The 221,904-nt window shown below is 60.9% G+C and carries 225 protein-coding genes, 1 tRNA gene, 1 other RNA gene and 1 pseudogene (1 of these 228 only partly in view); 125 read left to right on the forward strand and 103 right to left on the reverse strand.

The window, feature by feature from the left end:
* The coding region (locus ACSQ3I_RS16625) for a hypothetical protein (RefSeq protein ID WP_436000729.1) at positions 1-1,334 on the forward strand (1,334 nt) is incomplete at its 5' end.
* Positions 1,335-1,437: 103 nt separating this feature from the next.
* Here the strand turns inward: ACSQ3I_RS16625 and ACSQ3I_RS16630 are convergent.
* The 7 genes from ACSQ3I_RS16630 to iolG form a co-directional block, all read right to left on the reverse strand.
* On the reverse strand, positions 1,438-2,322 hold the full coding sequence (locus tag ACSQ3I_RS16630; RefSeq protein WP_436000731.1) for a MurR/RpiR family transcriptional regulator: 885 nt from the start codon (positions 2,320-2,322) through the stop codon (positions 1,438-1,440).
* A gap of 48 nt (positions 2,323-2,370) precedes the next feature.
* On the reverse strand, positions 2,371-5,805 hold the full coding sequence (locus ACSQ3I_RS16635) for a pyruvate carboxylase (protein WP_436000733.1): 3,435 nt from the start codon (positions 5,803-5,805) through the stop codon (positions 2,371-2,373).
* 102 nt (positions 5,806-5,907) lie between these two features.
* Complete coding sequence (locus tag ACSQ3I_RS16640; protein WP_436000735.1) at positions 5,908-7,032, reverse strand: Gfo/Idh/MocA family protein; 1,125 nt, start codon at positions 7,030-7,032, stop codon at positions 5,908-5,910.
* Positions 7,025-7,993, reverse strand: a complete 969-nt coding sequence (locus ACSQ3I_RS16645; RefSeq protein WP_436000737.1) for a hydroxyacid dehydrogenase — start codon at positions 7,991-7,993, stop codon at positions 7,025-7,027. Before ACSQ3I_RS16645 ends, ACSQ3I_RS16640 begins: the two co-directional genes overlap by 8 nt.
* Complete coding sequence (locus tag ACSQ3I_RS16650) at positions 7,993-8,805, reverse strand: HpcH/HpaI aldolase family protein (RefSeq protein ID WP_436000739.1); 813 nt, start codon at positions 8,803-8,805, stop codon at positions 7,993-7,995. The genes ACSQ3I_RS16645 and ACSQ3I_RS16650 overlap by 1 nt, the downstream gene beginning before the upstream one ends.
* Positions 8,806-8,814: 9 nt before the next feature.
* Complete coding sequence (locus tag ACSQ3I_RS16655; protein WP_436000741.1) at positions 8,815-10,245, reverse strand: NAD-dependent succinate-semialdehyde dehydrogenase; 1,431 nt, start codon at positions 10,243-10,245, stop codon at positions 8,815-8,817.
* A gap of 3 nt (positions 10,246-10,248) precedes the next feature.
* A complete protein-coding gene (gene iolG / locus ACSQ3I_RS16660; protein ID WP_436001160.1) occupies positions 10,249-11,259 on the reverse strand; it encodes an inositol 2-dehydrogenase in 1,011 nt (336 codons plus the stop codon).
* 103 nt (positions 11,260-11,362) lie between these two features.
* On the opposite strand from iolG, the gene iolD reads away from it, so the two are divergent.
* The 7 genes from iolD to ACSQ3I_RS16695 all read left to right on the forward strand — a co-directional run bounded on the left by iolD (position 11,363) and on the right by ACSQ3I_RS16695 (position 21,644).
* Positions 11,363-13,234, forward strand: coding sequence for a 3D-(3,5/4)-trihydroxycyclohexane-1,2-dione acylhydrolase (decyclizing) (gene iolD / locus ACSQ3I_RS16665; protein ID WP_436000742.1), 1,872 nt, complete (start codon positions 11,363-11,365; stop codon positions 13,232-13,234).
* A 1-nt stretch (position 13,235) separates the two neighbouring features.
* Positions 13,236-14,129 carry a myo-inosose-2 dehydratase gene (gene iolE, locus ACSQ3I_RS16670; protein WP_436000744.1) on the forward strand — a complete coding sequence of 298 codons (894 nt, stop codon included), beginning with the start codon at positions 13,236-13,238 and terminating at the stop codon, positions 14,127-14,129.
* On the forward strand, positions 14,126-14,938 hold the full coding sequence (locus tag ACSQ3I_RS16675) for an SDR family oxidoreductase (RefSeq protein WP_436000745.1): 813 nt from the start codon (positions 14,126-14,128) through the stop codon (positions 14,936-14,938). Before iolE ends, ACSQ3I_RS16675 begins: the two co-directional genes overlap by 4 nt.
* Before the next feature lies 1 nt (position 14,939).
* On the forward strand, positions 14,940-15,998 hold the full coding sequence (locus ACSQ3I_RS16680) for a sugar phosphate isomerase/epimerase family protein (protein ID WP_436000747.1): 1,059 nt from the start codon (positions 14,940-14,942) through the stop codon (positions 15,996-15,998).
* Between the two features lie 26 nt (positions 15,999-16,024).
* Positions 16,025-17,158: a Gfo/Idh/MocA family protein gene (locus tag ACSQ3I_RS16685; RefSeq protein WP_436001162.1), complete on the forward strand. Its 1,134-nt coding sequence runs from the start codon at positions 16,025-16,027 to the stop codon at positions 17,156-17,158.
* 351 nt (positions 17,159-17,509) lie between these two features.
* Positions 17,510-21,091, forward strand: a complete 3,582-nt coding sequence (locus ACSQ3I_RS16690; protein ID WP_436001164.1) for a class I SAM-dependent DNA methyltransferase — start codon at positions 17,510-17,512, stop codon at positions 21,089-21,091.
* Positions 21,092-21,353: 262 nt separating this feature from the next.
* Entirely contained in the window at positions 21,354-21,644 is a 291-nt protein-coding gene (locus tag ACSQ3I_RS16695) for a hypothetical protein (protein ID WP_436000749.1), read from the forward strand.
* Between the two features lie 71 nt (positions 21,645-21,715).
* On the opposite strand, the gene ACSQ3I_RS16700 is transcribed toward ACSQ3I_RS16695, so the two are convergent.
* The 3 genes from ACSQ3I_RS16700 to ACSQ3I_RS16710 all read right to left on the reverse strand — a co-directional run bounded on the left by ACSQ3I_RS16700 (position 21,716) and on the right by ACSQ3I_RS16710 (position 24,536).
* On the reverse strand, positions 21,716-22,126 hold the full coding sequence (locus ACSQ3I_RS16700) for a metallophosphoesterase family protein (RefSeq protein ID WP_436000751.1): 411 nt from the start codon (positions 22,124-22,126) through the stop codon (positions 21,716-21,718).
* 86 nt (positions 22,127-22,212) lie between these two features.
* A complete protein-coding gene (locus tag ACSQ3I_RS16705) occupies positions 22,213-24,216 on the reverse strand; it encodes an AAA family ATPase (RefSeq protein WP_436000753.1) in 2,004 nt (667 codons plus the stop codon).
* Positions 24,213-24,536 carry a hypothetical protein gene (locus tag ACSQ3I_RS16710; RefSeq protein ID WP_436000755.1) on the reverse strand — a complete coding sequence of 108 codons (324 nt, stop codon included), beginning with the start codon at positions 24,534-24,536 and terminating at the stop codon, positions 24,213-24,215. The genes ACSQ3I_RS16705 and ACSQ3I_RS16710 overlap by 4 nt, the downstream gene beginning before the upstream one ends.
* A 230-nt stretch (positions 24,537-24,766) precedes the next feature.
* On the opposite strand from ACSQ3I_RS16710, the gene ACSQ3I_RS16715 reads away from it, so the two are divergent.
* The 4 genes from ACSQ3I_RS16715 (at position 24,767) to ACSQ3I_RS16730 (ending at position 29,517) form a co-directional block, all read left to right on the forward strand.
* On the forward strand, positions 24,767-25,303 hold the full coding sequence (locus tag ACSQ3I_RS16715) for a helix-turn-helix domain-containing protein (RefSeq protein ID WP_436000757.1): 537 nt from the start codon (positions 24,767-24,769) through the stop codon (positions 25,301-25,303).
* An 84-nt stretch (positions 25,304-25,387) separates the two neighbouring features.
* Complete coding sequence (locus ACSQ3I_RS16720) at positions 25,388-27,379, forward strand: ATP-binding protein (protein ID WP_436000759.1); 1,992 nt, start codon at positions 25,388-25,390, stop codon at positions 27,377-27,379.
* 396 nt (positions 27,380-27,775) lie between these two features.
* Entirely contained in the window at positions 27,776-28,828 is a 1,053-nt protein-coding gene (locus ACSQ3I_RS16725) for an AAA family ATPase (RefSeq protein ID WP_436000761.1), read from the forward strand.
* Complete coding sequence (locus tag ACSQ3I_RS16730) at positions 28,825-29,517, forward strand: hypothetical protein (protein WP_436000763.1); 693 nt, start codon at positions 28,825-28,827, stop codon at positions 29,515-29,517. The genes ACSQ3I_RS16725 and ACSQ3I_RS16730 overlap by 4 nt, the downstream gene beginning before the upstream one ends.
* 69 nt (positions 29,518-29,586) lie before the next feature.
* Here ACSQ3I_RS16730 and ACSQ3I_RS16735 read toward each other — a convergent pair whose 3' ends face one another.
* The 4 genes and pseudogenes from ACSQ3I_RS16735 to ACSQ3I_RS16750 form a co-directional block, all read right to left on the reverse strand.
* Positions 29,587-29,838, reverse strand: coding sequence for a DUF2312 domain-containing protein (locus tag ACSQ3I_RS16735; protein ID WP_436000765.1), 252 nt, complete (start codon positions 29,836-29,838; stop codon positions 29,587-29,589).
* Positions 29,839-30,006: 168 nt separating this feature from the next.
* Positions 30,007-30,108, reverse strand: a pseudogene (locus ACSQ3I_RS16740) (GapR family DNA-binding domain-containing protein); the annotation flags it as partial.
* An 80-nt stretch (positions 30,109-30,188) separates the two neighbouring features.
* Complete coding sequence (locus tag ACSQ3I_RS16745) at positions 30,189-30,494, reverse strand: DUF1244 domain-containing protein (RefSeq protein WP_436000766.1); 306 nt, start codon at positions 30,492-30,494, stop codon at positions 30,189-30,191.
* Positions 30,491-31,303 (reverse strand): N-formylglutamate amidohydrolase, encoded by an 813-nt coding sequence (locus ACSQ3I_RS16750; RefSeq protein ID WP_436000767.1) that lies wholly within the window; start codon positions 31,301-31,303, stop codon positions 30,491-30,493. Before ACSQ3I_RS16750 ends, ACSQ3I_RS16745 begins: the two co-directional genes overlap by 4 nt.
* A gap of 293 nt (positions 31,304-31,596) precedes the next feature.
* Between ACSQ3I_RS16750 and ACSQ3I_RS16755 the strand changes: the two genes are divergently transcribed.
* Both ACSQ3I_RS16755 and pyk read left to right on the forward strand, forming a co-directional pair.
* Positions 31,597-31,986 carry a DUF1036 domain-containing protein gene (locus tag ACSQ3I_RS16755; protein ID WP_436001166.1) on the forward strand — a complete coding sequence of 130 codons (390 nt, stop codon included), beginning with the start codon at positions 31,597-31,599 and terminating at the stop codon, positions 31,984-31,986.
* A complete protein-coding gene (pyk, locus tag ACSQ3I_RS16760) occupies positions 31,986-33,425 on the forward strand; it encodes a pyruvate kinase (protein ID WP_436000768.1) in 1,440 nt (479 codons plus the stop codon). The genes ACSQ3I_RS16755 and pyk overlap by 1 nt, the downstream gene beginning before the upstream one ends.
* A 139-nt stretch (positions 33,426-33,564) precedes the next feature.
* Here pyk and ACSQ3I_RS16765 read toward each other — a convergent pair whose 3' ends face one another.
* From ACSQ3I_RS16765 to ykgO, 4 genes are all read right to left on the reverse strand, one after another.
* Entirely contained in the window at positions 33,565-34,260 is a 696-nt protein-coding gene (locus ACSQ3I_RS16765; protein WP_436000770.1) for a hypothetical protein, read from the reverse strand.
* A 75-nt stretch (positions 34,261-34,335) separates the two neighbouring features.
* Entirely contained in the window at positions 34,336-35,337 is a 1,002-nt protein-coding gene (locus ACSQ3I_RS16770; protein WP_436000772.1) for an alpha/beta fold hydrolase, read from the reverse strand.
* 48 nt (positions 35,338-35,385) lie between these two features.
* Positions 35,386-36,003: a tetratricopeptide repeat protein gene (locus tag ACSQ3I_RS16775; RefSeq protein WP_436000773.1), complete on the reverse strand. Its 618-nt coding sequence runs from the start codon at positions 36,001-36,003 to the stop codon at positions 35,386-35,388.
* Between the two features lie 103 nt (positions 36,004-36,106).
* Complete coding sequence (gene ykgO, locus ACSQ3I_RS16780) at positions 36,107-36,232, reverse strand: type B 50S ribosomal protein L36 (protein WP_109457334.1); 126 nt, start codon at positions 36,230-36,232, stop codon at positions 36,107-36,109.
* Between ykgO and ACSQ3I_RS16785 the strand changes: the two genes are divergently transcribed.
* Positions 36,222-36,425, forward strand: coding sequence for a hypothetical protein (locus ACSQ3I_RS16785; protein ID WP_436000775.1), 204 nt, complete (start codon positions 36,222-36,224; stop codon positions 36,423-36,425). The genes ykgO and ACSQ3I_RS16785 overlap by 11 nt on opposite strands.
* Positions 36,426-36,446: 21 nt before the next feature.
* Here ACSQ3I_RS16785 and ACSQ3I_RS16790 read toward each other — a convergent pair whose 3' ends face one another.
* The 3 genes from ACSQ3I_RS16790 to ACSQ3I_RS16800 are packed head-to-tail and all read right to left on the reverse strand — an operon-like array spanning position 36,447 to position 38,234.
* Entirely contained in the window at positions 36,447-37,511 is a 1,065-nt protein-coding gene (locus ACSQ3I_RS16790; protein WP_436000776.1) for a 5-(carboxyamino)imidazole ribonucleotide synthase, read from the reverse strand.
* Complete coding sequence (gene purE / locus ACSQ3I_RS16795; protein WP_436001168.1) at positions 37,511-37,975, reverse strand: 5-(carboxyamino)imidazole ribonucleotide mutase; 465 nt, start codon at positions 37,973-37,975, stop codon at positions 37,511-37,513. The genes ACSQ3I_RS16790 and purE overlap by 1 nt, the downstream gene beginning before the upstream one ends.
* 55 nt (positions 37,976-38,030) lie before the next feature.
* On the reverse strand, positions 38,031-38,234 hold the full coding sequence (locus ACSQ3I_RS16800; RefSeq protein ID WP_436000778.1) for a YdcH family protein: 204 nt from the start codon (positions 38,232-38,234) through the stop codon (positions 38,031-38,033).
* Between the two features lie 231 nt (positions 38,235-38,465).
* Here ACSQ3I_RS16800 and ACSQ3I_RS16805 point away from each other — a divergent pair, with 231 nt between their 5' ends.
* A complete protein-coding gene (locus tag ACSQ3I_RS16805) occupies positions 38,466-38,639 on the forward strand; it encodes a YdcH family protein (protein WP_436000780.1) in 174 nt (57 codons plus the stop codon).
* A 182-nt stretch (positions 38,640-38,821) separates the two neighbouring features.
* Here ACSQ3I_RS16805 and ACSQ3I_RS16810 read toward each other — a convergent pair whose 3' ends face one another.
* Complete coding sequence (locus ACSQ3I_RS16810; RefSeq protein WP_436000782.1) at positions 38,822-39,082, reverse strand: ArsR/SmtB family transcription factor; 261 nt, start codon at positions 39,080-39,082, stop codon at positions 38,822-38,824.
* Positions 39,083-39,156: 74 nt separating this feature from the next.
* Positions 39,157-39,927, reverse strand: coding sequence for a sulfite exporter TauE/SafE family protein (locus ACSQ3I_RS16815; protein ID WP_436000784.1), 771 nt, complete (start codon positions 39,925-39,927; stop codon positions 39,157-39,159).
* 262 nt (positions 39,928-40,189) lie between these two features.
* Between ACSQ3I_RS16815 and ACSQ3I_RS16820 the strand changes: the two genes are divergently transcribed.
* The 7 genes from ACSQ3I_RS16820 (at position 40,190) to ACSQ3I_RS16850 (ending at position 46,012) form a co-directional block, all read left to right on the forward strand.
* On the forward strand, positions 40,190-40,327 hold the full coding sequence (locus ACSQ3I_RS16820) for a DUF1127 domain-containing protein (RefSeq protein ID WP_109457328.1): 138 nt from the start codon (positions 40,190-40,192) through the stop codon (positions 40,325-40,327).
* A 221-nt stretch (positions 40,328-40,548) separates the two neighbouring features.
* Positions 40,549-41,205: a thiamine phosphate synthase gene (locus ACSQ3I_RS16825; protein ID WP_436000786.1), complete on the forward strand. Its 657-nt coding sequence runs from the start codon at positions 40,549-40,551 to the stop codon at positions 41,203-41,205.
* 7 nt (positions 41,206-41,212) lie between these two features.
* Positions 41,213-42,343 (forward strand): tetratricopeptide repeat protein, encoded by a 1,131-nt coding sequence (locus ACSQ3I_RS16830; protein ID WP_436001170.1) that lies wholly within the window; start codon positions 41,213-41,215, stop codon positions 42,341-42,343.
* A gap of 135 nt (positions 42,344-42,478) precedes the next feature.
* A complete protein-coding gene (locus ACSQ3I_RS16835; RefSeq protein ID WP_436000788.1) occupies positions 42,479-42,784 on the forward strand; it encodes a YkgJ family cysteine cluster protein in 306 nt (101 codons plus the stop codon).
* 213 nt (positions 42,785-42,997) lie between these two features.
* The gene (locus ACSQ3I_RS16840) at positions 42,998-43,798 is read left to right on the forward strand and encodes an inositol monophosphatase family protein (protein ID WP_436000790.1); all 801 of its coding nucleotides are present in this window, start codon (positions 42,998-43,000) and stop codon (positions 43,796-43,798) included.
* A gap of 132 nt (positions 43,799-43,930) precedes the next feature.
* Positions 43,931-44,977, forward strand: a complete 1,047-nt coding sequence (locus ACSQ3I_RS16845; protein ID WP_436001172.1) for a flagellar motor protein MotA — start codon at positions 43,931-43,933, stop codon at positions 44,975-44,977.
* A 3-nt stretch (positions 44,978-44,980) separates the two neighbouring features.
* The gene (locus ACSQ3I_RS16850; RefSeq protein WP_436000791.1) at positions 44,981-46,012 is read left to right on the forward strand and encodes a peptidoglycan -binding protein; all 1,032 of its coding nucleotides are present in this window, start codon (positions 44,981-44,983) and stop codon (positions 46,010-46,012) included.
* 7 nt (positions 46,013-46,019) lie between these two features.
* Here the strand turns inward: ACSQ3I_RS16850 and ACSQ3I_RS16855 are convergent, their stop codons facing one another.
* Together ACSQ3I_RS16855 and ACSQ3I_RS16860 are read right to left on the reverse strand one after the other, a co-directional pair.
* Positions 46,020-46,616, reverse strand: a complete 597-nt coding sequence (locus tag ACSQ3I_RS16855; RefSeq protein ID WP_436000793.1) for a hypothetical protein — start codon at positions 46,614-46,616, stop codon at positions 46,020-46,022.
* Between the two features lie 24 nt (positions 46,617-46,640).
* Positions 46,641-48,446 (reverse strand): ABC transporter transmembrane domain-containing protein, encoded by a 1,806-nt coding sequence (locus ACSQ3I_RS16860; protein WP_436000794.1) that lies wholly within the window; start codon positions 48,444-48,446, stop codon positions 46,641-46,643.
* A gap of 191 nt (positions 48,447-48,637) precedes the next feature.
* Here ACSQ3I_RS16860 and rpmE point away from each other — a divergent pair, with 191 nt between their 5' ends.
* Positions 48,638-48,859 (forward strand): 50S ribosomal protein L31, encoded by a 222-nt coding sequence (gene rpmE / locus ACSQ3I_RS16865; RefSeq protein ID WP_109457319.1) that lies wholly within the window; start codon positions 48,638-48,640, stop codon positions 48,857-48,859.
* A 183-nt stretch (positions 48,860-49,042) separates the two neighbouring features.
* On the opposite strand, the gene rcdA is transcribed toward rpmE, so the two are convergent.
* The 3 genes from rcdA to ACSQ3I_RS16880 all read right to left on the reverse strand — a co-directional run bounded on the left by rcdA (position 49,043) and on the right by ACSQ3I_RS16880 (position 51,410).
* Positions 49,043-49,558 carry a protease adaptor protein RcdA gene (gene rcdA, locus ACSQ3I_RS16870; protein WP_436000797.1) on the reverse strand — a complete coding sequence of 172 codons (516 nt, stop codon included), beginning with the start codon at positions 49,556-49,558 and terminating at the stop codon, positions 49,043-49,045.
* A 377-nt stretch (positions 49,559-49,935) separates the two neighbouring features.
* Positions 49,936-50,127, reverse strand: coding sequence for a DUF1192 domain-containing protein (locus ACSQ3I_RS16875; protein ID WP_436000799.1), 192 nt, complete (start codon positions 50,125-50,127; stop codon positions 49,936-49,938).
* Positions 50,124-51,410, reverse strand: a complete 1,287-nt coding sequence (locus ACSQ3I_RS16880; protein WP_436000801.1) for an MFS transporter — start codon at positions 51,408-51,410, stop codon at positions 50,124-50,126. Before ACSQ3I_RS16880 ends, ACSQ3I_RS16875 begins: the two co-directional genes overlap by 4 nt.
* A gap of 169 nt (positions 51,411-51,579) precedes the next feature.
* Between ACSQ3I_RS16880 and ACSQ3I_RS16885 the strand changes: the two genes are divergently transcribed.
* Positions 51,580-51,741 carry a hypothetical protein gene (locus ACSQ3I_RS16885; protein WP_436001206.1) on the forward strand — a complete coding sequence of 54 codons (162 nt, stop codon included), beginning with the start codon at positions 51,580-51,582 and terminating at the stop codon, positions 51,739-51,741.
* A gap of 66 nt (positions 51,742-51,807) precedes the next feature.
* Here the strand turns inward: ACSQ3I_RS16885 and ACSQ3I_RS16890 are convergent, their stop codons facing one another.
* The 4 genes from ACSQ3I_RS16890 to ACSQ3I_RS16905 form a co-directional block, all read right to left on the reverse strand.
* A complete protein-coding gene (locus ACSQ3I_RS16890) occupies positions 51,808-52,725 on the reverse strand; it encodes a PhzF family phenazine biosynthesis protein (RefSeq protein ID WP_436000803.1) in 918 nt (305 codons plus the stop codon).
* Positions 52,726-52,886: 161 nt separating this feature from the next.
* Positions 52,887-53,912: a class I fructose-bisphosphate aldolase gene (locus ACSQ3I_RS16895; protein WP_436000804.1), complete on the reverse strand. Its 1,026-nt coding sequence runs from the start codon at positions 53,910-53,912 to the stop codon at positions 52,887-52,889.
* A 110-nt stretch (positions 53,913-54,022) separates the two neighbouring features.
* Positions 54,023-55,225: a phosphoglycerate kinase gene (locus ACSQ3I_RS16900; protein ID WP_436000806.1), complete on the reverse strand. Its 1,203-nt coding sequence runs from the start codon at positions 55,223-55,225 to the stop codon at positions 54,023-54,025.
* Between the two features lie 72 nt (positions 55,226-55,297).
* Positions 55,298-57,169: a potassium/proton antiporter gene (locus tag ACSQ3I_RS16905; protein ID WP_436000808.1), complete on the reverse strand. Its 1,872-nt coding sequence runs from the start codon at positions 57,167-57,169 to the stop codon at positions 55,298-55,300.
* A 395-nt stretch (positions 57,170-57,564) separates the two neighbouring features.
* Between ACSQ3I_RS16905 and ACSQ3I_RS16910 the strand changes: the two genes are divergently transcribed.
* A complete protein-coding gene (locus ACSQ3I_RS16910; protein ID WP_436000810.1) occupies positions 57,565-58,566 on the forward strand; it encodes an LLM class flavin-dependent oxidoreductase in 1,002 nt (333 codons plus the stop codon).
* 70 nt (positions 58,567-58,636) lie between these two features.
* Here the strand turns inward: ACSQ3I_RS16910 and ACSQ3I_RS16915 are convergent, their stop codons facing one another.
* Positions 58,637-59,383 (reverse strand): YebC/PmpR family DNA-binding transcriptional regulator, encoded by a 747-nt coding sequence (locus tag ACSQ3I_RS16915; RefSeq protein ID WP_436000811.1) that lies wholly within the window; start codon positions 59,381-59,383, stop codon positions 58,637-58,639.
* A gap of 160 nt (positions 59,384-59,543) precedes the next feature.
* Between ACSQ3I_RS16915 and ACSQ3I_RS16920 the strand changes: the two genes are divergently transcribed.
* A complete protein-coding gene (locus ACSQ3I_RS16920; RefSeq protein WP_436000813.1) occupies positions 59,544-60,047 on the forward strand; it encodes a pyridoxamine 5'-phosphate oxidase family protein in 504 nt (167 codons plus the stop codon).
* A gap of 62 nt (positions 60,048-60,109) precedes the next feature.
* Here ACSQ3I_RS16920 and ACSQ3I_RS16925 read toward each other — a convergent pair whose 3' ends face one another.
* The 3 genes from ACSQ3I_RS16925 to ACSQ3I_RS16935 all read right to left on the reverse strand — a co-directional run bounded on the left by ACSQ3I_RS16925 (position 60,110) and on the right by ACSQ3I_RS16935 (position 62,466).
* Entirely contained in the window at positions 60,110-60,928 is an 819-nt protein-coding gene (locus ACSQ3I_RS16925) for an MBL fold metallo-hydrolase (protein ID WP_436000815.1), read from the reverse strand.
* Between the two features lie 122 nt (positions 60,929-61,050).
* On the reverse strand, positions 61,051-61,875 hold the full coding sequence (locus tag ACSQ3I_RS16930) for a TIGR00282 family metallophosphoesterase (RefSeq protein WP_436000817.1): 825 nt from the start codon (positions 61,873-61,875) through the stop codon (positions 61,051-61,053).
* Between the two features lie 3 nt (positions 61,876-61,878).
* Positions 61,879-62,466 carry a 5-formyltetrahydrofolate cyclo-ligase gene (locus ACSQ3I_RS16935; RefSeq protein WP_436000819.1) on the reverse strand — a complete coding sequence of 196 codons (588 nt, stop codon included), beginning with the start codon at positions 62,464-62,466 and terminating at the stop codon, positions 61,879-61,881.
* A gap of 245 nt (positions 62,467-62,711) precedes the next feature.
* Between ACSQ3I_RS16935 and ACSQ3I_RS16940 the strand changes: the two genes are divergently transcribed.
* Positions 62,712-64,844 (forward strand): methyl-accepting chemotaxis protein, encoded by a 2,133-nt coding sequence (locus ACSQ3I_RS16940; protein ID WP_436000820.1) that lies wholly within the window; start codon positions 62,712-62,714, stop codon positions 64,842-64,844.
* A 77-nt stretch (positions 64,845-64,921) separates the two neighbouring features.
* On the opposite strand, the gene ACSQ3I_RS16945 is transcribed toward ACSQ3I_RS16940, so the two are convergent.
* The 4 genes from ACSQ3I_RS16945 to ACSQ3I_RS16960 all read right to left on the reverse strand — a co-directional run bounded on the left by ACSQ3I_RS16945 (position 64,922) and on the right by ACSQ3I_RS16960 (position 66,422).
* Positions 64,922-65,476 carry an NUDIX hydrolase gene (locus tag ACSQ3I_RS16945; RefSeq protein ID WP_436000822.1) on the reverse strand — a complete coding sequence of 185 codons (555 nt, stop codon included), beginning with the start codon at positions 65,474-65,476 and terminating at the stop codon, positions 64,922-64,924.
* A gap of 51 nt (positions 65,477-65,527) precedes the next feature.
* Positions 65,528-65,686: non-coding RNA, 6S RNA (ssrS, locus tag ACSQ3I_RS16950), on the reverse strand.
* Positions 65,687-65,734: 48 nt separating this feature from the next.
* A complete protein-coding gene (locus ACSQ3I_RS16955; protein ID WP_436000824.1) occupies positions 65,735-66,112 on the reverse strand; it encodes a cell division protein ZapA in 378 nt (125 codons plus the stop codon).
* A gap of 37 nt (positions 66,113-66,149) precedes the next feature.
* Positions 66,150-66,422, reverse strand: a complete 273-nt coding sequence (locus ACSQ3I_RS16960) for a DUF4164 domain-containing protein (protein WP_436000826.1) — start codon at positions 66,420-66,422, stop codon at positions 66,150-66,152.
* A 318-nt stretch (positions 66,423-66,740) separates the two neighbouring features.
* Between ACSQ3I_RS16960 and tkt the strand changes: the two genes are divergently transcribed.
* Entirely contained in the window at positions 66,741-68,723 is a 1,983-nt protein-coding gene (tkt, locus tag ACSQ3I_RS16965; RefSeq protein WP_436000828.1) for a transketolase, read from the forward strand.
* 64 nt (positions 68,724-68,787) lie between these two features.
* Entirely contained in the window at positions 68,788-69,798 is a 1,011-nt protein-coding gene (gene gap, locus ACSQ3I_RS16970; protein WP_436000830.1) for a type I glyceraldehyde-3-phosphate dehydrogenase, read from the forward strand.
* Positions 69,799-69,897: 99 nt separating this feature from the next.
* On the opposite strand, the gene ACSQ3I_RS16975 is transcribed toward gap, so the two are convergent.
* The gene (locus tag ACSQ3I_RS16975) at positions 69,898-72,210 is read right to left on the reverse strand and encodes a methyl-accepting chemotaxis protein (RefSeq protein WP_436000832.1); all 2,313 of its coding nucleotides are present in this window, start codon (positions 72,208-72,210) and stop codon (positions 69,898-69,900) included.
* A 196-nt stretch (positions 72,211-72,406) separates the two neighbouring features.
* Between ACSQ3I_RS16975 and ruvC the strand changes: the two genes are divergently transcribed.
* The 10 genes from ruvC to ACSQ3I_RS17025 all read left to right on the forward strand — a co-directional run bounded on the left by ruvC (position 72,407) and on the right by ACSQ3I_RS17025 (position 77,487).
* Positions 72,407-72,916 carry a crossover junction endodeoxyribonuclease RuvC gene (ruvC, locus tag ACSQ3I_RS16980; protein ID WP_436000833.1) on the forward strand — a complete coding sequence of 170 codons (510 nt, stop codon included), beginning with the start codon at positions 72,407-72,409 and terminating at the stop codon, positions 72,914-72,916.
* Positions 72,917-72,974: 58 nt separating this feature from the next.
* Positions 72,975-73,226, forward strand: coding sequence for an AbrB/MazE/SpoVT family DNA-binding domain-containing protein (locus ACSQ3I_RS16985; RefSeq protein WP_436001174.1), 252 nt, complete (start codon positions 72,975-72,977; stop codon positions 73,224-73,226).
* Positions 73,227-73,230: 4 nt separating this feature from the next.
* On the forward strand, positions 73,231-73,644 hold the full coding sequence (locus ACSQ3I_RS16990) for a type II toxin-antitoxin system VapC family toxin (RefSeq protein ID WP_436000835.1): 414 nt from the start codon (positions 73,231-73,233) through the stop codon (positions 73,642-73,644).
* A gap of 13 nt (positions 73,645-73,657) precedes the next feature.
* Positions 73,658-74,275, forward strand: a complete 618-nt coding sequence (ruvA, locus tag ACSQ3I_RS16995) for a Holliday junction branch migration protein RuvA (protein ID WP_436000837.1) — start codon at positions 73,658-73,660, stop codon at positions 74,273-74,275.
* 61 nt (positions 74,276-74,336) lie between these two features.
* Entirely contained in the window at positions 74,337-74,621 is a 285-nt protein-coding gene (locus ACSQ3I_RS17000; RefSeq protein ID WP_436000840.1) for an AbrB/MazE/SpoVT family DNA-binding domain-containing protein, read from the forward strand.
* A complete protein-coding gene (locus ACSQ3I_RS17005; protein WP_436000842.1) occupies positions 74,618-75,013 on the forward strand; it encodes a PIN domain-containing protein in 396 nt (131 codons plus the stop codon). The genes ACSQ3I_RS17000 and ACSQ3I_RS17005 overlap by 4 nt, the downstream gene beginning before the upstream one ends.
* A complete protein-coding gene (gene ruvB, locus ACSQ3I_RS17010; RefSeq protein WP_436000844.1) occupies positions 75,010-76,053 on the forward strand; it encodes a Holliday junction branch migration DNA helicase RuvB in 1,044 nt (347 codons plus the stop codon). The genes ACSQ3I_RS17005 and ruvB overlap by 4 nt, the downstream gene beginning before the upstream one ends.
* A gap of 7 nt (positions 76,054-76,060) precedes the next feature.
* Positions 76,061-76,561 carry an NUDIX hydrolase gene (locus ACSQ3I_RS17015; RefSeq protein WP_436000845.1) on the forward strand — a complete coding sequence of 167 codons (501 nt, stop codon included), beginning with the start codon at positions 76,061-76,063 and terminating at the stop codon, positions 76,559-76,561.
* Positions 76,562-76,627: 66 nt separating this feature from the next.
* Positions 76,628-76,852: a DUF2945 domain-containing protein gene (locus ACSQ3I_RS17020; RefSeq protein ID WP_436000847.1), complete on the forward strand. Its 225-nt coding sequence runs from the start codon at positions 76,628-76,630 to the stop codon at positions 76,850-76,852.
* Between the two features lie 68 nt (positions 76,853-76,920).
* Entirely contained in the window at positions 76,921-77,487 is a 567-nt protein-coding gene (locus ACSQ3I_RS17025; protein WP_436000849.1) for a DinB family protein, read from the forward strand.
* Positions 77,488-77,546: 59 nt separating this feature from the next.
* On the opposite strand, the gene ACSQ3I_RS17030 is transcribed toward ACSQ3I_RS17025, so the two are convergent.
* The 3 genes from ACSQ3I_RS17030 to ACSQ3I_RS17040 are packed head-to-tail and all read right to left on the reverse strand — an operon-like array spanning position 77,547 to position 80,514.
* A complete protein-coding gene (locus ACSQ3I_RS17030) occupies positions 77,547-78,437 on the reverse strand; it encodes an NAD-dependent epimerase/dehydratase family protein (RefSeq protein ID WP_436000850.1) in 891 nt (296 codons plus the stop codon).
* Positions 78,434-79,279 carry a glycosyltransferase gene (locus tag ACSQ3I_RS17035; RefSeq protein ID WP_436000852.1) on the reverse strand — a complete coding sequence of 282 codons (846 nt, stop codon included), beginning with the start codon at positions 79,277-79,279 and terminating at the stop codon, positions 78,434-78,436. The genes ACSQ3I_RS17030 and ACSQ3I_RS17035 overlap by 4 nt, the downstream gene beginning before the upstream one ends.
* Before the next feature lie 14 nt (positions 79,280-79,293).
* Positions 79,294-80,514: an NAD-dependent epimerase/dehydratase family protein gene (locus tag ACSQ3I_RS17040; RefSeq protein WP_436000854.1), complete on the reverse strand. Its 1,221-nt coding sequence runs from the start codon at positions 80,512-80,514 to the stop codon at positions 79,294-79,296.
* Positions 80,515-80,640: 126 nt separating this feature from the next.
* Between ACSQ3I_RS17040 and ybgC the strand changes: the two genes are divergently transcribed.
* From ybgC to ACSQ3I_RS17120, 16 genes are all read left to right on the forward strand, one after another.
* Complete coding sequence (gene ybgC, locus ACSQ3I_RS17045) at positions 80,641-81,096, forward strand: tol-pal system-associated acyl-CoA thioesterase (protein ID WP_436000856.1); 456 nt, start codon at positions 80,641-80,643, stop codon at positions 81,094-81,096.
* A gap of 390 nt (positions 81,097-81,486) precedes the next feature.
* Entirely contained in the window at positions 81,487-82,206 is a 720-nt protein-coding gene (tolQ, locus tag ACSQ3I_RS17050; RefSeq protein ID WP_436000858.1) for a protein TolQ, read from the forward strand.
* A 22-nt stretch (positions 82,207-82,228) separates the two neighbouring features.
* Complete coding sequence (tolR, locus tag ACSQ3I_RS17055) at positions 82,229-82,684, forward strand: protein TolR (protein ID WP_436000860.1); 456 nt, start codon at positions 82,229-82,231, stop codon at positions 82,682-82,684.
* A 10-nt stretch (positions 82,685-82,694) separates the two neighbouring features.
* Positions 82,695-83,858 (forward strand): hypothetical protein, encoded by a 1,164-nt coding sequence (locus ACSQ3I_RS17060; RefSeq protein ID WP_436000862.1) that lies wholly within the window; start codon positions 82,695-82,697, stop codon positions 83,856-83,858.
* Positions 83,859-83,875: 17 nt separating this feature from the next.
* Positions 83,876-85,183 carry a Tol-Pal system beta propeller repeat protein TolB gene (gene tolB / locus ACSQ3I_RS17065; protein WP_436000863.1) on the forward strand — a complete coding sequence of 436 codons (1,308 nt, stop codon included), beginning with the start codon at positions 83,876-83,878 and terminating at the stop codon, positions 85,181-85,183.
* A gap of 206 nt (positions 85,184-85,389) precedes the next feature.
* The gene (pal, locus tag ACSQ3I_RS17070) at positions 85,390-85,932 is read left to right on the forward strand and encodes a peptidoglycan-associated lipoprotein Pal (protein ID WP_436000865.1); all 543 of its coding nucleotides are present in this window, start codon (positions 85,390-85,392) and stop codon (positions 85,930-85,932) included.
* A 234-nt stretch (positions 85,933-86,166) separates the two neighbouring features.
* Positions 86,167-87,123 (forward strand): tol-pal system protein YbgF, encoded by a 957-nt coding sequence (ybgF, locus tag ACSQ3I_RS17075; RefSeq protein ID WP_436000867.1) that lies wholly within the window; start codon positions 86,167-86,169, stop codon positions 87,121-87,123.
* 16 nt (positions 87,124-87,139) lie between these two features.
* Positions 87,140-88,486: a tRNA lysidine(34) synthetase TilS gene (tilS, locus tag ACSQ3I_RS17080; protein ID WP_436000869.1), complete on the forward strand. Its 1,347-nt coding sequence runs from the start codon at positions 87,140-87,142 to the stop codon at positions 88,484-88,486.
* A 98-nt stretch (positions 88,487-88,584) separates the two neighbouring features.
* Positions 88,585-90,525, forward strand: a complete 1,941-nt coding sequence (gene ftsH / locus ACSQ3I_RS17085; RefSeq protein ID WP_436000870.1) for an ATP-dependent zinc metalloprotease FtsH — start codon at positions 88,585-88,587, stop codon at positions 90,523-90,525.
* Between the two features lie 317 nt (positions 90,526-90,842).
* On the forward strand, positions 90,843-92,195 hold the full coding sequence (glmM, locus tag ACSQ3I_RS17090) for a phosphoglucosamine mutase (RefSeq protein WP_436000872.1): 1,353 nt from the start codon (positions 90,843-90,845) through the stop codon (positions 92,193-92,195).
* Between the two features lie 352 nt (positions 92,196-92,547).
* A complete protein-coding gene (locus tag ACSQ3I_RS17095; protein WP_436000873.1) occupies positions 92,548-93,399 on the forward strand; it encodes an outer membrane beta-barrel protein in 852 nt (283 codons plus the stop codon).
* Positions 93,400-93,563: 164 nt separating this feature from the next.
* A complete protein-coding gene (locus ACSQ3I_RS17100; protein WP_436000875.1) occupies positions 93,564-94,379 on the forward strand; it encodes an outer membrane protein in 816 nt (271 codons plus the stop codon).
* Positions 94,380-94,637: 258 nt separating this feature from the next.
* Positions 94,638-94,871 (forward strand): hypothetical protein, encoded by a 234-nt coding sequence (locus ACSQ3I_RS17105; RefSeq protein WP_436000877.1) that lies wholly within the window; start codon positions 94,638-94,640, stop codon positions 94,869-94,871.
* 153 nt (positions 94,872-95,024) lie between these two features.
* Positions 95,025-96,203 carry a phosphoserine transaminase gene (locus ACSQ3I_RS17110; RefSeq protein WP_436000879.1) on the forward strand — a complete coding sequence of 393 codons (1,179 nt, stop codon included), beginning with the start codon at positions 95,025-95,027 and terminating at the stop codon, positions 96,201-96,203.
* 71 nt (positions 96,204-96,274) lie between these two features.
* Positions 96,275-97,870 (forward strand): phosphoglycerate dehydrogenase, encoded by a 1,596-nt coding sequence (gene serA, locus ACSQ3I_RS17115; RefSeq protein WP_436000881.1) that lies wholly within the window; start codon positions 96,275-96,277, stop codon positions 97,868-97,870.
* A gap of 156 nt (positions 97,871-98,026) precedes the next feature.
* Positions 98,027-98,746: a gamma-glutamylcyclotransferase gene (locus ACSQ3I_RS17120; protein ID WP_436000882.1), complete on the forward strand. Its 720-nt coding sequence runs from the start codon at positions 98,027-98,029 to the stop codon at positions 98,744-98,746.
* Position 98,747: 1 nt separating this feature from the next.
* Here ACSQ3I_RS17120 and ACSQ3I_RS17125 read toward each other — a convergent pair whose 3' ends face one another.
* Positions 98,748-99,356 (reverse strand): LysE family translocator, encoded by a 609-nt coding sequence (locus tag ACSQ3I_RS17125; protein ID WP_436000884.1) that lies wholly within the window; start codon positions 99,354-99,356, stop codon positions 98,748-98,750.
* Positions 99,357-99,434: 78 nt separating this feature from the next.
* Positions 99,435-100,187: an AraC family transcriptional regulator gene (locus ACSQ3I_RS17130; RefSeq protein ID WP_436001176.1), complete on the reverse strand. Its 753-nt coding sequence runs from the start codon at positions 100,185-100,187 to the stop codon at positions 99,435-99,437.
* A gap of 473 nt (positions 100,188-100,660) precedes the next feature.
* Between ACSQ3I_RS17130 and mnmA the strand changes: the two genes are divergently transcribed.
* From mnmA to ACSQ3I_RS17145, 3 genes are all read left to right on the forward strand, one after another.
* Positions 100,661-101,857 carry a tRNA 2-thiouridine(34) synthase MnmA gene (mnmA, locus tag ACSQ3I_RS17135; RefSeq protein WP_436000885.1) on the forward strand — a complete coding sequence of 399 codons (1,197 nt, stop codon included), beginning with the start codon at positions 100,661-100,663 and terminating at the stop codon, positions 101,855-101,857.
* A gap of 123 nt (positions 101,858-101,980) precedes the next feature.
* Positions 101,981-102,057, forward strand: a tRNA-Met gene (locus ACSQ3I_RS17140).
* Between the two features lie 358 nt (positions 102,058-102,415).
* Positions 102,416-103,378 carry a flagellin gene (locus ACSQ3I_RS17145; RefSeq protein ID WP_436000887.1) on the forward strand — a complete coding sequence of 321 codons (963 nt, stop codon included), beginning with the start codon at positions 102,416-102,418 and terminating at the stop codon, positions 103,376-103,378.
* A gap of 86 nt (positions 103,379-103,464) precedes the next feature.
* On the opposite strand, the gene ACSQ3I_RS17150 is transcribed toward ACSQ3I_RS17145, so the two are convergent.
* On the reverse strand, positions 103,465-104,457 hold the full coding sequence (locus tag ACSQ3I_RS17150) for a DUF4214 domain-containing protein (RefSeq protein WP_436000889.1): 993 nt from the start codon (positions 104,455-104,457) through the stop codon (positions 103,465-103,467).
* Positions 104,458-104,909: 452 nt separating this feature from the next.
* On the opposite strand from ACSQ3I_RS17150, the gene ACSQ3I_RS17155 reads away from it, so the two are divergent.
* Positions 104,910-105,203, forward strand: a complete 294-nt coding sequence (locus tag ACSQ3I_RS17155) for a hypothetical protein (RefSeq protein WP_436000891.1) — start codon at positions 104,910-104,912, stop codon at positions 105,201-105,203.
* A 226-nt stretch (positions 105,204-105,429) separates the two neighbouring features.
* Positions 105,430-105,732 (forward strand): hypothetical protein, encoded by a 303-nt coding sequence (locus ACSQ3I_RS17160; RefSeq protein WP_436000893.1) that lies wholly within the window; start codon positions 105,430-105,432, stop codon positions 105,730-105,732.
* A 114-nt stretch (positions 105,733-105,846) separates the two neighbouring features.
* On the opposite strand, the gene ACSQ3I_RS17165 is transcribed toward ACSQ3I_RS17160, so the two are convergent.
* The 5 genes from ACSQ3I_RS17165 to ACSQ3I_RS17185 form a co-directional block, all read right to left on the reverse strand.
* Positions 105,847-106,251, reverse strand: coding sequence for a hypothetical protein (locus ACSQ3I_RS17165; protein ID WP_436000894.1), 405 nt, complete (start codon positions 106,249-106,251; stop codon positions 105,847-105,849).
* A 108-nt stretch (positions 106,252-106,359) separates the two neighbouring features.
* Positions 106,360-108,405 carry an NAD(+) synthase gene (locus ACSQ3I_RS17170; RefSeq protein WP_436000895.1) on the reverse strand — a complete coding sequence of 682 codons (2,046 nt, stop codon included), beginning with the start codon at positions 108,403-108,405 and terminating at the stop codon, positions 106,360-106,362.
* Between the two features lie 173 nt (positions 108,406-108,578).
* Entirely contained in the window at positions 108,579-109,580 is a 1,002-nt protein-coding gene (gnd, locus tag ACSQ3I_RS17175) for a phosphogluconate dehydrogenase (NAD(+)-dependent, decarboxylating) (protein WP_436001178.1), read from the reverse strand.
* Positions 109,581-109,669: 89 nt separating this feature from the next.
* Positions 109,670-110,140 (reverse strand): cupin domain-containing protein, encoded by a 471-nt coding sequence (locus ACSQ3I_RS17180; protein WP_436000897.1) that lies wholly within the window; start codon positions 110,138-110,140, stop codon positions 109,670-109,672.
* Positions 110,141-110,247: 107 nt separating this feature from the next.
* Entirely contained in the window at positions 110,248-111,042 is a 795-nt protein-coding gene (locus tag ACSQ3I_RS17185) for an inositol monophosphatase family protein (RefSeq protein ID WP_436000899.1), read from the reverse strand.
* Between the two features lie 373 nt (positions 111,043-111,415).
* Between ACSQ3I_RS17185 and ACSQ3I_RS17190 the strand changes: the two genes are divergently transcribed.
* Together ACSQ3I_RS17190 and ACSQ3I_RS17195 are read left to right on the forward strand one after the other, a co-directional pair.
* The gene (locus ACSQ3I_RS17190; RefSeq protein WP_436000901.1) at positions 111,416-112,021 is read left to right on the forward strand and encodes an NUDIX hydrolase; all 606 of its coding nucleotides are present in this window, start codon (positions 111,416-111,418) and stop codon (positions 112,019-112,021) included.
* A gap of 80 nt (positions 112,022-112,101) precedes the next feature.
* Entirely contained in the window at positions 112,102-112,458 is a 357-nt protein-coding gene (locus ACSQ3I_RS17195; RefSeq protein WP_436000903.1) for a VanZ family protein, read from the forward strand.
* A gap of 45 nt (positions 112,459-112,503) precedes the next feature.
* Here the strand turns inward: ACSQ3I_RS17195 and ACSQ3I_RS17200 are convergent, their stop codons facing one another.
* The 4 genes from ACSQ3I_RS17200 to ACSQ3I_RS17215 form a co-directional block, all read right to left on the reverse strand.
* Positions 112,504-112,887: a hypothetical protein gene (locus tag ACSQ3I_RS17200; RefSeq protein ID WP_436000905.1), complete on the reverse strand. Its 384-nt coding sequence runs from the start codon at positions 112,885-112,887 to the stop codon at positions 112,504-112,506.
* A gap of 132 nt (positions 112,888-113,019) precedes the next feature.
* Complete coding sequence (locus ACSQ3I_RS17205; RefSeq protein ID WP_436000907.1) at positions 113,020-113,463, reverse strand: hypothetical protein; 444 nt, start codon at positions 113,461-113,463, stop codon at positions 113,020-113,022.
* A 191-nt stretch (positions 113,464-113,654) separates the two neighbouring features.
* On the reverse strand, positions 113,655-114,575 hold the full coding sequence (gene ppk2, locus ACSQ3I_RS17210; protein WP_436000908.1) for a polyphosphate kinase 2: 921 nt from the start codon (positions 114,573-114,575) through the stop codon (positions 113,655-113,657).
* Between the two features lie 170 nt (positions 114,576-114,745).
* A complete protein-coding gene (locus ACSQ3I_RS17215; protein ID WP_436000910.1) occupies positions 114,746-116,305 on the reverse strand; it encodes a putative bifunctional diguanylate cyclase/phosphodiesterase in 1,560 nt (519 codons plus the stop codon).
* Positions 116,306-116,623: 318 nt separating this feature from the next.
* On the opposite strand from ACSQ3I_RS17215, the gene ACSQ3I_RS17220 reads away from it, so the two are divergent.
* From ACSQ3I_RS17220 to ACSQ3I_RS17240, 5 genes are all read left to right on the forward strand, one after another.
* Complete coding sequence (locus tag ACSQ3I_RS17220) at positions 116,624-117,886, forward strand: hemolysin family protein (protein WP_436001180.1); 1,263 nt, start codon at positions 116,624-116,626, stop codon at positions 117,884-117,886.
* Positions 117,887-118,028: 142 nt separating this feature from the next.
* The gene (locus ACSQ3I_RS17225) at positions 118,029-118,484 is read left to right on the forward strand and encodes a PTS sugar transporter subunit IIA (protein ID WP_436000912.1); all 456 of its coding nucleotides are present in this window, start codon (positions 118,029-118,031) and stop codon (positions 118,482-118,484) included.
* A gap of 161 nt (positions 118,485-118,645) precedes the next feature.
* Positions 118,646-119,965: a UDP-glucose dehydrogenase family protein gene (locus ACSQ3I_RS17230; RefSeq protein ID WP_436000914.1), complete on the forward strand. Its 1,320-nt coding sequence runs from the start codon at positions 118,646-118,648 to the stop codon at positions 119,963-119,965.
* Entirely contained in the window at positions 119,966-120,985 is a 1,020-nt protein-coding gene (locus ACSQ3I_RS17235; protein WP_436000916.1) for an NAD-dependent epimerase/dehydratase family protein, read from the forward strand.
* A gap of 107 nt (positions 120,986-121,092) precedes the next feature.
* Positions 121,093-121,872 (forward strand): metallophosphoesterase family protein, encoded by a 780-nt coding sequence (locus ACSQ3I_RS17240; protein ID WP_436000918.1) that lies wholly within the window; start codon positions 121,093-121,095, stop codon positions 121,870-121,872.
* A 163-nt stretch (positions 121,873-122,035) separates the two neighbouring features.
* Here the strand turns inward: ACSQ3I_RS17240 and ACSQ3I_RS17245 are convergent, their stop codons facing one another.
* Positions 122,036-122,965 (reverse strand): DUF4214 domain-containing protein, encoded by a 930-nt coding sequence (locus ACSQ3I_RS17245; protein WP_436000919.1) that lies wholly within the window; start codon positions 122,963-122,965, stop codon positions 122,036-122,038.
* A gap of 180 nt (positions 122,966-123,145) precedes the next feature.
* A complete protein-coding gene (locus tag ACSQ3I_RS17250; RefSeq protein WP_436000921.1) occupies positions 123,146-123,454 on the reverse strand; it encodes a hypothetical protein in 309 nt (102 codons plus the stop codon).
* A gap of 128 nt (positions 123,455-123,582) precedes the next feature.
* Here ACSQ3I_RS17250 and ACSQ3I_RS17255 point away from each other — a divergent pair, with 128 nt between their 5' ends.
* From ACSQ3I_RS17255 to ACSQ3I_RS17280, 6 genes are all read left to right on the forward strand, one after another.
* A complete protein-coding gene (locus ACSQ3I_RS17255) occupies positions 123,583-124,596 on the forward strand; it encodes a BMP family protein (RefSeq protein ID WP_436000923.1) in 1,014 nt (337 codons plus the stop codon).
* Positions 124,597-124,668: 72 nt separating this feature from the next.
* The gene (locus tag ACSQ3I_RS17260; protein ID WP_436000925.1) at positions 124,669-126,213 is read left to right on the forward strand and encodes an ABC transporter ATP-binding protein; all 1,545 of its coding nucleotides are present in this window, start codon (positions 124,669-124,671) and stop codon (positions 126,211-126,213) included.
* Positions 126,213-127,289, forward strand: coding sequence for an ABC transporter permease (locus tag ACSQ3I_RS17265; protein ID WP_436000926.1), 1,077 nt, complete (start codon positions 126,213-126,215; stop codon positions 127,287-127,289). The genes ACSQ3I_RS17260 and ACSQ3I_RS17265 overlap by 1 nt, the downstream gene beginning before the upstream one ends.
* Positions 127,289-128,233 carry an ABC transporter permease gene (locus ACSQ3I_RS17270; protein WP_436000928.1) on the forward strand — a complete coding sequence of 315 codons (945 nt, stop codon included), beginning with the start codon at positions 127,289-127,291 and terminating at the stop codon, positions 128,231-128,233. Before ACSQ3I_RS17265 ends, ACSQ3I_RS17270 begins: the two co-directional genes overlap by 1 nt.
* A 15-nt stretch (positions 128,234-128,248) precedes the next feature.
* Positions 128,249-129,544, forward strand: coding sequence for an amidohydrolase family protein (locus ACSQ3I_RS17275; RefSeq protein ID WP_436000930.1), 1,296 nt, complete (start codon positions 128,249-128,251; stop codon positions 129,542-129,544).
* A gap of 116 nt (positions 129,545-129,660) precedes the next feature.
* Positions 129,661-130,395: a YopT-type cysteine protease domain-containing protein gene (locus ACSQ3I_RS17280; protein WP_436000932.1), complete on the forward strand. Its 735-nt coding sequence runs from the start codon at positions 129,661-129,663 to the stop codon at positions 130,393-130,395.
* A gap of 4 nt (positions 130,396-130,399) precedes the next feature.
* Here ACSQ3I_RS17280 and ACSQ3I_RS17285 read toward each other — a convergent pair whose 3' ends face one another.
* A complete protein-coding gene (locus ACSQ3I_RS17285; RefSeq protein ID WP_436000934.1) occupies positions 130,400-131,290 on the reverse strand; it encodes a DMT family transporter in 891 nt (296 codons plus the stop codon).
* Between the two features lie 217 nt (positions 131,291-131,507).
* On the opposite strand from ACSQ3I_RS17285, the gene ACSQ3I_RS17290 reads away from it, so the two are divergent.
* Both ACSQ3I_RS17290 and ACSQ3I_RS17295 read left to right on the forward strand, forming a co-directional pair.
* Positions 131,508-132,803, forward strand: a complete 1,296-nt coding sequence (locus ACSQ3I_RS17290; RefSeq protein ID WP_436000936.1) for an adenylosuccinate synthase — start codon at positions 131,508-131,510, stop codon at positions 132,801-132,803.
* Positions 132,804-132,866: 63 nt separating this feature from the next.
* Positions 132,867-135,863, forward strand: a complete 2,997-nt coding sequence (locus tag ACSQ3I_RS17295) for a hypothetical protein (RefSeq protein ID WP_436000938.1) — start codon at positions 132,867-132,869, stop codon at positions 135,861-135,863.
* Positions 135,864-136,101: 238 nt separating this feature from the next.
* On the opposite strand, the gene rpoH is transcribed toward ACSQ3I_RS17295, so the two are convergent.
* Together rpoH and ACSQ3I_RS17305 are read right to left on the reverse strand one after the other, a co-directional pair.
* Positions 136,102-137,010 (reverse strand): RNA polymerase sigma factor RpoH, encoded by a 909-nt coding sequence (gene rpoH, locus ACSQ3I_RS17300; RefSeq protein ID WP_436000940.1) that lies wholly within the window; start codon positions 137,008-137,010, stop codon positions 136,102-136,104.
* Positions 137,011-137,183: 173 nt separating this feature from the next.
* Complete coding sequence (locus ACSQ3I_RS17305; protein WP_436000942.1) at positions 137,184-137,927, reverse strand: helix-turn-helix transcriptional regulator; 744 nt, start codon at positions 137,925-137,927, stop codon at positions 137,184-137,186.
* Between the two features lie 109 nt (positions 137,928-138,036).
* Here ACSQ3I_RS17305 and ACSQ3I_RS17310 point away from each other — a divergent pair, with 109 nt between their 5' ends.
* Entirely contained in the window at positions 138,037-138,912 is an 876-nt protein-coding gene (locus ACSQ3I_RS17310) for a DMT family transporter (RefSeq protein ID WP_436000944.1), read from the forward strand.
* A 50-nt stretch (positions 138,913-138,962) separates the two neighbouring features.
* Here ACSQ3I_RS17310 and ACSQ3I_RS17315 read toward each other — a convergent pair whose 3' ends face one another.
* Positions 138,963-139,985 carry an RluA family pseudouridine synthase gene (locus ACSQ3I_RS17315; protein ID WP_436000945.1) on the reverse strand — a complete coding sequence of 341 codons (1,023 nt, stop codon included), beginning with the start codon at positions 139,983-139,985 and terminating at the stop codon, positions 138,963-138,965.
* A gap of 170 nt (positions 139,986-140,155) precedes the next feature.
* On the opposite strand from ACSQ3I_RS17315, the gene ACSQ3I_RS17320 reads away from it, so the two are divergent.
* Together ACSQ3I_RS17320 and ACSQ3I_RS17325 are read left to right on the forward strand one after the other, a co-directional pair.
* Positions 140,156-140,539: a hypothetical protein gene (locus ACSQ3I_RS17320; protein WP_436000947.1), complete on the forward strand. Its 384-nt coding sequence runs from the start codon at positions 140,156-140,158 to the stop codon at positions 140,537-140,539.
* Between the two features lie 8 nt (positions 140,540-140,547).
* Entirely contained in the window at positions 140,548-141,372 is an 825-nt protein-coding gene (locus ACSQ3I_RS17325) for a TrmH family RNA methyltransferase (protein ID WP_436000949.1), read from the forward strand.
* A 181-nt stretch (positions 141,373-141,553) separates the two neighbouring features.
* Here ACSQ3I_RS17325 and ACSQ3I_RS17330 read toward each other — a convergent pair whose 3' ends face one another.
* Positions 141,554-142,708 (reverse strand): hypothetical protein, encoded by a 1,155-nt coding sequence (locus ACSQ3I_RS17330; protein WP_436000951.1) that lies wholly within the window; start codon positions 142,706-142,708, stop codon positions 141,554-141,556.
* A 202-nt stretch (positions 142,709-142,910) separates the two neighbouring features.
* A complete protein-coding gene (locus ACSQ3I_RS17335) occupies positions 142,911-143,501 on the reverse strand; it encodes a DUF1134 domain-containing protein (protein ID WP_436000952.1) in 591 nt (196 codons plus the stop codon).
* 292 nt (positions 143,502-143,793) lie between these two features.
* Between ACSQ3I_RS17335 and chpT the strand changes: the two genes are divergently transcribed.
* Positions 143,794-144,435: a histidine phosphotransferase ChpT gene (gene chpT, locus ACSQ3I_RS17340; protein WP_436000954.1), complete on the forward strand. Its 642-nt coding sequence runs from the start codon at positions 143,794-143,796 to the stop codon at positions 144,433-144,435.
* A gap of 115 nt (positions 144,436-144,550) precedes the next feature.
* Positions 144,551-144,913 (forward strand): response regulator, encoded by a 363-nt coding sequence (locus ACSQ3I_RS17345; RefSeq protein WP_436000956.1) that lies wholly within the window; start codon positions 144,551-144,553, stop codon positions 144,911-144,913.
* 166 nt (positions 144,914-145,079) lie between these two features.
* Here the strand turns inward: ACSQ3I_RS17345 and ctrA are convergent, their stop codons facing one another.
* Positions 145,080-145,781: a response regulator transcription factor CtrA gene (ctrA, locus tag ACSQ3I_RS17350; RefSeq protein WP_109457174.1), complete on the reverse strand. Its 702-nt coding sequence runs from the start codon at positions 145,779-145,781 to the stop codon at positions 145,080-145,082.
* Between the two features lie 441 nt (positions 145,782-146,222).
* On the opposite strand from ctrA, the gene ACSQ3I_RS17355 reads away from it, so the two are divergent.
* Complete coding sequence (locus ACSQ3I_RS17355; RefSeq protein WP_436000958.1) at positions 146,223-146,573, forward strand: flagellar export protein FliJ; 351 nt, start codon at positions 146,223-146,225, stop codon at positions 146,571-146,573.
* Between the two features lie 107 nt (positions 146,574-146,680).
* Here ACSQ3I_RS17355 and ACSQ3I_RS17360 read toward each other — a convergent pair whose 3' ends face one another.
* Complete coding sequence (locus ACSQ3I_RS17360; protein WP_436000960.1) at positions 146,681-146,962, reverse strand: GNAT family N-acetyltransferase; 282 nt, start codon at positions 146,960-146,962, stop codon at positions 146,681-146,683.
* Between the two features lie 161 nt (positions 146,963-147,123).
* Between ACSQ3I_RS17360 and ACSQ3I_RS17365 the strand changes: the two genes are divergently transcribed.
* Positions 147,124-147,576 (forward strand): paraquat-inducible protein A, encoded by a 453-nt coding sequence (locus ACSQ3I_RS17365; protein ID WP_436000962.1) that lies wholly within the window; start codon positions 147,124-147,126, stop codon positions 147,574-147,576.
* A gap of 59 nt (positions 147,577-147,635) precedes the next feature.
* Here ACSQ3I_RS17365 and sciP read toward each other — a convergent pair whose 3' ends face one another.
* Positions 147,636-147,911, reverse strand: a complete 276-nt coding sequence (sciP, locus tag ACSQ3I_RS17370; RefSeq protein ID WP_018327815.1) for a CtrA inhibitor SciP — start codon at positions 147,909-147,911, stop codon at positions 147,636-147,638.
* Between the two features lie 416 nt (positions 147,912-148,327).
* Between sciP and ACSQ3I_RS17375 the strand changes: the two genes are divergently transcribed.
* Positions 148,328-149,074: a LuxR C-terminal-related transcriptional regulator gene (locus ACSQ3I_RS17375; protein ID WP_436000965.1), complete on the forward strand. Its 747-nt coding sequence runs from the start codon at positions 148,328-148,330 to the stop codon at positions 149,072-149,074.
* A 21-nt stretch (positions 149,075-149,095) separates the two neighbouring features.
* Here ACSQ3I_RS17375 and ACSQ3I_RS17380 read toward each other — a convergent pair whose 3' ends face one another.
* Positions 149,096-150,136, reverse strand: coding sequence for a DUF2793 domain-containing protein (locus tag ACSQ3I_RS17380; protein ID WP_436000967.1), 1,041 nt, complete (start codon positions 150,134-150,136; stop codon positions 149,096-149,098).
* An 87-nt stretch (positions 150,137-150,223) separates the two neighbouring features.
* Entirely contained in the window at positions 150,224-151,042 is an 819-nt protein-coding gene (gene cysQ, locus ACSQ3I_RS17385) for a 3'(2'),5'-bisphosphate nucleotidase CysQ (protein ID WP_436001182.1), read from the reverse strand.
* Between the two features lie 319 nt (positions 151,043-151,361).
* Here cysQ and ACSQ3I_RS17390 point away from each other — a divergent pair, with 319 nt between their 5' ends.
* The 11 genes from ACSQ3I_RS17390 (at position 151,362) to ACSQ3I_RS17440 (ending at position 165,248) form a co-directional block, all read left to right on the forward strand.
* Positions 151,362-152,612: a sarcosine oxidase subunit beta family protein gene (locus tag ACSQ3I_RS17390; RefSeq protein WP_436000968.1), complete on the forward strand. Its 1,251-nt coding sequence runs from the start codon at positions 151,362-151,364 to the stop codon at positions 152,610-152,612.
* Between the two features lie 8 nt (positions 152,613-152,620).
* A complete protein-coding gene (locus ACSQ3I_RS17395; protein WP_436000970.1) occupies positions 152,621-152,899 on the forward strand; it encodes a sarcosine oxidase subunit delta in 279 nt (92 codons plus the stop codon).
* Positions 152,896-155,853 carry a sarcosine oxidase subunit alpha family protein gene (locus ACSQ3I_RS17400; protein ID WP_436000972.1) on the forward strand — a complete coding sequence of 986 codons (2,958 nt, stop codon included), beginning with the start codon at positions 152,896-152,898 and terminating at the stop codon, positions 155,851-155,853. The genes ACSQ3I_RS17395 and ACSQ3I_RS17400 overlap by 4 nt, the downstream gene beginning before the upstream one ends.
* A gap of 10 nt (positions 155,854-155,863) precedes the next feature.
* Positions 155,864-156,415, forward strand: coding sequence for a sarcosine oxidase subunit gamma (locus ACSQ3I_RS17405; protein ID WP_436000974.1), 552 nt, complete (start codon positions 155,864-155,866; stop codon positions 156,413-156,415).
* Positions 156,416-156,831: 416 nt separating this feature from the next.
* Positions 156,832-159,258, forward strand: coding sequence for a GcvT family protein (locus tag ACSQ3I_RS17410; RefSeq protein ID WP_436000976.1), 2,427 nt, complete (start codon positions 156,832-156,834; stop codon positions 159,256-159,258).
* Between the two features lie 313 nt (positions 159,259-159,571).
* Positions 159,572-160,474 (forward strand): branched-chain amino acid ABC transporter permease, encoded by a 903-nt coding sequence (locus ACSQ3I_RS17415; RefSeq protein ID WP_436000977.1) that lies wholly within the window; start codon positions 159,572-159,574, stop codon positions 160,472-160,474.
* Between the two features lie 4 nt (positions 160,475-160,478).
* A complete protein-coding gene (livM, locus tag ACSQ3I_RS17420; RefSeq protein WP_436000979.1) occupies positions 160,479-162,035 on the forward strand; it encodes a high-affinity branched-chain amino acid ABC transporter permease LivM in 1,557 nt (518 codons plus the stop codon).
* Complete coding sequence (locus ACSQ3I_RS17425) at positions 162,035-162,907, forward strand: ABC transporter ATP-binding protein (protein ID WP_436000981.1); 873 nt, start codon at positions 162,035-162,037, stop codon at positions 162,905-162,907. Before livM ends, ACSQ3I_RS17425 begins: the two co-directional genes overlap by 1 nt.
* Positions 162,907-163,635, forward strand: a complete 729-nt coding sequence (locus ACSQ3I_RS17430; RefSeq protein ID WP_436000983.1) for an ABC transporter ATP-binding protein — start codon at positions 162,907-162,909, stop codon at positions 163,633-163,635. The genes ACSQ3I_RS17425 and ACSQ3I_RS17430 overlap by 1 nt, the downstream gene beginning before the upstream one ends.
* 24 nt (positions 163,636-163,659) lie before the next feature.
* Entirely contained in the window at positions 163,660-164,004 is a 345-nt protein-coding gene (locus ACSQ3I_RS17435) for a DUF6867 family protein (RefSeq protein ID WP_436000985.1), read from the forward strand.
* Positions 164,005-164,123: 119 nt separating this feature from the next.
* Positions 164,124-165,248, forward strand: coding sequence for a branched-chain amino acid ABC transporter substrate-binding protein (locus ACSQ3I_RS17440; protein WP_436000987.1), 1,125 nt, complete (start codon positions 164,124-164,126; stop codon positions 165,246-165,248).
* A 113-nt stretch (positions 165,249-165,361) separates the two neighbouring features.
* Here ACSQ3I_RS17440 and ACSQ3I_RS17445 read toward each other — a convergent pair whose 3' ends face one another.
* Both ACSQ3I_RS17445 and ACSQ3I_RS17450 read right to left on the reverse strand, forming a co-directional pair.
* Positions 165,362-166,288: a response regulator gene (locus ACSQ3I_RS17445; RefSeq protein WP_436000989.1), complete on the reverse strand. Its 927-nt coding sequence runs from the start codon at positions 166,286-166,288 to the stop codon at positions 165,362-165,364.
* Complete coding sequence (locus ACSQ3I_RS17450) at positions 166,278-169,670, reverse strand: hybrid sensor histidine kinase/response regulator (protein ID WP_436000991.1); 3,393 nt, start codon at positions 169,668-169,670, stop codon at positions 166,278-166,280. Before ACSQ3I_RS17450 ends, ACSQ3I_RS17445 begins: the two co-directional genes overlap by 11 nt.
* Before the next feature lie 393 nt (positions 169,671-170,063).
* On the opposite strand from ACSQ3I_RS17450, the gene urtA reads away from it, so the two are divergent.
* From urtA to urtD, 4 genes are all read left to right on the forward strand, one after another.
* On the forward strand, positions 170,064-171,353 hold the full coding sequence (urtA, locus tag ACSQ3I_RS17455; protein ID WP_436000993.1) for an urea ABC transporter substrate-binding protein: 1,290 nt from the start codon (positions 170,064-170,066) through the stop codon (positions 171,351-171,353).
* Positions 171,354-171,556: 203 nt separating this feature from the next.
* Positions 171,557-173,161, forward strand: coding sequence for an urea ABC transporter permease subunit UrtB (gene urtB / locus ACSQ3I_RS17460; RefSeq protein WP_436000995.1), 1,605 nt, complete (start codon positions 171,557-171,559; stop codon positions 173,159-173,161).
* Positions 173,158-174,339, forward strand: coding sequence for an urea ABC transporter permease subunit UrtC (urtC, locus tag ACSQ3I_RS17465; protein WP_436000997.1), 1,182 nt, complete (start codon positions 173,158-173,160; stop codon positions 174,337-174,339). Before urtB ends, urtC begins: the two co-directional genes overlap by 4 nt.
* Before the next feature lie 5 nt (positions 174,340-174,344).
* Positions 174,345-175,097 (forward strand): urea ABC transporter ATP-binding protein UrtD, encoded by a 753-nt coding sequence (gene urtD, locus ACSQ3I_RS17470; protein ID WP_436000998.1) that lies wholly within the window; start codon positions 174,345-174,347, stop codon positions 175,095-175,097.
* A gap of 104 nt (positions 175,098-175,201) precedes the next feature.
* Here urtD and ACSQ3I_RS17475 read toward each other — a convergent pair whose 3' ends face one another.
* Entirely contained in the window at positions 175,202-175,486 is a 285-nt protein-coding gene (locus ACSQ3I_RS17475; RefSeq protein ID WP_436001184.1) for a GIY-YIG nuclease family protein, read from the reverse strand.
* 122 nt (positions 175,487-175,608) lie between these two features.
* Here ACSQ3I_RS17475 and urtE point away from each other — a divergent pair, with 122 nt between their 5' ends.
* The 11 genes from urtE to ureG all read left to right on the forward strand — a co-directional run bounded on the left by urtE (position 175,609) and on the right by ureG (position 182,932).
* The gene (urtE, locus tag ACSQ3I_RS17480) at positions 175,609-176,304 is read left to right on the forward strand and encodes an urea ABC transporter ATP-binding subunit UrtE (RefSeq protein WP_436001000.1); all 696 of its coding nucleotides are present in this window, start codon (positions 175,609-175,611) and stop codon (positions 176,302-176,304) included.
* A 208-nt stretch (positions 176,305-176,512) separates the two neighbouring features.
* Positions 176,513-177,331, forward strand: a complete 819-nt coding sequence (locus tag ACSQ3I_RS17485; RefSeq protein ID WP_436001002.1) for an urease accessory protein UreD — start codon at positions 176,513-176,515, stop codon at positions 177,329-177,331.
* A gap of 70 nt (positions 177,332-177,401) precedes the next feature.
* Positions 177,402-177,704 (forward strand): urease subunit gamma, encoded by a 303-nt coding sequence (locus ACSQ3I_RS17490; RefSeq protein ID WP_436001004.1) that lies wholly within the window; start codon positions 177,402-177,404, stop codon positions 177,702-177,704.
* Positions 177,705-177,716: 12 nt separating this feature from the next.
* Positions 177,717-177,971, forward strand: a complete 255-nt coding sequence (locus ACSQ3I_RS17495; RefSeq protein WP_436001005.1) for a DUF1272 domain-containing protein — start codon at positions 177,717-177,719, stop codon at positions 177,969-177,971.
* A 10-nt stretch (positions 177,972-177,981) separates the two neighbouring features.
* Positions 177,982-178,287, forward strand: a complete 306-nt coding sequence (locus ACSQ3I_RS17500; RefSeq protein ID WP_436001007.1) for an urease subunit beta — start codon at positions 177,982-177,984, stop codon at positions 178,285-178,287.
* A gap of 3 nt (positions 178,288-178,290) precedes the next feature.
* Positions 178,291-178,713: a lysozyme inhibitor LprI family protein gene (locus ACSQ3I_RS17505; protein WP_436001009.1), complete on the forward strand. Its 423-nt coding sequence runs from the start codon at positions 178,291-178,293 to the stop codon at positions 178,711-178,713.
* A 17-nt stretch (positions 178,714-178,730) separates the two neighbouring features.
* Positions 178,731-179,381 carry a Urease operon accessory protein gene (locus tag ACSQ3I_RS17510; protein ID WP_436001186.1) on the forward strand — a complete coding sequence of 217 codons (651 nt, stop codon included), beginning with the start codon at positions 178,731-178,733 and terminating at the stop codon, positions 179,379-179,381.
* Between the two features lie 7 nt (positions 179,382-179,388).
* Positions 179,389-181,101, forward strand: coding sequence for an urease subunit alpha (ureC, locus tag ACSQ3I_RS17515; RefSeq protein WP_436001011.1), 1,713 nt, complete (start codon positions 179,389-179,391; stop codon positions 181,099-181,101).
* A gap of 9 nt (positions 181,102-181,110) precedes the next feature.
* Positions 181,111-181,587: an urease accessory protein UreE gene (gene ureE / locus ACSQ3I_RS17520; RefSeq protein ID WP_436001013.1), complete on the forward strand. Its 477-nt coding sequence runs from the start codon at positions 181,111-181,113 to the stop codon at positions 181,585-181,587.
* A gap of 6 nt (positions 181,588-181,593) precedes the next feature.
* Entirely contained in the window at positions 181,594-182,265 is a 672-nt protein-coding gene (locus tag ACSQ3I_RS17525) for an urease accessory protein UreF (RefSeq protein ID WP_436001015.1), read from the forward strand.
* 55 nt (positions 182,266-182,320) lie between these two features.
* On the forward strand, positions 182,321-182,932 hold the full coding sequence (gene ureG / locus ACSQ3I_RS17530; RefSeq protein WP_109457144.1) for an urease accessory protein UreG: 612 nt from the start codon (positions 182,321-182,323) through the stop codon (positions 182,930-182,932).
* 18 nt (positions 182,933-182,950) lie between these two features.
* Here ureG and ACSQ3I_RS17535 read toward each other — a convergent pair whose 3' ends face one another.
* From ACSQ3I_RS17535 to ACSQ3I_RS17570, 8 genes are all read right to left on the reverse strand, one after another.
* A complete protein-coding gene (locus ACSQ3I_RS17535) occupies positions 182,951-183,634 on the reverse strand; it encodes a Crp/Fnr family transcriptional regulator (protein ID WP_436001017.1) in 684 nt (227 codons plus the stop codon).
* A 144-nt stretch (positions 183,635-183,778) separates the two neighbouring features.
* A complete protein-coding gene (locus ACSQ3I_RS17540) occupies positions 183,779-187,111 on the reverse strand; it encodes an efflux RND transporter permease subunit (RefSeq protein WP_436001018.1) in 3,333 nt (1,110 codons plus the stop codon).
* 15 nt (positions 187,112-187,126) lie between these two features.
* Positions 187,127-188,326, reverse strand: a complete 1,200-nt coding sequence (locus ACSQ3I_RS17545; RefSeq protein WP_436001020.1) for an efflux RND transporter periplasmic adaptor subunit — start codon at positions 188,324-188,326, stop codon at positions 187,127-187,129.
* 379 nt (positions 188,327-188,705) lie between these two features.
* The gene (locus tag ACSQ3I_RS17550; protein WP_436001188.1) at positions 188,706-189,698 is read right to left on the reverse strand and encodes an ABC transporter substrate-binding protein; all 993 of its coding nucleotides are present in this window, start codon (positions 189,696-189,698) and stop codon (positions 188,706-188,708) included.
* 16 nt (positions 189,699-189,714) lie between these two features.
* Positions 189,715-190,581 carry an ABC transporter permease gene (locus tag ACSQ3I_RS17555; RefSeq protein ID WP_436001022.1) on the reverse strand — a complete coding sequence of 289 codons (867 nt, stop codon included), beginning with the start codon at positions 190,579-190,581 and terminating at the stop codon, positions 189,715-189,717.
* Complete coding sequence (locus ACSQ3I_RS17560; RefSeq protein ID WP_436001024.1) at positions 190,578-191,462, reverse strand: ABC transporter permease; 885 nt, start codon at positions 191,460-191,462, stop codon at positions 190,578-190,580. The genes ACSQ3I_RS17555 and ACSQ3I_RS17560 overlap by 4 nt, the downstream gene beginning before the upstream one ends.
* Before the next feature lie 2 nt (positions 191,463-191,464).
* Complete coding sequence (locus ACSQ3I_RS17565; RefSeq protein ID WP_436001025.1) at positions 191,465-191,800, reverse strand: hypothetical protein; 336 nt, start codon at positions 191,798-191,800, stop codon at positions 191,465-191,467.
* Positions 191,801-191,836: 36 nt separating this feature from the next.
* Positions 191,837-192,628: an ABC transporter ATP-binding protein gene (locus tag ACSQ3I_RS17570; RefSeq protein ID WP_436001190.1), complete on the reverse strand. Its 792-nt coding sequence runs from the start codon at positions 192,626-192,628 to the stop codon at positions 191,837-191,839.
* A gap of 131 nt (positions 192,629-192,759) precedes the next feature.
* Between ACSQ3I_RS17570 and ACSQ3I_RS17575 the strand changes: the two genes are divergently transcribed.
* Positions 192,760-193,173 (forward strand): cupin domain-containing protein, encoded by a 414-nt coding sequence (locus tag ACSQ3I_RS17575; RefSeq protein ID WP_436001027.1) that lies wholly within the window; start codon positions 192,760-192,762, stop codon positions 193,171-193,173.
* 5 nt (positions 193,174-193,178) lie between these two features.
* Here ACSQ3I_RS17575 and ACSQ3I_RS17580 read toward each other — a convergent pair whose 3' ends face one another.
* From ACSQ3I_RS17580 to ACSQ3I_RS17610, 7 genes are all read right to left on the reverse strand, one after another.
* Positions 193,179-193,553, reverse strand: a complete 375-nt coding sequence (locus ACSQ3I_RS17580) for a hypothetical protein (RefSeq protein WP_436001029.1) — start codon at positions 193,551-193,553, stop codon at positions 193,179-193,181.
* A 62-nt stretch (positions 193,554-193,615) separates the two neighbouring features.
* Positions 193,616-193,996: a hypothetical protein gene (locus tag ACSQ3I_RS17585; protein WP_436001031.1), complete on the reverse strand. Its 381-nt coding sequence runs from the start codon at positions 193,994-193,996 to the stop codon at positions 193,616-193,618.
* Complete coding sequence (gene hydA / locus ACSQ3I_RS17590; protein ID WP_436001033.1) at positions 193,993-195,450, reverse strand: dihydropyrimidinase; 1,458 nt, start codon at positions 195,448-195,450, stop codon at positions 193,993-193,995. The genes ACSQ3I_RS17585 and hydA overlap by 4 nt, the downstream gene beginning before the upstream one ends.
* A 53-nt stretch (positions 195,451-195,503) precedes the next feature.
* The gene (locus ACSQ3I_RS17595; RefSeq protein ID WP_436001035.1) at positions 195,504-196,013 is read right to left on the reverse strand and encodes a hypothetical protein; all 510 of its coding nucleotides are present in this window, start codon (positions 196,011-196,013) and stop codon (positions 195,504-195,506) included.
* Positions 196,007-196,450 (reverse strand): endonuclease domain-containing protein, encoded by a 444-nt coding sequence (locus ACSQ3I_RS17600; RefSeq protein WP_436001037.1) that lies wholly within the window; start codon positions 196,448-196,450, stop codon positions 196,007-196,009. Before ACSQ3I_RS17600 ends, ACSQ3I_RS17595 begins: the two co-directional genes overlap by 7 nt.
* Before the next feature lie 285 nt (positions 196,451-196,735).
* Entirely contained in the window at positions 196,736-197,497 is a 762-nt protein-coding gene (locus tag ACSQ3I_RS17605) for a class II aldolase/adducin family protein (protein ID WP_436001039.1), read from the reverse strand.
* Positions 197,498-197,501: 4 nt separating this feature from the next.
* Positions 197,502-198,755: a Zn-dependent hydrolase gene (locus tag ACSQ3I_RS17610; RefSeq protein ID WP_436001041.1), complete on the reverse strand. Its 1,254-nt coding sequence runs from the start codon at positions 198,753-198,755 to the stop codon at positions 197,502-197,504.
* A gap of 276 nt (positions 198,756-199,031) precedes the next feature.
* Here ACSQ3I_RS17610 and rutR point away from each other — a divergent pair, with 276 nt between their 5' ends.
* Positions 199,032-199,730: an HTH-type transcriptional regulator RutR gene (gene rutR / locus ACSQ3I_RS17615; RefSeq protein WP_436001043.1), complete on the forward strand. Its 699-nt coding sequence runs from the start codon at positions 199,032-199,034 to the stop codon at positions 199,728-199,730.
* Between the two features lie 117 nt (positions 199,731-199,847).
* Here the strand turns inward: rutR and ACSQ3I_RS17620 are convergent, their stop codons facing one another.
* Positions 199,848-200,888 carry a glutamine synthetase beta-grasp domain-containing protein gene (locus ACSQ3I_RS17620; RefSeq protein WP_436001045.1) on the reverse strand — a complete coding sequence of 347 codons (1,041 nt, stop codon included), beginning with the start codon at positions 200,886-200,888 and terminating at the stop codon, positions 199,848-199,850.
* A gap of 237 nt (positions 200,889-201,125) precedes the next feature.
* Between ACSQ3I_RS17620 and ACSQ3I_RS17625 the strand changes: the two genes are divergently transcribed.
* Together ACSQ3I_RS17625 and ACSQ3I_RS17630 are read left to right on the forward strand one after the other, a co-directional pair.
* Positions 201,126-201,293, forward strand: coding sequence for a hypothetical protein (locus tag ACSQ3I_RS17625; RefSeq protein WP_436001047.1), 168 nt, complete (start codon positions 201,126-201,128; stop codon positions 201,291-201,293).
* A gap of 58 nt (positions 201,294-201,351) precedes the next feature.
* Positions 201,352-201,543, forward strand: a complete 192-nt coding sequence (locus ACSQ3I_RS17630; RefSeq protein WP_436001049.1) for a DUF2735 domain-containing protein — start codon at positions 201,352-201,354, stop codon at positions 201,541-201,543.
* 276 nt (positions 201,544-201,819) lie between these two features.
* Here ACSQ3I_RS17630 and preA read toward each other — a convergent pair whose 3' ends face one another.
* From preA to ACSQ3I_RS17650, 4 genes are all read right to left on the reverse strand, one after another.
* Positions 201,820-203,133 (reverse strand): NAD-dependent dihydropyrimidine dehydrogenase subunit PreA, encoded by a 1,314-nt coding sequence (preA, locus tag ACSQ3I_RS17635; protein ID WP_436001050.1) that lies wholly within the window; start codon positions 203,131-203,133, stop codon positions 201,820-201,822.
* 15 nt (positions 203,134-203,148) lie between these two features.
* Entirely contained in the window at positions 203,149-204,510 is a 1,362-nt protein-coding gene (locus tag ACSQ3I_RS17640; RefSeq protein WP_436001052.1) for an NAD(P)-dependent oxidoreductase, read from the reverse strand.
* A gap of 534 nt (positions 204,511-205,044) precedes the next feature.
* A complete protein-coding gene (locus ACSQ3I_RS17645) occupies positions 205,045-206,046 on the reverse strand; it encodes a sensor histidine kinase (protein ID WP_436001192.1) in 1,002 nt (333 codons plus the stop codon).
* A 179-nt stretch (positions 206,047-206,225) separates the two neighbouring features.
* On the reverse strand, positions 206,226-207,020 hold the full coding sequence (locus ACSQ3I_RS17650; RefSeq protein WP_436001054.1) for a response regulator: 795 nt from the start codon (positions 207,018-207,020) through the stop codon (positions 206,226-206,228).
* Positions 207,021-207,302: 282 nt separating this feature from the next.
* Here ACSQ3I_RS17650 and ACSQ3I_RS17655 point away from each other — a divergent pair, with 282 nt between their 5' ends.
* Both ACSQ3I_RS17655 and ACSQ3I_RS17660 read left to right on the forward strand, forming a co-directional pair.
* The gene (locus ACSQ3I_RS17655) at positions 207,303-207,509 is read left to right on the forward strand and encodes a NepR family anti-sigma factor (protein WP_436001194.1); all 207 of its coding nucleotides are present in this window, start codon (positions 207,303-207,305) and stop codon (positions 207,507-207,509) included.
* 8 nt (positions 207,510-207,517) lie between these two features.
* A complete protein-coding gene (locus tag ACSQ3I_RS17660; RefSeq protein ID WP_436001056.1) occupies positions 207,518-208,072 on the forward strand; it encodes an RNA polymerase sigma factor in 555 nt (184 codons plus the stop codon).
* 191 nt (positions 208,073-208,263) lie between these two features.
* Here the strand turns inward: ACSQ3I_RS17660 and ACSQ3I_RS17665 are convergent, their stop codons facing one another.
* The 7 genes from ACSQ3I_RS17665 to hemP all read right to left on the reverse strand — a co-directional run bounded on the left by ACSQ3I_RS17665 (position 208,264) and on the right by hemP (position 213,294).
* On the reverse strand, positions 208,264-208,671 hold the full coding sequence (locus ACSQ3I_RS17665; protein ID WP_436001058.1) for a hypothetical protein: 408 nt from the start codon (positions 208,669-208,671) through the stop codon (positions 208,264-208,266).
* A gap of 1 nt (position 208,672) precedes the next feature.
* Positions 208,673-209,020, reverse strand: a complete 348-nt coding sequence (locus ACSQ3I_RS17670) for a DUF883 family protein (RefSeq protein ID WP_436001060.1) — start codon at positions 209,018-209,020, stop codon at positions 208,673-208,675.
* A 191-nt stretch (positions 209,021-209,211) separates the two neighbouring features.
* Entirely contained in the window at positions 209,212-210,000 is a 789-nt protein-coding gene (locus ACSQ3I_RS17675; RefSeq protein WP_436001061.1) for a heme ABC transporter ATP-binding protein, read from the reverse strand.
* Positions 210,001-210,010: 10 nt separating this feature from the next.
* Positions 210,011-211,135 (reverse strand): FecCD family ABC transporter permease, encoded by a 1,125-nt coding sequence (locus ACSQ3I_RS17680; protein ID WP_436001063.1) that lies wholly within the window; start codon positions 211,133-211,135, stop codon positions 210,011-210,013.
* Between the two features lies 1 nt (position 211,136).
* Positions 211,137-212,036, reverse strand: a complete 900-nt coding sequence (locus ACSQ3I_RS17685) for a heme/hemin ABC transporter substrate-binding protein (RefSeq protein WP_436001065.1) — start codon at positions 212,034-212,036, stop codon at positions 211,137-211,139.
* 10 nt (positions 212,037-212,046) lie between these two features.
* Complete coding sequence (locus ACSQ3I_RS17690; RefSeq protein ID WP_436001067.1) at positions 212,047-213,102, reverse strand: hemin-degrading factor; 1,056 nt, start codon at positions 213,100-213,102, stop codon at positions 212,047-212,049.
* Between the two features lie 9 nt (positions 213,103-213,111).
* Positions 213,112-213,294 carry a hemin uptake protein HemP gene (gene hemP, locus ACSQ3I_RS17695; protein WP_436001069.1) on the reverse strand — a complete coding sequence of 61 codons (183 nt, stop codon included), beginning with the start codon at positions 213,292-213,294 and terminating at the stop codon, positions 213,112-213,114.
* Positions 213,295-213,532: 238 nt separating this feature from the next.
* Here hemP and ACSQ3I_RS17700 point away from each other — a divergent pair, with 238 nt between their 5' ends.
* The 5 genes from ACSQ3I_RS17700 to ACSQ3I_RS17720 all read left to right on the forward strand — a co-directional run bounded on the left by ACSQ3I_RS17700 (position 213,533) and on the right by ACSQ3I_RS17720 (position 216,690).
* The gene (locus ACSQ3I_RS17700; protein ID WP_436001196.1) at positions 213,533-213,925 is read left to right on the forward strand and encodes a hypothetical protein; all 393 of its coding nucleotides are present in this window, start codon (positions 213,533-213,535) and stop codon (positions 213,923-213,925) included.
* Positions 213,926-214,043: 118 nt separating this feature from the next.
* Positions 214,044-215,501 (forward strand): TonB family protein, encoded by a 1,458-nt coding sequence (locus ACSQ3I_RS17705; protein ID WP_436001071.1) that lies wholly within the window; start codon positions 214,044-214,046, stop codon positions 215,499-215,501.
* A gap of 183 nt (positions 215,502-215,684) precedes the next feature.
* Positions 215,685-216,089 carry a DUF2325 domain-containing protein gene (locus tag ACSQ3I_RS17710; protein ID WP_436001073.1) on the forward strand — a complete coding sequence of 135 codons (405 nt, stop codon included), beginning with the start codon at positions 215,685-215,687 and terminating at the stop codon, positions 216,087-216,089.
* Entirely contained in the window at positions 216,086-216,364 is a 279-nt protein-coding gene (locus tag ACSQ3I_RS17715; protein WP_436001074.1) for a hypothetical protein, read from the forward strand. The genes ACSQ3I_RS17710 and ACSQ3I_RS17715 overlap by 4 nt, the downstream gene beginning before the upstream one ends.
* 11 nt (positions 216,365-216,375) lie before the next feature.
* The gene (locus ACSQ3I_RS17720; RefSeq protein WP_109457109.1) at positions 216,376-216,690 is read left to right on the forward strand and encodes an antibiotic biosynthesis monooxygenase family protein; all 315 of its coding nucleotides are present in this window, start codon (positions 216,376-216,378) and stop codon (positions 216,688-216,690) included.
* A gap of 63 nt (positions 216,691-216,753) precedes the next feature.
* Here the strand turns inward: ACSQ3I_RS17720 and ACSQ3I_RS17725 are convergent, their stop codons facing one another.
* A complete protein-coding gene (locus tag ACSQ3I_RS17725) occupies positions 216,754-217,125 on the reverse strand; it encodes a DUF423 domain-containing protein (protein ID WP_436001198.1) in 372 nt (123 codons plus the stop codon).
* Between the two features lie 103 nt (positions 217,126-217,228).
* Positions 217,229-217,618, reverse strand: a complete 390-nt coding sequence (locus ACSQ3I_RS17730; RefSeq protein WP_436001077.1) for a group II truncated hemoglobin — start codon at positions 217,616-217,618, stop codon at positions 217,229-217,231.
* A gap of 151 nt (positions 217,619-217,769) precedes the next feature.
* On the opposite strand from ACSQ3I_RS17730, the gene ACSQ3I_RS17735 reads away from it, so the two are divergent.
* The 4 genes from ACSQ3I_RS17735 to ACSQ3I_RS17750 all read left to right on the forward strand — a co-directional run bounded on the left by ACSQ3I_RS17735 (position 217,770) and on the right by ACSQ3I_RS17750 (position 220,777).
* On the forward strand, positions 217,770-218,333 hold the full coding sequence (locus ACSQ3I_RS17735) for a TetR/AcrR family transcriptional regulator (protein ID WP_436001079.1): 564 nt from the start codon (positions 217,770-217,772) through the stop codon (positions 218,331-218,333).
* A gap of 23 nt (positions 218,334-218,356) precedes the next feature.
* Positions 218,357-218,698, forward strand: coding sequence for a DMT family transporter (locus tag ACSQ3I_RS17740; RefSeq protein ID WP_436001080.1), 342 nt, complete (start codon positions 218,357-218,359; stop codon positions 218,696-218,698).
* 158 nt (positions 218,699-218,856) lie between these two features.
* Positions 218,857-219,642, forward strand: a complete 786-nt coding sequence (locus ACSQ3I_RS17745; RefSeq protein WP_436001082.1) for a ThuA domain-containing protein — start codon at positions 218,857-218,859, stop codon at positions 219,640-219,642.
* Positions 219,643-219,730: 88 nt separating this feature from the next.
* Complete coding sequence (locus tag ACSQ3I_RS17750) at positions 219,731-220,777, forward strand: Gfo/Idh/MocA family protein (RefSeq protein WP_436001084.1); 1,047 nt, start codon at positions 219,731-219,733, stop codon at positions 220,775-220,777.
* Between the two features lie 4 nt (positions 220,778-220,781).
* On the opposite strand, the gene ACSQ3I_RS17755 is transcribed toward ACSQ3I_RS17750, so the two are convergent.
* Both ACSQ3I_RS17755 and ACSQ3I_RS17760 read right to left on the reverse strand, forming a co-directional pair.
* Positions 220,782-221,711, reverse strand: a complete 930-nt coding sequence (locus tag ACSQ3I_RS17755) for a phosphatidate cytidylyltransferase (RefSeq protein WP_436001200.1) — start codon at positions 221,709-221,711, stop codon at positions 220,782-220,784.
* On the reverse strand, positions 221,711-221,904 hold the 3' end of the coding sequence (locus tag ACSQ3I_RS17760) for a lysophospholipid acyltransferase family protein (protein WP_436001086.1). 466 nt of this gene lie beyond the right edge of the window; 194 of the gene's 660 nt are visible here — the last part of the coding sequence; its start codon lies beyond the right edge, outside the window; the stop codon is at positions 221,711-221,713. Before ACSQ3I_RS17760 ends, ACSQ3I_RS17755 begins: the two co-directional genes overlap by 1 nt.

Consider the following 221,904-nt stretch of genomic DNA (forward strand, 5'->3'; position numbering starts at 1 on the left):
GATCAACCTGTCGAAACTCGTTAGACATAAGCCTATCCTCAAGCCTGTGCTTGAGCCTTCCTGCTTATGCTGAGTGTCCGGTCGAAAGTGGGGGCAGTTCAGGTATAGATCGCTCGGTTCTGGCATCTGACAACCAGATTCAGAATGCGTGGCAGAACCTCCCGCAGCTGCTGAGCAATATTCCGCCGAACCTACGTACGGAAGGCATCATGCGGATGTGTGTTGCAGTTGCTACTGGCCTATTCGATTCCGCGATAAACTACGCGTGGAACGCAGCGATCCTTGAGCTGCGTGATAAAGTTCGTCGCTTCGGCATCCACATCATTCCGCAGATAATCGACAAGGACTTCGATGAGAAGAAATTGCTGGATATGCAGGATGCAGAGCTGCTGACCTTATGTTTGAAACTCAACCTCATATCCGAAACGGGCTACTTTATGCTCGATCAATGCCGAGACATCCGAAACAATTTCTCGGCAGCCCATCCAGTAATCGGCAACATTGATGAATACGAGTTCATTAGCTTTCTGAATCGATGCAGCCGACATGCTCTAAGCGATGAGCAGAATACGGCTGGCGTCGATATCAAAGAATTTATGAAAGCTCTCAATGCGTCAGGTTTTTCACCGGAGCAGATGCAAATATGGTGTCACCGCATTACGCAGACCTTCAATGCCCAGCGCGATGCAATATTTGGTATGCTCCATGGCATCTATTGTGATCCATCAAAGGAAGAGCATTCGAGGGTCACGGCTATTAGCGTTTGTAGCCACTTTGCGTCATCCTTCTCGCCCAGCTCCATTTCACTACTAATCAACCAGCACCAGAGATATCAGGCAAAAGGGGAACAGGATCGCTTCAAGGCCTCACAAGCATTTTTCGAGCACCTTAAAATTATCGGCCTTCTCTCTGAAACCGAGCGCCACGCCCTGATCTCGAAGGCTTGCAAGAACCTTATTTCGATCCACCAAGGTATTAACAACTTCTACAACGAAGGGCCTTTCGCCGAACGTCTTTCAAAACTTTCCGAAGGACATCAGATACCGGAGACGGTACGCCGCGAGTTTGTGGAAACTGTCATTACGTGCTCCGTCGGAAATCCATATGGTACTGCTAATAGTGCTGACATCTACTACATGCAGATGATAAAGGGCTTCTCGCCGCGAGAAATACAAATGATGTTTGAGCTTGTATCATCAACTACCGTTCTGGCAGGTAGAATAACTTCTCATGCTCGTTGCAGGAACAAATTCAAGGAAATTGTCAATTCATTGCAGCCAAGCAGCGTGCCGACCAGTTCGAAGTCCATTTACGAAAAATGGATACTCTCCTAAAGGTGCGATTGAGGCGAGTTTTATGACCTGAATTCTTTAGGCATTCCCTGATCAGGCAAGATTCGTCTAGTATAGCTTGCTCGCGTTTTACGGGGGACGCAGTTTAAAGACCTGTCACGGTCGGAATTCTTGGTGTCGTCGAGTCCTTCTGAACTCGCGCAGCGACTGCGACCGTCAAAGCCTGGGCAAGACACATCGGGGCCGCCAAGGACCGCGAGAAGGTGTAATCGTGCTCTGGTACGGCGAAGAGCACCTTGGCTGATTTTGCGAGCGGTGAGAGGGTGCTGTCCGAGATAGCGACCACTGGAACGCCGATTTTCTGTGCTTCTTCCACGATGTTCACGACCTCGTTGGCGTAGAAGCGGAATGACACTGCAATTAAGGCGTCTGTCGTTCTCATTGTTCGCGCCATGTGGGTCGCAAGCCCACCGCCTGGATCGAGAAGGACGCAGCGCTTACCCAGCATCGTCAAGATGTAGCGAAGCAATTCGACAACCGGCGCTGAACGCAGCTGGCCGACTAAATAAATGGTGTCCGCTGCATCAATCGTATCGGCTGCAACTGCCAGGTCTTCGGCACTCGTGCGCTCCAAGACATCCTGAAGAGACGCGATATCGCGAACGACCAGATCGTGCAGAAAGCCATATTCCGAGCGGTCCTCACGATTTTGCAACTCAGTATCGAGAGCTTTGACACGCGCCTCAAACCCGGGCGCTGCTGTCGCCAACCTCTTTTGAAACAGGAGCTGTAGCTCCTTGAAACCCTTGTATCCGAGCGCTTGGGCAAAACGTACAAAGCTGGATGCGTGCATTTCGCAGCGTTCAGCGATTGTGTTGACCGATTGGACAGCGACCTCGTTTGGATTTTGGGTCAGGTAGACCGAAATCTTTTGATAGGTCTTGCTCATCTGATCATGACGTTCATGGATCAGACGAATGAGTTCTTCGTAGTCCTTGGGCGGCTCAACAGGGGGCGGTAATTGCTTCATGGCAATACTCTGCAATAAACGTTGCGAAATTCCAAGGGGGTGGCATAGCTATTCTATTTCCACCAGAAGATCGTTCGCTTCAACCGAAGCGCCAGCGGTCACATGGACAGCTTTAACGACGCCAGCACGGTCTGCGCTCAAGGCGGTCTCCATCTTCATTGCCTCAATGGAAAGGAGACTGTCTCCAACCGTCACTTTCTGGCCAACCATAACAGATATCGAGGCTATTACCCCCGGCATCGGCGCTCCGATCTGGCCAGCGACTGATTGATCAGCTTTGGGACGAGCAGTCTTCGTCGACTTCTGCGCTCTGTCAGGAACCGTTGTTGAACGAGGCTGACCATTGATCTCGAAATAGACTTTTACATCCCCATCGTCGTTAGGCTCGCCCTTGGTCAGATAGCGAATTTCCAGCGTCTTGCCGGGCGCAAGCTCGACGGATGAATCATTACCTTCCTTCATTCCGTAGAAGAACACCGATGTCGGCAGTGCATGCACCGGGCCGTATTGGCGGCGGCGTCCCATGTAATCGAGGAATACCTTGGGATACATGAGATACGCAGCCAAATCCTCGTCAGAAACTTCGAATCCGTCCAGTTCAGTGACCAGCTTTGCGCGGACCGCTTCCAGGTCGACCGAGGGCAGGTGTTTGCCGGGGCGGTCTGTGGACGGGAGCTTTCCTTTCAAAACCTTTTTGGCAATGTCCGAGGGCCAGCCTCCTGGTGGTTGGCCGAGATTGCCTGAGAGCATATCGACCACGGAGTCAGGAAAAGCGACGTCACGCGCCGGATCGACGACGGCTTCCTTCGAGATGTTTTGCGCGACCATCATCAACGCCATATCGCCGACGACCTTCGACGAAGGCGTCACTTTTACGATATCGCCGAATATCTGGTTCGCATCAGCGTACGCGTGAGCCACCTCGTGCCAACGCTCTTCGAGGCCGAGGCTTCTTGCCTGGGCCTGCAGATTCGTGAACTGGCCGCCTGGCATTTCGTGAAGGTAGACCTCGGAGGCAGGTGCCTCCAAGCCACTTTCAAATGCTGCATATTGGTGGCGGACACGTTCCCAGTAATTGGAGATCGATCTGATGGTTTCCGGCTCAAGGCCCGTATCCCTGTCGGAACGAGCTAAAGCCTCGACAATCGAACCCATGCAGGGCTGCGAGGTGCCTCCGGAAAATGCATCCATGGCAGCGTCAACAGCGTCTACACCTGCATCAGCCGCAGCCAGGATAGATGCTGCTGCAATCCCGCTGGTGTCGTGGGTGTGGAAGTGAATTGGGAGACCTGTTTCTTCCTTCAGAGCTTTCACCAGGACACGGGCAGCTGCTGGCTTCAGCAGTCCGGCCATATCCTTCAGGCCAAGAATATGGGCACCGGCAGCTTCAAGCTCCTTCGCCATGTTTACGTAGTACCGTAGGTCGTACTTGGCACGCTGAGGATTGAGAATATCGCCGGTGTAGCAAATGGTGCCTTCACAGATTTTTCCGGTCTCAATTACAGCGTCCATAGCGACACGCATGTTCTCGACCCAGTTCAGGCTGTCAAACACACGGAATACGTCCACACCCGACTTGGCGGCTCTATCTACGAAGAACCGCACCACATTGTCGGGATAGTTGGTGTAGCCAACGCCATTCGAGGCGCGCAGCAACATCTGTGTCAGGACGTTGGGCAGTCGCTCGCGGATCGCATGAAGGCGCTGCCATGGGCACTCTTGAAGGAAGCGGTACGCCACGTCGAATGTTGCGCCACCCCAGCATTCAACCGAGAAGAGGTCGCCCAGACCCGCCGCGTAGGCTGGCGCGATCTTGACCATGTCATCTGTGCGCATTCTGGTCGCAAGCAACGATTGGTGACCGTCTCGCATTGTCGTGTCGGTGATCAGCAGCTTGCTCTGCGATTTCATCCATTCGGCGACCGCAGATGCTCCGCGCTCTTCAAGAAGTTGGCGCGTGCCGGGCTTCCAATCCGGCTTTAACACCGGAACACGTGGTGGCTTGGCTTCTGCGGGCGGTTTGGCGCGTCCGGCAGTTTCGGGATGCCCGTTCACGGTAATATCGGCAATATACCGGAGGAGCTTAGTGCCACGGTCCGCGCGCTTACTGAATGAAAACAAGTCGGGCGTCGTATCAATGAACTTGGTCGTGTAGCTCATGTCCTGGAAGGTCGGATGCTTGAGCAAGTTCACGACAAACTCGATATTCGTATTCACCCCTCTGATGCGAAACTCACGGAGCGCTCGGTCCATTCGGCGGATAGCCTGATCCGGTGTCTGTGCGAGAGCGGTGACCTTAACCAGGAGGGAGTCGTAGTGACGGGTTACGACACTTCCCACATATGCGGTACCGCCATCCAATCGAATGCCCATGCCGGTGGCGGTTCTATAAGCAGCGATACGACCGTAATCAGGAATAAAGTTGTTTTGAGGGTCTTCGGTGGTAACTCGACATTGAACGGCGTGTCCGCTCAGTTTGACTGCTTCCTGGTTGTCTGCGCCCGTTGCCTCCGCCAAGGTCGCACCTTCTGCGATCCTAATCTGGGCTTGAACTATGTCGATGCCTGTCACTTGCTCGGTAACGGTGTGCTCAACCTGAACCCGAGGATTGACCTCGATGAAGTAGAACTCTTGAGAGTCCATATCCATCAAGAACTCTACGGTCCCCGCGTTCTGATAACCGACGGAGTTTCCGATTTTCAACGCAAGAGCACATACCTCTTCCCGTTGTGCCGCAGTAAGGTATGGAGCCGGGGCACGTTCCACGACCTTCTGATTTCGCCTTTGAACGGTACAGTCACGTTCATAAAGGTGGAAGAGACCGCCATGCTTGTCCCCGAGAAGCTGAACTTCAACGTGACGTGCTCTCAGGATCATCTTTTCGAGATAGCCTTCGCCATTCCCGAATGCCGCCTCGGCTTCGCGGCGACCTTCCCGGACTTTTGCCTCCAGTTCCTCTTCCGCCAGGATCGGCCGCATACCACGACCGCCTCCTCCCCAACTTGCCTTCAGCATCAGGGGGTAGCCGACAGCAGATGCCTGTTTCCGTATGGCGTCAAAATCGTTGTCCAGAACGTCGGTAGCCGGAATTACCGGTACTCCAGCGGATTGAGCGACTCTTCTGGCCGACGCTTTGTCGCCCAATGCACGCATGGTCTCCGCTAGAGGTCCGATGAAAGCGATGCCTGCCTCAACACAGGCTTCGACGAAATCCGGATTTTCAGAAAGAAGCCCATAACCTGGGTGAATTGCATCCGCCCCCGACTGTCTTGCAACACGGATGATCTCCGGGATGCTCAGGTAAGCTCCAACCGGTGAGAGACCTTCGCCAATGCAGTACGCCTCATCGGCCTTAAACCGGTGGAGGCTGAGCTTGTCTTCTTGCGCGTATACCGCAACAGTCTTTTTCCCCAGCTCGTTGGCTGCGCGCATGACTCGAATTGCGATTTCGCCACGATTGGCGATCAGGATTTTCTTGAACATGGGACCCTCGGGGGAAAAGGGACGTCCGGGTGGAGACCGGACGTCCTTGAGAAGGGGTTTGAACCCCATAAACCGTCGGGGGAAGAGACGACGGCTATTCGATCAGTTCGCCACGCTTATCCATTGGCGTGACGATGAGGATTGTTGGATGGTCTCAACTAAATGCTGAATGCGCAAACCGGCGGCAAAGCCAAACGGCTCTTCAATTTCACCGGCAATCGCCTGGATGTATCCGGCAATCTCGATGGCTTTCAGATCGTTGAAACCAAGCTGATGACCGGGGGCAACACAGAACCGCCCATAGGGTTCGTGATCCGGCGACGCTTCGATCTTCCGGAAACCACGGCGACCGACGGGATCGTCATTGGTATAGAAGTGAAGCTCGTTGAAGCGCTCCTGGCTGAAATGCAGCGAGCCCTTCGTGCCGTAGACCTCGAAATCGTGCTGCATCTTCCTGCCTGTGGCAATCCAGTTGCCCTCAATCGAGCCTTGTGCACCATTGGCAAACCGCAGGAAGGCACGACCGACATCGTCAACCTCAACGCGCCGCGTGCCACCTTTTCCGTCCGGTCGCTCGCCAATCATGGTGATGCAATCTCCCATGACATCGGTAATCGGTCCGAGAAGAAACTCGGCGGTGGCAAGGGCATGCGAACCGATGTCTGCCAGAGCGCCGCCGCCCTCAGGAGCGTGTCTGAACGTGAATGCACCCGACGCGTCGACCATGTAGTCTTCAGCGTGAAGGCCACGATAGCCCCGGACCTGGCCCAGCTCACCGTCGGCGATCATCTTCCTTGCCAATCGGATCATCGGGTTGCAGAGATAGTTGAAGCCCACCTGGGTCTTGACGCCTTTTGCTGCGGCAGCTTCTGACATTTCACGGGCGTCGGATGCCAACGGTGCCAAGGGCTTTTCACAATAGACGTGCTTCCTTGCCGCAATGGCGGCCAAAGCCATTTCCTTGTGAAGTGCATTCGGAGCAGTGATGTCGACGACATCGATATCTGGATTGGAAATCAGGCTGCGCCAGTCTGTGGTTGAGTTGGCAAACCCGAATTCGTTGGCAGCTTTATTGGCGGCCTCATCTGTAACGTCGGCAACCGTGTGCAGCTCAATGTCGAACGGCAGATCGAAAACCTTCTGCGCGGACGCGAACCCGAAGACATGGGCTTTGCCCATGAATCCAGTTCCAATGAGTCCGACACGGAGAACGGGTTTGTTACGCATAGGCAAATTCCGGATTTACAACGAGGGTAGGATCGACGCTGCCGTTCAAATAATTCACGGCGTTTTGGATGGACGCGATTGCCATTCGCTCTCCGCATTCTGCGGTAAGACCGGCAATGTGGGGGGACAGAACCGCGTTCGGATGGCTGAGAAGTGGAGCGTCGATGGCAGGCGGTTCTTCGTCAAAGACGTCCAAGCCGACGGCTCCGACGTGACCACTAAGCAACGCATCATGGAGTGCCTGCTCGCAGATCACTCCGCCGCGAGCCGTGTTGGAAATCACGACACCGCGTTTCATCATAGCGATCTCGGCAGCGCCGATGGCCGGTGTGGATGCCTTCGGAATGTGAACCGAAACATAGTCTGCCCAAGGCAGGCCTTCCTCCAGTGATGTTGGAGTTACAGGGCCCTCTGGCCAGCCCGTCTTCAGAAGGTATGGATCGTAAGCACGGATGTTCATCTCGAAACCCGAGGCCATCCTGGCCAGATGTCGTCCAATTCGCCCGTAACCTAGGATAAGAAGGTTCTTGCCGGAAATTTCCTGCTGTTCGAGCTTGTTGCGCCAGCCCCATTGAGCGGGATCACGAACTGCCCGATCTGCCAGAATGGCTCGCTTGGCTCCGGCGAGAAGTTGCATCATCGCGTGTTCTGCGACTGAGACTGAATTCACGTCACCAACAATCGTGAGCGCGATATTGCGCCGATTAAGCTCAGCAAGGTCGACCGAATCGTAACCGACCCCATGCCGCGACACGACTTTAAGCTGCTTAGCTCTAGCTATTGTCGCCGCCGACAGTGGCTGCGTGCGAATGACGAGCGCGTCTGCATAATCAATGAACGGTGCGTAGGACGACTCGGACACCTCTTCAATGTACTTGACGTTGAAGCCGCTGGCGGGCAACGCCTTCAACATGGCCTCACCAGAAGGGTGAAGTTTACCTGCGATGAGAAGTTTGTGCATCAGTAGCCTCCCGCTTTGGGGGCTTCGGTTGTGGCTTTCTGTGTAAGCTTTCGCCATGTGCCGACAGACTCAGCGGCCGCCGCCGCGATAAGGCGAGAATCGCCTGACACGGTTGTCATGTCGAAACCCCACTCGATGGCGCGTGCGGCATACTCCGCTGTTCCGCAATGAAGAGCGGCCTTGATACCGTTGCGGTGGCAAGTGTCCTTGATGCGCTTGATAGCTTCGATGACCTCCGGTTCTTCGCGGTCGAAAGCGGGCATCAATTTGCCCTTCGACAGAGAGAAGCTGAGGTCAGCGGGGCCAACATAGATGCCATTGAGGCCCGGAGTGGAAGCGATCTCCTCAAGGTTCTCCATGGCTTCTGCTGTTTCGATCATTGCAAAAGCCAATATCTCATCATTCGCTTCGGCGGGGTAATTGGCACCTGCCGCATAAACAGCGCGAGTCGGTCCGAAGCTGCGTTCTCCAAGCGGAGGATATCGCATGTACCGAACGAACTGCTCGGCCTGAGCGCGGGTGTTGATCATCGGGCAGATGATCCCATATGCCCCGGCGTCGAGGACCTTGGAAATCCAGGAAGGATCGAGCCAGGGAACACGTGCCATCAGGACTTTGTCCGAGGCACGCATTGCCTGGAACATCGCCAACACATCCTTATAATCGACAGCCCCGTGCTGGATGTCGATGGAGATTGCATCGTAGTCCTGCGCTGCCATGATTTCTGCCACAAATGGGCTGGCGATTGAGAGCCATCCATGCAGGACTGGGCGGCCTTCCGACCATATCTGCTTCAGCTTGTTCTTCTTCATTGTGTCACCTCAGAAAACGAGCTGTGCGAGCTTGGTATCGAGGTAATCGTCGATGCCTTCGATGCCACCTTCTCGACCCATGCCGGAGTGGTTCGTGCCGCCGAAGGGAGCTTCGGAAGCTGCAAGTGCAAAGGAATTGATGCCGACCATCCCAGACTTCAAAGTCGCAACCGTGCGACGTGCGCGATCAGGCGAGCGAGTGAAGGCGTATGCCGACAAGCCCATATCGGATGCATTGGCTCGGGCGAGAACTTCCTCTTCTGATCTGAAGCTGGTGATCGCGGCGATAGGACCGAAATTCTCTTCGGCAAAGACCTTCATGTCGTCGGTGACGCCAGTCAGCACGGTCGGTTCGAAGAAATACCCGTGGTTCAGCTGCTGTGGCCGCTTGCCTCCGTGGGCAACGGTTGCGCCCGCACGCACGGCATCAGCAACAATGCCCTCGATCTCCTTAAGCCGCGCGGCATTGATAAGTGGACCCATGCCGGTGTCCGACTCAAGGCCGTCCCCGAGTTTGATCTTGGACGCCCGCTCGACAAAGCCCTCGACGAACTGATCGTGAAGGCTGTCGTGAACGAAAATACGATCTGGGGTAACGCACACCTGGCCGCAATTTGCGAACTTGGTCGGTACCGTAAGGTCGAGAGCGTTCTTTAGATCGGCATCGTCGTAGATGATGAGAGGGGCGTTGCCACCCAACTCCATCGATACCTTCTTCACGGTAGCGGCAGCATCCCGGATCATCTGCTGACCAACACGTGTCGATCCCGTCAATGACACCTTGCGAACGCGGGTATCCGCCATAATGGGTGAATAGGTGTTCTCGGTGCTGCCGACGACGAGATTGACCGCGCCGTCCGGAAGTCCTGCGGCTCGCAAGCAATCGACCATGACCATCGCAACGCCAGGGGTTTGTGATGACGGACGAAGAACTACCGAGCAGCCCGCAGCCAATGCCGGTGCGAGTTTCCGAGCAGGCAAAGCTGCGGGGAAATTCCAAGCCGTAAATGCGCCCACTATCCCGACGGCTTCGCGCGTAACCTCGAAACGACCACCCGGTACGCGGCTATCGACAATGCGGCCGTAAATCCGGCGAGCTTCTTCCGCAAACCAGCGAAACTGATCGCATGCGAGGGTCCATTCACGCCCCGCTTGAGCAAGCGGCTTGCCCGTTTCAGTCGAGATCATTTGAGCAGCGTCTTCAGCGCGACGAAGCATTTCATCGGCGGCACGATGAAGGGCGTCGGCCCGACCGAAACCACCCAACTCCCGCAACTTTGGGAGGGCGTTCGCTGCTGCATCAATGGCCGAGCGGGTCTCTGCGGCGGTGGCGAGGGGAACGGTTCCCAAGGCCTTTTCGGTGACCGGAGAGACAACCTCTCCCGTTACGGTACCGGGAACCCAGCTACCGTTTATAAAAAGTCCAAATTTCGCGTACATGGCTTACCTGATTTCGTTCGTGTTGATCGAGCGGCCTTCGGCAACGGAGCGGATTGCGGCCTCGGCAAGAATGAGTGCTTGGCGGCCATCCTCGAAGCCGACTGAAGGGGGTGTGCCAGTTTCGACTGCATCGACGAATGCACTGATTTCGGCCGCGAAAGCGTCGGCGTACCGGTCAATGAAGAAATTGAGCAACGGTGCAGCCTGGTCAGTGGACGTTTCTGAATAGAGGCGGAGGTGATTGATGGGACGGTTCTCGGAGATGGCCATTCCAGCACTTCCGAGTGCCTCAACTCGCTGGTCGTACCCGTAGACCGCGCGACGAGAGTTGTTGATGATGCACTGCTTTCCGGACGCGGTCTTCAGGATCACCGATACCGTGTCGTAGTCATCGCATTTGTTCATGAGGTCTGCATCGACCAAGCGCGATCCCGTCGCGGTAACCTCAACAACTTCCTCGCCAAGAATGAAGCGCGCCATATCGAAATCGTGGATCGTCATGTCCCGGAAGATACCGCCGGAAACTTCGATATAGGCAGCAGGAGCCATGCCGGGATCGCGTGACGTTATCACGACCTGATGCAGGTCTCCGATTTTACCAGCCTCGATGGCCTTGCGCACTGCACTGTGACCACTGTCGAAGCGACGGACAAAACCGAGCATGATCGGAACCTTGGTGCCGCTAATCTTCGCGGCGCATGCATTTACGCGCTCCAGTGACAGATCGATTGGCTTTTCGCAAAGTACCGGCTTTCCGGCTGCAACCGCCTTTTCCAGGAGGTCGGCATGCGTTGGCGTCGACGTGGCGATCAAGACGGCATCAACGTCGGATGAAGAGAAAACGTCTTCTACCGAACCAAACTGTTTGACACCCAGTTTCTGCGATACATCTTTTGCTGATGGTTCATGCACATCGAACACTCCTGCGAGCGTTGCACGGGGATGTGCAGCAATGTTTTCAGCGTGCATACGGCCAATGCGGCCCACACCGAGAACGGCGATTTTTGGCATCAGAAATTCCTCCCGAGATATTTTCGCAATAATCATTGCAAAGTGTTCCATTTGTCAATATGTATTCCAACACAAACCGAAATTCCCATCCGCAGGAGGAGGCGAGATGTCCGCTAAGACCCTACGCTTGACCATGGCTCAGGCGCTCGTACGCTATTTGTGCAACCAGTTTACTGACGTCGAAGGGGAGCGAATCCCGCTCTTCGCAGGCGTCTTCGCCATCTTCGGCCACGGCAATGTGACCTGCCTATCTGAGGCTTTGGAGACTGTTCAGGACCAGCTGCCGACTTGGCGCGGCCAGAATGAGCAGTCCATGGCTCTGGCTGCAATCGGCTTCGCAAAGGCGAAGCGCCGTCGCCAGCTGATGGTCGCGGCAACCTCGATTGGGCCCGGTGCTCTGAACATGGTCACAGCGGCGGGTGTGGCAATGGCAAATCGCCTGCCGGTATTGCTGATCGCGGGTGATACCTTCGCGTCCCGTCTACCTGACCCGGTACTGCAGCAGGTCGAACACTTTGGCGACCCAACGATCACGGCGAACGACGCGTTCAAGTCCGTGGTTCGTTACTGGGACCGTATCGTTCTTCCCGAGCAATTGCTCCAGTCGCTTCCCCAGGCTGTCGCGACGATGCTTGACCCAGCTGATTGCGGCCCTGCATTCATCGGGCTCGCACAGGATTCCCAAGAGATCGCTTTCGATTACCCCGAAGTATTTTTCGAGCCCAAGGTCTGGAAAATCCCACGCCCTCGTCCTGACCGCGACGCTATTGCTGAAGCCGCAAAGGTTCTATCGGAAGCGAAGCGCCCGCTGATTATCTCAGGGGGTGGGGTGCGTTATTCTCTCGCGGAAGAAAAGCTCGCTGAATTCGCCGCTAAGCGCGGCATTCCGGTTGTTGAAACGATTGCCGGTAAAGGCGCTCTCACACATGAGCATCCGGTTCACGCTGGCCCTATCGGCATTGTCGGTTCCACTTCCGCGAATGCATTGGCGAAGGACGCCGACGTTATCCTCGCCATCGGAACGCGACTACAGGATTTTACGACCGGCTCTTGGACGGCTTTCGCCCAGGATGCGCAGTTCATCTCCATCAATGCCGCACGATTTGATGCCATCAAGCATCGCGCTCTTTCAGTGGTTGGCGACGCGCTTGAGTCAATCATCGAGCTTAACGCGGCGCTAGGTTCATACAAGGCGGAAGCTGGTCTGATGTCGCGTGCGAAATCTCTGTTCGCAGAATGGAACAAGCTCCTCGACGAACATCAGATGCCGACGAACGCACCTGTGCCTTCCTATGCCCAGGTCGTTGGTATCTTGAACAAGGTCGCACGTCCTGAAGATACGCTCATTGCCGCAGCTGGCGGTACCCCTGGTGAAGTGACAAAGGGTTGGCGCGTCAAGAATCCCAATACCTTTGACTGCGAATTCGGCTTCTCCTGCATGGGGTACGAGATCGCAGCTGGTTGGGGGTGCTCCATGGCACAGGAGGGGCCCGGCTCCGCAGGTGGCACGCCCATCGTCATGCTGGGTGATGGCACCTATATGATGATGAACTCTGACATCTATTCGGCAGCACTCACTGGCCACAGAATGATCGTCGTGGTCTGCGATAATGGCGGATATGCAGTCATCAACCGCCTTCAGCAGGCAAAGGGCGTCCCAGGTTTCAACAATCTTCTTGCGGACTGCAGAATTCAGAACCGTGAGAATCCGTTGCATGTCGATTTCGTCAAGCATGCGGAGGCGATGGGTGCCCACGCTCGGAAGGTCGAAAGCCTGGCTGATCTCGAAGATGCCATGAAATGGGCGCAGGGCAACGACGGCGTAACCCTTATCTCCATCGTTTCGGACGCATGGAAGTGGGTGCCAGGTGACGCTGACTGGGATGTCGGCGTCCCGACAATCTCCACATTTGAGAGTGTTCGGGCGGCTCGTGCTTCCCAGGAAAAAATCCGTGAAGCGCAGCGAGTAGGTATTTGAGATGAAGGCGAGACTTGGGATTGCCCCCATCGCTTGGTGGAACGACGATCTGGCTGAATTGTCTGATGATGTCAGCTTGGAAGAATGCCTGAGGCAGGCGTCCGAGGCTGGCTTCACAGGAATGGAAACAGGCCGCCGCTTTCCTATGGATATGACGGAGCTTGGACCAATCCTTGCCCGATATGGCATTTCGGTATCGGGAGGCTGGTTCTCCGGCCTCCTGCTTGATGGCGATATCGAGGTCGAGAAGGATCGCATCGCTCAGCAGATGGAATTCTTCATCGCCGCGCAGGCTCCATGCATCGTTTATGGCGAAACTGCTCGTTCCATTCAGGGTGTTAGAACTGCGCCGCTTGCCACCAAACCAAAGCTATCTGAGGCTGAGATGGCATCATATGGCCGCAACGTGTCTGATTTCGCTGATTGGTGCGCTAAACAGGGAATGCCGATCTCGTATCACCACCACATGGCGGCAGCCGTGGAAACCGAGAGCGAGCTGGACCTGCTGATGAAGCATTCATCGGTTCCGTTGCTGTTTGATGCAGGCCACATGGCGTTCGCTGGTGGAGACGTCTTGCGCGTGGTTGAAAACCATCATTCGCGCATCACGCATGTACATACGAAGGACATTCGCCGCGACGTCGTTGATGGCCTTGACCGTACGACAGAGAGCTTCCTGGATGCCGTTATCAAAGGAGCCTTCACCGTTCCCGGAGACGGCAGTCTCGACTTCGAGGAAATCGTCAAAGCCTTGGCTGCAAAGGGATACGAGGGTTGGTTTGTCGTCGAGGCCGAGCAGGACCCCGTCGAAAATCCACCTTTGGAAATGGCCCGCAAGGGACACAAAGAGCTTCTGCGTGTGATGGACGCCGCAGGTTATGAGGTCATGAGATGAGCAAGATTGAAGGAAAGATCGCGGTTGTCACGGGCGGCACCCAAGGTCTAGGCGCGGCCATCGCCGAGCTTTTTGCCGAAGCTGGCGCAGCTGGCGTTGCCATCGTAGGCCGGGGAGTCGAAAAGGGTCAGGCCGTCGCAAAGCGCATCACAGAAAAAACCGGTGTACCTGTCGAGCTGATCGCCGCCGACCTCGGCGAGATCAAAGATGTTCAAGCAATCATTCCTGCTGCCGACAAACGGTTTGGCCGAGTTGATGTTCTCGTCAATGCAGCCGGGCTCACGGATCGCGGAAACATGCTCAACACGACGCCGGAGCTATTCGACCGGATGTTCGCCGTCAACACCCGGGCACCGTTCTTTCTGATCCAGGATGCTGCGAAGGTAATGATCCGCGAAGGCCTCGAAGGCAGAGTAGTCAACATCGGTTCGATGTCAGGTCTCGCGGGTCAGCCGTTTCTGGCACCTTACTCCGCATCCAAGGGTGCGCTTGCAACGGTGACGCGTCACGCTGGCTTTTCGCTCATGCGCCACCGCATTCACGTAAATCAGCTCGATATCGGTTGGATGAATTCTGATCACGAGCGCAAACTCGTCCTATCCGAGACGGGTGATCCTGATTTCATTGACCGCGCAGCTGCGGCGAAGCCATTTGGTCGAATTCTTGATCCGAAAGAAGTCGCGCGAGCGGTACTTTGGATGGCGTCCGACGACAGCGGCATGATGACGGGCGCTGTTATCCCATTCGATCAATCCGTCTATGGGGGGTACGATGACGCCCCCGTTCCAGCAAACAAGTTAGAGGCTTAAAATGCGCACTATCAAGGGACCAGGCGTATTCCTGGCGCAGTTCGCAGCTGATGATGCGCCCTACAATTCTCTTCCATCGCTTGCTCGGTGGGCGAAAGGCAAAGGCTTCAAGGGTGTCCAGATACCGACCTGGGACACGCGCCTTATCGATATGAAACAGGCTGCCGAAAGCCAGACCTATTGCGATGATTTGAAAGGGATGCTGGCCGAATATGGGCTGGAGATCACTGAACTGGCATCGCATATCACGGGTCAGTTGGTAGCAGTCCATCCCGCCCACGACCGGATTATGGATAGTTTTGCTCCGGAGCATGTTCGCGGTAATCCGTCAGCGCGTCGCGCTTGGGCGGAAGAGCAGCTTCGCTTCGCAGCGCGTGCATCGAAACGATTTGGCATCGACCGTCATGTGACGTTTCCGGGCGCTTTGCTTTGGCCGTATCTCTATCCGTACCCGCAGTGGCCTGGAGGTCTCGTCGAGGAAGGTTTTGACGAACTGGCGCGCCGTTGGACGCCGATTCTCAACGACTTCGATGAGCACGGTGTAGACGTTTGCTACGAAATCCATCCGAGCGAAGACCTTCACGATGGCCACAGCTGGGAAATGTTCCTGGATAAGGTCAAGGAGCATCCGCGCGCAAACCTGATGTACGACCCTTCGCACTTGGTTCTCCAGGGGATGGACTACCTGGCCTTCATCGATCACTACCACGAGCGGATCAAAACCTTCCATGTGAAGGACGCCGAGTTCCGCCCCGATGGCAAGTCTGGCTCTTATGGCGGGTACCAGCCGTGGTCAAAACGTGCAGGTCGGTTCCGGAGCCCGGGAGATGGCCAGGTCGATTTCGGTGCAATCTTCACCAAACTGACGACCTATGGCTTTGACGGCTGGGCGGTACTCGAATGGGAATGCTTCGTGAAGAATCCCGAGGACGGGGCGGCAGAAGGCGCACGCTTCATCGAAGACCACATCATCCGTGTATCGGATCGGGCTTTTGACGACTTTGTAAAATCAGGCGCAAATCGAAGCGCCAACCGGGCAATGCTCGGGCTGGAGGACTAATGAGCAAGAAACCACTTCGCCTTGGCATGGTCGGTGGCGGCCAGGGCGCTTACATCGGCAACATTCATCGGCTGGCATCGCGCCTGGATGGTAACTGGCTATTGGTCGCCGGTGCTTTCGATGTCGATCCCGACAAAGGCCGCGAGTTTGCCATCAATGAAGGGCTCGATCCCGCCCGCAGCTATGGCACGTATCAAGACCTGATTGCTGGTGAAAGCGCGCGTGAAGATCGCGTTGATGCGGTTGCGATCTGCACGCCGAACTTCACCCATTATCCAATTGCCAAGGCGCTGATCGAAGCTGGCTTCGATGTGATCTGCGAAAAGCCGCTGACGGCAACTCTTGAAGATGCTCTCGCTTTAGAGAAGCTATCTAAGGAATCTGATCGGTTTGTCGGCGTGACCTACACTTACTCAGGTTACCCGATGATTCACGAAGCACGGGTACGCGTGGCTGCTGGGGAGATCGGCGACATCCGGACAGTTCAGGTAGAATATCCCCTAGAATGGATGGCAACAGCCATCGAGCAGAAGGGCAACGCACAAGCAGCGTGGCGAACCGATCCCAAAAAGAATGGACGCGGCGGTTCAATCGGCGACATTGGTACGCACGCATATCACCTTGCAGGGTTCGTTACCGGCCTTAAGCTTGAAAAGCTAACGGCCGACTTGGCGACCTTCGTGGCTGGCCGCGCCCTCGACGACAACGCTCACGTAATGATGCGATATGAGGGTGGCGCGCGCGGGCTCCTCTGGTCGTCCCAGGTCGCGCTCGGCAACTCCAATGGTGTCAGGCTCCGCGTATTCGGGTCGACGGGTTCGTTTCAGTGGTTCCAGGAACAGCCCAATGAATTGATCTACACACCCCTGGATGGTCGAGTGCAGACGATCAAGCGTGGGGCTGATGATCTTTCGGAAGATGCGAAGGTTCGTACTCGCACGCCTCCAGGCCATCCTGAAGGATACCTGGAAGCCTTCGCTAATCTCTATTGTGGCTTCGCTGAGGCGATCCGGGCACGTCGTGAAGGGCGTGATCCCTCCGCCATCGGCCGCAATATTCCATTGACGTATGATGGCCTGAAAGGCGTCGCCTTCGTGGAAGCTGTCGTTGACAGTTCTGAGAGTGTCGAGCCCCGGTGGATTACCCCGGTAGCGGTCTGACTGACGAAAGAAAGGTTGCTGGTGCCCTGCGCGGGGTCACAGCAACCGCTTTTATCGGATTGACCGGCTTTCATCGCGGCTGCGACGTAAGACCCGTTACCGGCCTGCCACGCATCGCTGTCGGGAAGCCATAAAACAGCGAGATTTTTCTAGCGCCGATACGGATGAGATCGGTTGCACCGCGCTCTAAAAAGGTTTTGCCTGTCGACCGATAATAACCCATTGAAACTTCTTCATAAATCAGTGATTGCTGTCCGGAGAGAGGACAAGCCGTAACTTTATATGGCATTTTTTGTTAACCACGTTCGCGCATTGTCAGCACAAACAATACTGCTGGGTGTGTGACACGTGATGGATGGTGATGGAGAGAAAATAAGCAAAATTGAGGAGTTGATCGAAGCGGGCATTCGGTCTGGCGGGTCAGAACTCGCAAACTATCAGCTCTTCATTATCGGTCTTTGCGACGCTCTCGGCGTACCACGGCCCGATATGGCCCAGGAGCGCACCGAACTGAACGATTACGTGTTCGAGCGACGTGTCGACTTTAAGCATCTGGATGGCACCCGGACTGCTGGTCGCATCGATTGCTACAAGCGCGGATGCTTCATCTTAGAAGCGAAGCAGTCCCGAAAAAGAGTGTTGTTACACGCATCTGCTGGGAGGACGCAGGCAACATCATCTTTTCAGTCCAAGCGAGATATCCATGCCGCCCATAGAGTGCGAGGATGGGATCAGGTCATGCTCGCCGCTCGTAAGCAAGCCGAGGATTATGCCAGGGCTTTGCCCGTCGACCATGGATATCCACCGTTCCTCATTGTCGCAGATGTAGGGAATGTGATCGAGGTGTTCGCAGACTTTTCGGGCCAGGGCAAGAATTACGCCCACTTTCCTGATCGCCAATCATTTAGAATTCGAATGGATGACCTTCGTGATCCAGATATACAGCAGCGTCTCCGCTCAATTTGGACGAATCCAACCGCTCTTGATCCGACACGTCTATCGGCAGAGGTGACCCGAGACATCGCGGAGCGACTAGCACGAATCGCGAAGCGGCTTGAAGTCCGACATGACCCGAAAGACGTCGCCGAGTTCCTGATGCGATGTCTATTCACCATGTTCGCCGAGGACGTAAATCTTATCCCGGAAAAAGGCTTTTACACGCTTCTTGGTCAGATGAGGGAAACACCGGAAAATTTCGTCGCCGCGCTGGAAACGCTTTGGGCTGTGATGGATGCAGGTGGATACGCCCCTCATTTGAACGCTACCCTCAAAAAGTTCAACGGCTATCTCTTTAAGAAGCAGGCTGCTCTTCCGTTGGAGCAGGAAGACATCCATGAGCTTTGGGTCGCTGCCGGGAAAAACTGGTCCAATGTCGAACCGGCCATTTTCGGCACGCTCCTTGAACGTGCTCTCAATCCTCGTGAGCGTTCTAAACTTGGGGCGCATTATACGCCTCGCGTGTATGTCGAGAGGCTGGTGGTGCCGACAATCATCGAGCCGCTGCGTGCCGACTGGGACTTGATTAAGGGCCAGGTGAAGGAATTCCGCGACAAGGGAAACGGTGCTGGAGCAATCGCGGTTGTAAAAGGCTTTCATCATAAGCTATGCACCACGCGGGTCCTCGATCCAGCGTGCGGTACTGGAAATTTTCTTTACGTCAGTTTGGAACTGATGAAGCGCCTTGAGGGCGAAGTGTTCGAGGCGCTTGATGATCTGGGTGATGATCAACGTCGCTTAGCAATGGACGGAGAAACGGTAAGTCCGCGACAGTTCTACGGTCTGGAATTAAACCCACGCGCGGTCCCGATTGCTGACCTTGTTCTTTGGATCGGCTATCTGAAGTGGCAGCTCAAGACGGCCGGTTTATCGTCCATTACTGAACCCGTTCTTCACGCCTATGGAACAATTCGACGCAACGACGCGATCCTCTCATACGATATGGAAAAGGCGGTCCTCGACGGGTCTGGGAAAGCGCTGTCACGTTGGGATGGGGTGACGACTAAACTCCATCCTATCACCGGTGAACCCGTTCCAGACCTCGATGCTCAAGTTCCGATATCGACCTACGTCAATCCACAGGCAGCTTCATGGCCGGAAGTTGAATTTATAGTCGGGAACCCTCCATTTATCTCGGGCAGAGAACTTCGTTCAGAGCTTGGTGACGGCTATGTGGATGCTTTGGGCCGTGCATATCCACGAGTCCCGAAGAATGTCGACTTCGTCATGTACTTTTGGCATCAGGCTCTGAAAAGTGGTTCTCGTTCAATCGGTTTCGTGTCTACTTCTCGATTAAGGCTGCAACAGAACAATAAGGTGTTCGCAAAGGCCTTGGAAGACGGTGGTCAGCACCTGTATTTCGCCGTGCCCGACCACAGATGGCCCGATGACACAGGCTCTGCCTCTGTTCGGATATGCATGGCCTCTGCAGGACGCGATGAAAATACTCCACGTCGTGTTGTCTGGACGCCAGATGCTGATCAAACAGCCTCCGTCCGTTATGAGGAAGATCAATACAGCAGTTTGCTACGAACCGAGCGAGTTCGCTTCATCCCGCCAAACTTAAACCCGGCCATCAGCCAAGAGCAGCCCCAATCGCTCCTCGCAAACGCTGGGCTCGGAAGCGCAGGAGTGAAGCCGTATGCCAGAGGATTTATAGTCGGAGACAGTTCCCGTCTTGACCACCCGACCAGGCCGTTTGCTAACGGTGCAACGATAGGCCAAGGGCGTGAGTTTATGCGTATCCTCGATGTCAATCATCTGAGCTTGGATGATCTGCGCTCGGGATATCCGGTGACGTACCAATATTTGCTTGAGACGGTCTATCCTCACAGAGCGGAGGAGCGAAATCCGCGCCTGAGGAGCGAGTGGTGGCGTTACGAGGCAAACCGAAATGATCTTCGCGAAGCGCTGACCGGTAGCGAAGTTTACTTTGCCACCTTGGAAAATTCGCCTCGCAGATACTTCTCGGCGTTGGATGAGGAAGTTCTGCCTGATCAGAAGCTCAGGGTGGTCGCGTCAAACGACTTTGCCCTCTTCGCGATCCTCAACTCCCGTTTGCATGAATTGTTTTCCGTGAAGATGGGGGGACGGACAGGAAAGGCTAATACGCCGGTCTACAACAGTAGGTGCTTCGATGAATTCCCATTCCCCCTGGCGATTAGCGCCAGGGCGTCATCTACTGATCCCAGGTACGGACTGCAAGAGCGGCTGAGAGAGCTGGGAAAAAGGCTCGACACGTTCAGGAAAGCGCGACTTCAGCAACACAGCTTCCTTTCGATGACCGGTCTATACAACGCCCTTGAGCGGCTACGCGAAGCTCAGGGTGGCTTCAAATCAGCTCCATTCTCCGAGATGGAGACAGACATCCATCAGGCGGGACTAATTTCCGTACTAAGTGAAATTCATGACGATATGGACAGAGCAACGTTCACCGCCTACGGCTGGGAGGACCTCATTCCTGATGTCATCGGCAAGCCAGGCGCTACCGCCGCGATGCACGCGAAAAACCCGACGCTTTTAAAAGCTGAGGAAGAAATGCTTCGCCGACTTATTCGGTTAAATCATGAAAGGGCTGAGGGGGAGAAGCGAGGCGTGGTTCACTGGACCCGCGCAGAGTATCAGTCGAATCGCTTTCGCGGAAAAGTCCCTGCCTTGGATGAGACGCATGTGGGAATACTTGATGTCGATATCCCGGATGGCATCAGTCGCCCGAAATGGCCAGACGATGGTCTGGAACAGATTAGGTTGGTGCGCGACCTTCTGGCGAATGCATCATCACCGACGCCATCAGGCGTGCTCACTTCAGTTTTCGAAGGGAGGAACACCTCAAAGCGCCGGGGCCGCGTGGCCGAGGTTTTGGAAACATTGGTCGCAACCGGTGTGGCCAGGTCCGGAGAAGTGGACGGCCAGATGCGCTACTTCTTGCCAAGGTAATTCACTGCCTTTGGTGAGAAGCCGTCACGTCTAGACTTTGTGACGGTAGCTCGCGACGTATAAGGCAAGACAACATTCCCTCGTACCTATTCACCAATCGATGTCGAGATTCGAAACGAACGGACAGCGTATACACGGAGCTGGAAAATGGATTGGACGACGCCGGAGCGATAGCACGTGTCCTTCGAGACTATTACTTGAGCACCATTTTTCCTGGTGGACGCGATCAGATTTCGACGGCAAGTCCAGAGATAAATCCGGTTTGAGCGCGTTCTCGTTCGTATCCTCGCGGATTGCAAATAACCCGGGTGGTGCCTTCTCGATAATCGCGAAAATGATGGATGTGACCGTGCACCCAAAGGTCGGGTTTCCCTTGCGCGATCATCGCAGACAGGTCCGAAGCGAAGGCGGCATTGCTTGGGTGACCTCTGAAAGCGTGGTGGAGAGATCGAGCCAGTGGCGCGTGATGGGACAGGACAACAGTGCGGCCATCGAATTGGTCTTCCAACTCGGTCGCTATGAAGTCGCGGCTCTCCATGTGTCGTTCGATTAGTTCCTTTGCGGTTAAGAGGCCAGGCATTCCTGTCTCTGGCCAATCCGAGCGATAAATCGCGTGGAAGTCCATCATGTAACGTTTGCAAATGTTGATCGCGTAGGATTTCCGTTCAGGAAGCGGCAGCTCAGTTTTGATGCCGTGCTCGATTTCAAAGTCAGTCCACAACGTCGCGCCAATGATACGGATTTACCAAGCACGATTACTTCATTTTCCAGGACAGTAACGTTTGAGCGCTTTGCCATTCGCTTTGCGGTTTTGATGCTCGCCCGGATGGTCGCTCCATAGTATTCGTGATTTCCGAGTACCATTACGACCGGCATTCGTGGGCTAATATGGCGGAGCACGAATTGCATCGACATCTCGACAATACCCGACACATCACCCGCGCAGATGCAGATATCTGCGTCAGGAATTTCAAGGTCGGTCCGAGAAAGCTCGGAATTTTTGACATGAAGATCGCTGACGATCCAAGCTTTCATGGGTTCGCCTATCGGTGAAAGAGGGGTGTGGAAGGGGCGGCGGGAACCCGGTCAACATTGACAGGTCCCCGATCAATCACGCAGCGTCAGCCGGTAAATTCCAGCCGCTGCGTTGAGACGTCGGCAACGCAGAGACCTTGTAGAAGGGTTTTCAGCCGTTCACCCTCCAATCTCTTTTCTTGTTGCAGCGCTCGGGCTATTGCGGTCATGGCGTCGACGTTAGCCTCAAGCAGGCTTCTTGCGCGGGAATATTCTGCCCGCAGGATGTCGTCGACGTCGCTTCGAAGTCCGGGTGAGGTTTCGAGAAGCTTTTGAACGGGACGATCAACGTCGTCGGGAAAAACCGAGAGCCGTTTTCCGAGACCAAATCGAGTAATCATGAGTACAGCCGACTCGGTCGCGCTGGTCAGGTCGCTTCCGCGTGAGCCTCCAGCGGTCGTCGAGCGATTTTTAAAGACAAGCTCTTCGGCCGCCATCCCGGCTAGGCTAATCGCGATGTCCTGCCGAAAAAATTCCTCAGTCCTCAGCGGAGGAGTTGGACAATTTGATGAAGTTCGACCAAGCGCATCGTGTGCATCAACATTGTCGTGGTAATCGTCAAACAGTTCGACGGAGGACACACTTCCTGGATTCGACAGTTCGGTTAGGACCGCATGCGCGGCTTCGTGAATGCAGATACGCCATCGGTCGTCGTCGCTGAGCGGCATCTGCTTTGGGACGACAGCCCATACGTCGTCGATCATCACACTGCGGTTCTGAATGCGAGCAACTTGCTTTGCTTTACGAGCCAAGCGCTCAAGGTCGGACCCGGTCTTGCCATTCAAATGCCGCGCGATGTCACGAAATTCCTTCGAGGCGTCAAGCGCAGGGAGGTAAAATTGAAGGATTTCCGCCCGCTCAATTGCACTTGGCCGCTTCATCTCGATATGCGTTTCCAACCGCCCCGACCGTAAAATAGCGGGATCAATGGCTTCGGGAAAATTCGTACAGCCAACAACTACCACGCCCTCGCGACCGGCGACGCCATCCAAGGCCTCCAAAAGTCCATTGACCACCTCGGTACAATAGTGCCGGTTGTCGCCAGAAAACGCCCGGCGATCTCCAACACTGTCGATTTCATCAATGAGCAGTATCGACGGGGCTCTGTCGCGCGCCTCGGCAAAATCCTGTCTCATCGCTTTAAGCAGGTCCCCCAAATGGCCGGTGGCCTGCCACTTGGCAAGCGACGTCGGAACCAGATGCGCACCACATTCATTTGCCAGGGAGGCGGCAAAGGATGTCTTGCCGACGCCAGGGGGGCCGTACAGAAGGATGCCTCTATCCATATCAGACCAATACATCCGACCGGATCGCCACAGCCCAAGATCGTGTTTGAACTTCTCACCCCATGCTCCGGCCTCACCGTATGCAGCCAGAGGAACCAATCTTGGACCTTTCGCCGGTTTCGTCTGAAGCCTTTCGAGCTTGGTCAGGGCAGCGGCGGCCGACCGACCTTTTCGAAAAATGGAATTGATAAAGGCAGGGTCCTGCTGCCTGAGGCGATCCTTTTCCTCATCCGAAAGCGGCCCCGTTTCCAGCTGGCGCGTTAGACTGTCGAGATGCCGATCATCAAGGATTTCCAGATCAACGACCGCGTCAGCGCTGACCTCGAATTCTGGATGCAGTTCCGCACCTCGCGGGACAAAAACAATGACTTTCTGAGCGTCGAGGAAGTTGCCTGGCGTGAAATCCCACGCACCGCGCTTCGTGCGAGGTGGGTGGCAAAAGGTTTTCAGTTTCGAGAGGCCTCGGTCGCCCGATTTTAAGCACACATCGGCGACATAGTCGAAGTCGTCGATGGGCCAGGTGCGGGGCACGTTGACTACTAGAACCGATGTCGCTTCGGCAAAAAAATCCTTCTGCTGTCGCATCAATCTCACGAAGGCGCAGAAAGCTAGAAATTTCCTTGGACTCGCCGCCAAAGCAGTTGGGGCCGACCGACGATTGAGCCTCCCCGGGCTTCGGGAAATTACGGCGCGCAGGTTCGATGTCGCGTTAATTAAATGCTCGATAGCTTCGTCGAGCAACTCTTGATCCGGATCAGACTTCACTGGTTGCCGCCTCCAATCAGCGGTCGGCCGAGCCGATACCAACGTGTCAGCGTACGCGCGAGTTGCCAGTGTTCATCCCAATACACAATTTCAGTGGTTGCCGCTGGTCGCCCATCTCTTACGGTTGGATGCCCAAGGACTGTACCCAGAAGAATTGGGACGGCGCGCTTGGCAATCATCCAATCTGAAATCGAGACTTCGGGTGCGATGGATTCGGGTCCATCCCGGCCGACCCGTTCAAGGTCATCCGCGAGACGCCGGTAAGTAGTGATCAGCTCCGCTGGCGAAGAGACCTCGAAGTCGGTTTCAGAACTTGCCATGAGAAATACCCTTCCAGCTTTGCTGTTGCACATTCGCTCACGAACCAGTGGCGACGCTGACTGCGCCGATTAAAGAGTGACCGCCTATTCTGGCGAGGTGATCACAGTGGACTGCTCGCCTAGGTGTCTCGTCGCTGATTCGATGGAACTCCTTTAACGCGACGGTTCGATTCGCGCAACAAAACTAGAATAAATGCTACAATTTTCTACTAAGCGCGATGAAACTAGAAATGTTGACATTTTTTTTGTTTCATCATTTTTCGCCTTTTATGACGGGATATCCAACACATCGGCAATTGCGAGCGGCGCGGTCGATGCTCGGCAAAACTCAGGCATGGTTGGCAAAAGAGGCCAACATCACGCCAGCGGTTTTGCTCGGTCTGGAATCCTCCAAACGAAAGCTCCCCGACAATCACGCACTTTCGCGGGTTCACGCTGTACTGAAAGCCGAAGGGCTCGAACTTTTGGAATCGTCTCACTCACAGGGCGAAGGTGTTCAGTGGCAGCATCCGACTGGCCTGACATGGGTTTCAGGTCTTCGCCACGCCCGTGCGATGCTGAACCTCTCCCTGGATGAAATGGCTGATCTCTCGGAAGTTGGCCGAGACGCGATAGCTCGCATTGAACGCGGGGGACTTAAGCGAATTCCGGAACAATCAGCGACGAAACTGAGGGCCGTTTTGCTCAGAAAAGGAGTGGTAATTGTTCCGGAAGATCGAAATCACGGCCTCGGCGTTCGTGCGTTATCGTCGCCTCTATCGTCCTAAATGTTGCTCTAGGCCGTCGAAAAACCAGTTGAACTTAAACTTATAATTGTCTTAGTTCTTCACCGGGGACTACCGGAGGGGACAATGAAATTCGACATCAATGGTCGCATTGACAATCTGCGCGTGCCGTCAAACCGTACGGCACTTTCGTACTCAATTTATGAAGCCGTGAGCAACGCAGTCCACGCGGTTGAAGAACGCTTTGGCGTGTCAGACTTCGCAAAGCGGGGTGTGATTACGGTCAGCATTGATTTCGACAAAAACAAGAACCTGAAGCATGTTGCCGTGTCCGACAATGGCGTGGGATTGAACGAGAAGCATCTGAAGTCGTTTGAAACCTGTGACACCCGCGAGAAAGAAAGTATTGGAGGACGTGGCGTTGGGCGTCTTATTTGGGCTAAGGTTTTTCGGGAAATAATCGTCAGAAGCACCTATGAGATTGGTCTCGACGGTTGCGAAGAGGTGCGTTTCTCGTTTGATCCACGTAGAGACGAATCCCTAGTTGATATTGAACGCCTACCTGGAAAAGTCGACGACGTTGGAACTCAGATTATCCTGGGGGCAATCCGACCTGACCAAAACGCAGCCATTGGGAAAGGTCCGCTGACGCGCCAGCTTTGCCACCACTTCTTCCCGATGTTCATTGCTGGGGGCATGCCGAAACTGATCGCTGCTATTGGTCCTTCACCGCGTGACATAGGTGGCTATCTCGCCGAGCGTGTTGAAAAGCAGCAAGAGCAAAAAGAAGTCCTTGAGTTTAACGGAATTGGCGAACTGCATATCACGCACGTTTATGTAGAGAAGAACATCTCGCAGGGTTTTTCGAATGCCATTCTCTTGGCCGCTCAAGGACGCGTCGTCGAGACGATTGAAATCGGCCAGAAATTCGCACTGACTGGCCTTGAGAACGGCAAAGCTTACGTTTGTGTTGTACGAGGCAATTTCCTTGATACCAACGTTGATCAGGAGCGAACTTCATTTAAAGCGTCCCAAGCGGAGCTTTCAGCAATCCACGAAAAGGCATTGGAGGCAGCTGAGACATTTTTAGAGCCTCACATTAAGACTTTGCGGAAGGGGCAGAAGCGTATTGTCGTCGACCTCCTTCAGGAGCATCCGCAGCTGGCGGTGTCGGTGGATGACATAGACGGCTACGTTCAGAAGTTAACTCCAGGAATGTCGGATGAGGACATCGGAAAGAGCCTTTTCACCGTGCTTTATCGCCACGAAAAAAAGGTAAAGGCCGACATCAGTTCTATTTCGGCAGATGCCAATGCCAGCGAGAACAGGCAGGACCAAATCGACAAGCTGGTACAGAGAGTAAGTGAAGACGCGAAACGACGCCTCGCCGAGTACACCATCAAACGGCATCAAATAATCCAGCTCGCAAGATCATTGCTGAGATACTCAGATGACGAAAAGAAATCTTATCATTGGGAAAAGACTCTGCACGAGATCATTTGTCCAATGGGCAAGATGTTGAGTACCAAAGACTACGATGATCATAATTTGTGGCTCGTGGATGACCTCCTATCCTACTACAGCTTCTTTGCATCAGACAAAGCTATGTCGGCACTCGGCATCGATGGAGAGAGGAAGGAGCCTGACCTTATTTTTCTTAACCCCTATGGGTTTCGCCGGGAGGGAACGAACGATCCAGTCGTCGTAGTAGAATTCAAGAGGCCGGGCGATGAACAATTGTCAAGCGACCCGGTGGACCAGGTTCTCGAATATGTCGAGAAGCTTCGCAGCAAGACGGTAAGGGACCAAAACGGCGAAGTGGTTTCCGAAATTGGCGAAGAGACGCCATTCGAATGCATAATATTGTGTGACCTCACGGAGGGGGCGAGGAAGCGGTTCAAACGGAGTCTAGCCCAACATCCGACGCCAGACGGCCTTGGCTATTATGGGTTCTCTCCAAACCACAAAGCCTCTCTGAGAGTGCTCAGCTATAAGAAGGTGTTCAGAGATGCCGAACTGCGAAACCAGAGCTTTTTCCAAAAACTTGGTCTTTTGCCTGAAGAAGTTCGGGCCGCACTAGCAGCTGCGACCCAGGTGGTAACGGAGGCGGCGGAATGACAGCGCAAAGTGCTCTCATTCCTTAACGGTCGTTTGTTGCCTTTGCTGCAATGTATTCTTTGGTGGGAAAGCCTCATCATGATAGACCGCCACCGAGAATATGGGTGGAGTCGTAAGATGGGGTTGACCGAGTGGAAGGGTGGAGCTGAATTGTATGCGGTACGCACGCGTAGTGCTGGGCTATAAGCTCGATGACCTCTCAGAAAGGCCCGGCGCTCGTCCATACGCCATCGCTCTCCTAGAAAGTGCTGAGTGGGGCGGAAGAACCACTTCGGTTCGGGCTGGAACCGTCAACACAAGCCTGTTCGCCGCTCGCGTCCTGAACTGGCAGAGGAGAATACCTGTACTTGCGCGTTTCAAGGCGGATGAGCATTCCAAAATCCAAGGGCATAGTGATTGAAAACGCAGGTTCTTCCACGTCCCGTCCCGGGCAGAGTTCACATCCTAACTGGCGTCAACGGCTCCGGTAAAACACGCTATATATCCGCGCTCGCTGATCAGACAATTGATGAACTGAAAGCGGGCGACAGCGAATTCTCGCACGTTGTCTGTCTCTCTGGTCCTGTGATCGATAAATATTCACAGCGGGTCTATCGGCAAACCCTTGATTCCGAGCACTTCACATATCTTGGCTATCGCCGGAACAACAATCTGTTTTCTGAAACCGCTCCTTTTCGTGAACTTTTTAAGGTTGTGCTGGACCGGGAGCTAACGGAGCAGTCTTTGGAGCTGGCGGGTTTCTGCCTCCGGCAGCTCAATCTTGAACCTGTTGTAGTGTTAATGCTGCCGAGCGAGGGAGGTCGACGCCGCGACACCGAATATACTCTCCACTTCGATAATTGGATAAGACCCGCAATTCCTACTCATCGATCAACTGCCAGAGCGCAGTTTGCGTTCTACAGGAATGAACGTCGGCTTTTTCTGCAAGAGTTGAGTGCGGGGGAGAGGTCATTTCTCCTTCTCATGCTCGCGTTCTGCTTCTGCCTCCCTACGAACTGCCTCATTGTTGTCGACGAGCCCGAAACGTCTCTCCATCCAGAGTGGCAGTTGACGGTAATGAGCAGGCTACTTGATATCGTGGCGCAGCTCAAAATTAATGCAACGGTGGTGGTTACCACCCATTCCCCGCTGGTGGTCGCCAGCATTTCAAACGAAACGTCACTAACGTGCGATTTTCCTAGCGGGACCGAGTGGAAAAAAGAGACCCTTTTTGGACAAACTTCGGACACGGTGCTCTTAGAACACTTCGGCGTCGCTTCTCCCCGATCACCTAGAGTAATTGACGCGATACAGCGTTGCCTAACTCTTATTTCCCAGGGAAAAGCCAAAAGCTCCGATTTCAAAGCCGCCGTGGCTGACCTAGAGAATTTTCAATTAGTTCTTGCTGAGTCTGATCCTTTATTTAATCCGCTTCAAACCATCCGTAAGTTTGCACGGGGAACAGAATGAATCTCGGACCCGGTCGGATGAGCCCAACTCATCGAAGCGCATTAAGGAGAAAACGATGTCAAAAAGCCATCCGGGCATATCGTCACGGGAAAATCCAGTGGGCCGACAAGCAACTGGCTGGCGTTCGCATGGACCTCAGAAAGTCACTTCGGGCACAACAAGTTGGACGATGCTACTTCTGCCGCCAGTTGGTTGATCAGGAACGGCGCAACGCTTGCGAAGATATCGAACACTATCTCGACAAGTCGAAGCCACACTACAGGAAGTGGGCGTTTTCGCCTGTGAATCTCACGATGGCATGCCACCCTTGCAACATGCAGAAAGGTAATCGCGATCTCGGCGATCAAGCGATGCGTGAATCTCAGTCGCTACGGCCAGGCAGCGGGTCGTTCAAATGGCTGCATCCGTACTTCGACGATTTTCACCTCAACATCGAGATTCATCCTGGCTGGGTTTATGCTGTAAAACCGAACGCGCCGAGAGCTGCCGAAGCGACAGCGATGTTGTGTGATTTGGAGCTTGACCAAATCAAGCGTATTCAAAAAACTGCCCAGCGATATCACGATCTAATAGCGCGTGCTGTCGTCTTGATGAACAAGCTTATTCAAAGAAACGAGATCGACAGACCTAGGATGAAATGGGTTACGGCATTCATTGCCAGCATCAACGAAGAACTACGGTGGATGTGAATGCCCGCCGCTCAGCGGGGAAACCTAGTGGTCAGAGCGCGGACGGTTAACCCGCCCGCATCTCAGAACTTATTCCATGCCGAGAGCAGCCATATAGGTCTGCAAGATGGATTCTTCTTCCATCCGCTCATTTGCGTCCTTTTTGCGGAGGCGAAGAATGGTCTTGATGGCCTTGGTGTCAAAGCCTCGTCCCTTGGCCTCACCCAGAACGTCTTTAATGTCTGAGGCTATCGCGGCCTTCTCTTCTTCCAGCCTTTCAATTCGCTCAATGATCGAGCGCAATTCTGATGCTGTGACATTTTCTATCGAAGTTTCTTCCATTCACTTTCTCCTAAATGGGTTGCTGATTGGGCCACAATCGTCGGCTTGGAACCGAGGTTGGTTGGCACCACTTTGTTGGTGAATACCGGTAATTGCTCTGTCCATTGAAGGCCAGCTAAGTTATTGATTCCACTACGCAGATGCGCCGTTCGGTAAGAAGACCGATGTTTGAAAATCGTCGGCAATGGTCTTCTTTTCTTCTTCCAGACGTTCGATGCGCTCGATAAAGGCGCGGAGTTGGTCGCGGGCGACGCCCTGGACATCAGACATCGGTCTCTCCTAATATTTCGGGATTGGCATTTTCGAAGGTGAGGTGCCGCGAACCGGACGCAAGGTCAAGCCCGTAGCGCTCATTCCTTCGGCTTGTTCAGTTCAAATGCGGCTTTTTGCGCATCGCTGGCTTCGTTCTGGTGGAGTTTTTTCCACTCCTCATAAGGCATGCCGTAGACATGCTCTCGGGATTCATCCCGGCTGATATCGACGCCGGCTTCGATTGCGGCATCGCGATACCAGTTCGACAGGCAGTTGCGGCAGAAGCCGGCGAGGTTCATCATGTCGATGTTCTGCACGTCGCTGCGGCTCTGCAGGTGCGATACCAGCCGGCGGAAGACGGCGGCTTCGAATTCGATCTGCTGCTCCCGGCTGATGTCGGTCATGTCTGGTCTCCATAAGAAATGTCGTAGGCGCCTGTGCGGGAGGCAAAGACCCGGTATTCATGCAGCGCCGGATCGTCGTTCATGGCGGAAAAGATCGGGGCCAGCCGGGCGGCCCAGGCCGCTATGCCCTTTTCGTCGGCGATCAGGTCCTGCCGGACCTCGAGCAGCGCGTGCGGGATGCCCTTCATCATGCAGTGACGGTACATGCTATCGCCTTTCAACGCGCCATCATAGGGCTCGTTGTCGCCGACGACGATATCGCCGGCAGCGGCCAGATGCCGGATGAGCGGCACGACGGCGCGGTTGTCGCTATCCCAGAGGATGCCTGCATGCCAGGGGCGCGGCACGCCCTTCCAGGCGGGCGTGAAGGAATGCAGCGACAGCACCAGCGGTGCCCGGCCGGTCTTTTCAGCAACCGAAGCGATCGTCCGCGCCACGGCGTGGTGATAGGGGCGGTGATATCGCACGAGGCGGCCGTTCCACTCGGCCTCGTCGATCGGATGATTGCCGGGGATGATCGCACCGTCGGAGATCTTCATGATCAGCGTCGGGTCGTCTTCGCCGCGGTTCGGGTCGATCAGCAACCGGGAAAAGCAGCTCATCACGGCCGGCACGTCGAGCATCAGCGACAGCGCTCGCGTCAATCCCTCGATGCCGATGTCATAGGCGATATGCCGTTCGAAGGCGCTCTCCGGCAGGCCGAGCCGGCCGTAAGCGGGCGGCAGGCGGTTCATGGCGTGATCAGCGACGATCACCATGCCTTTGTCATGATTGCCGGATAGGGTTTCGTAGGCTGGAGAGTCTGGCATGCGCGGGGACCGATGGCCGGTTTCGTGTTCGCCGTTTGATCGCATGCGCAAGGGGGATGTGCAAGCCGATATCGCCGGCCTTGATTTTGCCAAGGCGTCCGTTTTGACTTTTATCGCGAATATAACCGATTAGAGTTGCGTTGACATTCGGCGACTGGCATCGCAAGAAAGCACTGACGACAAATCATGGAGTCCCATCGGAAGCCGTGCCCCATACATTTCTGAATCTCTCCGGTTCGTGGCGTCTTTTCCTGGCGAAGTTCTTCCTCTTCGCGACAATCGCCGCAACCCCCATGGCATTTGCCGGATCGGCACATGCCGATTTCCGCGTTTGCAACGGAACGCAAAACCTCGTCGGTGTGGCGATCGGTTATCGGTCCAAGGAGGGCTGGATTTCGGAAGGGTGGTGGCAAGTGCCGGCAACCACATGCGCGACGCTGATCGAAGGCGAGTTGCAGTCGCGTTATTATTATCTCTACGCCGAGGACGCCGCCCGTGGCGGGCGCTGGACCGGCGACGTGAACATGTGCGTGGCCGAAAACGAGTTCAAGATCGTCGGCGTCAATGACTGCTTCGCACGGGGCCACCAGCAGATGGGCTTCAAGGAATATGACACGGGTCGTCAGGGAAGCTGGATGGTTCAGCTTTCCGACACTCCAGGGACGCAAGAAAGCCAGAACTGATGAACCGCAATCGCAAAGTGAAGATCCTCGCCACCCTCGGCCCAGCCTCCTCCGAGGAAGCGATGATCCAGAAACTGCACGAGGCAGGTGCCGATCTTTTCCGCATCAACATGAGCCATGCGAGCCATGATCTGATGCGCACCCTCATCCAGCGCATCCGCAGCGTCGAAAGCCGCTGTGGCCGGCCGATCGGCATCCTTGCCGACCTGCAGGGACCGAAGCTGCGTGTCGGCAAGTTCGCCGACACCAAGGTCGAGCTGAAGCCGGGCCAGACCTTCACGCTGGATAACAACGATGCGCCGGGCGATGCGACCCGCGTCTACCTGCCGCATCCGGAAATCCTCGAAGCCGTCAAGCCGGGCGACCGGCTTTTGATCGACGACGGCAAGCTGGCGCTGCGCGCCGTCAAGTGCGACGGCAAGAGCATCGTCACCACGGTGGTCTCGGGAACCAAGATCTCCGACAAGAAGGGCGTCAGCCTGCCCGATACCCTGCTCGGCGTCGGCGCGCTGACCGAAAAGGACCGTATCGACCTCGACGCCGTTCTGGCGACGAATGATGTCGACTGGGTGGCGCTGTCCTTCGTGCAGCGCCCGGATGACCTCGCGGAAGTGCGCAAGATCGCCCGTGGCCGCGTCGGCATCATGTCGAAGATCGAAAAGCCGCAGGCGCTGGAACGCATCGACGAAATCATCGAGCTGTCCGATGCCCTGATGGTCGCCCGCGGCGACCTCGGCGTCGAGATGCCGCTGGAATCGGTTCCCGGCATCCAGAAGCAGCTGATCCGCGCCTGCCGCCGTGCCGGCAAGCCGGTGGTCGTCGCCACGCAGATGTTGGAATCGATGATCTCTGCACCCGTCCCGACGCGCGCCGAAGTGTCGGACGTGTCGATTGCCGTCTTCGAAGGCGCCGATGCCATCATGCTTTCGGCCGAATCCGCCTCCGGCGATTATCCGGTCGAGGCCGTGTCGATGATGGCCTCCGTCGCCAGCACCGTCGAGCGCGACGTCAATTATCCCGGCATCATCTATGCCCAGCGCGCCCAGCCGGAAGCGACCGGCGCCGACGCCATTTCGCTGGCGGCCCGCCAGATCGCCGAAACGCTGAAGCTCTCGGCCGTCGTCTGCTACACCTCGTCGGGCACGACCGGCCTGCGCGCCTCGCGCGAACGGCCGCAGGTGCCGATCATTGCGCTGTCGCCGATCATCCAGACCGCCCGCCGCCTGTCGGTCGTCTGGGGCCTGCACTGCGTGGTCACCAACGATGCCAGCGATCTCGGCGACATGGTCGACCGCGCCTGCCGCATCGTCGTCTCCGAAGGTTTTGGCAAGCCGGGCGACCGCATCATCATCTCCGCAGGCTTCCCGCTGGGCACGCCCGGCGCGACGAACATGCTGCGCATCGCCTACATCGGCTCGGACGGCCTGAGCGGCATCTGAGGCAGTTTATACGGCTCTGGCACTCTGCCGGAATGCAAAGACTTGAAGAGCGTCGCGATCCCGGGATCACGACGCTCTTTTTGTTGTTGCAGTCGATGCCGGCCGTACCCTCAGCTCTTCATCCGGACGATGGAGGGTGTCAGAGCGTGATCGTTCTTGGCATCGTGGCGCCGGCGGTTTCGGCCGTGCCGAGAATGGCCGTCAACCTGCCGATCTGATCTCCAAGGGTGGCGATGGCATCGGATGCGTCGGCCCGCTCGGCGTTCTGCTCCTGCTGCATCTTGCGGAGGGCTTCCTGGAGCAGCCTCCTGATCTCTTCGGCGAGAGCCTTGAATTCTTCGAGGATTTCGCTCTCTTCGGAGGATGGCGTGGAGCGCTCCATGCCGTCCCGCATCGTTTCGTCATAGGCCTGTTGCGCGATTGAATAGCCGGTATCATCTTCCGGGGCATCCGCGGAAACCGGCGTCGGAGCGTTTGTGTCGGCCGTCGTTGCCACAGCAGTGGTGCCGGCGGCCACGAGGTCACCGGAGGCGGCAAAATCATTGGCGGCTGCCGCAACCTGTTGGCCGAGCGCCGCGGCCTGCCGGGCGACCACTTCCGGGCTGAAACTCCAGCGACGCAGGAATTCGAGCTGCGCCTTGGCGTCTTCCAGCTTCTGCTTTGCCCGCGCAATGCGCGCCGCATCCTCGATCTCATCGGATGTCTTGATATAGGCAAGGGCCTGTTTGAGCGAACTCGCCTGGGTGTCCAAGGGGGTGCGTGTCACGCCGGCGGCGGTGGCGTCCGTCGTCGGTGGTTTTGTAAATGCGGTATTGGCCAGACTGCTGATTTGCATGGATGTTGCCTCTTCTTCTGGCTCCATCCTTTCTTCTGCGGCTTGTGCCGGGCTTGGGCGCGCTGGCGGCGACCGCTATTTCCCCTGTGCGGCAATCCGCGCTTCGGCAATCGCCACGACCTCATCCAGGTCACCCGGCTTGCCGGCCAGTTTTTCCAGGGCCGCAATCGCCACGTCCGTGGCGACGTAATCCGGCTTGTGTCCCGCGCCGCTGACAATCACCAGTTCGGCGCCCGGTATGGTCTGCACGAGGCTGCGGGAGTGGATCTCCGCCGCAACAACCTTGTCGCGGTCGCCGGTGATGATGATCGTCGGCGCTGTGATCTCGCTGTAGCGCGGCGAGACGCGGCTGACGTAGCCGTGAAGGTTGGCGATGTCGACGGCATTGTGGACGAAGGTTTGCGGCCGCAGGACCAGCGCCGGGCCGGTGCGTTCGATATAGTCGTCCGGTCGGACGTTGGGGTGGAAGACCGAATGGGTGCCGGCATCGACGCGGGAAAGCCCGAGCGGAAGCGTCAGCGTGCGGGTGAACAGGCGGCCGAGCAGCGGCGTCGAGGCGAGCGAATAATACCAGTCGATGCCGCCGGGCCAGGGATGGGTGGCGGGTGCGAGCAGCAGCAGGCCGGCAGTCTTCTCCGGATAGCTCAAGGCGAAGCTGGCGGCGATGGCGCCGCCGAAGGAATGGCCGACAATGATCGCCCGATCGATGCCACGCTTCTGCATCAGGGTGGCGATGGCATCGGCCTGGCCGTCAGGAAAGGCATTGCGCGGCCCGCCGCGCTCCGAATAGCCGTGGCCTGGCCGGTCGACGAACAGCATTTCCGCACGGCCGCCCAATGGGCCGGCGAAGGCATGATACTGGTCGCGCAGGTTGCCGCTGGCGCCATGGATAAAGACGATCGGCGGCAGGTCGGGGCTGGGCGGTTTCGGGATATGGAGGGAGTTGAGCGCGTAGCCGCCGACATCGATGCGCTCGCCGGCATTGGGGTGCTCCGCCTCGATCTGCTGGCTACGGGCATGGGAGAAGCCGATGGCTGCGCAGAGCGCCGCTACGATGGTCAGAATGGCAACCAGCATCGCTTTTTAGTATCCCTGCGGCGTCGCTGGCTGCATCCGGTCAAAAAATCAGGAACGGCTGCCGGCAAGCTTTTCGGAGATCGTGTTCATCTGCTCCTGGGCGTTCCGGTCGGCCGGATAGATTTCCAGATACCGCTCCCATGCTTTCAGGGCCAGCGCCTCGTGCTCCGATTCGGACATGATCGCCGCCATGCCGGCGAGCGCGCCGAAATGGCGCGGTTCCAGCGCCAGCACGCGGTTGATGTCCGACATCGATTTACGGGTGTTGCCGAGGGCATAATGCAGCGTGGCGCGGCGATTCCAGCCCTCGACGTAATCGGGCTTGAGCAGGGTTACCTGGTCGAGGAAATCGAAGGCGGCGGCATTGCGTTTTTCGCCGATCGCCGTCTCCGCCCATTGCATCAGCAGATTGACGGTGGCGCTGCCCGAATCGTTCCATTCCATGGCGATCTGGTTGGCGATGCCCTTGGCGGTGTCGGGATCGCGCTGGCGCTTGAGCTGCGCGAAAAGATTGTCGATACGCTGTTTGATGGTTTCGCTTGCCTGCGGCTGCTCGGTGATAACCTGCGTGGCATTGTCCGCCGCAAACGAGGGCAGGGGCAAAACGAGGAGGAGAACCAGCGCCAGAATCGCGCGCGGAGTCGTAAAAATGCTCATGGCGGACATGGTAGCCCGCCATCGCAGAAGATCAAACGGAAATCTCGTCACGCTCTTAAAAGTGATCGGGCGGCCAGAGGCCGCCCAAGATCGAAAGCGTGTACGCGCGTTATCAGCCCTGACGAGCCTTGAAACGCGGGTTCTGCTTGTTGATGATGTAAATACGGCCCTTACGGCGAACCAGGCGGTTGTCGCGATGACGTGCCTTGAGCGACTTGAGCGAATTCTTGATCTTCATTTTTCTGATCCGCAGTGGTTTGGGGGAATTCACATTCGCCCGTGTCTTCTACATTCAAAAGCGTGCCGGACAGCGCGCTCTTAGGTTGGCGCTGCAGATAACCCGGCCCTATGTCCGTGTCAACCATCTGAAGGCTTTTTTCGCCGCTTTTACCAACGTTCACAGCCTTTGGCGGCAAGCGAAAGAAGCCTGAAAAGGCCCGGCAAAGGTGGATTCAGGCCTTGCGATGCAGCGTAGTGACATGGCCCATCTTGCGGCCGGGGCGTGATTCCGTCTTGCCGTAGAGGTGGACGAGCGTATCGGCGCGCCGCAGCCAGTCCGGCAGGTCGAGGATGTCGTCGCCGATCAGGTTCTGCATCACGCAGTCGGAATGCCGGTCGGCATTGCCGAGCGGCAGGCTGGCCACGGCACGGATATGCTGCTCGAACTGCGACACGACGCAGGCCGCCTCCGTCCAGTGGCCGGAATTGTGGACGCGCGGCGCCATCTCGTTGGCGATCAGGCCGCCATCGGCAAGCACGAAGAATTCGATGCCGACGACGCCGACGTAGTTCAGCGTCGACAGGATCTTTCCGGCGGCATCGCGGGCAGCGTCGGCTGTCGCGGCGGAGATCGACGCGGGGATCGTCGAGGTGTGCAGGATGCCGTTGCGGTGGACATTTTCCGCCGGGTCGAAACAGACGACCGTACCATCGATGGCGCGGGCGGCAATGATCGACACCTCGCGCTCGAAGGCGACGAAACTTTCGAGAATCAGCGGCACGCCGCCAAGGGCGGCAAAGGCACCCTCAGCGCTGTCTTCAGCCGAGCGGAAAACCTTCTGACCCTTGCCATCATAACCGAGGCGCCGCGTCTTCAGCACGCCCTGTCCGCCGAAATCGGCAAGCGCCCGTTCCAGGTCTTCCTGGCTGTCGATGGCGTGGAAGCGGGCGGTGGGGATGCCGCAGCCGTTGATGAAGCGTTTTTCCACCAGACGGTCCTGCGCCGCTTCCAGCGCCTGCGGCGGCGGGTAGACGGCGACCGAGGAGGCAAGCGTCTCCGCGGCCTTTACCGGTACGTTTTCGAACTCATAGGTGACGACGTCGCAAGTCGCAGCGAGTTCCGCCAGGGCGGCGGCGTCGTCATAAGCCGCGACAATCTGCCGGTTGGCCAGCTGGGCGGCCGGGCAGTCCGCTTGCGGCTCCAGGATGACGGTGCGGAAATTCAGCCGCGCAGCGGCCATCGCCAGCATGCGGCCGAGCTGGCCGCCGCCTATGATGCCAATCGTTCTTGCTGTCATCAGCTTTCGTCCATCGGGTATTCGGCGACTGACTCGCTCTGGCGCTCGCGCCATTCGTCGAGGCGTGCGGCGAGATCTTCGTCCATGAGGGCGAGCACGGCGGCGGCGAGCAGGGCGGCATTGACGGCACCGGCCTTGCCGATCGCCAGCGTTCCGACGGGAATGCCGGCCGGCATCTGCACGATCGACAACAGGCTGTCCTTGCCGGACAGCGTGCGCGACTGAACGGGAACACCGAACACCGGCAGCGGTGTCATCGCCGCCGTCATGCCCGGAAGATGGGCGGCACCGCCGGCACCGGCAATGATGACCTTAAAACCTTCGTCGCGGGCGCCCTTGGAAAAGCGCACCAGCCGGTCGGGCGTGCGGTGGGCGGAGATGATCCGCGCTTCATAGCTGATATCGAGCGCTTCGAGCGTGTCGGCGGCGTTCTTCATGGTTTCCCAGTCGGACTGGCTGCCCATGATGATGGCGACGGGCGGTGTATCTGCTGCTGTCACGGTCCGGGTCTTCCTGTGGTCAGGCGATGATATCGGGAATGATCTGGTCTTCGAGCTTGCTCAGCTTGTCCTTGATCCCCAGCTTCTTCTTTTTCATGCGCTGGATCCGCAGGGCCTCGCAGCCAACCTCGATCATGGCGTTGATCGCGGCGTCATAATCTTCGTGCTCCTGGCGTAGCCGCGCAACCATGAGCCTTATGTCCGCCTGTTCCTGATCGGCCATGCCAAGATCCCCACTTTTACTTTCGGACGATTGCCGCCCGATCTGCTCCTGATTTCCGCAAGCTCCTATCATCAAATGCCGGTAACGGGAAGTTATCCCTCTTCACGAATTTGCCGCGGAGAGGCCATGATTTCGCCTTCGACAATCGCCGAACTTCGTGTCACACTCCTGTCGTTAACTCGAACCCCGGCGCTTGAGGGCCGGGGTTGGACAGAAGGAAGGACGTGACGAATGACCATTCAGGCTCATCTTGAATCACTCGAAAAAAAGCACGGTGTCCTGGAGGAGCAACTGCACCATGCTTTGACTTCTCCCTCCATGGACGACTCGCTGATCGCAGATATCAAACGTCGCAAACTACGCCTCAAAGATGAGATGGAGCGCCTGAGAGCCACCACACACTAACCCCTCCCTCGAAAATTTCCTGACGTATACAAGGCCATCGGACGGACGGACGGTCCGATTTCAGAAAAAAGCGGATGCGGTATTGCTGTCTTCCGGTGGCCGGCGCCAAAGCGCAAAGACAGACCGGAGATGTAGTGCCGGTTATCGAGATTGGTTCTGGTCGTGGCGTCGGGATCTGCCCGTTACGACCAGAACTGATCCAGCCAAAGGTTCAGCCTGTCGAAGCCGGGCTTGTTGACCGAATAGATCCGCTTCGTTCCCTCTGATGTCACAGAAACGAGATTGCAGTCGAGCAGCGCCTTGAGATGCTGCGACACGGCCGGCCGGCTGATCGGCAGGCCGCTGGCAAGGTCGTTGACCGTCTTCGGCGCGCGCCGCAATTCCTCCAGCAGATAACGCCGGTTCGGATCAGCAATGGCGGAAAAGGGATCGGTTGATGACATGGCCGAAAAGCTACGTCAAAGGCGCAAGGCAGGCAAGCGAAATTGTGCAGTGCAGCGCATTCTGTACGAAGTGGTTACCAGACCACGCCGAGGCCATCGACGAACAGCTTTATCGCAGCCAGAAGCGCCATCAGGTACATGAACGGATAAAAGACATCCGGCTTCATGCGCCGGATGATCCAGGCGCCCGCGACCGTTGCCAGCGGGGCAAACGGCAGGAGGCTGGCGGAAATCGCCAGGTTGGTGCTGTCGAGCTGTCCGAGCGCAAAATAGGGCAGCAGTTTCACGAAATTGAGGACGGCGAAGAAACGCACGCTGGTGCCGGTATAGGTTTTCGGATCGAGTTTCAGTGGCAGGCCGTAGATCTGGAAAGGCGGGCCGCCGGCATGCGCCACGAAGCTGCCGTAGCCGGAGAGCGTCGACCAGAATGTTGCTGCTACCGGCCGCTGCCCTTTCGCCTCCACGGGAGCGCCTGCCAAAGGCCCGAAACGATTGTAGAAATAGCGCAGGGTGAACCAGATCGTCACGCCGCCGATGACGAGCCGCATGACCTCGGCAGGCACCGCGGCCGAAGTCGCCCAGCCCAGCGCGATGCCGATCAAGGCTCCCGGCAACATCAGCAGCAGAGTTCGCCTGTCGTAAAAATGCCGCCACATCCACAGCGAAACCCAATCCATGACGATCAGGATCGGCAGCATGATCGCCGCCGCCTGGACGGGCGAGACCGCCATGGCGAGGATCGGCACGCCCATCAGCCCCAATGCCTCGCCCATGCCACCCTTCGTAAGGCCGACAAGAATGACGGCGGGAATGGCGAGCGCGTAAAACGAGGCGTCTGGGAGCATGGCTCTGGTTCCGGCGAAAGGGATGTGGGGAATGGTTTCGGAATCGGCGGGACGGTCACGATAGTGCATTCCGGCGCTGACATCCATGCATTGCATCGCCGGGTGGCTCTCGCCCTGTTTTGCGAGGAAATTTTGTGCATTGCAGCATATGCGCATGTTTTTTGAGCGAGCTGCGTCTTTGGCGCATGCCTACATTGCAGGCTTATGCCTTCAAAATATGCAGGCAGAGGCATATATCAGCCTCGTGAAAAGGAGAAAGACGATGAACATCCGCCAGAAGATCAAGGAATATGCAGCTGCTCGCAAGGCTATGCGCGAACTGCAGGCGCTTGACGATCACACGCTTGCCGACCTCGGCATTTCGCGTTCGCAGATCCGCGCCGCTGTCCTCGGTCAGTAAACTGATCCGACCTCGGTCAGTCCGCTGATCCGATCTCGGTCAGCATCTGATCCGAACCCTGCGTCTTGCAGGACCGTTAAACCCCGCTATCTGGCGGGGTTTCGTGTTTTTAGGCCTGCCGCACGCCTCTTCCGCCCCTGCGTGAAGAAGAGCGCGGTTGATCCGGATGCCGTACCGGTCTATCGGAATGTGATGACCAAGCCGTGGAGACGGAAACCTGCATGACCACCGGACCTGAAGATCGCTGCCGCCTTGTCCTGATTGTCCCTGATATCGCCGATATCGAGGAGCGACGGACGATTTTGGCCGACGCCTTGCGCGGCGGCGACGTTGCTTCGGTGATCGTGCCGCAATACGGGCTCGACGATACGCTGTTCCAGAAACATGCCGAGCGCCTTGTGCCGGTCATCCAGGACGCAGGTGCTGCGGCTTTGATCGCCGGCGATAGCCGCGTGGCCGGCCGTGCCAAGGCAGATGGCCTGCACATCACCGGCGGCGTCGCCGAGCTTGCCGAAGCCATCGAAAAACATACGCCGAAACTGATCGTTGGCGGCGGCAATGCCGGCGACCGCCACAATGCGCTCGAAGTCGGCGAAGCGCGACCGGACTATATCTTCTTCGGCAAGCTCGACGGCGACATCAAGCCGGAAGCGCATCCGAAAAATATCGCGCTTGGGGAATGGTGGTCAGCGATGATTGAAATTCCCTGCATCGTCATGGGCGGCACCGATCCGGCCTCGGCGCTGGCCGTGGCCGAGAGCGGCGCCGAGTTCGTTGCCCTGCGGCAGGCGGTGTTCGGCGACGCTGCGTCCGCTGCCCGCATCGTTGCTGAGGTGAACGCCCTTCTTGACGAAAAAGCGCCACGGTTTGACGATTGATAGCGTCATGCTGTTTTCGCGCCGCCTCGCCCTGCGTTCTTCCGTTCTTGCCGCTGCCCTGGCAGTGAGCATCCTGTCGGCCATGGCGCAGGAGGCCGACAACGTCCTCACGCGGCCGGTGCAGAACGAAGCCGAACCTTTGAAAAAGGGCCGCATCGTCGGCCCCGATACCCAGGCGGGCAATGACGAGGCCAAGGGCAAGGATGGACAGCCGGCGGATGGTAAGGCCGAGGCGGGTGGTATCGGCGTGTTCGACCGTATGGGTGCAGACCTGCCGGCGTTGCCGCCGGAAAAGGAATATAAGGGGCCGGTGGACGAGGCTTACGGCGCCTTCCAGCGCGGTTATTACCTGACGGCAATGGACAAGGCGCTGCCGCGTGCCCAGCTTGGCGATCCGGCGGCGCAGACGCTGATCGCCGAAATGATGTCGCAGGGCCTCGGCGTAAAGAAGGATATGAAGGCGGCGTCCTTCTGGTATGGACAGGCGGCGCAGAACGGCGATCCCGCCGGCATGTTCAAATATGCGTTGATGCTGATGGAAGGACGTCAGGTACCCCGCGACCGGCCGAAATCCGACGAGCTCATGAAAAAGGCCGCCGATGCCGGCAATCCGTCGGCGCAATTCAACCATGCGCAGGTGCTGGTGGCCGACAATCCCGGCGATCGCGGCCTGCATCTCGCCTTGCCCTATTACGAAAAATCCGCCGAGCAGGGCATCGCTGATGCACAATATGCCGTGGCGCAGCTGTATATGACGCTGACCGATGTCGGCGCCGAAAAGCGCGGCCGGGCGCGGGAATGGATGGTGCGGGCGGCGCGCGCTGGTTTTGATACCGCGCAGCTCGACATGGGCGTCTGGCTGATCAATGGTGTCGGCGGCGACCGTGATTTCGATGCCGGCTTCAACTGGCTGCGCGTGGCGGCAAACCGTGGCAACATCGTCGCGCAGAACAAGCTGTCGCATCTCTTCATCAATGCGATCGGCACCAAGCCGGATGCCATCGAGGCAGCGAAATGGTATGTTCTCTCCCGTCGCGCCGGCCTCAAGGATCCGAAGCTCGAGGATTTTTATCTTGGCCTCACGGATGAGCAGCAAAAGCAGGCAATCGATGCTGCCAACAAGTTCAAGCGTCACTAGAGCGTTTCCGCCTTTCTCCGAAACGCGAAAACGCTCTGTTCTTTTGTTTCTACGCAATTCCGGACGCAAAACCGCTCCGCACTTTTGCTGGCATTGCTCTAATTCTGCCTGTTGTACGGCGCGAGGGATCTAAGCATGGCCGTCAGCGCCGAGATTTTCGATTGTCAGTCCTGTGGTGCCTGTTGCGCCTATTCGGCCGACTGGCCACGGTTTTCGATCGAGGAGGATGAGCAGCTCGAAAAGATCCCCGAGGCTTTTGTTTCCGCCGATCTGAGCGGCATGCGTTGCGACGGCACGCGTTGCCTGGCGCTTGCCGGCGAGATCGGCAAGCACGTCGCCTGCACCATCTACGACATCCGTCCGGAAGTCTGTCGCGAATGCATGCCGGGAGATCCCGAATGCCTGATGGCCCGCGCCGAGCGCGGCATGGCAGCAATTTAACCATATCGCGCAAAAATGGGCGGCGGTTTTGACAAAACGACATGCAAAAGCAGAGAGCTATTCTGAAAGATCGCGGCACGCTTTCGGCCGCTCCCCTTGAATTTCACCGGAATTTGTGGTCTTGAGGCCGCACTCTATCAATGATGACGCATAATCGCCGCCACGCAGGCCGTTGGAGCCGTGGCGAGACGCCAGTTTCAAGGAAATCGCCATATGGCCCGTTCAGCCCTCCTCAATGTCATGGTCCAGGCCGCCCTCAAGGCCGGCAAGTCGCTCTCGCGTGATTTCGGGGAAGTGCAGAACCTGCAGGTGTCGGTCAAGGGACCGGCGGATTTCGTCAGCCAGGCTGACCGCCGTGCCGAAAGGGTCATCCGCGAGGAGCTTCTGAAGGCGCGTCCGACCTATGGTTTCCTCGGCGAGGAAAGCGACGAGATCAAAGGCACCGACGGCGCCCATCGCTGGATCGTCGATCCGCTCGATGGTACCACCAACTTCCTGCACGGCATTCCGCTGTTTGCCGTTTCCATCGCGCTGGAGCGCAACGGCGAAATCGTCGCCGGCGTAGTCTTCAATCCCGCGACGGATGAACTGTATACCGCCGAGAAGGGCTCCGGCGCCTTCCTCAACGACCGCCGTCTGCGCGTCGCCGCCCGCAAGGTGCTGTCGGATGCCGTCGTCGGCTGCGGTGTGCCGCATCTCGGCCGTCGCAACCACGGCGCCTTCCTCATCGAGCTGCGCCATGTGATGGGTGAAGTCGCCGGCGTCCGCCGTCTCGGCAGCGCCGCCCTCGATCTCGCTTATGTCGCCGCCGGCCGTTTCGACGGTTTCTGGGAAAACCACCTGAATGCCTGGGATATCGCTGCCGGCCTGCTGCTGATTCGCGAAGCCGGCGGTTATGCCACCGACTGGGATGGTGGTGCTACCAGCATCGAAAGCGGCGCAGTTGTGGCCGGCAACGAATATATCCACAAGGCGTTGACGGAAGTCATCAAGCGCCCGGTGCCGACGAAATAAGGCGCATTAGCATCGCCTTGGAAACAGGCGGCTTTCGTCGCCGTTTTGCGCTGCTTGTCCCTTCAATTTGCTGCAATTCTCCACTAGTCTCCGGCAGCGGTTTTCCGGAGGCTTTGGAACAGAATGGCACATATGAACCTGTCGGATGTGGATGAGGTGGAGGGCGAGGCCCGCGACTTCGGGTACGGCGGCAAGCTTTCAAGCCCCATGACATTTTTCTGGACGATGGTTATCTTCCTGATTATCGTCGGGTTCATTGCCGCCATCCTCTACCGGCAGGCGCATGCCGCCTTCGTCACCAATCCCGGCCTCAACGGCCTGATCCTCGGCGTGCTCCTGATCGGCGTCATCCTGGTGTTCAACCACGTGCTGGCGCTGCGTCCGGAAGTGCGCTGGTTCAATTCCTTCCGTGCCGCCGGCAGCGCCGAGCGCGTCGGCCGCGATCCGCGCCTGCTGGCGCCGATGCGGTCGCTGATCGGCAACCGCCACTCGCTGGCGCTGTCGACAACGGCGCTGCGCTCGATCCTCGATTCCATCGCCACCCGTCTCGACGAGTCCCGCGATACCTCGCGTTATCTCATCGGTCTGCTGGTCTTCCTCGGCCTGCTCGGCACCTTCTGGGGTCTGCTGGGTACCATCGGTTCGATCAACGCCGTCATCCAGTCGCTCGATCCGGGGTCGGGTGCCAGCGCCGATATCCTGCAGTCGCTAAAGGACGGCCTTTCCGCGCCGCTGGCGGGCATGGGCACGGCGTTCTCCTCGTCGCTGCTCGGTCTCTCCGGCTCGCTGATCCTCGGTTTCCTCGACCTGCAGGCCGGCCGGGCGCAGAACCGTTTCTACATGGAACTGGAAAACTGGCTGTCCTCGGTAACCGACGTCAATTCGGATATTGCGCCCGTGATGGAAGCGGTTGCCGCCGGCGGTTCCTCGGAGGAGATCCGGGCGCTGACCGAACACCTGATGCGGGTTTCCGAAGAGGGCGGCAGCGGCGGCGGGCAGCGCTCGGTGCAGGCCATGGCAAACCTTGCCGAAGGCATCCAGGGCCTGGTCAAGAACATGCGCAACGAACAGCAGATGCTGCGCGACTGGATCGAGGCGCAACAGGAAGAGGCAAAGGCGATGCGCAAGACGCTCGACCGCCTCTCCGAAAGGCTGTCCGACAAGGCGGGGAGCAAATAAGCCATGGCGCTGGCGAAGAACAGCCGCCGCGACCGGCGGGTCGATTACTGGCCGGGTTTCGTCGATGCCCTGTCGACCCTGCTTCTGGCGATCATGTTCCTGCTGACGGTGTTCGTGCTGGCGCAGTTCATCCTCAGCCGCGAAATCTCCGGCAAGGACGAGGTGTTGAACCGGCTGAACAGCCAGATCAACGAATTGACGCAGCTTCTGGCGCTGGAGCAAAGCGGCAAGCAGGATCTCGAAGATACGCTCGCCAACCTGCAATCCTCTCTGGCTTCGTCGGAGAGCGAACGCTCCCGGCTGCAGCAGCTTCTCAATTCGGGTGCAGGCACCGCCGATGTCGCCCAGCAGCGGATCGGCACGTTGACCGGCGAGCTGGATGCGGAAAAGCAGATCAGCGCCCGGGCGCTCAGCCAGGTCGACCTGCTCAACCAGCAGATCGCCGCCTTGCGCAGCCAGATCGCCGCCGTCGAACAGGCGCTGCAGGCGTCGGAGGCGCGTGACCAGAATTCCCAGGCGAAGATCGCCGATCTCGGGCGCCGCCTCAACGTCGCGCTGGCGCAGCGCGTGCAGGAACTGAACCGTTATCGTTCCGACTTCTTCGGCCGCCTCAGGGAAATCCTCTCCGACCGCGAAAACATCCGCATCGTCGGCGATCGTTTCGTCTTCCAGTCGGAAGTGTTGTTTCCGTCGGGCGGCAATGAGCTCAATCCGGCCGGCCAGGTGGAAATGGACAAGCTGGCGACGGCGCTGCTCGATCTCGCCAAGGAAATCCCGCCGGAGATCAACTGGGTGCTGCGTGTCGACGGTCATACCGACAACGTGCCGCTCTCCGGTTCCGGTCGTTATGCCGACAACTGGGAGCTTTCTTCGGCGCGCGCGACGTCGGTTGTGAAATTCCTGATCTCCAAGGGCGTGCCGGCCAACCGGCTGGTGGCGGCCGGTTTCGGCGAGTTCCAGCCGATCGCCGAAGGCGATAGCCCGGAGGCGCGCGCCACCAATCGCCGGATCGAATTGAAGCTGACGGAACGGTAAGGCCGTATCAGGTTTCCGCGACCAGGGCGGTGTTGCCCATGACGCTGATACCGTAGAGGCAATAGTCGATCCTGAAGGACGGGTTGTAGCTTGCCTTTGCGGTTTTCAGCAGGAAGTCGAGCTTGATGGTGGCGATATCCGTCTCACACGACAGGCAGATCCATTTGTCGTAGTCACGTCCGCTCATCTGGAAGTGCTGGATGGAGCCGATTGCCCCGATGACGCCCTGGATCGTCGCGATGGCAGAGAGAGACTTGCCGTTGAGCGCGGTATCGAGTTCTCCGGGCTGAAGCGCAATGTCCGGCTGAGGGACACCGTGTTCGGCTGTGAACGCCGCCAGCACGTCAGCCGTCAGGTCATCGCCGGGACGATAGCCGTAGTTGATGCCATGTAGAACGCCATCCGCCGTAAACTGGAAATACAGGTCGCCGATTTCGCATCCCGGCGGTAAATCCATCGCCTGCGACTTCATTTTCATCTTTTGGCGGCGCAGGCGAAGCAGTTGTGCGACATCGTCGATGTCGGAACGGCCGATGATCAGGGTGGCTTCCGTGCCATGCGCAAAATTCCAGAAGTCGAAGCGTGGTGTCTGTCTTTTTGGCACGTCACGCTCCGTCTCTGTTTTGCCTCACTGGGTGACGAGTGCCGCCGCCTCTTCGCTGCCCGCCTCGAACTGCAGCCGGGCAAACCTAGCATACAACCCGCCTGAATGAATGAGGCTCTGGTGTGTGCCTTCCTCGACGATCAAACCCTTTTCCATCACGAGGATACGGTCGGCCTTCAGCACGGTCGCCAGGCGGTGGGCGATGACCAGAGTCGTGCGGTTCTGCATCAGGCCATCGAGCGCCTTCTGTACCAGCGTCTCGCTTTCGGCGTCGAGCGCCGAGGTCGCTTCGTCGAGCAGCAGGATCGGCGCGTTCTTGAGGATGGCGCGGGCAATGGCGATGCGCTGGCGCTGGCCGCCGGATAGCGTGATGCCGCGTTCGCCGACGGCGGTGTCATAGCCGTTTTCGAGGCGCTGGATGAATTCGTCCGCCTGCGCGGCGATGGCGGCTGCCTGCACCGCCGCACGGCTGGCGCCAGGGGCGCCGAAGACGATATTGTCGTGGATGCTGGAGGCAAAGATCGTCACGTCCTGCGGCACGATGGCGATGCGGGCGCGCAGCGCGTCGGGATCGACGGCGCGGGCATCGATGCCATCGATGGCCACACTGCCCTTCGTCGGATCGTAGAAACGCAGGAGCAGCGAAAATACCGTGCTCTTGCCGGCGCCCGAAGGGCCGACGATCGCCACGGTCTCGCCCGGCCGTATGTTGAAATCGATACCGGCCAGCATCTCCTTTTCCGGTCGCGACGGATAAGCGAAGTGGACGCCGGAAAACGCCACGCTGCCAAGCGGCGGCTGCGGCAAGGGCAGGGGATTGGCCGGCGGGCGCACGGCCGAAATTTCGGCCAGCAGTTCCGTCAGGCGCTCGGTGGCGCCGGCCGCCTGCGAGAGTTCGCCCCAGACCTCCGACAGCGCGCCGAGCGAGCCGGCAGCGATGACCGAATAGAGCAGGAACTGGCCCAGCGTCCCGGCCGACAGCGTGCCTGCCAATACGCTCTGGGCGCCGTACCAGAGCACGCCGACGACGCTGCCGAAGATCAGCGAGATGGCGACACCGGTCAGCAGCGCTCGCGATTTGATGGCAGCGCGGGCGGCGTCATAGGCGCTCTCCACGGCGGTGCCATAACGCTGGTTGGCGGCGGCCTCGCCATTGAAGGCCTGGACGGTGCGGGAGGCGCCGATGGCCTCGCCGGCAAAGGCAGATGCGGTCGCCAGCGTATCCTGGGCGGCGCGGGAGCGGCTGCGCACCGAGCGGCCGAAGGCGACCAGCGGGAAGACGATCAGCGGGATGGCGCCGAGCGCCAGGCTGGAGAGCCTCGGGCTGGTGACGATCATCATGCCGATGGCGCCAAGACAGAGGATCAGGTTGCGCAATGCCACGGAGGCGGTGGCGCCGACGGCGGATTTGATCTGCGTGGTATCGGCCGTCAGCCGCGAAACGATCTCTCCGGACTGGTTGACGTCGAAGAAGGCAGGGGAGAGCGCCGTGACGTGATTGAACACCTCGCGGCGCAGGTCGGCGACGATCCGTTCGCCGATGGTGATGACGTAGTAGTAGCGCATGGCGCTGGCGACGGCGAGCACGACAGCCATGATCACCAGCATGCCGAAATAGCTGTTGATGAAATTCGTGTCGGTGTGATTAAAACCCTGGTCGATCATCCGGCGCACGGCGAGCGGCAAGACCAACGTTGTTGCCGCCGCCAGCGTCAGGAAAAACAACGCGCCCGCCACCATGCCCCGGTACCGCTTCATATAGGGCAAAAGCCTGAAAAGCGGCGAGATGGATTTACGCTGTTTGCTGCCTGGCTGCTCGACTACCGCCACCTGAACTCCGATCTCCGCAAGCCCCTTATGTTTGGCCGGCGGGCACTTGTTATCCTTGCGGCCTTCATGTATAGGCACGGCATCGAATTGGGAAGCCGTAGCCTCAACGGACTGCGGCTTTGTTTATTCAATCGGTTCGGTTGCCGCAACGGATTGCGACAAATGGACCCTGTCATCTCAGGAAGATTGTTATGAAGGCGAATATCCATCCCGACTACCACACCATCAAGGTGGTCATGACTGACGGCACCGAATACGAAACCCGCTCCACCTGGGGCACGGAAGGCGCCGTAATGAACCTCGAAATCGACTCCAAGTCCCATCCGGCTTGGACGGGCGGCAACCAGCAGCTCATGGACCGCGGCGGCCGCGTTTCCAAGTTCAACAAGCGTTTCGGTGGCCTCGGCCTCTAATCGCTTGCGATCGACCCGTCCGCTTGCGGATGGGGCACAATTTCAAGAAGCCCGGCTCGTCCGGGCTTTTTGCGTTTTCGGCTAATGCTTTGAAGACAAGCTGCGCACAAGGCTGAGATGACAAAAAAGCCCCTGTGGAAACCACAGGGGCTGAAAAATCGGTGCTGCGCTGTATCAGGTGGCTCAGTTCGTATTGAAGGCTGTCTTCAGCAGGTTGAGCTGGGCCTGGACGCTGTTTTCGTTGTCGTGCGGCATCGGGTCTTCCGACGGGCGATAGATTTCGCGGTCGAGCAGGGCGACGCGGTTCTGCAGGCGAAGCGAACGCTCGACCAGGTCACGGAACGATTCCGGCAGGTCCAGCCAGCCCGGAGCGTGGCGGTCGACGTTGAAGCTGTCGAGGCGAACCTTGCTCTTTTCCGAAAGTACCTGATCGCGGGTCATCTCGCCATTGTTGACGGCGCGCTGAAGCAGCAGCCAGGATGCCATCTGCATCAGGCGGGTGGTCAGGCGCATCGACTCGGCTGCATAAAGAACCGAAGCCATGCGCGGCAGCACCTTCGAGGCTGCGCGGCCCTGGCCGTCGAGATAGCTGGCCGTTTCTTCGACCAGCGCCATACCTTCCGCATACAGTGTCTTGAACTGCGCGGAGGAGGCTGCCCGGCCGGCAAAGCTGATCGTGTTCAATCCAAGCTCTGACATTATTGTAATTCCCTGTTCAACGCATCACTTCGGTTACGTAATGCCGTAAGCAGCTAAAAGTTTCACTGCCTGCGCTTTCTATGGCTATAAGATGGTATCAATAGCTGAAATGCGCAAGTCGTTTCTTAAGAAAGGGTTAATTCCCACAACTTTAGCAGTTTCGATGAAACAAAAAAAGAGCCGCGGGAAGCGGCTCTCAAGGTAAAACAGGGAGAAAATCAGACCAATTCGCCAAGCGGTGAAACTGTCTGAATCCAGAAGCTCTGGATGTCTCCAATAATCTCCGATGAAGCTTAATGTATGGTTAATTTCCGTCTATCTTTAATACAAAGAGCCGATAGACATTGCCACAATGTCGCTACGACAGTCTTATTTCACTATTTTCTAAAAAGATCCTCCGCCGCGCGCCGACCGGCGGATTTACGGCCGATCTCTTCCTGAAGGCGGTTGATCTCGGCATTCAGCAGGTCAATGCGCGCTTTCAGCTCATCGGCGGAGAGCAGCGAAATGTCGCAGCCGATTTCGTGCGTTAAAGGCTTTTTCGGCTTCTCGTCGTCGAAGAGACTCATATGGCGGCTCCGGGATAACGGTCTTCGGCAGATTCGCCCTCTTCCGGGAGCGGCGCCGCGCGTGGGCTGAGCGCCAGGCTTTCCGGCGTTGTGAGCGGGCTGGTCGAGACGGTGGTAAAGGTTTCGCGGTCGCCTGCAGGCACGGCCGCGCGCATCCGGCTGCGCAGGATGGCATAGGCGCTGATCAACACATGCGCCACCGCCGTTACGCCGAACAGGGCATAAGGACCGAAGGCCGACATGATCGGGCCGCCGAGCGTCGGGCCGATGATCGTGCCGATGCCGTAGAGCAGCAGCAGCCCGCCGGAGACTTTAACGAAGTCCTCGGGGGCGGCGAAGTCGTTGGCATGGGCGACGGCAATCGGATACAGCGCATTGGCCGTGGCGCCGTAGACGCCCACGAGGATCATCAGCCACATGACGTCGGCGGGTGCAGCAACGACGAAGAGCAGGCCGGAGACGGCGGCGACGGCGGCAAGGGCCGCCAGCACGTAGCGGCGGTCGACGCGGTCGGAGGCGCGACCTGCCGGCAGCTGCATCAGCGCGCCGGCGAAGATCGCCACGCTCATCATCAGCGCGATCGTGCTCTGCGAAAAGCCAGCTGCCGCGCCGAAGACGGCGCCGAGCGTGCCGAAGGCGCCATTGGCGATGCCGACCAGCAGGATGCCGACGAAAGAAACCGGCGAGTTGCGGAACAGTCCGCGAAGGTCGAGGCGCACCGCCGTCAGCGGTTGCGGCGAGGCGGCGGTCGACAACGTCGTCGGCAGCATCGCCACGCAATAGAAGATGCCGCAGACCATGAACAGGATCGGGGTCATGACATCCGCCAGCGGAATGGTCATCTGGCCGCCGACCGAGCCGATCAGGGTGATGCCGATATAGAGCGAAAAGATCATGCCGCGCGACTTGTTGGTGGCGCGCTCGTTCAGCCAGCTCTCGATGATCATCGAGGTGCCGGCAGTGGAAAAGCCGGTGACGGCGCGCAGCGCGATCCACCAGATGTCGTCGACGATGATCCCGGTCACCAGGGCATTGATCGCCAGGATCGAAATGAAGCTGGAAAAGGCACGCACATGGCCGACCCGGCGCACCACATTCGGCGCCAAAAGACAGCCGAGCACGAAGCCGGTGGCCCACGACGTGCCGAGCAGGCCGAGCACCGTCGTCGAATACCCTTCGCTGGCGCCGCGCACGGGCAGAAGCAGGCTGTGCAGGCCGTTTCCGAGGAAGAGAAACAGGGTGCCGAACAGCAGCGCGAGGACGGGGAGAAGGTTGCGAGTCATGTTCACAATGTCCGTTATCTCTGCTTAAGAAAGCAATAAGATTCGCGCGCGCCAAGCGGTCCCGCCGCTGTTGCCAGGGGAGGATTTTGCCGGTAACGGCTGATCAATGCGCGATGTGGCCGGGAATAGTGACGCCGGTATGGCACCCGCTCACCACAAGGGGAAAACCGTGTCGAAAATCATCACCGTTCTTCTGGTTCTCGCCATGGTGCTGCATCTCTTCAAGCCCCTCGGATTGCCGGGCCTGAGGCGGCGGCGGGACTTCTGGAAGATCGCGATCATCGCTTTTGCGGTATGGACGGTGGCCTTGCTGCTGCGCGAGGCGGGTTGAACCCGGCCGGCAGCGGGCAGGGCGACCCAAGGTCAATTCCTGCCCATGTTCGAAAGGTTTCGCCGATCAGCCGGCGATGGTGCCGCGCATGACTTCGACGCAGCGGCCGCTGATGCGGACATCGGTGACCGTGCCGGCCTGCTTGGTGACCGCCAGCCCGATCAGGCTGCGCCGGCCCATTTCGACACCCTGTTCGATGGTGATGGCGATCTCGACATCGTCGCCGGGGGCAAGCGTGGCGAGATAGGCGCCGAGGGCGGCCGAAGCGCTGCCTGTTGCCGGGTCCTCCATGACGGTGTCGAGCGGCGCAAACATGCGTGCCCGGATGTGCCAGGGATTGTCCGGCATGCGGGTATAAAGGAAAAGAGAGAAGTCGGTTTCCGTCTGCCGGTGGCGCTCGGCTGCTGCATGGAAGGCCGACACGTTGGGTTTGGCGGCGCCGAGCGCTTGCAGCCCGTCAAGCTCCGCCACGACGAAGGGCAGGCCGACGGACGCGAAAACCGGCGCGTGAGCGGCGGTGGCGATGCTGCCGGCGTCGATGGAGGCGCAGTGCGCCACCAGTTCCGGTGCCACGGTCTCGCCGATCGTCAGCGGTCGCGGGGCGCGGATCTCGGCGCCGATGACGATGCCCTGTTCGCGCAGCAATTTGACGGTGACAAGCCCGGCCTTTTCCTCGAAACGCAACGTATCGTCGAGCGGCTGGCCGAACAGTTCGTTCAGGCGGCCGAGGACGAAGGCGGTGCCGACATTGGGGTGGCCGGCAAAGGGGATTTCCGTCGTCGGCGTGAAGATGCGTACCCTTGCGGTGTTTGCCGGATCGACGGGCGGCAGCACGAAGGTGATTTCCGAATAGTTGAATTCCCGGGCGATCTGCTGCATCGCCTCGTCGCTGATGCCGCGCGCATCAGCAAATACCGCAAGCGGGTTGCCGGCAAAACGGGTTTCGGTGAAGACGTCGAGGGTGACGAAATCCGCAGTGGTCATCGATGGCTCCGGAAAGAGGTGGGCGGCACCGATGTCTAGCCGCCCGCCCGCAGTTCCGGAATCCGAAACTTGTGCCGGTGACAAGATGGTCGGGAGACGGATGCCGGCATTAAGGGGAACGGTTTCATCAACCGTCCCGAACCTGCATGTGGTGGCGTATGTTACGCTGTCCGTTCCTGCTCGGCGGTCCATAGGCCGCGTGCGGCCAGGCTGTTCATCCTGGCCCGGTGGGCAAAAGCGCGCTGTCCGGCCTCGACATTGCCGCTCTCGCCTTTCCAGGCCTTCAATGCGTCGTCCTGGAGGGCGCGGCCGTAGGAGAAGGTCAACGCCCAAGGCAGGCTGTTGCCGGCGTTCATGGCGGAGAGATGGGCGGTCGCTTCTTCGGCGGATTGGCCGCCGGACAGGAAGGCAATGCCGGCGACCGAGGCGGGCACGGTGTTCTTCAGCACGCGCACGGTGCGTTCCGCCACCTCCGCCACAGATGCCTTGCGTTGTTTCTTGCCGTCGATCACCATGCTCGGCTTGAGGATCATGCCCTCGAGCTTGATGCCGGCATCGGCGAGTTCGTTGAAGACGACGCGCAAGGTCTGCTCGGTCACCGCTTCGCTACGATCTATGTCATGGGTGCCGGGTTCGCCATCCATCAGCACTTCCGGTTCGACGATCGGCACGATGCCGGCCTGCTGGCAAAGCGCGGCGTAGCGCGCCAGCGCATGGGCATTGGCCTTGACGGCATTGGCGGTGGGCAGCCTGTCGGAAATTGCGATGACGCCGCGCCACTTGGCGAAGCGGGCGCCGGCCGCGTAGTAGCGCGCCAGACGTTCGGCCAGGCCGTCGAGGCCTTCGGTGACGGTTTCGCCCGATGCGAGTGCCAGCGGCTTGGCGCCGGTATCGACCTTGATGCCGGGAATGGCGCCAGCAGCGCGGATGACCTCGGCAAGCGGCGTGCCGTCGGCGGCGTTCTGGAACAGGGTTTCTTCGTAGAGGATGACGCCGGAGATGCAGTTTTTCATCGCCGCCTCGCTGCGCAGCAGCATTTCGCGGTAGTCGCGCCGGCTGGTCTCGGTCGATTCCAGGTCGATGGCCTCGAAACGTTTCTTGATCGTTGCCGTGGATTCATCCGCAGCCAGCAGGCCCTTGCCCTCGGCGACCATCGCTTTTGCGATGTCTTCAATACGTTCGCTCATCCTGCTCTCCCGAAACCAGCTATACTGTTGCCAAAAACGTCCTGTCTTTCCATCGTCGAACTGAAAAGGCCGGCGGAACGCTGGTTCCGCCGGCCTTGGATCTGCATGCGTCAGGCGGTCTTTTCGAGAACCGCCACGCCCGGCAATTCCTTGCCTTCCATCCATTCGAGGAAGGCGCCGCCGGCCGTCGAGATATAGGTGAAGTCGTCGGCAACGCCGGCATGGTTGAGCGCCGAAACCGTATCGCCGCCACCGGCGACGGAGATCAGCTTGCCTTCCTCGGTGCGCTCGGCGGCATGCTTGGCCGCTGCGACCGTCGCCGTGTCGAAGGGTTCGATTTCGAAGGCGCCGAGGGGGCCGTTCCAGACCAGCGTCTGGGCCTTGGAAATCCAGTCGTTGACGGCTTCCACCGACTTCGGACCGACGTCGAGGACCATGGCGTCGGCGGGAATGGCGTTGATGTCCACCACTTCGTTGGCCGCACCCGCCTTGAACTCGCGGGCGACGACGCCGTCGTCCGGCAGCACGATGGCGCAGCCGGCCGAGGCCGCTTCGATCATGATCTGCTTGGCGGTGGCGGCAAGGTCATGTTCGCACAGCGACTTGCCGACATTGGTGCCGCGGGCGGCGATGAAGGTGTTGGCCATGCCGCCGCCGATCACCAGCGCGTCGACCCTCTTCACCAGGTTCATCAACAGGTCGATCTTGGTGGAAACCTTGGCGCCGCCGACGATGGCGACCACCGGACGAGCCGGCTTGCCGAGGCCCTTTTCCAGTGCTTCCAGTTCCGCCTGCATGGTGCGGCCGGCATAGGCGGGCAGCAGATGGGCAAGGCCTTCGGTCGAGGCATGGGCGCGGTGCGCGGCGGAGAAGGCGTCGTTGACGTAGATGTCGCCGTTTTCAGCCAGCGCCTTGGTGAAGGCCGGGTCGTTCTTTTCCTCGCCCTTGTGGAAGCGGGTGTTTTCCAGAAGCAGGATGTCGCCGTCCTTCATCTTGCCTACGGCTTCCGCTGCTGCCGGGCCGATGCAATCGCTGGCGCTTGCAACCTTGTGGCCCAGCACCTGCTCAACGGCGGGTGCAATCAGCGACAGCGACAGGTCGGGCGAGGGGCCGTCCTTCGGGCGGCCGAAATGGGCGAGCAATATCACCTTGGCGCCTTTTTTCGACAGTTCGAGAATGGTCGGCGCGACACGTTCGATGCGGGTCGCATCGGTGACCTTGCCGTCGGAAACGGGGACATTGAGGTCGACGCGCACGAGCACGCGCTTGCCCGAAATATCGGAAAGATCATCAAGAGTTTTGAAAGCCGGCATGTCGAAAGTCCATCTCTGGTTCGGGTGTTTGCGACCGGACCATACACCCGCTGAAGTCAGACGCAAGGCGCATCAGCGGTCATTTTCCCCGTTCGCCGGCGCCTGTTTCGAGGGTGTGCCGTTGGTCGGATGGATGGCCTCGCGGACCTTGCGGCGCTTCTTGCGCAGATAGTCGCGGAAACGGTGGGCGATCTCGCGAAGGTTGATGAAGATCGGCAGGTTGGTCGCCGGTTCCAGCGGCTCCAGCGAGATGCCGACCGACTTGATGTGCTCCTGCTCGTCGAAATCGCGGACGATGAGGATGATCGAGCCGAGGCGGACACGGTCGGCATATTCCGGCCGTGTGCCGAGCCGCATGCCGATCAGTTCGGCGATGGTCACGTCCTTTTCGCTGTCGTAGAGCAGGCCGGGACCGTAGGCGGAATCGAGTTCCCGTGCCGGGCGGCTGGCGGAGATCGAGAAGGCGCCGAAAAACTCCGCATCGTCGGCGTCCACCGGGGCGCGGCTGGCGAACAGCCGGTCGAGCAGGTGGATGTAGGTCGGCGCCACGAACATGTAGACCTGATCGTTTTCGCGCAGCCTTCCGGCATATTGGTAACGCATCGACCGTCCGTCGCGGATGACCAGCGACGGCACCGCCCAGCGCGGAATGCGTTCGCCGCGCATCACCGGGCTGTCCTTGATGACGCGGTAGGACAGCAGTTCGTGGTTGGCGGCGCCGGGCAGGTCGAGTTCCAGCTTGTCGATGGCGCCCATGCGCGGCGGGATGATCAGGCCGAGCTTGCGCGCCACCGGCTTGATCGTCCACCCCTGCAGCAGAAGCGAGACGAGCACGATGATGAAGACGGTGTTGAAGTAGATCTGGCCGTTCTCCAGCCCGCCGAGGATCGGCAGGATGGCGAGCAGGATCGAGACGGCACCGCGCAGGCCGACCCAGGCAATGAAGGAGTTTTCCTGCTGGGTGAAATCGAAGGGCAAGAGGCAGAGCCAGACGGCGAGCGGTCTTGCGACGAAGATCAGGAAGAAGGCGAGCGCCAGGGCCGGCAGGATGATCGCCGGAAATTGCGACGGCGTGGCGAGCAGGCCGAGCACCAGGAACATGATGATCTGCGCCAGCCAGGTCAGGCCGTCCTGGAAGCGGCGGATGCTCGCCGCCGACTGGATGCGCTTGTTGCCGGCGAAGATGCCGGCGACGTAGACGGCGAGGAAGCCGCTGCCGCCCACGGCGCCGGTGAAGGAAAAGACCAGCAGCGCCAGCGCCAGCACGAAGATCGGCGCCAGGCCGCGATCCTTGGTGAAGCGGTTGATGACGGTGACGATCATCATGCCGCCGGCGAGCCCGAGCGCCAGGCCGATGCCCATTTCCTCGATGAACAGGAGGATCATGGACAGGCCGATATCCTCGCTGCTGCTGGCGGAAAGAACGCTCACCATGGCCATGGTCAGGAAGATCGCCATGGGATCGTTGCTGCCGGATTCCACCTCCAGCGTCGAGCGCACCCGCTCGCGAATGTTGATGCCGCCGATGCGCAGCAGGAAGAAGACCGCTGCCGCATCCGTCGAGGCGACGATGGAGCCGAGCAGCATGCCCTGAAGAAAGGTGAAGCGCAGGAAAACCATGGCCGCCAGCGCAAACAGCCCGGCCGTCAGCACGACGCCGAAGGAGGCAAGTGTCAGCGCCGGCGCCGCGGCGATGCGCAGCGAATGCAGCGAGGTGCCAAAACCGGAATCGAACAGCACGATGGCGAGCGCCACGGATCCCAGCATGTAGGCGAGCGAATTGTTGCTGAACTCGATGCCCAGCCCATCGACGCCGGCCAGCAGGCCGATCATCAGGAACAGGAAGAGCAGGGGCGCGCCGAAGCGATAGGCGAGAAGGCTTGAAAAGGCGGCCAGGAGAACGAGTGCCGTTCCGATGAGGATTGCGATGTAAAAGCCGTCCAATGTGCCCCCTTTCCTGCACGATCATGCCTTGCGCCATCGCCGCCGTCCATCGGAAAACGATGGATTGCGGCAAGAACATTCATGGCCCGCATCGCATGGCAGACAGGCGTGCGCAGCCGGGCCACCGGCCAAACGCCGGCGTCCGATCCTTTTGCCATGACGATGCTGAGTGCCGCCCGGACGGGCGGCGCGGAATGTCTGATGGTTCGCGGAAAATGTGCTGGCCAAATCGGGCGGGAACGGGGCGGGATGGCGAAGGACCATGAAATTTCTGCGATTTCCTGCCGGCGGCAAAAATGGCAAAATCGTGTCTGCGGCTTTGGCATAATCAGTTTGCCTTCCTACATAGGGTCGAACCTTCCGCGCGCCGCGCATCCATTCGACAGGGACCTTCCATGGCCGGCTTTTCCATTCTCGATCTTTCGCCCGTTTCCGAGGGCAGCAATCTCACGCAGGCGTTCGAAAGTTCGCGCCGCATGGCGAAGCGTGCGGAGGAATGCGGCTACAAGCGTTTCTGGCTCGCCGAACATCACGGCATGCCGGGCATCGCCAGCGCCGCCACCGCGCTGGTGATTGCCCATGTCGGCGCCGCGACCTCGACGATCCGCATCGGCTCCGGCGGCATCATGCTGCCGAACCATTCGCCGCTGGTGATCGCCGAGCAGTTCGGTACGCTGGCAGCACTTTATCCCGGCCGTATCGATCTCGGCCTCGGACGGGCGCCCGGTACGGACATGCGCACGGCGCAGGCGCTCCGCCGCAACCTCGATGCGGGCGCGAGCAGCTTTCCCAACGACATTCTCGAACTCAAGCAACTCATGGGGCCGATGGCGGAGAACCAGCCGCTCATCGCCATTCCCGGCGCCAATTCCAACGTGCCGATCTGGCTGCTCGGCTCCAGCATGTACAGCGCCCATCTCGCCGCCATGCTCGGTCTTCCCTACGCCTTTGCCTCGCATTTCGCCCCCGATCTGCTGATGGAGGCGATCACGCTCTACCGCGATCGTTTTACGCCGTCGGAAGAACTCGACCGGCCCTATGTCATGGCCGGGGTCATGGCGGCGGCGGCGGAGACGGACGAGGAGGCCGCCTATCATTTCACGTCGGCGCAGCAGCAGTTCGTCAACCTGCGCCGCAACGTTCGCGGTCAGTTCCCCCGTCCGCTGAAGAGCATGGACGGTTTCTGGTCGGAGATGGAGCAGATCAACGTCGAGCATACGCTGCGCTATGCCGTGGTCGGCTCCAAGGAGACGGCAGCGGCAAAGCTCGGCAACTTCATCCGCGAGACGCAGGCCGACGAAATCATCATCTCCATGCCGATCCACGATATCGAGGCGCGCCTGCGCTCGGTGGAAATCTTCGCCGACGTGCGTGAGACGCTGGCCGCCCAGGCCTGAAACGACCCTGAAACGACAAAGCCCGGCGTCACACTGTGACGCCGGGCTTTCGTGACGGATTGCCGGATGATCAGGCCGAAAGCTTGGCCAGGACCTCGTCGGAAACTTCGAAATTGGTGTAGACGTTCTGCACGTCGTCGTCGTCCTCGAGCGAATCGACGAGCTTCATCAGCGACTGGGCCTTTTCCTCGTCGACCGGAACGGTGTTCTGGGGCTTCCACACGGCCTTGACGGTCTCGGCTTCGCCGAGCGTCGCTTCCAGCGCCTTGGAGACTTCGCCGATATCCTCGAAACCGCAGGTGATGGTGTGGGCTTCCTCGTCGGTTTCCACATCCTCGGCGCCGGCCTCGATGGCGGCGTCCATGACCTTGTCGGCACCGCCGACGGACAGCTTGTAGGTGATTTCGCCGACGCGGTTGAAGGAGAAGGACACCGAGCCGGTTTCGCCGAGCGCGCCGCCGGCCTTGGTGAAGATCGAACGGACGTTGGAGGCGGTGCGGTTGCGGTTGTCCGTCAGGGCCTCGACGATAACGGCGACGCCGCCCGGGCCGTAACCCTCGTAACGAACTTCATCGTAGTTCTCGCCGTCGGCACCGGCTGCCTTCTTGATGGCGCGCTCGATGTTGTCCTTCGGCATCGATTGCGCCTTGGCGTTCTGGATCGCCAGGCGCAGACGGGCGTTCATCGACGGGTCGGGCAGACCCGCCTTGGCCGCAACGGTGATTTCGCGCGCAAGCTTGGAGAACATTTTCGACCGCACGGAATCCTGTTTTCCCTTGCGGTGCATGATGTTTTTAAACTGTGAATGGCCAGCCATGGCACCCCTGATCACGTCTTTGTTTGGATTTTCCGCCTTATAGGAGCGAAACAGCCCGCATTCAAGGGAAAACCGACCGTCCCCGGCGATGGCGCGCGTTGGAACAAATGCCGTGGCTCTCTCGTTTGGACTGCTCACCGAACAGGGAAAGGAAGACGCGATGGCAAGTTTCAAGGATGCGCGCGAGGCGCCGGCCAAGCAGCTCTGGGACGAGATCGACGGTGTGCATGCCGGCATGCTGGGCGTGGAAAACTCCGGCCTGCTGATGCAACCCATGGCGCCACAGACGGACCGAAAGACCAATACCATCTGGTTTTACACCAAGACCGACGCAGAATTGGTCAAGGCGATCAAGCCGGGTTCTCGCGCCAATTTCTGCCTTGTCGGCAAGGATCATGATTACCATGCCTCCATTGCCGGCCAGATCGAGGTGCGCAAGGATGCCGCCAAGATCGACGAGTTCTGGAATTCGGTCGTCGCCGCCTGGTATGAGGACGGCAAGAACGATCCGAGCCTCACCATGCTGGCCCTGCATATCGACGATGCGGAAGTCTGGGCCTCGACCGACAGCACCCTGAAATTCGGCTGGGAAATCGCCAAGGCGAACCTCAACGATCAGAAGACCCCCGACGTCGGCGTCAACGTGCACCTTCGCTTTGCCTGAAGTCGTCTCTCGTCTCGGGCCTTTATGCCCCGCCGCTCCTCCCCGGCGGGGCATTTTGCTGCTTAGAAATTCCTGGGTATATAGATGAGCGGCCGTTTTGGCAGGCTGCGCATCGAAACGGTGATCGTATCGCTCTCGGCGCGGGCGACGTCGAATTTTTCGTCGAACATGGCGAGGAACATGTCGAGCTGGCCCGGCCGGTGCATCGGCAGGATCAGCGAGGAATGCAGGCGCTTGACGATGCGGCTCATGCTGTCAGCGCCCATGGTCAGCCCGCCGTCGACCGGCACCATCAGGATATCCAGCCGGCCGATCTCGGCATAATGCGCATCCGTCAGTTCGTGATGCAGGTGACCCAGATGGCCGATGCACAGGCCGGCAACCTCGAAGATGAAGATGGAGTTGCCGTCATGCTCCATGCCGCCGCTGTCCCAGGAGCGGATGTCGGTGGTGACGTTGCGGACATAGGTGTCGCCGACGACGACATCGTGATCGGCCTTTTCGCCGGGAACGTCGCTCCAGCCGTGCAGCACGTATTGGATGCCGGGGTCGGGCGCCAGGGTGTAATGCGTCGAATGCGCCTTGTTCATCGTGACGACGTCCGGGAGCCTTGCAGGCCGGTACCAGCCGTTGAAATCGGTGGCGACCACGGTGCCTGCCGGTGTCTCGATGGAGAAGGTCGAATGGCCGAGATAGGTGATCTTCACGTCCTCGGCACTGACTTGTATCGGGATCAGGTCTGCCGGTGTGGCGCTTGCGAAAACAACGCCCGGCACATTCTGGGCGATCGCCTGGCATTGGCTGACGGGCGTATCCTGCGCCTGGGCGGCGCTCGCAAGCGCCACAAATCCCATGAGAGCAAAGGCAAGCGTCTTGGCCATTCATGCCACCTCTTGAACCGGTTTTGCCGGGGAAAAGATGCGGCAAGGCAAGGGGCGGGTCCAGCGGAAATGCCGTGGCCGCCCGTCACAATCATGTCATCGGGTAGATAATCGGAAGAGGCTTATCGCCAGAAATCCGGAATGGTTTCGGCCAGCCGCGGGCCGAGGCGCAGCGGCGCGATTTTTTCGGCCAGCCCGGTGCTGTCGGAAATCTCGACGCCGACGCCACAGATGGTGGCCGGGCCGGAAGCGGCTTCGAAACGGCCCTTCGGCATCTTAGAGATGAAGCGGTTGAGCGGCTCTTCCTTGTCCATGCCGAGCGAGCTGTCATAGTCGCCGCACATGCCAGCGTCGGACATGTAGGCGGTGCCGCCGTTGAGGATCTGCGCGTCGGCGGTCGGCACATGCGTGTGCGTTCCGACGACGAAGCTCGCGCGGCCATCAACGAAATGGCCAAAACACTGCTTTTCGCTGGTCGCCTCGGCGTGGAAGTCGAAGACGATGGCATCGGCCTGTTCCCTGAGCGGGCAGGCGGCCAGGATCGTTTCGGCCGACTTGAAGGGATCGTCGAGTTCCGGGTGCATGAAGACCCGGCCCATGATGTTGGCGACGAGGATGCGGGCGCCGTTGCGGCCGTAGAACAGGCCGGAGCCGCGTCCCGGCGTGCCGGCCGGATAGTTGGCGGGGCGCAGGAACTGGTCGTGGCGCGCCGCGAAGGTGATTGCGTCCTTCTGGTCCCAGACATGGTTGCCGGTGGTCACCACGTCGGCGCCGGCATTGATCGTTTCCAGGAATATATCCTCGGTGATGCCGAAACCGCCGGCGGCGTTCTCGCCGTTGACGATGACGAAATCGAGCTTCAGGTCGGAAACCAGACCGGGCAATTTGTCCCAGACCGCCGTCCGTCCGGTCTTGCCGACCATGTCGCCGAGGAAGAGTAGTCGCATTCTTTATCCGATCCGCCTGGTGAAATGCCGGAAGCCGCTTTCCGTGAGCATGGCATTCAAGCCCACGTCATGTGGCTCCGCCGGCACAGATGCCACTTCTTGGCAGTCGAATGCAATGCCGACGAGTTGCGGGTCCATGTCTTTTTTGTGAAGCCGATCGATGGCCCGGTCGTAGTAGCCGGCGCCGTAACCGATGCGGTGGCCTGTCCTGTCGAAGGCCGAAAGCGGCACCAACATGATGTCGGGATCGACCTCCGGCGCCTCCGGGCCGGGACCGGAGGTGCCGAAGCCGGTGCTGATCAGCGGCGCATCGACGAACAGTTCGCGGAAGACGATGGTCTGCTTGTCGACGATGACCGGCAGGCAAAGGCGGGCGCCGCGCTCGCGCAGGCGCGCCATCAGCGGCCTGAGGTCCGGCTCCGAGCGGATGGGGAAGAAGCCCGAGATCACCGCGCCGGGCGCAAACCGCAAGTTATCCTCGGCATGGGCCGCCATCGTCAGGCTCTTCTCGATGCGTTCGTGGGCGGGAATTGCATCGCGTTGCGTCAGACGCTCGGTGCGGATGGCGGCCTTCTGTTCCTTCGGTGTCATTGCGGCATTCTCCTTCGTCTTCGAAGGCGCGAGACTATCGCCCGCTGTCGTTTCTGCAAATGGTCGGATGCGACATCTCCGATGCCAGAAAGGAGAAGGGCCAAGAATTGCAAGGCAAATTATTGGTGAAGCGATTAGTTAAATTTCAATGGATTGTCCCTATTCCTGACAAACAGCAAATTGGCAATTGAATGGCGGCATAGGGGAAATGGCGCATTCGACATAGCTTTTGGGGGTTTAGGCGCATGAACGACACTCGCATCACCCGCCCGCTCTGGGCAAAGATCACCGCTTGCGGCTTTGCCGCCGTGCTGTTTTCCAGCGCTGCAATTGGCGGGTTGGCTTGGTACAGCGAGAAACAGATGAGCGAACATGCGCTCGAAACCGAGTTGGCCAACGATCTGGCCTTCTTCGAAACGGATATGGCAGCGCAGGGACGTTCGGCGGCCACCCTGGCGCTGGCGATCGCTGGTCAGCCGGAAACCGCCGACCTGATCGAAACCAAATCCCACGACGGCATTTTGCAGCGATTTGCAGCGATCTTTCCTGACATCAAGGGAGCGAGCAATCTCGGTCTCGTCACCTTCAGCCAGGCGGATGCCACGGTGGTCGCCCGTATCCACGAGCCGGATGTGTTCGGTGACAACGTCGCCGCGCGCCGCAAGACCATCGTCGCTGCCGTCAAAGACAACAAGCTGACGGCAGGCATCGAGCCGGGTCGTACGGCGGTCAGCATCTTCGCCTCCGCTCCGGTGGCCAAGGACGGCAAGGTGGTCGGCGTCGTCGATGTCGGCACCAAGCTGACGGAAGAGTATTTTTCACGGCTTTCGAAAGAAATCGACGCCAACATCGCTCTGCATCTGCAGCAGGACGGCAAGTTTGTGAAGCAGGCAACGACGTTCCCCGGCGACACCATGCTGTCGGAGGCTGATCTGGCTGCGGCTTTCGAAGATCAGAAATTTCACCACTACGGCGAACAGGGCGGCTTCACCTATACGGTGACGGCCGTTCCGCTCAAGGATTTCTCCGGCAAGAAGGTCGGCGTGATCGAGATCGCCTCCAACGTGACGCAGCTTGCCGCCCAGACGCAGGAAGCGTTGTGGCTGACGGTCATCGGCACGGCGGCGATGTCCATTCTTTCGCTGATCGGTTTCTTGTGGTTTGCGCGGTCCATCGCCGGTTCGATCCGTGGCGTCACCGACATCATGAGCCGGCTGGCCAACGGCGATCTGTCCGCCGAGGTGCGCGGCAAGGAGCGCCCGGACGAAATCGGCGCCATGGCGCGGGCCGTCCAGGTGTTCAAGGATGCGGCCGAAACCAACAAGCGGCTGGAGCGGGACGCCGAGGAGGCACGCGCCGCTCAGGAAGCGCAGCGTGGCCGCCAGACGGCACTCGACAATGCCAAGGCGGAAGATCTGCGCGCCTTCATCCATGCGGTTGAAGACGGCTTCAATTCGCTCTCCGATGGCGATCTGACGGTGCGTATGCGCACGTCGGTCGCGCCGGAATTCGAGCCGATCCGCGCCAAGTTCAACGGCAGCGTCGAAAAGCTGGAAGAGGCGATCGGCTCCGTCGTCGGTGCCGTGCGGGCGATCCGTGGCGGCCTCAACGAAATCTCCTCCGCGTCCGGCGACCTTGCCAAGCGCACCGAGCAGCAGGCGGCAAGCCTTGAAGAGACGGCCGCAGCCCTCAGCGAAGTGACGAGCGGCGTCAACGATACCGCCCTCAGCGCCGACCAGGCCCAGGCCGCGACCACCACGGCACAGCGCAATGCCGAACGCGGCGGCGAGATCGTCTCCAATGCCGTCTCGGCCATGGTCGAGATCGAACAGTCCTCCGACCAGATCGGCAAGATCACCGGTGTCATCAACGACATCGCCTTCCAGACCAACCTGCTGGCGCTGAATGCCGGCGTCGAGGCGGCCCGTGCCGGCGAGGCGGGCCGCGGCTTTGCCGTCGTCGCCCAGGAAGTTCGCGGCCTGGCGCAGCGGTCTGCCGAAGCCGCCAAGGAGATCAAGACGCTGATCGCCAACTCCACCTCGCAGGTCAAGCGCGGCGTGGAACTGGTGACCGCCTCCGGCACCTCGCTCGAGGAGATCGTCGCGCAGGTCGGCCAGATCAGCACTGTTGTCGCCGAGATCGCCCGCAATGCCCGCGAGCAGGCGGTGCGCCTGAAGGAAGTCTCCGGCGCTGCCGACCAGATGGACCAGGTGACGCAGCAGAATGCCGCCATGGTCGAGGAGACGACGGCTGCCGCCCGCAACCTGTCGCACGAGACGGAAGACCTCGCCGGCATGGTCGACCGCTTCAAGACGCAGCAGGGCAGGGGTTATGCACAGCCTGCCGCAGGCCAGTCCTATCGCCGCAACGCCGCCTGAGACACGACATGACCAAAAACCCGTCCGCGCTGACCGCGCGGGCGGGTTTTGTCGTTTGCAGAAACCGGTCTGGTCGCTCAGAGCCTGATGCGGCCGAGTGCGTTGAGGGCGAAGAACAGCGCGGCGATGTGCATCGAATTGGTGACGCTGCCGGCCATCACCTGTTGCAGCACAGTTTCCAGCGGCATGAGTTCCACAGCAATTTCTTCGCCGGGTTCCAGATGGGGCTCGGCCAGCTTTTCGGCATTGCGGAGCAGCGTGACATGCACATGGTTGGTCTGCAGTGCCGGGTTGGCGGCGAAGCGCCCCAGATATTCCGCTTCACTGGCGCCGTAGCCGGTTTCCTCCAATAGCTCCCGGCGCGCGGCTTCCGCTGCCGAAACATCCTCCGCATCGACACAGCCGCCCGGCAGTTCCAGGTCGATCATCGCCGTTCCATGGCGATACTGGCGGATCATCACCAACCTGTCGTCGGGCGTCAGCGCCACGGCGACGGCCCAGTCGGGATAGGCAAGCGTGTAATAGGGATCGAGGATCGCGCCGTTGCCGGTCACCACCCGTTCGGCGGTGAGATCCACCCACCGGTCCTTGTGGATGGTCCGGCGATTGTCAGCCTTCCAGGGCAGGATCATAGGGTCGGGCTCTGTTGGCGGCTGCCTGCACGAAGCGGCGGAAGAAGAAAAGTGCGATCCACGGCAACCGATGGAGGTTTACGATCCTGGGTGCCTACAAACGTAGGTGGGCGCCGTGTGACCAGGCCCACGAGCCCGGTCAGGGACAGCTCCCTATGGATCGAGTATGGCCCCAGGGATTGTGGTTCCTGTCGAGAGGCGCAGACCGCAGCGGCAATATAGGAAGAAAATCGCCGGTCCGCCAGAGGGCCTTCGATGTTAATTCAGCTCAGTGCCGGGGCGGCCGGTGAGCTTTGCGGTCAGGCCCTGGATGCGGGCCGTGACCTCCTCGATCGTCGCCGCCAGCAGCTCTTCGGTGCGCACAGACGAGGCCCGGTCGTCCTCGCGCGAGATAGAGAGGTTTTTCATCTCGGCTTCCAGTCTGGCCAGCCGCCGCGAGACGTCGGACAGTTCGTCCATGACCATGATGCCGGCCATCACCGTCAGGCGAAGATCGCCGATTTCGCCGAACTGGCTCTTGAGGTGCCCGACATAACGGTCGAAACGGTCGGCGAGATCGGTCAGGTGGCCTTCCTGGCCTTCCTCGCAGGCCATCCGGTAGGCCTTGCCGTCGATCATCACGGTGACTTGCGCCATGCTTACATCTGCCTTTCGTGCCGCGATCTGCCGGCCGTTACCGGTCGAGAACCGCCCGGATGGTTTCCATCGCCGTGACCAGGCGGCGCGACACTTCGCGGTTGACTTCTTCCAGCCGGTTGGCGCGGAATTCCGACTGGTCGAGTTCCTGCGCCAGCCGCGAACGGTCGGCGTGGACACGCCGAACCTCGCCGTCGACTTCGCTCTGGTCACGCTCGCGTTCAAACCGCACGTCGATGGCATTTTCAAGATTGCCGAGCGCCGCCTTCAGGCCCATCACTGCCATCTCTACTGTCTTGCCTGCTGCCATATCCGTCTTCTTGGCTCCTGGAAACCTGTCCGAATCGCTCGATCGGCCCTGTTTTCGTAGGCCGAACACTATTCTTGCCGGCAAGCGCCCGTCAATCGTTGCGCCGGGCGGTAAATTGTGGATGAGGCCGAATTGCGAATGTTCCGTCGCTTGCGACCTTTTGTTCATTGCCGTGGTCAAATGTTAAAAAATCCGGCAACTGGCGCTTCAAGCGGCGCCGGATTTGTTGACTTGGCTCCTCTTCCTGCTATGGATCACGACGCTTCTGGATGTTCGTTTTGCGGACATCTCCCGACACCCGGAACCAGCGGAAAAGCCATGATCTCTCGCGACAAACATAACCGGATGGCGAATGCAATCCGTTTCCTTTCCATGGATGCAGTTGAAAAGGCCAATTCCGGTCATCCCGGCTTGCCGATGGGTGCAGCCGACGTGGCGACGGTTCTTTTCAGCCGCTACCTCAAGTTCGATCCGAAGAGCCCGCTCTGGCCCGACCGCGACCGTTTCGTGCTGTCCGCCGGCCACGGTTCGATGCTGATCTATTCTCTGCTTTACCTCACCGGCTACGAGGACATGGGCATCGAGGATCTCAAGCAGTTCCGCCAGCTCGGCTCCAAGACCGCCGGCCACCCGGAATACGGCCATGCCTCCGGCATCGAGACCACCACCGGCCCGCTCGGCCAGGGCATTGCCAATGCCGTCGGCATGGCGATTGCCGAACGCAAGCTGGAGGAGGAGTTCGGCTCCGACCTGCAGAGCCACTTTACCTATGTTCTGTGCGGTGACGGCTGCCTGATGGAAGGCATCAGCCACGAGGCGATCGCGCTTGCCGGCCACCTCAAGCTCAACAAGCTGATCCTGTTCTGGGACGACAACAACATCACCATCGACGGCGCCGTCAGCCTGTCCGACTCGACCGACCAGATCGCCCGCTTCAAGGCGGTCCACTGGAACACGATCTCGATCGACGGCCACGATCCGGAAGCGATTGCCGCTGCTATCGAGCAGGCGCAGAAATCCGACCGCCCGACCTTTATCGCGTGCAAGACCACCATCGGTTTTGGCGCGCCGAACAAGGCCGGCACGCACAAGGTGCACGGTTCGCCGCTCGGCGCCGAAGAAATTGCCGCCACCCGCAAGGCGCTGAACTGGGAAGCCGAAGCCTTCGTCATCCCCGATGACGTTCTGTCCGACTGGCGTGCTGCCGGCGAGCGCTCCAAGGATGCGCACAAGGCCTGGGAAGGCCGTCTGGCTGCAACCGAAGCCGGCAAGAAGGCAGAATTCACCCGCCGTTTCGCCGGTGACCTGCCGGGCAACTTCGACGCTGCCATCGACGCCTACAAGAAGAAGCTGGCCGACGCGCCGCCGACGGTGGCAACCCGCAAGGCTTCGGAAGACGCGCTGGAAGTCATCAACGGCATCCTGCCGGAAACGCTCGGCGGCTCCGCCGACCTGACGCCGTCGAACAACACCAAGACCAGCCAGATGAAGTCGATCACCCCGACCGATTTCTCCGGCCGCTATATGCACTGGGGCATCCGCGAGCACGGCATGGCTGCCGCCATGAACGGCATCGCGCTGCACGGCGGTCTGATCCCTTACGGCGGCGGCTTCATGATCTTCTCGGACTATTGCCGTCCGTCGATCCGCCTCGCAGCCCTGATGGGCATCCGCGTCATCCATGTGCTGACGCATGATTCCATCGGCGTCGGCGAAGACGGTCCGACGCACCAGCCGGTCGAGCATATGTCGGCGCTGCGCGCCATCCCGAACCTCCTGCTGTTCCGTCCGGCCGATGCCGTCGAAACGGCGGAATGCTGGCAGCTGGCGCTCGAAGAAAAGCATCGTCCGTCCGCTTTGGCGCTGACCCGCCAGAACCTGACGCCGGCGCGCAAGACCTACGAGGCGAAGAACCTCTCCGCCACCGGCGCCTACGAACTCGTCTCGGCCGACAATGCCAAGGTTTCGATCTTCGCATCCGGTTCGGAAGTCGAGCTGGCGTTGAAGGCGGCGGAAACGCTGGCGCAGAAGGGTGTCGCCACCCGCGTCGTTTCCGTTCCGTGCTTCGAGCTGTTCTACGACCAGCCGGAAGATTACCAGGCGAAGATCATCGGCAAGGCGCCGGTGAAGATCGCCGTCGAGGCGGCCATTCGCCAGAGCTGGGATCACATCATCGGTTCGGACGGTGCCTTTATCGGCATGCATTCCTTCGGTGCTTCCGGTCCGGCCAAGGATCTGTACAAGCATTTCAACATCACGGCGGAAGCGATCGTCGCCGCTGCCGAAGCCAAGCTCGCATAAAGAGAAGGGGGCGTATCCCAGGCGCCCCTCCATCCCAGCACACACGCTTTTTAGGGAGACTAGAATGACTGTGAAAGTTGCCATCAACGGCTTCGGCCGCATCGGCCGCAACGTTCTGCGCGCCATCGTCGAATCCGGCCGCACCGATATCGAGGTCGTTGCCATCAACGACCTCGGCCCGGTCGAGACCAATGCCCACCTGCTGCGTTACGATTCCATCCACGGCAAGTTCCCGGCCGACGTGAAGGTCGACGGCGACACGATCACCGTCGGCGGCGGCAAGCCGATCAAGGTGACGGCGATCAAGGACCCGGCGACCCTGCCGCACGGCGAACTCGGCGTCGATATCGCTCTTGAGTGCACGGGCATCTTCACCGCCCGCGACAAGGCTGCGGCCCACCTGACGGCTGGCGCCAAGCGCGTCATCGTTTCGGCTCCGGCCGATGGCGCCGACCTGACGGTCGTCTTCGGCGTCAACCACGACCAGCTGAGCAAGGACCACCTGGTCATCTCCAACGCCTCGTGCACCACCAACTGCCTGGTTCCGGTGGTCAAGGTGCTGAACGACGCCATCGGCATCGATCATGGTTTCATGACCACGATCCACTCCTACACCGGCGACCAGCCGACGCTCGACACCATGCACAAGGACCTGTATCGCGCCCGCGCTGCCGCGCTGTCGATGATCCCGACCTCAACCGGTGCCGCCAAGGCCGTCGGCCTCGTGCTGCCGGAACTGAAGGGCAAGCTCGACGGTACCTCGATCCGCGTGCCGACCCCGAACGTCTCCGTCGTCGACTTCAAGTTCGTCGCCAAGCGCGACACGACGGTTGCCGAAGTCAACGCCGCCATCAAGGCTGCCGCCGACGGTCCGCTCAAGGGCATCCTCGGCTACACCGACGAGCCGCTGGTTTCCCGCGACTTCAACCACGACAGCCATTCGTCGATCTTCGCCAACGACCAGACCAAGGTCCTCGAAGGCAAGTTCGTCCGCATCCTGTCCTGGTACGACAACGAGTGGGGCTTCTCCAACCGCATGGCCGACACGGCTGTTGCATTCGCCAAGCTCGTCTAAGCGAAAAACGATCCGGGCGCCGCACAACCGGCGCCCGCAGACAACAAAGGCGGCATCGTTTCCGGTGCCGCCTTTCTTTTTTTGCTTATAAGAGGGGTGTCAGCTGGCGCGGCGATATCGCTCCTGCGCTGCCGGTTGCGCCTGCCTGCCGCCATCCGCGAGAACGAACCGGCCGAGGCGCTGGTCCATCTCGCCTGCTTCCGCCGCCAGACGACGAATGGCGGAGGTGGTGTCCTGCACCATGGAGGCGTTCTGCTGCGTCACGGTGTCGAGTTCGGAGACGGCGCCGCCGATCGCCTGCAGGGTTGCCGCCTGCTCGCGGGTGGACGACATGATCTCGTGGATGCGGCCGTTGATCGCCTCGACACGCTCGCCAATGCCGGTCAGCGCCTGTCCGGCCCGCTCCACCAGCGAGACACCGCTTTCCACTTCGACAGTCGATTTCTGCAGCAGATCGGAGATTTCTTTGGCGGCGCTCGAGGAGCGTTGTGCCAGTTCGCGAACTTCCTGGGCGACGACGGCAAAACCCTTGCCGGATTCGCCGGCACGGGCGGCCTCGACGCCGGCGTTCAGCGCCAAGAGGTTGGTCTGGAAGGCGATTTCGTCGATGACGTCGATGATCTGGTTGATCTGCCGCGACGAGTTTTGGATTGCCTCCATCGCCGAGATGGTTTCCTGCATCACCTGGCCGGACTCTTCGGTGTTGCGTTTGGCTTCGGCGGCGATCTTTTCGGCCTGTTCGCCGCGGGAAATCTGCACCCGCACGGCCTGGGTGATCGCGCCGATGGCAGCGACCGTTTCGGTGATCGACGACGCCTGGCGGTCGGTGCGTTCCGCAAGCCGGTCGGCGCCGCCACGCATCTGTTCCGATCCCTGGCGGACGGCGAGTGAATTGCCGCCGATCGACGACAAGGTTTCGCAGAGCGTTGCCATCGCCTGATTGAAGTTGACGCGCAGGCCTTCCAGTTCCGGCGGGAACTGGCGGTTGATCTGGAAGGCGAGGTTGCCGTCGGCAAGATTGTGTAAGCCTTCGTCCAGGGCTTCGACGACGACCTGCAAGAGCTGCGCCTCGGCATCGCGATCGGCCGCACGCTGCAGCCGTTCCATTTCGGACTGCTTGCGGGATTCGACGTTGGCCGTTTCCATGTCGCGTTGCTCGATCAGCGAGTGGCGGAAATGTTCCAGCGCCCGGGCCAGCGTGCCGATCTCGTCCTTGCGCTCCTGGTTGCCGACAGCGATATCGACCTTGCCCTCCGCCACGGAACGGGTCAGCCCGGCAAGCTTCGAAAGCGGTGCGAACAGCTTGCCGGAAAGAAGGCCGGTGATCAGCGACAGGGCAACCAGCACGGCAAGCCCACTGACGACAAGCACGCCGGCGATCTCCAGTGAACCTTCGTTCAATTCGCTGCGCAGGATGCTTTCGACGACGAGCAGTTTTTCGCCGTTGTAGTCGATCTTGCGCGCATAGCTGCGGGCTTCGCCATCGGCGCGGACGAAATCTGCGACGGTCATGACGTCGCTGGCAAAGGCATCCGGCGCGAAGGTGAAGGGTCCTGCATCGATCTCGACCAGCTTTCCGGCCGCATCCAGTCCGACCACCCGCCCGTCTGCGCTGATGACTTGCGCCTGTTCGGAACTTTCCGACGTCAGGCCCTTGGCGAGAATGCCGGCGATGATATCGTCGCGAACCTGGAAGAGCACGATGCCTTTCGGTGCGCCCATCTTGATGACCGGGACGGCGAAGAAGATCGCCGGGGTTCCACCATCGACCCTGAGGCCGGAAAAGCTCGAGGGTGCAGCGTCTTCCGTTGCCTGCGCGATGTTGTCCTTGCCGGTCTTGAAGGCGATGCCGATGCCGCGCTCTGCCCATGCGCCGCCGGCGATGTTCTGGGCAAAGGCATCGGTCTTCTTGTAGGAATAGATCACATTGCCGTCGAGATCGGCGATCAGCAGGTCGCTGAAGGCGGAATTCTTGAGGAAACCGGCCACTTCGGTCTGTGTCTTTTCATGGCTGGAATAATAGAAGCCGCTCGGCCCTTCCGGCTTGATCAGCTTTTCGCGCTGGTCGGCAGGATTTGGGTTGCCGGTGACGAAGACGCCGGTCAGTTCGGCGCCGGCATTGCCGGAATTCTTCTCGATCGTTTTCCAGCCGCTGCGCAGCGAGGTGATCGACATCTGCAACGCTTCGATCTTGGCGATGGAAACGGCCTGGCTTTCCAGCTGCGCCAGCTGGTTCTTCAGCATGTCGCCGCGGAACACCAGGATGCTTTCCATCGATTTCAGCGCCTGGCGCTGGAAGATGCCGCTGCTGCTGACATAGGCCAGCACATTCAGCACGCCGACCGAAACGATCGTCAGAAGAAGGAAGATGGCGGTTACCTTGAAGGACAAGGAGTGGAGTCGTTGCTGCATGTATTCGATCCGCACATGGGCTCCACCGGCAGGGCTGCCGCGGGCGGGGGTCGGGCCGGCCGACACGGGTTTCAATCTCCGCCATGTTCGGGCCGCATGCTTAATTCAGGGTAAACAAGAGAATGTCGAAGCGGCAATGTTTTTGCTTTGTTCACCTTTGTCTGGCACATAAAGCGCAAGACGGTTAGGGTAGGTCATGCAGAACATCACGCGAATCATCGGTATCGACCCCGGATTGCGCCGCACCGGTTGGGGAATCATCGAGTCCTTGGGCAATTCCTTGAAGTTCGTCGCCTCGGGCACGGTGACGTCTGACGGCGACATGGACCTCGCCTCCCGGCTTTGCCAGCTGCATGACGGGCTGGCCGAAGTGGTGCACAGCTACAAGCCGGACGAAGCTGCCGTGGAACAGACCTTCGTCAACAAGGATGCCGTGGCGACGCTGAAGCTCGGCCAGGCCCGCGGCGTGGTGATGCTGGTGCCGGCACGCGCCGGCCTGCCGGTTGCCGAATACGCGCCGAACGCGGTGAAAAAGGCGGTGATCGGCGTCGGTCACGGCGAGAAGCAGCAGATCCACATGATGTTGAAGATCCTGATGCCGAAAGCCACGTTCAAGGGTAATGACGCCGCCGATGCATTGGCCATCGCCATCTGCCATGCCCATAACCGCGGCGGCGCAAAGCTTCGGATGGCGGCGGCAGGATAGGTTTGTTCTTGACTTGTTCTCAAAGTAAGGATAATTCTTACTGAATTGGAGAACGATGATGCGGGTAACGTCCAAAGGCCAGGTCACCATTCCGCGCGACTTGCGCGAGCTTGTCGGCATCGAACCGAACAGCGAAGTCGTGTTTTCCATCGACGGGGGGCGGCTCGTCGTTACGCCGAAGAATAGCATGCGGGACATCGAAGACCGTACCCGGCTGGATCGCCTTGCACACGCGCTCGATCGGCTGGAGGGATCGGGAGATCAGTCCGTCGACGCGGATGGTTTGATGTCGATCACCCGCGATCGATAACGCCATGGCTGTGCTGGTTGATACAAATGTGTTGGTGGATGTTGCCGTTCGCGATCCGGCGTGGCTGCAATGGTCGCGTTCGCGGCTTCTCGCCGCTGCCCGAGGCGGCCCGATCCTGATCAATCCCGTTATTTATGCGGAATTCTCGTATCGTTACGACAACATCGACGAAGTGGATATGTTGCTGCCCATCCACGAGTTTCGCCGCGAAGCCATTCCCTGGGTGGCGTCTTTCGCTGCCGGCCTTGCTTTTCGGAAATATCGGCAGGCAGGCGGTGCACGCGATCGCATCCTTCCGGACTTCCTGATCGGCGCCCATGCGGCGATCCGCGGTTATACCATCCTCACCCGGGATCCAAAGGGTTACCGTTCCTACTTCCCGACGGTTGACCTCATTTCCCCCGAAACCCATCCCTGAAGGCATTCTCATCATGATCGGCAAACTCAAGGGCGTGATAGACGAGATCGGCGACGACCACGTTCTCGTCGATGTGCACGGTGTCTGTTACGTCGCCCATTGCTCGTCGCGGACGCTGTCGCGGATCGGTTCGGTGGGCGAGGCGGTGGTGCTGTTCATCGAAACCTATGTGCGCGAAGACCAGTTCAAGCTTTTCGGCTTCATGTCGGCTCTGGAGCGGGAATGGTTCAACCTGCTGCAGAGCGTCCAGGGCGTCGGTGCGAAGGTGGCGCTTGCCGTTTTGTCGACCTTGACGCCGTCCGAGCTTGCCAATGCCATCGCGCTTCAGGACAAGGTCGCGGTATCGCGGGCGCCGGGTGTCGGACCGAAGGTGGCGATGCGCATCGTCACGGAGTTGAAGAACAAGGCGCCCGCCTTCGCCGGTGACATGGGCGCCAATATCGGCCTCAAGCAGGAGCTTGGAGAGGGTGTGGCGCCGGCCCCGGTCGCCGATGCCGTTTCGGCGCTGACCAACCTCGGCTATTCCCGCGACCAGGCGGCGAATGCGGTTGCCGCGGCGCTCAAGAACGCCGGCGAGGGAGCGGACAGTGCCAAGCTGATCCGGCTGGGTCTGAGGGAACTGGCGCAGTGATTGTCAAAGCAAATGTTTCTTACTAATTTATCAGGGTAAGAAAACCGATGGACGGTAAGAAATGGGCGCTCTGACGACATTGACCTCGAAAGGCCAGCTTACAATTCCGAAGGACGTTCGGGACGCGCTACAGCTGACTCCTGGGATGCGTTTTTATGTGACTATCCGCAACGGGCAGGTCGTGGCCGTTCCGAAGAACAAGAATCTTGCCGAGCTGGCTGGTGCACTCGGTAAAGCGCCGAGTGGGGAATCCCTGACCGTCGAAGAGATGGCAGAGGCGGTCAAGGAAATTGCGGCGGCAGGCCGTGCGACGACGTCGCGCGACCCGGCGGAGCCGTCGCCGTGATCGGTATCGACACGAACGTGCTCGTCCGATTTCTTGTCGACGACGATGTTGTTCAAAATGCTGCGGCGCGGCGCCTCTTGTCGGAGAGGACTGCGGAAGATCCCGCCTATGTCAGCGCGGTTGCACTTGTGGAAACGGTCTGGATACTCCATAGCCGCCTGAAATTCCCGATGCTGCAGATTACAGCGATCCTGCGGGATCTTCTCGCCGCCGATGGGCTGATTGTCGAGCATACGGAAGAGCTGGACGCGCTTCTCAGCGAAACGGAACCAAATGCGGATTTGGCGGACTACCTTATCTGTTGGTCAGGCATGAAAATGGGCTGCCGTGCGACGAAAACCTTCGACAGGTCTGCTGCCAAGGCAATACCCGGAATGGAACTTTTGACATGAATGACCCCGCCCGATTGATCTCGCCGGAAAAGCGCGGTGAAGACCTCGATACGACGCTGCGTCCGCAAACGCTCGACGAATTCACCGGCCAGGCGGAGGCACGTGCCAACCTGAAGATCTTCATCGAGGCGGCGAAGAACCGCGGCGAGGCGTTGGATCACGTGCTGTTCGTCGGTCCGCCGGGTCTCGGCAAGACGACGCTGGCGCAGATCATGGCCAAGGAACTCGGTGTCAATTTTCGCTCGACCTCGGGGCCGGTGATTGCCAAGGCGGGTGACCTCGCAGCGTTGCTCACCAATCTCGAGGAACGCGACGTCCTGTTCATCGACGAAATTCACCGCCTCAACCCGGCGGTCGAAGAAATCCTCTATCCGGCGATGGAGGATTTCCAGCTCGACCTGATCATCGGCGAAGGGCCTGCGGCGCGCTCGGTCAAGATCGACCTGTCGAAGTTCACGCTGGTGGCGGCGACGACCCGTCTCGGCCTGCTGACGACGCCGTTGCGCGACCGTTTCGGTATCCCGGTGCGGCTGAATTTTTATACCGTCGAGGAGTTGGAATTGATCGTTCGCCGTGGCGCGCGGCTGATGGGCCTCGGCATGACGGACGACGGCGCGCGCGAAATCGCTCGCCGGGCGCGGGGAACGCCGCGCATCGCCGGTCGGCTGTTGCGCCGGGTGCGCGATTTTGCCGAGGTGGCGCGGGCCGAAGCCGTGACGCGCGAGATCGCCGACGAGGCGCTGACGCGGCTGCTGGTCGACAATATGGGGCTCGACCAGCTCGACAAGCGCTACCTCAACATGATCGCCGTGAATTTCGGCGGCGGCCCGGTGGGCATCGAGACGATTGCCGCCGGCCTTTCCGAGCCACGCGATGCGATCGAAGATATCATCGAGCCCTACATGATCCAGCAGGGCTTCATCCAGCGCACGCCGCGCGGCCGGGTTCTGACGGCAACGGCCTGGAAACATCTCGGCATGCAGCCACCGAAGGATCTCGAAGCGGCGCAGTTCCGGCTGTTCAGCCAGGACGATGACTGAGCGGGCCATGGCCGATAGAACGATGATCAGGCTTGCCGCCGGACCGCGCCGGTTCAATTTCCGCGTTGCCGGTCTCGGCTTTCGCAACGGTCACGTCCTGGTGCATCGGGCGACGCACGAAACGTTCTGGACCTTTCCCGGCGGGCGTGCGGAGATCGGCGAGACGTCCGAGGAGACGCTCCGGCGCGAGATGGCCGAGGAACTCGCCGTCGAGGTAACCGTCGAGCGGCTCCTGTGGGTTGCCGAGAATTTCTTCGATTTCGAGGGCAGCGAGTGGCATGAACTCGGTCTTTATTACCTGATGGATATTCCGCCTGCCTTTCCCTTCCAGCCGGATGTCATCGTGCATCGCGTCCGGGACGGCGGCAGTGAACTGGAGTTCAAGTGGGTCGAGGCGACGCGGCCCTCGCTGGAACGGCTCGGTATCCTGCCGGTTTTCCTTGCTGAGGAGATAGGCAGCCTGCCGCAGACCTTATGCCATCGCATCGTGCGCGAGGGCAATCCGTAACCTGTTCGCGAACAGGGAACCCCCCGTCGGCACCGTGCATTATCCGCGTGACGACGAGAGGTGACGATGGAAACGTTTCGCAAGGGTGCGGTGGTCGCCTGGACCTGGGGACAGGGAACCGGGCGCGGCAAGATCAAGCAGAAGTTTACGGAAGACGTCGAGCGGACGATCAAGGGAACGGTGGTCAAGCGGAAGGCGGATGCCGAAGAGCCGGCCTATCTTGTCGAGCAGGAAGATGGGGACCTGGTGTTGAAGAGTCATTCGGAATTGCGCGGCGCTGCATCCCGGTAGGTGCACGCTGCTGCGACGCCGGCAGGGCGCCCGGGGGTTTAAGTGCGCCGAGCAAAGGAGCATCCGAGATGAATGACGGTTACGATCCCGTTCGCGTGTTTCGCAAGTTGGCGCGCAACAACGCGCTGGCCAATGCGCGCCTGCATCGGGTGCTGCAGCTGCTTTCGCCGGAAGAGTTCGTGGCGCCGCGTACCGGTTTCTTTCCGTCGCTCAGGAAGACACTCAACCATATCCTGACGGTCGACTGGTTTTATGTCGATGCGCTGGAGGGCGGCACGCTCGGTTTCGCTGCTTTCGACGTCGAGGAGCCATGCGATACGTTGGCCGATCTCGTCAGAGAACAAGACAAGGTTGATGGCCGCCTTGTGCGGCTGGTGGACAGCATGAATGCGGACAGGCTAACCGCCATCGTGCAGATCCATCGCGGCCCGCGCGTGCAGAGGGACAGGGCCGACGATGTGTTGAGCCATCTTTTCCAGCACCAGACGCACCACCGCGGCCAAGCGCATGCGATGTTGTCCGGCACCAGTGTCGCGCCGCCGCAGCTGGATGAGTTTATCGTCGGCGACGATGCCCGGTTCCGTGGCGAGGACATGGCGGCCGTCGGCTGGAGCGAGGCAGAGTTGATGCGATAGGTTGGGTCGCTTCGTTCGGACCGCAGCCGGTTTTTTCCACGTTCTGGCAGACGCTGCGTTCAGGCTGACATTCTCCGTGCCAGTGTCCGCAGTGTTTCCGTCAGCAGCGCACGTCCGCCACCGTGCCAGCCGAGGGCGCGGATTTTGGCCGTTGTCATCTCGTTGATCGTCGTGCGGTCGGCAGGTTCGGGAAGAGGATGGGGACAATCAAGCTCATCCTTGACCACGGACAGGATGTCGCGGGTATCCGTCACCATGTCGGAGACATTGAAGGACTGGCCGTCGATCCTGCCGGCTTCGGTCTCCAGCATCAGCCGCACGGCAAAAGCGGCATCGCGACCGTGAACCTCCGTACCGGCGCGCGCCGCCACCGGCCGGCCGGCACGATAGTCGGCGATGAGCGCATCCCATTTTCCGGGCTGCAGGTCGCCGTAGACGCCGGTCAGCCGCAGGCTTGCCGTGGTAAATCCGGGGGAGGAAAGGGTGGCAAGCGCCCGCTCCGCCTGCAACTTGGCGCTGCCGTAGAGGCTTTCCGGCGCGGCCTCCATCTCCTCTGACAGCATGATGCCGGATGGAGATGTGCCATAGACGGCACGGCTGGAGAGAAAGATGCAGCGGCGCGTGCCCGCCCGTTTGGCCGTCTCGAAAAGCCGAATGGAGCCTTCTAGGTTACGGCGCAGGAAAGCCGCGGGGTCATCGCCTTCGCCGCCGCGATATTTGCCGGGAACATGGTCGAAGGCGGCATGGACGAACAGATAGGCCTGATCGAAGGCCTCGGCCTGATCCAGCCCGGCATCAAGGAATAAGGGAATGTAGTCCACGTGCCGGGAGAACAGATCGGGAGACGGCGGTCTGCGCCCGCCGATGGTGACGACATAACCGGCACGCAACAGCTCTTCGACGATGTAGCGGCCGACAAGCCCGGTTCCGCCCGAAACAAGCACCCTCATGCGCTGCTGTCCGCTGGTGCGCGCCTGGCCATGCCCTCCGCCGAACCGTCATGGAATGCCTGCCACAATTCGATCAGCGGCCGCAGCCTGTCTGCCTTCGGATGGTCCGGCTCCCAGGGTTTTTCATATTGATAATGGAGAATGTGGATGCTGTCCCAATCCCACAGGCCGGGCAAGGCGAACCACACATATTGCAGCATGTTCATGAACACCGGCAGGCCATGCCAGTCGGGAAAATAGCTTTCGAGGAAACTCTGGTCCGTCCGTCGCCAGAAGGCGCCCGGGCGGTCGAGGGCCACCAGCATCGACTGGAACGTCGCCAGCGACGGTTTGGCCACGAAGACGCCGGAGTTCAGGCGGTGAAAATCGGCGAGGCTTTCGTAAACGTTCGGAGCCGCGGAAAATTCCGGATAGGCGAAAAGCCTGTCGACGTTTTTCAAAACGATGGCATCGGCATCGATGAAGGTGCAGGTTTCGTATTCGATCAGCTGCCAGAGCCGGAGTTTGCAGAAATTGTCGAGCGGCGAATGGAAAATCGGCTTGCGGCCTTTGGTGAAGGGGGCGGCGGCATGCAGCCTGTCACGCTCGTGGCGTTCGTTGAAGGCATCGGACAAAGGCAGACGTTCGACCTCGATCATGCGGCAGCCCAGCGCCGCCAGCCGGGCAAGGTCGCTCGCCTCAACCCCGGCAAGATGAAGGACGACGATATCTGCGTGTGCCTGGCTGTGCAGAAGCGATCGCGCCAGGGCGACGGCGCCCATGGCATAGTCGGCATTGGTCACCAGCGTCACATAAGCGTGGCGATGCTCCGGTGGAGAGGCGGGGCGGAGACCCGGCAACACGTAGCTTTCCTTCATCACGAAACGGACTTCAGCCGCTTGCCTTCCGGATCATGGTTGAGGGTGGCGGCTATGTCCTTCGTCCAGGCGGAAACAGCCGGCACGCGGCTGCGGTCGACACGGTAGGCGAATTTTTTGGCGACATCGACGATCTCGTCGAGAAGCCCCGCCTTCAGCGTCGTCGGGTTGAGGCCGAGGCCGAGGAACTTGTCGTTCTTGACGATCAGCTCGTTCTCCGGTGCCTCCTTGCGTGGGTTCGGCAGCCAGACGATCTCGGAGCCGGTCATCCCCGATATCATCGTCGCCAGGTCACGCACGCGGTGTGTCTCGGTCATTTGGTTGAAGATCTCGACGCGGGAGTGGCGTGCCGGCGGGTTTTTCAGCGCGATCTCGATGCAGCGCACTGAATCCTGGATATGGATGAAGGCGCGGGTCTGGCCGCCGGTGCCGTGCACGGTCAACGGATAGCCGATCGCCGCCTGGATGAGGAAACGGTTGAGCACCGTGCCGTAGTCGCCGTCATAATCGAAACGGTTGACGAGCTGCGGGTGCCGGCGCGTCTGTTCGGTATGGGTGCCCCAGACGATGCCCTGGTGCAGGTCGGTGATGCGCATGCCGTCGTTCTTGGCGTAGAACTGGAAGAGCAACTGATCCAGGCATTTGGTCATGTGGTAGATCGAGCCGGGATTGGCGGGATAGAGGATGTCCTGGCGCACCGTCTCGCCGTCGTTGGTCTCGATGCCAACAGGCAGGTAACCTTCGGGGATCGCCGCGCCGACGCTCGAATAACCGTAGACGCCCATCGTGCCGAGATGCACGAGATGGGCGTCGAGGTTGAGCTCCACCATGGCGTTGAGGAGGTTGTGGGTGGCGTTGAGGTTGTTGTTGACGGTGTAGTTCTTGTGGCGGTCGCTTTTCATCGAATAGGGCGCGGCGCGCTGTTCGGCAAAATGGATGACGGCATCAGGGCGATTTTCGCGCAGCCAGGTCTTCAGGAGTTCGTAGTCGCGGGCAAGGTCGATCAGGTGGAAATGGATGCGGCGGCCGGTCTCGGCATGCCAGATGCGGGTCCGCTCCTGGATCGAATCCATCGGCGTCAGCGATTGCACGCCGAGTTCGGTGTCGATCCAGCGGCGCGACAGATTGTCGAGGATATGGATCTCGTGACCGGCGTCGGAGAGATGCAGCGAGGTCGGCCAGCCGATGAACCCGTCTCCACCCATTACAGCTATCTTCATGGACCGTCTCCTGATGGCTTGTCCCTGAGAAGATGAGATAGGCCGCGAATATGACAAGACTGCAGTGCTTGCCAATCTGCGGAGGCTGCTCCACAGAGAGGTTGAAATTCGACAAGGACGACGACCATGACCGACATTCCCTCCTTCCTCGCCGGCGAACTGACGGAAAACGGCCACCGGCTGGTGCAGCGCGTCTATTACGAGGACACGGATTTTTCCGGTCTCGTCTATCATGCCCGCTACCTGCATTTCCTGGAGCGCGGCCGTACCGATTACCTGCGGTGCCTCGGCGTCGAGCAGAGCCGGCTGGTGACGGTGGATGAAGAAGGGCTGGTTTTTGTCGTCCACCGCATGGAAATCGACTTCAAGAGCCCGGCCCGCATGGACGATGTGGTGACGGTCCTGACGCGGACGGAAAAGGCCGGTGGCGCGAAAATGATCCTGGTGCAGGAAATCCGCCGCGGCGAAACGCTGCTGATCGCGGCAAGGGTCATCATCGCCGTCATCAACGCAAAAGGGCGGCCGCGGCGTTTGCCGGAAGGCTTGGCCGCGCAGTTTAACGGCGCTCCGGCGCAAGGCTGAAAAGCGTTTTTCGCATGGCCGCATGGCTATTGAGCACTTGCAAAATAAACTAAACCGTGAAAGTAAAGTTTTCGTGGTGCAAGACAAAGCTCTGACAGGAGCGCCGCTCGCAACCCTTTACGCCCTTCGCCCACGCCCGCTGTAAGTCCGTCTCGCCAGAGGCGGGCGGCTAAGAGACTAACACTCTTTTAACCATAATGGTGTCTTACTGGAATTCAAAGGACGTTGTGCGCTGCACGCCTTCCTTTAACCAAATTTGACAGCAAGAAGGCAGGCTGGAACGTTTCGCTTGACAGGGTGTCCAGCGGTGGCCGCCGGGGCTTTCTTGCAGGATTACTTTGGAACCGCCCGGTCACGCACCGGGCGTTTGGATTCGGGGATTGTACATCTATGGAACAGGTTGCATTGGAAGCCGCGACGCACGACGTCAGCCTCTGGGCACTCTTCATGCAGGCAGGTCTTATCGTCAAGCTGGTCATGATCGGCCTGATCGGCGCATCGGTTTGGACCTGGGCGATCGTTATCGACAAATACATCAGCTTTGGGCGTGCGCGGCGCCAATTCGACCAGTTCGAACAGGTTTTCTGGTCCGGCCAGTCGCTTGAAGAACTGTATCGCACGCTTTCGGAACGCCAGAACACCGGCCTCGGCGCGATCTTCGTGTCGGCGATGCGCGAATGGAAGAAGAGCTTCGAGCGCGGCGCCCGTTCGCCGATCGGCCTGCAGATGCGTATCGACCGCGCCATGGACGTGACGCTGGCGCGTGAAGCCGAACATCTGACGGCGCGGCTTTCGTCGCTTGCCACCATCGGCTCTGCCGGTCCGTTCGTCGGTCTGTTCGGTACGGTTATCGGCATCATGACCTCGTTCCAGGCTATTGCCGGTTCCAAGTCGACCAACCTCGCGGTTGTCGCACCCGGTATTGCCGAAGCGCTTCTTGCCACCGCAATCGGCCTGGTTGCCGCTATCCCGGCGGTTATCGCCTACAACAAGTTCTCCGGCGACGCCGGCAAGCTGTCGGCGCGCATGGAAGGTTTCGCGGACGAGTTTTCTGCCATTCTTTCGCGCCAGATCGATGAGAAGTTGCAGCCTCGCGCGGCAGCACAGTGATCGGCCGGCGGGAGTTTAGCTCATGGGTATGAATCTAGGCGGACAGGGTGGCTCGGGCGGCAAACGTCGCCGTCGCGGTGGTGGCCACGGCGGTCCGGTCAGTGAAATCAACGTCACGCCGCTGGTCGACGTCATGCTGGTGTTGCTCATCATCTTCATGGTGGCAGCACCGATGATGACGGTCGGCGTGCCGATCGACCTGCCGGAAACGCAGGCGAAGCCGATGAACTCGGATACGCAGCCGATCACGGTCTCGGTCAATCCTGCCGGTGAAATCTATCTGCAGGAAACCAAGATCACCCTCGAAGAAGTCGTGCCGAAGCTCGAGGCGATTGCCACGACGGGTTACAACGAACGTATCTACGTCCGCGGCGATGCCAATGCGAACTACGGCACGGTGGCGCAGGTCATGGCTCGTATCTCGTCAGCGGGCTTCAAGAATATGGGTTTGGTCACGTTGCAAGAACAGAGTAAGTGAACGGGACGCTATGAAGGGTAGTGTTGTCGCATCAGGTATTCTGCACGGCCTTCTTCTGGTCGTGGCGCTGGTTTCCATCGGCGCCCCGGCCTCGTTTGAAGTGGCCGATGTCGAAGCGTTGCCTGTCGATATCATTCCGGTCGAATCGATCACCCAGACACAACAGGGTGACGAGAAGGCCGAGATGAAGGAGAAGGCTGCGCCTATTCCGACCACAAAACCCTCGACCGTCGAGAATGCCGAAAATGCCGGCGACAACGATGTCGACCTGAAATCTGCCCCGGTGCCGATCACCAAGCCCTCGAATGTCGAGACGGCGGCGGCGCCGGAAAAGGTGGAGAAGGTCCTGCCGCAGCAGGACGACGTCGCCAACGAAATCAAGGAAATCCAGCAGGAACAGGAAGCCGCCGCCAGCCAGGAAGTGGCGCTGAAGACCGAACCCGAAAAAGAGGTCAAGCCTGATCCGAAGCCAGAAGTGAAGGCCGAAACGACGCCGGAGCCGACACCGACCGAAACCGCAGAGGAAGCTCTGCCGGAAAACGTGCCGGTGCCCGTCGCCAAGCCTTTGCAGGAAAAGAAGCCGGAAGAGAAAAAGACCGCCGAAGAAAAGCCGACGCCCGAGACCAAGAAGGCGGAGGAAAAGCCGGTCGAAAAGAAGAAGACCGAGACGGCGAACAAGAATTCCGAGGACAAGAGCAAGGAAGACAAGAAGAAGCAGGAGACGGCGAAATCGAAATCCTCCAAGGAAAGCGATTTTAATGCCGACGACATTGCCAATCTTCTGAACAAGACCGATGCCAAGTCGACGGGTGCGAAGCGCTCGATCGAGACGGCGGCGCTCGGAACCAAGAAGACCACTGGCGGCTCCAAGCTCAGCCAGAGCGAGATGGACGCCTTGCGCGGCCAGATCGAGAACAACTGGTCGGTGATTGCCGGGATCGAAGGCGCCGACGGTGTCGTGATCCGCGTGACGATGAAGCTCGACGAGACCGGCGACATCATCGGCGATCCGGAAGTGACCGCCTCGGGCGGTTCGGAAACGGCGCGGCGCACGCTGGAAGCCAGTGCCATGCGCGCCATCATGAAGTCGCGCCCGTTCAAGAACCTGCCGCGCGACAAATATGACGCCTGGAGCGAAGTCGTCGTGAACTTCGACCCCAGCGAATTGCTATAAGTGCTGAAAGGCCAAAGATGATGAAGTGTTCCATGATTCGTCTCCTCGTCCTCCTGGCGGGCATGCTGGCAGGTTTTGCCGCGCCGGCCGGAGCGGTCGTCGAGATCAATATCAACAAGGGCAATGTCGAGCCGCTGCCGATTGCAGTGACCGATTTCGTGTCCGGCAACGACCTCGGTGCGCAGGTTTCGGCGGTCATCGCTGCCGACCTGAAGCGCTCGGGCCTGTTTGCGCCGATCAGCAAGACGGCGTTCATCGAAAAGATCGGCAATCCGGACCAGGCGCCGCGTTTTGAGGACTGGAAGGTCATCAACGCCCAGGCGCTGGTGACCGGCCGCGTCACCCAGGAAGGTGATGGCCGCCTGCGCGCCGAATTCCGCCTGTGGGATACGTTTGCCGGCAAGCAGCTGACCGGCCAGCAGTTCTACACCCAGCCGGAAAACTGGCGCCGTGTCGCCCACATCATCGCCGATGCGATCTACAAGCAGATCACCGGCGAAGATGGTTATTTCGACACCCGCGTCGTCTTCGTGTCCGAAAGCGGCCCGAAGACGGCCCGCAAGCGCCAGCTCGCCATCATGGACCAGGACGGCTTCAACGTCCGCATGCTGACCAATTCCAACGACATCGTCCTGACGCCGCGTTTTTCGCCGAACCGCCAGGAAATCACCTACATGTCCTTCGAGGGCAACCAGCCGCGCGTCTATCTGCTGCAGCTCGAAACGGGGCAGCGTGAAGTCGTCGGCAATTTCCCCGGCATGACGTTTTCGCCGCGCTTCTCGCCGGACGGCCAGCGGGTGATCATGAGCCTGCAGCAGGACGGCAACGCCAACATCTACACGATGGACTTGCGCTCGCGCACCACGACGCGCCTGACCTCGACGGCGGCCATCGACACTTCGCCCTCCTATTCGCCGGATGGTGCGCAGATCGTCTTCGAAAGCGACCGTGGCGGCCGGCAGCAGCTATATGTCATGGGTGCGGACGGCTCCGGCCAGCGCCGCATTTCCTTCGGTGACGGTTCTTATTCGACGCCGGTCTGGTCGCCGCGCGGTGACCTGATCGCCTTCACCAAGCAGTCGGGCGGCAAGTTCTCCATCGGTGTGATGAAGACCGATGGTTCTGGCGAGCGCATTTTGACGACGGGCTTCCACAATGAAGGCCCGACCTGGGCGCCGAACGGCCGCGTGCTGATGTTCTTCCGCCAGAACGCCGGTGCCGGCGGTCCGCAGATGTATTCGATCGACCTGACCGGCTACAACGAGCAGGTTGTCAAGTCGCCGGCCTTCGCCTCCGACCCGGCCTGGTCGCCGTTGCTCGAATAGGATTGCTGTTGTTGCAGCGCAAAACGTTAACGTGCTTTGCGGCGGGATGTCTCCATCCCGCCTCTTTGTTGCCGCAAAGTCCTGTGACTGAACGATTCCGGGACAAAATTGACGGTTCATTAACCATACGCGTTGAATGCCGGTTAACCGAAAATGGTTAGAGTCTGGCAACGCTGAAATTTGACTTTGCAAGGAGATCCGTGGCTATGAGCCGTATGAACACCGTGGCTATGAGCCGTATGCAGACCCTCGCGCGCAACCCTGTCGTGCTTGCCCTGGCACTCAGCCTGGCTTTGGCCGGCTGCGCTTCCAAGAAGAACCTGCCGAACAATGCCAACGACCTCGGCCTGAACGGCAACGGCGTCAACGGCGCCGCCACGCCCGGCTCGACGCAGGACTTCACCGTGAACGTCGGCGACCGCATCTTCTTCGACACAGACTCCACGTCGATCCGTGCCGATGCGGCACAGACGCTCGACCGCCAGGCGCAGTGGCTTGCCCAGTACCCGAACTATGCCATCACCGTCGAAGGCCATGCCGACGAACGCGGTACGCGTGAATACAACCTGGCTCTCGGCGCACGCCGCGCTGCCGCCACCAAGCAGTATCTCGCTTCGCGCGGCGTTCCGGCGAACCGCATGAAGACGATCTCCTACGGCAAGGAAAAGCCGGTCGCCGTTTGCGACGACATTTCTTGCTGGTCGCAGAACCGTCGTGCCGTTACCGTTCTCGGCGGCGCCGGCATGTAATCTTCCGGCAGACCGGAAGCCAGTTCGAAACCCCGTCGCGATCTGCGGCGGGGTTTTTCGTTGCGAGGATGGCGCCTGCCCCTCGTGCTGTGGCACGATTGGCCGAAATGCCGGCCGTGGCGGTATTTTTCACCACACTTTGGCCGAACTCCGTTGCTTTTTGACGGTAATTGGAAAAACTCTCCTGACCGCGCCGAACAGGCGCGCCGATTCACGATGACAGGACAAAAGGACATGAAAAAACTTGTCGTGGCGGGGATGCTCGGTTTCGCAGCGCTTTGCGGCCTGCAGGCGACGGCGCATTCCATGCCGCTCTTGGTGCCCCACGCACCAGTGAAAACAGGAGATGCGCGCCAACCTCTGATTCTCGTTCAGAGTGCCGATCCGACGATCCGCATCCAGGAACTCGAAGAGCAGATCCGCACGCTCAACGGCCGCATCGAGGAGATGAGCTTCCAGCTTCTCCAGATGCAGGAGCAACAGCGCAAGACCCAGGAAGACAACGAGTTCCGCTTCCAGGAACTTGAAAAGAAGAGCGGCAAGAAGACCGGCTCGCTCGAGACGACCGGAACGCCGGAAACCGACGTGACGACGATCATCGAGCAGAACCAGGCGACCCCTGGCGCAGACGCCGGCAACGACACGACGGCGAGCACGGCGACCGGGCAATCCCAGGAGACGCTCGGTTCCATCGAACTCGACAGCAACGGCAATCCGCTGCGGGCCACCATCAACGAGAATGCCGACAACGGCTCGGGCACCGCGCCCGCGACCGGCACCGGTGCGACGCAGGAAACTGCGTCGCTCGGCAGCGAGGCCGAGGCCTATCAGGCTGCCTACGGCCATGTGCTTTCCGGCGATTACAGCCTGGCCGAACAGGAATTCCAGAGCTACATCAACCAGTATCCGTCCAGCGCCAAGATCGCCGACGCCAATTTCTGGCTGGGCGAGGCCCTCTATTCGCAGGGCAAATACAACGAATCGGCTAAGACCTTCCTGAATGCCCACCAGACCTATGGCAAGTCGCCGAAGGCGCCGGAAATGCTGCTGAAGCTCGGCATGTCGCTGGCAGCACTCGACAACCGCGATACGGCTTGCGCCACGCTGCGAGAAGTCAGCAAGCGTTATCCCAAGGCATCCCGCGCGGTGATCAACAAGGTCGCCTCGGAGCAGAAGCGTCTGAGCTGCTGATTGCGGCCGGCTGACATTGTCCGACTATCAAACGCCGCAGGCTCCGATCGACGCCCTGCTGAACGCCATTCGCAAGCCCGCACATCTGCTTGTCGCCATTTCCGGCGGCAGTGATTCCACCGGCCTCCTCGTGCTGCTTCATGGCGCGCTGCAGTCCGGCCTTTATCCGCATATTTCCCTTTCCGCCGCCACCGTCGATCATCGCCTGCGCGCCGCCTCCGCCTCGGAAGCACGTCAGGTCGCTGTGTTATGCGCCCGTCTCGGGATTGCGCATGTCACCAAGGTTTGGCGCGATGACAAGCCGGCGCACGGCCTGTCCGCTGCCGCGCGGCAGGCGCGTTACCAGCTTCTCTGTGAAGCCGCAGACGAGTTTGGGGCAAGCGCCATCCTCTCCGCCCACACCGCCGACGACCAGGCGGAAACCGTGGCGATGCGGGCGGCCCGCAACGCTTCGCCGGTCAATTCCGGTCTTTCCGGCATGGCATCCGCAGTGTTGCTGCTGCGCCGCCACTGGCTGCTGCGACCCTTGCTGGCCTGCCGTCGCGCCGATATCCGCACGGCGTTGGACGCCGCCGGCATCGGCTGGATCGACGATCCCTCGAATATCGACCCGGCCTATGAACGCGCCCGCATCCGCGCTTCCCTTGCCGCGGATGGGGAACAGGTTTTTTCCGACCGTGGCCTGCAATCCCGGACAGCCTTGTCGCAAGCGGCGGCGGCCTTTCTTGAGCGGCACCTGAGTGTCACGGCATCCGTGGTTGCCAGTCTGAGCCGCGAGGCGCTTGCCTGCACCGACCGGCAAACCCGCCGCTACGCCCTCAATGCCGTCGCAGCAGCCATCGGCGGCCGGGCGCATGGTCTGGCGCTGGAGCCCATGGATCGGCTCCTGGCCATGCTCGACGGCGGGGATGCAGCAAGGATGACCGCCGGCCGGGTGGTTTTCGATCTCCGGCGCGACAGCCTGCATATGACACGCGAGAGCCGCGATATTTTGCCGCTGCGCATCGAATCCGGCGGTGAAGCGATCTGGGACGATCGTTTCCGTATTCGCAACGGCAGCGGCGAAGCGCTGCTCATCGAAAGCGCCGGGCAGGGCGCAGACCGGCATCTCTTCGCCGGCCTGCCGCCCGCCGTGGCAAGGCGCGCCTCCGTGGCGCTGCCGCTGGTTCGTACTGGAAACATTGCGTTTCCGCTTTCGGCGGGGGGAGGCGGCGGCTTGATCGAGGCGGAAGTTTTTCTCGGCGCCTACGACCGTTTTTTGCCATTGTTTGACCGTAAACTGGCAAATGTCCTGGCGCTTCGTCTTGGTCGCGGTGAATATGCGTTACCGTTTCACGACTTGTTGACGGAAAACGCATGTTGACTTGCAGTTTGCCTTGGCAATAACGGGCCGCAACCCTATGTTATAGGCAAGTCCTGTGCCTGCGCATCAGGTGGACGATTCAGGTTCCGGGGAGTTCAATGAACCCAAATTTTCGAAATATCGCCTTGTGGGCCATCATAGCCCTGCTGTTGATCGCACTCTTCAGCATGTTCCAGACGGCGCCGACGCAATCGGGTTCACGAGAAATTCCCTATTCGCAGTTCATTCGCGAGGTCGATTCAGGCCGCGTCCGTGATGTGACGGTGACCGGCAACCGTGTCATCGGCAGCTATGTCGAGAACGGCACGACCTTCCAGACCTATTCGCCCGTCATCGACGACTCGCTGATGGATCGCCTGCAGAACAAGGGCGTGACCATCGTCGCGCGTCCGGAAACCGACGGTTCGTCAGGCTTCCTGAGCTATCTCGGCACGCTGTTGCCGATGCTGCTGATCCTTGGTGTCTGGCTGTTCTTCATGCGCCAGATGCAGGGTGGTTCGCGCGGCGCCATGGGTTTCGGCAAGTCGAAGGCGAAGCTTTTGACGGAAGCGCATGGCCGCGTCACCTTTGACGACGTCGCCGGTGTCGACGAAGCCAAGCAGGATCTGGAAGAAATCGTCGAGTTCCTGCGCGACCCGCAGAAATTCCAGCGCCTTGGCGGCCGCATTCCGCGCGGCGTGCTGCTCGTCGGTCCTCCGGGCACGGGTAAGACGCTGCTGGCGCGCTCTGTCGCCGGCGAAGCCAATGTGCCGTTCTTCACCATTTCCGGTTCGGACTTCGTCGAAATGTTCGTCGGTGTCGGTGCCAGCCGCGTGCGCGACATGTTCGAGCAGGCGAAGAAGAACGCACCCTGCATCATCTTCATCGACGAAATCGATGCCGTCGGCCGCCATCGTGGCGCCGGTCTCGGCGGCGGTAACGACGAACGCGAACAGACCCTCAACCAGCTGCTGGTCGAGATGGACGGTTTCGAGGCGAACGAGGGCATCATCCTGATCGCCGCCACCAACCGTCCGGACGTTCTCGACCCGGCGCTGTTGCGTCCCGGCCGTTTCGACCGCCAGGTCGTGGTGCCGAACCCCGACATCGTCGGCCGCGAACGTATCCTCAAGGTGCATGTGCGCAACGTGCCGCTGGCGCCGAATGTCGACCTCAAGGTGCTGGCCCGCGGCACGCCCGGTTTTTCCGGTGCCGACCTGATGAACCTCGTCAACGAAGCGGCCCTGACGGCGGCGCGGCGCAACAAGCGCGTCGTCACCATGCAGGAATTCGAGGACGCCAAGGACAAGATCATGATGGGTGCGGAACGCCGCAACTCCGCCATGACCGAAGCCGAAAAGAAGCTGACCGCCTACCACGAGGCCGGCCATGCGATCACTGCGCTCAACGTGCCGGTGGCCGATCCGCTGCACAAGGCGACGATCATCCCGCGTGGCCGGGCGCTCGGCATGGTCATGCAGTTGCCGGAAGGCGACCGCTATTCGATGAGCTACAAGTGGATGGTGTCGCGCCTGGTCATCATGATGGGCGGCCGCGTTGCCGAAGAATTGACCTTCGGTAAGGAAAACATCACCTCCGGTGCTTCGTCGGATATCGAGCAGGCCACCAAGCTGGCGCGCGCCATGGTGACCCAGTGGGGCTTCTCCGACGAACTCGGCCAGGTCGCCTACGGTGAAAACCAGCAGGAAGTCTTCCTCGGTCACTCCGTATCGCAGAGCAAGAACGTTTCGGAAGCGACGGCCCAGAAGATCGACAATGAAGTCCGTCGCCTGATCGATGAGGCCTATAAGGAAGCCCGGCGTATTCTCACCGAGAAACACGACGAGTTCGTGATTCTTGCCGAAGGCCTCTTGGAATACGAAACGCTTTCGGGCGAAGAGATCAAGGCGCTCATCCGCGGAGAGAAGCCGCAACGCGATCTTGGCGACGATTCCCCGACCAGCCGCGGTTCGGCCGTGCCGAAGGCCGGCGCCAAGAAGGACGGACCGGTCGCCAAGGGCGATGAACCCGAAGGCGGTTTCGAACCGCAGCCGCACTGATACGCATCGCATCGTTCTGAAAGCCGCCCGGTCCCTTAGGCCGGGCGGTTTTGTTTTGTCCGGCTCTGGGCGGGATACCCGCGCCGCGGCCAGCTTGCGATAAGTAACGCGATGTAATGGATATTGACGTTATTTGACGTGCCGATGCTCGCGCTTTGTGGCATGACAGCGCCGATAACAGGCGGAATGCATGCATTTTCCGCCGCTCACAGACGCATGGAAGCCGTGCCGGCGCCAGACACCGTTGTTGTCGATGGCGCCCATGCGCCCACAACCGGCGCACCCGATGCAGGTGCGCCCCATTTCGAGGGTAGACTATGAAGCGTCGCTATTTTGGCACCGACGGTATTCGCGGACAATCCAACACGCTCCCGATGACGCCCGATCTCGCCATGCGGGTCGGCATCGCCGTCGGCACGATCTTTCGCCGCGGCACCCATCGCCACCGCGTGGTGATCGGCAAGGACACGCGCCTTTCCGGCTACATGCTCGAAAACGCCATGGTGGCGGGTTTTACCGCAGCCGGCGTCGATGCCTTCGTTCTCGGCCCGATCCCGACGCCTGCCGTCGCCATGCTCACCCGCTCGCTGCGCTGCGATATCGGCGTGATGATTTCCGCTTCGCATAATCCTTATGAGGACAATGGCATCAAGCTGTTCGGTCCGGATGGTTACAAGTTGTCTGACGAAATCGAGATGCAGATCGAGGATCTGCTCGAGAAGGATCTGTCCGGCCAGCTTGCCAAGTCCGACGACATCGGCCGGGCGAAACGGATCGACGGCGTCCATGACCGCTACATCGAATTCGCCAAGCGTACCCTGCCGCGCGACGTGACGCTGAAAGGCCTGCGGGTAGCAATCGACTGCGCCAACGGGGCCGCCTACAAGGTCGCTCCCGCCGTGTTGTGGGAACTCGGCGCCGACGTCGTCACCATCGGCGATACGCCGAACGGCACCAACATCAACCTCGATTGCGGCTCGACCCATCCGGCAGCACTGCAGAAGAAGCTGCACGAAGTGCGCGCCGACATCGGCATCGCGCTGGACGGCGATGCCGACCGGGTGATCATCGTCGATGAAACCGGCACGATCGTCGACGGTGATCAGCTGATGGCCGTGGTGGCCGAAAGCTGGGCCGACGACCAGATCCTCAAGGGCGGCGGCATCGTCGCCACCGTCATGTCCAACCTCGGGCTCGAACGTTTCCTCGACGGCAAGGGCCTGACGCTGGCACGCACCAAGGTCGGCGACCGCTATGTCGTCGAGCACATGCGCCAGAACAATTTCAACGTCGGCGGCGAGCAATCCGGCCATATCGTGCTCTCGGATTTCGGCACCACCGGTGACGGCCTTGTCGCCGCCCTGCAGATCCTTGCCTGCGTCAAGCGCTCCGGCAAGACGGTGAGCGAAGTGTGCCGGCGCTTCGAGCCGGTGCCGCAGCTGCTGCGCAACGTCCGCATTTCCGGCGGCAAGCCGCTGGAGGACAGCATCGTCAAGCAGGCGATCGCCGATGCCGAAAGCGAACTGGCCCGCTCCGGCCGCCTCGTCATCCGCCCGTCCGGAACCGAGCCGCTGATCCGCGTCATGGCCGAAGGCGACGACCGCAGCCAGATCGAGCGCATCGTCAACGATCTCGTCGGCGTCATCGCCAACGTGCGGACGGCTGCCTGAGAACGATATCCACGACGGGCGGCCCGAAAGGCCGTCCGTTGAGAGCAATTCCAGCAAAAGTGCGGAGCGGTTTTGCGTCCGGAATTGCGTAGAAACAAGGCGATAGAGTGTTTTCGCGTTTCAGAGAAATGCGGAGATGCTCTGGCGTCCGCGCATGGACGGTTGGATTTCCCGTTCATCTTTCGTCAATCAGTATTCGCTGCGTATTTTTAACCAGCTTCGTTAGCAACTCGAAGCCTTCGGTGAGATCTTTTAATCGGCTTTTAACCTTTACGCTTCATTATCCATAACGAATTGGAAATATTGGCCGGTTTCGACCCCGCCAATGACAAACGGACCTGGAGTTGAAGCTATGAAGATGAGCGTGTTCGGCGCATTCGCCGTCTTACTCGTGAGTACCTCTGCCTTCGCGGCTGATCTTTATCAGCCCGAGCCGATACAGCCGATCGAAGAGCCGCCGGTGACCGTGGTGGAAGCCAGCGGTTGGTATCTGCGCGGCGATGCCGGCTACTCGTTCAACCACCTGCGTGGTGCCAAGTACTTCCAGGGCTCGAACAGCTATGAGCGCGATTTCGATCACGCATCCTTGCGCGACGCCTTCACGCTCGGCGCCGGTGTCGGTTATCAGGTCAATCGCTACCTGCGCACCGACTTGACGTTCGATTACATGTTCCGCTCGAAGTTCAACGGCTCGACCAGCGGCGGCGGATCGGATTTCGGTGCCTGCGTCGTGGCCTGCACCTCGAAGGACGTTGCCTCGCTGACGGCATTCAGCCTGCTCGCAAACGCCTATGTCGATGTCGGTACCTGGGGTTCGGTCACGCCTTACGTCGGTGCCGGTATCGGTGGTACCTACGTGAAGTGGAACAAGCTGAAGAACACGTCGTGCTCCGACAGCGATCCGACGAACTGCGATGGCACGGTCGAGCATGGCGGCAAGGGCAGCTGGCGCTTCACCTACGCCCTGATGGCCGGTGCTTCGGTCGACGTCACCTGCAACATCAAGGCCGATGTCGGCTACCGTTTCCGCCACGTCGATGGCGGCAAGATGTTCGGTTACGCCTCGAACGGCGGCCCGGGCTACGACAAGGGCTTCACCTCGCATGAAGGCCGTGTCGGCATGCGCTACATCTTCAACGGTTGCGCCGAGCAGGCCTATATCCCGCCGGCGGACATTCCGCTGCAGCAGCCGGTCTACAAGTAATCGACTGCCATATACATTTAAAAAAAAGCCGTCCGGATCTCCTCCGGGCGGCTTTTTCGCGTCGGCGCGCGTGTTTCGCAAAGCTTAAGGAACATGCTTAACGGGTCGTTAACCGAACAGGATCATAGTTAATGCAGTTCTAATTTTAAAACGGGATAGCTGCGATGATCCGGTCCTGCGCATTTCTCACAGCGGCGCTTCTGACCTTCGGCCTCGGCGACGGCGCGCGTGCAGCCGACGAGGTGCCGGATCTGTTCGCTCCCGAAATCACCACGACCGCGACGGCGGCCGGCTGGTATCTGCGCGGCGATGTCGGTTACACCGGCTGGACCGGCGACGAGGGGGCCGATTACACCGTCTACGACGCGGGTGGCGCGGCTACGGGACGGGGCGGTTTCGACGATAGCCGTTTCTCCCATCCGGTCTCTTACGGCCTGGGTGTCGGTTACCAGTTCAACGACATGTTCCGTGCCGATGTGACGGCGGAGACTTTCCGCGACCGGTTCAACAGCAACACGGATTTCGGCGGTCCCTGCGTTGCCGGTGCGGCGGCTGCGGCCTGCGGCTCGAGAAGCAGCGCGATCTATCGCGGCGTCGGCATCCTGGCCAATGGGTATGTCGACCTCGGCACGGTCGTCGGCCTGACGCCCTATATCGGCGCCGGCGTCGGCGCGACGCAGCTTCGCTGGGGCGGTGTTTCCACGACGGCCTATTGCGCCGATGGCGAGGTCAACTGCGTCGGTGGCGGCTCCGGCCGTTACGATGGCCGCAACAGCTGGCGTTTCACCTATGCGCTGATGGCCGGTGTTTCTTATGATGTCAGCGAACGGATCAAGCTCGACGTTGGCTATCGCTACAGCGATATCGCCGGCGGCGACATGTTCGGCGCGGCGCTGGACGGTGGCGGCCGCATTCGTGGCGATGACGACGGTTTCTCGCGCCATGAGATCCGCGCCGGCTTGCGCATCAGCCTCTGGTAGCCCTGGCCCGTCTTGTCGGCCTGCGCACGGCCAAGATCCCGTTCCGAAACGAATCACGGCTGGCGCGGTTCTTGTTGCTGCCCGGCAAGTTGTTGATATTTCAGAAATAAACCTTCCGGAAATTTTGCCCGGACGGGGCGGTTCCGGCTGTTGTTAGGGCCTGATTAACCTTGGTTTCTCGCAGAATTGTCCTCGGGCCGCTTTCGCCTGCAACTGTTTCTCGGTCGCTGTAACGTCCGCTGCAGGAGGTGATTCGCGATGATCATGCGACAGTGCATCTATGCCTATAGTCACATACAGACGGCGTTGCAGATCGCCACGGAGCAGCCGGAATGCGAGGCGCTGATCGCCCCGCTGACCCATGCGCTGGCGGAAATCCGTACGGTGCAGGGCAAGATCCAGCAGCATGTCCGGGTGAAGGACAACGTCGTGCCATTGCGGGTGGCGGATTACGGCTCGACCAAGGCCGGAAATGACGCCGTCTCAAACTGAAAAGGGGCGGGCTGCGGCAAAACCCATGTCGCAGTCCGCCAAAAAATTTTCCTTTTTGCGACTTTGCCGACTTGACTGTGACGGCTCATCTCTATAGCAACGGCGTCAGGACACCTCTCCCTAACGAGAGGCTTCTATCTGGAAGGATAGCCAATGACGACGTTGACGAAGCCGGACCTCCGTCCGGGCAATACCCACTTCTCTTCTGGCCCCTGCTCGAAGCGCCCCGGTTGGTCGCTGACAGCCCTGCAAGATGCAGCACTCGGCCGCTCCCACCGCGCAAAAATCGGCAAGAACAAACTCAAGCTGGCGATCGACCTCACCCGTGAGGTTTTGAACGTGCCTGCGGATTACCGCATCGGCATCGTGCCGGCTTCGGATACCGGCGCCGTCGAAATGGCGCTCTGGTCGCTGCTCGGCGCCCGCGGCGTCGACATGGTCGCGTGGGAAAGTTTCGGTTCGGGCTGGGTTTCCGACGTCGTGAAGGAGCTGAAGCTCCCTGATGTCCGCAAGTTTACCGCCGATTACGGCCTGCTCCCCGATTTCTCCAAGGTGGATTTCGACCGCGACGTGGTCTTCACCTGGAACGGCACCACCTCTGGCGTCCGCGTCCCGAACGCCGATTTCATCCCGGCCGACCGCAAGGGCCTGACGATCTGCGACGCCACGTCGTCGGCTTTCGCCCAGGACATGGATTTTTCCAAGCTCGACGTCGTCACCTTCTCCTGGCAGAAGGTGCTGGGCGGCGAGGGCGCGCATGGCATGCTCATCCTTTCGCCGCGCGCCGTCGAGCGGCTGGAAAGCTATGACCCGGCCTGGCCGCTGCCGAAGATCTTCCGCATGACCAAGGGCGGCAAGCTGATCGAAGGCATCTTCACCGGCGAAACCATCAACACGCCGTCGATGCTCTGCGTCGAGGACTACATCGATGCGCTCACCTGGTCGAAGTCGATCGGCGGCCTCAAGGCGCTGTTTGCCCGTGCCGACGCCAATGCCCAGGTCATCCATGATTTCGTCGCCAAGAACGACTGGATCACCAATCTTGCCGCCGACCCAGCGACGCGCTCCAACACCTCGGTGTGCTTGAAGATCGTTGACGAGCAGGTCACGGCACTCGATGCCGCCGGCCAGGCCGATTTTGCCAAGGCCGTCGTTGCTCTGCTCGAAAAGGAAGGCGTCGCCTTCGATATCGGCGCCTATCGCGATGCCCCGTCGGGCCTGCGCATCTGGGCCGGTGCGACCATCGAGACGGCTGACATGCAGGCGCTTATGCCTTGGCTTTCCTGGGCCTTCGAGACCCAGAAGGCAGCACTTTCCCAGGCTGCGGCCTGATTGTTGCGTCGGCTTCGCCCGCAAGGCGAAGCCCCATTCTTCCATCGTTGACAAATTTTCAGGAGGCCTTCATGGCACCGCGCGTTCTCGTATCCGACGAACTGTCGGAAACTGCCGTCCAGATTTTTCGCGATCGCGGCGTAGAGGTGGACTTCCAGCCGAAGCTCGGCAAGGACAAGGACAAGCTCGCCGAAATCATCGGCAATTATGATGGTCTTGCCATCCGCTCCGCCACCAAGGCGACGGAAAAGCTGATCGCCAGCGCCACCAACCTCAAGGTCATTGGCCGCGCCGGCATCGGTGTCGACAATGTCGATATCCCGGCCGCATCGCGCCGCGGCATCATCGTCATGAACACGCCGTTCGGCAACTCGATTACGACAGCCGAACACGCCATCGCGCTGATGTTCGCGGTTGCCCGCCAGCTTCCGGCGGCCGATAGCTCGACGCAGGCCGGCAAGTGGGAAAAGTCGAAGTTCATGGGTGTCGAAATCACCGGCAAGACGCTTGGCGTCATCGGCGCCGGCAATATCGGCTCGATCGTCTGCTCGCGTGCCCTTGGCCTGCGCATGAACGTGCTGGCCTACGATCCCTTCCTGTCTGCTGAACGCGCCCAGGAAATGGGCGTCACCAAGGTCGAGCTCGACGAGTTGCTGGCCCAGGCGGATTTCATCACCCTGCACGTGCCGATGACCGACAAGACGCGCGGCATCCTCAACAAGGAAGCGCTGGCCAAGACCAAGCCAGGCGTGCGCATCGTCAACTGCGCCCGCGGCGGTCTCGTCGATGAGGCGGCGCTTGCCGAAGCGCTGAAGTCTGGTCACGTCGCCGGCGCCGGCTTCGACGTTTTCGAAGTCGAGCCCGCCACCGAAAGCCCGCTCTTCGGCCTGCCGAACGTCGTCTGCACGCCGCATCTCGGCGCCTCGACCACGGAAGCGCAGGAAAACGTCGCCCTGCAGGTGGCCGAGCAGATGTCGGACTACCTGATGAAGGGTGCCGTCTCCAACGCCATCAACATGCCGTCGATCACTGCCGACGAAGCGCCGCGCCTGAAGCCGTTCATCAAGCTCGCCGACGTCCTCGGCGCCTTTGTCGGCCAGGTGACGGAAAGCGCCATCAAGGAAATCGAGATCCTCTACGATGGTGCCACCGCGACGATGAACACCAAGGCGCTGACCTCGGCGCTGCTCGCCGGCCTCATCCGCCCTCAGGTCGCCGACGTTAACATGGTTTCGGCGCCGGTGATGATCAAGGAAAAGGGTGTCATCCTCTCCGAAGTCAAGCGTGACAAGACCGGCGTCTATGACGGCTACATCAAGCTGACCGTGACCACCGCCAACCAGACGCGTTCGGTCGCCGGCACGGTGTTCTCGGATGGCAAGCCGCGCTTCATCCAGATCAAGGGCATCAACATGGATGCGGATGTCGGTCAGCACATGATTTACATCTCCAACACCGACGTGCCCGGCATGATCGGCTTCATCGGCACGACGCTCGGCGAAGCCAAGGTCAACATCGCCAACTTCCAGCTCGGCCGCGACAAGCAGGGCGGCGATGCCATCGCACTGCTCTACGTCGATGGTGTCGTTACCGACGAGGTGCTGGACAAGCTGCGCTCCAACCCGGCGATCCGCCAGGCCAAGCTGTTGACCTTCAACATCGACTGATCGCCTTTTCCTCCCAGGGAATTTTCGGAACCCCGGCGCGTCGCTCGCGCCGGGGTTTTTGTTTGCGAGCACGCGCATTCTCGTGCCGGCGATTGACAGGGCGGTTTGCGCCGCGCACTCTTTTTGCTGGCGCAAAACATCCATCAGGGGTCTCTCATGTCGCAATCGCGGGTCATGGCACTGACGCCGGAGCTTGTGCAATTGTGTTTTCGTCACGAGGTCGATCCTGGCCCCGATCCCAGCTGGACGTCCATCGGGGAAGGCGAATACGGCATGATCGCCGAGCGGGTGGACGCTGCCGGTGACGGAGGGCCGCTTTGGGTGTTCGCCTACGGATCGCTGATCTGGAAACCGGAATTCGAGGCGGTGGAGAAAGTGCGGGCGACGGCGTTCGGCTGGCATCGTTCCTTCTGCCTGGAATTGCGGCGCTGGCGCGGTTCGCCGCAACAGCCGGGGCTGATGATGGCGCTGGAACGGGGCGGCCAGTGCGACGGGGTGATCTATCGCTTGCCCGAAGGCAACCGCCTGGCGCAGATCGAGCGGTTGCTGCGACGCGAGATCGACGATCATGAGAGCGTTGCCTCCGTCCGCTGGCTGCCGGTGCGCACCGAGCAGGGACCGAAGCTGGCGCTCGGTTTCTGGGTGGGCATGGCCGGCCAGGGGATCCGGCGACGGCAACCGCTGCCGGAGGTGGCGCAGGTTCTGGCGCGCGCCTGCGGCCATATCGGTTCCTGCGCCGAATATCTCTACAACACCGTCACCCATCTGGAAGCGTTCGGCATCCATGATCGCAATCTCTGGCAATTGCAGGCGCTGGTGGCCGAGGAAATTCGGGCGATCCATCCGGGCAGGGTTCTCGTTGCCGAAAACGCCTGATTCAATTCGACACCGCGAGTTTGGCGCCGAGCAGTCCGAAGGACAGGGCAAAGCCGCGCCGCAGCCACAAGAGTACCTTCGGCCGTGTGATGACGTAGCGGCGAGCCGCGGCGGCGAAGAGGCCGTAGCCGGCAAAGATCACGAAGGTGAGTGCCATGAAGACGAGGGCGAGTTCCAGCATGGCGGCCGTGGTTCCGGTCGTGCCGGCCGGAACGAATTGCGGCAGGAAGGCAAGAAAGAAGATCGACAGTTTCGGATTGAGGATATTGAGCAGGAAGCCGGTGGCGATGATCCTGCCGGCCGGGGTCTCGCCGCTTCGTTGCGACAGTTCCAGGCCGCCGCCGTCGCGCAGCACGGCCCAAGCCATGCAAAACAGGTAGGCGACGCCGAGATATTTGATCAGCTGGAAAGCCAGCGCACTGGCATGCAGGATGGCGGCCAGCCCGGCGATGCTGGCAGCGATATGCGGCACGATGCCAAGCGTGCAACCCAGCGCGGCCAACAGGCTGGCGCGGACGCCTTTGCCGAGGCCGAAGGCGAGCGTGTAGAGCACGCCGGTTCCGGGCAGGAGAATGACGATGATTGAGGTCAGGATATAGTCGGTGGACATGAGGGCTCCGGGGGTTGGGGGAGCCTCAGCAGAACCTGCGCGTGCCAGCCGCGTCTTGAAGGAAATTGCAGGCGCTGCTTATGACGCCGCCCGCGCAAAGGCGGCGGGCGAGATGCCGTAGAGCCGTCCGAAGTGGCGTGTCAGATGGCTCTGGTCCGCAAAGCCGCACGCGAAAGCGGTATCGGCAAGCGTATTGCCGGACAGGATCAGGCGGCGGGCAAGATCGACGCGTCGCTGCAGCAGATAGGCATGTGGCGTCAGGCCCGTCGCCCGCGCAAAGGCGCGGATGAGCCGGAACTGGCTGACCTGGGCGATATCGGCCAGTTCGGCAAGGGTCGGCGCGCCCGACGGATCGTCGTCGATCCTTTGCCGGACTTTTCGCACGCCGGGCTGATGCCCGGTATCGGCATCCTCTTTACGCTCGACCATGGCGGACAAAAGCAGCAGCATCGCCTGCTGGGCGCCCAGCACGTCTGCATCCGCTGCCGTCAGCGCCTGGTAGAGTGTTTGAAAGCCGGTGGCGGCCATTCTGTCGGTGATCACCGGCCGGGAAAATTCGCAGGCGCCGCTGGCGCCCTCCGTCAGCTCGTTGACCGTCGCAGCCATCAGGGCGGGATCGAAATACAGCATGCGCCAGCCGCGTCCGGAATCGCCGATGGGCATTCCGTCATGCACCTCGCCCGGATTGACGGTGATCATGTCGCCGGCGCCCGCTTCCACCTGGCCGCGGCCGCTGAGCGATGCCTGCGCCCCGCGGACAATGACGCCGATGCCGAACTCTTGGTGCGTATGGCGGGGGAAGCGATGATCGCTTTCCGCCGCGACCGCCATCACGCCCGGCAGGCGGCAGGGCAGGGCCTGGAACTGGTTTTTCGCGCTTCGTGCCAACGGCTTTACCGCCCCATCCGCAGTTTGCCTATCATTGCCGCTTGCCGCGGTGGATGCAATATCGCTTGCAGGAATTGAACCCCGCGCAGCCGGCGCTCACGTCCAACCATGTGGTTTCGGCTTTGTCCGTAGGCAAACAGGGAGGCGAGGGTGAACCGCAACTGCTTTCCACCCTTGAAACGCAAGGCATTCCTTTCTATATCGGCGGCAATTCTTGCCATGTCCGGCACTGTCGGATTATGGTTTTAGAGCAACTTCGGCAGAAGTGCGGAGCGGTTTTGCATCCGGAGTTGCGTACAAACAAAGAGATAGAGCATTGTCGCGTTTCGGTGAAAAGCGGAAGTGCTCTCAGGGCTGACTGCGGTGTCGCCTCGTTCTCATCACATGTGCCGCGCTTGAAGATTGGCGGGAAGCCCGTGAATACGCTCGATTTTGACAAGAAGCCCGAAGACACGCGTATTGTTGTCGCCATGTCGGGTGGCGTTGACAGCTCGGTGGTCGCCGGCGTGCTGAAGCGCGAAGGCTACGATGTGCTGGGCATCACGCTCCAGCTTTACGATCATGGCGCCGCCGTGCACCGTGCGGGTTCCTGTTGTGCCGGGCAGGATATCGACGATGCGCGCCGCGTCTGCGAAACGCTGGGCATTCCCCATTACGTGCTCGATTACGAAGCCCGCTTCCGCGAAACGGTGATCAATCCCTTCGCCGAAAGTTATGTCGCCGGCGAAACGCCGATCCCCTGTGTTGCCTGCAACCAGACCGTCAAGTTCGCCGATCTCTTGGCGACGGCGCGGGAACTCGGCGCCGATGCGCTGGCGACCGGCCACTATATCCGCTCGCGGCCCAATCCCGGTCCCGGCCTGCCCAATCGCCGCAGCCTTTACCGGCCAATCGATTCCGATCGCGACCAGAGCTATTTCCTGTTCGCCACGACGCAGGAACAGATCGACTACCTGCGTTTCCCGCTCGGCCATCTCTCCAAGGCGGAAACCCGGGCGCTTGCCGAAGACATGGGTCTCGTCGTCGCCAAGAAGGCGGACAGCCAGGACATCTGTTTCGTGCCGCAGGGCAAATATTCCGATATCGTCGCCAAGCTGAAGCCGAATGCAGCGCTGGCCGGCGATATCGTCCATCTCGACGGTCGCGTGCTTGGTCGCCACGACGGTATCCTGCACTACACCATCGGCCAGCGCCGCGGCATCGGTATCGCCACCGGCGATCCGCTCTATGTCGTCTATCTCGACGCCCGCTCGCGCCGCGTCATCGTCGGCCCGAAGGAAGCGCTGGAGACCCACCGCGTCTATCTGCGCGACGTCAACTGGCTGGGCGACGGCCCGCTCGGCAGCGATGCGGCGGAAGGTTTTGCCTGCTTCGCCAAGGTCCGTTCCACCCGGCCGCCGGCACCGGCTGTGCTGCACGCGGATGACAGCGGCATCTATGTCGATCTTTCCGTCGGCGAGGCGGGCGTGGCGCCAGGCCAGGCCTGCGTTCTCTATTCGGCCGAGGGACCGGACGCCCGCGTCTACGGTGGCGGTTTCATCGAGCGTTCCGAACGCGCCGCGGATGCGGAGGCCTCGTTGCGCGCCGTGCTCGCAACGCCCGTGGCGGCATGAAAGCCAATCGCACAAGGCCGGAAAGTTTTCCCCAATCAGGCGCTTGACACTTTAGGTTCGGGGATTCTATAAGCCGCACATCCAAACGGGCCGGGCGCAAAACGCCTCTTTCGGCCCGGATATGGCGGGGTAGCTCAGGTGGTTAGAGCAGCGGAATCATAATCCGCGTGTCGGGGGTTCAAGTCCCTCTCCCGCTACCATCTCTCTTGCAGATTTTGGCATGTTTTCGAAGCAAGTGACAGGTCGTTGCCACTTCGGGGCCTGCATCCTGTCGATCACAAAATTCAGCAAACGCGTCCAGACCGGCCTTCGTTGTCAGTTCCGTGGGGCTTGCCGGTGACGGCAGCTGCCGAAAACTGCCGGTCGAGCAGAATGCCGGGGGAAAATCTGCCATTCGTTAAAATCTTAATATTTCGTCAAAGATTTCCGAAATCTCGCTCGGGCATGCTGAGCAGAGGTGGTGAATGCGTCCATGTCGGGGCGCGGGGAGCGGCATGAGGCCAGTTGTCATCGCCTGAGCTGCATTCCCATTGTCTCTCCTGTGCGAGTAACATTTCCATGTCCAGCACTTCTCTCAACAATGCGACGGCGGCATCGGCGCTGTCGTTGCTAACCGGATCGAGCAAGGCGCTGGAGCGCAACACGATCCGTATTGCTTCCGGCCGCGACGTCAACGAGGCATCCGACAATGCTGCCTATTGGTCGATTGCCAAGGCGATGCAATCCAACGGCATGGCGCTTTCTTCCGCGGAGGATGCCTCCGGCCTTGCTGCCGCCACCACCGATACCGCCGCTCTCGGCATGGAGGCCGCCGCCGGCATCGTCTCCGAGATCCAGGCGAAGCTTGTCCTGGCGCGGTCGTCGGGCGTCGACAAGAATGCCATCAATTCCGAGATCACCCAGCTCAAGGAACAACTGGTCACCATCTCGCAATCGACCTCTTTCAGCGGCGAGAACTGGCTGAATGCCGGCGCCGGTGCGACGCCGGGCGTCAAGTCGCTGGTCGCCTCCGTCTCCACGGGTGAGGATGGCACGACGTCGGTCAATACGATCGAGTTCGACACGGCAGCGACGACGCTGACAAGCGAAAACGATGCTGCCGACGGCATGCTGACCAAGGCCTATTCCGGCACGACCAGCAATGGCAGCGCATACGAATATTACCTGCTCGACACCGGCTCGGCGACACCCGCCCCGGCAACTGCCAGTGAAATCGAGATTTCCGACGCGACCACGAATGATGAACTGGACGGCATGATTTCGGCCACGAATTCGATGCTGTCGTCGCTGACGGACGGCAGTGCCAAGCTGGGCGCAACCGCAAGCCGGATCTCGGCCAACACCGAGTTTCTGCGAGACCTTCAGGCCACGGTCCAGCGCGGCATCGGCCGGTTGGTTGATGCCGATATGGAGGAGAGCGTAGTCAAGCAGCGGTCGCTGGCGGTACAGCAGCAGCTTCAGACCATCGGCCTGAACATCATCAACAATCAGTCGAAAGCCACCCTCGATCTCTTCCGTTGAGGGCCGTCCAAACGATAGGCTTTTTGAAGACCACGGCCCTTGAGCGGCCGTGGTTTTTTCTTGATGTCCGTATCCTAATCGCAGCCTCAGACGTACCAGATGCCGTCGGCGATGGCTGGGGCGACGCCGGCGACGTTTTCGGCGCTTTCGGCGAAACCGGCCAACACCTGCTGGCGCGATACTCCCGCGTCGAGTTGGCCGACCCAGTAGGAAATCCCACCGGCTTCGCCGTCTCGCCCGAGCACGTTTTCGTAAAGCTTGTCGATGAAATCGAGATTGGACGGATTGGCGCCATAGACCGAGGCGAACTCGGCGGAGCCGACGAAACCCGCGGCAACGTCGATCAGCGATGTTCCCCCGTCCATCGCCTTGATCCAATAGGAGAGGCCGCCGGTATCGGGGGTGCGGTCGAAGGCCGCCTGATAGACGCGGTAGGCCTGCCCGGCGTTGCCGGCGAGATCGAATGCCAGCACGCCGTCGGAGAAGTGAAGACGCTCGACATTGTCGAGTTCGTCTTTCACCTGACCGTCCTTGGAGGTGACCTGAAGCGTTTCGCCAGCCTTCGCTGTCGTATAGGTGCTCCGGGTCTGGGTGTAGACGGCAAAATCGAGCCCGTCGCCGCCGTCGAGATAGTTGGAGCCAAGGCCACCATCGAGGACATCGGCGCCGAGATAACCGTAGATGTGGTCGTTGCCGGTGCCGCCGCCGATGGCATCGTTGCCTTCGTAACCGACGAGGCGGTCGTCCTGGTCGGAGCCGGCGATGGTATCATCGCCTGCCAGTGCGACGGCAAGCCATGTCGCGAACTCACCCTGGAGGATAAGCTGGACGGTTACGGTCGCCGGGACGTTGACTTGCGATATGCCGCCCACTGCCGTGCCGTTGTGGACGAGCGTGTAATCGGTGACCGTGCCGCCGGTGATGCTGTCCGCGGAGTATGTGAAGCCGAACCCGGAGAAGACATACTGGTAGGCGCCATCGGTAAAGACGATGCCGTCGGCCGCAGCGGCCGTGATTTCCCCGGCGATGGTGCCGGGCTCGGCCATATCGATCGAGCTGGAAGAATAGACAACAGCCATTTTCGTCTCCACGTTTGCGCGGCAGGATGCCGACAGGCAGGCGGCTTGTCCAGATGCAGGCATCACAGACGTCTGCGGCAGGCCCTGATAGCCTGCGCTTCGGCCTCTCTCGCATCCAGTCGTCCGCTCTCTTGCGGTTCATTGCATTCGGTGAGGTTGCCCCAGGTGGTGCACCGTGCTTCGGCCGGCCGGTGATTTTTGCGGGCGACCGTCTCTTCGAATGCGTGGCGGCCTTCCAACGCGCATACGTGGTTTGACTGGCAGCCACCGAGGGCGGCCAGACCAGCTATGAAGAGCAGCAGATATGTCCTCAAGGTCTTTCTCCATCAGGCTATCGAGGAGACGTTCTTCCTGCCCGGGTTGTTCGAACCTCCAGAGCAATGTCGCCATGGCGTTGCATTCCGGCATCGTGTAGCATCACATACCGGGCAATCGCCGGTATGGGAGGGGTCATGATCGCGAAATTCGTGTTGGCAGCAATTATCGGAACCGCTTGCGCCTCGGCAGCATCGGCGTCATCCGGCCATTACCTCTATGGCGGCGTGCCGCTGGAGGCGCGCCCTGATCTGGAGCGGAAATTCGCGCGTGCTCTCGCCCATTGCGAATGTGAGGCAGGCAGCCTGCCGCGCGGCTCGCTCGATCCTGAAAGCCTGCTCTACGATACCGCCTTGCGGGCTTGTCTTTATCGGCTCGGCTTCTTCGAAGGGCGTGAAGCCTATCCAGTGCGGATCTTCGCCGACCGATAGGCGCCCCCAGCGATAGCCGTGACAATCTCCATCCTGCGGCGACGTTTCGATGCAGTCAGGAGAACGCTTGGGCGTTCCTCCGCGATATCTGTCGTAAATGGCTGCCGTTCATCGATGTGCGCTGTGTCACACGGTGATGGCCAGGCGTGGTTCCACCCCCCACCAGTTCATCCACGGTTCACCTGCCGGGGCGCACTTTAGCGTCATCGAACAAAGGAGGACTTCCATGACGCGTTTGATACAAAAGACCCTCGGTGCCTTTATTCTTGCAGCGATCTCCCTGACTTCCTTCGAAGCCACCGCTGCGCCGGTGCTGACCACCAAGCCGGAGATGACCTCGACGGTCGAGCAGGTATACCATCGCCGCCATCACCGTCGTGACCGCGAATGGTCCCGCTGGGAGCATCGCAAGCATTGGCGCCGCCACCATCATCGTCGCGAGTACTGGGATGACGACTACGGCTATCGCGAATATCGCCATCACCGCCGTCACCGCAACGGTGCGTCATTCGGCTTCTACTTCGATTGAGCTGAGGCCTCGGACGGCGTGAGCCCGTCAAAAGCGAAAGGCCGGCTTCACCTAGTGAAGCCGGCCTTTCCGTTATGCATGCTGGCTGGTTGAAGCGCGGCAGGCGTGCGATCGTCAGAGCACGCGGCCCTTGAGAGAGAGAAGCGCATCCCGCAGTTCCGAAAGCATGCCTTCTGCCCTGTCGATGTAGCGGGAGGACGGCGAATGCGAATGGCCGGTCCACGACATGCGGCTGGCGAGAACCACGACAGCGCCCAGCGCGGCGGCTGCCAGAACGGCGGTGACGGGATAATGCTGCACGGTGGAGGTCGCCTTGGCGCCGGCCTGTTTGGCCTTGGCAGTGACCATATCAGCCGTTTCGTGGCCGGCATCCACCAGCGACTGGCGCAGCGATTCAATTTGCGAACGAAGGGATTTCACTTCCGCTTCCAGCTCCTGATTGACGGAGCTAACGGTTTCATGAGCGGTATCGACCACGCCGCGGGGGACGGCCTGCCCGATGGTTGTTGTCGTTGCCATGTCTAACCTCCTTTGGGGAACAGGAAGATGAACACGGAACGGGGCGTTAAGTTCCATGCCGCATGCCTGTGAGGCGATACGGCATGGCTTGGCGATTTTGTGCCGACCTCAGGCGTCCGGCACGTTGTCCTTCAGCTCCTTGATCCAGATGCGGCCATTGCCATCAGATGGCGCCCGCCAGTCGCCGCGCGGTGAAAGCGAGCCGCCGGAGGTGACTTTCGGACCATTGGGCGAGGCCGAGCGCTTGAACTGGCTGATGGTGAAGAAGCGGAACAGGAAGACTTCCAGCCAACGCTTGATCGTCGGAAGATCGAAAGCGCGCCGCTTGTGCTCGGGGAAATGTGACGGCCAGGTGCCGGCGTCGGCATCTTCCCAGGCCTGCAGCGCCATATAGGCGATCTTCGACGGTTTCAGGCCGAAGCGGGTGAGATAATACAGCGTGAAATCGTGCAGGTCGTAGGGACCGATCTTGTCTTCCGTGCTCTGCATCGCGCCGTTTTCATCGGCCGGCACCAGCTCCGGCGAGATGATCGTATCGAGGATGCTTTCGAGCGTCGCATCGGTTTCCGGGTCGAAGGCTTCGGTCTCGATGATCCAGCGGATGAGGTGCTGTATCAGCGTCTTCGAGACCGAGGCGTTGACATTGTAATGGCTCATCTGGTCGCCGACGCCGTAGGTCGACCAGCCGAGAGCGATTTCCGAGAGGTCGCCGGTGCCGAGCACCAGCGCGTTGCGCTGGTTGGCGGCGCGGAACAGGAAATCGGTGCGCAGGCCGGCCTGCACATTCTCGAAGGTGACGTCATAGACGGGCTTGCCATCGGCAAAGGGGTGCTTGAGGTCGTTGAGCAGTTGTGTCGCCAGCGGCCTGATGTCGATTTCTTCGGCGGTGATGCCCATGCTGCGCATCAGGGCCCAGGCGTTCGACTTGGTGTTGTCGCCGGTGGCGAAGCCCGGCATGGTGAAGCCGAGGATATCGGAGCGCGGCCAGCCAAGCTGGTCGTAGGCGCGGGCGGCGACCAGCAGCGCATGGGTGGAATCGAGGCCGCCGGATATGCCGATGCACAACCGCTTGATGCCGGTCGATTTCAGCCGCTTCATCAGCCCCTGGACCTGGATGTTAAAGGTCTCGTAGCAATCCTGGTCCAGCCGCTTCGGATCGGCCGGCACGAACGGGTAGCGGGCGATGGCGCGCTTCAGGTCGATACGGCCTTCCGGCACGGCGAAATCGAACAGCACGCGGCGGAAATTCCGGCCGGCCGTCAGGTTCAATGTGGCAGCGTCGTTGAAGGTGCCGGTGCGCATGCGCTCCAGCCGCAGCCGTTCGACGTCGATATCGGCGATGCACATCTGCGACGTCGTCGGAAACCGGTCGGTTTCGGCCAGGAGGTCGCCGAGTTCGTAGATGCAGGCCTGGCCGTCCCAGGCGACGTCGGTGGTGGATTCGCCGGGGCCGGCGGCCGAATAGAGATAAGCCGACCAGGTGCGGGCCGATTGCGCCGAGCACAGGAGCTTGCGGGTATCGGCCTTGCCGACGGTGATGTTGCTGGCGGAAAGATTGGCGAGGATCAGGGCGCCGGCGAGCGCGCCGAAATCGCTGGGGGCAGCCGGCGCCCAGAGGTCTTCGCAGATTTCGACATGGAAGATGAAATCGCGGACGTTCTGCGCCGAAAACTGCAGGTCGACACCGAAGGGCGCCGTCTGGCCGGCGACGGCGATCTCCGCCTCGCGCACGGTGCGGCCGGAGGCAAACCAGCGCTTTTCGTAGAATTCCCGGTAGTTGGGCAGGAATGTCTTCGGCACGACGCCGAGGATGCGGCCGGCATGGATGACGACGGCGCAATTGAACAGGCGCCCTTCATGGCGCAGCGGCGCACCGACCAGCAGCACCGGGCCGAGGTCGCGGCTCTCGGCGGCAAGCGTGGCAAGCCCATCCTCGACGGCATCCAGCAGCACGTCCTGGCCAAGCAGGTCGTCGATGGAGTAGCCGGAAATAGCCAGTTCCGGGAACACCATCAGGCCGACATGCTGCTCGTTGCCCTTTCTGGCGAGTTCCAGGATCGAATTGACGTTGAACGGCGGATCGGCAAGCTCGCAGGCCGGGGTACAGGCAGCCACCCGCACGAAACCGTGGCTGTAGGGCGAATGGAATTCCATGAACACACTCCGCATGTCTTTGCGTATTGAACTACCGCGCCGCACGATGGCCGTCGATCCCGCCGGCCGGGTTTTTCTCGCACACCACGCAAATGCCGGACGTTTTCGAGGCGCCTGCAGGCCAGCCGGGCATGGTCGATGCGCGACGGCCTGCAGGCTATTCGGGGCCGAGGTTACTCTTTCGGCTTCTCCACGTGGCCGCCGAAGGCATAACGCATGGCGGACAGCAGCTTGTCGGCGAATTCCGATTCCCCTTGCGAGGAGAAGCGGCTGAACAGCGCCGAAGACAGCACCGGCGCCGGCACGCCGGTGTCGACGGCGGCCTTGAGCGTCCAGCGCCCTTCGCCGGAATCGGAAACCCGGCCGCCGAATTGTTCGAGCGCCGCATCCTTTTTCAGGGCTTCGGCCGTCAGGTCGAGCAGCCATGAGCCGATAACGCTGCCGTGGCGCCAGACTTCGGTGACGCCGGCGAGATCGATATCGAACTGGTAATATTGCGGCTCCGCAAGCGGGCTGGTTTCGGCATCGGCTTCGCGCGCCTGGTTGCCGGAATTGGCGGCTTTCAGGATGTTGATGCCTTCGGCATAAGCGGCCATCAGCCCGTACTCGATGCCGTTGTGCACCATCTTGACGAAATGGCCGGCGCCGCTCGGGCCGCAATGCAGGTAGCCGCGCTGCGCTGTCGGCGCATCTGCGGGCACGCCTTCGCCGCCGCCCGGCGCCAGCGTCGCGAAAATCGGGTCGAGATGGCGCACGGCCTGTTCCGGTCCGCCGATCATCAGGCAATAGCCGCGATCGAGGCCCCAGACGCCGCCGCTGGTGCCGACATCGACATAACTCAATCCGCGGGCGCCGAGGCGCTTGGCCTGATCGACGGCGTCGCGATAGTTGGAGTTGCCGCCGTCGATGACGATGTCGCCTTCGGTCATCAGCGCCGCGACCTGACCGGCGATCTTCGGCGTGATCGCTGCCGGCAGCATCAGCCAGACGCAGCGTGGCGGTTTCAGCTTGCCGACGAAATCTTCGAGCGAGGTCGCCCCAACGGCGCCTTCAGCCACCAGTGCTTCGACGCTTGCGGCATTGATGTCGTAGACGACGCATTCGTGGCCACCGCGCATCAGACGCCGAACCATGTTGGCGCCCATCCGGCCCAGTCCCATCATTCCGATCTGCATATTCAAGCCTCACCGTTTCCAACGATGCCCTTGAATATCCCTCCGCCGCCGAAGCTTCAACGATTGAGTGCGCCGGAGTGCGCGTGCCGTCAGGCTTTTTGCTTCAACGCCTCGGTTGCTTCGTTGACGAGCCCCAGCCGGGCTTCGATCACGGCGATCTTTTCCGGCGTATCGGCATTGCTCGCCTCGATATCGATGAAAAGCTGCTCGAAACCGCCGGGGGCCACGAAGGCGAACATCCGGCCCGGCTTGTCGCTGATGTTGCGCCAGCCGTGCGGCACGTTGGGCGGCAGGACGACCACCGCACCGGCGCCGACCTCGAATTCCTCTTCGCCGCAGCGGAAGCGGTAGACGCCTTCCAGAACGCGGAACACTTCGGTTTCCCGGGTGTGCATATGCGGCGCCGGACCATGGCCGGGCGGTACATGCGTCTCCCAGATGCCCATGGCGCCGTTGGTATCGGCCGCCGTCGCATGGATGATGACACGGGACCCGAAGGGTGTCTGGGCTACTCTTTCCCGCCCCGGAACGGAAACGACTGCCTTTTCAAATGCGGTCATGATCTGCCCCCTGCTCGATGCGCCAGCATACACGCAATTGGCGTGTTTCGCTATCGGCTGTTCGCGGGGGGTCTGTTTGCCGGACCGTACGAACGGGCAGTCCGGATTCAGATGCCTGCCAGTTTGCGCAGGTCGTCGACGGCGCCGGGACCGGCGGCGACAACCGGAGCACCTCTGGTCAGGCTTTCGCCTTGCGTAGGGAAGGGGAGGCACCATCCGCCGGCTTCGGCCACCAGGCAGTGACCCGCCAGGCAATCCCAGGCATGCATGTAGGGCTCGTAATAACCGACCAGCCGACCGGCGGCGACATAAGCGAGCATCAGGGCGCCGGAGCCGTTGCGGATGAAGTTGCCGCCTTCCGCCAGCAGGGTTTCGACCGTCCTGGCCACGAAGGCCGGTGTCACATGGCTGTTGGCGCCGATGCCGGTGACGGCATTGCGGATGGTGTGCGACGGATCGAGCGTCAGGCGCTTGCCGTTCAGCGTGGCGCCGAAACCACGGGCGGCGGCATAGGCTTCACCGTGGCAGGGGGCGGCGATGACACCGACAACGGGTTCGCCGCCGTGCAGCAGGGCAATCGAGACGCACCAGTTCGGCATGCCGTTGACGAAGGGGCTGGTGCCGTCGATCGGGTCGACCACCCAGGTCGATCCGGAGGTGCCGGGGGTGAGGCCAAACTCTTCACCGAGGAAACCGTCTTCCGGGCAGGCCGCGCGCAGGCGGTCGCGGATGAGGTTTTCCACCTCGCGATCGGCAATCGATACGACGTCCTGAAGGTCGCGCTTGGTTTCGACGACCAATGTCTCACGGCGGTTGAAATAATCGAGCGCGACGGCGCCGGCCTCCTGCGCCACCCGTTCGGCCAGCGCCAGGCGCGTTTCCAGTTCGGCATTCGATATCATGCTTCGTTCCTCGCCGTCATGCGCCGGGCGTGCGACCTGCGGCTGCAGGCGGCCTCGCGCCTCCTACACCGGGAACATGACGGTTTTGCAATGCTACGCAATCCATATGGTTCATGGCATGAACGCGATCGATGTGGACCTGTTTGTACCTGTGCCGCTTGCCATTGCGCACAGTTGCAAAGTGCGGCTAATCTTCTCCGTGGTAGGAGGAATCACGTGCCGGAGGTCGAGAGCATCGCCGAAGGGACGGTTTCCTCGCTGGGTCGTGACAGCGTCGAAAAAGACGACTGTCATTCGCCGGCATTGCATGCCGACCGCGTCTGGCGCAACCCGATCCGGGGGCGAGACGGTCGGTTCATTTCTGCCGAAACGCATGAGATCCGGCAACCGGGCATCAGGGTATCCCCGGAGGCCGCACGCAACGACACGAAGGCGGGAGGGCCGTGCCATCGAACCTGATCGCAAGGAGACACAGAACACCCGCGACCTGCTTGCCGAACTGGCGCAGCAGCCGGACATCCTGTTTCGTGCTCCCTTCCGCATGCAATATGCGGCCTTGTGCTACCGTCGCGGCTTCGAAGGCATCGAAGTCCTGCTGGTGACGACACGCGCTTCCGGCCGCTGGATCATTCCGAAGGGGTGGCCGATCGACGACAAGCCGCCACACAAGGTTGCCGCGCAGGAAGCATTCGAGGAGGCTGGCGTTCTCGGCAAGGCCAAACGCAAGCCTTTCGGTCGCTATACCTATCTGAAGACGCTTGCCGACGGCCAGCGCGTGCCGTGCCTGGTGCAGGTCCATCTGGTGAAGTTTGCGGAGGAACTGCCGCGCTTCCGGGAGGCGGGCGAACGGCGTGTCGAATGGGTTTCCTGCGTCGAGGCGGCACGGCGCATCTGCGAACCGGAGCTGAAGGGCCTGATGCTGGCGCTCTACCGCAAGGAAGAGGTCAAGGAACGCAATCGCCGCGGTGTTCCGAACTGAGCCGGCGGCGCGGGGAGGGGCAGGCATTCAAATTCCCGTTGGTGCGTTGCGGCATGCTGCGGCTCTGATAGAATGCGCCGATGACAACGACCCGCCTTTTTCAGATCGCTGCGTGGATCTGCCTCTTCGCCATCATTTTCGCAACCATATCGCCGATTTCGTTCCGGCCGCGTGATTTCCTGCCCGTCGATGTCGACCGGGCGCTGGCTTTCTTCGTGATGTCGGCGTTGTTCGTCATCGCCTATCCGCGCTACATCCTGGCTTGCGCCGTGCTGCTGGTCATCGGCGCCGGCGCAATCGAGCTTCTGCAATATCTGGCGCCGACCCGGCATGCCCAGGCGCACGATGCGATGATCAAGGCCATCGGCGCCATAGCCGGCATTCTGGTCGGCTGGGTCGCGAACCGGTTGCGGCTGCGCTTCCTGCCGCAGAGCTGAGAGCGAAGGGCGGCCCGCCGGCTTGGCGTCAGCGGGCCGGGCATGTCAGGCGGGGACTTTTTCCCGGACATCATCAAGCAGGAAATGCACGACGACGTGCTCGGTAGAGTAGGCATGGCCGGCGTCGGAAATGTGTTCGTCCTTGCCGCCATCGGCCGGATGCCAGGCATGGTAGTGCGGATTGGTGGTGATCATCGTTACCGCCTGCCCGGCAAACGTGCCTTCTGCCAGACGGAAGCGCATTTCCGCCAGCGGCCAGACACGCTCGTAGAGTGCCATGGGCAGTCGAAGCTTCAGCGCCTTCCTCGGCATGTGCGGTTCGGGATGACCCTCCTGTTCGTCGGTCGCCGCGATGCTTTGCGGCGTGACCATGACCTCCTCCGCCTGCTCGAAAATAGTGTTGAATTCTTCGGGCCACATTCTTCTCATAAATCGCTCCTCCCAGCGCTCTTTCGATGATGCGCCGTCAGGATACCGTTTTCGCCGCCTATGGCAAATAGAGCAATTTCAGCAAAAGTGCGCCGCGGTTTTGCGTCCGGAATTGCGCCAAAGCCGGCGCGATCACTCCGAAACGTATTTGCCTTCGTAGCGGATCTTGAAGTTGCGCCGGTGCACTTCATCGCTGAAGCAGATCAGCACCAGTTCGAGATCGCCGGCCGCATCGCGGCGGTCGAGCAGGCTCAACGTCACGACGATGGCATCCTCATAGGCGCGGGAGAGCCGGATGGCGGCATTGCGGATGTCGTTGACGCCGGGGTCGTTGCGATCGTCGCGCCGCTCGTAGACGAGCCAGAAAGGCGCGGTTTCCGAGGTCACGCCAAGTGCGGCCCTCACCTGTGCGTGAAAATCGTCGGCATGTTTTCCGCGTTCCCAGCCGATCGTGTAGTTGTGGCGATCACCGATCAGGCTGAGATATCCGTCGCAATCGCACGGACCGGCGAATTTTTCGTCGATCTTTTCCAGCGCGAGACTTTCGGGGATTGAGAGTCGGAAGAAAATTGCCATCGGATACAAAAAGCCCAATCGTTCGGTTTCGCCGCCCGGCCGGAAACATCTGCAGGTGCCGGCGGGCATTGTCGGCATGCATGATAACCGATTCGGCTGCCGCCATCCGTCTTTCCGTTCGCCGCCAGTCCGATCGCTGCGGCAGACATGGCCGGACGGAGTGATCCGGCCATGCTCGCGTCAAAAGGGTTTTAGCCCCGATAGATATCCGGTACGTACATTTCGGCTGGGACCGGATGGCGCACATAATCGGTGTGGTGCACGCGTTCCGGCAGTTCGACGGTGGATTTCGGCACATCGCCGTAGGGGATCTGGTCGAGCAGATGGGCGATGCAGTTCAGCCGCGCCTTTTTCTTGTCGACGGCCTGCACCACCCACCAGGGCGCTTCCGGCGTATGGGTGCGGGCCAGCATTTCTTCCTTGGCCTTGGTGTAATCCTCCCAATGGATACGGCTCTGCATGTCCATCGGCGACAGCTTCCACTGCTTCAGCGGATCATGGATACGCATCTTGAAGCGGAATTCCTGCTCGTTGTCGGTGATCGAGAACCAGTACTTGATCAAGATAATGCCGGAGCGTACCAGCATGCGCTCGAATTCCGGCACCGAGCGGAAGAACTCGTCCAGTTCCTCGGCGGTGCAGAAACCCATGACGCGCTCGACGCCGGCGCGGTTGTACCAGCTGCGGTCGAACAGCACCATTTCGCCGGCGGTCGGCAGATGCGGCACGTAGCGCTGGAAATACCACTGGTTGCGCTCGCGTTCGGTCGGTGCCGGCAGCGCCACGACGCGGCAGATGCGTGGGTTAAGGCGTGGCGTCACGCGCTTGATCGCGCCGCCCTTGCCGGCGGAATCACGGCCCTCGAAAAGCACCACGACCTTGAGTTTCTGATACTGGATCCAGTCCTGCAGCCGCACGAGTTCATGCTGGAGGCGGAAGAGTTCGCGGAAATAGACCTTGCGGTCGAGGGTCATTTCCCCCGGGGCGCTCATGCCTTCGGCGACCAGTTCGTCCAGCCGGTCTTCCTCGAGTTGCATTTCCAACTCCTCGTCGAAGCTGTCGGCGATTTCGGCCTTGATGCGATCCAGATGATCCTGGTCAACGTTGTTCATGGATTTACCCCTGTCTTTCTGTCGCCAGAAAAGCGTGTCTCTGCGACAGCGATGTGACAGGCTGGGGACCGGTATGGTTTCCTGCCAGATTCGGCGCTTCTGGTTCACAAAAGCATGTAGAGCCGGAATCCATCCGGTCCACGAACACCACGATGAATTGTCGTGCCGGTTCAGGCCGAGGCGCTCAGCACCTCCTGGCGTTCCGCAATGAAATCGAGCGCCTGCTGTGCCGGCATCGCCTTGCCGAAGATGTAGCCCTGGCCGATGTCGCAGCCGAGAAGCAGCAGATGCGAGAGCTGGCCGTGCTCTTCGATGCCTTCGGCCGTGGTCTTGATGTTGAGGCTGCGACCGAGGCCGAGCATCGCCCGGACGATCTTGTCCTGGCGTTCGTCGTTCTGGTAGGTCGAGATGAAGCTCTTGTCGATCTTGATCTTGTCGAAACGATAACGGGCAAGCTGCGACAGGCTGGAATAGCCGGTGCCGAAATCGTCGAGCGCCACCTGGACGCCGGCTTGCGTCAATTCATCGAGAATGCGGGCAGCATCGTCGGGGTCCTGAATCAACGCGTTTTCGGTGATCTCGATCTCAAGGCGCTGGGCCGGGAATGTCGTGGTTTCGAGGATACGCAGGATCCGCGAGGCGAGAAGCCGGTCTTCCATCTGCACCGGCGAGACGTTGAAGGACAGGACGATCTCTTCCGGCCAGAAAAGGGCGTCGCGGCAGGCCTGCGTCAGCAGGTTTTCGAACAGTTCGGTGATCAAGCCGGTCTCTTCGGCGATGGAAATGAATACCGGGGGCGGGATGAAAACCCCCTGGTCGTCGGTCCAACGCGCCAGGGCTTCAAAGCCGCAGATGGCGCCGGTGCGCAGGTTGATCAGTGGCTGGTAATGGGTGACGATTGCCTTTTCCTGGATCGCCAGGCGGAGTTTTGACTCCAGCGAGGCGCGTTCGGTGACCTTGTCCTGCATTGCGGTCTGGAAGGCACAATGGCGATTGGGGCCACCCGATTTCGCCTCGTACATGGCAAGATCGGCCCGATGTGCCGCCTCGTCGAGCCGCTCGCGACCTTCGCGCCACGTGGCGAAGCCGACGCTGGCGCCGACCTCGACGGCAAAACCGTCGATATGGATCGGGCGGGTCACGGCCTGGATCAGCACCTGTGCGAACCGGCTCTGATGGTCTTCCGGCAGGCCGATCATGGCAATGAGGAATTCGTCGCCACCGAAGCGGAAGACGCAATCGGCCTTGCCCAATGCGCAAAGGCGACGCGATACCTCGATCAGCAGCGCATCGCCGCCCTTGTGGCCGACGAGGTCGTTGACCTTCTTGAAGCCGTCGAGATCGACGGAAAAGACCGTGACGGTTCTTTCCTGATCCCCGTCCAGCGCCCGGCCGAGCGGCAGGGTGGCGCGCTCGAAGGCATAACGATTGGGCAGCTTGGTCAGGTGGTCGTGCGTGGCAGCCCAATCGGCGCGGGCCTGGGCGGCGGTTCGCAGGTCCATTTCCTTGCGCAGGTCGTAGATCCGCAAAATGGAATAGATGAAGCTCATGGCGCCGCCGACGGCGATCGCCAGCACCAGCTTGTCGGCGCCGTAGGGCTTGAACACGTTGACGAAGCGGAACAGGCTCTCATGGAAACTGAGTTCGTAACCCAGCCCCCAGAGAACAGTGCCCAGCGCAACCAACGACAGAAATTGCTTGCCGGCCCTGCTACGAAAAAAATCTTTCATCCCGGATTCCTCGCTTCCCGGGTGTATTTCATATCTGAAAAACTTAAAATGTTCGTTTCGGCAGGATGTAAAATGTCAATTGAGTGACAGCTTATGCGCTTTGAATAGAAGGCATTTTAAACGTTGCTCATGCGGTCTCGTCTTCGCGCCGGGTAGTTGCGCCGCAGGGGCGGACGGTGTCGGGAACGCATCTTCATACTGTAAAATGGCGCTCCGCAGTTTTTTACACGGCTTGGCAAGACTGTGCTATGTGTGGTTCATGTCGCCTTGCGCCATACCCGTCAACAATTTGAAGAGTCCCTTTTGCTTACCGAGATCCTGATCGTGATTTTACTCACCGTGCTCAACGGTGTGTTGGCAATGTCCGAATTGGCGGTTGTCTCCTCCAGGCCAGCAAGATTGAAAGTGCTCTCCGATCAGGGAAACCGCGGCGCCGCGATCGCGATCAAGCTCGGGGAAGATCCGGGCCGCTTCCTGTCGACCGTGCAGATCGGTATTACCCTCGTCGGCGTCCTGTCGGGTGCCTTTTCCGGCGCCACGCTCGGCGCGCGTTTCTCCTCCTGGTTGCTGACCCAGGGCATGCCTGACAATGTCGCCGATGCCGTCGGCGTCGGCACGGTGGTCGTGGCGATCACCTACCTGTCGCTGATCGTCGGCGAACTGGTGCCGAAGCAGATCGCCTTGCGCGATCCGGAAGCGATTGCGGCGCGTGTTTCGCCCGCCATGCGGCTTCTGTCGCGGCTGGCTGCGCCTCTCGTCTGGCTGCTCGACCGCTCGGGTCGCCTGGTGCTGATGCTGCTCGGCCAGAGCGGGGCGTCCAACGACCGCGTGACCGACGAAGAAATCAAGACGGTTCTGGCCGAGGCGCACAGCGCCGGCGTGATCGAAACCGAGGAATCGGCGATGATCTCGGGCGTCATGCGCCTGGCCGACCGGACCGCCCGCGCCCTGATGACGCCGCGCCGCGAAGTCGAGGTGATCGATATCGAAGACAGTTTCGAGGAGATCAAGGAGCAGCTGCGTTCGACCAACCGCTCGCGCCTGCCGGTGCGCAACGGCAGTTCCGACGAGATCATCGGCGTACTGTTCGTCAAGGACGCCTATGACGCCTTTTTCCTGCGCAACGAGATGGACGTTCGTACCATCATGCGTGAAGTGCCTGTCGTTTCCGACCTGACCAGCGCCATCGACGTTATCCAGGCGTTGCGCAAATCGACGGCGCACCTCGTGCTTGTCTATGACGAATACGGTCATTTCGAAGGCATCATCACCTCCGGCGACGTGCTGGAGGCGATCACCGGCGTCTTCCAGGAAAGCGAAGTGGAAGAACCGGCCGTCGTCGAGCGCGAGGACGGCAGTTATCTTATCGCTGGCTGGATGCCGATCGACGAATTCGCCGACCAGATGGGCTTCAAGGTCGGCGAGGATCCGGAATACGAAACGGTCGCCGGCCTGGTGCTGACCGAATTGCGCCGACTGCCGGAACTGGGCGAAAGTTTTACCAAGAACGGCTGGCGTTTCGAAGTCATCGACCTTGATGGCCGTCGCATCGACAAGATCCTGCTGAGCAAGGTTGCCTGATCCGGCCTAGCTCCCGGCGACCGGCAAGACGATTGCCGCTCGCCGCAGGAGGTCGTTGCCGGCCGTTCGATTTCCGCTTCCTGTGAATGCGGGTGGAAATCGTTTCACACTCGTTCGAAGTTGCTCTAAGGCAGACGCCGTCATGAAGATTTCCGATCTGATATCGCCCGGCAGTGTGCTTGCGCACGTTTCCGTTTCCAACAAGAACAAGCTGCTGCAGCTTGCCGCCGACACGGCCGCGGCCGCGACCGGTCTCGATGCGGCCGCCATCTTCAAGGGGCTGGTCAACCGCGAAAAGCTCGGCTCGACCGGCATCGGCGAGGGCGTGGCCATTCCGCATGCGCGTTATGCCGGCCTGAACGACGCCTACGGCCTCGTCATCCGTCCGGCGAAACCTGTGGATTTCGAGGCGATCGACGATATTCCCGTCGATGTCGTTTTCGTGTTCCTGACGCCGGAAGGCGATCGCGGCGACCATCTCAATGCCCTGTCGGCTATCGCCCGGCGTTTGCGCACCGACAGCGTGCTGCGCAACGTCCGCCAGGCACGCGACGCCGACCAGCTTTATGCGGCGCTGATTGCCGACGATCCGGCCTGAGGCTTTTGCGCCGAGACCCGGTGTCTGCGGCCCGCGGCCTTTTGCCGTCGATTGTGACAAAGCCCGCCGTTGAACCGGACGTTAAAGCGCGTTAAGCATGCCGCCACTATCGGAAAGGCGCCTGCGAAACCACGGTGCGCCGATGCTCCAATGAGGATCTTATGCGTCTTGTAATGATCGGTTCGGGTTATGTCGGGCTTGTGTCGGGGGCATGTTTTGCGGATTTCGGCCATAGTGTCGTCTGCGTCGACAAGGTCGAGGAAAAGGTCGAGAGCCTGCGCAAAGGTTTGATTCCGATCTTCGAACCGGGGCTCGACGCTCTCGTCGCCTCGAACGCCAAGGCCGGCCGCCTGAGCTTTTCGACGGATCTGGCTGCGGCGGTGCGGGACGCCGATGCGGTGTTCATCGCCGTCGGCACGCCGTCGCGCCGCGGCGACGGCCATGCCGATTTGAGCTACGTCTACGCCGCCGCTCGTGAAATCGCCCGCGCCGTGACCGGCTTTACCGTCATCGTCACCAAGTCGACCGTTCCGGTCGGCACGGGCGATGAGGTGGAGCGGATCATGCGCGAGGAAAACCCGCAGGCCGATATCGAGGTTGTCTCCAATCCGGAGTTCTTGCGCGAGGGCGCGGCGATCTCCGATTTCAAGCGGCCGGACCGCGTCGTTATCGGCACCATCGAGCCGCGTGCCATTGAGGTGATGAAGGACGTCTATCGTCCCCTGTCGCTTAACGAGGCGCCGCTGATGTTCTGCGAGCGGCGCACCTCCGAACTGATCAAATATGCCGGCAACGCCTTCCTGGCGATGAAGATCACCTTCATCAACGAGATCGCCGATCTGTGCGAGCGCGTCGGCGCCGACGTGCAGAAGGTGGCCAAGGGCATTGGCCTCGACAAGCGTATCGGCGACAAGTTCCTGCATGCCGGCCCCGGTTACGGCGGTTCGTGCTTTCCCAAGGATACGCTGGCGCTGGCCAAGACCGCCCAGGACCATGACAGCCCGATGCGGCTGGTGGAGGCGACCGTTGCCATCAACGACACCCGCAAGCGGGCGATGGCGCGCAAGGTGATCGCCGCCAGCGGCGGTGACGTGCGCGGCAAGAAGGTCGCCGTCCTCGGCCTGACCTTCAAGCCCAACACCGACGATATGCGCGAATCGCCGTCCATCGCCATCATCCAGGCGCTGCAGGACAACGGCGCGGTCATCAGCGCCTACGATCCGGAAGGCATGGAGGCGGCAAAGAGCGTCATCGACGGCGTCGCTTACGCCACCAGCCCCTATGATGCCGCCGAAGGCGCCGACGTGCTGGTGCTGGTGACGGAATGGGACGCATTCCGCGCGCTCGATTTCGGCCGTCTGAAGACGGTGATGAATGCGCCGCTGCTCGTCGACCTGCGCAACGTCTATCCGCCGCAGGAGGTGACGCGCCATGGTTTCGAGTACCACAGCGTCGGCCGCAAGTCGGGTGGTGCCGCCTAGATGCGTTATTTGATTACCGGCACCGCGGGTTTCATCGGTTTCCATCTGGCCCGCCGCCTGCTTGAGGAAGGCCATTCCGTCACCGGTTTCGACGGGATGACGGCTTATTACAATGTGCGCCTCAAGGAGGCGCGGCATGCGGCGCTGGCGCAGTTCCCGGCCTTCAAGCCCTATATCGGCATGTTGGAGGATGAAAAGGCGCTGACTGACGCCTACGACATCGAAAAGCCCGACGTCATCGTCCACCTCGCCGCCCAGGCGGGGGTGCGCTACAGCCTGGAAAATCCCAAGGCCTATTTCGATGCCAATCTTTCCGGCACATGGAACGTGCTGGAGCTGGCGCGCCGGGCGGAGATCCGCCATCTGATGCTCGCCTCGACCTCGTCGGTCTACGGCGCCAATCCCGATATCCCCTTCCGCGAGAGCGACAGGACGGATGAGCCGCTGACCTTCTACGCCGCCAGCAAGAAGGCGACGGAGGTGATGGCCCACAGCTATTCCCACCTGCACAAGATCCCGACGACGGCCTTCCGCTTCTTCACGGTCTACGGTCCCTGGGGCCGGCCGGACATGGCGTTGTTCAAATTCGTCAAGGGCATGCTCGACGGCAACGAGATCGAGATCTACGGCGAAGGCAAGATGAGCCGTGATTTCACCTATGTCGACGATCTCGTCGACGGCATCATCAAGCTTTCCGCAGTGGTTCCCGCCGAAGCGAACCGGGTGCAGTCGCCCGGTGTCATCGATACGTTGTCGCATCAGGCACCGTTCCGCGTCGTCAACATCGGCGGCGGTCAGCCGGTCGGCCTGCTCGATTTCGTCGAGACGGTGGAAGAGGTGCTTGGCCGTCCGGCGAAACGACGGATGCTGCCGATGCAGAAGGGTGACGTGCCGCGCACCTATGCCAGCCCCGACCTTTTGGTGGCGTTGACCGGCTACAAGCCGGAAACCAGCCTCAAGGACGGGGTGCGGGCCTTTGTTGAATGGTATCTGGAAGCGCGCAAGGATTTCCTCGATTGAGCGCGCGTGCGCGCCTTTATCCAGAAATGGCCACCGGTCTCATCTCGTAATTTCGCCGCAGCCGCTGTACACAATGGCGGCGCGGGGGCGTCTGTTTGGAAGTTGCGATGCGTTTCATTCGAAAATTGCTGGGAATGGCGGAGCAGGAGACATTCGCCGATCATCCTCGGGCGCGGCTGCGCTACGAGGCCGGCGATTTCGCGGCTATCTATGCCGTGGGTGACGTTCATGGCTGCCACAGGGAAATGATCGACGCCGAGCGGCGGATCATCGAAGACAGCGCCGCCGAAAAGGGGCCGGTGCTGGTCGTGTATCTCGGTGACTATATCGACCGTGGACCGGCTTCCAACGATGTGGTGGAGCATCTCTGCAGCGTGCCGCCGGCAGGGCTGGAGCGCATAACGCTGTGCGGCAATCACGAGGATACGTTCCTGCGTTTCCTCGATGCGCCGACCAGCCATCGCGGCTGGCTCGACTGGGGTGGCCACGAAATGCTGGCGTCCTATGGTGTCGACGTCACCCATATCCTGCAGACCAGCCGCAGTTTCGAGGCCGTCGCCGAGGCGGCGATGGAAGCGATCCCGGAACGGCATATCCGCCTGCTGCGGGCGCTGCCGGTGCTTCTGGAGGTCGGCAAGCTGGTATTCGCGCATGCCGGCATCCGTCCGGGCGTGGCGATCGAGGAACAGACGGACCGTGACCTCCTGTGGATCCGTGAGCCGTTCCTCTCGGAAGGGGCGGGCCTGCCGCTGCTGGTCATTCACGGGCATACGCCGACGGACGAGCCGGTCTTCGCCAAGGGCCGCATCGGCATCGATACCGCAGCCTTCGCCACTGGCCGGCTGACGGTTCTCAAGGTCGCCGGAAACCAGGCGCGCATCCTCTGATGTCGCGAGGGTGAAGGCCCTTCGTTTTTTTGCCGGCGAATTCTACTCCGCCCGGCAGTGCCCCGCCAGACTTGGAGTTGGTCTTTTCAGCCACGGCCCATGGAGCGCCGTTTCGTCGCGGTTTTTTGCGCTCTCACGGCCTGTGCGAGCCAGGATGCCGGCTTCAAATGATATCGTACATCGAAAATTCTACCTGCCCGACCAGCTTTGCCGATATGTCGGCCGATCCGTCGCCATTGCTGTCAACGAAAAGGAATTTGTCTGCTCCGACGCTCGCCAGCACGTAGAGAACCTTGCCGTCAAGCGCTTCGTCGGCGGCGACATTCGCGGTGGCGGCATCGGAAAAGGATGACGAGAGCGATCGGAAGTTGACGGCGCTGCCCGCGCCTCCGGAAATTTCAAAGGTTATGCTGTCGATTCCGGACTGGAAGCCCTTGATGACGTCACGATTGGCGTCGGTGAGGCCGCTGTCCCCAGGCAGAATGTGAAGCACCTCCGCACGCGTCAGGCTCGGATTGGATGCATTGAGTTCCGGGCCATTGCGGGTATGCACGACTGTGTCGTCCCCGCCCATGTTGATCTGCAGGTCGGTGATAGCGTTGCTGAGTTTGCCAGGATCGGGCGGGGAAGGCGAATTCGCGTCTATCATTCGCAGATAATCGCGCCCCTGCGTTTCTCCCGTGCTGCCTGTGTAATTTGCCAACGCACCCGGCGATGTGTTCAGCGCATCGGTATAGGCTGCGGCCGCCGCCAGTTTTTTGTCAGCCGTGGTTCTGTCCGCGCCCGTTGCTCCATCCAGGATATTGACGGCAATCGTTTCGATGGTTTGCCGACCAGAACTCAGTTCGTTGGCAAAGAAGCTGGCTCCGGCCTGATCGGCATTCCGGTTGAACAGGCTCCTGAAAATCTCGTTGACGACGCGATCGTTTTCCATTCCGGAAAATCTGGACTTGTATTCAGCGGTCGCCGCCAAAGTTCCCAGTATCGGTGCAAGATTGGCGCCCGAGGCCGTGATGCCGTTAAAATAAGTCAGTCCGCCGGGATCTGCGGGCCGCCCAAACAATGCCAGATATACGCCCTGAACCGTCGCCATTTCTCGCCTCCTCCGGGCTTGTTCCGTCCTTCCCAAGGAAAGCTATGGCACGATGGAGGATCGGCAAGGCGAGGATCGGAAGGTTGCCGCTCACCTTTTCCTGACAACGAAAAATGCCGTTCCGTAAAATTGCATTCATTGATTTAAGCCGGCCTCAAAGCCTGCCGTGTAAAGTCAAAATCACTGATCGACGAGGCGCCCTGGCGTGTCGCTCGTGACGACAAGCGGTCGTGACTGCGCCACTTGCCTCAACTCTTCCGGCACGGCCGAATTCGCCTTTGTCCCTTGGCGCAATTTGGTCGTGCCGTTTTTATTTGCCTGCCGGGCATCTTTCGCTACTATGTCTTCGACCGAGCCTTGCTCCAGCGGGAAAAACGTGCCGGATTCGTAGCCGAGCGGCGCACGAATAACAGGCTTCTTGCCGCAAAATTTTGCAAAAAATCTTTTGTATTCAAATGCTTCGCCAGCTTGTGGTGAAACTTTGGGCATGGTAGCAATCATATATTAGGAAACAAAAGATGCGACGGCGACGCCACCCGCGCGACCGTTGCACGAAGCCCCGGTTATGGGGCGCGCCAGGTCAAAAACAAAAGTCGTAGAGACAAAGGGGGCCATGCATGAAAAATCTGATGATCGATGGGACGATGACGCGCCGTCTGCTGCTGCAGGGGGCGGGCGCTGCGGCGCTGGTGGCGGCGCTCGGACTTCCCGCTTTCGCCAAGCCGAAGCCGATTGCCGTGGCGCTGGTCACGTCCGTACCGATCGAACAGCAGTGGATCAGCCGCCTGCATCTGGCGCTGAAGGCTGCGGAAGCGCGCGGCGACGTCACCTACGTCTACTCCGAAAACGTCGCCAACACCGATGCCGAGCGCGTCATCCGCGAATATGCCGAAGCCAAGAAGGATCTGATTATCGCCGAAGCTTTCGGTCTTGAGCGCGCCGCCCGCAAGATCGCCGAGGATTATCCCGATATCGCCTTCCTGATGGGCTCGTCCTTCCCGGAGCAGACGCCGAATTTTTCCGTCTTCGACAATTACATCCAGGACGCCTCCTATCTCACCGGCATCGTCGCCGGCAAGGAAACCAAGTCGAACGTCATCGGCATGGTCGGCGGTTACGCCATTCCCGAGGTTAACCGGTTGATGCAGGCCTTTATGGCCGGCGTGCTCTCCGTCAATGCGGACGCAAAATTCCTCGTTTCCTTCATCAACTCCTGGTACGACCCGCCGAAGGCCAAGGAAACCGCCTTTGCGATGATCGAGAAGGGCGCCGACGTGATGTATGCCGAACGTTTCGGCGTATCCGACGCCGCCAAGGAAAAAGGCATCAAGGCGATCGGCAACGTTATCGACACCGCCGAGCAATATCCGGGCACGGTGATCGCCAGTGCGCTGTGGCACATGGAACCGTCGATCGACAAGGCGGTCAATGCCGTGCTGACCGACAGCTTCAAGGCCGAAAACTACGGTCCGCTCAGCCATATGGCCGCTGGCGGCTGTTCGCTGGCGCCGCTCGATCCCAAGCTGGTGCCGCAGGATGTCATCGATCTGGTCAAGGCCAAGGAAGCCGAGATCAAGGCTGGCACCTTCACGGTCGCCATCAATGACGAAGAGCCGAAATCCACCTTGTAATCGTCGCTGACGAGCCCGGTTCCGCCATTATCCTCCAGGGCGGGACCGGGATCTTTTTCCGGTGGGAAGGCCATGACGGACGAAAATCCGGTTGTTCTGGAACTGCGCGGTATTACCAAGCGCTTCGGGCCACTTGTCGCCAACGAGGCCATAGACCTTGTCATGCGCAAGGGTGAGATTTTGGCTCTGCTCGGCGAAAACGGCGCCGGCAAGACGACGCTGATGAACATCCTCTTCGGGCATTATGTCGCCGATGAGGGCGGGGTGTTTGTCGCCGACGGGGCAGGGGCGTTGCAGCCGCTGCCGCCCGGAAGTCCGCGTGCGGCGCTGGATGCCGGCATCGGCATGGTGCACCAGCATTTCGCGCTCGCCGAAAACCTCACCGTCATCGATAACATCACGCTCGGCACCGAGCCGCTGTTTCGTTTCAGCCGTGCCAACGCGGCGGCGCGGGCGAAGCTTGCCGGGCTGATGGAGAGGTCAGGCTTGAAGATCGATCTCGACGCGCAGGTCTCACAGCTTTCGGTCGGGGAGCGCCAGCGCATCGAGATCCTCAAAGCATTGTATCGCGATGCCCGCATCCTCGTGCTCGATGAACCAACGGCGGTGTTGACGCCGCAGGAAAGCGACGGGCTGTTCGAGACGTTGCGCAGCCTGGCCGCGCACGGCCTTTCCGTCGTGTTCATTTCCCACAAGCTGCATGAAGTCGTGTCCGGCAGCGACCGCGTCGCGGTGCTGCGTGGCGGGCGCAAGGTGGCGGAAATCCCGACCAGGGGCAGCGACAAGGCGCAACTGGCCGAACTCATGGTCGGCCGCGCTGTCAGCCGTTCGAAGCGCGAGCCGCGGGCACCGGGTGCGCCGGTGCTGATCCTCGCCGATGTTTCCGTTGGTGGGGCCAATATCCGGCAAAGACTGGAGAACGTTAGCCTGACGGTGCGCGAGGGCGAGATCCTCGGCATTGCCGGCGTTTCCGGTAATGGACAGACGGCGCTGGCGAATCTGTTGTCCGGCCTCGTGACGCCATCTTCCGGCACACTGTCGCTTGGCGGCAAGGTGTTGTCCCTCTTCGATCCGCAAAAAATCGTCGCTGCCGGTGTTGGCCGTATACCGGAGGACCGGCATCATGAGGGCGCTGTCGGATCGATGACGATTGCCGAAAACATTGCGCTGGAGACCATCCGCAACCCGCGTTTCCAGCGTTTCGGTTTCCTGAAGTTCGGCGCCATCCGGGCGCGGGCGGAAGAGGCGATCAAGGCTTATGATATCCGTTGTCCCGGCCCGGATGCCGCGATCCGCCAGCTCTCCGGCGGCAATATGCAAAAGGCGATTTTGGCGCGGGCGCTGGATGACGAACCGCGACTGATCCTTGCCAACCAGCCGACGCGCGGGCTGGATGTCGGCGCCGTTGCCGAGGTGCACCGCCGCCTGCTTCTGGCGCGGGAGCGTGGTGCGGCCATCGTGCTGATCACCGAAGACCTCGACGAGTTGTTCGAGCTTTCGGATCGGATCGCCGTGATGTTCCGTTCGCGGCTGACGGAGAGTTTTGCCTCCGCCGATCTGGATCTGAAAACACTCGGCCTGATGATGGCCGGTCATGATACGAATGAGGCGGCCTGATGATGAGGCTTGAACCCAGGACCGCACCCAGTCCGTTGCTGACCTACGGCGCGCCGGTACTGGCAGCGGTGATTTCGCTGCTGCTGGCGGCTATTCCGCTGCTGGCGGCGGGCGTCAATGTCTTTGAGGCCTATGGCGTGATGATTTCCGGCGCGCTCGGCTCGCAATTCGCCTTGACGGAAGTGGTGGCGCGCGCCACGCCGCTGATCCTCACCGGACTTGCGGCTGCCGTCGCCTTCCGGGCGAAATTGTTCAATATCGGCGCCGAAGGGCAGCTCTATATCGGAGCGCTGGCGGCGGTTGCCATCGGCTCCGGCCGGTTCGATGGCCCGGCGCCGCTGATGATCCTCGGCATCTGCATAGCGGGCGCCGTCGCCGGCGCGCTGATGATGCTCGGGCCGACCGTGCTCAAGGTCAAGCTCGGCGCCGACGAGGTGGTGACGACGCTGCTGCTCAATTTCATCGTTGCGCTGTTCGTGCAGATGATGATCGAGGGACCGATGAAGGACCCGATGAGCATGGGCTGGCCGCAATCCGAGCCGATCCTCGACAGCGCCACCCTGCCGAAGCTGATCGACAAGACGCGTGTGCATGCCGGGCTGATCGTCGCCATTCTGGCGGCCATCGGTACCGAGATCATGATGCGCCGCACCGTGCCGGGTTTTCGCATCCGCGCCGTTGGCGCCAGCCCGGCCGCCGCCCGCTTCGCCGGCATGAGCGTGACGAAGACGATGCTTTTGGTCGGCGCGCTCTCGGGCGCTTTTGCCGGCCTCGCCGGCGTCGGCGAGGTGGCCGGTCTCAAGGGCTATCTCACCAACGATCTGTCGCCGGGCTACGGTTATGCCGGCATCGTCGTCGCCATGCTGGCGGGGCTTTCGCCGATCGGGGTGATCGCTGCCGCTTTCTTTGTCGCGGCGGTGTTCGTCGGCGCCGATTCCATGAGCCGGGCGATGACGGTTTCGAGCTACATCGCCAACCTCATCGTTGCGCTCGGGCTTTTGTCGGTGCTGCTCTCCGGCGTGCTGACGCGCTACCGCATCCGCTGGTCGCTGCCGGCGCGGGGGAGGGTTTCCTGATGGCGTCGGTCTTCGATATTTTGCTGACGGTATCTTTCTGGGCGGCGGCGGTGCGGATTGCCACGCCGCTGATTTTCGGCGTGCTTGGCGCGCTGCTCTGCGAAAAATCCGGCGTGCTCAACCTCGGCATCGAGGGCATCATGACGGTTGGCGCCATGTCCGGCTGGCTCGCGGTCTATGCCGGGGCGGACCTCTGGACCGGCGTGGTTGTCGCCGCTTTCATGGGCGCGCTGTTCGGGCTGCTTCTGTCGTTCTTCACTGTGACGCTCGGCCTGTCACAGCATGTCAGCGGTCTCGGCGTCACCATGCTGGCCACGAGTGCGGCCTATTTCACCTACCGGGTCATCCTGCCGAACGTCGATACGCCGCCACGCATCATCCCGTTCCAGCCGCTGGATATCCCCGTCCTTTCCTCGATCCCGCTCCTCGGGCCGGTGCTGTTCCAGCAGACGGCATTGACGTTGCTTGCCTTCGTGCTGGTCGGCGTGCTCGCCTGGTTCCTGGCGAAAACACCGCTCGGTCTTGCCGTGCGCGCCGTCGGCGAAAACCCGTCGGCCGTCGAGGCGCAGGGCCTCAACGTACTTTGGCTGCGCACCTGCGCCGTCGTCGCCGGTTCGGCGATCATGGCGATCGGCGGCGCCTTCCTCACCATGTCGGCTTTCGATGCCTTCTTTTTCGAGATGGTCGCCGGGCGCGGCTGGATCTGCATCGCGCTCACCGTCTTCGCGTCATGGAAACCGGGCAAGGCACTGTTTGCCGCCATCCTCTTCGGCGCCTTCGACGCCTTCCAGGTGCGGCTGCAACAAGTTGTGGGTGCTTTCCTGCCGAGCCAGATTTTCCTGATGATCCCCTATATCCTGTCGATCGTCGCCCTCGTCGTCTGGTCGCGGCGGGCGAGTTATCCGAAGGCCCTGATGATCCCCTATGTGCGCGGCCAGCGCTGAGAACGGAATGACAAGATGAGCTTTGACCTGATCGTCCGCAACGCGACATTTCCCGATGGCCGTACGGGCATCGACATCGGCATCCGAGAAGGCAAGATCGTCGCCGTCGAGCCGAGGCTTGCGGCCGAGGCCGGTCGTGAGATCGATGCTGCCGGTCATCTCGTCTCGCCGCCCTTCGTCGATTGCCATTTCCACATGGATGCGACGCTGTCGCTCGGCCTGCCGCGCATGAACGTCTCTGGCACGCTTCTGGAAGGCATCGCGCTCTGGGGCGAGTTGAAGCCGATCCTCACCTTCGACGCCGTCGTCGAGCGGGCGCTGCGGTATTGCGATCTTGCCGTCTCGCAAGGGTTGCTCGCCGTGCGCACCCATGTCGATATCTGCGACGACCGGCTGCTCGCCGTCGAGGCGCTGCTGCATGTGCAGCGTGTCGTCAAGCCCTATCTCGACCTGCAGCTCGTCGCCTTCCCGCAGGACGGCTATTACCGCTCGCCGACGGCGGCGGAAAACCTCGAGAGGGCACTGGATTTCGGCGTCGACGTCGTCGGTGGCATCCCGCATTTCGAGCGGACGATGGAAGACGGCGCCATGTCGGTGACGGCGCTCTGCGAGATCGCCGAACGCCGCGGCCTGCCGGTGGACATGCATTGCGACGAAAGCGACGACCCGCTGTCGCGCCATATCGAAACGCTGGCCTACGAGACCAACCGGCTCGGCCTGCAGGGCCGCGTCACCGGCTCGCACCTCACCTCGATGCATTCGATGGACAATTATTATGTCTCGAAACTGCTGCCGCTGATCGCCGAGTCGGAGGTGCACGCGGTGCCCAACCCGCTGATCAACATCATGCTGCAGGGCCGGCACGACACTTATCCGAAACGCCGCGGCATGACGCGCGTCAAGGAGATGCGTGACTACGGCATCAACATCGCCTTCGGCCAGGATTGCACCATGGACCCCTGGTATTCGCTGGGCGGCGCCGACATGCTCGACGTGGCGCATATGGGCCTGCATGTCGGCCAGCTGTCGTCGCGCGAGGCGATGCGGTTCTGCTTCGAGGCGGTGACGACCAATCCGGCCAAGGTGATGGAACTGGAGGATTACGGCCTCGATGTCGGCTGCAACGGCGATCTGGTGATCCTGCAGGCAAAGGACGCCATCGAGGCGATCCGGACGCGGGCGACCCGGCTCTTCGTCGTCCGTCGCGGCAAGGTGATCAGCGAGACACCGGCGAAGGTCAGCCGACTGTCGCTCGATGGCCGGCCGGAATCAGTCGATCCGGCGGCCTATGCGCCGGTTGCCGAAGGGTGATCGTCTCGGCTGCGCCTGACCTTTTTTGGTCAACGTAAAGATGTGGCGAAATACGCAAGGCTTCATTTACCCGTCCCGCGCAACATCTCGCGCATAAGAACGCGGGAGATGTCGCTATGCAGTTGGCGCAGGAATACAATCAGCATTGCACCTATTTCAAACAGCGCGATTATGGGATCGTCGATGAAAACGTGCATACGGACGTAAAATACGGCATCTGCGTCGGCAACTCGGTCGATTGGATCGTCCGGCATAGCCGCTTCAAGTCCGAGGGCGCAAAAAAGCGCATCGACTTCCTTCGCAATGAAGCGAGATCGTCGGGGATCGCGCGGCAGAGAGCCTATCTGGAGGCACTCACCCAGAACCGCTCGACAGCTGAAAGCGGCCAGACGAGAGAATTCACCGCAGCGCTTGCGGTCGGCGGAGCCGGAATGACGGCCGCCTTCGTCAACACCAAGGCCTTCGTCAAGGAAAAGGCAAACGAGTCATTGCACCCGATCTATACGGGGTCGTCGTCGCTCAACCGCTATTACATGATCATCCTGACGTTCGGATCGGACAATCACTGCATCGCCGCGTACCATTCCGGCGGCAAGTTTCTCGGCATTGGCTCGCATCTCTACGTTTTCGAGCCGAACTTCGGTGAGATCAAGGTTCCAGCCAGCGAATCGAGCGTGAAGGGCCTGTTCAAGGCGATCGCCGAGGCCTACGAGGGATATACGCCGAGGGGCTCCAGCACGCCGTCTCCGAAATATCTCGATCGCATCACCCTGACCCAGCTTTCGCTTGCCGCCGCCGGCTCCGGGCGCGCCCGCTCCAACGCTATCGGCGCAAACAGCATGGCTGCCTGAGCGATCAGGCTGCCACTTTCGGCCTGCCTCTCTCGGCGATGGCGATACCGCCGAGAGCAAGCGCGAGCGCGATGACGTGAAAAAGCTGCAGGTCTTCGCCGACCAGCAGCACAGACAGCAACGTGCCGAACACCGGTACGAGATTGATGAAAAGTCCCGCCCGGTTGGGACCGATATTATCGACTCCAAGCACATAGAGGATCTGCGCCACCAGCGAGGCGAAAATGCTGGTCCACAGGGCAATCGCCCAGCCGCTCGCATCCGGCCAGATGGCATCGCCCGCAGCCATTTCCCAGCCTAGCAGCGGCACGGAGGCCAGAAGCGCGCCAAGCGCCGGCAGCGCCATCAGGCTTTTCCAGTGGATCGGCGGGCGCCAGCGCAGCAAGAGCGTATAGACGGTGTAGGCGACCACGGCGAGCATCATCAGCGCATCGCCGAAATTGAGCGTCAGTTGCGCCAGGCTCATGAGATCGCCATGCGAGGCGGTCAGCGCAATGCCGAGCATGGTGACGGCAAAACCGACGATCTGCGCCAGCGACACCCGCGTACGGTAGAGCAGAAAATTGGCGATGAAGATCAGCACCGGAATGCCCGCCTGCTCGATGGCGACGTTGATCGCCGTCGTATAAAGCACCGCCGTATAGAGAAAGGCGTTGAAGCTGGTGTAGCCGATGACGCCCAGGACCATCAGCAGCAGCCAGTTCTGCTTGAGCAGGGGCCAGTCCTTCTTCAATTGCGGCACGGAGATGGCGACGATCAGCATGAAGGCGAACGCCCAGCGCCAGAAAGTCAGCATCATCGGGCTGATATGGCCGATTGCAAGCTTGCCGGCGACGGCGTTGCCACCCCAGCACAGTGCGGCGATCGTCAGGTACACATAAGCTTTGAGGGACAAGATGTTTCTTCCGTTTTACCGTCCTCTCTCGGGACGTGTTTGGTTATGCGAATGTGATTGCTGGCACAGCTTTTGTTGGATACGGCCGGGCTAGGGCTTCCTTTTGTCACGCAAAAAGCCAATTGTGGAGTCAAACAGGGTCGCTTTCCTGAAAACAAAACAGTATAGATGCGCGGGTTTGGGTTGGCGCAAGGCGCTGAGATGACAGGAATTTGAGATGACGAATGTCGTGGTTGTCGGCTCGCAGTGGGGCGACGAAGGCAAGGGTAAGATTGTCGACTGGCTCTCGGAGCGCGCCGATGTGATCGTGCGTTATCAGGGTGGCCACAATGCCGGCCATACGCTGGTGATCGACGGTGTCAGCTACAAGCTCGCCCTTTTGCCTTCCGGCCTGGTGCGCGGCAAACTCAGCGTCATCGGCAACGGTGTCGTCGTCGATCCGCATCATTTCGTCGCCGAAGTCGAAAAATTGCGCGCCCAGGGTGTTGCGGTGACGCCGGAGGTGCTGCGCATCGCCGACAATGCGCCGTTGATCCTGTCGCTGCACCGCGATCTCGACGCGCTGCGCGAGGATGCCGCTTCCAACAGCGGCACGAAGATCGGCACGACCCGCCGTGGCATCGGCCCGGCCTATGAAGACAAGGTCGGCCGTCGTGCCATCCGCGTCATCGACCTTGCCGATCCCGATACGCTGCCGGCCAAGATCGACCGGCTGCTCACCCACCACAACGCCCTGCGCCGCGGCATGGGCCTCGAAGAAATTTCCGTGCAGGCGCTGCAGGATGAACTGACCTCGGTTGCCAAGCACATCCTGCCTTACATCGACCAGGTCTGGCGTCTGCTCGACGAGCAGCGCAAGGCCGGCGCCCGCATCCTGTTCGAAGGTGCCCAGGGCGCACTGCTCGACAACGACCACGGCACCTATCCTTTCGTCACCTCCTCGAACACCGTTGCCGGCCAGGCGGCCGCCGGTTCCGGCCTCGGCCCGACGGCAATCGGCTACGTGCTCGGCATCACCAAGGCCTATACGACCCGCGTCGGCGAAGGCCCGTTCCCGTGCGAGCTGAACGACGAGATCGGCAAGCATCTCTCGACCGTTGGCCGCGAGGTCGGCGTCAACACGGGTCGTCCGCGCCGTTGCGGCTGGTTCGATTCGGTGCTGGTGCGCCAGACGGTGAAGACCTCTGGTATCAGTGGCATCGCGCTGACCAAGCTCGACGTTCTCGACGGGCTGGACGAGTTGAAGATCTGCGTCGGCTACAAGCTCGACGGCGTGGAAATCGACTATCTTCCGGCGAGCCAGAGCGCGCAGGCCCGTATCGAGCCGGTGTATATCACGCTTGAGGGTTGGAAGGAGTCGACGGTCGGCGCCCGCAAATGGGCAGATCTGCCGGCCCAGGCGATCAAGTATGTCCGTCAGGTCGAAGAACTGATCGGTGCTCCGGTGGCGCTGCTGTCGACCAGCCCGGAACGGGACGACACCATACTTGTGACCGATCCTTTTGAGGACTAATGTCGCCACAGCTTGTGGTATTAATATTATCGGTGGGATACCGGTATTCATGAGAAAGTACTGATGGCGGATTTTGCAGCAGTCATTCGGCGGGCGGTAGACGGTCTGTCGGACAACACTCCGGAAATGCGGGTGAAGGTTTATGAGAAGGCGCGCGGAGCAGTCCAGCGCCAGCTCGAAAGCATGAAGCCCCGGCCTCCGGAAGAAATGCTACGCCGTCAGCTGGACAAGCTCGAACTTGCCATCCGCGATGTCGAGAACGAGCATGCCGAAGCATTGCCGGCCGTCGATGAAGATCCGGCGGTCGAGGCTGCCGAAGACTGGCAGCAGCCGGAGCAGGAGGCCGTCGAAGACGAGCGGCAGTCTTATGACGAACCCGTAACCGCGGAGCCCGCGGCGGAAACCGCATGGCAGGACGAAGGTTCTGCGCCGGTGGCCGAAGAGGAGCCGCAGCCGCAGGAGGTTGTCGCCGCTGAGCCGGTAACAGCGTCTGCCGAGGACGAGCGCGAGCCTTGGGATCCTCCGGAGGTCGCCCACGCCGACAACGAGCCGGCAACGCCGGTGCACGCCGAACCGGAGCCGTGGGAAACGCCGGTCGAAACCCACGCGGCGCCGGAACCCGAGCCTTGGGAAACCCCGGCGGAACCCGAGGATCACCAGGCACCGCCGGCGGAGACGGTCGAAGAGCCGGCCCAGCAGCCGGCGTCGGGTGTCGAAGAGCTGATCCTCGACAGTGCTGTCATTCGTCAGGCGATCGATGCGCAGCCGGTCAACTCGGCAGACATCCGTGCGCGGATTTACGACAATGCCCGCGCCTCGGTCCGGCAATATCTCGGCAATCTCATGCCTCGTCCTTCCGACGAGAGCATCGCCCGGCAGTTCGACAAGCTGGACCAGGTCATCGAAGAGGTGGAGCAGGGGTATCTCGCTGCGGCGCAGCCTGCGGTGGCGGATACGTCCGAGCCCTGGGATATGCCGGCCGACCATTCCGACGTGCCGTCGGACGAGCGTTCGTCGCAGGGGCTGGTTCCCGACGAGCGGCATATCGGCATGTGGCAGGAGACCCCGCCGGACGAACAGCCGCAAGCCTCGACGGAAAACGCAACCACAGCTGCATCCTGGCAGTCGCCGGAGCCTGAACGGACGGAGCAGGACAGCCCGTTTGCAGAGCCGTGGGAAGATGAGCCCGAGCCGCTGCCGGCCGTGCAGGCGACGGCTGCGCAAAACGAGTGGGCAGACACTTTGCCCTCGGCGCCTGAGCGCAACGACGAGCATCTCTCTGCCGGTCATGACGATTTCGACCAGGCCCGGTCTTTCGACGGCCCCGTCGCCGTCGAGCATGAAACACCGGCGCAAGTGCCGGCTTCGGTGGAAAACGTCTCTCATGCGGATGCCGCCGGAGCGGCGGACGATTGGGCGTTTCCGGAGGCGGAAACCAGCGGCCAGGCTACAACGCACGCTGCCGGCGCCGGCAGCGCCGCGGGTTATGCCGCCGGCACGCCGAGCGACGACAGGCTTTCCGAGCCGAAGATGCCGCCGGCCCTCGATCTTCTCGATTGGGACGAAACCTCCTTCGGCGAGGAGGGCAAACCGGATGCGCAAGCCGGCGCAACCCAGCGCGCCGCCGACAACAAGGCCATCGATCCTTTCGACGATGGCGATGCCTTCTCCGGCGAAGTCGGGCCGATGACGCCGGCGGTGGCAACGAGCGCGAACAAATCGCAGGACAGCTGGAACGATCTCGATGAACTGATCGGCGACAACAAGCATTCGGGTCGCGGCGGCGATCGCCAGCCTGCGGCCGGTGTTTCCAACGGCGTGGCCTCGCAGCGGCCGGGCAAGTCGTTCCGCGTCGAACCCAAGCGCCGGTTCAATTTCACCGTGCTTGCCCTCGGCTTGCTGCTGGCGGTTGCCCTGGGCGGCGGCGGTTATGCTGCCTGGCTGTACCAGGATCGCCTGAAGGACATGGTTGCCAACCTCGTCGACAGCGGACCGCAGATCCCCGGCCTCGAGACGAAGCCGGAAGAGAAAGCCACGACCGAGACGACGCCATCCGACGCCAAGCCTGAGACTGCCGCAAATACCCCGGCAGCGGAGCAAACGACCGGCAACGATACCAAGCCGGCCACCACGCCGACGACGACCGATACATCAAAGGATCTTGCAGCCCTCGACACCAACAACCTGCCGGCGGCGAACAAGTTCACGCAGCGGCTTCTCGTCAACGGTTCAGAGGTGGATGACGGGCCGGGTGGCGAAGCGGCGTCAACCGAAGGCAAATCGGTTGCCGAGCAGAATGTCGCCGCCAACGAGGCCGGCAACACGACGACCACGGACACCAGCGGAGCGGCCACGACCGGCAACCCGACGACCACGACCGATACGCAGACGACGGTTCCGACACAGACCGGCCAGGTCGACGGCACCACGCAGACGCCTGCAGCGGAAAACACCACGACGACTGATGGCACGCAGCAGACCGCTGCCGCTGTTGCTGGCGGGCAGAAGATGTTCCTGTACGAGGAGCGCATCGGCCAGTCGGTGCCGACGGCGATCCAGGGTACTGTTGTCTGGTCGCTGCAGCAGGAAACTGGTGAAAACGGCAAGCCGGAGCCGACCGTGCAGGGACAGATCAATGTTCCGGACCGGGGTCTCTCGGCGCTGATGACCTTCAAGCGCAACTCCGATCCGTCGCTGCCGGCCAGCCATCTCGTCGAGATCGTCTTCTCGCTGCCGCAGGATTTCGAAGGCGGCGCCATCGACAGCGTACAGCGTATCGCCATGAAGCAGACGGAGCAGGATCGCGGCAACGCGCTGATTGCCGTGCCGGCGAAGATCACCGACGACTTCCACATGATCGCGCTCAACGATTTCCCCGAGGCGCGGGCATCCAACCTCGAACTGCTGCGCACGCGCGGCTGGATCGATATGCCGATCACCTATCGCAATGGACGCCGGGCGTTGTTGACGCTCGAAAAGGGTGAGCCGGGCAACGATGCCTTCAACAAGGCTGTTCAGGCCTGGCTGGCCCTCGCCAATACTCCGGCAAGCGGCCAATAAGGTTGCGATACGAAAAGGGCGCGGTTTCCCGCGCCCTTGCATCGATGAATAAACTGCCACCTCTTGGTGTCGTCATCCTCGGGCTTGTCCCGAGGATCTGCCTGCGTCTGCCAAGCCACTGACGATAAGAGATATATCTGCCGTGTTCAGATCCTCGGGACAAGCCCGAGGATGACGCAGGAGGGGTTTTATCTTATCGGCTGACGGGGCTGAAGCCGACCAATCGTGTCAATAACGCTCAGTTCGCCACTTCGACGACGCGCAGTGCGTTGGCGCGGTCGAGCGCATCCTTGCGCACAGCGTCCTGAACCTTCTCGAAGGCGCGCACCTCGATCTGGCGCACGCGCTCGCGGCTGATGTCGAATTCGGCCGAAAGCTCTTCCAGCGTCACCGGATCTTCGGCGAGGCGGCGGGCTTCGAAGATGCGGCGTTCGCGGTCGTTGAGCACGCTCATCGCCCGTGCCAGCATGCGGCGGCGGGTGTCGAGTTCGTCCTGCTCGATCAGCACGGCTTCCTGGCTGTCGTGATCGTCGACCAGCCAATCCTGCCACTGACCGGAATCGCCTTCCGACGCCTTGATCGGCGCGTTGAGCGAAGCGTCGCCGGAGAGGCGGCGGTTCATCGACACGACTTCTTCTTCCGAAACGTTCAGCTTGGTGGCGATTTCTGCCACCTGTTCCGGCTTCAGGTCGCCTTCATCGATCGCCTGGATACGGCCCTTCAGCCGGCGCAGGTTGAAGAACAGCCGCTTCTGATTGGCGGTCGTGCCCATTTTCACCAGCGACCAGGAGCGCAGGATGTATTCCTGGATCGAGGCCTTGATCCACCACATGGCATAGGTTGCCAGGCGGAAGCCGCGTTCCGGGTCGAACTTCTTCACGGCCTGCATCAGGCCGACATTGCCTTCCGAGACGACTTCACCGATCGGCAGGCCGTAGCCGCGGTAGCCCATGGCGATCTTCGCCACGAGGCGCAGATGGCTGGTCACCAGCTTGTGGGCGGCAGTGCGGTCGCCATGTTCCTGGTAGCGCTTGGCGAGCATGTACTCTTCCTGCGGCTCCAGCATCGGGAACTTGCGGATTTCATCGAGATAACGGTTCAGACCGCCTTCGCCGGCGGTAATACTGGGTAAAGAATTGCGGGCCATGAAGCGCCCCCTTTCCAAAATAGTGCAGCCCCTCTGGACGGTAAATCCGCCCTCTCCGAGCAGGCCTTGCGGTACGGATCGAATGATCGATCCCGCACCGGTCCAGTTAAGAGATAAGTGCGGCAGAACCGTGTTTCAAGGGATCACGGAAGCGTTATATCATTACGGATTTGTCATGTTCCGGCCCGTGCCGGATCAGCAGCCGGCTTGCCCAAAGCTTCGCCTTGCCGCTCATAATAGAAGATATCATGGGTCTCCCGCCATTGCTTGCGCAATCCGGCGCCTGTGTCGATGAAATCCATGTCGAGCATGTCGCAAGCCTCGATCCGATCCTGCCGGAAGTGCCGGAAGCCGTTGCGCAACTCGCAGAAGCCGGCCAGCAGCACGCCTTCGATGTAATAGACGATGGCAAGCGGGCAGACGATCCGCTCCGTCACGGTATCGGCCTGGTCGCGGTAATGCAGCCGCAGCTTGCGCTCCTCGCGAACGGCCTGCCGGATCAGCCGCATGCTGACCTTGGCAGCCGGAATGGCGTGCCAGGGGGAGACGAACAGGTGCGTCTGGGCGACGGACGTACGGGACGGCGGCATCACGGCGTCGATCTTGGCGATGGCGTTGGCGCCGGCCGCTTCCAGGCTGCCGTCGCCGGTGCGGGCAATCAGCGACAGGCCGACGGTGATGGCTTCGATTTCTTCAGGCGTGAACATCAGCGGCGGCAGATCGAAGCCGCCGCGCAACACATAACCGATGCCGGCAGCGCCCTCGACAGGTACCCGCGTTGCCTGCAGCGCGGCGATGTCGCGGTAGACGGTTCGTTTGGTCACCTCCAGCCGCCGGGCGATGGCCTCTGCCGTCAGCGGCGCGCGGGCGGTGCGCAACATCTGGATAATCTCGAACATCCTTGCCGACCGTGCCATCGCCTATCCCCCGAAACATCGCTGGGGATTGAACATTGTTGACAGGATGTTGTCAGCAGGGATCTGATAGGTCTGCGTTCGATTGTTTCTTCATGCCGCCGGACCCATCATGAAATTCTCGCCCTATGTCATCGGACTGACGACCGTTTCGGTCTCGACGGTTCTCCTGAGCACGGCGGGGGTGATGACCCGGCTGGTGGAGATGGACAGTGCGACAATCCTGTTCTGGCGGGGCGTGTGGGGCGGGGCAGTGCTGCTGGCCGCGCTCATGCTTTTCGCGCCACGTCAGGCCCGGCGGGATTTCTTTCGCCTTGGCCTGCCGGGCTGGGCCATCTGCCTGCTGACCACGGCGAGCATGATCCTGTTCATCACCGCGCTGCATCGCACCAGCGTGGCACATGTGGCGATCATCTTTGCGACGGCGCCCTTCGTCTCGGCCGCCTTCGGTTTTGTGTTGTTGAGCGAGCGGCCGGGCCGCGGTGCCATCTATGCCAGTCTGGCGGCCCTTGCGGGCGTGGCGCTGATGGTCGGCACCGGTGGCACCGGCGGATTGTTCGGCGATTTTCTCGCCGTGCTGATGACGATCTGCATGGCGCTGACGAACATTCTCATGCGCCGGTTTCCGGATACGCCGGTGCTGATGTCGGCGGGGATCTCGGCGCTTCTGGGATCGATTGTGACCTTGCCTTTCGCAACGCCGCTGGCGGCGGCGACCGGCGATATCGCCATCGTTGCGCTGTTCGGCATCTTCGGTTTTGCCTTCGGTCTGGGGCTGCTGCTTTACGGCGCGCGGCTGCTGCCGCCGGTGGAGACGGCGCTGATCGGCGCGCTCGATGCGCCACTGGCGCCGTTGTGGGTGTGGCTGCTGTTCAATGAACGCCTCGACGCCATCACCATGATCGGCGGCGCCGTCGTCGTGGCGGCGGTCTGCCTGCATGTGCTGGCGGATATCCGTCGCCGCTCGGCGGAAACGGCGACTGCCTGATCGGTGAGGGCGGTTCGGGAAAAGGCCGATGAAGCTTTTCCCGGATGGCGTCAGTTCCGCAAGGCGTCCGCCAGTTCCTGCAGGTCGTCGGGTAGGGGAGACTCGAAGTGCATGGTTTCGCCGGTGCGCGGGTGCTCGAACTGCAAGAGGTAGGCGTGCAAAGCCTGGCGGTGGAAGCGGTTGACCACCGCCTTGGCTTCGTCGGGCAGCAAATTGGCCTTGGTCTTGAAGGCGGCGCCGTAATCGGCATCGCCGATCAGCGGGTGGCCGATATGGGCCATGTGCACGCGGATCTGGTGGGTGCGGCCGGTTTCCAGCCGGCACTCGACCAGCGCGGCCAGCGCGGTGGCATCCGGACGCTCGTGGAACCGTTCGAGCACGGTATAGTGGGTGATCGCCTCGCGCGCGTCGTCGCTCTCTTCACGCTTGACGGCCCGCTTGGTGCGGTCGCCGGCGCGGCCGAGCGGCGCGTCGATCGTGCCCTGCAGGTGGCGTGGCCGGCCCCAGACGATCGCCTGGTAGGCGCGCTCCAGCGGGCCGCTGCGGCCGTGGTCGGCGAACTGGTCGGCCAGGTGGCGGTGGGCGATATCGTTCTTGGCGACCACCATGACGCCGGTCGTATCCTTGTCGAGCCGGTGGACGATGCCTGGCCGCTTGACGCCGCCGATTCCGGACAGGCTGTCGCCGCAATGATGGATAAGGGCGTTGACCAGCGTGCCGGTCCAGTTGCCGGCGCCGGGATGGACGACGAGGCCGGCGGGCTTGACCAGCACGATCAGGTCGTCATCCTCGTACAGCACGTCGAGTGGGATATCCTCGCCCTTCGGCTCCGGATCTTCGGGTTCGGGAAGGTCGATGACGACGGTATCGCCGAAACGGATCTTCTTCTTCGGCTCGGTCACCACCGCGCCGTTCAGCGTCACGGCGCCTTCCTCGATCAGCGATTTGATGCGGTTGCGGGAAAATTCGCCCGAAAGTGTCGCCGTCAGCCACGCATCGAGCCGTCCTTCGGCGGATTCATCGGCCTCAAGGACTTTTCTATTGTCGTCGGCTTGTTTAAAGGGGTCGGTCATTCCAGTCATCCCGGGCTATGCCACCGGTGTCTTGGCTGCAGGCGACAGGCCCTTGGGGCCGGTTGCCGCATCGCTACAGCCATTTCCCGTGGCTGGCATTCCCTGAGCTCGGCGTCCGCATCAGGGAAGGGCACCTTTCCTTGCGGCCGTCAGTTACAGAGACACCAGTCATGTCAAATGTCGAACCAGACGAACAGGAAGAAAAGCCGCTCGATCCGGTCATGGAAAATGTCCGGCGCAAGATGGTGCGTCTGCAACTCGTCTCGGCGGGCATCATGGGTGTGATGCTTATGGCTGTCCTCGCCGCCATTGTCTACAAGGTAACGCAGCGCGCGCCGGAAGCCTCGGTGGCTTCCAGCGGATTCAGCGTGCCGTCCGAGCAGCCGCTTGCGATAGCGGTCGCCTTGCCGGCCGGCTTTGTCGTCGAAGATACCAGCCTGTCGGGCAACCAGATCCTGTTCTACGGTCGTCTTGCCGATGGGCAGCGCAAAGCGCTGGTGTTCGATTCCAGCGTCGGCCGCATCGTCGCCGACGTCACCGTCGCCGGCAACTGACACCGGTGATGCGCACGCTGATCCCGATCGACGATGCGGACGATCCGCGCATCGCGGAGTTCCGCGATATCCGCGAACGGGACCTGACGGGCCGGCAGGGCCGTTTCATCGCCGAGGGAACGGTGGTGCTGCGCATGCTCGCCGCCGCCCATGTGATGGGGCGGGGCGTTGCGGCGGAAAAGATCCTGCTGTTGAAAAATCGGGTGGCCGGCGTCTCCGATCTGCTGGAGGCCCTGCCGCCCGAAGTCCCGGTCTATGTCGCCGAGCGTGATGTGCTGAATGCCATCGTCGGTTTCGATCTGCATCGCGGCGTGCTGGCGCTCGGCCGGCGGCTGGAGGTCTCACCGGTGGAAACTTTCGTGGCGGCCTTGCCGGCGGATGCGCTGGTGGTGGTCGGCTGCGGCATTTCCAACCACGACAATATCGGCTCCATCTTCCGCAATGCCGCTGCCTTCGGCGCAGATGCGGTGCTGCTCGACGAAACCTGTTGCGATCCGCTCTATCGCAAATCGCTACGGGTCTCGGTCGGTTCGGTCCTGTCGGTGCCGTTTCGCCGGGAGGGGAGCGCGATGCAGCTTCTCGCCGCGCTCTCGGCGCAAGATTTCTCCGTCTGGGCGCTGTCGCCGAACGGGACCACCGACATAAGGGCCGTGGCCCCTGCGAGCAAAACCGCGCTGGTGCTGGGCACGGAGGGCGAAGGCCTGCCACCGGAGATATTGAGCCGCTTTCACAGCGCCCGCGTGCCGCAGATGGCCGGGCTGGACAGCCTGAATGTCGCCACCGCCACCGGCATCGCGCTTTATCAGATCGCGTCGGCGATGAAACGGGTTTAACGTCGCCTTGGAGAAACAGCGTCAAGCCGATGTCAGCTCAAACAGCGACCTGCTTGGCCAACGCTGCCGACGTTCGTGATCGACGCCGTGAGGGCAATTCCAGCAAGGTGCGCAGCGGTTCTGCGTCCGGAATGAAGTAGAAACGTTCCAGACGAGAGCGACGTATTGCTGCTTCTCGACCTCAAACCAGGTCGGCGGAGGCGCCTTCGCTGGTCATCGCATGGGCGATGCGTTCTGCGAGGCTGTCCGGGGTGCCCTTGTTCTTGCTCTTGCCTGTCGTGAGGATCGCGTGGATGGGCGAGGCGGAGCCTTCCTTCATCGCCGTCAGCGCCACCATCCTGGCGGCAAGCGAGGCGATTTCGACACGCAATGCCTCATCCTGTTCCGGCGTGCGCGCCTGGCGCAGGCGCTCGCTCAGATCGGCATTCTCGCCCCGCAGGTCTTCGGCCAGTTCTTCGCTGGTGTAGGCTGGTTCCTCGACCACGCTTGCGGCGCGGGTTTCGGCGACGATTTCCTTGACCGCCGCCTTCCGGCGGCTGCTGACGCCGGGCATCTCGATGGCTGCGACGCGCAGCGCCTTGTTGGCCTCGCGCAGCTCGGTGCTGTTTTTCTTCAGCCGTTCCTTGAGGCGGGTATTGTCCTGGGTGCGCCGTTCCAACAGACCTTCGCGGTCGGCATTGAGCGTCTGTTCGCGCATCAGGCGTTCCTCCAGCCGCAAGGCGCGGTGCTCTTCTTTCGACAGGCGCATCTCGGCATCCTTGGCGCGCTGCGTCATCAGCTTGAGGTCGTGGCGCAGGGAATCGCGCTCGTCGCGCAGCGAGGCGATGCGCGACTGGGCGCTTTCGGTCATCGTGCCGGAGGCGGCGAGATCGATCTTGAGATTGTCGATATCGGCGATGAGCTTGTTGATCCGCCGGTTCAGCGTCTGGATTTCTTCGCCCTTCGCCGTGCCGATGTCTTCGGCGTCCTTCAGCTTGCCTTTCAGCTGGTCGGCATAACTGTCCTCGCGGCGCAGGCGCGAGCGCATGTCGGCTGCCTCGACGTTCATCTCGCTGATCTGCATCTGCAACTCGGCATTTTCCGATTGCAGGCGGCCGGCATCCTTCAAGAGGTTTTCGTTGCGAAGCTGGATGTTGAGCGCCTTTTCGCGCTCGCGGATGAGGTCCTGGCCGATCTTGGCGTTTTCAGCGGCGTAGACGGCCCGGGCCATGTCCTTCTGGGCGCGGATTTCCTGCGGGCTGAGCGGCATGGTGGCCTTGAGCCGCCTCTCGGTGAACCAGACGACGCGGCGCAACACGATCGGCGCCAGCAGCAGAACGGCCAGAACCGCGCTCAAGAAACCAAGTCCGTACAGGATAGCGTATTGGATCACGGTGAGACCATCTGCTGGATATTCATGCCTGCTTAAGGATACCGATCATAAAACATGAGCGGCCTTCAGCTGCAAGCATTCCCTCTGTTTAAGATTAATTGCAGTAACTTCAGTTACTTTTCGACAACAGGGAGACCGTTCTTCTATCAGGCGTGCAGAAGCTCGCTCAGAAGGGATTCCAGGTCGGCGAGCGGGTCACCTTGAGGTAGCCGACATTGACGCCGAGGCGGGCACCGAGGCCGGTGCGGATCGGCACGATCACCACATCATTGTTGCGCAGCACCGTCATGCCGACGCCGGCGACGACGAAGGCCGAACCGCTGACGCCGCCGAAGCGCTTGTAAAGCTCCTCGACGCTGGAAAGATTGTAGACCAGCATCATGGCGCGGCTGCCCTGTCCGCCGTAGTCGATGCCGAGCGAGGGGCCTTGCCAGAACACCGGATGCTGGCCGGCATTCTTGGTGTAGAGTTCGCCTTCGCCGTAGGTCAGGCCAGCGATGAAGGCGCCGGAACCTTCCTGGCCCAACACATAGCCGTTGGGCAGGCCGTATTGCTGGAAGGCGCGCTCCACAACCTTGGCGAGGCCGCCGCTGGCGGAACCAAAGAAACCATGGCCGGCATCGACGATTTCCTGCATCGTGTACTGGCTGGAATCGGCTGCGAGCGTCGGTCTTGCAGTCAGCGCCGCTGCCACGAGCGCAAAAACCGTCAGGGCAAGTCGGATGCCTGCAAGGCTGCGAATGGGGTCAAAGCGCATGATGTCGTCCGTCCTCTCGCGGTGGGAAATCGAATCCCGGAATGGCGTGGGTGCATTTTGGTCGGTTCGCCTTAACAATCGGTTTACCAAATATGGTGTCTTTATGGCGCTGGAAATCCCGTTCCAGGCTGGAGAAGGGCCGAGGGCGCTAACGGGCAAGCCGGCGCGGCAAGCAGCGCGACGGCGGGCATGGGCTTTGCGCCGCCTCTTCGCCGGCCGTCGGGGATCTATTTTCGCGCAATCTTCACATGCGAAGAACAGCACGAGCATTGAAAAGATTCAGGAGAACACCATGCCGAAGAACCCCAATCTCACCCTCAGCGGGCCTGATCTTGCCGCGCTGCTCTGCAGCCGCGTCTGCCACGACGTCATTTCGCCCGTCGGCGCCATCAACAACGGCCTGGAACTGCTCGACGAAGGCGGTGCCGATGCCGATGCAATGGATCTCATCCGCACCAGCGCGCTGAATGCCTCGGTCCGGCTGAAGTTCGCCCGCCTTGCCTTCGGCGCATCCGGCTCCGTCGGTGCCTCGATCGATACGGGCGAAGCGGAAAAGGCGGCGAAGGATTTCGCCAGCGCCGACAAGAAGACCGAGGTGATCTGGAACGGCCCGCGTGCCATCATCGCCAAGAACCGCGTCAAGCTGCTGCTCAACCTTTTCCTGGTCGCCTACGGCGCCATTCCGCGTGGTGGCTCGCTGGATATCACGCTGGAAAACCCGGAACTCGATGCGGTCTTCACCATCGTCGCCAAGGGCCGGATGATGCGTCTGCCGCCGAAGTTCGTGGAAATCTGCACCGGTACGGTCGAAGAAGCCATCGATGCCCACTCGATCCAGCCCTACTACACCGTATTGCTGGCCGATGAAGCCGGCATGGAACTGTCCCACGAAGTCACGCCCGAGCAGATCGTCTTCACGGCCAAGTTCGGCTAATCAAGAGTTGTATTTGTTCGTGGGAGCATGGCTTCCGTAACGAATTCTTAGCCTTGCGGACGTTATCCTGAGCGCTGTCCTGGAAGCGTCCGCATCCGGCACGAAGGAGTTGAGCATGCAACGTTTGATGATCGCCGATACGTCCGATGTCGTTCGCAAGGTCGGCAAGCGGATTCTGTCTGAACTCGGCTTTCTGGTCTCGGAAGCAGGTTCAAGCCCGGAAGTGCTTCGCCGCTGCGGCGTGGAAATGCCGAACCTGCTGATCGTCGATGCGGGCATGGAAGGCGCTATCGAACTGATGACGGCCATCCGCGCCATGCCGAACGGCAATTCCGTGCGCATTTATTACTGCGTCGTCGAGGCCGATTTGAAGAAAATGATGCTTGGCAAGCGTGCGGGCGCCAACGACTTCCTGCTCAAGCCGTTCGATCGCAAGATCCTCACCGCGACCTTCGGCAGCCTGGCCGCCGCCGCCTGATTTCTTATCGGCCTACTCGAATCACGGCTGCCGCTCTCCGGGACGGCAGCTTTTTTTGTTGCCTGCAGACGGCGCACCCCGGCGGATCCAGGACAACGAAAAACCTGCCCGTCTTGAAAACGGGCAGGTCGGATATGCGGCAAACAGGGATAGGCGGAGAAAGGTCTCAGGCGGTTTCGAGGTAATCGCTGCCGTCGGGCTCGCGCAGGACGTAGCCGCGGCCCCAGACCGTTTCGATGTAGTTTGCGCCGCCGGCGGCATTGGCCAGCTTCTTGCGCAGCTTGCAGATGAAGACGTCGATGATTTTCAGTTCGGGCTCGTCCATGCCGCCGTAGAGGTGGTTCAGGAACATTTCCTTCGTCAGCGTCGTGCCCTTGCGGAGCGAAAGCAGCTCCAGCATCTGGTATTCCTTGCCGGTCAGATGAACGCGCTGGCCGCCGACTTCGACGGTCTTGGCGTCGAGGTTGACGATCAGTTCGCCGGTCGAGATGATCGACTGGGCGTGGCCCTTGGAACGGCGGACGATGGCGTGGATACGGGCGACCAGCTCATCCTTGTGGAAAGGCTTGGTCATGTAGTCGTCGGCGCCGAAGCCGAGACCGCGAACCTTGTCCTCGATGCCGGCCATGCCGGAGAGAATCAGGATCGGCGTCTTGACCTTGGAGAGACGCAGGGTTCTCAGAACTTCGTAGCCGGACATGTCCGGGAGGTTCAGGTCGAGCAGGATGATGTCGTAATCATACAGCTTGCCGAGATCGACACCTTCTTCGCCAAGATCCGTCGTATAAACGTTGAAGCTTTCCGATTTGAGCATCAGTTCGATGCTCTGCGCTGTCGCGCTATCGTCTTCGATGAGTAGAACCCGCATTTTAATCCCCTTTACCGCCGCCGAAAGGTCGTCCTAGCCTCTACGCGCCACGGATCCAGTCGTTGCCTGATTTGAAAGCTGCCACCAAATGGTTAACAAATTCTGATTCCCTCTGGCAAGGTATACGAATTCATTAAATATTTTTTGCAGTTCCCTGATTTCCAACAATGAATCGAAAGGCCGCGTTCTCAAATTTCACTTTAAGAAAACCGGCTAAGCGATTCATCCGACTCCAGCATTCCGTTACCTCGCTTTTTAGGGCTCGGCATTTACTGACCCTTAAATGATCGTCCCTATCATTAACGATGCCCGTAAACGAAAGGTTACCGACGGTAGGTTTTTATTAACGCCGCGGAAATTTTTTTGATCCGATATGTGTCAGGTCGGTTAAATGGGCCAAAATGTGTGTAGCCGGGGTCTCGCATCACGGGAGTATTGCGTATGAAGTCGCGTGAGAGCCTAGTTCGCCTGAAAGAGTTTCAGGTGAACGAAAAACGCCGTCAATTGCAGCAATTGCAGTTGATGATGTCCGAATTCGAACGGATGTCCAAGGAACTCGAGAACCAGATCGTTCTCGAGGAGAAGAAATCGGGCATTTCCGACCCGAATCACTTCGCCTATCCGACCTTCGCCAAAGCTGCACGGCAAAGAGCCGACAATCTTCAGGTCTCGATCCGGGAATTGAAGACGCAGCAAGAGGCGGCAGAGGCGGTGCTCGAGGAGGTTCAGGCGGAATATTCCCGGGCCGCTGCTCTGGAAGAGCGCGATACGTCGACACGTATCCGCGCCTGACCGGCCGATAGCCTGACCCGAAACCCGGTTTCCGACCGCCTATGATGAATGGGATACATTCGTCATAGGCGGGTTTCGGCGTTGTGGCGGCGGCAGGAAAGGCTGGCTCAGCCGCTCAGCGCGTCCTTCCATTCCGGATGCCGGGCCGCTTGCGCCTTGAAGAACGGGCAGAGCGGGAAAATCTTCCAGCCGCCGGCGCGGGCGTCGTCGATGGCATGTTGCGCCAGGGCCTGTCCGACGCCCTTGCCGCGCAGGGCATCCGGCACGCCGGTGTGATCGACGATGATCAGCTGCGGCGACGTGCGGGAGAATGTCATTTCGCCTTCATGACCTTCGAGGCTTGCAACGTAGCGGCCGCCTGACGGCTGTTCTTCTTTGCGAATATCCATTTTATCTCCCGATATCATTGTCTATATGCACAGAGGCGAGGCAAGCCTAGAGCATTTCCAGCCGAAGCGGAATCGCTTCGGCGTCGGACAATGCAGCAAAACAAAGTGATGGGGCAGGGGGAACAAGCGATGGATGGAACCGGGAGCGGGGTGGCGGACGCATGCTGAAGCTCTGGCTAAAACCGTTGCTGTTGGCCGCTGCGCCGTTTTGCCTGGCGCTCGGGCTGGTCCTGCCGCTGGTGACGTTCGAAAAGCTCTATTTTTTCTCGGACAGTCCGTCGCTGGTCGCTATCGTCGCTGCACTCTGGGCGTCGGGCGACCGGCTCCTGGCGGCATTGGTCTTCTTGTTGTCCATTGCATGCCCGATGGTGAAGATGATCGGCCTGGCGGCGGAAGTGATGGATACCGGACGCAGCGAGGGCAGCGGATTGATGCACAGGTTGCTGCCCTTGCTGTCGCGCTGGTCGATGATGGACGTCATGCTGGTGGCGATCGTCATCGTCGCGGCGAAAACAAGTGGCCTGGCAAGCGCTTTCACGCAGCCAGGCCTCTGGTTCTACGCCGCGTCTGCAATCGCAGCCGGGCTTCTGCAAGGGCTGATCGCCAAATCCTAGGCAATTCCAGCAAAGGCGCTAAGCGCTTTTGCGCCCGGAATTGCCCGGAACAAAAAGCTTCAATGTCTGTATTGCTGAATCCGGGTGGTTCTCAGGCCGGCAAGGCCATGATCGTTGATCGAGGATTGCCAGGAAAGGAACTCTTCCACTGTCAGCGTATAACGTTCGCAGGCTTCCTCGAGACTCAACAAGCCACCGCGTACTGCCGCGACAACTTCCGCTTTCCGGCGGATGACCCAACGGCGCGTATTGGCCGGGGGGAGATCCGCGATGGTCAGCGGGCTGCCATCGGGACCGATGACATATTTCACTCGGGGTCGTATCATTTCGGTCATTGGGACTCTCTACACAAACTCAAGACCACATGGGGGGCACTCTATCGTGCCACATTTAAAAATTGACTAAGCTCGGTGTAACTATTTTACAACAATTTGAAATGGTTGCGATCCTGACCCAAACAGGACGCTATACAAGCAAAGACAAGCCTTCCGTTGCGTAAATTTGATGCAGACGCATAGCTCCCATGCACAATTAGCATTTTATTAAAATTCAAACTTAAAGTATGTGCTGCGCCAACGGAACTGAGCTGGCCTCTATTAGCCGCCGTTCCAGAATTATTCAGCATAGCATTCATGCCGCTTCCGCCATTTCCATGGCGCGAGGCTTTTCTTCGTGTCCGGTGCGATCTCGTGCCGGCGCTATAGTTTCTTTGTATTCATTTGTTGTGGGCCTCGCGCAAGGAGCAGTGAGCATGGCCGGTTATAATTTTTCGGCCCGCGGTGAGGGTGGTGGCGGAAGTGCCTCGCTCAGGAAGCCGCGTGAGGCGGCGACGGGGCTTGCCAGTCAGGCGCAAGCGTTTGAAAAGCTTGCCAAGGAGTATGGTTTTTCCTTCTATCTGGTTGCCAGCTTTCCGCAGGGCGACAAGTCGGATTTCCTCAGCAACCACATTCTCAGCAATTGGCCTGAGGATTTGCGCCGGCGTTATGCGGCGGCGGATGTCTTCCGCTGCAGCTATGTCGTCACCCGCCTGAAAGAGACCATTCTACCGGTCTTTTCCAATTGCTGCGTTTTCAGCAAAGGCGAGGCGAACCAGAACGCCAATGGCCTGACGGAGGTGTTTTCCCAGGCCGGCCTGCGCGATACGTTGAGTTTTTCGGTGCATGACACCCGTCTTCGCCACCACATCATCGCGTTTTCCGGCATCAAGGCGACGCTCTCCGAGCAGGAGAAGATGGAGCTCTTTTTCCGGGCGCTCGGCCTGCTGGAAAACCATGTGCGGCAGGAAGCCGTGCTCGACGGTCCCCGAGAGCGGCTGACCGGCCGCGAGATCGAATGTCTTCGCTGGTCCGCCGCCGGCAAGAGCAGCGAAGAAATCGCCATTATTCTCGAAATTTCGGCGCATACGGTTGCAAGCTACCTGAAGGCGGCGATGCGCAAGCTCGACTCGGTCAACCGGATGCAGGCGATCGCACGCGCCTGCCGCTATCGCCTGCTCTGATCGCCGCCACGCCCTTTCAGCTCACAGCATGATCGCCGTCACCGCGGTCTTGCCCGGGCCGAACGTCACGTCGGCGCTGCCGGAATGCTCGCAGGAGAGCCAGTCGCCGGCAGACAGCGCGGCGATGGCGGTGACGGATTTGCTCGCCAGGGTGCTGCCGCTGCCGGTGTTGCGGATCGACGCGATTGCCGTGGTGCCGTTGACGAGGAGATCGATGCCGTGTGCGCCGGTCGAGGACGCCTGCAACGCCAGGCTGACGAGATAAAATCCGTGCTCCGGCACCACCAGGCGAAAACCGCTGCCGCCTGAAATCGCCGCACCCAGTGCAAAGCCACCCTGATTGACGGACAGGCTCTGGAAACCGGTCTTGCTGCCGGCGGCCTGTGTTGCCGTGTCACTGTTCATCGATGCTGCGGCCAGTGGCCGTTGCGGCATGTGCACCCGCCCGCCGGTGGTCACCGTCAGGGCGGCGAGCCAGCTGCTGCCGTCGGGGCTGACCTTGATCGAAAAACCATTGTTGCCGGCAAGCCCCATTTCCGCATGACCGGTCCAGCCGGTCTGAAACAGCAGGGATGCTGTATCCGCCGATGCGGCCTTGTTGATCTTCAGTTGATGCCCGGCGCCTTCGTTGTTCAGCAATGTTGCCGGGGCGGAGATGGAAAGCCGGTTGGTTGCATCGGCGGTGGCGTTGATGCCGAGCATCGACATTTCGCCGGTTTCGGGCAGCGGCAGAGGGTTCCATTCTCCGTCTTCATGGACCAGCAGGCTGCCACTTGCTGCAAACCAGCCGCGCCAGCCGTCGCGGGGGACGAAAAACGTCCAGGCACCGTCCTGCCGCACGGCGATCTGTCCGTCCTTACCGCTCCAGAGGCCACCGGCGCCGCTATCGACAAGAAAGCAGGCGCCTTCCTCGGGCGTTCCCGGCGGCGTTGCCAGCGTGGCACGGATCGTCAGCTGGACGACGGCGTCCAGCCGTTGCAGGGCTTCGTTGTGAGTGACATGTTTTTGCGCCTGCGAGGGCAGGATGTAGGGAAGTGTAAGGTTCGGCGTCGTCTCGGACATGGTCGGGGCTCTCCGTGTTGGATCGCTCCCAGAATAGGCCCGCGTAGGGCGACGGGGATCGCACCCCGCCAGCAGCGTTGAATTTGCTCAGTTTCCCGGCATCCGCGTGCCCGTGCCGGGCACCGGCGTCAGGCGCCGGCCGAAGGCGATGAAATGCGGGTTGGCGAAGCTGTGTTCGGTATCGTCGGCGATCTTGCCGTAGATCAGCGGTACGCCTTCGGCGCCGAGTGTCACGCCGCCTGCCGCGCGCAGCACGGCGTCGCCGGCGGCGGTGTCCCATTCCATGGTGCGGGTGAAGCGGGGATAGATGTCGGCATCGCCTTCCGCCAGCAGGCAGAATTTCAGGGACGAGCCGCTGTAGCGACAGCCGGTGATCCCCTGTTCGTCGAGATAGGTCTCGATCTCTGCACTGTGGTGCGACCGGCTGGCCACGGCGACGACCGGGGTTGCCGGCAGGCGGGCGAAAATCCGCTTGCGGCCGGTTATCGTGCCATCGGGGCCGATTTCCAGCTTTTCCGCTCGGCCTTCGATGCCGGTATAAGCGACGTCTTTTGCCGGCGCGTAGACGATGCCGGCGACCGGCACGCCCTGGCGGATCAGAGCGATGTTGACGGTAAAATCGCCGTTCTGCTGGATGAATTCCTTGGTGCCGTCGAGCGGATCGACGAGGAAAAACACTTCGCCGCCGATATCGGGCACGATGCCGGCTGCCACGCATTCCTCGGCGACGACAGGGATCTCTGGAAAGGCGGCGCCAAGATGCCTCAGAATGATCTCTTCGGCGCGCTGGTCGGCTTCCGTCACCGGCGAATTATCGGCCTTCACCATGATTTTCGGCGCGGTGGCGTAAATTTCAAGGATGGCGCGGCCGGCTTCCAGCGCGGCTTTTTCCAGGATATCGAGCATCACGGACCGGGCTCCGGTTTCGGGGCGGGGAGAATGAACGGCATTGGCATCCTGTTTCGAAGAGAAGCACAATGGATGTAGTTAGTGTTTTGTTCTGCTTCCAGCAAGAATGTCGTCGCTTGAGAGTAAGGGTATTGTTACCGTTTCCAGCGGGTGTCTCGTCTTGGCAACGGTCGTACCGTCGGCGCTGTGGAATTTCCGCAACGCCGCAAAACTCTCTGAGCGATGTCCCATTCAGATCAGTTCATGTCCATTGCGGGCTTGTCGTTTCGAGTGCATATGCGAATGTCTCCGGCGAATTGACCAATGGGAATGCCCGATGCGCTACTCCGCCCTATCGATCCTGAAACAAGCTTTTTCCGGCAATCGTGGCTGGAAGCCGGTCTGGCGCGAGCCGGAACCCAAGCCGCATTACGACGTGATCATCGTCGGCGGCGGCGGGCACGGCCTGTCGACGGCCTATTACCTTGCCAAGGAGCACGGCATCACCAATGTCGCGGTGATCGAGAAGGGCTACATCGGCGCCGGCAATGTCGGGCGCAACACGACGATCATCCGCTCCAACTACCTGCTTGAAGGCAACGAGCCGTTCTACGAGCTGTCGATGAAGCTCTGGGAAGGGCTGGAGCAGGATTTCAACTACAACGCCATGGTCTCGCAGCGCGGCATCGTCAACCTGTTCCATTCCGATGGCCAGCGCGACGCCTATGCCCGGCGCGGCAATGCGATGATGATCCATGGCGTCGATGCCCAGTTGCTCGACCGCGAGCAGGTTCGCCGCATGATGCCGTATCTCAATTTCGACCATGCGCGTTTCCCGATCCTCGGCGGCCTCTATCAGGCCCGGGCGGGAACGGCCCGCCACGATGCGGTTGCCTGGGGATATGCCCGCGGCGCCGACAGCCGCGGCGTCGATATCATCCAGCATTGCGAAGTGACCGGCATCCGCCGCGAGAGCGGCCGTGTGGTCGGCGTGGAGACCACCAAGGGGTTCATCGGCTGCAACAAGCTGGCGCTGGCAGCTGCCGGCAACACCACCACCGTCGGCCGCATGGCCGATCTCGAACTGCCGATCGAGACGCATGTGCTGCAGGCTTTCGTTTCGGAAGGGCTGAAGCCGATGATCGACAATGTCATCACCTACGGCGCCGGCCATTTCTACATCTCGCAGTCCGACAAGGGCGGCTTGGTGTTCGGCGCCGACATCGATTATTATTCCTCCTATGCCCAACGCGGCAACCTCGCGACGGTGGAGCATACGATCGAGGAAGGCGTGTCGCTGATCCCCGGCCTGTCGCGCACCCGCGTGCTGCGCTCCTGGGGCGGCGTCATGGATATGAGCATGGACGGTTCGCCGATCATCGACCGCACGCCGATCGACAATCTCTACCTGAATTGCGGCTGGTGCTACGGCGGCTTCAAGGCGACGCCGGCCTCCGGTTTCTGTTTCGCCCATCTGATCGCCCGCAACGAGAGCCACCAGGTCGCCCGCTTCCTGCGGCTCGACCGCTTCGAGCGCGGTTTCCCCATCGACGAAAGCGGCAAGGGCCCGCAGCCGAACCTGCATTGAGATAGATCATGGCAAGCCTCATCCATTGCCCGCATTGCGGGGTCCGACCGAAAGAAGAGTTCTCCATCCGCGGCGATGCCTCGCTGGTGCGGCCGTCGCCGACGGCATCCGACGAGGAATGGCATCGCTACGTGCATATCCGCGACAATCCCAAGGGATGGTACCGGGAGCACTGGCATCACGCCTTCGGATGTCGCCGCTGGTTGGTGGTCGAGCGCGATAACCTCACCCACCACGTGTTTTCCGTCACCGACGCCGCAGACGTGGCAAAGGCGGTGCAGGCATGAGCGCTCACCGTCTGTCCGCCGGCGGCTTGGTGGATCGCAGCCGCTCCCTCGGCTTCTCCTTCGATGGCCTCGATCTCAAGGGTTATGAAGGCGATACGCTGGCTTCGGCACTGCTTGCCAACGACCAGCTGCTCGTCGGCCGCTCCTTCAAATACCACCGCCCTCGTGGCATCGTGACCGCCGGCTCGGCCGAGCCGAACGCGCTGGTCATGATCGGCAAGGGCGCGCGCACCGAGCCGAACACCCGCGCCACCGTCGCCGAGCTTTACAACGGCCTCGTCGCCACCAGCCAGAACCGCTGGCCGTCGCTAAAATACGACATCGGTTCGCTGAACAGCCTTTTGTCGCCCTTCCTTGGTGCGGGCTTCTACTACAAGACCTTCATGTGGCCGGCCGCCTTCTGGGAAAAGGTCTACGAGCCCTTCATCCGCCGCGCTGCCGGCCTCGGCAAGGCGGTGATGGAGGCGGACCCGGATCGTTACGAAAAGGCATGGGCGCATTGCGACCTGCTGGTCGTCGGCGCTGGCCCTAGCGGCCTGATGGCGGCGCTGACGGCGGCGCGCGCCGGTCTGCGCGTCATCCTTGCCGACGAGGGTTTCCGTTTCGGCGGTTCGCTGTTGTCCGAAAGAGCTTCGATCGGCGGTGCGGCTCCGTCCGCTTTCGTTGAAGCCATCCTGTCAGAGCTCGCCGGCTTTCCGTGGGTGACGCTGATGCCGCGCACCACCGTCTTCGGCTGGTACGACGACAATGTTTTCGGCGCCGTCGAGAAGGTGCAGAAACATATCGCCCTGCCGTCGCCGGATCTGCCGGTCGAGCGCTTGTGGCGCATCGTCGCCCGCCGCGCCATCATGGCGACGGGGGCAGAAGAGCGGCCGCTGGTGTTCGGCGGCAACGACCGGCCGGGCGTGATGATGGCCGGTGCCGGCCGCACCTATCTCAACCGCTACGGCGTTTCCATCGGCCGCAAGGTGGCCGTTTTCACCAATGGCGGCTCCGGCTATCAGGCGGCGCGTGACCTAGCCGGGCAGGGCATCGATGTCGTTGCCGTTATCGACGGGCGCACCGGCGGGGGTGACACTCTGCCCAATGGTGTCAGGCTCATCCAGGGCGGCGGTGTCGTCAAGGTCAAGGGCAAGCACCGGGTGGACGGCATTCTCGTCGAGCGCTCCGGTTTCGAGGAAACCATCGATTGCGATGCGCTCTTGATGTCCGGCGGCTGGTCGCCGGTCATTCACCTTGCCTGCCAGCGCGGCGCCAAGCCGGTCTGGTCGGATGAAAAGCAGGCGTTCCTGGCGCCCGACGTCGGGCCGCAATTCCTGCCCGCCGGGTCTGCTTCGGGTATCACCGGTATCGGCGCCTGCCTGCGTGACGGCGTCGCCAAGGCGCTGTCGGCGCTGGCCAGCCTCGACCTGACTGCCACTTCGCCTTACGTGCCTGACGTCGAGGGCGAGTATGACGCAAGCTTTGCGCCGCTCTGGTACGTGCCGGGCGCCAGGGACAAGGCCTTCGTCGATTTCCAGAACGACGTGCATGTCAAGGATCTCGGTCTCGCCCAGCGCGAGGGTTTCGGTCATATCGAGCACACCAAGCGCTACACCACCAGCGGCATGGCGACCGATCAGGGTAAGCTCGGCAACGTCAATGCCACCGGCATCATCGCCGGCATGAAGGGCGTCAGCCCGGCCGAAGTCGGCGTTACAACCTTCCGTCCCTTCTATACGCCGGTGTCTTTCGGCGCGATGGCAGGCACCTCGCGCGGCGAACATTCGCGACCTGTGCGCCGCTCGCCGCTGCACGGCTGGGCGAAAAAGAACGGTGCGATCTTCGTTGAGGCCGGCCTGTGGCATCGCTCGTCCTGGTTCCCGCGCGACGGCGAAAAGGGCTGGCGGCAGAGCGTCGACCGCGAAGTGCTGAACGTGCGCGCCAATGTCGGTCTCTGCGACGTCTCGACCCTCGGTAAGATCGAGGTGTTCGGCAACGACGCGGCGGAGTTCCTGAACCGCATCTATTCCAACGCCTTCCTGAAGCTGCCGGTCGGACGGGCGCGCTACGGCCTGATGCTGCGCGAGGACGGCATCGTCTATGACGACGGCACCACCAGCCGGCTTGCCGAAAACCATTTCTTCGTCACCACCACCACGGCGTATGCCGCCGAGGTGATGACGCATATGGAATATTGCTCGCAGGTGCTCTGGCCGGACCTCGACGTGCGTTTCGTTTCGTCGTCCGATCAGTGGGCGCAGATGTCGCTGGTCGGCCCGAAGGCGCGGCTCGTGCTGCAGCAGGTCGTCGAGGACGATGTCTCCAACGAGGCCTTCCCCTTCCTCGCGGTCCGCGAAGTGACGTTGAAGGGCGGCCTTCGGGCGCGCCTGTTCCGCATCTCCTTCTCCGGTGAGCTGGCTTATGAGCTGGCCGTGCCGGCCGGTTACGGCGAAGCCGTGGCCGATGCACTGATGGAAGCCGGCAAGCCGCATGAGATTTGCGCCTACGGCGTCGAGGCGTTGAACGTTCTGCGTATCGAGAAGGGCCATGTGACCCATAACGAACTCAACGGCAGCACAACGCCGGACGATGTCGGTCTCGGCAAGATGTTCTCCGTCAACAAGCCGGATTTCATCGGAAAGCGTCTGTCCAGCCGGTTTGGCCTGACGGCAGCCGATCGTCTGCAGCTCGTCGGCTTGAAGCCGGTCGACAGGTCAAAGGAGATCAAGGCCGGTGCGCATCTTCTCAAGGAGGGTGCCGCCCCGTCGATGACCAACGACCAGGGACACGTTACCTCGGCCTGCTTCTCGCCGGCGCTTGGCCATCCGATCGCCCTGGCGCTGTTGAAATCCGGCCGCGAACGTTTTGGCGAAAAGATCGTTGTCTGGGACAAGCTGCGCGGCGAAGAGTTCGTTGCCGAGGTTTGCAGCCCCGTCTTCATCGATCCCGACAGCCAGAAACTGCATCAGTAGGGGTGCGACCATGAACTATGTGCATCGCCATGTGCTGGAAGATCTGATCACCGGTTTCGAGGGCAGGTCCAACCCGCATCATCTGGCCGTCCTCAAGCGCCCGACGGTATTCTCCATTCTCGCCCGGCCGGGTCGGGAGATGGATGCGCGGGCAGCGCTCGGCTATCTGCAGGATGTCTCCGTGCGTATTTCCGGCCCGGGCGAATGGCTCGTGGTGTCGGAGGATGTCGCCATCGAAAATCTCGCCCGCACGCTGCAATCCAGCGGCTTCGAACTTTTCGATGCCGTCGATCAAAGCGACGGCCGCGTCGTCCTGCGGTTGTCTGGACCGCAGGTGCGAAAAATTCTTGCGAAGTGCCTGGCGGTGGATCTGCATGCGGATGCGTTTCCCGTAGGCGCCTCGACGGCGACGCAATGCTGCCATGCCGCCGCCAACCTGGCGCGGACGGACTACGATACGTTCGAGCTTGTCGTGTCGCGATCCTTTGCCGGTTTCGTCTTTGAGGAAATCCTCGAAATGGGTCGCGAGTTCGCCATGACGGCGGGTTTTTCCGCTGGTTGACGCAGAATTGCTGGCGCAGGCAATGGCCAGGCGCAGCAGCACAGACTGAGAGATGGCCGCAGGATCCCGACCCTGCGGCCTTTTTGCCTTGATAGGCGTGATGGTTCGCACTGCCGAAACGACCAGCCCTTTCACATTGGCGGATAACCGGTGGCGACGATCATTCGAACCCGATGTCTTGTTCTTTTCACAGCTGCAAATTTCCTGCCGGCGCGGTTCCAAGGCAGCCGGCGACGACCGGTTTGTGGCCAACCGTCGCGCGTGACGCCTGCGGGACAACAATTGTGTCCGAAGCGACATTTCGCTTCGCAGAATGGGCTTTGGAAGCCGGCGATTCCGACATAGGCTCCGGCAGTTTTTCTACAATCCGAGGCATGCCGCCCAAGGCGGGCGCCCTCAACAGCCGGAGAATTTTCATGAAGAGCCATGCGCGTGTCGTCGTCATCGGTGGAGGTGTCGTCGGCTGCTCGGTGCTTTACCACCTCACCAAGTTCGGCTGGACCGACGTGGTGCTTCTGGAGCGGTCCGAGCTGACCTCGGGTTCCACCTGGCATGCCGCCGGCGGCATGCACACCATCAACGGTGACCCGAACGTCGCCAAGCTGCAGAAATATACCGTCGAGCTCTACAAGGAGATCGAGGAATATTCCGGCCAAGATATCGGCCTGCACATGACCTCCGGCCTGATGCTGGCCGCCACCCATGAACGCTTCGACTGGATGAAGTCGCTGCTGGCCAAGGGCAAGTATGCCGGCGGCGAGGCGACGCTGATTTCCGCCCGCGAGGCGCACGAGATGATGCCGCTGCTCGACCCCGACCAGTTCGTCGGCGCCGTGTTCGATCCGCATGAAGGCCATCTCGACCCCTATGGCACGACGCATGCCTATGCCAAGTCGGCCAAGAAGAACGGCGCCGAGATCTACCTGCACACCAAGGTCGAGGATCTCGTGCAGCTGGAGGACGGCACCTGGCGCGTCATCACCGACAAGGGCGAGATCAAGGCCGAGCATGTCGTCAATGCCGCCGGATTGTGGGCGCGCGAAGTCGGCCGCATGGTCGGGCTGGAACTGCCGGTGCTCGCCATGGAGCACATGTACCTGATCACCGAGGACATGCCCGAGGTCATCGACTTCAACAAGACCACCGGCAAGGAGTTGATGCACTGCGTCGATTTCGACGGCGAGATCTATATCCGCCAGGAGCGCAACGGCATGCTGATGGGCACCTATGAAAAGGATTGCCGTCCGTGGTCGCCGATCACCACGCCGTGGAATTTCGGTCACGAACTGCTGGCGGAGGATCTGGAGCGCATCACCAACGAGCTGGCAGTCGGCTTCCGCCACTTCCCGGCTTTCAACAATGCCGGCATCAAGAAGATCATCAACGGCCCCTTCACCTTCTCGCCGGATGGCAATCCGCTGGTCGGCCCGGTGCGCGGCATGACGAACTACTGGTCGGCCTGCGCCGTCATGGCCGGCTTCAGCCAAGGCGGCGGCGTCGGTCTGGCGCTGGCGCAGTGGATCATCGAGGGCGATCCGGGTTTTGACGTTTTCGCCATGGATGTCTGCCGTTACGGCGATTACGCCACGCTCGCCTACACCAATGCCAAAGTGCGCGAAAACTATTCCCGCCGCTTCTCGATCCGTTATCCCAATGAGGAACTGCCGGGCGCCCGCCCGTTGCTGACCACGCCGATCTACGACCGCTTGAAGGACGCCGGTGCCGTCTTCGGCGCCTCCTACGGCCTCGAAAGCCCGCTGTGGTTTGCGCCGAAGGGTGAGGTGGATGCCTTCTCCTGGCGCCGCTCCAACGATTTCGACGTCGTCGGTGCCGAAGCGAAGGCGGTGCGCGACAGCGTCGGCCTGATGGAGACGTCGGGTTTTGCCAAATACAAGGTCAGCGGCAAGGGCGCCGAGGCGTGGCTCGACAAGATCCTGGCCGCCCGCATTCCCGCCATCGGCCGCATGGTGCTGGCGCCGATGCTCAACGAAGCCGGCAAGCTGATCGGCGATTTCACCCTGGCCAAGCTCGGCGAGGAAGATTTCCTGGTCATCGGTTCGGGGATTGCCGAAGATTACCATATGCGCTGGTTCGAGCAGCATCTGCCGAAGGATGGTTCGGTTTCGCTCGAGGCGATCAACCTCGGCCTCGTTGGCCTGTCCGTCGCCGGGCCGAATGCCCGCGCCGTCATGCAGAAGCTGACGCATCTCGATCTTTCCGATGCCGCCTTCAAGTTCATGGACATCCGGCGCATGGATCTCGGCATGGCCAAGGCCATCGTCGGCCGCGTTTCCTATACCGGCGATCTCGGCTTCGAAATCTGGATGAAGCCGGAGTACCAGCGCTATCTCTTCGACGCGATCATGGAAGCCGGCGCCGAATTCGGCATCCGCCTGTTCGGCCTGCGGGCGCTGAATGCGCTCAGGCTGGAAAAATCCTTCGGCAGCTGGTCGCGGGAATTCCGCCCGCTCTATGGCCCACTCGAAGCCGGTCTCGGCCGTTTCGTTGCGCTGTCGAAGCAGACGAATTTCATCGGCAAGCAGGCAGCGATCGCCGAGAAGGCGGAGGGCGGGACGTTGCGTCTGCGCACCTTCATCATCGAGGCCAAGGATGCCGATGTCATCGGCGACGAACCGATCTTCTACAACGGCGAAGCAAGGGGCTGGGTGACCTCGGGCGGTTATGCCCATGCGTCGGGACTGTCCGTCGCCATCGGTTACGTGCCGAAGGACATCGCCGACGAGGCGGATGGCTGGACAATCGAATTGCTCGGAGAGGTGCTGAAGGCCCGGCCGCAGCCGCAGACCCTCTTCGACGCCAACGGCTCGCGCATGCGCTCCTGAGCCGCAAATCTTGCAGGTTGCACGGTTCGGTCGCCGCGACCGGGCCGTGCTACGCTATTCTATTTAAAGCGCTTTTAGTGATAGGAAGCCTGACTGACTAATCTTACGCCAAAGCATGCTACTTAAGTAGCATTTTTGCTGTTTGCCGTGTCACGTTGTGAAGAATGGGCCGATTTCTGCCACAGTCTCACCTTTTTGGCTTCACATTTTCTTCGAAAGCGGTATGGAATCCCCTAATAAGATAATTCCCACTAGGGAAACGCAATACAAGAGGCATGGGTCATCGCAATCCATGCCCTGGGGAAAAGGACTAATGGAGTATTTTATCCAGCAGCTCGTCAACGGGCTGACGCTTGGCTCGATCTATGGAATGATCGCCATCGGTTACACGATGGTTTATGGTATCATCGGCATGATCAACTTCGCCCACGGCGATATCTTCATGCTTGGCGGTTTTGCCGCCCTGATCGTCTTTCTCATCCTGACAGGTCTGTTCGCCGGCATTCCGGTCGTCGTGGCGCTTCTGATCATGCTGATCGTCGCGATGCTGATGGCCGGATTGTGGAACTGGACGATCGAAAAGGTGGCCTATCGGCCGCTGCGCGGCTCGTTCCGCCTGGCGCCGCTGATCACCGCCATCGGCATGTCGATCGCGCTCTCCAACTTCATCCAGGTGACGCAGGGTCCGCGCAACAAGCCGATCCCGCCGCTGGTGTCGTCGGTCTACAACGTGTTCGGCATCTCGATCTCGCTGAAGCAGATCATCATCATCCTGATTACCGTCGTGCTTCTGTCGACGTTCTGGTACATCGTGCATCGCACCCCGCTCGGCCGTGCCCAGCGCGCCACCGAACAGGACCGCAAGATGGCCGCACTTCTCGGCGTCGACGTCGACCGGACGATCTCCGTCACCTTCGTGATGGGCGCCGCGTTGGCCGCGGTCGCCGGCACCATGTACCTGATGTATTATGGCGTCGTGGTCTTTACCGATGGCTTCATCCCGGGCGTCAAGGCCTTCACCGCAGCCGTTCTCGGCGGCATCGGCTCTCTTCCGGGCGCCGTTCTCGGCGGGTTGCTGATCGGCCTCATCGAATCGCTTTGGTCGGCCTATTTCACCATCGCCTACAAGGATGTCGCGACCTTCTCCATCCTTGCGATCGTGCTGATCTTCAAGCCGTCGGGTATTCTCGGACGTCCCGAAGTCGAGAAAGTTTAACGCAATGACAAACACAACCTCTAGAAATGAAAGCGCCGCTGGGGATCTGACGGCGCGGGCTTTGCGCGAGGCGCTGTATGCCGGCTTGATCTCGCTCGGCCTGTTCGTTCTCTTCGTCGGTCTCAAGTCCGACCAGAACATCCATAACGAGCTCATCCTGGTGCAGCGTTGGGGCCTGCTGGCGATCTTCGTGATCATCGCCATGGTCGGCCGCTTCGTGATGATTGCCTATCTGCAGCCGTTCCTGGCTTCGCAGAAGGTCGTCAACGCGGCGACCGGCATGCTGCCGGACAGCATGGCCTCGCGGTTCTTCCGCCTGCCGTTCTTCGTCGCCGCCGTGGTGATTGCTGCCGCGATGATCGCGATCGAATCCGGATTGCCGGAGAACCTTGCGGCTTATGCGACCATCGTGCGCGGTCTTGCGATCATCTACTCGCTGGCCTGCCTGTTCTATATCTTCCGCGTTTTCATCACCACGCACTTCACGGTGCTGGCGGTTGCCGGTCTGGTGCTCTACCCGATCGTCATCGTCGCGATCTTCGGGGCGCAGGGTTCGCTGAAATGGGTCGATAACTTCGGCATCCAGATCCTGATCTACGTGATGCTTGCCTGGGGCCTGAATATCGTCGTCGGCCTCGCCGGCCTGCTCGACCTCGGCTATGTCGCCTTCTACGCTGTGGGTGCCTATTCCTACGCGTTGCTGTCCAGCACCTTCGGTCTGTCCTTCTGGGTGCTGCTGCCCATGGCCGGTATTCTTGCCGCGTTCTGGGGCATGATCCTCGGCTTCCCGGTGCTGCGCCTGCGCGGTGACTATCTGGCGATCGTGACATTGGCCTTCGGTGAAATCATCCGCCTGGTGCTGCTCAACTGGGCCGAAGTCACCAACGGCGCGTCCGGTATCTCCGGTGTCGCCAAGGCATCGATCTTCGGCATCTGGTCGTTCGACGTCAGCGCGCCGAACAACTTCGCCAAGGCCTTCGGCCTGCCGATGTCGTCGGCCTACTACAAGATCTTCCTGTTCTATCTCATCCTGGCACTGGCGTTGTTGACGGCCTTCGTCACCATTCGTCTGCGCCGCATGCCGATCGGTCGCGCCTGGGAAGCCCTGCGTGAGGACGAGATCGCCTGCCGCTCGCTCGGCATCAACACCGTCACCACCAAGCTGACCGCCTTTGCGATCGGCGCGATGTTCGGCGGCTTCGCTGGCTCCTTCTTCGCCGCCCGCCAGGGTTTCGTTTCGCCGGAAAGCTTCGTCTTCCTGGAATCGGCCGTCATCCTCGCCATCGTCGTTCTCGGCGGCATGGGATCGCTGGTCGGCATCGCCATCGCCGCCGCGGTCATGGTCGGCGGCACGGAAATCCTGCGCGAGCTGGAATTCCTGAAGCACATCTTCGGCGCCGATTTCACGCCGGAACTCTACCGCATGTTGCTGTTCGGGCTTGCGATGATCATCGTCATGGTCTGGAAGCCTCGCGGCTTCGTCGGTAGCCGTGAACCCACCGCGTTCCTGCATGAACGCAAGGCGGTTTCCGGCAGCTTCACCAAGGAAGGGCACGGCTGATGGCCCTCGAGACGACTATGAACAGCGATACCATTCTCAAGGTCGAACACCTGTCGATGAAGTTCGGCGGCCTGATGGCCATCAACGACTTCTCCTTCGAAGCCAAGCGTGGCGAAATCACCGCGCTGATCGGCCCGAACGGCGCAGGCAAGACCACCGTGTTCAACTGCATCACCGGCTTCTACAAGCCGACGATGGGCATGATCACCCTCAACCAGAAAGCCGGCAAGCAGTACCTCCTGGAGCGCCTGCCGGACTTCGAGATCACCAAGCATGCCAAGGTGGCCCGCACCTTCCAGAACATCCGCCTGTTCTCGGGCCTCACGGTTCTGGAAAACCTGCTCGTCGCCCAGCACAACAAGCTGATGGTGGCCTCCGGTTTCACCGTTCTCGGCCTGCTCGGCTTCCCGACCTACCGCAAGGCGGCCAAGGAGGCGATCGAACTGGCCAAGTACTGGCTGGAAAAGGCCGATCTGATCGACCGTGCCGACGATCCGGCCGGCGATCTCTCCTACGGCGCCCAGCGCCGCCTGGAAATCGCCCGCGCGATGTGCACCGGTCCGGAGCTGTTGTGCCTCGACGAACCGGCTGCCGGCCTCAACCCGCGTGAATCCGCGTCGCTGAACGCGCTGCTGCGGGGCATCCGTGCCGATAGCGGTACGTCGCTGCTGCTGATCGAGCACGACATGTCGGTGGTCATGGAAATTTCCGACCATGTCGTGGTTCTGGAATACGGCCAGAAGATTTCCGATGGCACGCCGGACCACGTGAAGAACGATCCAAAGGTTATTGCTGCGTACCTCGGTGTCGAGGACGATGAGGTGGAAGAAGTGATTTCGGAAGTTGAGTCCCTCGAAGGAGGCGCGAACTGATGTCAGGTCAACCGCTTCTGAAAGTTCAGGCCGTCGAAACCTTCTACGGCAACATCCGGGCGCTGGGTGGCGTCGATGTCGAAGTCAACAAGGGTGAGATCGTCAGCCTGATCGGCGCCAACGGCGCCGGCAAGTCGACGCTGATGATGACCATCTGCGGCAGCCCGCATGCACGTCACGGTTCGGTGATCTTCGAAGGTCGCGACATCACCGCCATGCCGACGCACGAGATTGCCCGGCTGCGCATCGCCCAGTCGCCGGAAGGTCGCCGCATTTTTCCGCGCATGACCGTCTACGAAAACCTGCAGATGGGCGCCGGTCTCGACAACCTCAAATATTTCAACGAGGACGTCGAAAAGATCTTCAAGCTGTTCCCCCGTCTGAAGGAACGCCAGGCGCAACGCGGCGGAACGCTCTCGGGCGGCGAACAGCAGATGCTGTCGATCGGCCGCGCGTTGATGGCGCGTCCGAAGCTTTTGCTTCTCGACGAGCCGTCGCTCGGCCTCGCGCCGCTGATCGTCAAGGGCATCTTCGAAGCGATCAAGAAACTGAACAAGGAGGAGGGGCTGACCGTGTTCCTCGTCGAGCAGAACGCCTTTGCCGCCCTCAAGCTGTCCGACCGCGCCTATGTCATGGTCAACGGCAAGGTGACGATGAGCGGCAGCGGCAAGGATCTGCTCGCCAATCCCGAAGTTCGCGCAGCCTATCTGGAAGGCGGCCGCCATTGACGGCGCCGGCCTGGAGTATCTGACATGCAGGGAATTCTTTACGAAGAACCGTCCGTCCTACAGTTCCTGTTCATCACCTGCATCATCGGGGGATGGACCGCCTGGAGAACGGGCAAGAGCGTCGCCGAGAACTGGCAAAGCTATAACACCGTCGTCATCTACACGCTGCTCCTGGGCATCGGCATACGCTTCGTGCACCACGCGCTGTTCGAAGGAACGATGTTTTCGCCCCAGTACTATGTCGTAGACACGATCGTGCTTTTGTTGTTTTCTACCGCAGGCTTCCGCTACTACCGGACGCGGCAGATGGCGACCAACTACTACTGGCTCTATGAAAAGGCTTCGCCTTTTTCCTGGAGGCAGAAATAAAAAACGGAGCCCGTCTCAAAATCGGGCCCAACAGCTTCGCAGCGACACCGGCGCAATGAAAGTGGGTATTGTGCCCGGTTTTCCAAACCCAACCCGCTTTAAAAATTGGGAGTAACAAAATGAAAAAGTCTCTTCTGTCGGCTGTGGCGCTGACGGCTATGGTTGCCTTTGGCGGCAATGCTTATGCCGACATCCTCGTAGGCGTTGCAGGCCCGCTGACTGGCCCGAACGCTGCGTTCGGCGCCCAGCTTCAGAAAGGTGCAGAACAGGCTGCTGCGGACATCAACGCAGCTGGCGGTATCAATGGGGAACAGGTCAAGATTGTGCTCGGCGACGACGTGTCCGACCCGAAGCAGGGCGTTTCGGTCGCCAACAAATTCGTTGCTGACGGCGTAAAGTTCGTCATCGGCCACTTCAACTCCGGCGTGTCGATCCCGGCATCGGAAGTCTACGCTGAAAACGGCATCCTGCAGATCACGCCGGCTTCGACGAACCCGACCTTCACCGAGCGCGGCCTGTGGAACACCTTCCGTACCTGCGGTCGTGACGACCAGCAGGGCGCTGTTGCCGGTGCTTACGTCGCTGCAAACTTCAAGGACGCCAAGGTAGCCGTCCTGCACGACAAGACCACCTACGGTCAGGGTCTTGCCGACGAAACCAAGAAGGCGATGAACGCTGCCGGCGTTACCGAAGCCCTCTATGAAGGCGTCACCGCTGGCGACAAGGACTTCTCGGCCCTGATCGCCAAGATGAAGGAAGCCGGCGTATCGCTCGTATACTGGGGCGGTCTGCACACCGAAGCCGGTCTGATCATGCGTCAGATGAAGGACCAGGGCCTTGCTGCCGTTGTCATGTCGGGTGACGGTATCGTTTCGAACGAACTGGCTTCGATCGCTGGCGACGCGGTTGACGGCACGCTGATGACCTTTGCTCCGGATCCGCGCAAGAACGCAGCTGCCAAGGAACTCGTCGAAAAGTTCCGCGCTGCTGGTTTCGAGCCGGAAGCCTACACGCTGTACGCTTACGCTGGTCTCCAGGTCATCGCTGACGCTGCCAAGGCAGCCGGCTCGTCTGACTCGACGGCTGTTGCTGAAGCTCTGAAGTCGAAGGGTCCGTTCAAGACCGCTATCGGCGAACTCGGCTTCGACGCCAAGGGCGACATCACCCGTCCGGACTACGTCATGTACAAGTGGGGCAAGGGCGCTGACGGCAAGTACACCTACACGGAACTCGAAGCGAAGTAATTCGCAAGTCATGCCGGTCCTGCCGGCGTGACTGTTCCTTCGGCCCGGTTGCGAGATCCGCAGCCGGGCTTTTTGTTGTCTTGGGTCAAACTTCGCAGACTGCAGAGAACGCGTTATTCGCCGTGCAGGACGTGGGCGGCCTTGACGGCGGCCGAGGCGCGGTTTTCGACGCCGAGTTTTACGTAGATCTGTTCGAGGTGTTTGTTCACCGTTCTTGCCGAAAGGCCGAGAATGTCGCCGATGTCGCGGTTGGATTTGCCTTTGGCGATCCAGAGCAGCACTTCGGATTCGCGCACCGTCAGCGGAAAATTCTGCCGCAGGATTTCGTCGTCGCTGCGACGGTTGTCGGCCGTCAGGCGGAAGAGGTATTCATCGCTGCCGATGGCGCCGAGATAGGCGAGTTGCAGTGCTGTCTGTCCGTCCGGATTGACTGAAAAACCGGTTTCGCGCGCGGCACCGGGTCTCGCCTGCGCGGCAAGCCAGCCGGCGATATGACCGGCAACCAGTTCCAGTCCGTCGTCGCGGCCCGTTGCGGCGTTGACGAGCCTTGTCGCCTGTGGTGTCGACCAGTGGATGCGGCCGTTACCGCGCACCGCCAGCAAGTGCCTTCCGGCCGCATCGAGCGCCACGCGGGCACTCTGCGCCGAGCGGGCGTTGGACAGATGCACGCGGATGCGGGCGCGCAATTCGTCGATGTTGATCGGTTTGGTGAGGTAATCGACGCCGCCGGACTCCAGCGCATGCACGACATGTTCGGTTTCGGTCAGCCCGGTCATGAAGATGACCGGCACCTGCGCCACGGCGGCATTGCCCTTGATCCTGCGGCAGGTCTCGAAACCATCCATGCCGGGCATGACGGCATCGAGCAGGATAAGGTCGGGGGTAATGCGCTCGGCTATATTGAGGGCGGCGCTGCCGGAGGTGGCGATCAGCACCGAAAAACCCGATTGTTCCAGCGCTTCCGTCAGGAAGCCGAGCGCTTCCGGACTGTCGTCTACCAGCAGCACGATATCACGCGGAAGAGCCGCCTCAGATGCCATCGCTCATCTCGCTTTCGAATTTGCGCAGGGTGTCCAAATAGCCGTTGAGATCGAAGGCCTTGACGTAGGCGAGCAACGCGTCGGTGAAGGGGCGGTTCTCCTCTGTCGTTGCGAGATCGGCCAATTTCGCTTCGATGCCGCGCACATAGCCGATTTCGCCAAGGCTGATCAATTCCCGCAGATGACTTTCGCCGGGGCTCCGGAGCGGTCGATGCTGTTGCGGCAGGGAAACAGGAAGGGCGACATCCGTCTCATAGATCCATTTCAATCCGAGATGGACGGCGAGCTTGTCGCTGAGGCGGCGGATGTCGACCGGCTTGGCGATGGTGTCGTTATGGCTGTCGTCGCCGCTGCCGGCGATCGATCCGTCGCCGATATTGGCCGACAGCATCAGGATCGGCGCTGTCTGGCCGTTTTCGCGCAGTTTTGTCGCGAGCTGCCAGCCGGTCATGCCCGGCATGGAAATGTCGATGAGGAACAGGTCCGGCTTGATGCCGGAAATCAGGGCGAGGCAATCGGCGCCACCTGCCGCCGTCAGCACGACGAAATCGAGCGGCACCAGCACTTCGCGCATCAGGTCGCGATGGTCCTCGTTGTCGTCGACGATGACGATGGTACGGCGCGGCCCGGTGTAGGAGACGATCTTCTTTTCCGCCGCGGGCGTTGTAATCGGCCGGTTCACGGCCGACAGCATCAGCCGCACCCGGAAGGTCGATCCCCTGTCGCGCTCGCTTTCGGCGGCGATTTCGCCGCCGAGCGTATTGGTCAGCAAGCGCGTGATCGTCAGGCCGAGGCCGAGGCCCGGCATCGGCCGTACATGCTCGGCCTCGCCGCGTTGGAACGGCTCGTAGATGCGGGCAAGATCGCCTTCGGCGATGCCGCGGCCGCTATCGGTGACGGTAAATGTTGCCACCTGGCTGCGGTAGCCGACCTCGAAGCGGATATGCCCCTCATCGGTGAACTTGATGGCGTTGGAGAGCAGATTGACGAGGATCTGGCGCAGCCGCTTTTCGTCGGTCCGCACGTAGTGCGGCAGGTATGGCGAGCGCTGGTGCTCGAATGCCAGGCCTTTTGCCTGCGCCACCGGCTGGAACATGTCGATGATCTGGTCGAGGAAATCCCTGAGGTTGATCTCGTTCGAATAGACCTGCAGCCGTCCGGCCTCGATCTTTGAAATGTCCAGCAGCCCGTCGATCAGGCCGGACAAATGATCCGCCGAGCGCTTGATCACCTTGATCGCCGATTGCCGCGGCGGCGGGATCGTCTCGTCGCGTTCCAGGATCTGGGCATAACCGAGCACGGCATTCAACGGCGTGCGCAACTCGTGGGAAAGGCCGACGACATAACGGCTCTTGGCGGCATTAGCGGCTTCGGCAGTTTCCTTGGCGTTCTGCAGGGCGGCGTCAGTCTTCTTGTGGGCGGCGATTTCCTTGAGCAACAAGGTATTCTGGCGCGAGGATTCCTCTTCGGCGACGAGGCGGCTGTCATGGGCGAGCACATAGAACCAGCAGGCGACGCCGGTGACCACGGCAAAGACGAAAAACACGATCAGCACGGTGCGGTTGACGACTTCCGCGGTTTCCGGCGAGGCGGTACCGACCTGGTGGGCGATCATCGCCAGGATGACGCCGATGGCTGACACCGCCAACACCACGGCGATGCCGTATCGCCCGAGCCGGGTCTTCAGCCGCTCGACGATGCTTTCCGGCAGTACGGTGCGGGCGACGGCGGCGGCTTGATAGTTTAATCGCGCCTTGGGTTTGCACATGTCGTGGCAGCGGCTGTCGAGGGAGCAGCACAAGGAGCAGATCGGTGCGGCATAGGCCGGACACCAGGCCATGTCTTCCGGCTCGAAAGGATGCTCGCAGATCGAGCAAGTGATCGTCGTGCTTGTCTGCCAGTTCTGCCGCGGCTTTCGGGCCAGGTAGAATTTGCCCTTCGTCGCCCAGGCGATGGCCGGCGAGGCGATGAAGGCGATGATGACGGTGATGTAGGTGGCAAGCGAGGCGGCGACATCGCCGAACACGCCGAAATGCGCGGCAAGCGCGATGGCCGCCGACAGCGTCATGGCGCCGACGCCGACCGGGTTGATGTCGTAGAGATGGGCGCGTTTGAATTCGATGCCCGGCGGCGCAAGCCCCAGCGGCTTGTTGACGAACAGATCCGCCGAGATGGTGCAGAGCCAGGCCATGGCGATGATCGAAAAGATGCCGAGCGTCTCTTCCAGCAGCCGGTAGATGCCGAGTTCCATCAGGAGCAGCGCGATCGCGACGTTGAAGATCAGCCAGATGACGCGGCCGGGGTGACTGTGGGTCAGGCGGGAGAAAAAATTCGACCAGGCGAGCGATCCCGCATAGGCATTCATGACGTTGATCTTCAGCTGCGAGACGACCACGAAGGCGGCCATCAGCAACAGTGCCGCCGTTTCGTTGGGCAGCATGTAGCCGAAGGCGACCAGGTACATATGCGCCGGATCGGCGGCCTGGTCGGCCGGAACGCCGGCATTCATCGCCAGCACGACGAGGAAGGAGCCGGCCAGCAGTTTTGGCGCGCCGACCACCACCCAGCCGGGGCCGGCAAGGAAGACGGCGAGGCGATGGCGCCACTTCCTCTGGCCGTCCGGCGGCAGGAAGCGCAGGAAGTCCACCTGTTCGCCGATCTGCGACATCAGCGCCAGGATGACGGCGGAGGCGGCGCCGAATTCCATGAGATCGAAATGCGCCGACGTGCCGGGCGGGCCGGAGGCATGTCGCAGGCCGGAAAAGGCACGCCACAGATCGAACTTTTCCCAATCCATGAAGGCGATGAAAACGAAGGGCAGGATGTTGAGGACGATCCAGAACGGCTGGGTGATCAGCTGGAACCTGCTGATCAGCCGGACGCCGTGGGTGACCAGCGGAATGACCATGACGGCGCTGATGATGTAGCCGATCCACAGCGGGATGCCGAGCGTCAGCTCCAGTGCCCCAGACATGATCGAGGCCTCGATGGCAAACAGCATGAAGGTGAAGCTGGCATAGATCAGCGAGGTGATCGTCGAGCCGATGTAACCGAAGGAGGCCCCGCGTGTCAGGAGATCGATATCGACGCCGTGGCGGATGGCATAGCGGCTGATCGGAAGGCCGATGGCCAGCATGGCGATCGAGGCGACGACGATGGCAAAGAAGGCGTTGGTGGTGCCGTAGGACAGCGTGATGGTGCCGCCGATGGCTTCCAGCGCCAGAAAGGAGATCGCGCCGATGGCCGTCTGAGATATGCGCTGCGAGGAGAACTGCCGGGCGCTCTTGGCGGTAAAACGCAGCGCGTAGTCCTCCAGCGTCTGGTTCGCCACCCAGCGATTATATTCGCGCCGAACCGGAATGATGCGTTGGCGGGCTGCCATGCCGATGAACGATGTCCTCGAAAAATGAGATTTTATCGCAATATTCGAGGTTTGCTGCGCATTTGCAATGCTCGTGACCACCGATTGCCGCCCTATGTTGCATTGTTGTTGTGCAAGGCGAGATTTTGCCGATGATTTCATCGATGTGGCTTTTCTTTAGGCGGTCCATGCATGAAGCAGTGGCAATGTCGCGCCGGCAGGCTGAAAGCAGATGGTTGTTCGACCAGGCTTGGCTTGCGAGCGACGATTCCGGTCTCCGTTCGGTGGGGTAAAACTTCCCCTTTCTCCCCTCCGTCTACGTCATATTACGTATGCCGTTTCGCGGTGCAGCATCCGATACTCGCTTAAGCAACGGTTAATCCTCCAGTTGCGATGAGAGAGGGGTTCACAAAAATGAAACTGAAGGCACACGTCACCGGCGCCCTGCTTGGCGCCATCCTGTCGACGACTGCGTTCCACGGCGCCTTTGCGGCTGATGACACGATCAAGGTCGGCATTCTCCACTCCCTTTCGGGAACCATGGCCATCTCCGAGACGACGCTCAAGGACGCCATGCTGATGCTCATCGAAGAGCAGAACAAGAAGGGCGGCATCCTCGGCAAGAAGCTTGAGCCTGTCGTCGTCGACCCGGCGTCCGACTGGCCGCTGTTTGCCGAAAAGGCCCGCGAACTGATCGAGAAGGACAAGGTCGCCGCCGTCTTCGGTTGCTGGACCTCGTCGTCGCGCAAGTCCGTCCTGCCGGTCTTCGAAGAGCTGAACTCGATCCTCTTCTACCCCGTGCAGTACGAGGGTGAAGAATCCTCGCGCAACATCTTCTACACCGGTGCCGCTCCGAACCAGCAGGCAATCCCGGCCGTCGATTACCTGATGAACACCGAAGGCGTCGAGCGCTGGGTGCTCGCCGGCACCGACTACGTCTATCCGCAGACGACCAACAAGATCCTCCAGGCTTACCTGGAAGCGAAGGGTGTCGCCAAAGAAGACATCATGATCAACTACACGCCGTTCGGTCATTCCGACTGGCAGACGATCGTCTCCGACATCAAGAAGTTCGGCTCGGCCGGCAAGAAGACCGCCGTCGTTTCGACCATCAACGGTGATGCCAACGTGCCGTTCTACAAGGAACTCGGCAACCAGGGCATCAAGGCCGAAGACATCCCGGTTGTCGCCTTCTCGGTCGGCGAAGAAGAGCTGGCCGGCCTCGACACGGCGCCGCTCGTCGGCCATCTGGCTGCCTGGAACTACTTCCAGTCCGTCGATGCACCGGTCAATGCCGAGTTCATCAAAACCTGGCACGCGTTTACCAAGAACGACAAGCGCGTCACAAACGACCCGATGGAAGCCGCCTATATCGGTTTCAGCGCATGGGTAAAGGCCGTCGAAGCCGCCGGCACCACCGATACGGACGCCGTTCTCGACACCATCATCGGCGTTTCGGTTCCGAACCTGTCGGGTGGTACCTCCACCGTCATGCCGAACCACCACATCACCAAGCCGGTGCTGATCGGTGAAATCCAGGCTGACGGCCAGTTCGAAATCGTCCAGCAGACGCCGGCTGTCGTCGGCGACGAGTGGTCGGATTACCTGCCGGACTCCAAGGACCTGATCTCCGATTGGCGCAAGCCGATGTCGTGCGGCAACTTCAACGTCGCCAACGGCAAGTGCGGCGGCAAGGGTTCCTGATCATTCGGCCTTTGACGAAAAGCCCCTCACCCTAACCCTCTCCCCGCGTGCGGGGAGAGGGGACGTGCCATGCGAAGCGTTGGCGATGTTTGGTGAGGGAGCGGCAATCATCCTTCTCCCCGCGTGCGGGGAGAAGGTGCCGGCAGGCGGATGAGGGGCAGTTCGTGCACCTCCGGCCGCCGGATCATCCGGGGGACAAGAGAATGCTTATCCGTTTCATCAGCCTGTTTTTCCTGATCCTTTTTTCCGCCGCGCCATCCATTGCGCAAGAAGACGCGAGCGCCCTGTTTAATGCCCTCGGCAAGGCGAATTTCAAGCAGGCCGAGGAACTGGTCGGACAGATCGCCGCCACCGGCGACCCGAAGGTCGTTCCCGCCCTCGAAGCCTTTGCGGACGGCAATCTGTATACCCGCAAATCCGATGGCGCCGTGTTCATCGGTGTGGCAGCCGGTTCCAACCTGGCGCTGATCGATCCATTGACTGGCGAAAAAGCCGGTGAAGAAGCCAAGGGTGCGGTGACCAAGGTCAAGGTCAACAACGGCCTGCGCCGCGCCATCCGTTCGGCGCTCGGCGGCCTGACGCTGCTCAGCCCCGACAAGGCAATCCGTATGGAAGCAGCGCAATCGATCCTCAAATCCCCCTCCGGCGACTCCCTCGATCTGGTCGAGACGGCGCTGACCAACGAGACAGATACCGCAGTGAAAGCCGCCCTCGAAGAAGCGCGCGCTGCCTCGCTGTTGATCTCCGACCGTCCGATCGAAGAGAAGAAGGCGGCCGTGGCGACCATCAAGGCGATCGGCGGCCAGGCATCGCTTTCGCTGCTCTCGACCGCCCTGAACTCGGCGGACGATACGCTGAAGCCGGATATCGAGGCGGCGATCAAGAGCATCCAGGACACGCAGTCGCTCTGGGCGATGGCGCAGAACATTTGGTATGGCCTGTCGCTCGGCTCGGTGCTGCTTCTGGCGGCCATCGGCCTTGCCATCACCTTCGGCGTCATGGGCATCATCAACATGGCGCATGGCGAGATGGTCATGCTCGGCGCCTATACCACCTTCGTGGTGCAGGAAATCATCCGCACTTCGGCGCCCGGTCTCTTCGACTGGTCGCTGGCGATTGCTTTGCCGGTCGCCTTCCTGGTCACCGGCGCCGTCGGCCTGGTCATCGAGCGCGGCGTTATCCGCTTCCTCTACGGTCGGCCGCTGGAAACGCTGCTTGCCACATGGGGCATCTCGCTGATCCTGCAGCAGGCGGTGCGCTCGATCTTCGGCGCCAACAACCGCGAGGTCGGTAATCCCTCCTGGATGTCCGGCGCCTTCGAACTGGGCGGGTTGACGATCACCTGGAACCGCCTGTGGATCGTGCTGTTTGCCATGGTCGTCTTCGCCTTCCTACTGTTCCTGCTGAAGAAAACGCCGATGGGCCTGCGCATGCGTGCCGTCACCCAGAACCGCCGCATGGCCTCCTCCATGGGCATCCGCACGCCCTGGGTCGATGCTATGACCTTCGCGCTTGGCTCCGGCATCGCCGGTATCGCCGGGGTGGCGCTCAGCCAGATCGACAACGTCTCGCCCAACCTCGGCCAGGGCTACATCATCGACAGTTTCATGGTGGTGGTCTTCGGCGGCGTCGGCAATCTCTGGGGCACGCTGGTCGGCGCCCTGTCGCTCGGCATCCTCAACAAGTTCCTCGAACCCTCGGTGGGAGCGGTGCTCGGTAAAATCCTGGTACTCGTCCTCATCATCCTTTTCATCCAGAAGCGGCCGCGCGGTCTCTTCGCACTCAAGGGAAGGGCGGTGGAAGCATGATCACGGGCTTTCTGATCCGGGCGCTCGATCGCAACATCACGGTCGCCATCGCCATCATCCTCGCCATCGCCGTGCTGGTGCCGGCATCCAATCTGCTCTTGTCGGCCGACAATCCGCTGCACATCCCGACCTACATCATGGCGCTGTTCGGCAAGTATCTCTGCTACGCACTGCTGGCGCTGGCGCTGGATCTGGTCTGGGGCTATTGCGGCATCCTCTCGCTCGGCCACGCCGCCTTCTTCGCGCTCGGCGGTTATGCCATGGGTATGTACCTGATGCGCCAGATCGGTTCGCGCGGTGTCTATGGCGATCCCATCCTCCCCGACTTCATGGTGTTCCTCAACTGGAAGGAACTGCCGTGGTTCTGGCATGGCTTTGACATGTTCTGGTTCGCGATGATCATGGTGCTGGTCGTGCCCGGCCTGCTGGCCTTCGTCTTCGGCTGGTTCGCCTTCCGCTCCCGGGTGAACGGCGTCTACCTGTCGATCATCACCCAGGCGATGACCTACGCGCTGCTGCTCGCCTTCTTCCGCAACGACATGGGTTTTGGCGGCAACAACGGCCTGACCGATTTCAAGGATATCTTGGGCTTCTCGGTGCAGGCGAACGGCACCCGTGCCGTACTCTTTGCGCTCAGCGCCATCATGCTGGCGCTGTGCCTGCTGATTGCCTCCGGCATTGTGCATTCGAAGTTCGGCAAGGTGCTGGTCGGCGTGCGCGATGCCGAAAGCCGGGTGCGCTTCCTCGGCTTCCGGGTGGAGAACATCAAGCTGTTCACCTTCGTCGTCTCGGCGATGATGGCGGGCATTGCCGGTGCCTTGTTCGTGCCGCAGGTCGGCATCATCAATCCCGGCGAATTCGCACCGGCCAACTCCATCGAAGTCGTGATCTGGACGGCAGTCGGCGGTCGCGGCACGCTGATCGGGCCGATCATCGGCGCCGTGCTCGTCAACGCCGGCAAGAGCTTCTTCACCGGTGCTTTCCCGGATTTCTGGCTGTTCGCGCTCGGCGCCCTGTTCATTGCCGTAACCCTGTTCCTGCCAAAAGGCATTGTCGGCACGGTGGCGCAATATGCCGCCAACCGGAAGGCTCTTCTCAAGGCACAGAAGACGGAAGCTGCACGCGAAGCGGCCAACGAGGCCGCGGCGGGCCCCACCACCACCCAGGCAGCGGAGTGATGCCGATGAGCGAGACCAAACCCAGAAGCCTGCTCTACCTCGACGGGGTTTCCGTTTCCTTCGACGGGTTCAAGGCTTTGAATTCCCTGTCCTTCGTGGTTGAGCCGGGCGAACTGCGCGCCATCATCGGCCCGAACGGCGCCGGCAAGACGACAATGATGGATATCATCACCGGCAAGACCCGGCCGGATAGCGGCGAAGTGTTCTTCAATGGTGAGATCGACCTCACCAAGAAGGACGAGGCCGACATCGCCCAGCTTGGCATCGGCCGAAAATTCCAGAAACCGACCGTGTTCGAAAGCCACACCGTCTGGGACAATCTCGAACTGGCGCTCAACCGCAAGCGCGGCGTGTTCTCGACGCTGTTCTACCGGTTGACGGCCGAGGACAAGGCACGCATCGAGGAAATCCTCGAAACCATCCGCCTGACCCACCGCAAGAACGATTTTGGCGCCAATCTCTCCCACGGCCAGAAGCAATGGCTGGAGATCGGCATGCTGCTAGCGCAGGAACCGAAGCTGCTCCTGGTCGACGAACCCGTCGCCGGCATGACCGATGCGGAAACGGCGGAAACGGCCGTGTTGCTGAAGGAGATCGCCAAGAGCCGTTCCGTGGTCGTGGTCGAACACGACATGGGTTTCATCCGCGACCTCGGCGTCAAGGTGACATGCTTGGCGGAAGGCTCGGTGCTGGCCGAAGGCTCGATCGACTTCGTCAGCAACGATCCGAAGGTGATCGAGAACTATCTGGGGCGGTGAGGATGGGGGATTTTTCTAGTGATTTCACATATGATCCTTTGACCGCTGTACAGTCCTTAACGATGTCATCCCCGGGCTTGACCCGAGGATCCACCAACGCGCTCTTACATGAAATCCAGATAGAGATCGCGCCAGTCGGGATTGAGCTTCTCGATCAATTCGATCTTCCAGGCGCGATACCAGCGTTTCAGCGACTTTTCCCTTTGTATGGCGGTTCCTATGCCGAGATGCTCCTCGTACCACACCAGGCGCGTGCAGCCGTACTGGCTGGTGAATCCCTTGGTGAGACTTTCCCGATGTTCATAGACGCGTCGCTCCAGATCGGATGTGACGCCGATGTAGAGCGTCCCATGTTTCCTGTTGGACATGATGTAGACGTAGCCACCCATTTCCGTTCGCCGCATGTGGATCCTCGGGTCAAGCCCGAGGATGACCGGAGTTCTTGGTGTCGGTCGAGAGTGATCCGCAACGAAGAAAATGTAAATCCACCGCATGATGGAAGAGGCCTGCCATGCTGACAGTCGAAAACGTCAACCTCCATTACGGCGCCGCCCAGGCGCTGCGCGGTATCTCGCTGTCGGCGGAGATGGGCAAGATCACCTGCGTGCTCGGCCGAAACGGTGTCGGCAAGAGTTCGCTGTTGCGCGCCGTCACCGGCCAGCACGGCATCAGCGGCGGCTCGATCCGTTTCGACGGCAAGGTGCTGAATGGCCTGCCGCCGTTTGCGCGGGCGAAGCAGGGTATCGGCTATGTGCCGCAGGGTCGTGAAATCTTTCCGCTGCTGACGGTCAAGGAAAACCTTGAAACCGGCTATGCACCCGTATCGCGCAAGGAACGGTTCATCCCCGACGATATCTTCAGCCTGTTTCCGGTGCTGCAATCGATGCTCGGCCGCCGTGGCGGCGATCTTTCGGGCGGTCAGCAGCAGCAACTCGCCATCGGCCGGGCGCTGGTGACGCGACCAAAGATCCTCGTGCTTGACGAGCCGACCGAAGGTATCCAGCCGTCGATCATCAAGGATATCGGCCGGGCGATCCGCTACCTGCGCGATTCCACCGGCATGGCGATCCTGCTGGTCGAGCAGTATCTCGATTTCTGCCGCGAGCTTGCCGACCAGGTCTACATCATGGATCGCGGCGAAATCGTCCATCAGGGTGCGGCGGAAACGCTGGACACGCCAGAAGCGCGGCGGCATCTGACGGTGTAGGCTCCGGCCTGGCCGGTTGCCGTTTTTGCCGAAAGCGTTGGCACATGCCTGTTTTTTAAACCGAATTTTTGCCGGCCACCGTCGGCGGTCACGATTTACCCCGCAAACCCCCGGCTTCTTTGCGCATTGAAAAGGCACGGAACTTGCTTGATGATCGGGCAACAATGCGACAGGCGGGAACGAGTGTGTTGATGAGGAATTTTCTCCGGTGACGGCTTTGGAGACCAAAAGGCCGCAGCGTGCCCGCGGCATCGGCCGTCTCACCGCAAAGCCGTTCGGCGGACGCACGCGGCTTGCCGAACTGTTCCAGGAAGGCTCGGCGAAGATCCGCTTGCCGGATACGTTTTCCGCCGAAATGGAAGCCGTCATCATCAACACATCAGGCGGTCTGACCGGTGGCGACGAGATGCAGTGGGTGATCAATGCCGGTCCGGATTGCCATGTGACGGCAACCACCCAGGCTTGCGAAAAGGTCTACAAGGCATCTGCCGGCACCGCTGCCGTTTCGACGCGCATCTCGGTCGCTTCGGGCGCCCGGGTCGACTGGCTGCCGCAAGAAACCATCCTCTTCGACCACGCCTCGATGACCCGTCGGCTGGAGGTCGATCTTGAGGCCGGTGCCGAATTTCTGGGGCTGGAAGCCGTGCTTCTCGGCCGCAAGGCGATGGGCGAGGCGATGACGGCCGGGCTGTTTCGCGATCGCTGGCGTATCCGCCGTGAGGGGCGGCTTGTGCATGCCGAGGATCTGCGGTTCGACGGCGATATTCCCGGCATCGGTCGGGCTCCGGCCGTGCTTGGAGCGCGTGTGGCGTTTGCGACCGTCCTTTATTGCGGACCGCAGGCGGAAGCCTATCTCGACCGCGTGCGGCACGTGCTCGGCGATGCGGTCGGCGGGGCCAGCCAATGGCGCGACAAGCTGATCGTGCGCCTGACGGCCGCCGATGGCTTTGCGCTGCGAAAAATTCTGATCCCGGTCATTTCGGTCTTGCGCAACGGAGCGCCGGTACCGAAAGTCTGGAATCTATAACAGGACGGAAGAATGGCTTCGGCTTCACCTTGGCCGCTGCCTTTGGAACTGAGAAACACGGGAAGCGGATATGAACCTTACGCCCAGGGAAAAAGACAAGTTGCTGATCGCCATGGCGGCCATGGTGGCACGCCGCCGACTGGAGCGCGGTGTCAAGCTGAACTACCCCGAAGCCATTGCCCTGATTAGCGATTTTGTCGTCGAAGGCGCTCGCGACGGCCGTTCCGTTGCCGAATTGATGGAGGCGGGCGCGCATGTGATCAGTCGGTCGCAGGTCATGGAGGGCATCGCCGAGATGATCCACGACGTGCAGGTCGAAGCGACGTTCCCGGATGGCACCAAGCTGGTGACCGTTCACGAGCCGATCCGCTAGGAGGAGAACGACATGCTGGAACTGAGACCCAATTGCGAATGCTGCGACAAGGATCTGCCGCCGGAAAGCCGGGAAGCTGTCATCTGCACCTTCGAATGCACCTTCTGCGCCGATTGCGCCACGGATGTGCTGCAGGGCGCCTGCCCGAACTGCGGCGGTGAATTCACCCGTCGCCCGGTGCGACCGGTCGCCATGCTGGCAAAATATCCGGCGTCGACGAAACGTATGCTCAAGGCCGAGGGCTGCGCGCCCGTCAAGGCGGCGTGAGGAGGAAGAAATGATCCCAGGTGAAATCATTGCCGCCAGCGGCGAGATCGAACTCAATGCCGGCCAGCCGACGGTGACGATCGAGGTGTCGAATACCGGCGACCGTCCGGTGCAGGTCGGCAGCCATTATCATTTTGCCGAGACCAATGCCGGGCTGAATTTCGACCGCGACAAGGTGCGCGGCATGCGCCTCGATATTCCCGCCGGCACGGCGGTGCGGTTCGAGCCGGGCCAGACACGCAGCGTCACGCTTATCCCGATGTCGGGCAAGCGCGAGATTTATGGTTTCCGCCAACAGGTGATGGGAAAGCTGTAAGCGATGTCGAGATGGCTGATGGCGGAGATCGCGCTTGCCGCAATGCTCGGTTTTTCCGGGCTGGCGAGGGCGGAGGAGGATCCACCGATCGATTGCGACAACGCCCAGGCGCAGGTGGAGATGAACATCTGCGCCTATCGTGACTTCGAGGCGGCCGACAAGGAGCTGAACGCGCAATACAAGAAAACCCGGGCGGCGATGGTGGAAATGGATGCCATGTACGAAGCGGAGCAGCGTGGCGCCGAGAAGGCGTTGCTGAAGGCGCAACGTGCCTGGATCGATTATCGCGACGGTCATTGTGAAGCCTATGGTTTCGAGGCGCATCTCGGTAGCATGGAACCCATGCTGATCTCCGGCTGCCAGGCGGAACTGACGCGGGCGCGCACCAAGGAATTGAAGGCACTGGCCGAAGGACCCGAAAACTGATGGTGCGCCGGCAGATCATGATCGTCGGCAATGGCGACGTGCCGGATGGTGCGGCGGGGCTGATCGATGCTGCCGATCTCGTTATCCGCTTCAACGATTGCCGTTCCGTCGGTGCCGGCGGCAGCCGCACCGATATCGTTGCGATCTGCAACACCGGCCGGCCGGGAAAAGGCATGCTGTCTTCGGCGCTCTGGAAGATGAACCCGGCGGTGATCGCCGCCCGCGCGATCTGGTGTGTGCGCGACCCGCAGAAATTTCGCGACATGCGTGGACCGCTCTCCCTCAGTCACCCGGATCTCGACGATTTCTGCGACGATTACACCGAAGGGTTTGTCGCCTTTGCGGCCGAGACCGGTAAAGATCATCTGACGATCGGCCGTGAGGTGCACGAGGCGCTGGATGCTTCGCTCACCGCCTACGATCCGGCGCCCTATGTAGTGCCGTCGAGCGGGCTGGTGGCGATTGCCCATGTGCTGGCTGCGCCGGAATTCAGCGACAGCGATGTCTGCCTTGCCGGTTTCGGTCATCAGGGGTGGGAGTGGCATCCTTTTGCCGCTGAACGTCGTTTCGTCGACGACCATGTCGCCCAGGGGCGATTGCGCCGGATCGACAGCATGATTGCCGCCGAACGCCCCCTTTTGCAATGCAATTCCGAAGTTACGAGGTAAAACGCCGATGCCTTACAAGATGTCCCGCGCCGCTTATGCCAACATGTTCGGACCGACGACCGGCGATAAGGTGCGGCTTGCCGATACCGAACTCTTCGTCGAGGTCGAGAAGGATTACACTGCCTATGGCGACGAGGTGAAGTTCGGCGGCGGCAAGGTCATCCGCGACGGCATGGGCCAGAGCCAGGTGACGCGCGCCGATGGCGCCGTCGATACCGTCATCACCAATGCGCTGATCATTGACCACTGGGGCATCGTCAAGGCTGATATCGGCCTGAAGGACGGCCGCATTGTCGCCATCGGCAAGGCCGGCAATCCGGATACCCAGCCGGGCGTCACCATCATCGTCGGCCCGGGCACCGAGGTGATTGCCGGCGAGGGCAAGATCGTCACCGCCGGCGGCATGGACAGCCACATCCACTTCATCTGCCCGCAGCAGATCGAGGAGGCGCTGATGAGCGGGCTGACCACCATGCTCGGCGGCGGCACCGGCCCGGCGCACGGCACGCTGGCGACCACCTGCACCCCCGGCCCCTGGCACATCGCCCGGATGATCGAGGCGGCCGATGCCTTCCCGATGAACCTCGCTTTTGCCGGCAAGGGCAATGCCTCGCTGCCCGGCGCGCTGGAAGAGATGGTGCTGGCCGGCGCTACCTCGCTGAAGCTGCACGAGGACTGGGGCACGACGCCGGCGGCCATCGACTGCTGCCTCTCCGTCGCCGACGAATACGACGTGCAGGTGATGATCCACACCGACACGCTGAACGAAAGCGGTTTCGTCGAGGATTCGATTGGCGCCATCAAGGGCCGCACCATCCACGCCTTCCACACGGAAGGGGCGGGCGGCGGCCATGCGCCCGACATCATCAAGATCTGCGGCCAGCCGAACGTCATCCCGTCTTCGACCAACCCGACGCGGCCCTACACCGTCAACACGCTGGCCGAACATCTCGACATGTTGATGGTCTGCCACCACCTGTCGCCGTCGATCCCGGAAGACATCGCTTTCGCCGAAAGCCGCATCCGCAAGGAAACCATCGCCGCCGAAGACATCCTCCACGATATCGGTGCCTTCTCGATCATCTCTTCCGATAGCCAGGCCATGGGCCGCGTCGGCGAAGTGGCGATCCGCACCTGGCAGACCGCTGACAAGATGAAGCGCCAGCGCGGCGCCCTCAAGGAAGAGACCGGCGACAACGACAATGTCCGCGTCAAGCGCTACATCGCCAAATATACGATCAACCCCGCCATCGCCCACGGCCTCAGCCGCGAGATCGGTTCGGTCGAGATCGGCAAGCGGGCCGACCTGGTGATCTGGAACCCGGCCTTCTTCGGCGTCAAGCCGGATATGGTGCTGCTCGGCGGCTCGATTGCAGCCGCTCCGATGGGTGATCCGAATGCTTCGATCCCGACGCCGCAGCCGGTGCATTACCGGCCGATGTTCGCCTCCTTCGGCAAGAGCCTGACCAATTCGTCCGTCACCTTCGTGTCGCAGGCCGCGCTGGATGCGGGCCTCGCCCACCAGCTCGGCGTTGCCAAGAAACTCGTGGCGGTGAAGAATACCCGCGGCGGCATCGGTAAGGCGTCGATGATCCACAATAACCTGACGCCGCATGTCGAGGTCGATCCGGAGACCTACGAAGTACGGGCGGACGGTGAATTGTTGACCTGCGAGCCGGCGACCGTGCTACCCATGGCGCAACGTTATTTCCTGTTCTGAGAGAGTTTTATGCAACGCGTGACATCCTATACCCCCGCCGGCGAACCCTCCGATCCGCCAGTCGGCATCGTCGTCTTGCCGCACGACCTGCGCCACCTGCGCCGCAAGCTGCTGCATCTCGAAAACGGTGACATGGTGATGCTCGACCTGAAAGAGCCGGTGCTGTTTGCGCATGGCGACCGGCTGCAGCTGGAAAACGGCGATGTCATCGAGATCCAGGCGGCGAACGAAAAGCTCTTCGCAATCGAGGCGCGCGACCGGCTGCATCTGATCGAACTGGCCTGGCATCTCGGCAATCGGCACCTTGGGGCGCAGATCGAGGAAGAGCGTATACTGATCCTGCGCGACCACGTCATCCGCTCGATGCTGGAAGGCCTGGGGGCTACGGTCCGCGAGGTGGAGGAGCCGTTCCAGCCGGCCCGCGGCGCCTATCATTCGCATGGCGGCCATGGCCACGCGCACCACGACCATCATCACCACGATTGAGCCTTGATGGATGACGGACGCGACATGCAGGCGATGCTTCGTCTGCTGACCTGGCTTTCCCCGGCTTTCCCGGTCGGCGCCTTCGCCTATTCCGGCGGTCTGGAACGCGCCGTGCACGACGAATGGGTCACCGACGGCGAAGGTTTGCGGCAATGGATCGTCCTGCTGCTGACACGCGGTTCGGCCTGGAACGACGCGGTGCTGTTTGCCGAAAGCCATCGTCAGGTCGGCGATGCCGAAGGTCTTGCAGCTGTTGTCGAACTGGCCTCGGCCCTCTCGGGTTCGCGCGAGCGGCACATGGAAACCATGTTGCTCGGCCAGGCATTTCTGGCGGCGGCGCAGGCCTGGCCGCATCCGGTGCTGGAGCGGCTTGGGCCTTCGGCGGCTTATCCGGTGGCGGTTGGTGCCGTAGCCGGTGCGCATGCCGTTGCCGTGGACGAGGCGCTTGCGGCTTTCCTGCATGCGGTTGCCTCGCAACTGGTTTCGGCTGCGATCCGGCTTGGTGTTTGCGGCCAGCGCGATGGGGTCGCGGTCCTGGCGGCTCTGGAGGCGGTTATCGCCGATACGGCCAAGAGGGCGGCTCTGTCCAGTCTCGATGATCTCGGTTCCGCAACCATTGGCGCCGATATTGCTTCTTTACGGCATGAGGTGCAGACGACGCGCCTCTTCCGTTCTTAACTCGGATTGCGCTTCCCGCAGATCGGGATGGCGCCGGATCGACAGGATGAATACGATGAAATCGCAAAACGGACCCTTGAGAGTGGGCATCGGCGGGCCGGTCGGCTCGGGCAAGACGGCACTGACGGAAAAGCTCTGCAAGGCGATGCGCGAGGAGTTTTCCGTCGCCGTCGTTACCAACGATATCTACACCAAGGAGGATGCCGAGGCGCTGGTGCGCATGCAGGCGCTGACCTCGGATCGTATCGTCGGCGTCGAGACCGGCGGTTGCCCGCACACGGCGATCCGCGAGGATGCCTCGATCAACCTGCAGGCCATCGCCGATCTCAACAGCCGTTTTCCCGATCTCGACGTGGTGTTCATCGAATCCGGCGGCGACAATCTGGCGGCGACGTTTTCGCCCGATCTGGCCGACCTGACGATCTATGTGATTTCCGTCTGCCAGGGCGAAGAAATCCCGCGCAAGGGCGGGCCGGGCATCACCAAGTCGGATCTGCTGATCATCAACAAGAAGGATCTCGCGCCGCATGTCGGCGTCGATATCGAGGTGATGAACGGCGATGCGGATCGCATGCGCGCCTCGAAACCCTTCGTGTTCACCGACATGAAGCGCGGCGAGGGCGTTGATCGCATCGTGACTTTCCTGAAGGAGCACGGCGGGCTCTGACCCGCGCTCTAGCCCGTTTCAGATCTGCCGCAATGCGCCGACATCGTGGATAAGGATCAGCCGGCCGCGCACCGTTACGCCCGCGCGCTTGAGCGATGAGAAAGCGCGCGACAAGGCTTCCGGCGCCAGGCCCAGTTTGCCGGCCAGCAGGCTCTTCTGGAAGGGCAGGCGGATCGAAGCGGAGGTGCTATTCTGCGGGCAGCTGTTCAACAGGTAATGGGCCAGCCGCTGCGGCGCGGTCTGCAACCGGTCATTGGCGACGCAATCCATGATGTTGACGAGGTGGGCTGCCATCGACTGCATGATGAAACGAGCGATGTCGCGATCCTCGTCGGCCAGCTTGCGCAGTTTCGACAGTTCGAAGCGCGCCACGGTGACGGTTTCGGCGGCCTGGATGTGATAGCGATAGGCCGGCCCGAGATAGAGCAGGCACTCGCCAAAGGTTTCTCCGGGACCACAGATGCGGATATCGGCTTCCCGCCCGTCGCGGCTTAGCCGGAAGAGCCGCACATAACCGGTCAGCACGCAGTAGAAATAGTCGGCGGGGTCGCCTTCGCGGGCAAGGATGTCGCGGGCCTCGAAATGAACGACCGTGGCGATTTCCGTCATGTGCTGCAGGGCCGGTTTGCCGAGCGCTGCCATCAGCGGCGTGCCGGCAAGAATGTTTTTCTCGCGGCTGTTCATCTTCAGTCGTTTGTTCATCGCGTCCATGGCTCCCCTCGATCACAGCGCGGCGAGAATAGGCGAGGAGCGGACATGCAGAGTTGATTTCGATCAACTGCGCAAAAGAACAACGCCGGGCTTGTGGCCCGGCGTTGTTTGTTTCAGCGGTCTTGTTCTTGCGTTTTATTCGGCTGCGAGCGGCGGCAGGCGCACGACATTGCTCGGCGTATTGTCCTGCTCGGCCTTTTCCGCCTCGCGCGTCTGCTTCTCCAGTGCCGCCAACCGGTCTTCGATCGTTGCCAGCGACTGCTGGTTTTCGTTGGCGATCTCGGTCAGTTCTTCGGGAGACATCGGCAATTGCTCTTCGTCCTTCTTGCCGACGAGGCGGCCGAACAGCCAGCCCAGCAGGCGCGACAGGTCGTCCATGATCAGGAAGAACGACGGCACGACCAGCAGCGACAGCACCGTCGAGACGATGATCCCGCCGATCACCGCAATCGCCATCGGCGCGCGGAACGTACCGCCTTCGCCGACGCCGAGCGCCGAGGGCAGCATGCCGGCCGACATGGCAATCGAGGTCATGATGATAGGGCGGGCGCGCTTGCGGCCGGCTTCGACCATCGCCTGCACCCGTTCCATGCCGTGACGGCGCATTTCGATGGCGAAATCGACGAGCAGGATGGCGTTCTTGGTGACGATGCCCATCAGCATCAGGATGCCGATCAAGACCGGCATCGACAGCGGATTGTTGGTGACCAGCAGGCCAACCGCAACGCCACCGATGGCGAGCGGCAGCGAGAACAGGATGGTGAACGGCTGGATTACGTCCTTGAACAACAGGATCAGCACGGTCAGCACCAGCATCAGGCCCAGCAACATGGCGTTGACGAAGCTCTGCTGCATTTCCTGCTGCACTTTGGTGTCGCCGCTTTCGGCCAGCTGCACCGTCGGCGGCAGATTGGCTTCCTTGACGATTTCGCGGAACCGCGCCGAGGCGGAATCGAGCGCCACGCCCGGCAGCAGGTCGGAGCCGATGGCGACGACGCGGTTGCGGTTGTTGCGCTTGATCGAGCTTGCACCTTCCGAATAGTCGATGTCGGCGACGCTCGACAGCGGCACCAGTGCGCCGCTGCCCGTCTGGATCTTCAGCGCCCGGATGGCGGCGAGGTCGCGACGCAGGTCAAGCGAGGTCTGCACCCGGATCGGGATCTGCCGGTCGTCGAGCGAGATCTTTGCGAGGAATGCGTCGATATCGCCGATGGTGGCAACGCGTACGGTCTCGGAGATCTGCTGCGGCGTGATGCCGAGGCGGGCTGCCTGGTCCATGCGCGGACGGATCTGCAGTTCCGGACGGGGCAGGGCGCCTTCGGCGCTGACATTGGCGAGCAGCGGCTCGGCGCGCAGCTTGGCTTCGAGCACGCCGACGGCTTCGTTCAGGTCCTTCTCGTTCTTGGAGAGGAAGTTGAACGACAGGTCGCGCTCGCCGCGGTCGTTGAGCTTGAGAATGCGGACGTCGGGAATGTCACGCACCTTGGCGAAGACTTCCTTTTCGATATCCCACTGCGGCCGAACGCGGCCATGGACCTCGACCTTCGGCAGCATCGGCCCGACGACGGGGATCTTGCCAAGGATGTCGTTGACGATTTTCTTGGTCAGCGAATGATCGAGCTTGTCCAGTGCCAGCGTCACAGTGGCGCGGCGCAGTTCCAGGTCACCCTTCGGCGAGGCGCCGCCGAGCACGAAGACGCTTTCGACGCCGTCGAGATCCTTCACCTGGTTATAGATGGCATCGGTCGTCGCTTCGGTGTCTTCCAGCGTGGCATTCGGCGGCAGTTCGATGGAGAGCACGATGCGCGAGGCGTCTTCCGGCGGCAGGAAGCTGCCGGGAACCTGCGCCAAAAGCGCGAGCGAGCCGACGAGGAAGCCGATGGCGGCGATCAGCGTCGCATAACGCATGTACCAGCGCTTGGTCGTGCCGCGCACCAGCCATGTATAGCCCTTGAGGAAGGCGCTGTCGTTGTCGTGATGGTCGTCCATCGCGTCTTCGGCGCGCATCAGGTAGGCGGCCATCATCGGTGTAATGAGGCGGGCGACCATTAGCGAGAAGAACACCGAGAAGGCGACCGTCAGGCCGAACTGGATGAAGTACTGGCCGGGAATGCCCGGCATGAACGACACCGGCACGAAGACGGCGATGATGGTGAAGGTGGTGGCAATGACGGCGAGGCCGATTTCGTCCGCCGCTTCGATCGCGGCACGATAGGGCGTCTTGCCCATCTTGATGTGACGGGCGATGTTTTCGATCTCGACGATGGCGTCGTCGACGAGAATACCCGTCGCCAGCGTCAGCGCCAGGAAGCTGACGAGGTTCAGCGAGAACCCCATGAGATCCATGATGTAGAAGGTCGGGATAGCCGACAGCGGCAACGCGACCGCCGAGATCAGCGTCGCGCGCCAGTTCCGCAGGAACAGGAAGACGACGACGATGGCAAGCAGCGACCCTTCGATCAGCGTATGCATCGCCGCTTCGTAGTTGCCGTAGGTGAAGTAGACGGAGTCGTTGATCAGCTCCATCGAGACATTCGGGTTTGCGGCGCGCACCTTGTCGAGGCTTGCGGCCACCGTCTCGGCGACGCTCACCTCGCTGGCGCCCTTCGAGCGGAAGACGCCGAATGTCACGACGGGCGTGTCGTTGTAGCGCGAGAAGGATTTCGGCTCCTCGTAGGTGTCCTTGATGGTGCCCAGGTCCGAAAGCTTGACGAAGCGGCCGTTCGGCAGCGCAATCGTCGTGTCGGCCAGTTCGGCGACATTGCGTTTGTCGCCGAGGACGCGGATCGCCTGCTCGGCGCCGGCCACCTGGCCGCGGCCCGAACCGAGGTCGATGTTGGTGCCGCGCAGCTGCTGATTGACGTTGACGGCGGTGATGCCGTAGGCGTTCAGCTTCTCGGCATTCAGCTCGATGCGCACTTCGCGATCGGCGCCGCCGTAACGGTCGACACGACCGATGCCGCTCTGTCCCTGCAGCGCCCGCTTGACGGTGTCGTCGACGAACCAGGACAGTTCTTCCAGCGTCATGTCGGGCGAGGAGACCGCAAAGGTCTGGATCGCCTGGCCCTCGACGTCGATCTTGGTGACGATCGGCTCCTCGACGGTGGCCGGCAGGTCGCTGCGGATGCGGTCGATGGCATCCTTGGTGTCCTGCACCGCCTGCTCCGTCGGGATTTCCATGCGGAACATCACGAGGGTCTGCGACTGGCCGTCGGTCACCGTCGACTGGATTTCGTCGATGCCGGTGATCGAGGCGACCGCGTCTTCGATCTCCTTCGTCACCTGCATTTCGAGTTCGGCCGGCGAGGCGCCGCTTTGCGTTACGGTGACCGCGACCAGCGGAACGTCGATGTTCGGGAAGCGGGTGATCGGCAGGGCGTAGAACGACTGCAGGCCGACGACCAGCAGCAGGCCGAAGGCCAGCAGCGGCGCAATGGGATTGCGGATTGACCAGGCGGAAAAGTTCATAAGATCAATCCCTCATCAATTCGTTTGCGTCTGCGGCGTGCGGACCGGATTGATGCGGTCGCCATCGCGAACATAAGCACCGGCCTTGGCGACGACTTCATCGCCTTCCTTCAGGCCTTCGACGATCTGGATGAAGGCGCCGTCCTGGATGCCGGACTGCACCTTGACCAGCTTCACCACATCGTTTTCCACCTTGCGGGCGGTCGTTTCGCCGTCGCTGCCGGTCAAAAGCGCCGTCAGCGGCAGGGCAATGCCCTCAGCCGTCTCGATGGTGATCGTGGCGCTGCCATACATGCCGGCACGCGCCTTCTCGCTGTCATCAAGGGCGATGTGTACCGAACCGAGGCGCGATACTGCATCGATGGAGGGCGAAACCAGCCGGACGCTGCCGTTCAGGGTCTCGCGGCTGCCGGCGAGCGCGATGGTTGCCTTCTGGCCGATCTTGATCTTGAGGATATCACCTTCGGACACGTCGGCGATCAGCTCCAGCGCGCCGTCCTGGATCAGCGTGAACAGCGGCTGGCCACCGGCCATCATCGCGATGGCGCCGACCTTGGCGTCGCGCGCCGAGATCACGCCGGCGACGGGCGCCTTGACGCTGGTGCGGGCAAGCCTGAGTTCGATATCGGCGATCTGGGCGTCCACCACCTTGATGTCGGCTTCGGCAACGGCGATGGAATGTTCGGCGGACCGGGTGCGGGCTTCGGCGACAGTGGCGGCGGAGGTCAGTTGCTCGACCTGCGACGTCGACATGGTGCCGCTCTTGCCGAGGCGCACGGCGCGGTCTCGCTGGCGGATGGCGTCGTCGGCATTGGCGCGGGCTTCGGCGATCTGCGCCTGCAACTGCGCCACGGAGGCCTGGGCCTTGGCCTTGGTGGCTTCCATCTGGCTCTTCTGTAGAAGCAGCGCGTCGTCGTTGAGCACGGCGAGCACGCTATCGGCCTCGACGCGGTCGCCGACATCGGCGTTGAGCGCGCGGATCGACAAGCCGTCCACCTGTGGTTGGATGTAAATGTCGTTGACGGCACGGATGGTGCCGGTGGCGACGACCTTGTCCACCAGCGTCCGCGTCGCGACCGGCGTCACGACGATGGCCGGGAACGTCTGGGTCGGTGCGGCTTCGGCAGGTTTATCCTCGGCGAAAACCGGTGACGTACCCGCGGCGATGAAAAGCAAGGCGAGAGCGGCGACTGTCTGACGAGAACTGCGAACCATACGAACGTTTCCAAAATTTTCGAAGCATTTGCGCCGAGTTCGCGCGTTTTCCAACGCGAAATGGCCCTGCAATGGATGAAGCAGTAAAGGTTCCGTCGCAGCATGTCCGATCCCCCTTGATCGTACACACGCATGCGCATCCTCAACGCGCAATCCCTAGGCCTAGGTGGTGACGGGCGAGGCCGCTGACAAGCATAGGGTCGAAAATACTGCCTTGGCACAGCCTTGTAATTAGTTGCGGCGCACAAATCAACGCCGATTCAGTGATGCCAACATCACGATTTTTGACGAAATAGCAAATAAACTATTGAAATATAAAGGCGCGCGAAGAATTTCTCCACGCGCCCCGTTAAGCATACCGCCAAGATGTGTTGCGGTTTTATTTCAGAGCGGCGTCGGTGATCTCATGCGTCCAGGCGCCTGTCGGCTCCTTGGTGATGACCGGGTCGGAGCCGCCGCCGAGCAGCGTCTTGACAGTACGCTGGTAGTCGGCCTCGGCAAGCGCGCCGTTGGAGCCGGCCGTCAGCTTGGCGACTTCGCCCATCATGCGCTTCTGGTGCTGTTCGGTCTGCGCGCCGCTGGCGTCGTTCTCAAGCACGATGCCGGCTGCTTCGTCCGGGTTCTCCTCGGCATATTTCCAGCCCTTCATCGAAGCGCGGACGAACTTGACCATCTTTTCCTTGAAGGCGGCGTCCTTGAGCTTGTCTTCGAGAACGTAGAGGCCGTCTTCCAGCGTCGCCACGCCTTCGTCCTCATACTTGAAGGTCACCAGGTCTTCCGCCTTGATGCCGGCATCGATGACCTGCCAGTATTCGTTGTAGGTCATGGTGGAGATGCAGGCCGCCTGCTTCTGCAACAGCGGATCGACGTTGAAACCCTGTTTCAGCACGGTCACGCCATCGGCGCCGCCTTCGGTCGGGATCTTCAGGTGTGCCATCCAGGAGAGGAACGGATATTCGTTGCCGAAGAACCAGACGCCGAGTGTCTTGCCCTTGAAGTCGTCCGGCTTGGTGATGCCGGTTTCCTTGAGGCAGGTCAGCATCATGCCCGAAGACTTGAAGGGCTGGGCGATGTTGACGAGCGGCACGCCCTTTTCGCGGGTGGCGAGCGCCGAGGGCATCCAGTCGACGATCACGTCGGCGCCGCCGCCGGCCAGCACCTGCGGCGGTGCGATGTCCGGGCCGCCCGGCTTGATTTCGACGTCGAGGCCTTCTTCCTCATAAAAGCCCTTGTCCTTGGCGACGTAATAGCCGCCGAACTGGGCCTGGGTGACCCACTTGAGCTGTAGGACGACCTTGTCGGCGGCCATCGCCTGGGCCGCCATCAGCGACATGGCGCTTGCCAGGAGCAGCGATGCGATTTTTTTCATTATTCTGTTCCCTCTATTGTTACGCCTGTCCACCACGGACAGACGGATGCCAGAAGGTGACGGCGCGCTCGGCGAGCGCCACCACCCCGTAGAAGGCCGAACCGGCGACCGCGGCGACCGCGATCTCGGCCCAGACCATGTCGACATTGCTTCGCCCCACTTCCGTGGAGATGCGGAAACCCATGCCGACGATGGGTGTCCCGAAGAATTCTGCCACGATGGCGCCGATCAGGGCCAGCGTGGAATTGATCTTCAAGGCATTGAAGATAAACGGCCCGGCGGCCGGCAGGCGCAGCTTCGTCAGCGTCTGCCACCAGCTGGCTGCATAGGTGCGCATCAGGTCGCGCTCCATGGCGCTGGTGGAGGCCAGCCCCTGCACCGTGTTCACCAGCATCGGGAAGAAGGTCATGATGACGACGACGGCGACCTTCGACTGCCAGTCGAAGCCGAACCACATCACCATGATCGGCGCAACGCCGACGATCGGCAGGGCCGAGACGAAATTGCCGATCGGCAGCAGGCCTTTCTGCAGGAAGGGCGAGCGGTCGATGGCGATCGCCACCAGGAAACCGAGGCCGCAGCCGAAGATGTAGCCGGTGATCACCGATTTCAGGAAGGTCTGCTGGAAATCCGCCCAGAGCGTCGGCACGGAATGGGTCAGCCGCGTCCAGATCATCGACGGTGCCGGCAAGAGGATCGAGGGGATGTTGAACCCCCGCACCACGCCTTCCCAGAGGACGAGGATGGTGACCCCGAACAGAACAGGCACGGCGATGCGGGCGGCGCGGTTGGCGGCGAAGCTCCGGAATTTCTGCCGCACCAGCCATTCGTTGAAGGCCCAGGCGAGGATCCAGAACAGGATGGCACCGATCAGGTAACCGATCATGGCTTGACCCCCATGCGCTTGAGAACGGAGGCATGGGCGAAGCCGACAATGGTGACGAGCACCGCCGCCAGCCCAGCCGCCATGAACAGCGCTGCCCAGATCTGCACCGTCTGGCCGTAATAGGAGCCGGAGAGCAGGCGGGCACCGAGGCCGGCGACGGCGCCGGTCGGCAGTTCGCCGACGATGGCGCCGACCAGCGAGATGGCGATAGCCACCTTCAAGGAGGTGAAGAGATAGGGCATCGAGGCCGGCCAGCGCAGCTTCCAGAAGGTCTGGGCGCCGCTGGCATTGTAGGTGTGCATCAGGTCGAGATAGATCTGTTCCGGACTGCGCAGGCCCTTCACCATGCCGACGACGATCGGGAAGAAGGAGAGATAGGTCGAGATCAGCGCCTTCGGCAGCAGGCCGGAAATGCCGATCGAGTTCAGGACGACGATGATCATCGGCGCGACGGCGAGGATCGGGATGGTCTGGCTGGCGATGACCCAAGGCATCAGCGAACGATCCATCGCCTTGTTATGGACGATGCCGATGGCGAGCAGGATGCCGAGCACGGTGCCGATGGCAAAGCCCAGAAGCGTCGCCGAGAGCGTGATCCAGGTGTGGTAGATGAGGCTGCGTTTCGAGGTGATCGCCTTGTTGATCGTCGTGTCCCACAGCTCGACGACGATCTGGTGCGGCGCCGGCAGCACCGGCCGCTCCTGCACGAAAGTTTTCGGCAGGATTTCCATGAAGGTGATCGGGGTGTTGGCGCGCGCCGCCTGGTCGCGTTCGAAGGGTGCGTTCAGCACGACGACGAAGACATGCCAGATGACCAGGATGACGAGGATGACGGTGAGGATGGGCAGGACGCGGTCCTTGAGGAAGCTTGGCTGCTTCATGTTCAAGCCTTTCCTGGACCGGGAAACAGCATGAGCGCCATGGCAACGGCGCCGACGGCGACACCGATCAGCTGCGTCGTCGACAGCCGTTCGCCGAAGACCACCATGGCGATGACATTGATCAGCAGCAGCTGGGCAATGGCGGAAATCGATACGGCCATGGCCAGGCCGCCCTCGCGCATCAGCTTCAGCATCACCAGATTGCCGACGCAATAAAGGCCGAGCGAAAAGATGAGCATGGGGATGCTGTTGCTGCTGATATAGGCGCGTGATGCGGTGGCGGCCGAGAGAAACGTGCCGAGCGCGACGGCGAGCCAGAGAAGGAAAGGGAGCTTCATCGGCGGCGGTCCTGCGTCTGGTTCAAGTGGGAGGACCTATTCGTCATAGCTGTGTCCCGCACGCAGGCCTTCGCGCACCCGATGCGCGATTTCCAGAAACTCTGGCGTTTCGCGGATGCCGAGCGGCCGTTCGGCCGGCAGGGTGGATTCGATGACGTCGGTCACCCGGCCGGGCCGCGGCGACATGACGACGATCTTGGTGGAGAGATAGACGGCTTCCGGGATCGAATGGGTGACAAAGCAGATCGTCTTGTTGGTGCGCGCCCAGAGCTTCAGCAGCTGCTCATTCAAATGGTCGCGGACGATTTCGTCCAGGGCGCCGAAGGGTTCGTCCATCAACAGCAGGTCGGCATCGAAGGCGAGTGCGCGGGCGATGGAGGCGCGCTGCTGCATGCCGCCGGAGAGTTGCCAGGGAAATTTCTTGCCGAAACCGGTGAGGTTGACGAGGTCGAGGGTGCGCTCGATGCGCTTCTTCTTCTCGTCGGCGGAAAAACCCATGATCTCCAGCGGCAGGGCGATGTTCTTCTCGATCGTTCGCCAGGGGTAGAGCGCGGCGGCCTGGAAGACGTAGCCATAGGCGCGCGCCTTGCGGGCTTCTTCCGGCGACATGCCGTTGACGGAGATGCTGCCGGAGGTCGGCTGTTCGAGATCGGCGATGACACGCAGGAAGGTGGTCTTGCCGCAGCCCGACGGGCCGATGAACGAGACAAAGTCACCCTTGCGGACGTCGAGATCGACGCCGGTCAGGGCGTTGACGGGACCGTCATTGGTATGGAACGTCAGGCCTAGCCCTGTGGCGCGAACGACGGTTTCATTGGATATTGGCATGGTCACCCGATATGGTCTCCTGCATCGCGCCGGATGCGTCGAGGATGTGTTCTATCTTTTTGTTTTTTCGCAGTTCCGGACGCAAGACCGCTACACACTTTTGCTGAAACTGCTCTAGAGGAGAGAATAGCATGTCATCACCCTCGCTTGCCGAATGCAAGCTGATCCGCCCGACCGTCCCCTATGACGGCAAGCAGGGCTTTTCGTATCTGGAGGGCATCTCGGCCGAGACGACCGGATCGAAGGGGATTGCAATGATGCTTCTGACAGTGCCGCCGGGTGGCCGCGCCAAGGCGCATATGCATGAGGCCCACGAAACGGCGATCTTCGTGCTGTCGGGCGAGGTGGAGACTTTTTACGGCCACAACCTCGAACACCGGATCATCACCAAGGCCGGCGACATGTTCTACATTCCGCCGGGCATGCCGCACCTGCCGGTCAACCGCTCGAAGACGGAGCCCTGCAGCGCCGTCATCGCCCGCACCGATCCCAACGAGCAGGAAAGCGTCGTCCTGCTGCCGGACCTGGAAAAGCTGGCGGACTGAGGCGGTCACTTGCATTTTTTCAGCGGCCCCCAGCTTGCCCCATCGGGCAGATCGATCTTGTAGCTGTCCTTGCCGACCTTGCTGATCTTCACCTTCAAGTCGACGCCTTCGTCGGTGCCTTCTTCCTGGCAGGCGACGGTGGCATCGAAACCATCGGCGGTCTTGCCGTCGATGGTCGTGAACTCGCAGAAGGAGGCAGCGGTGGTGATCGCTTCCTTGTCCAGCAGGAAGAAATCGTCCGAGCCGTTCGTCTCGCCGGTGTTGGCGTAGAGGCAGCCGTCCTTGTTGCCGTAGCTGGCATCCAGCGGCGCCTCGGCAGCCCAGGCCGCCGGCGCAATCATCAAGGCCGCAAACAGCGCCGGAAGGCGGCTTCTGTTCATCGCTCTCCCTTTTGCATCACCGTTCCGGCAGGTCCTGTGACCGGCCTTGCCAGCGGACAGCCTTATTGGCATCGTGCGAGAGCCTCCCATCTCTGCCCATCCTTGAAAACGACGTTGTAGCTGTTCTTCCCGTTCGGGATGATCTCGATGCTCTCCGGCCAGTCGCCTCCCTCACCCTCGTTGCCGCAGGATGCCGTCGCCGAAAAGCGGCCATCGGCACCGGCCTGTACCGTCTGGAACAGGCAGAGCGATGCGAAGGTCCGGACGAATTCATGGGTCAGGAGCTTGAATTCGCCATGGTCCTCCGGGTCGTCGGTGCGGGCGAAGACGCAGCCGCGTTCGTCGCCATACGATCCTTCGATCGGCAAGGTCTCCGCGCCTGCCAGCGATGGGCAGGCGACAAGCGCCAGGGCCAGGCAGCGGGCGGCGGAACGCAGCATCATACGCCGCTCGCCGGAATGCCGCTGCGCTCCACCTTGCGCGGCGCGGTGAGTTCCTTCCAGGTCGACAGTGCCTTGTTGACGGCGGTGAAAGGCTCGCGCTTGACGAATTCGCCATGCCCTTCGCGGGTCTTGACGCTGTCCTCTTCGATAGCGACGACCCCGCGGGTCAGCGTGAAGCGCGGCAGGCCGGTGACCTGCTTGCCTTCGAAGACGTTATAGTCGATCGCCGATTGCTGCGTCTTGGCGGAAATCGTCTTCGACCGCTTCGGGTCCCAGACGACGATATCGGCATCGGCGCCGACGAGGATGGCGCCCTTGCGCGGATAGATGTTGAGGATCTTGGCGATGTTGGTGGAGGTCGCAGCCACGAACTCGTTCATGGTGATGCGGCCGGTGTTGACGCCGTAGGTCCACAGCATCGGCATGCGATCTTCCAGGCCGCCGGTGCCGTTGGGGATCTTGCGGAAATCGCCGACGCCGAAACGCTTCTGCTCGCTGCTGAAGGCACAATGGTCTGTCGCAACCACCTGCAGCGATCCGGAGGCCAGGCCTGCCCAGAGCGAATCCTGATGGCGCTTGTTGCGGAATGGCGGCGACATCACCCGGCGGGCGGCATGGTCCCAGTCCTTGTCGAAATATTCGCTTTCATCCAGCGTCAGGTGCTGGATCAGCGGTTCGCCGTAGACACGCATGCCGTTCTGGCGGGCGCGGCGGATCGCTTCATGCGCCTGTTCGCAGGAGGTGTGCACGACATAGAGCGGCACGCCGGCCATATCGGCGATGATGATGGCGCGGTTCGTCGCTTCGCCCTCGACCTCGGGCGGGCGGGAATAGGCGTGCGCCTCCGGGCCGTCATTGCCGGCGTCCATCAGCTTCTGCTGCATGGCGGCGACGACGTCGCCATTCTCGGCATGCACCAGCGGCAGGGCGCCCAGTTCGGCGCAGCGCTGGAAGGAGGCGAACATCTCGTCGTCATTCACCATCAGCGCGCCCTTGTAGGCCATGAAGTGCTTGAAGGTATTGATGCCCTTTTCCTGGACGATCGCCTGCATCTCGTTGAACACCTGCTCGCCCCACCAGGTGATCGCCATGTGGAAAGAATAATCGCAGGTCGCCCGCGTCGACTTGTTGTCCCACATGGTCAGCGCTTCGAGCAGCGACTGGCCGGGTGCGGGCAGGGCGAAATCGACGACCATGGTCGTGCCGCCGGACAGGGCTGCGCGGGTGCCGCTTTCGAAATCGTCCGAGGAATAGGTGCCCATGAACGGCATTTCGAGATGGGTGTGTGGATCGATGCCGCCGGGCATGACGTAGCAGCCGGATGCGTCCAGCACATCGCCGCCGGACAGGTTCTGGCCGATCTCGACGATCTTGCCACCCTCGATCCGGACGTCCGCCCTGTAGGACAGGTCGGCGGTGACGATGGTGCCGCCCTTGATGACTTTGCTGCTCATGCGATGCTCCCTTATCTTGATTGCGCCAGCGCCGGTTTCGTTGCCCGTTGCGCTCAGTCCAGCCTCTCGCCCAAGAAGCCCAGTTTCGGCGACCTGTCGCCGGTGTACAGTTCGAGAAAGAAAATCACGCTGTCGATGTCGCCTTCGGGGACATACGGATCGATCTCGTAGAAGAACGCCACCACCTCGTCGCAGAGCGCAGGCATCTGCCGATAAAAGTCCGGATGGACATGGTGGACCAGCAGATCGATCGGATTGACCGACTCCTTGAGAACATCCCTGTTCTCGCGCACCATCTGCATGGCGTAGCGAACGATGATCTCTTCCGACATCCGCTGGCCGAGCAGGGAGATCAGATCATGGATATCGAGGGAGCAAAGTGCGGTTGTCAAACACCGCTCCACCCGGCCGATCAGACCGCCGGCCCCAAGATTCTTCGACTCGTGCACCCATCCATCCAGCTCAACCAGCGACTTGTTTGCATCGATGACCACGACGTTCTCCTCCAGAGACCATCCCATCATCCATGTTAGCGCGTGTGCGGCGGGGGCGATACCTAGCATGTGGTGGCCTCCGTGATGTTCGGTTGTCGGGCGGGGTAAAATCGCAAAGCCGTGTCCTGTGCTTGGAGCTGGCCCGTGAGAGCCGCCAGGATGGTTTCAAGCACGGCGCGCCGTTCTTTCAATATCTCCTCGTTCCAGAAACGAATAACGGCATAACCCTTTGCATTCAGCCAATGCGTCCGCAAAATGTCCGTGCGAGATTGCGCATGCTGACTGCCATCAACTTCGACGACCAGCCGATGCTCACGACAAAGGAAGTCGGCGATGTAAGGCCCGAGCGGAATTTGACGGGAGAACTTGTAACCGTTGAGGCGACGGTTCCTAAGATCACTCCATAGCCGGTATTCGGCTTCCTGGTCGTTCTGGCGAAGGTTGCGGGCTTGTGTAGTTTTGCCCGGCAGGCGCTTTGTGACAGCGTTCTTCAGGTTGTCCGGCATGGAGAACCTTTTCGGACGTTTGGCGCTTGCGGTGAAGACCCCCTCATCCGGCGCTGCGCGCCACCTTCTCCCCGCCGGGGAGAAGGGGGAGGACGCCTTGCTGCTGGAAGGTCAATTGCTAGGGTAGCGTTCTGACGCTTCTTGTCTTTCGGCGAGCGGTCAGCAAAAGCCCCCTTCTCCCCAGCGGGGAGAAGGTGCCGGCAGGCGGATGAGGGGGCTGCCCACTCCAGCGAAAAACGAGCACCCGTCACGCGCCTTATGGTGTTGTCCGCATGCCGTACCCCATCAATCCGCATAACTCGGGTCCTCGCGGTCGAGAATGCGTTTCATCTCGTCGAAATGGGCAAAGCTGGCGCCCTTGTAGGCATCCCATTCCGCAGCGGTCTGTTCGGCGATGTCGTCGGACATCACCGAAAGCGGCTGGCCGGTGGAATAGGCGAGCACCATGGTCTGGGCCGCACGCTCCAGGTAATAGATGTTGTCGAAGGCCTCCGCCACCGTGGGAGCCACGACGGTGACGCCGTGGTTGCCCATCATGACGGCGGAGTGATTGCCGATGGTGGCGGCGATGCGTTCACCTTCCGATTCCTCCGTGGCGATGCCGCCGAAGGAGAGGTCGATTGCCATGCGGTTGTAGAACCGCGCAGTGTTCTGGTCGATCGGCTTGATCGACGGGTCCTTGAGGCCGGCCAGCGCTGTCGCATAGGGCGGATGCAGGTGCAACGCGACGCGGGCGTGCGGCACATGCCGGTGGATCGCCGAATGGATCGACCAGGCGGACGGATCGGGCGCATCCGGACGCTTCATGATCTCCTTGTCGTCGGCGTCGAGCAGCAGCAGATCGCTTGCCCTGATCAGGCCGAAATGCCGCCAGCGCGGGTTGACGAGGAATTGCCTGCCATCGGCGGAAACCGCGGCGCTGAAATGATTGGCGACGGCCTCGTGCCAACCGGCACGGGCGGCGAGGCGGAAGGCGGCGGCGAGATCGATCCTGAGCTGCCTTTCGTCCGTCGCGTCTGATGCGGTGATCGTTGCTGCGACGTTCATGGCTTCACTCCACGATTTCGGCGGTTTCCAGGACGGCATGGAACAGCACGTCGGCACCCGCCGCCGCCCATTCCTTCGAAATTTCTTCTGCCTCGTTGTGCGACAGGCCGCCGACGCAGGGGCAGAAGATCATCGTTGCCGGCGCCACCTTGGCGGCCCAGCAGGCATCATGGCCGGCGCCGGAGATGACGTTCATGTGGCTGTAGCCGAGCCGTTCGGCGGCGTCGCGCACGGATGTCACCAGCTTCGGGTCGAAGGTCACGGGGTCGAAATGGCCGACGGCTTCCACCGCACAACCGACGCCGAGCGCCTCGCAGATCTTCGGCGCCTCCGCCTCGATTTTCGCCCGCATGCGGTCGAGCTTTTCCTGTTCGGGGGAGCGGATGTCGACGGTGAAGACCACCTTGCCCGGAAGCACGTTGCGGGAATTGGGCGAGAAGAACACCTGGCCGACGCCGCCGACGGCGCCCGGCTGTTCCGACATCGCCACGCCCTGGACCATTTCCAGGATGCGCGACATGGCAAGCCCGGCATTGACGCGCATGGCCATCGGCGTCGAGCCTGTATGGGCCTCGCGGCCGGTCAGCGTGAATTCCAGCCACCACAGGCCCTGGCCATGGGTGACGACGCCGATCTGCTTGTTTTCGGCTTCGAGGATCGGCCCCTGTTCGATGTGGTATTCGAAATAGGCGTGCATCTTGCGGGCGCCGACCTCCTCGTCGCCCAGCCAGCCGATGCGCTTCAGCTCGTCGCCGTAGGTCTTGCCTTCGGGGTCCTTGCGGCCATAGGCATAATCGAGATCGTGGATGCCGGCGAAGACGCCTGAGGCGAGCATGGCGGGGGCGAAGCGGGCGCCTTCCTCGTTGGCCCAGTTGGTGACGACGATCGGACGTTTGGTCTTGATGCCGAGGTCGTTCATGGTGTGCACCACTTCCAGCGCGCCGAGCACGCCGAGAACGCCGTCATACTTGCCGCCGGTCGGCTGGGTGTCGAGATGGCTGCCGACGTAAACGGGCAAGGCATCCGGATCGGTGCCCGGGCGGGTGGCGAACATGGTGCCCATCTTGTCGACGCCCATGCTCAGGCCGGCGGCATCGCACCATGACTTGAAGAGATCGCGCCCCTGCTTGTCCGCATCCGTCAGCGTCTGGCGATTGTTGCCGCCGGCGATGCCGGGGCCGATCTTCGCCATGTCCATGAGACTGTCCCAGAGGCGGTCGCCATTGATGCGCAAGTTCTCGCCAGGTGCTGCCACCATTTCTTAATCCTCACCAGTTCGCCGGCTGTTCCATCCGGTTTTTCACCCCGCCGCGGTGTTATTGTTCTTCCGTCGGCGGGATATCGTTGTTGCCTTTGTTCGGCATCTGTTGATAATTTGACCGATTGGTAAATTACAACTTCTCAAGCGGCACTCAAGACGGAAAAGTCGAAAAATAACGACAAAATAAAAGTCATTTGCCCAAAAGTAAGTCAATGGCGGGCAAAGAGTAAACTTGAGGAAAAGAGTTGAATTATAACGGGAATCGGAAACGCCATGGCGATACCCAGGGCCGCGAAGACACAGCGCCGGACGCGCATTCAGGAAGAGAAGGGCGAGCAGATTCTGGAGGCTGCCCTGGAGGTGTTTTCCCAGCATGGTTTTCGTGGCACGACCATCGATCAGATCGCCGAAGTGGCCGGCATGTCGAAGCCGAACCTGCTCTATTATTTCCGTACCAAGGAGGCGATGCACCGCGCCCTGATCGACCGGGTGCTGGATACCTGGCTCGATCCGCTCAGGGCTTTCGATGCCGAAGGCAATCCGGAATCCGAGATCCGCAGCTACATCAGGCGCAAGCTGGAGATGGCGCGGGATTTTCCGCGCGAAAGCCGGTTGTTCGCCAACGAGGTGCTGCAGGGCGCGCCGCATATCGAAGATGAGCTGAAGGGGCCACTCAAGTCGCTGGTGGATGAAAAGGCCGAGGTTATCCGCGCCTGGGCGCGGGCCGGCAAGATCGCCAAATGTGATCCCTACCACCTGATCTTCTCGATCTGGTCGACGACGCAGCATTATGCCGACTTCGACGTGCAGGTGCGGGCGGTTCTGGGGCAGAGCCTGTCGGGCGACGGACGGTTCGAGGATGCGGCGCGATTTCTGGAGCAGCTTTTTGTCGACGGGCTCATTTCGCCACGCCTCAGCCCGCCGGCAGAGGCCGAGGTGTCGAGCGAAGGGCAAACGGTGGTTGACGGCTGAAATGCAGCGTGCCCGCCGATGAGGCGCGCGCCGGAGCAGCGTGATGCTTAAAACCTGTTGGAAAAACTAATGGCGCCGGTCATGCCGGCGCCATCGTTGTCACTGTCGTTCTGGAAATCAGGCTGCTGCCGAAGCGCTGCCGGAGATCTCGACTTCCGAGATCGTCTTCAGAACCTGCGAAGCGATCTGGTAGGGGTCGCCCTGGGAGTTCGGGCGGCGATCTTCAAGGTAGCCCTTGTAGTCGTTCTTCACGAAGGAGTGCGGAACGCGGATCGAGGCGCCACGGTCGGCAACGCCGTAGGAAAACTTGTTCCACGGAGCCGTTTCGTGCTTGCCAGTCAGGCGCAGGTGGTTGTCCGGGCCGTAAACGTCGATATGTGCCTGCAGGTTCTTGTCGAACTGCGCCATCAGCGCTTCGAAGTAGGCCTTGCCGCCGACGGTACGCATGTATTCGGTCGAGAAGTTGCAGTGCATCCCCGAGCCGTTCCAGTCGGTGTCGCCGAGCGGCTTGCAATGGAATTCGATGTCGACGCCGTACTTTTCCGTCAGGCGGAGTAGCAGGTAGCGTGCCATCCAGACTTCGTCGGCAGCCTTCTTGGAGCCCTTGCCGAAAACCTGGAATTCCCACTGGCCCTTGGCCACTTCGGCGTTGATGCCTTCGTGGTTGATGCCGGCGGCGAGGCAGAGGTCGAGATGTTCTTCAACGATTTCGCGAGCGACGTCGCCGACGTTCTTGTAGCCGACGCCGGTGTAGTACGGACCCTGCGGAGCCGGGTAGCCCTGGTCCGGGAAGCCGAGCGGGCGACCGTTCTGGTAGAAGAAGTATTCCTGTTCGAAGCCGAACCATGCGCCTTCGTCATCCAGGATGGTGGCGCGGGCGTTCGACGGATGCGGCGTGACGCCATCGGGCATCATGACTTCGCACATGACGAGAACGCCATTGGTGCGGGCCGGATCGGGATAAAGCGCAACGGGCTTCAATACGCAGTCGGAGCTGCGGCCTTCGGCCTGCATGGTCGAAGAGCCGTCAAAGCCCCAGAGCGGAAGCTGTTCGAGCGTCGGGAAATCGGCGAATTCCTTGATCTGCGTCTTGCCGCGCAGGTTCGGAGTGGGGGTGTACCCGTCGAGCCAGATGTACTCGAGCTTATATTTTGTCATTTGCGAGTCTCTCATACGTGAAGGTGTGAGCAAATCCTCAAGTGAGCCAGATCGCTGAAAGCGAGGTCGACCAACACCGGACAGCATTACTGACGCATTTTGCGTGCCAGTTCGGAGGTTGCCGGTAAGAATCACGAAAGATTCACAAAGTGCATGTCGTTGTTTTCTTTTTACGACGCATTTTTTTAATTTTAGACTTTGCTGTTTTTCTTATTTTTTCGGAAAAATTGACGATTCATGATCGAGAATCCGCAAAACGGCTTCGTTTTTTTGGAAAAACTGACGAAAAAATCAGAAAATCAGGCAAAAAATCGAAAAATCAGGCCATTTTTGCAAAGTGCTATGGCAAAATCAGAGGAATGGGCATATATTGATAAAAAAGAGAGCAAGATGATTAAAATATAGGCAAATATAGATCGCTGCGTGATGATAGGATGTGCGGCGGTTTTGGAAAGGTGAAAAGATGGACACGGGTTTTCATCAGCAGACTGCCAAGATCTACCAATTCCCGCTGCGCGGTCGCCGGCGTTTCGATGACGTGCGTGCTGCCTTGATGAGCGATCTCGAAAAGTTCGAGACCGGCCCTGCGGTGATCGATACATGCTGGTATCACGACGAAGCCGTGCGCGACGGCGATCACGGCGCCAAGCGCTGAACATGACTGCATGATCCGGTTCGCCGGACGAAAAAGGGGAGCGTGTCGGCTCCCCTCAGCCTGTCAATCGTGATGGCTGTTTAAAACCTCGCGGCGGGTTGATGCCGTATCCCATACGTTTTTTATGATGCGGGACGCCCTATCCAGAGGGAGGGGCAGATTTCGCGTCGATGTCCTTTGGCGCTGTTGCCAAAAAAACAGGATGCCGGAGCATCCTGTCGAGACTGGAGGAGGAATTGCGGGCTGCGCGGCGGGAGCGCCGGCAGCCTCGTTTTGTTATTCCGCTGCCTGGCGCGCCATCGGATTGTTGGGGTGTGTCGTCCAGTTGGCATAGTTCGGATCGACGACCTTGCCGGTGCGCTGGTCCATCGTGCCGGGGTCGAGGCCGACCATGGTGATGCAGTTCTCGACCGGGCAGACGTTGACGCAGAGATTGCAGCCGACGCATTCGTCTTCCATCACCTCGAAGTGGCGCACACCGTCTACGAAGCTGGTGATCGCCTGGTGCGAGGTATCCTCGCAGGCGATGTGGCAGCGGCCGCACTTGATGCAGGCATCCTGGTCGATGCGCGCCTTGGCGATGTAGTTGAGGTTGAGATATTGCCAGTCGGTGACGTTCGGCACGGCGCGGCCGGTGATGTCGTCGAGATCGCGGTGGCCCTTGGCATCCATCCAGTCGGAAAGGCCGGAGATCATTTCCTGAACGATCTTGAAACCGTAGGTCATCGCCGCGGTGCAGACCTGGACGTTGCCGGCGCCGAGCACCAGGAATTCCGCCGCGTCGCGCCAGGTGGTGATGCCGCCAATGCCCGATATCGGCAGGCCGTGGGTTTCCGGATCGCGGGCGATCTCGGCCACCATGTTGAGCGCGATCGGTTTTACGGCCGGGCCGCAATAGCCGCCATGGGTGCCCTTGCCGCCGACCGTCGGGTTCGGCGCAAAATTGTCGAGGTCGACGGAAACGATCGAGTTGATGGTGTTGATCAGCGACACGGCGTCGGTGCCGCCCTGCTTGGCGGCGCGGGCCGGCTTGCGGATGTCGGTGATATTCGGCGTCAGCTTGGTGATGACGGGCATGCGGGTGTACTGCTTGCACCAGCGCACCACCATCTCGATATATTCCGGCACCTGGCCGACCGCTGCACCCATGCCGCGTTCGGACATGCCGTGCGGACAGCCGAAGTTGAGCTCGATGCCGTCGGCGCCGGTTTCTTCCACCAGCGGCAGGATGGCCTTCCAGCTCTCCTCCTCGCAGGGCACCATGATCGAGGCGATCAGCGCCCGGTCCGGCCAGTTCATCTTTACCTGCTTCATTTCGCGCAGGTTGGTGTAGAGGTCGCGGTCGGTGATCAGCTCGATGTTGTTCAAGCCGAGCAGCCGGCGGTCGGCGCCCCAGATGGCGCCGTAGCGTGGGCCGTTGACGTTGACGACCGGCGGGCCTTCTTCGCCCAAGGTCTTCCAGACGACGCCGCCCCAGCCGGCCTTGAAGGCGCGCTCGACGTTATACGCCTTGTCCGTCGGCGGCGCCGAGGCCAGCCAGAACGGGTTGGGGGACTTGATGCCGACAAAATTGTTTCTGAGATCAGCCATGGTTCATTCTCCCCTTCAAGCGACGGCAACGGCCGGCTGTGCGGCAGCGGCGAGCAGGCGATGGATCGATTCCGCGGCATCGCGGCCCTGGGCGACGGCCGAGACCGTCAGGTCTTCGCCGCCGAGCACGCAGTCACCGCCGGCCCAGACATTGTGTGCCGAGGTGCGGCCTTCCGCGTCGATGACGATGCGGCCGTTCTCCATGGCCAAGGCGCCAAGGCCGGAGGCCTCGAACGTCTGGCCGATCGCCTTGAGGATCTGGTCGGCGGCAATCACGCCGGTCTCGCCGGTGCCGGCGAGCTTGCCATCGGCGATCTCGGTATATTCCACCTCGATGCCGGCGACGCGGCCGTCCTTGGCGATGATCTTCTTCGGCGCCAGCCAGTGGCGGATGATGACGCCCTTGGAGCTTGCCAGGTCCTGCTCGAACTCCGAGGCGTTCATGTGCTCCTTGCCGCGGCGGTAGCAGATCGTCACTTCTTCGGCGCCGAGCAGCTTTGCCTGCACGGCGGCATCGATGGCGGTCATGCCGCCGCCGAGAACGACAACGCGGCGGCCGATGGCGATGTCGCTCTTGTCTTTCGCCTGCCGCAGTCCGGCGATGAAATCGACGGCGTCGCCGACGCCATCAAGGGTTTCGCCTTCGGTGCGCAGCGCGTTGACGCCTGCAAGGCCGATGCCGAGGAAAACGGCGTCGTACCTGGCGGCGAGATCGCCGAGACTGAAGTCGCGGCCGAGTTTTTGATCATGCCGGACTTCGATGCCGCCGATCGACAACACGTAGTCGACTTCGCGCTGGGCGAAATTGTCGACCGATTTGTAGGTGGCGATGCCGTATTCGTTAAGGCCGCCCGCCTTTTCGCGCGCATCCAGGATGACCACGGAATGGCCTTTGACGGCGAGGCGGTGAGCGGCTGCCAGTCCGGCCGGACCGGCGCCAACGATGGCGACCGTCTTACCGGTCGACGCGGCGCGCTGATAGAACTGCTTGTCCTCTTCCATGGCAATGTCGGTGGCATACCGCTGCAGCCGGCCGATCTCGACGGGGCGATGTTCGGCGGTGTTGCGCACGCAGGCCTGCTCGCACAGGGTTTCGGTGGGACAGACGCGGGCGCACATGCCGCCGAGAATGTTCTGGTCGAAGATCGTATGGGCAGCACCCAGCGGATTGCTGGTCGAGATCTGCCGGATGAAAAGCGGAATGTCGATCGAGGTCGGGCAGGCCGTCATGCACGGCGCGTCGTAGCAGAAGTAGCAGCGGTCGGAGGCAACCAGGGCCTCGTGATCGTCAAGGCGCGGATGGAGATCGGAGAAATTCTTGTCATACTCCGCCGGCGAAAGACGGCCAGCTTGTATCCCAGTTTCCAGTCGTCCCATTGAAGTTCCCTCTTTTAGTAAACGGCCAGTGGAAAGAAGGTATCGCAGGATATTTTATTTATCAAACGGTAAAATTTTGAGATGAGGCCCGGCTGGTCTGTGGCCGGTCAAGAAAATAACTTCCATTTTTTGTTCAAGTTTATCCTCGAATGCGGGTTGTGCGTCGCAACATTTTGACTATCTCTCTGATTTTTCCGTCTTCTTAAAATTATACTATAAAATTCATGTTTTAACGGTGGTGAGGCTGGACGCGGCGATGCGCCCGCGATTTCCCATGTCTCGCGCCAGCAGAAAAAATGGAAAATTTCGAATTTTTTCTTGGAGGCAGGAACCTTTTCGCCGGACGCACGTTTTTCCCGTATCCGGAGGTTATCGCATCGACCCCAATGCGCGCCCCAAAACGCTCCGGACCTCACTCACGGTTCCCCTCCCGGTGAGTGCAAAGACAGCCAGTGTTTCGCCCGAAGCGCTGGCTGTCTTTTATTTTGGGTTCTTCTTTATTTCCCGAGCGATTCCGACCCGGGGCCTCCTGTTTCAGGAGGCTTGGCCGATCAATTCGAATTCGGTATCGGGGATGGTCAGCCGATATTCGATGCGGTGCGGTTCCAATGTGAAGATCGACCGGCCGTTGACCGAAGAGGGGACGACCCTCTCCAGCACGGAGCGGCCAAAACTCTTGTCATCGAAATCGCTGTTCTGACGCCTGTTGGCGGTCAGTTCCGTCCATACCACTTCTATGGCGTCATGACCCTCGTAATTGAGCTGGCGACAATCGATGCTGATGGCGGTCGAGCCGGCGGCAATGGCGCCGTGCGTGGCGGAATTGACGATGAGTTCGTGCAGCGCCAGCCCCAGATGCACGGCGGCGTTGGGTGTCAGATGCGCATTGATCCCCTGGACGCGCAACGGCCGGGCGCGGTCCGGCCAATAGGGGGCAAACTGCTTTTCGGCAAGCTCGAACAGATATGCGCCGCGCCAGCTCGAATCCGTCACCAGATCCTGCGAGTTCGACAGGGATTGCAGCCGCCCGCGAAACTTGACGAGGAAATAATCGAGCGAAATCGTGTGCCGCGCCGTCTGCATCGCGATGCCCTGGATGATCGCCAGCAGGTTTTTCGAGCGGTGCGACAGTTCCCGCAGCAAGGATTTCAGCACGCGCTCGCGATGACGGCTGTCGGTGACATCAGAGATGATCGACAGCACGCCGATCCTGTCGCCGTCACGCGTCTGCTGCAGCTTCAGCTCGTAGATCTTGATGCCCTCGGGCGTCTTGCTTTCGATTTCGGTCGTTGTCGGTTCGCCGCTTTTCAGCACGGCAGCCTTGACCGAGAGCAGCCGGCGTCCGTCGTCCTCGCCGAAAAGCGCGCGGTCGTCCATGCCGATAAGGCCGGCTGAAACATCGAAATGTTCCGGCAGGTTTTCGGCGTAGCGGATGGCCAGCTCAGCATCCTGATGAATAAGGCCTATGCCCGCGCCGTAGAGGGCGCGTTCCAAGGTTACGGCTTTGCATTCGGTGGTGAATGTCGGGCCTGAAATTGATTGATTACTCACATAACAGCCTTTCCTCAGCCCCGCTTCGGCGTCAGGTGCGAAGCGGGAGCCGACAGCAGTCCGTAGTCGCCGGGTTGGGCAGAGCCGGCACACGCCGAAGTCCCACGTCGCGCGATCTGCGGGTGGAACGGCTCAAGCGCCCTGCCTCCGGCTGGAAGGCCGCTTTAAGCGGCCGCCCTTGTGCTTTCGTTAAAGAAGAGTGCCTGGCTGATCAAAGCCTTGACCATGTCCGGATTGAACGGCTTCGTCACGAGGAATGTCGGTTCCGGCCTTTCGCCGGTCAACAGCCGCTCGGGGAAAGCGGTTATGAAGATCACCGGAATGGAGCTGTTCTTGAGGATGTCGTTGACGGCGTCGATGCCCGAGCTGCCATCGGCCAGCTGAATATCGGCAAGCACCATGCGGGGATGCGTGGTGTTGTAGAGTTTGACGGCTTCGGCATGGGTTCGGGCGATGCCGGTCACGCGGTGGCCGAGGCTTTCCACCATCTGTTCGATGTCCATGGCGATCAGCGGCTCATCCTCGATGATCATGATGTCGGTCGCCACCTGCCGCGAAATCTCGTGGGACGCTTCGTCGAGCAGCAGGAAAACGTCCTTTTCGCTCATGCTCAGGATCTCGGCGATCTCGTCGACGCGGAAGTTCTCCACGGATGCGAGGAGGAAGGCCTGGCGTGCCGCCGGCGGCACCTTGGAGAGGTTGAGCGACGCCCGCTGTTCCCAGGCATAAGGCGAGACCGGCTCGGGGATGGAGACGACGGCGGAACCAAAAAGATCGGTATAGAGTTTATAAAGGGCCACCCGGTCGTCCGAAGACTGAGGAAAAATGCTGATGTCTGCAATGATCGCCTCGAGAACCGCGGCGACATAGGCATCACCAGAGGTCTGGGTGCCGGTCAGCGCACGGGAATAACGCCGCAAGTAAGGAATGTGCGGCGCAATTCGAGTGGAAAGTGTCATTGAAAAACTCCCAATTAAGTCGTCCCAACGCGGGTACCAATCACACGGTTAACGCAGCGTTTCGAAAAAAGTTCCGGTCGAGCCGGAACTTTTTTGCCGCCCCAAGCATTATATAGCCGATTGCCGGTTTAGGTGCTGTTCAAAATGACCATGGATCATGAAGTGAACCAACCGCCGCGAATTGACGCGCATCAGGACTCGGGGACACCGCAGTCGCTTTGGCGAATTCGGCATGTCGAGAGTAACGACCATTTAGCAACGCACAAGAGCGAACTATTGATGATGAACAACAAGAAAGAGGATCGGGAGATCCGCCGGAAAGAAAATGGCCATGCCGGCGATATCCTTGATCCGAACAACCAGATCGGAATCCGGCTCCGGTCTTTGTATTCAGCCGTACAGGAGGAGATTATACCCGACCGTTTTCTGGATTTGCTTGAAAAGCTGGACCAGGTGGAACGTCTGTCTTCTGAAAAAATTGGCAAGTGAGGTCTGTGATGACGGAATCGCAACCAAGCTTCAAAAGGGAGCTGCTCGCGTGCTTGCCGAGCCTTCGCGCCTTTGCCATCTCGCTGATCGGCCGGCATGATCGAGCAGACGATCTGGTTCAGGACACCATCATGAAGGCCTGGGCCAAGCAGGACCATTATCAGATGGGCACCAACATGAAGGCCTGGCTGTTCACGATCCTGCGCAACGAACTGTTCAGCCAGATGCGCAAGCATGGGCGTGAAATTCAGGACAGCGATGGCGCTTTCACCGACTCGATGGCAACCCATCCGTCGCAGTACGGGTTGATGGACCTGCAGGATTTCCGCCGGGCGCTTGAAAAGCTGCCGCCGGATCAGCGTGAGGCCATCGTGCTCGTCGGTGCCTCGGGCTTTTCTTATGAAGAGGCGGCCGAAATCTGCGGCTGTGCCGTCGGAACCATCAAGAGCCGTGTCAACCGTGCCCGCCTGAGATTGCAGGAATTGCTGCAGGTCAGTGGCGAAGGCGATTACGGGCCGGATGCGACCTCCGCGCCGCTGACGTCGAAGGCATTCGCCTTCTGATGTGAGTGTTTGCAAATCAGACAGACAGAAAAATAAGCGCGATTCGCGCTTATTTTTTTGCGATCGTGTCACCCGTTGCCAAAGGCACGTTCCTATCTTTCCGCTCGCGCAAACAAATAACCCCTCTCCACTTGCGAGAAGAGGGGCTGGTAGCCGAATGAAGGGCTGTCTCGGGCACGGAGCCAATGCGCTTATTTTTCGCCTCGGGGCTTGATGAGGTTCGATGCCACGATGCCGAAGGCAAGGGCAGCAGTCAGCAGCGGCTGCGACCGGATAATCGACAGGCTGGCCGCGATGGTTGATTCCAGGGCAAGCCGGCGCTCTCTTGCACGCCGTTCCTCGATCTTGTTGATGATGGCCATGACGACGAGGACGATCAGCCCGAGCACCAGCGTGCCGATGGCGATCGCCAGCGCGGCGAAGATCGGATCTCGGCGCAGCGAGAGCCACAAAGCCAGCGCAATCAGACCGAAGAGATAGGTTGTCAGGAAAAGAACGCTTGTAATGGCCAGAAGAATACCGTTGCGACGGGTGCGCGCAACGGTTCTCCGGACGTTCGATGCGGCAAGAGTGCCGAGAAGACCGATCAGTCCGTTCATGTCAGCGCCTTGCCAAGAGGGCAAAGAGCACGCCGACCGCTGCGGCAACGCCGATGGTGGCAAAGGGGTGCTGCTGGACCGTGCGACGGACTTCGTCTCCGCCACGCGCATACAGGTGGCGCATTTCCTGCAGCACATCCTCGCTGGAACTCAGGAGATCCTCGATTCCGGCTTCAGCCTGCTTGCGGACGTATTTTCCCTGCTTCTGCCCCTTCTCGCGGATCAGTTCCGTCAGGGACACCAGTTCTTCGCGCAGGGCTTCGACCTGCTCGTCGAGGGTTGCGCCGACATGTTCGAGAGTGCCGTTGCGCTTGCTGCCACGCATGGATTGGAGAATGGAAGGTGCCATTGTGTCGCTCCCTGTCAAACCTTGGTTGGAGCCGGGTTACCGGCAAATGATGCGCACACGAAATCCCGGCCACTGTAGTGCCTGTTTGCAGAATACGCACGGGTTAACGTGCACTGCAGTAAAGAGTTCCGGGACGGGAGCGGAAATGCGCGTCGGGGCGGGGCGTCGGCGATATCCGCCGTGCCCGGCGATCAGCGGTTGGCGCTATGGGCGAGGACGAAAGGTGTTCCGTCCGATGGAACCTGATTGACCCTGAGCGGGCAGCCGAACACCATTTCCAGTGTGTGATCGGTCAGGACGTCACGGATCGGACCTGCCGCGGCAAGCTGGCCTTTCTTGAGCAGGATCATCTGGTCGCAGAAAAGCGAGGTCAGGTTGAGATCGTGCATCACGGCGATGACGCCGCCGCCGCGGCGGCAGAAGTCGCGCGCCAGCCGCATGATCGTCAGCTGGTGGCTGACGTCGAGACTGGAGACCGGCTCGTCGAGCAGCAGCCAGCAAGGCTTGCCGTCGACGACCGGCTGCGGGATCTGGCAGAGCACGCGGGCCAGCTGGACGCGCTGCTGCTCGCCGCCGGACAGTTCCTGGTAGAAGCGGCCCTCGAAACCGATGAGATCGACGGCGGCCAGCGCGTCGGCAGCCAGCCGCATCGTCTCGGCGGTGTTGCCGGCGCGACCGGTGGTCAGCCCCATCGCGACGATTTCGCGCACGGTGAACGGGAAGGAGATGTTGCTTGCCTGCGGCAGCACGCCGCGCCGCTCGGCAAGCTGCCACGCGGCGAGGCTTGCGGTTTCGACGCCGTTGAGGCGCACCGCACCCTTGTGAGCGAGTTCGCCGGAGATCGCCTTGAGCGTCGTCGTCTTGCCGGAGCCGTTCGGGCCGGCGATGGCCGTCAGTTGGCCGGCGGGCGCGACGAAGGAGATGTCGCGCACGATCGGCTTGCCCGAAAGGCTGACGGAAAGGTTGGTAACCTCGATCATGAAAACTGTCTTACAGGCTGAGGCGCGAACGGTTTCGCAGCAGGATCCACAGGAAGAACGGACCGCCGACCGCCGAGGTGATGATGCCGATCGGCAGTTCCGCAGGCGCGACGAGCGTGCGAGCGATGACATCGGCAAACAGCAGCAGCGAACCGCCCAGCAGGGCCGCCGCCGGCAGCAGAAAACGGTGATCCGGTCCGATCACCAGCCGCAACAGGTGCGGCACGACGATGCCGACGAAACCGATGCCGCCGCTGACGGCCACCGACGCACCGGTCGACGCGGCGACGCTGACGATGGCGATGTTTTTCAGCTTCTGGACCGGAACGCCCATATGAAAGGCGGCGGCTTCGCCCAGCGTGATGGCATTGAGGCCGCGGGCAAGGAAAGGAACGACGGCGAGGCACAGCAGCATGATCGGTCCGGCCGCCAGGATCTTGGTCCAGGTGGCACCGGCAATCGAGCCCATGCTCCAGAAGGTGAGGTCGCGCAACTGCTTGTCGTCGGCCATGTAGATCAGCACGCCGGTCATCGCCATGGCGAGCGCGCCGAGCGCGATGCCGGCGAGCAGCATGGTGGCGACCGAGGTCTGGCCATTGCGGGTCGCGACCCGGTAGAGCACCAGTGTCGTCACTAGGCCGCCGAGGAAGGCTGCGGCCGGCAGGGCGAAGATGCCGAGCGCCTGATAGATGGGGGCTGCGACCGTTCCGCCCAGCACGATCATCGAGACAGCGCCGAGGCTTGCGCCGGAAGAGACGCCGACGAGGCCGGGATCGGCCAGCGGGTTGCGGAACAGGCCCTGCATCACGGCGCCGGAAACCGCCAGCGAGCCGCCGATGATGAAGCCGAGAATGGCGCGCGGCAGGCGGATATCGAAGACGATGATCCGGTCACGGGCACTCATCGCCGATTCACTGGCCTGTCCGCCGAGGAGTTCGCGGACGACGTCGAAGGCCGAGGCGTCCGATGCGCCCGTCGTCATCGAGAACAGGATGGAGAGACATGACCCCACGACCAGCGCGGCGATGACCAGCACGGCCAGTTGCGAACGGTCGCCGGCGCGGTATTGTGCCTGCAGCCTGCCGACATAACCGGCCAGGCGGCCTTCGGTGTGCGCTGTATCGTGGATGAACATATTAGCCCCCGTAGACGGACTTGGTCAACGCGCGGACGGCGCTTGCCGTGCGCGGGCCGAAACCGAGCATGTGCAGGCCATCCATGCGGATGATGGCCTTGTTCTGGGCGGCGGGCGTCAGCCCGAGTGCCGGATGGGCGATGATTTCCTGGACGCCGGCATCGTGATTGCCGCCACGCTCCATCATCAGGATGACGTCAGGTTTGGCTTCGATGATCGCCTCGTCGGTCAGCGGCTTGTAGCCGGGGAAGGTGCCGACGGCGTTGACCAGGCCGGACAGCTTCAGGATGCCGTCGGCGGCCGTGCCGGTGCCGGAGGCCATGACCCGGCCGTTCTGCATGCTGAGGATGAAGATCACCCGCTTGCGCTCGCTTTCCGGCCGCTTTGCAGCTTCGGCGATGGCCGCGTCGAGGTCGGCCGCGACGCTTTCCTCAAGCTTCTTGGCCTTGTCTTCGACATTCAGGAAGGCGCCGACGGCATCGATCTTCTTCAGGATGCCGTCGCGGTCGAAGGTTTCCGGCACCGTCGCGAAAGGCACGCTGGCGCTTTTCAAGACGCTCAGCGCTTCCGGCGGGCCGGAGCCTTCAATGGCGATGATCGCCGACGGATTGACGGCGAGAACACCTTCAGGCGAAAGCGCACGCATGTAGCCGACATCGGGAAGCTTGGTTACCGCTTCCGGGTACAGGCTGGTCGAATCGCGCGCCACCAGCCGGCCTTCCTCACCGAGAGCATAGATGATCTCGGTCACGGCGCCGCCGATGGATACCAGCCGCGACGTATCGGCCGGCTTGGCATCCTCGGCTTTCGCCGGTGCTGTAAAGGGAAGGGCCAGCACGACACCGGCCAGCACCAGGTGCCGGAGTGTCGTGCGTCGGGCTGTCTTGAAGGGTCTCGTCATTGTGCCGTCCTCAGGCTGCTACGCTTGCATCCGCACGCGGCAGATTTTCGACGAGCGAGCGCCATGCTTCGCGTTCGCCGGAACCTTCCTGCCGCTTGCCGAAGAATTGAATGATCAGCTCGCCCTTGGCATTAAATGCCTCGACCGAGGTGACGGTACCGTCGGAGGTCGGCTTGCGCACGGCCCATGCTTCGGCGATGTGGTCCTGGCGCAGGTGCAGGTGGAAGCTCGGATCGAGCACGTTGATCCACGGGCCCATGGCCTGGATATTGGACACCGGGCCACCATGGATCTGCACCATGCCGCGATTGGCAACGAACACCATGATCGGCAGGCCCTCGGTGGCGGCTGCGCCGTTCAGCATCTCGGTGACGGCACCCGGTGCCAGCTGCCAGGCGTAATCGTCGCCGACGATGCGCACGGCGGTCTGGCGGGCGATCTTCAGCTTTTTCAGCATGCCGAAGAACTGGTGGGTGTCGGTCATCTGGCTCCAGTGCTCGCGCAAGGTTTCCGAGGTGACATCAGGATCGAAATCATCGTTGCTGGTGATCTCTTCGGCGACGAATTCCTGCGACTGGTCCTCGATGCGGAAATCGGCGACGATGACGCGGTAGGCGTCGACGTCAGAGGCAGGGCGCAGGTGCAGCTTGAACACCGCGTCGCCCGCCTTGTCGAAATATTGCAGGCTGAGACGTTCCTGCTCGCCATCCTTCTTCGTCACGGCAAATCCATAGGCCCAGACCTTGTTGAAGATGCGCATGTCCATGTTTTCGCCGAGCGTCAGCGACACCATCTCGGAAATCTTGATGGTTTCGAACACGCCGATCTTTTCGTGCACGGCGCTTTCATTGCGGGTCAGGGCCATGACTTCGCCGAGTTCCTTGACGCGCTCCAGAAGCCGGTTCGGGCTGGCATCGATGCGGGTCACGGTCAGGCCGGTTTCGGCGGCGACAAGTGCCGCCTCCGAAATACAGAGATTGGCGGCCAGGTCACGCTCGCGCAGCTTGGGATTTTCCGCACGGTAAGCGCGAATTTCGGCGGGGGTCGGTTTTTTGCTCTCGGTCATGTCGAATGCCTATTTGTTGAGGATAAGTTTGCCCTGACGGGTAATTTTCATACGGTAGATCGTGCCTTCGTGGCGGATGATCACCTCGCTCTCGCCACCGAACAGGTCAGCGGTGTCGATCACCCGCGTGCCGGTTTCAGGCGGGCGGGGGGAGGTCCGATCGGTCAATTTGTCAAGTTTATCAGTGATCATCTCGCATCGGCAATATTGTCTGGCGGAGAGGTCGGTCGCCTCCCCCTCGTGTGATTTATCTTGACTCTCATAATCAAGCTTAACTAAGGAGGCAATAGCGGATGAAAACTGTCAACTTTGAAATTGCAATTTTCGGCCGATGATTCAATATGCTGGCAACCGGCGCGATGAGCGCACCGGACGGAAAAACGGGTGAGATGAGATGAAGAATCTGGGTGTGCTCGCTGTCTCGGCGGCAATGGCAATGGTCTCGGCCGGAACGGCTTTCGGCCAAGATGCAACGGCTGCCGCCGGGCTCGATGTGGAGCTCAATGCGCTGGTCCCCTCCCAGAAGGGCTGCATGATGACCTTCATCGCCAAGAATGCCATGCCGACGCCGCTCAAGAAGATTTCCTTCGAGCTCGCCTTCTTCAACGAGAAGAACATCGTCGACCGCATCACCGTCCTCGATTTCCGTGATCTGCCGGTCAACAAGAAGCGGGTGCGCCAGTTCGACATGCCGGGCGTCAAGTGCGAGACGATCAGCCGCATCCTGATCAACGACACGCCGGTTTGCGATGGTGCGGCACCCGGTGAATGCATGAAAAATCTGGTGACGCGCTCGCAAATCTCCGTTCCGTTCGAAGGTTGAACGCTCATGGGACAAGCGGGGCCATACGGATCTCCTCTGGTTTCGGGCCGCTCCGTCTGTCCCCGTAGTCTGATGACGACGGCAAAAGCCGCCTCGGCGGCCAGCCGGAGGATCGAGCATGATCTATTCTAGAAAACTGCGGCTCACCGCCGCGTCGCCGGCCTTGCCCAATGCCGGCGAAGGAGTGAACGACAATACGCCGGGTCTGATGGCCGGGCACGAGATGTCGGATCTCACTGGCGTTCCACGCCAGCCGGCCAGCGAGTCGGCGCTGCATTATGCCCGCGTCTCGCAAATCGGCTCTTTCCCGGAACATGCCGCGGAAGAGAGCGAACCGGAAACCACCCACAGCGTCGATGCCGTGCCGGAAAAGGCCGCGCCGACAGTACGCCGCCGCGTGGCGCGGACCTTGACGGCCAGCCTGGTATCCCTCGTTGCCCATGCTGCCATCTTCAGCTTCCTGGCCGCCACGATGGTGGCGGAGCCGGAGGAGCCGCAGGAAGAAGCCGGTTCCGTCGTCAGTGTCACCATTCTCGGCGATGCCGAATTCGACCAGCTTGCCGCCGGCGATCCTGAGATCGTCTCTGCCGAAGAGGTAGAGCCTGATATGGTCGAGCCTGCCGAACCGGAGGCGGTGGAAACCGAGACTGTCGAACCGGTTGAGACGGCGGAAGCCGTTCCGCTGGAAACCCAACAGGCCGAACCCGTGGAGACACAGCAGGCCGAACCGATGGAAACCACGGAAGCACAGCCTGTCGAGGCCCAGCCGACCGAGCCGGTGGAAACGGTAATGGAAGCCGTGCCCGTCCAGTCCTCGATCGTTCAGACAGAGGCTGTTGCCGCACTCGAGCCTGAGGTGCTGACGTCTGCGGTGCCGGCCGAACCGATCGTTACCCAGCCGATTGCGTCTGCCCTTCCCGAAACCGTTGAAGTCACCGAGGCAACGCCGGTAACGCCGACGGTGCAGCCGGTCGAGACCGTCCAGGCGGTCGAAGCGACGCCGGTGACGCCTGTCGAGCAGCCGGTCGAAGAGATCAAGCCGGTGGAAGAAAAGCCGGTCGCCAAAAAGCCGGTTGAAAAGAAACCCGTCGAGAAAAAGCCGGTTGTAAAACCCAAGCAGAAGCTTGTGGAAAAACCGAAGAAGAAGCCCGATACCAAGCGCCAGGCCGGCGCCCAGGGCGATGCCCGCCAGGATCGCAAGAAGGGTTCGGCGGACGGCCAGGAGCAGGCGAACCAGAACCAGAACGGTTCGAAGAACGCCGGCCGCAGCTCCAATGCCGGCAGTGCCGCCGTTGCCAACTATCCCGGCAAGGTGCAATCGAAGATCCGCCGCTCGGTGCGTGTTCCGTCCGCATTCAAGCGTGAAAAGGCTTCGATGAGCGTTCGTGTCCGGTTGACCATCGGGTCCTCGGGGGCGCTGACCTCCTTGTCCGTCGCCCGCAGCTCCGGCGTGCCGGAACTCGACAAGGCCGTGCTTGATGGTGTGCGCCGCGCTTCGCCATTCCCGCCGCTGCCGGCGGAATGGGGCAAGCCGAGCTGGTCCTTCTCCCAGGAGGTCCAGGTCACCGGACGATAATCTCCTGCTGTTTCATGAGGCCCGCGACGTCCCTGCCGTCGCGGGTTTTTTTATGCCTGAAAAAGCGTGAAATAATATGATGAAAATAGTCTACTTTATACTTTACTCTGACAATCAAGTTTATTAGGGTCCAGCCGCGTTGACGAGTCAGCGCGACCGTCGAAACAGCGAAACGGGTGCAGGATGGCCAAGAAATTCAAGAAGGGTTCCGACCGCAACAACCGCGAACAGGCCCAGCCGCAGGTGGCTGTGGCCGATAGCGGCAGATCGAGCCTCGATGGCCGCAGCTTCCTGTATGTCGGCGGCCGGGACTGCCAGGTCGCGCATCTGCGCCAGATCGCCAGCAGCTATGGCGCCGAGCTTATCCACCACGACGGCGGCCTGCGTGAAGCCGTCTCGCGCATCGACACGGTCCTGCCTTCGGTCGATTGCGTCTTCTGCCCGATCGACTGCATCAGCCACGACGCCTGTCTGCGCGTGAAGAGCGGCTGCAAGAAGTTCGGCAAGGCATTCATTCCCTTGCGCAACGGCAGCAAGTCGAGCCTGGAGCGCGCGCTTTTGACCATGCACGAACGAGATACAAAATGAACGACGAACGCCAAAACGGCTTCATGATGATCGGCCTGCACAAGCTGGCGGCCCAGAATGGCGATGGCCTGGTGCCGGAGCTGTACGAATTGCTGCGGCGGGATCATTTGAAGCGATTGGAATATCCGAATGTCGAGACCTTCCCGGCCTGGGAAGCCCGCCGGCCGGGCGAGGAGCCTTTGGAGCCGCTTGGGGATGCCGCACGCGACGGCAAGAATATCGTTGCTTTTGCTGCCAAAACCGGAGAAAAAAGCTCAAGGAAACGGCAGGTCTGAAAGAGGCAACAATGTTCGTAGCGATGAATCGGTTCAAGGTGGCAGTCGGGTCGGAAACGGCTTTCGAGGATATCTGGCGCAACCGCAATTCGACGCTTTCGGAAATGCCGGGGTTCCAGCAGTTTCACATGCTGCGCGGCAAGACCAATGCTGACGAGGGGTACACGCTGTACGCCTCGCACACCATCTGGGAAAGCGAGCAGCATTTCTCCGATTGGACCAAGTCGGAAAATTTCCGCGCCGCCCATCGCAACGCCGGCGACCACAAGGCGATCTATCTCGGACCGCCATCCTTCGAAGGTTTTAACGCCGTCGAAGGCATCTGAGCGTGGACGCGCAGGATCCGGATCGCATCGAGATCCTGCCGAATTCCGCAGCGCTGACGGTTATCAGGCCGTCCGCCGGACGAAGATGAAGCCGAGGCCCACGGCAAGCCAACCCGCCATCATCGCGATACCACCCGCAGGCGCTGCCATCGGGAACAATGCCGCGCCATTGTAATGGCGATAGAGCAGGTCGCCGGCAAACAGCAGCGTGCCGAGGCCGAGCAACAATCCGGCAATCGAAGCGGTGCGGAAGCGTTCGAGGCTGGCGGCCAGCGCGACGAGGGCAGGGGCATGCGCAAGGCACATGGTGGAGGCGTTGCCGAGCAGGTGGCCGTCGCCGAGATGCGAAGCGGCCGCCGCAAGGCCGACGCCCGCCATTCCCAGTACGCCGGCGGCAAGGAGAAGCAGGGGGCGGACGATGTTGGCTGATGTCATCATAAAATTTCCCGGAACAGGGCCGCTGCAGCCACAGGGAATTGCAACGGCGTAAAATGAAAATCTCGGTTTTTTGAAGGAACCGGATGCCGTAGCGGCTGCCTCAGGGCTGGTTCTGCATGTGATGGGCAAGGCGTTCGACCGGCGCCCAGATGATCTCGCGCAGCTTTTCGCTGGCGATCGTCTCGTCCATCGCCTGGCGGAAGCACAACAGCCATTCGTCACGCTCGGCCGGGCCGATCTCGGCGACGAAATGGCGCCGCCGCAGCATCGGATGGCCGCGCTTGTCGGTGTAGAGCGGCGGGCCGCCGAGATAACCGGTGAGGTATTCGTAGAATTTTTCACGCGAGCCGGAAAGATCAGGCGGATGGATGGCGCGGCAGCGCGCCGCTTCCGGCAGGGTATCCATCAGCATGTAAAAACGGTCGGTCAGCGCCCGGAGCGTCGCATCGCCGCCGATGGCTTCGTACAATGTGATGGTTTCTTCGGACACCCGGCACTCCTTTTTGTTCGTTTTGCCCGTTTCTTTTTCCTGTCGCAATGGCGTTGGCGGCGATGCGTCGTTTCGGCGCGTCGGCATTTCTTTTTTCAGCCTTCAAAGGCCGAGGATTGACAAAACCGTCCAGACGGTCTTTTTATGTCTCATGTCAGAATCGCACCGCCGCAAGAAACAGCCGCAACTCGTCCGCCGTCAGCTTGTCGACGTTGCGGCGCAGATTGCGTTCGAGCGTGGCATCGGTGCGGTCACGCTCGATGCGGTGTCTGAAGCGGCCGGCGTCAGCAAGGGTGGTCTCCTGCACCATTTCCCCGGCAAGGTGGCCTTGCTCGACGGTCTTTTCGACCGGCTTGTCGACGAGATGGATGCTGCAATCGAGGCGGCGATGATCGTCGACCCGCTGCCGCATGGGCGTTTCACCCGTGCCTATCTGCGTGTCGTGGTCGATCTCAAGGAGCAGCCGGGCGAAAACCAGCAATGGGCCGGCCTCACCATGGCGCTGCTCAATGAGCCACATCTGCGGGCGCGCTGGCGTCAATGGGTCGATCGGCGGGCCGGGGAGTATGTCGGCACGGATTCGTCGCTGAACGCCGCCATCGTGCGGTTTGCCGCCGATGGCCTGTGGCTGGCGGAGATAGTCGGCAGCCACGATCTGAGCGCCGAAACGCGGCGCGCCCTGATCGAGCGCCTGTCGGCATTGACGCTCTCCTGAGCGCTTCCAGAGGAATATCCACCATGAACCCCGCATTTGTCTATGGCCTGCTGTTTGTCGCTGTCGCGCTTGAGGTCGTCGGAACCTCGGCCTTGCAGATGTCGCAGCAGTTCAGCCGTCTGTGGCCGTCGCTGCTGGTTTTCGTCTGTTATGGCGGCGCCTTCTATTGCCTGTCCTTTGTCTTGCGCACCATTCCGGTCGGCATTGCTTATGCGATCTGGAGTGCGTTGGGCATCGTGCTGATCTCGATGGTCGGCGTCGTGGCGTTCCGCCAGAAGCTCGATCTGGCGGCGATCATCGGGCTCGGCTTCATCATCCTCGGCGTCGTCATCGTCAACCTGTTCTCAAAATCGGTTTCACACTGAAAATCCGCGGCGGCTGCGGCTGAAAACGATGCCCTGGGCTGTCTGTCCGGGCCATCATGTCGTGCATTTCCGTCGTTTTTGATGGAACAACTTCGTTTTGAAGTGCTTTGAAGCAAGACTGTTTTCATGATTTTGGCATTGCAGAAGGAGAAGCCGTCATGGTGATACGCACGGTGGTGTGGGGCGAAAACATCCACGAACAGACCAACAAGGTCGTGGCCGGGATCTATCCGAACGGCATGCACAACACGATTGCCGACGCACTCAACAGCGACGCGGCGATCCGCGCCACCACGGCCACCCTGCAGGAGCCGGAGCATGGCCTGAGCGAGGCAAGGCTGGCCGAAACCGACGTGCTGACCTGGTGGGGACACAAGGACCACGGCGCCGTCGACGATGCCGTCGTCGAGCGTGTTGCCCGGCGCGTCTTTGAAGGCATGGGCCTGATCGTGCTGCATTCCGGGCATTTCTCGAAGATCTTCAAGCGGCTGATGGGTACGCCCTGTGCCTTGAAATGGCGCGAGGCGGGCGAGCGCGAACGGATCTGGGTCGTCAACCAAGGCCATCCGATCGCGGCCGGGCTGGGCGAACATTTCGTGCTCGAAAACGAGGAGATGTACGGCGAGCAATTTTCGGTGCCGGAGCCGCTGGAGACCGTGTTCATCTCCTGGTTCCAGGGTGGTGAAGTGTTTCGCTCGGGCCTGACCTGGCGGCGGGGAACCGGCAACATCTTCTATTTCCGTCCCGGCCATGAGACCTACCCGAGTTACCATGACGACAATGTCAAGACGGTGCTGATCAACGCCGTCAAATGGGCCTACAATCCGCAGAATTCCTTGGCATCGATCCACGATGCGCCCAACGTTCCGGTGGAAAAGGCGCTGGAACCCATCGAGGAGCGTGGCCCGAAACTGCATGAGGCCGGCGAGGCCGGCTACCGCTAGAGCATTTCCGCTTTTCTCCGAAAGGCGAATAAGCTCCATCTCTTGGTTTTTACGCACTTTTGCTGGAATTGCTCTGAGGACGAACGGCATGCGTCTCTTGATTCTAGGAACGGGTGGCATGGCCAACAACCATGCCAAGAATTTCAGGGCGATCGACGGGGTCGAGGTCGTCGGCGCTGTCGATGTCGACAAGGCCCGTGTTACCGCCTTTGCCGATACCCATGACATCGGGATGCGTTTCACCTCGCTGGACGAAGCCATTGCCTGGGGCGGCTTCGATGCGGCGACGAATGTCACGCCGGACCGTGCCCACCATCCCACCAGCCTTGCGCTGATCGCCGCCGGCAAACACGTCATGTGCGAAAAGCCGCTGGCGGAAACCTACGAAAAGGCGATCGAGATGACCGAGGCGGCGGAGGCGGCCGGCGTCATCAACATGGTCAACCTGACCTATCGCAATGTCGCACCCTTGCAGAAGGCCCGCGAGATCGTGTTGTCGGGGGAGATCGGCAGCGTCAAGCATGTCGAGGCTTCGTATCTGCAGAGCTGGCTGGTTTCGCGCGCCTGGGGCGATTGGCGCACAGAATCGCAATGGCTCTGGCGCCTCTCCACCGGCCACGGTTCCAACGGCGTGCTCGGCGATATCGGCATCCACATCCTCGATTTCGCGTCCTATGGTGCGGCAAGCGATATCGAAACCGTTTTTGCCCGGCTGAAGACCTTTGACAAGGTGGCGGGCGGGTCGATTGGCGAATACAAGCTGGATGCCAACGACAGTTTCACGATGTCCGTCGATTTCGCCAATGGTGCATTGGGTGTCGTGCATGCCAGCCGCTGGGCCACCGGCCACCTCAACGAGTTGCGCCTGCGCGTCTATGGCGAAAAGGGCGGGCTTGAAGTGAGCCACAGCACGGAAGGTTCCTCGCTGCGCGCCTGCATGGGCGACGATGCCGAAACCGCCACCTGGCGGATCGTCGATGCCGGAACGGTGCCGACCAACTACATGCGCTTTGCCGAGGCCGTCCGGCTCGGCGTGCAGCCGGATCCGGATTTCCGCCACGCCGCCAACCTGCAACGCGCCCTCGATCTGGCGATCCTCACGGAAAAGGAGCGCTGCGAACGGCGGCTCTCCTGAGGCGTCACGTCCAGGCGTAACGGATGATGTGGAAGAACACCGGCGCGGCGAAGACCAGGCTGTCGGTGCGATCAAGCATGCCGCCATGGCCTTCGATCATATGCCCCCAATCCTTGACGCCGCGGTCGCGCTTGATGGCGGAGGCGACGAGGCCACCGAGAAAACCCATGACGCAGGCAAGTGCGGCCAGCACGCCGGCTTCCAGCGGCGAAAACGGCGTCAGCCAGAACAATCCCGCGCCGAGCAGCGAGGCGCTGAGGATGCCGCCGACCAGACCCTCCCAGGTTTTTGAGGGCGAGACATTGGGCGAAATGCGGTGTTTGCCGAACAGTTTTCCGAAGATGTACTGCAACACGTCGCTGCCCTGCACGGTGGCGATCAGGAAGGCGATCAACAGCAGGCCGCGACCGTTGTTGCCGGGGATGTCGAGGGTGACCAGCGCCGGCACGTGGCTGATGCAGTAGACGGAGAGCATGATGCCCCATTGCTGCTCGCTGATGCGTTCGAGGAAACGCGAGGTATCGCCCCACAGCGCCGTCAGCGCCGGCATGGCGAGGAAGCAGTAGACGGGGATGAAGATCGAATAGAGGCCGTACCAGTCGATCCAGACGAGGTAATATTGCAGCGGCACGATGATCAGGAACATGCCGAGCAGCACCCAGTAATCGCTGCGGCGGGTGTGGGTCAGCGTCACGTATTCCCTCAGTGCCGCAAAGGAAATCAGCGCGAACAGGATGATCACGCCGCCTTCACCGAACAGGAAGGCGATGGAGATGGCGGCGATCATCACCCACCAGGCGCGGATGCGGACGTTGAGGTTGACGAGCGTCGAAGACAGCGGTTTCGGGCTGCGCCAGGAGAGGATGCCGGCCACCAGGCTTGCCGTGCCGAGCACGGCCATCAGGCCGATGAACAGCCTGCTCATTTCCGACATCATTCCCGTTCTCCGTTGGTTTGCGATCTGAGGCCGAGCAGCGCATTCTGCGCCCTGTGCAGAAAGTCCTTGCGGTCTTCGCCGGGGACGAGCGCGATCGGTGTGCCGAAGATGACGCGGCAGAGCAGCGGCACCGGCAGGAATGCGCCCTTCGGCAGCACCCGCGACATGTTTTCGATCCAGCACGGCACCA

Origin of the sequence: Rhizobium sp. LjRoot30 (genome assembly GCF_964253915.1) — a bacterium.
GTDB lineage: Bacteria > Pseudomonadota > Alphaproteobacteria > Rhizobiales > Rhizobiaceae > Metarhizobium.

Excerpts from the sequence above, each read along its gene's own strand:
- ACSQ3I_RS17405 (WP_436000974.1), top strand. The coding sequence starts at position 155,864 with ATGAACTATGTGCATCGCCATGTGCTGGAAGATCTGATCACCGGTTTC.
- ACSQ3I_RS16630 (WP_436000731.1), bottom strand. The coding sequence starts at position 2,322 with ATGAAGCAATTACCGCCCCCTGTTGAGCCGCCCAAGGACTACGAAGAA.
- ACSQ3I_RS16640 (WP_436000735.1), bottom strand. The coding sequence starts at position 7,032 with ATGCGTAACAAACCCGTTCTCCGTGTCGGACTCATTGGAACTGGATTC.
- ACSQ3I_RS17165 (WP_436000894.1), bottom strand. The coding sequence starts at position 106,251 with ATGGCAACGACAACAACCATCGGGCAGGCCGTCCCCCGCGGCGTGGTC.
- ACSQ3I_RS16890 (WP_436000803.1), bottom strand. The coding sequence starts at position 52,725 with ATGACCACTGCGGATTTCGTCACCCTCGACGTCTTCACCGAAACCCGT.
- ACSQ3I_RS17120 (WP_436000882.1), top strand. The coding sequence starts at position 98,027 with ATGTCGCAATCGCGGGTCATGGCACTGACGCCGGAGCTTGTGCAATTG.
- ACSQ3I_RS17280 (WP_436000932.1), top strand. The coding sequence starts at position 129,661 with ATGCAGTTGGCGCAGGAATACAATCAGCATTGCACCTATTTCAAACAG.
- ACSQ3I_RS16840 (WP_436000790.1), top strand. The coding sequence starts at position 42,998 with ATGGCCCGTTCAGCCCTCCTCAATGTCATGGTCCAGGCCGCCCTCAAG.
- ACSQ3I_RS17390 (WP_436000968.1), top strand. The coding sequence starts at position 151,362 with ATGCGCTACTCCGCCCTATCGATCCTGAAACAAGCTTTTTCCGGCAAT.
- ACSQ3I_RS16755 (WP_436001166.1), top strand. The coding sequence starts at position 31,597 with ATGGCATTTGCCGGATCGGCACATGCCGATTTCCGCGTTTGCAACGGA.
- ACSQ3I_RS16825 (WP_436000786.1), top strand. The coding sequence starts at position 40,549 with ATGACCACCGGACCTGAAGATCGCTGCCGCCTTGTCCTGATTGTCCCT.
- gap (WP_436000830.1), top strand. The coding sequence starts at position 68,788 with ATGACTGTGAAAGTTGCCATCAACGGCTTCGGCCGCATCGGCCGCAAC.
- ACSQ3I_RS17025 (WP_436000849.1), top strand. The coding sequence starts at position 76,921 with ATGAATGACGGTTACGATCCCGTTCGCGTGTTTCGCAAGTTGGCGCGC.
- ACSQ3I_RS16850 (WP_436000791.1), top strand. The coding sequence starts at position 44,981 with ATGGCGCTGGCGAAGAACAGCCGCCGCGACCGGCGGGTCGATTACTGG.
- ACSQ3I_RS17700 (WP_436001196.1), top strand. The coding sequence starts at position 213,533 with ATGGCAATGGTCTCGGCCGGAACGGCTTTCGGCCAAGATGCAACGGCT.
- ACSQ3I_RS16845 (WP_436001172.1), top strand. The coding sequence starts at position 43,931 with ATGAACCTGTCGGATGTGGATGAGGTGGAGGGCGAGGCCCGCGACTTC.
- ACSQ3I_RS17450 (WP_436000991.1), bottom strand. The coding sequence starts at position 169,670 with ATGGCAGCCCGCCAACGCATCATTCCGGTTCGGCGCGAATATAATCGC.
- ACSQ3I_RS17570 (WP_436001190.1), bottom strand. The coding sequence starts at position 192,628 with ATGCCAATATCCAATGAAACCGTCGTTCGCGCCACAGGGCTAGGCCTG.
- hydA (WP_436001033.1), bottom strand. The coding sequence starts at position 195,450 with ATGAGCAGCAAAGTCATCAAGGGCGGCACCATCGTCACCGCCGACCTG.
- serA (WP_436000881.1), top strand. The coding sequence starts at position 96,275 with ATGGCACCGCGCGTTCTCGTATCCGACGAACTGTCGGAAACTGCCGTC.
- ACSQ3I_RS17740 (WP_436001080.1), top strand. The coding sequence starts at position 218,357 with ATGAACCCCGCATTTGTCTATGGCCTGCTGTTTGTCGCTGTCGCGCTT.
- ybgC (WP_436000856.1), top strand. The coding sequence starts at position 80,641 with ATGACCGACATTCCCTCCTTCCTCGCCGGCGAACTGACGGAAAACGGC.
- ACSQ3I_RS17355 (WP_436000958.1), top strand. The coding sequence starts at position 146,223 with ATGAAGTCGCGTGAGAGCCTAGTTCGCCTGAAAGAGTTTCAGGTGAAC.
- pyk (WP_436000768.1), top strand. The coding sequence starts at position 31,986 with ATGAACCGCAATCGCAAAGTGAAGATCCTCGCCACCCTCGGCCCAGCC.
- ACSQ3I_RS17265 (WP_436000926.1), top strand. The coding sequence starts at position 126,213 with ATGATGAGGCTTGAACCCAGGACCGCACCCAGTCCGTTGCTGACCTAC.
- ACSQ3I_RS17310 (WP_436000944.1), top strand. The coding sequence starts at position 138,037 with ATGAAATTCTCGCCCTATGTCATCGGACTGACGACCGTTTCGGTCTCG.
- ACSQ3I_RS17395 (WP_436000970.1), top strand. The coding sequence starts at position 152,621 with ATGGCAAGCCTCATCCATTGCCCGCATTGCGGGGTCCGACCGAAAGAA.
- ACSQ3I_RS17250 (WP_436000921.1), bottom strand. The coding sequence starts at position 123,454 with ATGCCCAAAGTTTCACCACAAGCTGGCGAAGCATTTGAATACAAAAGA.
- ACSQ3I_RS17315 (WP_436000945.1), bottom strand. The coding sequence starts at position 139,985 with ATGACCGACCCCTTTAAACAAGCCGACGACAATAGAAAAGTCCTTGAG.
- ACSQ3I_RS17430 (WP_436000983.1), top strand. The coding sequence starts at position 162,907 with ATGTCAGGTCAACCGCTTCTGAAAGTTCAGGCCGTCGAAACCTTCTAC.
- ACSQ3I_RS17185 (WP_436000899.1), bottom strand. The coding sequence starts at position 111,042 with ATGATATCGAATGCCGAACTGGAAACGCGCCTGGCGCTGGCCGAACGG.
- ACSQ3I_RS16985 (WP_436001174.1), top strand. The coding sequence starts at position 72,975 with ATGCGGGTAACGTCCAAAGGCCAGGTCACCATTCCGCGCGACTTGCGC.
- ACSQ3I_RS17150 (WP_436000889.1), bottom strand. The coding sequence starts at position 104,457 with ATGGCTGTTGTCTATTCTTCCAGCTCGATCGATATGGCCGAGCCCGGC.
- ACSQ3I_RS17705 (WP_436001071.1), top strand. The coding sequence starts at position 214,044 with ATGATCTATTCTAGAAAACTGCGGCTCACCGCCGCGTCGCCGGCCTTG.
- ACSQ3I_RS17710 (WP_436001073.1), top strand. The coding sequence starts at position 215,685 with ATGGCCAAGAAATTCAAGAAGGGTTCCGACCGCAACAACCGCGAACAG.
- ACSQ3I_RS17320 (WP_436000947.1), top strand. The coding sequence starts at position 140,156 with ATGTCAAATGTCGAACCAGACGAACAGGAAGAAAAGCCGCTCGATCCG.
- ACSQ3I_RS17170 (WP_436000895.1), bottom strand. The coding sequence starts at position 108,405 with ATGGAATTCCATTCGCCCTACAGCCACGGTTTCGTGCGGGTGGCTGCC.
- ACSQ3I_RS17500 (WP_436001007.1), top strand. The coding sequence starts at position 177,982 with ATGATCCCAGGTGAAATCATTGCCGCCAGCGGCGAGATCGAACTCAAT.
- ACSQ3I_RS16835 (WP_436000788.1), top strand. The coding sequence starts at position 42,479 with ATGGCCGTCAGCGCCGAGATTTTCGATTGTCAGTCCTGTGGTGCCTGT.
- ACSQ3I_RS17375 (WP_436000965.1), top strand. The coding sequence starts at position 148,328 with ATGGCCGGTTATAATTTTTCGGCCCGCGGTGAGGGTGGTGGCGGAAGT.
- ACSQ3I_RS16720 (WP_436000759.1), top strand. The coding sequence starts at position 25,388 with ATGAAATTCGACATCAATGGTCGCATTGACAATCTGCGCGTGCCGTCA.
- ACSQ3I_RS17190 (WP_436000901.1), top strand. The coding sequence starts at position 111,416 with ATGAGATCCGGCAACCGGGCATCAGGGTATCCCCGGAGGCCGCACGCA.
- ACSQ3I_RS17205 (WP_436000907.1), bottom strand. The coding sequence starts at position 113,463 with ATGGCAATTTTCTTCCGACTCTCAATCCCCGAAAGTCTCGCGCTGGAA.
- hemP (WP_436001069.1), bottom strand. The coding sequence starts at position 213,294 with ATGATCACTGATAAACTTGACAAATTGACCGATCGGACCTCCCCCCGC.
- ctrA (WP_109457174.1), bottom strand. The coding sequence starts at position 145,781 with ATGCGGGTTCTACTCATCGAAGACGATAGCGCGACAGCGCAGAGCATC.
- ACSQ3I_RS16745 (WP_436000766.1), bottom strand. The coding sequence starts at position 30,494 with ATGACCGACATCAGCCGGGAGCAGCAGATCGAATTCGAAGCCGCCGTC.
- ACSQ3I_RS17445 (WP_436000989.1), bottom strand. The coding sequence starts at position 166,288 with ATGGCATCTGAGGCGGCTCTTCCGCGTGATATCGTGCTGCTGGTAGAC.
- ACSQ3I_RS17685 (WP_436001065.1), bottom strand. The coding sequence starts at position 212,036 with ATGACGAGACCCTTCAAGACAGCCCGACGCACGACACTCCGGCACCTG.
- ACSQ3I_RS16875 (WP_436000799.1), bottom strand. The coding sequence starts at position 50,127 with ATGAGTCTCTTCGACGACGAGAAGCCGAAAAAGCCTTTAACGCACGAA.
- glmM (WP_436000872.1), top strand. The coding sequence starts at position 90,843 with ATGAAGCGTCGCTATTTTGGCACCGACGGTATTCGCGGACAATCCAAC.
- ACSQ3I_RS17255 (WP_436000923.1), top strand. The coding sequence starts at position 123,583 with ATGAAAAATCTGATGATCGATGGGACGATGACGCGCCGTCTGCTGCTG.
- ACSQ3I_RS16770 (WP_436000772.1), bottom strand. The coding sequence starts at position 35,337 with ATGCTGGTTGCCATTCTGACCATCGTAGCGGCGCTCTGCGCAGCCATC.
- ACSQ3I_RS17540 (WP_436001018.1), bottom strand. The coding sequence starts at position 187,111 with ATGAACTTTTCCGCCTGGTCAATCCGCAATCCCATTGCGCCGCTGCTG.
- ACSQ3I_RS17410 (WP_436000976.1), top strand. The coding sequence starts at position 156,832 with ATGAAGAGCCATGCGCGTGTCGTCGTCATCGGTGGAGGTGTCGTCGGC.
- tolB (WP_436000863.1), top strand. The coding sequence starts at position 83,876 with ATGATGAAGTGTTCCATGATTCGTCTCCTCGTCCTCCTGGCGGGCATG.
- ACSQ3I_RS16765 (WP_436000770.1), bottom strand. The coding sequence starts at position 34,260 with ATGCAAATCAGCAGTCTGGCCAATACCGCATTTACAAAACCACCGACG.
- ACSQ3I_RS17750 (WP_436001084.1), top strand. The coding sequence starts at position 219,731 with ATGCGTCTCTTGATTCTAGGAACGGGTGGCATGGCCAACAACCATGCC.
- ACSQ3I_RS17400 (WP_436000972.1), top strand. The coding sequence starts at position 152,896 with ATGAGCGCTCACCGTCTGTCCGCCGGCGGCTTGGTGGATCGCAGCCGC.
- ACSQ3I_RS17260 (WP_436000925.1), top strand. The coding sequence starts at position 124,669 with ATGACGGACGAAAATCCGGTTGTTCTGGAACTGCGCGGTATTACCAAG.
- ACSQ3I_RS16810 (WP_436000782.1), bottom strand. The coding sequence starts at position 39,082 with ATGTCATCAACCGATCCCTTTTCCGCCATTGCTGATCCGAACCGGCGT.
- ACSQ3I_RS17155 (WP_436000891.1), top strand. The coding sequence starts at position 104,910 with ATGATCGCGAAATTCGTGTTGGCAGCAATTATCGGAACCGCTTGCGCC.
- ACSQ3I_RS17040 (WP_436000854.1), bottom strand. The coding sequence starts at position 80,514 with ATGAAGATAGCTGTAATGGGTGGAGACGGGTTCATCGGCTGGCCGACC.
- ACSQ3I_RS17595 (WP_436001035.1), bottom strand. The coding sequence starts at position 196,013 with ATGCTAGGTATCGCCCCCGCCGCACACGCGCTAACATGGATGATGGGA.
- gnd (WP_436001178.1), bottom strand. The coding sequence starts at position 109,580 with ATGCAGATCGGAATGATGGGACTGGGCCGGATGGGCGCCAACATGGTT.
- ACSQ3I_RS16775 (WP_436000773.1), bottom strand. The coding sequence starts at position 36,003 with ATGTCCGCCATGAGCATTTTTACGACTCCGCGCGCGATTCTGGCGCTG.
- ACSQ3I_RS17230 (WP_436000914.1), top strand. The coding sequence starts at position 118,646 with ATGCGTCTTGTAATGATCGGTTCGGGTTATGTCGGGCTTGTGTCGGGG.
- ACSQ3I_RS16690 (WP_436001164.1), top strand. The coding sequence starts at position 17,510 with ATGGATGGTGATGGAGAGAAAATAAGCAAAATTGAGGAGTTGATCGAA.
- ACSQ3I_RS17000 (WP_436000840.1), top strand. The coding sequence starts at position 74,337 with ATGGGCGCTCTGACGACATTGACCTCGAAAGGCCAGCTTACAATTCCG.
- ACSQ3I_RS16815 (WP_436000784.1), bottom strand. The coding sequence starts at position 39,927 with ATGCTCCCAGACGCCTCGTTTTACGCGCTCGCCATTCCCGCCGTCATT.
- ACSQ3I_RS17020 (WP_436000847.1), top strand. The coding sequence starts at position 76,628 with ATGGAAACGTTTCGCAAGGGTGCGGTGGTCGCCTGGACCTGGGGACAG.
- ACSQ3I_RS17475 (WP_436001184.1), bottom strand. The coding sequence starts at position 175,486 with ATGGGTGGCTACGTCTACATCATGTCCAACAGGAAACATGGGACGCTC.
- ACSQ3I_RS16930 (WP_436000817.1), bottom strand. The coding sequence starts at position 61,875 with ATGCGACTACTCTTCCTCGGCGACATGGTCGGCAAGACCGGACGGACG.
- ACSQ3I_RS16680 (WP_436000747.1), top strand. The coding sequence starts at position 14,940 with ATGCGCACTATCAAGGGACCAGGCGTATTCCTGGCGCAGTTCGCAGCT.
- ACSQ3I_RS16830 (WP_436001170.1), top strand. The coding sequence starts at position 41,213 with ATGCTGTTTTCGCGCCGCCTCGCCCTGCGTTCTTCCGTTCTTGCCGCT.
- pal (WP_436000865.1), top strand. The coding sequence starts at position 85,390 with ATGAGCCGTATGAACACCGTGGCTATGAGCCGTATGCAGACCCTCGCG.
- ACSQ3I_RS17565 (WP_436001025.1), bottom strand. The coding sequence starts at position 191,800 with ATGAAGCTCCCTTTCCTTCTCTGGCTCGCCGTCGCGCTCGGCACGTTT.
- tolR (WP_436000860.1), top strand. The coding sequence starts at position 82,229 with ATGGGTATGAATCTAGGCGGACAGGGTGGCTCGGGCGGCAAACGTCGC.
- ACSQ3I_RS17715 (WP_436001074.1), top strand. The coding sequence starts at position 216,086 with ATGAACGACGAACGCCAAAACGGCTTCATGATGATCGGCCTGCACAAG.
- ACSQ3I_RS17225 (WP_436000912.1), top strand. The coding sequence starts at position 118,029 with ATGAAGATTTCCGATCTGATATCGCCCGGCAGTGTGCTTGCGCACGTT.
- ACSQ3I_RS16900 (WP_436000806.1), bottom strand. The coding sequence starts at position 55,225 with ATGCCGGCTTTCAAAACTCTTGATGATCTTTCCGATATTTCGGGCAAG.
- rpoH (WP_436000940.1), bottom strand. The coding sequence starts at position 137,010 with ATGGCCCGCAATTCTTTACCCAGTATTACCGCCGGCGAAGGCGGTCTG.
- ACSQ3I_RS17670 (WP_436001060.1), bottom strand. The coding sequence starts at position 209,020 with ATGGCACCTTCCATTCTCCAATCCATGCGTGGCAGCAAGCGCAACGGC.
- ACSQ3I_RS17335 (WP_436000952.1), bottom strand. The coding sequence starts at position 143,501 with ATGCGCTTTGACCCCATTCGCAGCCTTGCAGGCATCCGACTTGCCCTG.
- ACSQ3I_RS17525 (WP_436001015.1), top strand. The coding sequence starts at position 181,594 with ATGGATGACGGACGCGACATGCAGGCGATGCTTCGTCTGCTGACCTGG.
- ACSQ3I_RS17275 (WP_436000930.1), top strand. The coding sequence starts at position 128,249 with ATGAGCTTTGACCTGATCGTCCGCAACGCGACATTTCCCGATGGCCGT.
- ACSQ3I_RS16750 (WP_436000767.1), bottom strand. The coding sequence starts at position 31,303 with ATGCCAGACTCTCCAGCCTACGAAACCCTATCCGGCAATCATGACAAA.
- purE (WP_436001168.1), bottom strand. The coding sequence starts at position 37,975 with ATGGGCAGCCAGTCCGACTGGGAAACCATGAAGAACGCCGCCGACACG.
- ACSQ3I_RS16650 (WP_436000739.1), bottom strand. The coding sequence starts at position 8,805 with ATGAAGAAGAACAAGCTGAAGCAGATATGGTCGGAAGGCCGCCCAGTC.
- urtC (WP_436000997.1), top strand. The coding sequence starts at position 173,158 with ATGATCACGGGCTTTCTGATCCGGGCGCTCGATCGCAACATCACGGTC.
- ACSQ3I_RS17195 (WP_436000903.1), top strand. The coding sequence starts at position 112,102 with ATGACAACGACCCGCCTTTTTCAGATCGCTGCGTGGATCTGCCTCTTC.
- ruvB (WP_436000844.1), top strand. The coding sequence starts at position 75,010 with ATGAATGACCCCGCCCGATTGATCTCGCCGGAAAAGCGCGGTGAAGAC.
- ACSQ3I_RS17585 (WP_436001031.1), bottom strand. The coding sequence starts at position 193,996 with ATGATGCTGCGTTCCGCCGCCCGCTGCCTGGCCCTGGCGCTTGTCGCC.
- ACSQ3I_RS17625 (WP_436001047.1), top strand. The coding sequence starts at position 201,126 with ATGATCGAGAATCCGCAAAACGGCTTCGTTTTTTTGGAAAAACTGACG.
- ACSQ3I_RS17650 (WP_436001054.1), bottom strand. The coding sequence starts at position 207,020 with ATGACACTTTCCACTCGAATTGCGCCGCACATTCCTTACTTGCGGCGT.
- ACSQ3I_RS16655 (WP_436000741.1), bottom strand. The coding sequence starts at position 10,245 with ATGTACGCGAAATTTGGACTTTTTATAAACGGTAGCTGGGTTCCCGGT.
- chpT (WP_436000954.1), top strand. The coding sequence starts at position 143,794 with ATGCCGAAGAACCCCAATCTCACCCTCAGCGGGCCTGATCTTGCCGCG.
- ACSQ3I_RS17270 (WP_436000928.1), top strand. The coding sequence starts at position 127,289 with ATGGCGTCGGTCTTCGATATTTTGCTGACGGTATCTTTCTGGGCGGCG.
- ACSQ3I_RS16990 (WP_436000835.1), top strand. The coding sequence starts at position 73,231 with ATGGCTGTGCTGGTTGATACAAATGTGTTGGTGGATGTTGCCGTTCGC.
- urtA (WP_436000993.1), top strand. The coding sequence starts at position 170,064 with ATGAAACTGAAGGCACACGTCACCGGCGCCCTGCTTGGCGCCATCCTG.
- ACSQ3I_RS17490 (WP_436001004.1), top strand. The coding sequence starts at position 177,402 with ATGAACCTTACGCCCAGGGAAAAAGACAAGTTGCTGATCGCCATGGCG.
- livM (WP_436000979.1), top strand. The coding sequence starts at position 160,479 with ATGACAAACACAACCTCTAGAAATGAAAGCGCCGCTGGGGATCTGACG.
- ACSQ3I_RS17235 (WP_436000916.1), top strand. The coding sequence starts at position 119,966 with ATGCGTTATTTGATTACCGGCACCGCGGGTTTCATCGGTTTCCATCTG.
- rpmE (WP_109457319.1), top strand. The coding sequence starts at position 48,638 with ATGAAGGCGAATATCCATCCCGACTACCACACCATCAAGGTGGTCATG.
- ACSQ3I_RS17100 (WP_436000875.1), top strand. The coding sequence starts at position 93,564 with ATGATCCGGTCCTGCGCATTTCTCACAGCGGCGCTTCTGACCTTCGGC.
- ACSQ3I_RS16935 (WP_436000819.1), bottom strand. The coding sequence starts at position 62,466 with ATGACACCGAAGGAACAGAAGGCCGCCATCCGCACCGAGCGTCTGACG.
- ACSQ3I_RS16945 (WP_436000822.1), bottom strand. The coding sequence starts at position 65,476 with ATGATCCTGCCCTGGAAGGCTGACAATCGCCGGACCATCCACAAGGAC.
- ACSQ3I_RS17725 (WP_436001198.1), bottom strand. The coding sequence starts at position 217,125 with ATGACATCAGCCAACATCGTCCGCCCCCTGCTTCTCCTTGCCGCCGGC.
- ACSQ3I_RS16800 (WP_436000778.1), bottom strand. The coding sequence starts at position 38,234 with ATGGCCGATCAGGAACAGGCGGACATAAGGCTCATGGTTGCGCGGCTA.
- ACSQ3I_RS17240 (WP_436000918.1), top strand. The coding sequence starts at position 121,093 with ATGCGTTTCATTCGAAAATTGCTGGGAATGGCGGAGCAGGAGACATTC.
- ACSQ3I_RS16675 (WP_436000745.1), top strand. The coding sequence starts at position 14,126 with ATGAGCAAGATTGAAGGAAAGATCGCGGTTGTCACGGGCGGCACCCAA.
- ACSQ3I_RS17110 (WP_436000879.1), top strand. The coding sequence starts at position 95,025 with ATGACGACGTTGACGAAGCCGGACCTCCGTCCGGGCAATACCCACTTC.
- ACSQ3I_RS17735 (WP_436001079.1), top strand. The coding sequence starts at position 217,770 with ATGTCAGAATCGCACCGCCGCAAGAAACAGCCGCAACTCGTCCGCCGT.
- ybgF (WP_436000867.1), top strand. The coding sequence starts at position 86,167 with ATGAAAAAACTTGTCGTGGCGGGGATGCTCGGTTTCGCAGCGCTTTGC.
- ureG (WP_109457144.1), top strand. The coding sequence starts at position 182,321 with ATGAAATCGCAAAACGGACCCTTGAGAGTGGGCATCGGCGGGCCGGTC.
- ACSQ3I_RS16915 (WP_436000811.1), bottom strand. The coding sequence starts at position 59,383 with ATGGCTGGCCATTCACAGTTTAAAAACATCATGCACCGCAAGGGAAAA.
- ACSQ3I_RS17095 (WP_436000873.1), top strand. The coding sequence starts at position 92,548 with ATGAAGATGAGCGTGTTCGGCGCATTCGCCGTCTTACTCGTGAGTACC.
- ACSQ3I_RS16730 (WP_436000763.1), top strand. The coding sequence starts at position 28,825 with ATGAATCTCGGACCCGGTCGGATGAGCCCAACTCATCGAAGCGCATTA.
- urtB (WP_436000995.1), top strand. The coding sequence starts at position 171,557 with ATGCTTATCCGTTTCATCAGCCTGTTTTTCCTGATCCTTTTTTCCGCC.
- ACSQ3I_RS16710 (WP_436000755.1), bottom strand. The coding sequence starts at position 24,536 with ATGGCAAGTTCTGAAACCGACTTCGAGGTCTCTTCGCCAGCGGAGCTG.
- ACSQ3I_RS17160 (WP_436000893.1), top strand. The coding sequence starts at position 105,430 with ATGACGCGTTTGATACAAAAGACCCTCGGTGCCTTTATTCTTGCAGCG.
- ACSQ3I_RS17600 (WP_436001037.1), bottom strand. The coding sequence starts at position 196,450 with ATGCCGGACAACCTGAAGAACGCTGTCACAAAGCGCCTGCCGGGCAAA.
- ACSQ3I_RS17325 (WP_436000949.1), top strand. The coding sequence starts at position 140,548 with ATGCGCACGCTGATCCCGATCGACGATGCGGACGATCCGCGCATCGCG.
- ACSQ3I_RS17060 (WP_436000862.1), top strand. The coding sequence starts at position 82,695 with ATGAAGGGTAGTGTTGTCGCATCAGGTATTCTGCACGGCCTTCTTCTG.
- ureC (WP_436001011.1), top strand. The coding sequence starts at position 179,389 with ATGCCTTACAAGATGTCCCGCGCCGCTTATGCCAACATGTTCGGACCG.
- rcdA (WP_436000797.1), bottom strand. The coding sequence starts at position 49,558 with ATGTCAGAGCTTGGATTGAACACGATCAGCTTTGCCGGCCGGGCAGCC.
- urtD (WP_436000998.1), top strand. The coding sequence starts at position 174,345 with ATGAGCGAGACCAAACCCAGAAGCCTGCTCTACCTCGACGGGGTTTCC.
- ACSQ3I_RS16820 (WP_109457328.1), top strand. The coding sequence starts at position 40,190 with ATGAACATCCGCCAGAAGATCAAGGAATATGCAGCTGCTCGCAAGGCT.
- ACSQ3I_RS17130 (WP_436001176.1), bottom strand. The coding sequence starts at position 100,187 with ATGGCGGTCGCGGCGGAAAGCGATCATCGCTTCCCCCGCCATACGCAC.
- preA (WP_436001050.1), bottom strand. The coding sequence starts at position 203,133 with ATGGCTGATCTCAGAAACAATTTTGTCGGCATCAAGTCCCCCAACCCG.
- cysQ (WP_436001182.1), bottom strand. The coding sequence starts at position 151,042 with ATGCTCGATATCCTGGAAAAAGCCGCGCTGGAAGCCGGCCGCGCCATC.
- ACSQ3I_RS17560 (WP_436001024.1), bottom strand. The coding sequence starts at position 191,462 with ATGAAGCAGCCAAGCTTCCTCAAGGACCGCGTCCTGCCCATCCTCACC.
- ACSQ3I_RS17345 (WP_436000956.1), top strand. The coding sequence starts at position 144,551 with ATGCAACGTTTGATGATCGCCGATACGTCCGATGTCGTTCGCAAGGTC.
- ACSQ3I_RS17145 (WP_436000887.1), top strand. The coding sequence starts at position 102,416 with ATGTCCAGCACTTCTCTCAACAATGCGACGGCGGCATCGGCGCTGTCG.
- ACSQ3I_RS17575 (WP_436001027.1), top strand. The coding sequence starts at position 192,760 with ATGTCATCACCCTCGCTTGCCGAATGCAAGCTGATCCGCCCGACCGTC.
- urtE (WP_436001000.1), top strand. The coding sequence starts at position 175,609 with ATGCTGACAGTCGAAAACGTCAACCTCCATTACGGCGCCGCCCAGGCG.
- ACSQ3I_RS16940 (WP_436000820.1), top strand. The coding sequence starts at position 62,712 with ATGAACGACACTCGCATCACCCGCCCGCTCTGGGCAAAGATCACCGCT.
- ppk2 (WP_436000908.1), bottom strand. The coding sequence starts at position 114,575 with ATGAACAACGTTGACCAGGATCATCTGGATCGCATCAAGGCCGAAATC.
- ACSQ3I_RS16735 (WP_436000765.1), bottom strand. The coding sequence starts at position 29,838 with ATGGAAGAAACTTCGATAGAAAATGTCACAGCATCAGAATTGCGCTCG.
- ACSQ3I_RS17495 (WP_436001005.1), top strand. The coding sequence starts at position 177,717 with ATGCTGGAACTGAGACCCAATTGCGAATGCTGCGACAAGGATCTGCCG.
- sciP (WP_018327815.1), bottom strand. The coding sequence starts at position 147,911 with ATGACCGAAATGATACGACCCCGAGTGAAATATGTCATCGGTCCCGAT.
- ACSQ3I_RS16715 (WP_436000757.1), top strand. The coding sequence starts at position 24,767 with ATGTTGACATTTTTTTTGTTTCATCATTTTTCGCCTTTTATGACGGGA.
- ACSQ3I_RS16880 (WP_436000801.1), bottom strand. The coding sequence starts at position 51,410 with ATGACTCGCAACCTTCTCCCCGTCCTCGCGCTGCTGTTCGGCACCCTG.
- ACSQ3I_RS16635 (WP_436000733.1), bottom strand. The coding sequence starts at position 5,805 with ATGTTCAAGAAAATCCTGATCGCCAATCGTGGCGAAATCGCAATTCGA.
- ACSQ3I_RS17125 (WP_436000884.1), bottom strand. The coding sequence starts at position 99,356 with ATGTCCACCGACTATATCCTGACCTCAATCATCGTCATTCTCCTGCCC.
- ACSQ3I_RS17640 (WP_436001052.1), bottom strand. The coding sequence starts at position 204,510 with ATGGGACGACTGGAAACTGGGATACAAGCTGGCCGTCTTTCGCCGGCG.
- ACSQ3I_RS16685 (WP_436001162.1), top strand. The coding sequence starts at position 16,025 with ATGGTCGGTGGCGGCCAGGGCGCTTACATCGGCAACATTCATCGGCTG.
- iolD (WP_436000742.1), top strand. The coding sequence starts at position 11,363 with ATGTCCGCTAAGACCCTACGCTTGACCATGGCTCAGGCGCTCGTACGC.
- ACSQ3I_RS17655 (WP_436001194.1), top strand. The coding sequence starts at position 207,303 with ATGAACAACAAGAAAGAGGATCGGGAGATCCGCCGGAAAGAAAATGGC.
- ACSQ3I_RS17440 (WP_436000987.1), top strand. The coding sequence starts at position 164,124 with ATGAAAAAGTCTCTTCTGTCGGCTGTGGCGCTGACGGCTATGGTTGCC.
- ACSQ3I_RS17505 (WP_436001009.1), top strand. The coding sequence starts at position 178,291 with ATGTCGAGATGGCTGATGGCGGAGATCGCGCTTGCCGCAATGCTCGGT.
- ACSQ3I_RS16805 (WP_436000780.1), top strand. The coding sequence starts at position 38,466 with ATGACCATTCAGGCTCATCTTGAATCACTCGAAAAAAAGCACGGTGTC.
- ACSQ3I_RS16910 (WP_436000810.1), top strand. The coding sequence starts at position 57,565 with ATGGCCGGCTTTTCCATTCTCGATCTTTCGCCCGTTTCCGAGGGCAGC.
- ftsH (WP_436000870.1), top strand. The coding sequence starts at position 88,585 with ATGAACCCAAATTTTCGAAATATCGCCTTGTGGGCCATCATAGCCCTG.
- ACSQ3I_RS17580 (WP_436001029.1), bottom strand. The coding sequence starts at position 193,553 with ATGAACAGAAGCCGCCTTCCGGCGCTGTTTGCGGCCTTGATGATTGCG.
- ACSQ3I_RS17365 (WP_436000962.1), top strand. The coding sequence starts at position 147,124 with ATGCTGAAGCTCTGGCTAAAACCGTTGCTGTTGGCCGCTGCGCCGTTT.
- ykgO (WP_109457334.1), bottom strand. The coding sequence starts at position 36,232 with ATGAAGATCAAGAATTCGCTCAAGTCGCTCAAGGCACGTCATCGCGAC.
- ruvC (WP_436000833.1), top strand. The coding sequence starts at position 72,407 with ATGCAGAACATCACGCGAATCATCGGTATCGACCCCGGATTGCGCCGC.
- ACSQ3I_RS17425 (WP_436000981.1), top strand. The coding sequence starts at position 162,035 with ATGGCCCTCGAGACGACTATGAACAGCGATACCATTCTCAAGGTCGAA.
- ruvA (WP_436000837.1), top strand. The coding sequence starts at position 73,658 with ATGATCGGCAAACTCAAGGGCGTGATAGACGAGATCGGCGACGACCAC.
- ACSQ3I_RS17605 (WP_436001039.1), bottom strand. The coding sequence starts at position 197,497 with ATGAACGTCGCAGCAACGATCACCGCATCAGACGCGACGGACGAAAGG.
- ACSQ3I_RS16920 (WP_436000813.1), top strand. The coding sequence starts at position 59,544 with ATGGCAAGTTTCAAGGATGCGCGCGAGGCGCCGGCCAAGCAGCTCTGG.
- ACSQ3I_RS17200 (WP_436000905.1), bottom strand. The coding sequence starts at position 112,887 with ATGAGAAGAATGTGGCCCGAAGAATTCAACACTATTTTCGAGCAGGCG.
- ACSQ3I_RS17180 (WP_436000897.1), bottom strand. The coding sequence starts at position 110,140 with ATGACCGCATTTGAAAAGGCAGTCGTTTCCGTTCCGGGGCGGGAAAGA.
- rutR (WP_436001043.1), top strand. The coding sequence starts at position 199,032 with ATGGCGATACCCAGGGCCGCGAAGACACAGCGCCGGACGCGCATTCAG.
- tolQ (WP_436000858.1), top strand. The coding sequence starts at position 81,487 with ATGGAACAGGTTGCATTGGAAGCCGCGACGCACGACGTCAGCCTCTGG.
- ACSQ3I_RS17295 (WP_436000938.1), top strand. The coding sequence starts at position 132,867 with ATGGCGGATTTTGCAGCAGTCATTCGGCGGGCGGTAGACGGTCTGTCG.
- ACSQ3I_RS16955 (WP_436000824.1), bottom strand. The coding sequence starts at position 66,112 with ATGGCGCAAGTCACCGTGATGATCGACGGCAAGGCCTACCGGATGGCC.
- ACSQ3I_RS17245 (WP_436000919.1), bottom strand. The coding sequence starts at position 122,965 with ATGGCGACGGTTCAGGGCGTATATCTGGCATTGTTTGGGCGGCCCGCA.
- ACSQ3I_RS16895 (WP_436000804.1), bottom strand. The coding sequence starts at position 53,912 with ATGAGCGAACGTATTGAAGACATCGCAAAAGCGATGGTCGCCGAGGGC.
- ACSQ3I_RS17290 (WP_436000936.1), top strand. The coding sequence starts at position 131,508 with ATGACGAATGTCGTGGTTGTCGGCTCGCAGTGGGGCGACGAAGGCAAG.
- ACSQ3I_RS17755 (WP_436001200.1), bottom strand. The coding sequence starts at position 221,711 with ATGTCGGAAATGAGCAGGCTGTTCATCGGCCTGATGGCCGTGCTCGGC.
- ACSQ3I_RS17105 (WP_436000877.1), top strand. The coding sequence starts at position 94,638 with ATGATCATGCGACAGTGCATCTATGCCTATAGTCACATACAGACGGCG.
- ACSQ3I_RS16790 (WP_436000776.1), bottom strand. The coding sequence starts at position 37,511 with ATGACAGCAAGAACGATTGGCATCATAGGCGGCGGCCAGCTCGGCCGC.
- ACSQ3I_RS17415 (WP_436000977.1), top strand. The coding sequence starts at position 159,572 with ATGGAGTATTTTATCCAGCAGCTCGTCAACGGGCTGACGCTTGGCTCG.
- iolE (WP_436000744.1), top strand. The coding sequence starts at position 13,236 with ATGAAGGCGAGACTTGGGATTGCCCCCATCGCTTGGTGGAACGACGAT.
- ACSQ3I_RS16645 (WP_436000737.1), bottom strand. The coding sequence starts at position 7,993 with ATGCACAAACTTCTCATCGCAGGTAAACTTCACCCTTCTGGTGAGGCC.
- ACSQ3I_RS17690 (WP_436001067.1), bottom strand. The coding sequence starts at position 213,102 with ATGACCGAGAGCAAAAAACCGACCCCCGCCGAAATTCGCGCTTACCGT.
- tkt (WP_436000828.1), top strand. The coding sequence starts at position 66,741 with ATGATCTCTCGCGACAAACATAACCGGATGGCGAATGCAATCCGTTTC.
- ACSQ3I_RS17675 (WP_436001061.1), bottom strand. The coding sequence starts at position 210,000 with ATGATCGAGGTTACCAACCTTTCCGTCAGCCTTTCGGGCAAGCCGATC.
- ACSQ3I_RS16700 (WP_436000751.1), bottom strand. The coding sequence starts at position 22,126 with ATGAAAGCTTGGATCGTCAGCGATCTTCATGTCAAAAATTCCGAGCTT.
- ACSQ3I_RS17305 (WP_436000942.1), bottom strand. The coding sequence starts at position 137,927 with ATGGCACGGTCGGCAAGGATGTTCGAGATTATCCAGATGTTGCGCACC.
- ACSQ3I_RS17745 (WP_436001082.1), top strand. The coding sequence starts at position 218,857 with ATGGTGATACGCACGGTGGTGTGGGGCGAAAACATCCACGAACAGACC.
- ACSQ3I_RS17720 (WP_109457109.1), top strand. The coding sequence starts at position 216,376 with ATGTTCGTAGCGATGAATCGGTTCAAGGTGGCAGTCGGGTCGGAAACG.
- ACSQ3I_RS17215 (WP_436000910.1), bottom strand. The coding sequence starts at position 116,305 with ATGAAAGATTTTTTTCGTAGCAGGGCCGGCAAGCAATTTCTGTCGTTG.
- ACSQ3I_RS17610 (WP_436001041.1), bottom strand. The coding sequence starts at position 198,755 with ATGGTGGCAGCACCTGGCGAGAACTTGCGCATCAATGGCGACCGCCTC.
- ACSQ3I_RS17380 (WP_436000967.1), bottom strand. The coding sequence starts at position 150,136 with ATGTCCGAGACGACGCCGAACCTTACACTTCCCTACATCCTGCCCTCG.
- ureE (WP_436001013.1), top strand. The coding sequence starts at position 181,111 with ATGCAACGCGTGACATCCTATACCCCCGCCGGCGAACCCTCCGATCCG.
- ACSQ3I_RS17630 (WP_436001049.1), top strand. The coding sequence starts at position 201,352 with ATGGACACGGGTTTTCATCAGCAGACTGCCAAGATCTACCAATTCCCG.
- ACSQ3I_RS17015 (WP_436000845.1), top strand. The coding sequence starts at position 76,061 with ATGGCCGATAGAACGATGATCAGGCTTGCCGCCGGACCGCGCCGGTTC.
- ACSQ3I_RS17435 (WP_436000985.1), top strand. The coding sequence starts at position 163,660 with ATGCAGGGAATTCTTTACGAAGAACCGTCCGTCCTACAGTTCCTGTTC.
- ACSQ3I_RS17535 (WP_436001017.1), bottom strand. The coding sequence starts at position 183,634 with ATGAACAAACGACTGAAGATGAACAGCCGCGAGAAAAACATTCTTGCC.
- ACSQ3I_RS17680 (WP_436001063.1), bottom strand. The coding sequence starts at position 211,135 with ATGTTCATCCACGATACAGCGCACACCGAAGGCCGCCTGGCCGGTTAT.
- ACSQ3I_RS17510 (WP_436001186.1), top strand. The coding sequence starts at position 178,731 with ATGATCGTCGGCAATGGCGACGTGCCGGATGGTGCGGCGGGGCTGATC.
- ACSQ3I_RS17620 (WP_436001045.1), bottom strand. The coding sequence starts at position 200,888 with ATGACAAAATATAAGCTCGAGTACATCTGGCTCGACGGGTACACCCCC.
- ACSQ3I_RS16925 (WP_436000815.1), bottom strand. The coding sequence starts at position 60,928 with ATGGCCAAGACGCTTGCCTTTGCTCTCATGGGATTTGTGGCGCTTGCG.
- ACSQ3I_RS17545 (WP_436001020.1), bottom strand. The coding sequence starts at position 188,326 with ATGGTTCGCAGTTCTCGTCAGACAGTCGCCGCTCTCGCCTTGCTTTTC.
- ACSQ3I_RS17555 (WP_436001022.1), bottom strand. The coding sequence starts at position 190,581 with ATGATCGGTTACCTGATCGGTGCCATCCTGTTCTGGATCCTCGCCTGG.
- ACSQ3I_RS17665 (WP_436001058.1), bottom strand. The coding sequence starts at position 208,671 with ATGAACGGACTGATCGGTCTTCTCGGCACTCTTGCCGCATCGAACGTC.
- ACSQ3I_RS17360 (WP_436000960.1), bottom strand. The coding sequence starts at position 146,962 with ATGGATATTCGCAAAGAAGAACAGCCGTCAGGCGGCCGCTACGTTGCA.
- ACSQ3I_RS16960 (WP_436000826.1), bottom strand. The coding sequence starts at position 66,422 with ATGGCAGCAGGCAAGACAGTAGAGATGGCAGTGATGGGCCTGAAGGCG.
- ACSQ3I_RS17660 (WP_436001056.1), top strand. The coding sequence starts at position 207,518 with ATGACGGAATCGCAACCAAGCTTCAAAAGGGAGCTGCTCGCGTGCTTG.
- ACSQ3I_RS16975 (WP_436000832.1), bottom strand. The coding sequence starts at position 72,210 with ATGCAGCAACGACTCCACTCCTTGTCCTTCAAGGTAACCGCCATCTTC.
- ACSQ3I_RS17030 (WP_436000850.1), bottom strand. The coding sequence starts at position 78,437 with ATGAGGGTGCTTGTTTCGGGCGGAACCGGGCTTGTCGGCCGCTACATC.